The organism is Tumebacillus amylolyticus, from assembly GCF_016722965.1.
In the GTDB taxonomy this organism is placed as follows: domain Bacteria; phylum Bacillota; class Bacilli; order Tumebacillales; family Tumebacillaceae; genus Tumebacillus; species Tumebacillus amylolyticus.
In genome coordinates this window covers 172,359-402,139 of record NZ_JAEQNB010000003.1, presented here as the reverse complement: position 1 = coordinate 402,139, position 229,781 = coordinate 172,359, and the positions used below count along the sequence as shown (strand labels likewise).

Annotated in this window: 237 protein-coding genes, 4 riboswitches and 1 other annotated feature (2 of these 242 cut by a window edge); of the genes, 179 read left to right on the top strand and 58 right to left on the bottom strand. The window is 54.9% G+C overall.

What is annotated here, in order from left to right; translation table 11 throughout:
• The 7 genes from ltaE to JJB07_RS11970 form a co-directional block, all read left to right on the top strand.
• Positions 1-503 carry the final stretch of a low-specificity L-threonine aldolase gene (ltaE, locus tag JJB07_RS12000; protein ID WP_201635576.1) on the top strand. 532 nt of this gene lie to the left of the window's left edge, so only the last 503 of its 1,035 coding nucleotides appear in the window; the start codon falls outside the window, past its left edge; the stop codon is at positions 501-503.
• A 1-nt stretch (position 504) separates the two neighbouring features.
• Positions 505-1,836 (top strand): replication-associated recombination protein A, encoded by a 1,332-nt coding sequence (locus JJB07_RS11995; RefSeq protein ID WP_201635304.1) that lies wholly within the window; start codon positions 505-507, stop codon positions 1,834-1,836.
• Between the two features lie 2 nt (positions 1,837-1,838).
• A complete protein-coding gene (locus tag JJB07_RS11990) occupies positions 1,839-2,543 on the top strand; it encodes a DUF6198 family protein (protein ID WP_201635302.1) in 705 nt (234 codons plus the stop codon).
• Positions 2,527-2,934, top strand: coding sequence for a cysteine metabolism transcriptional regulator CymR (gene cymR / locus JJB07_RS11985; RefSeq protein WP_201635300.1), 408 nt, complete (start codon positions 2,527-2,529; stop codon positions 2,932-2,934). The genes JJB07_RS11990 and cymR overlap by 17 nt, the downstream gene beginning before the upstream one ends.
• A 90-nt stretch (positions 2,935-3,024) precedes the next feature.
• The gene (locus tag JJB07_RS11980; protein WP_201635297.1) at positions 3,025-4,164 is read left to right on the top strand and encodes a cysteine desulfurase family protein; all 1,140 of its coding nucleotides are present in this window, start codon (positions 3,025-3,027) and stop codon (positions 4,162-4,164) included.
• A gap of 27 nt (positions 4,165-4,191) precedes the next feature.
• Complete coding sequence (locus JJB07_RS11975) at positions 4,192-4,692, top strand: PRC-barrel domain-containing protein (protein WP_201635295.1); 501 nt, start codon at positions 4,192-4,194, stop codon at positions 4,690-4,692.
• 34 nt (positions 4,693-4,726) lie between these two features.
• Complete coding sequence (locus tag JJB07_RS11970; protein ID WP_201635293.1) at positions 4,727-4,918, top strand: hypothetical protein; 192 nt, start codon at positions 4,727-4,729, stop codon at positions 4,916-4,918.
• A gap of 48 nt (positions 4,919-4,966) precedes the next feature.
• Here the strand turns inward: JJB07_RS11970 and JJB07_RS11965 are convergent, their stop codons facing one another.
• Both JJB07_RS11965 and JJB07_RS11960 read right to left on the bottom strand, forming a co-directional pair.
• Positions 4,967-5,194, bottom strand: coding sequence for a hypothetical protein (locus JJB07_RS11965; protein WP_201635291.1), 228 nt, complete (start codon positions 5,192-5,194; stop codon positions 4,967-4,969).
• Between the two features lie 3 nt (positions 5,195-5,197).
• Complete coding sequence (locus tag JJB07_RS11960; RefSeq protein WP_201635289.1) at positions 5,198-5,596, bottom strand: DUF1540 domain-containing protein; 399 nt, start codon at positions 5,594-5,596, stop codon at positions 5,198-5,200.
• Positions 5,597-5,724: 128 nt separating this feature from the next.
• On the opposite strand from JJB07_RS11960, the gene JJB07_RS11955 reads away from it, so the two are divergent.
• On the top strand, positions 5,725-6,261 hold the full coding sequence (locus JJB07_RS11955; RefSeq protein ID WP_201635287.1) for a peroxiredoxin: 537 nt from the start codon (positions 5,725-5,727) through the stop codon (positions 6,259-6,261).
• Positions 6,262-6,287: 26 nt separating this feature from the next.
• Complete coding sequence (locus tag JJB07_RS11950; RefSeq protein ID WP_201635285.1) at positions 6,288-6,740, top strand: redoxin domain-containing protein; 453 nt, start codon at positions 6,288-6,290, stop codon at positions 6,738-6,740.
• A gap of 59 nt (positions 6,741-6,799) precedes the next feature.
• Here JJB07_RS11950 and JJB07_RS11945 read toward each other — a convergent pair whose 3' ends face one another.
• Complete coding sequence (locus JJB07_RS11945) at positions 6,800-8,038, bottom strand: LysM peptidoglycan-binding domain-containing protein (RefSeq protein WP_201635283.1); 1,239 nt, start codon at positions 8,036-8,038, stop codon at positions 6,800-6,802.
• A 136-nt stretch (positions 8,039-8,174) separates the two neighbouring features.
• On the opposite strand from JJB07_RS11945, the gene JJB07_RS11940 reads away from it, so the two are divergent.
• The 17 genes from JJB07_RS11940 (at position 8,175) to JJB07_RS11860 (ending at position 22,535) form a co-directional block, all read left to right on the top strand.
• On the top strand, positions 8,175-9,026 hold the full coding sequence (locus tag JJB07_RS11940) for a DUF116 domain-containing protein (RefSeq protein ID WP_201635281.1): 852 nt from the start codon (positions 8,175-8,177) through the stop codon (positions 9,024-9,026).
• An 80-nt stretch (positions 9,027-9,106) separates the two neighbouring features.
• Complete coding sequence (locus JJB07_RS11935; protein ID WP_201635279.1) at positions 9,107-9,976, top strand: UbiA-like polyprenyltransferase; 870 nt, start codon at positions 9,107-9,109, stop codon at positions 9,974-9,976.
• 92 nt (positions 9,977-10,068) lie between these two features.
• A complete protein-coding gene (locus JJB07_RS11930; protein ID WP_201635277.1) occupies positions 10,069-11,133 on the top strand; it encodes an AI-2E family transporter in 1,065 nt (354 codons plus the stop codon).
• A gap of 54 nt (positions 11,134-11,187) precedes the next feature.
• Positions 11,188-11,439, top strand: a complete 252-nt coding sequence (locus tag JJB07_RS11925; protein WP_201635275.1) for an IreB family regulatory phosphoprotein — start codon at positions 11,188-11,190, stop codon at positions 11,437-11,439.
• Positions 11,436-11,858, top strand: coding sequence for a Holliday junction resolvase RuvX (gene ruvX, locus JJB07_RS11920; RefSeq protein ID WP_201635273.1), 423 nt, complete (start codon positions 11,436-11,438; stop codon positions 11,856-11,858). Before JJB07_RS11925 ends, ruvX begins: the two co-directional genes overlap by 4 nt.
• Before the next feature lie 17 nt (positions 11,859-11,875).
• Positions 11,876-12,154, top strand: a complete 279-nt coding sequence (locus JJB07_RS11915) for a DUF1292 domain-containing protein (RefSeq protein WP_201635271.1) — start codon at positions 11,876-11,878, stop codon at positions 12,152-12,154.
• A 77-nt stretch (positions 12,155-12,231) separates the two neighbouring features.
• Complete coding sequence (locus tag JJB07_RS11910; RefSeq protein ID WP_201635269.1) at positions 12,232-12,420, top strand: hypothetical protein; 189 nt, start codon at positions 12,232-12,234, stop codon at positions 12,418-12,420.
• 96 nt (positions 12,421-12,516) lie between these two features.
• Positions 12,517-13,584 (top strand): endolytic transglycosylase MltG, encoded by a 1,068-nt coding sequence (gene mltG / locus JJB07_RS11905; protein WP_201635267.1) that lies wholly within the window; start codon positions 12,517-12,519, stop codon positions 13,582-13,584.
• A gap of 24 nt (positions 13,585-13,608) precedes the next feature.
• Positions 13,609-13,761, top strand: coding sequence for a hypothetical protein (locus JJB07_RS11900; RefSeq protein WP_201635265.1), 153 nt, complete (start codon positions 13,609-13,611; stop codon positions 13,759-13,761).
• A 180-nt stretch (positions 13,762-13,941) separates the two neighbouring features.
• Positions 13,942-14,574 (top strand): O-methyltransferase, encoded by a 633-nt coding sequence (locus JJB07_RS11895; protein ID WP_236588058.1) that lies wholly within the window; start codon positions 13,942-13,944, stop codon positions 14,572-14,574.
• 16 nt (positions 14,575-14,590) lie between these two features.
• Positions 14,591-15,217 carry a uridine kinase gene (gene udk, locus JJB07_RS11890; RefSeq protein ID WP_201635261.1) on the top strand — a complete coding sequence of 209 codons (627 nt, stop codon included), beginning with the start codon at positions 14,591-14,593 and terminating at the stop codon, positions 15,215-15,217.
• 66 nt (positions 15,218-15,283) lie between these two features.
• Positions 15,284-17,032 (top strand): peptidoglycan D,D-transpeptidase FtsI family protein, encoded by a 1,749-nt coding sequence (locus JJB07_RS11885; protein ID WP_201635259.1) that lies wholly within the window; start codon positions 15,284-15,286, stop codon positions 17,030-17,032.
• A 129-nt stretch (positions 17,033-17,161) separates the two neighbouring features.
• Positions 17,162-18,367 carry a threonine synthase gene (locus JJB07_RS11880; RefSeq protein WP_201635257.1) on the top strand — a complete coding sequence of 402 codons (1,206 nt, stop codon included), beginning with the start codon at positions 17,162-17,164 and terminating at the stop codon, positions 18,365-18,367.
• 195 nt (positions 18,368-18,562) lie between these two features.
• A complete protein-coding gene (locus tag JJB07_RS11875) occupies positions 18,563-20,134 on the top strand; it encodes a DNA-binding protein (RefSeq protein WP_201635255.1) in 1,572 nt (523 codons plus the stop codon).
• Positions 20,135-20,257: 123 nt separating this feature from the next.
• Positions 20,258-20,959: an RNA polymerase sporulation sigma factor SigK gene (gene sigK, locus JJB07_RS11870; protein ID WP_201635253.1), complete on the top strand. Its 702-nt coding sequence runs from the start codon at positions 20,258-20,260 to the stop codon at positions 20,957-20,959.
• Between the two features lie 114 nt (positions 20,960-21,073).
• On the top strand, positions 21,074-21,802 hold the full coding sequence (locus tag JJB07_RS11865; protein ID WP_201635251.1) for a thioesterase II family protein: 729 nt from the start codon (positions 21,074-21,076) through the stop codon (positions 21,800-21,802).
• Between the two features lie 25 nt (positions 21,803-21,827).
• Entirely contained in the window at positions 21,828-22,535 is a 708-nt protein-coding gene (locus JJB07_RS11860) for a 4'-phosphopantetheinyl transferase family protein (RefSeq protein WP_201635249.1), read from the top strand.
• Positions 22,536-22,569: 34 nt separating this feature from the next.
• Here JJB07_RS11860 and pdxR read toward each other — a convergent pair whose 3' ends face one another.
• Positions 22,570-24,012: a MocR-like pyridoxine biosynthesis transcription factor PdxR gene (gene pdxR, locus JJB07_RS11855; protein ID WP_201635247.1), complete on the bottom strand. Its 1,443-nt coding sequence runs from the start codon at positions 24,010-24,012 to the stop codon at positions 22,570-22,572.
• Positions 24,013-24,135: 123 nt separating this feature from the next.
• Here pdxR and JJB07_RS11850 point away from each other — a divergent pair, with 123 nt between their 5' ends.
• Positions 24,136-24,753 (top strand): pyridoxamine 5'-phosphate oxidase family protein, encoded by a 618-nt coding sequence (locus tag JJB07_RS11850; RefSeq protein WP_201635574.1) that lies wholly within the window; start codon positions 24,136-24,138, stop codon positions 24,751-24,753.
• A 77-nt stretch (positions 24,754-24,830) separates the two neighbouring features.
• Here the strand turns inward: JJB07_RS11850 and JJB07_RS11845 are convergent, their stop codons facing one another.
• Positions 24,831-24,995, bottom strand: coding sequence for a putative motility protein (locus JJB07_RS11845; RefSeq protein ID WP_201635245.1), 165 nt, complete (start codon positions 24,993-24,995; stop codon positions 24,831-24,833).
• 105 nt (positions 24,996-25,100) lie between these two features.
• Between JJB07_RS11845 and JJB07_RS11840 the strand changes: the two genes are divergently transcribed.
• The 25 genes from JJB07_RS11840 to JJB07_RS11720 all read left to right on the top strand — a co-directional run bounded on the left by JJB07_RS11840 (position 25,101) and on the right by JJB07_RS11720 (position 52,996).
• The gene (locus tag JJB07_RS11840; protein ID WP_201635243.1) at positions 25,101-25,907 is read left to right on the top strand and encodes a serine hydrolase; all 807 of its coding nucleotides are present in this window, start codon (positions 25,101-25,103) and stop codon (positions 25,905-25,907) included.
• A gap of 167 nt (positions 25,908-26,074) precedes the next feature.
• Positions 26,075-27,112 (top strand): substrate-binding domain-containing protein, encoded by a 1,038-nt coding sequence (locus tag JJB07_RS11835; protein WP_201635241.1) that lies wholly within the window; start codon positions 26,075-26,077, stop codon positions 27,110-27,112.
• Positions 27,113-27,174: 62 nt separating this feature from the next.
• Positions 27,175-28,683: a sugar ABC transporter ATP-binding protein gene (locus JJB07_RS11830; protein WP_201635239.1), complete on the top strand. Its 1,509-nt coding sequence runs from the start codon at positions 27,175-27,177 to the stop codon at positions 28,681-28,683.
• 3 nt (positions 28,684-28,686) lie between these two features.
• Positions 28,687-29,823: a sugar ABC transporter permease gene (locus JJB07_RS11825; RefSeq protein WP_201635237.1), complete on the top strand. Its 1,137-nt coding sequence runs from the start codon at positions 28,687-28,689 to the stop codon at positions 29,821-29,823.
• Between the two features lie 72 nt (positions 29,824-29,895).
• On the top strand, positions 29,896-32,763 hold the full coding sequence (locus tag JJB07_RS11820) for a sigma-54-dependent transcriptional regulator (protein ID WP_201635235.1): 2,868 nt from the start codon (positions 29,896-29,898) through the stop codon (positions 32,761-32,763).
• Positions 32,760-33,062 (top strand): PTS sugar transporter subunit IIB, encoded by a 303-nt coding sequence (locus JJB07_RS11815; protein ID WP_201635233.1) that lies wholly within the window; start codon positions 32,760-32,762, stop codon positions 33,060-33,062. Before JJB07_RS11820 ends, JJB07_RS11815 begins: the two co-directional genes overlap by 4 nt.
• A 4-nt stretch (positions 33,063-33,066) precedes the next feature.
• Positions 33,067-34,407, top strand: coding sequence for a PTS sugar transporter subunit IIC (locus JJB07_RS11810; protein WP_201635231.1), 1,341 nt, complete (start codon positions 33,067-33,069; stop codon positions 34,405-34,407).
• A gap of 119 nt (positions 34,408-34,526) precedes the next feature.
• Positions 34,527-34,661, top strand: a riboswitch (cyclic di-AMP (ydaO/yuaA leader).
• Positions 34,662-34,667: 6 nt separating this feature from the next.
• A complete protein-coding gene (locus JJB07_RS11805; RefSeq protein WP_201635229.1) occupies positions 34,668-35,360 on the top strand; it encodes a C40 family peptidase in 693 nt (230 codons plus the stop codon).
• Between the two features lie 134 nt (positions 35,361-35,494).
• Complete coding sequence (locus JJB07_RS11800) at positions 35,495-37,567, top strand: carbon starvation CstA family protein (protein WP_347338344.1); 2,073 nt, start codon at positions 35,495-35,497, stop codon at positions 37,565-37,567.
• 23 nt (positions 37,568-37,590) lie between these two features.
• Complete coding sequence (locus tag JJB07_RS11795; RefSeq protein WP_201635225.1) at positions 37,591-37,785, top strand: YbdD/YjiX family protein; 195 nt, start codon at positions 37,591-37,593, stop codon at positions 37,783-37,785.
• Positions 37,786-37,941: 156 nt separating this feature from the next.
• Complete coding sequence (locus tag JJB07_RS11790) at positions 37,942-39,468, top strand: HD-GYP domain-containing protein (RefSeq protein ID WP_201635223.1); 1,527 nt, start codon at positions 37,942-37,944, stop codon at positions 39,466-39,468.
• 201 nt (positions 39,469-39,669) lie between these two features.
• Positions 39,670-40,182, top strand: coding sequence for a YqeG family HAD IIIA-type phosphatase (locus tag JJB07_RS11785; protein ID WP_201635221.1), 513 nt, complete (start codon positions 39,670-39,672; stop codon positions 40,180-40,182).
• 10 nt (positions 40,183-40,192) lie between these two features.
• Entirely contained in the window at positions 40,193-41,329 is a 1,137-nt protein-coding gene (gene yqeH / locus JJB07_RS11780) for a ribosome biogenesis GTPase YqeH (protein WP_201635219.1), read from the top strand.
• Between the two features lie 93 nt (positions 41,330-41,422).
• The gene (locus JJB07_RS11775; RefSeq protein ID WP_201635217.1) at positions 41,423-41,641 is read left to right on the top strand and encodes a hypothetical protein; all 219 of its coding nucleotides are present in this window, start codon (positions 41,423-41,425) and stop codon (positions 41,639-41,641) included.
• A 116-nt stretch (positions 41,642-41,757) separates the two neighbouring features.
• Positions 41,758-42,597, top strand: coding sequence for a shikimate dehydrogenase (locus JJB07_RS11770; RefSeq protein WP_201635215.1), 840 nt, complete (start codon positions 41,758-41,760; stop codon positions 42,595-42,597).
• A 66-nt stretch (positions 42,598-42,663) separates the two neighbouring features.
• Positions 42,664-42,954, top strand: coding sequence for a ribosome assembly RNA-binding protein YhbY (gene yhbY, locus JJB07_RS11765; RefSeq protein WP_201635213.1), 291 nt, complete (start codon positions 42,664-42,666; stop codon positions 42,952-42,954).
• A 24-nt stretch (positions 42,955-42,978) separates the two neighbouring features.
• Entirely contained in the window at positions 42,979-43,593 is a 615-nt protein-coding gene (nadD, locus tag JJB07_RS11760) for a nicotinate-nucleotide adenylyltransferase (protein ID WP_201635211.1), read from the top strand.
• Positions 43,571-44,161, top strand: a complete 591-nt coding sequence (gene yqeK, locus JJB07_RS11755) for a bis(5'-nucleosyl)-tetraphosphatase (symmetrical) YqeK (RefSeq protein ID WP_201635209.1) — start codon at positions 43,571-43,573, stop codon at positions 44,159-44,161. Before nadD ends, yqeK begins: the two co-directional genes overlap by 23 nt.
• A gap of 61 nt (positions 44,162-44,222) precedes the next feature.
• Positions 44,223-44,570 carry a ribosome silencing factor gene (gene rsfS / locus JJB07_RS11750; RefSeq protein WP_201635207.1) on the top strand — a complete coding sequence of 116 codons (348 nt, stop codon included), beginning with the start codon at positions 44,223-44,225 and terminating at the stop codon, positions 44,568-44,570.
• Positions 44,571-44,618: 48 nt separating this feature from the next.
• Positions 44,619-45,365 carry a class I SAM-dependent DNA methyltransferase gene (locus JJB07_RS11745; protein ID WP_347338343.1) on the top strand — a complete coding sequence of 249 codons (747 nt, stop codon included), beginning with the start codon at positions 44,619-44,621 and terminating at the stop codon, positions 45,363-45,365.
• A 55-nt stretch (positions 45,366-45,420) separates the two neighbouring features.
• Positions 45,421-46,731 carry a LysM peptidoglycan-binding domain-containing protein gene (locus tag JJB07_RS11740; RefSeq protein ID WP_201635205.1) on the top strand — a complete coding sequence of 437 codons (1,311 nt, stop codon included), beginning with the start codon at positions 45,421-45,423 and terminating at the stop codon, positions 46,729-46,731.
• A 160-nt stretch (positions 46,732-46,891) separates the two neighbouring features.
• Positions 46,892-48,403: a succinyl-CoA:acetate CoA-transferase ScpC gene (gene scpC, locus JJB07_RS11735; protein ID WP_201635203.1), complete on the top strand. Its 1,512-nt coding sequence runs from the start codon at positions 46,892-46,894 to the stop codon at positions 48,401-48,403.
• A 106-nt stretch (positions 48,404-48,509) separates the two neighbouring features.
• Positions 48,510-48,752 (top strand) — a binding site (T-box leader).
• Positions 48,753-48,833: 81 nt separating this feature from the next.
• A complete protein-coding gene (gene leuS / locus JJB07_RS11730; protein WP_201635201.1) occupies positions 48,834-51,293 on the top strand; it encodes a leucine--tRNA ligase in 2,460 nt (819 codons plus the stop codon).
• A 116-nt stretch (positions 51,294-51,409) separates the two neighbouring features.
• Positions 51,410-52,387 (top strand): hypothetical protein, encoded by a 978-nt coding sequence (locus JJB07_RS11725; protein WP_201635199.1) that lies wholly within the window; start codon positions 51,410-51,412, stop codon positions 52,385-52,387.
• Positions 52,388-52,534: 147 nt separating this feature from the next.
• Positions 52,535-52,996: a CBO0543 family protein gene (locus JJB07_RS11720; RefSeq protein ID WP_201635197.1), complete on the top strand. Its 462-nt coding sequence runs from the start codon at positions 52,535-52,537 to the stop codon at positions 52,994-52,996.
• A 39-nt stretch (positions 52,997-53,035) separates the two neighbouring features.
• Here JJB07_RS11720 and JJB07_RS11715 read toward each other — a convergent pair whose 3' ends face one another.
• The 4 genes from JJB07_RS11715 to JJB07_RS11700 all read right to left on the bottom strand — a co-directional run bounded on the left by JJB07_RS11715 (position 53,036) and on the right by JJB07_RS11700 (position 56,651).
• Positions 53,036-54,136 carry a D-alanine--D-alanine ligase gene (locus tag JJB07_RS11715; RefSeq protein WP_201635195.1) on the bottom strand — a complete coding sequence of 367 codons (1,101 nt, stop codon included), beginning with the start codon at positions 54,134-54,136 and terminating at the stop codon, positions 53,036-53,038.
• Between the two features lie 49 nt (positions 54,137-54,185).
• Positions 54,186-54,632 carry a transcriptional regulator MntR gene (gene mntR / locus JJB07_RS11710; protein WP_201635193.1) on the bottom strand — a complete coding sequence of 149 codons (447 nt, stop codon included), beginning with the start codon at positions 54,630-54,632 and terminating at the stop codon, positions 54,186-54,188.
• Between the two features lie 98 nt (positions 54,633-54,730).
• The gene (locus tag JJB07_RS11705; protein WP_201635191.1) at positions 54,731-56,008 is read right to left on the bottom strand and encodes an Nramp family divalent metal transporter; all 1,278 of its coding nucleotides are present in this window, start codon (positions 56,006-56,008) and stop codon (positions 54,731-54,733) included.
• Between the two features lie 118 nt (positions 56,009-56,126).
• The gene (locus tag JJB07_RS11700; RefSeq protein ID WP_201635189.1) at positions 56,127-56,651 is read right to left on the bottom strand and encodes a YqeG family HAD IIIA-type phosphatase; all 525 of its coding nucleotides are present in this window, start codon (positions 56,649-56,651) and stop codon (positions 56,127-56,129) included.
• Positions 56,652-56,777: 126 nt separating this feature from the next.
• On the opposite strand from JJB07_RS11700, the gene JJB07_RS11695 reads away from it, so the two are divergent.
• The 18 genes from JJB07_RS11695 (at position 56,778) to JJB07_RS11610 (ending at position 71,980) form a co-directional block, all read left to right on the top strand.
• Positions 56,778-57,368, top strand: coding sequence for a ComEA family DNA-binding protein (locus tag JJB07_RS11695; RefSeq protein WP_201635187.1), 591 nt, complete (start codon positions 56,778-56,780; stop codon positions 57,366-57,368).
• A gap of 128 nt (positions 57,369-57,496) precedes the next feature.
• A complete protein-coding gene (locus JJB07_RS11690) occupies positions 57,497-59,887 on the top strand; it encodes a DNA internalization-related competence protein ComEC/Rec2 (RefSeq protein WP_201635185.1) in 2,391 nt (796 codons plus the stop codon).
• Between the two features lie 5 nt (positions 59,888-59,892).
• Positions 59,893-60,258, top strand: a complete 366-nt coding sequence (locus JJB07_RS11685; protein WP_201635183.1) for an alpha/beta-type small acid-soluble spore protein — start codon at positions 59,893-59,895, stop codon at positions 60,256-60,258.
• A 145-nt stretch (positions 60,259-60,403) separates the two neighbouring features.
• A complete protein-coding gene (locus JJB07_RS11680) occupies positions 60,404-60,682 on the top strand; it encodes a hypothetical protein (protein ID WP_201635181.1) in 279 nt (92 codons plus the stop codon).
• 111 nt (positions 60,683-60,793) lie between these two features.
• The gene (locus JJB07_RS11675; RefSeq protein WP_201635179.1) at positions 60,794-61,312 is read left to right on the top strand and encodes a hypothetical protein; all 519 of its coding nucleotides are present in this window, start codon (positions 60,794-60,796) and stop codon (positions 61,310-61,312) included.
• On the top strand, positions 61,309-61,563 hold the full coding sequence (locus JJB07_RS11670; protein ID WP_201635177.1) for a hypothetical protein: 255 nt from the start codon (positions 61,309-61,311) through the stop codon (positions 61,561-61,563). Before JJB07_RS11675 ends, JJB07_RS11670 begins: the two co-directional genes overlap by 4 nt.
• Before the next feature lie 175 nt (positions 61,564-61,738).
• Positions 61,739-62,272: an RNA polymerase sigma factor gene (locus JJB07_RS11665; protein WP_201635175.1), complete on the top strand. Its 534-nt coding sequence runs from the start codon at positions 61,739-61,741 to the stop codon at positions 62,270-62,272.
• Positions 62,269-63,738 carry an anti-sigma factor gene (locus JJB07_RS11660; protein ID WP_201635173.1) on the top strand — a complete coding sequence of 490 codons (1,470 nt, stop codon included), beginning with the start codon at positions 62,269-62,271 and terminating at the stop codon, positions 63,736-63,738. The genes JJB07_RS11665 and JJB07_RS11660 overlap by 4 nt, the downstream gene beginning before the upstream one ends.
• A gap of 66 nt (positions 63,739-63,804) precedes the next feature.
• Entirely contained in the window at positions 63,805-63,972 is a 168-nt protein-coding gene (locus tag JJB07_RS11655) for a hypothetical protein (RefSeq protein WP_201635171.1), read from the top strand.
• A 100-nt stretch (positions 63,973-64,072) separates the two neighbouring features.
• Positions 64,073-64,681 carry a hypothetical protein gene (locus tag JJB07_RS11650; RefSeq protein ID WP_201635169.1) on the top strand — a complete coding sequence of 203 codons (609 nt, stop codon included), beginning with the start codon at positions 64,073-64,075 and terminating at the stop codon, positions 64,679-64,681.
• 235 nt (positions 64,682-64,916) lie between these two features.
• On the top strand, positions 64,917-65,132 hold the full coding sequence (locus tag JJB07_RS11645; RefSeq protein ID WP_201635167.1) for a ferredoxin: 216 nt from the start codon (positions 64,917-64,919) through the stop codon (positions 65,130-65,132).
• 195 nt (positions 65,133-65,327) lie between these two features.
• On the top strand, positions 65,328-65,903 hold the full coding sequence (locus JJB07_RS11640; protein ID WP_201635165.1) for an RNA polymerase sigma factor: 576 nt from the start codon (positions 65,328-65,330) through the stop codon (positions 65,901-65,903).
• Positions 65,900-66,694, top strand: a complete 795-nt coding sequence (locus tag JJB07_RS11635; RefSeq protein WP_201635163.1) for a DUF881 domain-containing protein — start codon at positions 65,900-65,902, stop codon at positions 66,692-66,694. The genes JJB07_RS11640 and JJB07_RS11635 overlap by 4 nt, the downstream gene beginning before the upstream one ends.
• 99 nt (positions 66,695-66,793) lie before the next feature.
• Complete coding sequence (locus JJB07_RS11630) at positions 66,794-67,675, top strand: NAD(P)-dependent oxidoreductase (protein WP_236588017.1); 882 nt, start codon at positions 66,794-66,796, stop codon at positions 67,673-67,675.
• Between the two features lie 151 nt (positions 67,676-67,826).
• Positions 67,827-69,011, top strand: a complete 1,185-nt coding sequence (locus JJB07_RS11625; RefSeq protein ID WP_201635161.1) for a hypothetical protein — start codon at positions 67,827-67,829, stop codon at positions 69,009-69,011.
• A 142-nt stretch (positions 69,012-69,153) separates the two neighbouring features.
• On the top strand, positions 69,154-70,236 hold the full coding sequence (locus JJB07_RS11620) for a hypothetical protein (RefSeq protein WP_201635159.1): 1,083 nt from the start codon (positions 69,154-69,156) through the stop codon (positions 70,234-70,236).
• A gap of 75 nt (positions 70,237-70,311) precedes the next feature.
• The gene (locus JJB07_RS11615) at positions 70,312-70,800 is read left to right on the top strand and encodes a glutathione peroxidase (RefSeq protein ID WP_201635157.1); all 489 of its coding nucleotides are present in this window, start codon (positions 70,312-70,314) and stop codon (positions 70,798-70,800) included.
• Position 70,801: 1 nt separating this feature from the next.
• On the top strand, positions 70,802-71,980 hold the full coding sequence (locus JJB07_RS11610; protein ID WP_201635155.1) for a thiolase family protein: 1,179 nt from the start codon (positions 70,802-70,804) through the stop codon (positions 71,978-71,980).
• Between the two features lie 43 nt (positions 71,981-72,023).
• Here the strand turns inward: JJB07_RS11610 and JJB07_RS11605 are convergent, their stop codons facing one another.
• Positions 72,024-72,746: a PepSY domain-containing protein gene (locus tag JJB07_RS11605; protein WP_201635153.1), complete on the bottom strand. Its 723-nt coding sequence runs from the start codon at positions 72,744-72,746 to the stop codon at positions 72,024-72,026.
• A gap of 108 nt (positions 72,747-72,854) precedes the next feature.
• On the opposite strand from JJB07_RS11605, the gene JJB07_RS11600 reads away from it, so the two are divergent.
• A complete protein-coding gene (locus JJB07_RS11600) occupies positions 72,855-73,373 on the top strand; it encodes a D-glycero-alpha-D-manno-heptose-1,7-bisphosphate 7-phosphatase (RefSeq protein ID WP_201635151.1) in 519 nt (172 codons plus the stop codon).
• 66 nt (positions 73,374-73,439) lie between these two features.
• Here the strand turns inward: JJB07_RS11600 and JJB07_RS11595 are convergent, their stop codons facing one another.
• Complete coding sequence (locus JJB07_RS11595; protein ID WP_201635149.1) at positions 73,440-74,363, bottom strand: proline dehydrogenase family protein; 924 nt, start codon at positions 74,361-74,363, stop codon at positions 73,440-73,442.
• A 189-nt stretch (positions 74,364-74,552) separates the two neighbouring features.
• On the opposite strand from JJB07_RS11595, the gene JJB07_RS11590 reads away from it, so the two are divergent.
• From JJB07_RS11590 to JJB07_RS11565, 6 genes are all read left to right on the top strand, one after another.
• Positions 74,553-74,891 carry a hypothetical protein gene (locus tag JJB07_RS11590; RefSeq protein WP_201635147.1) on the top strand — a complete coding sequence of 113 codons (339 nt, stop codon included), beginning with the start codon at positions 74,553-74,555 and terminating at the stop codon, positions 74,889-74,891.
• A 113-nt stretch (positions 74,892-75,004) separates the two neighbouring features.
• Positions 75,005-76,555, top strand: coding sequence for an L-glutamate gamma-semialdehyde dehydrogenase (pruA, locus tag JJB07_RS11585; protein WP_201635145.1), 1,551 nt, complete (start codon positions 75,005-75,007; stop codon positions 76,553-76,555).
• A gap of 141 nt (positions 76,556-76,696) precedes the next feature.
• A complete protein-coding gene (hemE, locus tag JJB07_RS11580; RefSeq protein ID WP_201635143.1) occupies positions 76,697-77,740 on the top strand; it encodes a uroporphyrinogen decarboxylase in 1,044 nt (347 codons plus the stop codon).
• Complete coding sequence (gene hemH / locus JJB07_RS11575) at positions 77,737-78,672, top strand: ferrochelatase (protein ID WP_201635141.1); 936 nt, start codon at positions 77,737-77,739, stop codon at positions 78,670-78,672. The genes hemE and hemH overlap by 4 nt, the downstream gene beginning before the upstream one ends.
• 6 nt (positions 78,673-78,678) lie before the next feature.
• Entirely contained in the window at positions 78,679-80,133 is a 1,455-nt protein-coding gene (hemG, locus tag JJB07_RS11570; protein ID WP_201635139.1) for a protoporphyrinogen oxidase, read from the top strand.
• 422 nt (positions 80,134-80,555) lie between these two features.
• Entirely contained in the window at positions 80,556-80,720 is a 165-nt protein-coding gene (locus JJB07_RS11565) for a hypothetical protein (protein ID WP_201635137.1), read from the top strand.
• 276 nt (positions 80,721-80,996) lie between these two features.
• On the opposite strand, the gene JJB07_RS11560 is transcribed toward JJB07_RS11565, so the two are convergent.
• From JJB07_RS11560 to JJB07_RS11550, 3 genes are all read right to left on the bottom strand, one after another.
• On the bottom strand, positions 80,997-81,794 hold the full coding sequence (locus JJB07_RS11560; protein WP_201635135.1) for a carbon-nitrogen family hydrolase: 798 nt from the start codon (positions 81,792-81,794) through the stop codon (positions 80,997-80,999).
• Between the two features lie 81 nt (positions 81,795-81,875).
• On the bottom strand, positions 81,876-82,340 hold the full coding sequence (locus JJB07_RS11555) for a hypothetical protein (protein WP_201635133.1): 465 nt from the start codon (positions 82,338-82,340) through the stop codon (positions 81,876-81,878).
• 4 nt (positions 82,341-82,344) lie between these two features.
• Positions 82,345-83,103, bottom strand: a complete 759-nt coding sequence (locus tag JJB07_RS11550) for a hypothetical protein (RefSeq protein WP_201635131.1) — start codon at positions 83,101-83,103, stop codon at positions 82,345-82,347.
• Positions 83,104-83,238: 135 nt separating this feature from the next.
• Here JJB07_RS11550 and JJB07_RS11545 point away from each other — a divergent pair, with 135 nt between their 5' ends.
• Complete coding sequence (locus JJB07_RS11545; protein WP_201635129.1) at positions 83,239-84,420, top strand: acyltransferase; 1,182 nt, start codon at positions 83,239-83,241, stop codon at positions 84,418-84,420.
• 44 nt (positions 84,421-84,464) lie between these two features.
• On the opposite strand, the gene JJB07_RS11540 is transcribed toward JJB07_RS11545, so the two are convergent.
• Entirely contained in the window at positions 84,465-85,130 is a 666-nt protein-coding gene (locus JJB07_RS11540) for an oxidoreductase (protein ID WP_201635127.1), read from the bottom strand.
• A gap of 75 nt (positions 85,131-85,205) precedes the next feature.
• Between JJB07_RS11540 and JJB07_RS11535 the strand changes: the two genes are divergently transcribed.
• From JJB07_RS11535 to JJB07_RS11505, 8 genes are all read left to right on the top strand, one after another.
• Complete coding sequence (locus JJB07_RS11535; protein WP_201635125.1) at positions 85,206-85,577, top strand: DUF6864 domain-containing function; 372 nt, start codon at positions 85,206-85,208, stop codon at positions 85,575-85,577.
• A gap of 111 nt (positions 85,578-85,688) precedes the next feature.
• Positions 85,689-86,990: a methyl-accepting chemotaxis protein gene (locus JJB07_RS11530; protein ID WP_201635123.1), complete on the top strand. Its 1,302-nt coding sequence runs from the start codon at positions 85,689-85,691 to the stop codon at positions 86,988-86,990.
• 121 nt (positions 86,991-87,111) lie between these two features.
• Entirely contained in the window at positions 87,112-88,296 is a 1,185-nt protein-coding gene (locus tag JJB07_RS11525) for an acyltransferase (protein WP_201635122.1), read from the top strand.
• A 267-nt stretch (positions 88,297-88,563) separates the two neighbouring features.
• The gene (locus tag JJB07_RS11520; RefSeq protein WP_201635119.1) at positions 88,564-89,751 is read left to right on the top strand and encodes a helix-turn-helix transcriptional regulator; all 1,188 of its coding nucleotides are present in this window, start codon (positions 88,564-88,566) and stop codon (positions 89,749-89,751) included.
• Positions 89,751-89,879, top strand: a complete 129-nt coding sequence (locus JJB07_RS24225) for a hypothetical protein (RefSeq protein ID WP_283809106.1) — start codon at positions 89,751-89,753, stop codon at positions 89,877-89,879. The genes JJB07_RS11520 and JJB07_RS24225 overlap by 1 nt, the downstream gene beginning before the upstream one ends.
• Positions 89,880-90,090: 211 nt before the next feature.
• Positions 90,091-91,377, top strand: coding sequence for a helix-turn-helix domain-containing protein (locus JJB07_RS11515; RefSeq protein ID WP_201635117.1), 1,287 nt, complete (start codon positions 90,091-90,093; stop codon positions 91,375-91,377).
• Positions 91,378-91,643: 266 nt separating this feature from the next.
• Positions 91,644-93,011, top strand: a complete 1,368-nt coding sequence (locus JJB07_RS11510) for a DNA cytosine methyltransferase (protein WP_201635115.1) — start codon at positions 91,644-91,646, stop codon at positions 93,009-93,011.
• A 74-nt stretch (positions 93,012-93,085) separates the two neighbouring features.
• The gene (locus tag JJB07_RS11505; RefSeq protein WP_201635113.1) at positions 93,086-94,033 is read left to right on the top strand and encodes a hypothetical protein; all 948 of its coding nucleotides are present in this window, start codon (positions 93,086-93,088) and stop codon (positions 94,031-94,033) included.
• Positions 94,034-94,071: 38 nt separating this feature from the next.
• On the opposite strand, the gene JJB07_RS11500 is transcribed toward JJB07_RS11505, so the two are convergent.
• The 3 genes from JJB07_RS11500 to JJB07_RS11490 form a co-directional block, all read right to left on the bottom strand.
• Positions 94,072-94,698, bottom strand: a complete 627-nt coding sequence (locus tag JJB07_RS11500; RefSeq protein WP_201635111.1) for a hypothetical protein — start codon at positions 94,696-94,698, stop codon at positions 94,072-94,074.
• 43 nt (positions 94,699-94,741) lie between these two features.
• Positions 94,742-95,098, bottom strand: a complete 357-nt coding sequence (locus tag JJB07_RS11495; protein WP_201635109.1) for a hypothetical protein — start codon at positions 95,096-95,098, stop codon at positions 94,742-94,744.
• A gap of 174 nt (positions 95,099-95,272) precedes the next feature.
• Entirely contained in the window at positions 95,273-95,716 is a 444-nt protein-coding gene (locus tag JJB07_RS11490) for a peptidylprolyl isomerase (RefSeq protein WP_201635107.1), read from the bottom strand.
• Between the two features lie 124 nt (positions 95,717-95,840).
• On the opposite strand from JJB07_RS11490, the gene JJB07_RS11485 reads away from it, so the two are divergent.
• The 5 genes from JJB07_RS11485 to JJB07_RS11465 all read left to right on the top strand — a co-directional run bounded on the left by JJB07_RS11485 (position 95,841) and on the right by JJB07_RS11465 (position 105,234).
• The gene (locus JJB07_RS11485; RefSeq protein ID WP_201635105.1) at positions 95,841-96,812 is read left to right on the top strand and encodes an S-layer homology domain-containing protein; all 972 of its coding nucleotides are present in this window, start codon (positions 95,841-95,843) and stop codon (positions 96,810-96,812) included.
• A 161-nt stretch (positions 96,813-96,973) separates the two neighbouring features.
• Entirely contained in the window at positions 96,974-99,457 is a 2,484-nt protein-coding gene (locus JJB07_RS11480; protein WP_201635103.1) for a UvrD-helicase domain-containing protein, read from the top strand.
• Positions 99,457-102,057: a PD-(D/E)XK nuclease family protein gene (locus JJB07_RS11475; protein ID WP_201635101.1), complete on the top strand. Its 2,601-nt coding sequence runs from the start codon at positions 99,457-99,459 to the stop codon at positions 102,055-102,057. The genes JJB07_RS11480 and JJB07_RS11475 overlap by 1 nt, the downstream gene beginning before the upstream one ends.
• 23 nt (positions 102,058-102,080) lie before the next feature.
• Positions 102,081-103,793 carry a UvrD-helicase domain-containing protein gene (locus JJB07_RS11470; RefSeq protein ID WP_201635099.1) on the top strand — a complete coding sequence of 571 codons (1,713 nt, stop codon included), beginning with the start codon at positions 102,081-102,083 and terminating at the stop codon, positions 103,791-103,793.
• A 325-nt stretch (positions 103,794-104,118) separates the two neighbouring features.
• Entirely contained in the window at positions 104,119-105,234 is a 1,116-nt protein-coding gene (locus JJB07_RS11465; protein WP_201635097.1) for a DNA cytosine methyltransferase, read from the top strand.
• Between the two features lie 34 nt (positions 105,235-105,268).
• Here the strand turns inward: JJB07_RS11465 and JJB07_RS11460 are convergent, their stop codons facing one another.
• From JJB07_RS11460 to JJB07_RS11450, 3 genes are all read right to left on the bottom strand, one after another.
• On the bottom strand, positions 105,269-106,906 hold the full coding sequence (locus JJB07_RS11460) for a restriction endonuclease (RefSeq protein ID WP_201635095.1): 1,638 nt from the start codon (positions 106,904-106,906) through the stop codon (positions 105,269-105,271).
• Position 106,907: 1 nt separating this feature from the next.
• Complete coding sequence (locus JJB07_RS11455; RefSeq protein WP_201635093.1) at positions 106,908-107,255, bottom strand: hypothetical protein; 348 nt, start codon at positions 107,253-107,255, stop codon at positions 106,908-106,910.
• A 278-nt stretch (positions 107,256-107,533) separates the two neighbouring features.
• Positions 107,534-108,475 carry an alpha/beta hydrolase gene (locus JJB07_RS11450; protein WP_201635091.1) on the bottom strand — a complete coding sequence of 314 codons (942 nt, stop codon included), beginning with the start codon at positions 108,473-108,475 and terminating at the stop codon, positions 107,534-107,536.
• A gap of 174 nt (positions 108,476-108,649) precedes the next feature.
• On the opposite strand from JJB07_RS11450, the gene JJB07_RS11445 reads away from it, so the two are divergent.
• The 10 genes from JJB07_RS11445 (at position 108,650) to JJB07_RS11400 (ending at position 117,929) form a co-directional block, all read left to right on the top strand.
• Positions 108,650-108,955, top strand: coding sequence for a 2Fe-2S iron-sulfur cluster-binding protein (locus tag JJB07_RS11445; protein ID WP_201635089.1), 306 nt, complete (start codon positions 108,650-108,652; stop codon positions 108,953-108,955).
• Between the two features lie 59 nt (positions 108,956-109,014).
• The gene (locus JJB07_RS11440) at positions 109,015-109,425 is read left to right on the top strand and encodes a hypothetical protein (protein ID WP_201635087.1); all 411 of its coding nucleotides are present in this window, start codon (positions 109,015-109,017) and stop codon (positions 109,423-109,425) included.
• A complete protein-coding gene (locus JJB07_RS11435; protein WP_201635085.1) occupies positions 109,426-109,884 on the top strand; it encodes an SRPBCC family protein in 459 nt (152 codons plus the stop codon). It abuts the gene before it with no gap.
• Positions 109,885-110,021: 137 nt separating this feature from the next.
• A complete protein-coding gene (megL, locus tag JJB07_RS11430; protein WP_201635083.1) occupies positions 110,022-111,266 on the top strand; it encodes a methionine gamma-lyase in 1,245 nt (414 codons plus the stop codon).
• Positions 111,267-111,420: 154 nt separating this feature from the next.
• Entirely contained in the window at positions 111,421-111,990 is a 570-nt protein-coding gene (locus JJB07_RS11425) for a class I SAM-dependent methyltransferase (protein WP_201635081.1), read from the top strand.
• Between the two features lie 17 nt (positions 111,991-112,007).
• Positions 112,008-112,709, top strand: a complete 702-nt coding sequence (locus JJB07_RS11420) for a response regulator (protein ID WP_201635568.1) — start codon at positions 112,008-112,010, stop codon at positions 112,707-112,709.
• Entirely contained in the window at positions 112,699-114,186 is a 1,488-nt protein-coding gene (locus JJB07_RS11415) for a sensor histidine kinase (protein ID WP_201635079.1), read from the top strand. The genes JJB07_RS11420 and JJB07_RS11415 overlap by 11 nt, the downstream gene beginning before the upstream one ends.
• A 24-nt stretch (positions 114,187-114,210) precedes the next feature.
• A complete protein-coding gene (locus tag JJB07_RS11410; RefSeq protein ID WP_201635076.1) occupies positions 114,211-114,771 on the top strand; it encodes a GNAT family N-acetyltransferase in 561 nt (186 codons plus the stop codon).
• Between the two features lie 111 nt (positions 114,772-114,882).
• The gene (locus JJB07_RS11405; protein ID WP_201635074.1) at positions 114,883-116,136 is read left to right on the top strand and encodes a sigma 54-interacting transcriptional regulator; all 1,254 of its coding nucleotides are present in this window, start codon (positions 114,883-114,885) and stop codon (positions 116,134-116,136) included.
• Positions 116,133-117,929, top strand: a complete 1,797-nt coding sequence (locus JJB07_RS11400; RefSeq protein ID WP_347338342.1) for an ABC transporter ATP-binding protein — start codon at positions 116,133-116,135, stop codon at positions 117,927-117,929. Before JJB07_RS11405 ends, JJB07_RS11400 begins: the two co-directional genes overlap by 4 nt.
• 78 nt (positions 117,930-118,007) lie before the next feature.
• Here JJB07_RS11400 and murG read toward each other — a convergent pair whose 3' ends face one another.
• Positions 118,008-119,090, bottom strand: coding sequence for an undecaprenyldiphospho-muramoylpentapeptide beta-N-acetylglucosaminyltransferase (murG, locus tag JJB07_RS11395; RefSeq protein WP_201635072.1), 1,083 nt, complete (start codon positions 119,088-119,090; stop codon positions 118,008-118,010).
• 124 nt (positions 119,091-119,214) lie between these two features.
• Here murG and JJB07_RS11390 point away from each other — a divergent pair, with 124 nt between their 5' ends.
• The 4 genes from JJB07_RS11390 to JJB07_RS11375 all read left to right on the top strand — a co-directional run bounded on the left by JJB07_RS11390 (position 119,215) and on the right by JJB07_RS11375 (position 122,110).
• Positions 119,215-119,604 (top strand): VOC family protein, encoded by a 390-nt coding sequence (locus JJB07_RS11390; RefSeq protein ID WP_201635070.1) that lies wholly within the window; start codon positions 119,215-119,217, stop codon positions 119,602-119,604.
• 11 nt (positions 119,605-119,615) lie between these two features.
• Positions 119,616-120,284 (top strand): sulfite oxidase-like oxidoreductase, encoded by a 669-nt coding sequence (locus JJB07_RS11385; RefSeq protein WP_201635068.1) that lies wholly within the window; start codon positions 119,616-119,618, stop codon positions 120,282-120,284.
• A gap of 87 nt (positions 120,285-120,371) precedes the next feature.
• Complete coding sequence (locus JJB07_RS11380; protein ID WP_201635066.1) at positions 120,372-120,536, top strand: hypothetical protein; 165 nt, start codon at positions 120,372-120,374, stop codon at positions 120,534-120,536.
• Positions 120,537-120,700: 164 nt separating this feature from the next.
• Positions 120,701-122,110, top strand: coding sequence for a WD40/YVTN/BNR-like repeat-containing protein (locus JJB07_RS11375; protein ID WP_201635064.1), 1,410 nt, complete (start codon positions 120,701-120,703; stop codon positions 122,108-122,110).
• Between the two features lie 84 nt (positions 122,111-122,194).
• On the opposite strand, the gene JJB07_RS11370 is transcribed toward JJB07_RS11375, so the two are convergent.
• Positions 122,195-122,509 (bottom strand): YolD-like family protein, encoded by a 315-nt coding sequence (locus JJB07_RS11370; RefSeq protein WP_201635062.1) that lies wholly within the window; start codon positions 122,507-122,509, stop codon positions 122,195-122,197.
• A gap of 184 nt (positions 122,510-122,693) precedes the next feature.
• Between JJB07_RS11370 and JJB07_RS11365 the strand changes: the two genes are divergently transcribed.
• From JJB07_RS11365 to JJB07_RS11335, 7 genes are all read left to right on the top strand, one after another.
• Complete coding sequence (locus JJB07_RS11365) at positions 122,694-123,431, top strand: DUF2225 domain-containing protein (protein ID WP_201635060.1); 738 nt, start codon at positions 122,694-122,696, stop codon at positions 123,429-123,431.
• A 123-nt stretch (positions 123,432-123,554) separates the two neighbouring features.
• Positions 123,555-124,412, top strand: coding sequence for a DUF72 domain-containing protein (locus tag JJB07_RS11360; RefSeq protein ID WP_201635058.1), 858 nt, complete (start codon positions 123,555-123,557; stop codon positions 124,410-124,412).
• A 30-nt stretch (positions 124,413-124,442) separates the two neighbouring features.
• Positions 124,443-124,730 carry a hypothetical protein gene (locus JJB07_RS11355; protein ID WP_201635056.1) on the top strand — a complete coding sequence of 96 codons (288 nt, stop codon included), beginning with the start codon at positions 124,443-124,445 and terminating at the stop codon, positions 124,728-124,730.
• Positions 124,731-124,951: 221 nt separating this feature from the next.
• Positions 124,952-125,395, top strand: a complete 444-nt coding sequence (locus JJB07_RS11350) for an RrF2 family transcriptional regulator (protein WP_201635054.1) — start codon at positions 124,952-124,954, stop codon at positions 125,393-125,395.
• 48 nt (positions 125,396-125,443) lie between these two features.
• On the top strand, positions 125,444-126,628 hold the full coding sequence (nifS, locus tag JJB07_RS11345) for a cysteine desulfurase NifS (protein ID WP_201635052.1): 1,185 nt from the start codon (positions 125,444-125,446) through the stop codon (positions 126,626-126,628).
• A 42-nt stretch (positions 126,629-126,670) separates the two neighbouring features.
• Complete coding sequence (nifU, locus tag JJB07_RS11340) at positions 126,671-127,093, top strand: Fe-S cluster assembly scaffold protein NifU (RefSeq protein ID WP_201635050.1); 423 nt, start codon at positions 126,671-126,673, stop codon at positions 127,091-127,093.
• 76 nt (positions 127,094-127,169) lie between these two features.
• Positions 127,170-127,544 (top strand): hypothetical protein, encoded by a 375-nt coding sequence (locus JJB07_RS11335; protein WP_201635048.1) that lies wholly within the window; start codon positions 127,170-127,172, stop codon positions 127,542-127,544.
• Between the two features lie 70 nt (positions 127,545-127,614).
• Here the strand turns inward: JJB07_RS11335 and corA (JJB07_RS11330) are convergent, their stop codons facing one another.
• A complete protein-coding gene (corA, locus tag JJB07_RS11330) occupies positions 127,615-128,571 on the bottom strand; it encodes a magnesium/cobalt transporter CorA (protein WP_201635046.1) in 957 nt (318 codons plus the stop codon).
• Between the two features lie 97 nt (positions 128,572-128,668).
• Positions 128,669-130,252: a nitrite/sulfite reductase gene (locus JJB07_RS11325; protein WP_201635044.1), complete on the bottom strand. Its 1,584-nt coding sequence runs from the start codon at positions 130,250-130,252 to the stop codon at positions 128,669-128,671.
• Positions 130,253-130,416: 164 nt separating this feature from the next.
• Between JJB07_RS11325 and JJB07_RS11320 the strand changes: the two genes are divergently transcribed.
• The 3 genes from JJB07_RS11320 (at position 130,417) to JJB07_RS11310 (ending at position 133,054) form a co-directional block, all read left to right on the top strand.
• Positions 130,417-130,614, top strand: a complete 198-nt coding sequence (locus JJB07_RS11320) for a hypothetical protein (RefSeq protein WP_201635042.1) — start codon at positions 130,417-130,419, stop codon at positions 130,612-130,614.
• Between the two features lie 69 nt (positions 130,615-130,683).
• Positions 130,684-131,466, top strand: a complete 783-nt coding sequence (locus JJB07_RS11315; RefSeq protein ID WP_201635041.1) for an enoyl-CoA hydratase/isomerase family protein — start codon at positions 130,684-130,686, stop codon at positions 131,464-131,466.
• 73 nt (positions 131,467-131,539) lie between these two features.
• Positions 131,540-133,054, top strand: a complete 1,515-nt coding sequence (locus JJB07_RS11310) for a long-chain-fatty-acid--CoA ligase (RefSeq protein WP_201635039.1) — start codon at positions 131,540-131,542, stop codon at positions 133,052-133,054.
• Between the two features lie 66 nt (positions 133,055-133,120).
• Here the strand turns inward: JJB07_RS11310 and JJB07_RS11305 are convergent, their stop codons facing one another.
• Positions 133,121-133,603 (bottom strand): NUDIX domain-containing protein, encoded by a 483-nt coding sequence (locus JJB07_RS11305; protein ID WP_201635037.1) that lies wholly within the window; start codon positions 133,601-133,603, stop codon positions 133,121-133,123.
• 15 nt (positions 133,604-133,618) lie between these two features.
• Positions 133,619-134,428, bottom strand: coding sequence for an ABC transporter substrate-binding protein (locus JJB07_RS11300; protein ID WP_347338341.1), 810 nt, complete (start codon positions 134,426-134,428; stop codon positions 133,619-133,621).
• A 95-nt stretch (positions 134,429-134,523) separates the two neighbouring features.
• On the opposite strand from JJB07_RS11300, the gene JJB07_RS11295 reads away from it, so the two are divergent.
• Positions 134,524-134,784, top strand: a complete 261-nt coding sequence (locus tag JJB07_RS11295; protein WP_201635033.1) for a hypothetical protein — start codon at positions 134,524-134,526, stop codon at positions 134,782-134,784.
• 53 nt (positions 134,785-134,837) lie between these two features.
• On the opposite strand, the gene JJB07_RS11290 is transcribed toward JJB07_RS11295, so the two are convergent.
• A complete protein-coding gene (locus JJB07_RS11290) occupies positions 134,838-135,323 on the bottom strand; it encodes an inorganic diphosphatase (protein WP_201635031.1) in 486 nt (161 codons plus the stop codon).
• Positions 135,324-135,580: 257 nt separating this feature from the next.
• Here JJB07_RS11290 and JJB07_RS11285 point away from each other — a divergent pair, with 257 nt between their 5' ends.
• From JJB07_RS11285 to corA (JJB07_RS11265), 5 genes are all read left to right on the top strand, one after another.
• On the top strand, positions 135,581-136,924 hold the full coding sequence (locus JJB07_RS11285; RefSeq protein WP_201635030.1) for a hemolysin family protein: 1,344 nt from the start codon (positions 135,581-135,583) through the stop codon (positions 136,922-136,924).
• A 105-nt stretch (positions 136,925-137,029) separates the two neighbouring features.
• Positions 137,030-138,580, top strand: a complete 1,551-nt coding sequence (locus tag JJB07_RS11280; RefSeq protein WP_201635028.1) for a spore germination protein — start codon at positions 137,030-137,032, stop codon at positions 138,578-138,580.
• Positions 138,581-138,592: 12 nt separating this feature from the next.
• The gene (locus JJB07_RS11275; protein ID WP_201635026.1) at positions 138,593-139,702 is read left to right on the top strand and encodes a GerAB/ArcD/ProY family transporter; all 1,110 of its coding nucleotides are present in this window, start codon (positions 138,593-138,595) and stop codon (positions 139,700-139,702) included.
• Positions 139,699-140,817, top strand: coding sequence for a Ger(x)C family spore germination protein (locus JJB07_RS11270; RefSeq protein WP_201635024.1), 1,119 nt, complete (start codon positions 139,699-139,701; stop codon positions 140,815-140,817). The genes JJB07_RS11275 and JJB07_RS11270 overlap by 4 nt, the downstream gene beginning before the upstream one ends.
• A gap of 91 nt (positions 140,818-140,908) precedes the next feature.
• Positions 140,909-141,880: a magnesium/cobalt transporter CorA gene (gene corA, locus JJB07_RS11265; protein ID WP_201635022.1), complete on the top strand. Its 972-nt coding sequence runs from the start codon at positions 140,909-140,911 to the stop codon at positions 141,878-141,880.
• Positions 141,881-141,937: 57 nt separating this feature from the next.
• On the opposite strand, the gene thmT is transcribed toward corA (JJB07_RS11265), so the two are convergent.
• On the bottom strand, positions 141,938-142,123 hold the full coding sequence (gene thmT / locus JJB07_RS11260; protein WP_201635020.1) for a 2-hydroxymuconate tautomerase: 186 nt from the start codon (positions 142,121-142,123) through the stop codon (positions 141,938-141,940).
• A gap of 138 nt (positions 142,124-142,261) precedes the next feature.
• Here thmT and JJB07_RS24220 point away from each other — a divergent pair, with 138 nt between their 5' ends.
• Together JJB07_RS24220 and JJB07_RS11255 are read left to right on the top strand one after the other, a co-directional pair.
• Positions 142,262-142,396: a hypothetical protein gene (locus tag JJB07_RS24220; protein WP_283809105.1), complete on the top strand. Its 135-nt coding sequence runs from the start codon at positions 142,262-142,264 to the stop codon at positions 142,394-142,396.
• 71 nt (positions 142,397-142,467) lie between these two features.
• Complete coding sequence (locus tag JJB07_RS11255; protein ID WP_201635018.1) at positions 142,468-143,061, top strand: hypothetical protein; 594 nt, start codon at positions 142,468-142,470, stop codon at positions 143,059-143,061.
• Between the two features lie 70 nt (positions 143,062-143,131).
• Here JJB07_RS11255 and JJB07_RS11250 read toward each other — a convergent pair whose 3' ends face one another.
• Positions 143,132-143,821, bottom strand: a complete 690-nt coding sequence (locus JJB07_RS11250) for an SGNH/GDSL hydrolase family protein (protein ID WP_201635016.1) — start codon at positions 143,819-143,821, stop codon at positions 143,132-143,134.
• 6 nt (positions 143,822-143,827) lie between these two features.
• Complete coding sequence (gene gerPC / locus JJB07_RS11245; RefSeq protein WP_201635014.1) at positions 143,828-144,091, bottom strand: spore germination protein GerPC; 264 nt, start codon at positions 144,089-144,091, stop codon at positions 143,828-143,830.
• A 181-nt stretch (positions 144,092-144,272) separates the two neighbouring features.
• Between gerPC and JJB07_RS11240 the strand changes: the two genes are divergently transcribed.
• From JJB07_RS11240 to JJB07_RS11230, 3 genes are all read left to right on the top strand, one after another.
• The gene (locus tag JJB07_RS11240; protein WP_201635012.1) at positions 144,273-144,449 is read left to right on the top strand and encodes a hypothetical protein; all 177 of its coding nucleotides are present in this window, start codon (positions 144,273-144,275) and stop codon (positions 144,447-144,449) included.
• Positions 144,450-144,613: 164 nt separating this feature from the next.
• Positions 144,614-145,165 (top strand): bifunctional transcriptional activator/DNA repair enzyme AdaA, encoded by a 552-nt coding sequence (locus JJB07_RS11235; RefSeq protein WP_201635010.1) that lies wholly within the window; start codon positions 144,614-144,616, stop codon positions 145,163-145,165.
• Entirely contained in the window at positions 145,162-145,647 is a 486-nt protein-coding gene (locus tag JJB07_RS11230; protein ID WP_201635008.1) for a methylated-DNA--[protein]-cysteine S-methyltransferase, read from the top strand. Before JJB07_RS11235 ends, JJB07_RS11230 begins: the two co-directional genes overlap by 4 nt.
• Before the next feature lie 108 nt (positions 145,648-145,755).
• Here JJB07_RS11230 and amyS read toward each other — a convergent pair whose 3' ends face one another.
• Entirely contained in the window at positions 145,756-147,294 is a 1,539-nt protein-coding gene (gene amyS / locus JJB07_RS11225; RefSeq protein ID WP_201635006.1) for an alpha-amylase, read from the bottom strand.
• Positions 147,295-147,464: 170 nt separating this feature from the next.
• On the opposite strand from amyS, the gene JJB07_RS11220 reads away from it, so the two are divergent.
• From JJB07_RS11220 to JJB07_RS11205, 4 genes are all read left to right on the top strand, one after another.
• Complete coding sequence (locus tag JJB07_RS11220) at positions 147,465-147,890, top strand: DUF309 domain-containing protein (RefSeq protein WP_201635004.1); 426 nt, start codon at positions 147,465-147,467, stop codon at positions 147,888-147,890.
• Positions 147,887-148,243, top strand: coding sequence for a 2Fe-2S iron-sulfur cluster-binding protein (locus JJB07_RS11215; protein ID WP_201635002.1), 357 nt, complete (start codon positions 147,887-147,889; stop codon positions 148,241-148,243). Before JJB07_RS11220 ends, JJB07_RS11215 begins: the two co-directional genes overlap by 4 nt.
• Before the next feature lie 80 nt (positions 148,244-148,323).
• Entirely contained in the window at positions 148,324-148,989 is a 666-nt protein-coding gene (locus tag JJB07_RS11210; RefSeq protein WP_201635000.1) for a molybdopterin-dependent oxidoreductase, read from the top strand.
• Positions 148,986-149,582: a cytochrome b/b6 domain-containing protein gene (locus JJB07_RS11205; protein ID WP_201634998.1), complete on the top strand. Its 597-nt coding sequence runs from the start codon at positions 148,986-148,988 to the stop codon at positions 149,580-149,582. Before JJB07_RS11210 ends, JJB07_RS11205 begins: the two co-directional genes overlap by 4 nt.
• A 13-nt stretch (positions 149,583-149,595) precedes the next feature.
• Here the strand turns inward: JJB07_RS11205 and JJB07_RS11200 are convergent, their stop codons facing one another.
• A complete protein-coding gene (locus JJB07_RS11200) occupies positions 149,596-150,522 on the bottom strand; it encodes a phosphatase PAP2 family protein (protein WP_201634996.1) in 927 nt (308 codons plus the stop codon).
• Between the two features lie 131 nt (positions 150,523-150,653).
• On the opposite strand from JJB07_RS11200, the gene JJB07_RS11195 reads away from it, so the two are divergent.
• The gene (locus tag JJB07_RS11195; RefSeq protein ID WP_201634994.1) at positions 150,654-151,289 is read left to right on the top strand and encodes a DUF2238 domain-containing protein; all 636 of its coding nucleotides are present in this window, start codon (positions 150,654-150,656) and stop codon (positions 151,287-151,289) included.
• A 51-nt stretch (positions 151,290-151,340) separates the two neighbouring features.
• Here the strand turns inward: JJB07_RS11195 and JJB07_RS11190 are convergent, their stop codons facing one another.
• On the bottom strand, positions 151,341-153,374 hold the full coding sequence (locus JJB07_RS11190; RefSeq protein ID WP_201634992.1) for an ABC transporter ATP-binding protein: 2,034 nt from the start codon (positions 153,372-153,374) through the stop codon (positions 151,341-151,343).
• 13 nt (positions 153,375-153,387) lie between these two features.
• Positions 153,388-155,148 (bottom strand): ABC transporter ATP-binding protein, encoded by a 1,761-nt coding sequence (locus JJB07_RS11185; protein ID WP_201634990.1) that lies wholly within the window; start codon positions 155,146-155,148, stop codon positions 153,388-153,390.
• A 65-nt stretch (positions 155,149-155,213) separates the two neighbouring features.
• On the opposite strand from JJB07_RS11185, the gene JJB07_RS11180 reads away from it, so the two are divergent.
• Complete coding sequence (locus JJB07_RS11180) at positions 155,214-155,489, top strand: GIY-YIG nuclease family protein (protein ID WP_201634988.1); 276 nt, start codon at positions 155,214-155,216, stop codon at positions 155,487-155,489.
• 71 nt (positions 155,490-155,560) lie between these two features.
• Here JJB07_RS11180 and JJB07_RS11175 read toward each other — a convergent pair whose 3' ends face one another.
• Positions 155,561-156,202, bottom strand: coding sequence for a helix-turn-helix transcriptional regulator (locus JJB07_RS11175; protein WP_201634986.1), 642 nt, complete (start codon positions 156,200-156,202; stop codon positions 155,561-155,563).
• Positions 156,203-156,370: 168 nt separating this feature from the next.
• Between JJB07_RS11175 and cax the strand changes: the two genes are divergently transcribed.
• The gene (gene cax / locus JJB07_RS11170; protein WP_201634984.1) at positions 156,371-157,414 is read left to right on the top strand and encodes a calcium/proton exchanger; all 1,044 of its coding nucleotides are present in this window, start codon (positions 156,371-156,373) and stop codon (positions 157,412-157,414) included.
• A 62-nt stretch (positions 157,415-157,476) separates the two neighbouring features.
• Here cax and JJB07_RS11165 read toward each other — a convergent pair whose 3' ends face one another.
• Both JJB07_RS11165 and JJB07_RS24215 read right to left on the bottom strand, forming a co-directional pair.
• The gene (locus tag JJB07_RS11165; RefSeq protein WP_201634982.1) at positions 157,477-157,617 is read right to left on the bottom strand and encodes a hypothetical protein; all 141 of its coding nucleotides are present in this window, start codon (positions 157,615-157,617) and stop codon (positions 157,477-157,479) included.
• 149 nt (positions 157,618-157,766) lie between these two features.
• Positions 157,767-158,435: a lytic transglycosylase domain-containing protein gene (locus tag JJB07_RS24215; RefSeq protein ID WP_283809104.1), complete on the bottom strand. Its 669-nt coding sequence runs from the start codon at positions 158,433-158,435 to the stop codon at positions 157,767-157,769.
• An 88-nt stretch (positions 158,436-158,523) separates the two neighbouring features.
• Between JJB07_RS24215 and JJB07_RS11155 the strand changes: the two genes are divergently transcribed.
• From JJB07_RS11155 to JJB07_RS11135, 5 genes are all read left to right on the top strand, one after another.
• Positions 158,524-159,102: a DUF502 domain-containing protein gene (locus JJB07_RS11155; RefSeq protein ID WP_201634980.1), complete on the top strand. Its 579-nt coding sequence runs from the start codon at positions 158,524-158,526 to the stop codon at positions 159,100-159,102.
• A complete protein-coding gene (locus JJB07_RS11150; RefSeq protein ID WP_201634978.1) occupies positions 159,099-160,523 on the top strand; it encodes a Na+/H+ antiporter NhaC family protein in 1,425 nt (474 codons plus the stop codon). The genes JJB07_RS11155 and JJB07_RS11150 overlap by 4 nt, the downstream gene beginning before the upstream one ends.
• 70 nt (positions 160,524-160,593) lie before the next feature.
• Complete coding sequence (locus JJB07_RS11145; RefSeq protein ID WP_201634976.1) at positions 160,594-161,052, top strand: Fur family transcriptional regulator; 459 nt, start codon at positions 160,594-160,596, stop codon at positions 161,050-161,052.
• 127 nt (positions 161,053-161,179) lie between these two features.
• A complete protein-coding gene (locus tag JJB07_RS11140) occupies positions 161,180-161,611 on the top strand; it encodes a Fur family transcriptional regulator (RefSeq protein ID WP_201634974.1) in 432 nt (143 codons plus the stop codon).
• Between the two features lie 55 nt (positions 161,612-161,666).
• Positions 161,667-162,548: a DMT family transporter gene (locus JJB07_RS11135; protein ID WP_201634972.1), complete on the top strand. Its 882-nt coding sequence runs from the start codon at positions 161,667-161,669 to the stop codon at positions 162,546-162,548.
• A 166-nt stretch (positions 162,549-162,714) separates the two neighbouring features.
• Here the strand turns inward: JJB07_RS11135 and JJB07_RS11130 are convergent, their stop codons facing one another.
• The gene (locus JJB07_RS11130) at positions 162,715-164,898 is read right to left on the bottom strand and encodes a cell division protein FtsA (protein ID WP_201634970.1); all 2,184 of its coding nucleotides are present in this window, start codon (positions 164,896-164,898) and stop codon (positions 162,715-162,717) included.
• A 12-nt stretch (positions 164,899-164,910) separates the two neighbouring features.
• Positions 164,911-166,116, bottom strand: a complete 1,206-nt coding sequence (gene ilvA / locus JJB07_RS11125) for a threonine ammonia-lyase (protein WP_201634968.1) — start codon at positions 166,114-166,116, stop codon at positions 164,911-164,913.
• 183 nt (positions 166,117-166,299) lie between these two features.
• Here ilvA and hisC point away from each other — a divergent pair, with 183 nt between their 5' ends.
• Together hisC and JJB07_RS11115 are read left to right on the top strand one after the other, a co-directional pair.
• Positions 166,300-167,421, top strand: coding sequence for a histidinol-phosphate transaminase (hisC, locus tag JJB07_RS11120; protein WP_236588014.1), 1,122 nt, complete (start codon positions 166,300-166,302; stop codon positions 167,419-167,421).
• Between the two features lie 52 nt (positions 167,422-167,473).
• A complete protein-coding gene (locus JJB07_RS11115) occupies positions 167,474-168,565 on the top strand; it encodes a bifunctional 3-deoxy-7-phosphoheptulonate synthase/chorismate mutase (RefSeq protein WP_201634964.1) in 1,092 nt (363 codons plus the stop codon).
• Positions 168,566-168,626: 61 nt separating this feature from the next.
• Here JJB07_RS11115 and JJB07_RS11110 read toward each other — a convergent pair whose 3' ends face one another.
• From JJB07_RS11110 to JJB07_RS11065, 10 genes are all read right to left on the bottom strand, one after another.
• The gene (locus JJB07_RS11110; protein WP_201634962.1) at positions 168,627-169,268 is read right to left on the bottom strand and encodes a YcnI family protein; all 642 of its coding nucleotides are present in this window, start codon (positions 169,266-169,268) and stop codon (positions 168,627-168,629) included.
• A complete protein-coding gene (locus JJB07_RS11105) occupies positions 169,268-170,860 on the bottom strand; it encodes a copper resistance CopC/CopD family protein (RefSeq protein ID WP_201634960.1) in 1,593 nt (530 codons plus the stop codon). The genes JJB07_RS11110 and JJB07_RS11105 overlap by 1 nt, the downstream gene beginning before the upstream one ends.
• A gap of 146 nt (positions 170,861-171,006) precedes the next feature.
• Complete coding sequence (locus JJB07_RS11100) at positions 171,007-171,657, bottom strand: response regulator (protein ID WP_201634958.1); 651 nt, start codon at positions 171,655-171,657, stop codon at positions 171,007-171,009.
• Entirely contained in the window at positions 171,654-172,475 is an 822-nt protein-coding gene (locus JJB07_RS11095) for a sensor histidine kinase (RefSeq protein ID WP_201634956.1), read from the bottom strand. The genes JJB07_RS11100 and JJB07_RS11095 overlap by 4 nt, the downstream gene beginning before the upstream one ends.
• A gap of 47 nt (positions 172,476-172,522) precedes the next feature.
• Positions 172,523-173,596 carry an HD-GYP domain-containing protein gene (locus tag JJB07_RS11090; protein WP_201634954.1) on the bottom strand — a complete coding sequence of 358 codons (1,074 nt, stop codon included), beginning with the start codon at positions 173,594-173,596 and terminating at the stop codon, positions 172,523-172,525.
• Positions 173,597-173,731: 135 nt separating this feature from the next.
• Positions 173,732-174,217, bottom strand: coding sequence for a DUF1269 domain-containing protein (locus tag JJB07_RS11085; RefSeq protein ID WP_201634952.1), 486 nt, complete (start codon positions 174,215-174,217; stop codon positions 173,732-173,734).
• A gap of 24 nt (positions 174,218-174,241) precedes the next feature.
• Positions 174,242-174,733 carry a c-type cytochrome gene (locus tag JJB07_RS11080; RefSeq protein ID WP_201634950.1) on the bottom strand — a complete coding sequence of 164 codons (492 nt, stop codon included), beginning with the start codon at positions 174,731-174,733 and terminating at the stop codon, positions 174,242-174,244.
• A 26-nt stretch (positions 174,734-174,759) separates the two neighbouring features.
• On the bottom strand, positions 174,760-174,900 hold the full coding sequence (ccoS, locus tag JJB07_RS11075) for a cbb3-type cytochrome oxidase assembly protein CcoS (RefSeq protein ID WP_201634948.1): 141 nt from the start codon (positions 174,898-174,900) through the stop codon (positions 174,760-174,762).
• 12 nt (positions 174,901-174,912) lie between these two features.
• Entirely contained in the window at positions 174,913-175,416 is a 504-nt protein-coding gene (locus tag JJB07_RS11070; protein WP_201634946.1) for a cbb3-type cytochrome c oxidase subunit II, read from the bottom strand.
• Positions 175,417-175,450: 34 nt separating this feature from the next.
• The gene (locus JJB07_RS11065) at positions 175,451-176,875 is read right to left on the bottom strand and encodes a cbb3-type cytochrome c oxidase subunit I (RefSeq protein WP_201634944.1); all 1,425 of its coding nucleotides are present in this window, start codon (positions 176,873-176,875) and stop codon (positions 175,451-175,453) included.
• Between the two features lie 135 nt (positions 176,876-177,010).
• Between JJB07_RS11065 and JJB07_RS11060 the strand changes: the two genes are divergently transcribed.
• Positions 177,011-177,856 carry a L,D-transpeptidase family protein gene (locus JJB07_RS11060; RefSeq protein WP_201634942.1) on the top strand — a complete coding sequence of 282 codons (846 nt, stop codon included), beginning with the start codon at positions 177,011-177,013 and terminating at the stop codon, positions 177,854-177,856.
• Positions 177,857-177,906: 50 nt separating this feature from the next.
• Here the strand turns inward: JJB07_RS11060 and JJB07_RS11055 are convergent, their stop codons facing one another.
• The 4 genes from JJB07_RS11055 to JJB07_RS11040 all read right to left on the bottom strand — a co-directional run bounded on the left by JJB07_RS11055 (position 177,907) and on the right by JJB07_RS11040 (position 181,755).
• On the bottom strand, positions 177,907-179,208 hold the full coding sequence (locus JJB07_RS11055) for an HD-GYP domain-containing protein (protein ID WP_201634940.1): 1,302 nt from the start codon (positions 179,206-179,208) through the stop codon (positions 177,907-177,909).
• Between the two features lie 93 nt (positions 179,209-179,301).
• Positions 179,302-180,477, bottom strand: a complete 1,176-nt coding sequence (locus JJB07_RS11050) for an acetoin utilization protein AcuC (RefSeq protein WP_201634938.1) — start codon at positions 180,475-180,477, stop codon at positions 179,302-179,304.
• A gap of 4 nt (positions 180,478-180,481) precedes the next feature.
• The gene (locus tag JJB07_RS11045) at positions 180,482-181,099 is read right to left on the bottom strand and encodes a CBS and ACT domain-containing protein (RefSeq protein ID WP_201634936.1); all 618 of its coding nucleotides are present in this window, start codon (positions 181,097-181,099) and stop codon (positions 180,482-180,484) included.
• A gap of 23 nt (positions 181,100-181,122) precedes the next feature.
• Positions 181,123-181,755 (bottom strand): GNAT family N-acetyltransferase, encoded by a 633-nt coding sequence (locus JJB07_RS11040; protein WP_201634934.1) that lies wholly within the window; start codon positions 181,753-181,755, stop codon positions 181,123-181,125.
• A gap of 125 nt (positions 181,756-181,880) precedes the next feature.
• Between JJB07_RS11040 and acsA the strand changes: the two genes are divergently transcribed.
• Positions 181,881-183,605, top strand: a complete 1,725-nt coding sequence (gene acsA, locus JJB07_RS11035) for an acetate--CoA ligase (RefSeq protein WP_201634932.1) — start codon at positions 181,881-181,883, stop codon at positions 183,603-183,605.
• Positions 183,606-183,677: 72 nt separating this feature from the next.
• Here acsA and JJB07_RS11030 read toward each other — a convergent pair whose 3' ends face one another.
• On the bottom strand, positions 183,678-185,762 hold the full coding sequence (locus tag JJB07_RS11030; RefSeq protein ID WP_201634930.1) for an ABC transporter substrate-binding protein: 2,085 nt from the start codon (positions 185,760-185,762) through the stop codon (positions 183,678-183,680).
• A 161-nt stretch (positions 185,763-185,923) separates the two neighbouring features.
• On the opposite strand from JJB07_RS11030, the gene JJB07_RS11025 reads away from it, so the two are divergent.
• On the top strand, positions 185,924-186,592 hold the full coding sequence (locus JJB07_RS11025) for a PspA/IM30 family protein (RefSeq protein WP_201634928.1): 669 nt from the start codon (positions 185,924-185,926) through the stop codon (positions 186,590-186,592).
• 53 nt (positions 186,593-186,645) lie between these two features.
• Here the strand turns inward: JJB07_RS11025 and JJB07_RS11020 are convergent, their stop codons facing one another.
• Positions 186,646-186,897 (bottom strand): hypothetical protein, encoded by a 252-nt coding sequence (locus JJB07_RS11020; protein WP_201634926.1) that lies wholly within the window; start codon positions 186,895-186,897, stop codon positions 186,646-186,648.
• Between the two features lie 94 nt (positions 186,898-186,991).
• Here JJB07_RS11020 and JJB07_RS11015 point away from each other — a divergent pair, with 94 nt between their 5' ends.
• From JJB07_RS11015 to JJB07_RS10960, 12 genes are all read left to right on the top strand, one after another.
• A complete protein-coding gene (locus JJB07_RS11015) occupies positions 186,992-188,461 on the top strand; it encodes a spore germination protein (RefSeq protein ID WP_201634924.1) in 1,470 nt (489 codons plus the stop codon).
• Positions 188,462-188,545: 84 nt separating this feature from the next.
• The gene (locus JJB07_RS11010) at positions 188,546-188,860 is read left to right on the top strand and encodes a thioredoxin family protein (RefSeq protein WP_201634922.1); all 315 of its coding nucleotides are present in this window, start codon (positions 188,546-188,548) and stop codon (positions 188,858-188,860) included.
• 43 nt (positions 188,861-188,903) lie between these two features.
• A complete protein-coding gene (gene uvrC / locus JJB07_RS11005; RefSeq protein WP_201635562.1) occupies positions 188,904-190,682 on the top strand; it encodes an excinuclease ABC subunit UvrC in 1,779 nt (592 codons plus the stop codon).
• A gap of 39 nt (positions 190,683-190,721) precedes the next feature.
• Positions 190,722-190,914, top strand: a riboswitch (Lysine riboswitch).
• Positions 190,915-191,063: 149 nt separating this feature from the next.
• Positions 191,064-192,308, top strand: coding sequence for an aspartate kinase (locus JJB07_RS11000; RefSeq protein ID WP_201634920.1), 1,245 nt, complete (start codon positions 191,064-191,066; stop codon positions 192,306-192,308).
• Between the two features lie 43 nt (positions 192,309-192,351).
• Positions 192,352-192,474, top strand: a riboswitch (SAM riboswitch).
• 78 nt (positions 192,475-192,552) lie between these two features.
• Positions 192,553-193,611, top strand: coding sequence for an aspartate kinase (locus JJB07_RS10995; protein ID WP_201634918.1), 1,059 nt, complete (start codon positions 192,553-192,555; stop codon positions 193,609-193,611).
• Positions 193,612-193,665: 54 nt separating this feature from the next.
• Positions 193,666-193,789: riboswitch (SAM riboswitch) on the top strand.
• A gap of 93 nt (positions 193,790-193,882) precedes the next feature.
• Entirely contained in the window at positions 193,883-194,935 is a 1,053-nt protein-coding gene (metX, locus tag JJB07_RS10990; protein WP_236588012.1) for a homoserine O-acetyltransferase MetX, read from the top strand.
• Positions 194,936-194,940: 5 nt separating this feature from the next.
• Positions 194,941-196,314: a homoserine dehydrogenase gene (locus JJB07_RS10985; RefSeq protein WP_201634914.1), complete on the top strand. Its 1,374-nt coding sequence runs from the start codon at positions 194,941-194,943 to the stop codon at positions 196,312-196,314.
• A 352-nt stretch (positions 196,315-196,666) separates the two neighbouring features.
• Positions 196,667-197,278: a succinate dehydrogenase/fumarate reductase transmembrane subunit gene (locus JJB07_RS10980; RefSeq protein ID WP_201634912.1), complete on the top strand. Its 612-nt coding sequence runs from the start codon at positions 196,667-196,669 to the stop codon at positions 197,276-197,278.
• 36 nt (positions 197,279-197,314) lie between these two features.
• Positions 197,315-199,093: a succinate dehydrogenase flavoprotein subunit gene (gene sdhA / locus JJB07_RS10975; RefSeq protein ID WP_201634910.1), complete on the top strand. Its 1,779-nt coding sequence runs from the start codon at positions 197,315-197,317 to the stop codon at positions 199,091-199,093.
• A 28-nt stretch (positions 199,094-199,121) separates the two neighbouring features.
• Positions 199,122-199,871 carry a succinate dehydrogenase iron-sulfur subunit gene (gene sdhB, locus JJB07_RS10970; protein ID WP_201634908.1) on the top strand — a complete coding sequence of 250 codons (750 nt, stop codon included), beginning with the start codon at positions 199,122-199,124 and terminating at the stop codon, positions 199,869-199,871.
• 218 nt (positions 199,872-200,089) lie between these two features.
• Positions 200,090-200,494 carry a chemotaxis protein CheX gene (locus tag JJB07_RS10965; protein ID WP_201634906.1) on the top strand — a complete coding sequence of 135 codons (405 nt, stop codon included), beginning with the start codon at positions 200,090-200,092 and terminating at the stop codon, positions 200,492-200,494.
• Positions 200,495-200,654: 160 nt separating this feature from the next.
• Complete coding sequence (locus tag JJB07_RS10960) at positions 200,655-200,882, top strand: helix-turn-helix domain-containing protein (protein ID WP_038083164.1); 228 nt, start codon at positions 200,655-200,657, stop codon at positions 200,880-200,882.
• Positions 200,883-200,939: 57 nt separating this feature from the next.
• Here the strand turns inward: JJB07_RS10960 and JJB07_RS10955 are convergent, their stop codons facing one another.
• Both JJB07_RS10955 and JJB07_RS10950 read right to left on the bottom strand, forming a co-directional pair.
• Positions 200,940-202,673, bottom strand: coding sequence for a phytoene desaturase family protein (locus tag JJB07_RS10955; protein ID WP_201634904.1), 1,734 nt, complete (start codon positions 202,671-202,673; stop codon positions 200,940-200,942).
• 23 nt (positions 202,674-202,696) lie between these two features.
• Positions 202,697-204,436, bottom strand: a complete 1,740-nt coding sequence (locus JJB07_RS10950; protein WP_201634902.1) for a phytoene desaturase family protein — start codon at positions 204,434-204,436, stop codon at positions 202,697-202,699.
• A gap of 381 nt (positions 204,437-204,817) precedes the next feature.
• Between JJB07_RS10950 and JJB07_RS10945 the strand changes: the two genes are divergently transcribed.
• The 24 genes from JJB07_RS10945 to JJB07_RS10830 form a co-directional block, all read left to right on the top strand.
• A complete protein-coding gene (locus JJB07_RS10945; protein WP_201634900.1) occupies positions 204,818-205,234 on the top strand; it encodes an acyl-CoA thioesterase in 417 nt (138 codons plus the stop codon).
• Positions 205,231-206,181 carry an ACP S-malonyltransferase gene (locus JJB07_RS10940; RefSeq protein WP_201634898.1) on the top strand — a complete coding sequence of 317 codons (951 nt, stop codon included), beginning with the start codon at positions 205,231-205,233 and terminating at the stop codon, positions 206,179-206,181. The genes JJB07_RS10945 and JJB07_RS10940 overlap by 4 nt, the downstream gene beginning before the upstream one ends.
• A gap of 13 nt (positions 206,182-206,194) precedes the next feature.
• Positions 206,195-206,938 carry a 3-oxoacyl-[acyl-carrier-protein] reductase gene (gene fabG / locus JJB07_RS10935; protein ID WP_347338340.1) on the top strand — a complete coding sequence of 248 codons (744 nt, stop codon included), beginning with the start codon at positions 206,195-206,197 and terminating at the stop codon, positions 206,936-206,938.
• Between the two features lie 43 nt (positions 206,939-206,981).
• Complete coding sequence (locus JJB07_RS10930) at positions 206,982-207,269, top strand: phosphopantetheine-binding protein (RefSeq protein ID WP_201634896.1); 288 nt, start codon at positions 206,982-206,984, stop codon at positions 207,267-207,269.
• 7 nt (positions 207,270-207,276) lie between these two features.
• On the top strand, positions 207,277-207,768 hold the full coding sequence (gene fabZ, locus JJB07_RS10925; protein WP_201634894.1) for a 3-hydroxyacyl-ACP dehydratase FabZ: 492 nt from the start codon (positions 207,277-207,279) through the stop codon (positions 207,766-207,768).
• 15 nt (positions 207,769-207,783) lie between these two features.
• On the top strand, positions 207,784-211,005 hold the full coding sequence (locus tag JJB07_RS10920) for a GNAT family N-acetyltransferase (protein WP_201634892.1): 3,222 nt from the start codon (positions 207,784-207,786) through the stop codon (positions 211,003-211,005).
• A gap of 19 nt (positions 211,006-211,024) precedes the next feature.
• Complete coding sequence (locus JJB07_RS10915; protein WP_201634890.1) at positions 211,025-212,122, top strand: aminomethyltransferase family protein; 1,098 nt, start codon at positions 211,025-211,027, stop codon at positions 212,120-212,122.
• A gap of 21 nt (positions 212,123-212,143) precedes the next feature.
• Positions 212,144-214,606 carry a beta-ketoacyl-[acyl-carrier-protein] synthase family protein gene (locus JJB07_RS10910; protein ID WP_201634888.1) on the top strand — a complete coding sequence of 821 codons (2,463 nt, stop codon included), beginning with the start codon at positions 212,144-212,146 and terminating at the stop codon, positions 214,604-214,606.
• A 117-nt stretch (positions 214,607-214,723) separates the two neighbouring features.
• Entirely contained in the window at positions 214,724-215,902 is a 1,179-nt protein-coding gene (locus tag JJB07_RS10905; protein WP_201634886.1) for a sensor histidine kinase, read from the top strand.
• On the top strand, positions 215,899-216,585 hold the full coding sequence (locus tag JJB07_RS10900) for a response regulator (protein WP_201634884.1): 687 nt from the start codon (positions 215,899-215,901) through the stop codon (positions 216,583-216,585). Before JJB07_RS10905 ends, JJB07_RS10900 begins: the two co-directional genes overlap by 4 nt.
• Positions 216,586-216,685: 100 nt before the next feature.
• Complete coding sequence (locus JJB07_RS10895; RefSeq protein ID WP_201634882.1) at positions 216,686-217,039, top strand: VOC family protein; 354 nt, start codon at positions 216,686-216,688, stop codon at positions 217,037-217,039.
• Between the two features lie 66 nt (positions 217,040-217,105).
• Complete coding sequence (locus JJB07_RS10890) at positions 217,106-217,585, top strand: ribonuclease FAU-1 family protein (protein WP_201634880.1); 480 nt, start codon at positions 217,106-217,108, stop codon at positions 217,583-217,585.
• A 141-nt stretch (positions 217,586-217,726) separates the two neighbouring features.
• Positions 217,727-218,911, top strand: coding sequence for an MFS transporter (locus JJB07_RS10885; protein ID WP_201634878.1), 1,185 nt, complete (start codon positions 217,727-217,729; stop codon positions 218,909-218,911).
• A gap of 20 nt (positions 218,912-218,931) precedes the next feature.
• Complete coding sequence (locus tag JJB07_RS10880) at positions 218,932-219,375, top strand: YdbC family protein (RefSeq protein ID WP_201634876.1); 444 nt, start codon at positions 218,932-218,934, stop codon at positions 219,373-219,375.
• Complete coding sequence (locus JJB07_RS10875) at positions 219,372-220,058, top strand: response regulator (RefSeq protein ID WP_201634874.1); 687 nt, start codon at positions 219,372-219,374, stop codon at positions 220,056-220,058. Before JJB07_RS10880 ends, JJB07_RS10875 begins: the two co-directional genes overlap by 4 nt.
• Entirely contained in the window at positions 220,055-221,446 is a 1,392-nt protein-coding gene (locus JJB07_RS10870) for a sensor histidine kinase (RefSeq protein ID WP_201634871.1), read from the top strand. Before JJB07_RS10875 ends, JJB07_RS10870 begins: the two co-directional genes overlap by 4 nt.
• A gap of 130 nt (positions 221,447-221,576) precedes the next feature.
• Positions 221,577-223,679: an efflux RND transporter periplasmic adaptor subunit gene (locus tag JJB07_RS10865; protein ID WP_201634869.1), complete on the top strand. Its 2,103-nt coding sequence runs from the start codon at positions 221,577-221,579 to the stop codon at positions 223,677-223,679.
• Position 223,680: 1 nt separating this feature from the next.
• Positions 223,681-224,424: an ABC transporter ATP-binding protein gene (locus tag JJB07_RS10860; protein WP_201634867.1), complete on the top strand. Its 744-nt coding sequence runs from the start codon at positions 223,681-223,683 to the stop codon at positions 224,422-224,424.
• Positions 224,421-225,638: an ABC transporter permease gene (locus JJB07_RS10855; protein WP_201634865.1), complete on the top strand. Its 1,218-nt coding sequence runs from the start codon at positions 224,421-224,423 to the stop codon at positions 225,636-225,638. The genes JJB07_RS10860 and JJB07_RS10855 overlap by 4 nt, the downstream gene beginning before the upstream one ends.
• A gap of 116 nt (positions 225,639-225,754) precedes the next feature.
• The gene (locus JJB07_RS10850; RefSeq protein ID WP_201634863.1) at positions 225,755-226,198 is read left to right on the top strand and encodes a MarR family winged helix-turn-helix transcriptional regulator; all 444 of its coding nucleotides are present in this window, start codon (positions 225,755-225,757) and stop codon (positions 226,196-226,198) included.
• Positions 226,199-226,308: 110 nt separating this feature from the next.
• On the top strand, positions 226,309-227,109 hold the full coding sequence (racE, locus tag JJB07_RS10845) for a glutamate racemase (RefSeq protein WP_201634861.1): 801 nt from the start codon (positions 226,309-226,311) through the stop codon (positions 227,107-227,109).
• 102 nt (positions 227,110-227,211) lie between these two features.
• Entirely contained in the window at positions 227,212-228,258 is a 1,047-nt protein-coding gene (locus tag JJB07_RS10840) for a GerMN domain-containing protein (RefSeq protein WP_201634859.1), read from the top strand.
• 144 nt (positions 228,259-228,402) lie between these two features.
• The gene (gene rph, locus JJB07_RS10835; RefSeq protein WP_201634857.1) at positions 228,403-229,167 is read left to right on the top strand and encodes a ribonuclease PH; all 765 of its coding nucleotides are present in this window, start codon (positions 228,403-228,405) and stop codon (positions 229,165-229,167) included.
• Between the two features lie 19 nt (positions 229,168-229,186).
• Positions 229,187-229,781: the 5' portion of an XTP/dITP diphosphatase gene (locus tag JJB07_RS10830; protein WP_201634855.1), read on the top strand. Its footprint extends 20 nt past the window's final position; the window shows 595 of its 615 coding nt (coding positions 1-595); it begins with the start codon at positions 229,187-229,189; its stop codon lies off the right edge, out of view.

The following is a 229,781-nucleotide window of genomic DNA, read 5'->3' as shown; positions in this document are numbered from 1 at the left end:
CAAGCGGCGGCAAAGCGTCCGACTTCGCCCAATATGTCGATACGGTGCAGTTCTGCTTCTCCAAGGGCCTCGGAGCTCCGGTCGGCTCGATGTTGGTCGGCGACCGTGACACCATCGACCGTGCGCGCGTCTGGCGCAAACGCTTCGGCGGCGGTTTGCGCCAAGTCGGTGTCTTGGCAGCACCGGCTCTGCTCGCTCTGACCCAGAACGTCGAGCGTCTCGCCGAAGACCATGCCAACGCCAAGCGTCTCGCCAATGGTCTGGCACAGATCCCGGGCATTGAAATCGACCCGTCGACCGTTGACACCAACATCGTCATCGTCAACATCGCAGGACTTGGTATCAGTGAACAACTCCTGATTGACGAGTTGAAAAAAAACGGCTTGCTCTGCGGCGGCTTCGGTCCGCAACTCGTTCGTTTCGTCACCCACCTAAACGTAACGGAAACAGACGTGACCACAGCGCTTGAGATCATCAACCGTGTCGTGCGAGGTCTCAAGTAACATGGACTTGTTTGGGTTTCAAGCGGAATCCGAGCAACAGCACAACGCCCCGTTGGCCGCTCGGATGCGCCCACAGTCGCTGGATGAACTGATCGGACAAGAGAACATCGTGGGGCGTGGCAAGTTGCTTCGCCGCGCCATCGAGACCGACAGCCTCACGTCGCTGATTCTCTACGGCCCGCCGGGTACGGGCAAGACCACCATCGCCCGCGTGATTGCAGGTTCCACCAAACGGACGTTTCGCACGCTCAACGCAGTCACAGCAGGCGTTGCCGACATCCGCAAAGTGGTCGATGATGCCAAGGACGCCCGCTCGATGTACCAGCAGCGCACCGTCCTGTTCGTCGACGAGATCCACCGCTTCAACAAATCGCAACAGGACGCGCTCTTGCCACACGTCGAGGAAGGCCTGATCGTACTGATCGGCGCGACGACGGAGAATCCGTTTTTCGAAGTCAACGCCGCGCTGCTCTCTCGTTCGCAGATCTTCCAATTACAGAAACACACCGAGCAAGATCTCACCCAGATGGCAAAAAAAGCCCTGTCCTTGCCGGGACGGGGGCTTGGCAATTACAACGTCAGCGCCGACGACGAGGCGTTGCAACATCTCGCACGGTACGCAGACGGTGATGCCCGCCGTCTCTACAACGCTTTGGAACTGGCGGTGTTATCCACTCCGCCAGATGAGGCAGGCGTCATCCATCTCACGCTCGACGTCGCCGCCGAGTCGATTCAACGCCGCGTCGTGCGCTATGACAAGAGTTCCGACCAGCATTATGACACCACTTCGGCGCTGATCAAGTCGATTCGCGGCTCCGATCCGGATGCCGCTCTGTATTGGATGGCGAAAATGATCGATGCAGGGGAAGACCCGAAGTTCATCGGACGCCGCTTGATCATCTCTGCATCGGAAGACATCGGCAACGCCGACCCTCGTGCTTTGCAGATTGCTCTCTCCGCGTTCCAAGCGGTCGAAGTGATCGGCATGCCGGAGGGGCGAATCATCCTCGGACAAGCGGTTACGTATCTCGCCACCGCTCCGAAGTCGAACGCTGCGTACAATGGAATCAACGCAGCTCTCCAAATGATCCGCGAAGGCAGCTCCGTCGAAGTGCCTCCGCACCTGCGCGACGCCCACTACAAAGGGGCTTCGAAGTTAGGTCACGGTCAAGGATATCTCTATCCGCATAATTTCCCGGGGAATTATGTCGAACAGCCGTACCTGCCGGAAGAATTGCACGGCACAACGTTCTACCACCCCACCCGCAACGGGTACGAGCAAGTTTTAGCGGAACGCCTGCGCCAATGGCGCGGTGAACGGAACGGAGGATAGTCGTGCAGACTGAGACCCATACTAGGGAACAGATTCCGTTGACGAAGAATTTGACCAAAAAGCAAGAACCGTACTGGCAGATGTTTCTGCGCAGACTGATCATAATGAACGTCGGCCTGCTCATCATGGCCTTTGGCATTCGCGGCGTCATTGGAGCCAACATGGGAGCTTCTCCATGGGACGTGTTGCACATTGGAGTGACGTTGCACACTCCGCTGTCCTTTGGGGTGGCGAACCAACTTGTCGGACTGCCGATGCTGGCGATTGCCTGTTGGATGGCGAAAAGTTGGCCCAAGATCGGCACGTTGATCAACATTCTCATGTTGGGGCCGTACTGTGACTGGATCAAACCGTTGATCCCGGAACAGACGCACTGGTATTGGATGTTGCTTCAATTTGCCGTTTCGGTGGTCATCATGGGCTTTGGTGTAGGGTTCTACATCGCGTCGCAACTGGGGGCAGGTCCCCGCGACTGGCTCATGTTGTCGATCAACCAGAAAACGGGGTGGAGCATCCGATGGGTACGGACGATGATTGAAGTCTCGGCGGTTATCGTCGGGATCTTCCTTGGCGGACCGTTCTCCATCGGGACGATTTTATTCTCCCTCACGATCGGACATCCGACGGAGTGGGGATTGAAATGGGCAACCCGCGTTTTTCAACCGTATGTACAGAGGAGAGAATGGGATCATGAAACTTTCAACTAAGGGACGTTATGGGGTCACATTGATGATCGACCTCGGCATGTTCTTCGGGGAAGGCCCCGTATCATTGAAATCGGTTGCAGAGCGTCAATCGCTTTCTGAACATTACTTGGAGCAGTTGATCGCACCGCTTCGCAATGCCGGATTGGTACGCAGCATCCGGGGCGCATACGGTGGCTACGTCCTGGCGAAAGCGCCGCATGAGATCACAGTCGGCGACATCATTCGCGTCCTTGAAGGGCCGATCACCATCGTAGAAGACCCCGAGGAAGAGCTGGCCGATCTCTGGGAAAAAGTTCGCGACTCCATCAACACGGTGTTGGATGGCACCAATCTCAAGGATCTCATTGAGAAAAAGCGCCATGGTGGCACGAATTACATGTTTTACATCTAAGACAGACCGATCGTCAAGTCGGGTATGTGGTGACTTCCACATACCTTTTTGTACATAACGAGTACCAGTCAGCAAGGAGTGGTCACGACTATGAAGATTTACCTCGACAACGCGGCGACCACCGCCGTCGCTCCCGGTGTGCGACAAGCGATGGAACCCTTCTTGGGTGACATGTACGGCAATCCGTCCAGCGTTCACCAAGCAGGACGACAGGCGAAAGCGGCCGTGGAGGGGGCGCGGGAGCAGGTGGCCCAAGTTCTGCATGCTTCACCTTTGGAAATCGTCTTCACCAGCGGCGGCACGGAGGCGGACAACTCGGCCCTGATCGGTGCGGCGTTGGCCCGTCAAGAGTTTGGCAAGCACATCGTCACGACGAGCATCGAGCATCATGCCGTGTTGAATACCTGTGAATTTTTGGAGCAGTTAGGGTTTGAGGTGACCTACGTAGACCCGGAGTTGAACGGAATCGTACCCCTTGAAGCGGTGGAAAAAGCATTGCGTCCCGACACGCAAGTAATCTCCGTCATGATGGTCAACAACGAGACCGGAGCGATCCAGCCGGTTGAACAGATTGGAGCGCTCGCACGGGAGCGGGGCATCGTCATGCACACCGATGCTGTACAAGCTCTGGGGTTGCTCGAACTCGACGTTGAGAAATTGAACGTCGATCTGCTCTCGATCTCCGGTCACAAGATTCACGCCCCCAAGGGGATCGGTGCGCTCTACGTACACCACAACCTCAAGTGGACTCCGTTTTTGCACGGTGGAAACCAAGAGCGAAAACGACGCGGGGGAACGGAGAATCTGCTCGGCATCGTCGGCATGGGGGAAGCGGTTCGACTCTCCCAGGGTGAGCGTGAGACGAAACTTTCCCACATCCGAGAGTTGCGAACCACGATGCTGCAAGTCTTTGAACAGGAACTGGACCCGACACTCTACGTGATCAATTCTCCGGAGCAGAGCATACCTTCGATCTTGAACGTCTCGTTTCCCGGTGTCATGGCGGAGCGGTTGTTGATGAATTTGGACATGCAGGGGATCGCGGCTTCCAGCGGTTCGGCTTGCACGGCGGGGGCTCTTCAACCTTCGCATGTGCTGACAGCGATGGGACTTTCGCAAGATGAGGTGATGTCGGCGATACGGTTCAGTTTTTCGGGGCACAATACAGTGGATGAAGTCCGTGAGGCCGCACAGAAGACGGCAGACGTGGTGAAACGTCTGCACCGCTAGCCAACTGAGAGGGGAGGGGGCGCACGCATGAGAAAAGCCAGAGATTTGCTGGGACTACCGGTGGTGGATTTGGAGCTTGGTGAAAACATCGGCGAAGTGCGCGACGTCCTGTTCTCTCCGGAAGGCACGTTTCACAGCTTTCTCTTGGAACGCGGCGGATTGCTCTCCGTCGCCCGCATTCTCAGCCGAGGAGCGTTGCACAGCATCGGTGAGGACGCGATCATCACGCAGAGCCGATCCTCGATTGAGGAGTACCGTGACGAAGTGGGCTTGATACGCAGCCTGATCGACGGGGATATTCATTTCGTGGGCAAGGACGTTTTGACGACGAGCGGAACGTTACTGGGATCGGTGGAAGATGTTTACTTAGATGAAAATTTGCACACAATTGTAGGGTACGAGATCTCGGAAGGATTTCTCATGGACCTGAGACAAGGACGGAAATTGTTGCATGCAAGTCCCACGATCATGATGGGTGCGGACAATTTGATCGTCCCCGACGACACCGAACTCACCGAGGCCTTGTGACCCTGCCGCCCAGACGAAGGAGGAACCCCACGACATGACGCGTTGTCCCCACTGCAACTGCCGCGACATCGGCAAGATCGGTACCCAGCAGTATTATTGCTGGGGGTGTTTCGTCGAATTTTCCGTCACCGGAGAGCAAGTCAAGATGTTCCAAGTAGAAGAGGATGGCTCGCTGATTTCGCTCGACCAACTGGCCGACGCCGGCGACCTGTCAATCGGAATGTAAGAACTCACGAAAAAAGCCGTCACCCGCCAGCGCGGAGGACGGCTTTTCCTATTGATTCGCAACCGGAGCACCGCTGCGGTCCACCCAGTTGAGGAAATCTTCGCCGCGGACGCGACTCTCCCCATCGGTCGGCAACTCTCCGTTGGTCATGAGATGCTCCACTTTCTCAATTCCGAGTCCCGACATCCCGGCCAACTCCAACTTGCCATAGCGGGTCTCACGGTCGATCTCCTTGATCGTCAGCTCATACCCGAGATTGTGTACATCAAATTCCACCGCCTACACCCCCTTGCGACGCTCGAACGTCTTGCAATTCGTGTCTTGGCATTCGTTCGCTTCTGCACCGCTTACCTCGATGGCGGTTGCCACGCAGAGACGACCCTCCGTCCAATACTCACAAGACGCCACCGTGCAACTCACCGACGGGTCGAGGTGATGCCCCGGCATCGTCATCTCAAGCGCCGTGCCGACCCAGTTCACGTTGTCCATCGACCCGAGATAGGACGTCACGCCGTTTGCTTCGTGGAAAGTCTTGCACATGGTGTGATCCACGACCTCCGACATGGAAGTCTCGTCTTCGTGCATGATGTCGATGTTACGGGCCCCACAGAGGTCTCCCGTGACAAAGTGCGTACACGTATTCACATAACAAACCACACGCGGCATCAGGTACTTCATCCTCTCTGATAGAAACTCAGACGTAGTATGTCCCAACTGTAAGGAAACTTTCTCAACATGTACCTTGCGTAATTGGGCAGGGGTGGATACAATTATTAGGTAAGATACATATCTGAGGAGGTAATACAATGTCTCGTCTCGTTGGTAAGAAAGCTCCGGAATTTAACATGCTGACCACGAAAAACATGGACACCCTCGCTGAGCGTGTCACGAACGAAACCTACAAAGGCAAATACTTGGTGCTGTTCTTCTACCCGCTCGACTTCACCTTCGTTTGCCCGACCGAAATCATCGCGCTGTCCGATGCAGCAGCTGAGTTCGAACAACTCGGCGCTGAAATCCTCGGCGTTTCCACCGATTCCGTTCACTCCCACAAAGCATGGATCAACACCCCGCGCGACCAAAACGGTCTGGGCCAACTCAACTACCCGCTCGCAGCTGACAACACCCAGCAAGTTGCTCGTGACTTCGGCGTCCTGCTCGAAGACGAAGGTATCGCACTGCGCGGTCTCTTCATCATCGACCCGGAAGGCATCGTTCAACACGCTACCATCAACTCCCTGAACGTGGGTCGTAACGTTGACGAAGTTCTGCGCGTTCTGGAAGCGATCCAAACCGGCGGTCTGTGCCCGGCGAACTGGAAAAAAGGCGAAGCAACCCTGTAATTTCCCAAGCTCAAGGAGGAACGCTCATGCCGATGCGTTTAGGTACCGAGCGGCCGGAGATTGTCGGCGCAACCGAATGGTTCGCGCAGGACAAGTTGCCGGCTGATCTGACGGGCAAGACGGTTCTCGTTCACTTCTGGGCAGTCTCGTGCCACATCTGTCACGAGACGATGCCGGAGTTGATCAAGTACCGCGATCAGTACAAGGAACACGGTCTGCAACTGATCGGTGTCCACCAGCCGCGCTACGAAGCAGATTCCGAGATCGCCAAGATCCAGGCAGATGTGGAGAAGTACGGCATCGACCACCCGCTGGCGGTGGACAACGAGCAGAAGATTGCAGGAGCGTACCAGAACGAGTACGTCCCGGCGTTCTACTTGTTCGGTCCGGACGGCAAGCTGTTCTTCCGTACGGCCGGCGACAAGGGCTTCGAAAAGCTCCAGCCCAAGATTGAGCAAGTCTTGGGATTGCAAGGCTGATGTAATCAAAAAAGGCTCTGTCCTGCGTGCGGGACAGAGCCTTTTTTTTGCGTGGTCATTCATTCACGTGTTTCATACTCGCCGCGGATGTACTCCCAGAGCTCGGGCAGATACGCGCCGGACTCCCAGAGGGCGAGACCTTGCAACTTGAGCGTTTCCACCAACTCCAATTTGCGGAGCATGCTCCAGAGGTCTTCGTGCCACACAGCCGTTCCCCCCTCTCCGCCGCTGCAGCGAAACCAAGCCAGCTCGCTGCCCCGGTCGTGAGAGATCGCAAACCCGTGCTGGTAGGCGAACTGCAACGCTTGGTGTGGAGAGAGGGGTTGGAGCACCCGACGACGCTCTACGAAGGCACCTGACGGACGGAGTGTCAGCCACGTCTTGGCAGCGGGCAACAAACCGTCAACGCGCTCGAGCGACGACTGTACATCGTCGAGACCGAGCAGGGGAGGAGGTGCTTTGCGAAAAAAGTCCTCGCCGTCCCGCGGCTTCGTCCTCACCGGTTCATAGTAGATGTGATCGACATGCGTGAAGACTTCGGTCAGGGAGTGCTTGCGGCGCAGAAGCGGAGAGTCGGAGGCAAGATGCAAGCCCACGATCAACCCCATCGGGCGCAGACGACGACCGGCCTCGCGCACCAAGTTCAGATACGCACGCTCGACATCCGACCGCACCGCCTGCCATTGGAACACCACTCCCACGCCGCCATCCGCCCGCAGACGAAGCGCCATCTCATCCAACATCTGCCCTTGCGCAAAGTCACTTCGCAGGATCGCCTTCGCCACATCTTGCAAGATGTTCGGGGGTCCATCCAACGAGCAGACATACAACACCTTCTCCCCCAAGCGGGAATGCGGGAGATGCAGATGCCCGGCGGCATCGACTTTCAACCCGTCGCGAAGTGCATGGGCGACCGGGGGCATCCCAACACAAGGCTCCATCGCCGCGAGCGGCAGGTGCCTTTTTTCCTCTGTCCGTGTATCTCGTCGCGGGATCAGCAGGAGGTCGCCTGCTTCCACGCGTCCTTCATACAGGTGATTGCAACAAGCGAGCCACGTCAGCGGCAAGTTCCAGCGCTCGCTGAGACTGCGCAACGTTTCGCCCGGCTGAACTTCTACCGTGGTAAAACCGTCCGTGCCCGCAACGTGCAACTCGGACGGGATGCAAAGCGCAGACCCTGGGAGCAGATACGGGGCGGGCGGGAGATCGTTCGCCTCGGAAAGTCTCTCAGCGGTGACGTGGAATCTCTCGGCCACCTCCGACAACGTATCACCCGGCTGGACGATGTAGACATGCATGGCCCTCCCTCCTTCCCTACAGAATATGCGTACCTGCCCATGGGGCGTGAATTGGAAAGGGATGTAATATCCGGCAGACGGAACGGGCAGACTACGCTACATACGGACAGGAACCGCAAGTAGGAGGGAACTACACATGTCAAACGTAGTAGAAACGTCTGTTGATGCAAGCCCGGAAGTCACGATCTCCCCGCGCAAACTCGGGGATACGTGGGACGGTTGGGCTGGAGAAGTAGAAGAGAACAACGGTGACCTCGAGACCAGCCCTTGGTACTTTTTGAGTTTTGCAACCACCGTGCTGCTGGCGCTGACTGCGATCGTCTGGACAGCGCTGTTCCTCGTCGAACCGCGCCTCGCTGAACTCCCGGTCTGGCTCTCCCGTTCGGTTTCCATGAGCGTCTGGGGTGTGCTGTCGGCGGTAAACTTGATGTTTGCATTGGTCGTGCTGACCGTCGCCACCGGAAAAAACTTTGTGCCGTTCATGAAGGGACGTCACATCGCGCTGTCTTCGATCATCCCGTGGTCGGTCAAAGCGGGCAAACTGTTTGGCCTCTCCAAAGACCGAATCGCAAACTCCGTCTTGCAAGTCGGCAATCGATTGACCGTTGCCAACCAAGGTGTCATCGAACGGGATGAATTGCTGATCCTGCTCCCGCGCTGTCTGGACAAACAAACCCGAGACGATATCAAGTTGATGACCAGCAAGTATGACATCGATTTCCACATCTGTGCAGGTGGTCAGATGGCTCGCCAACTGCTCGTCGAGAAAAAACCCAAGGGCGTGATCGCCGTCGCTTGCGAGCGTGACCTCATGGCGGGCGTTCAAGACGTCAAAGCGGCCGTTCCGGTCATTGCCATCGCCAACAAACGCCCAGAAGGTCCTTGTCGCAACACCAACATCAACATGACGGAAATGGAAAATGCGATCCGAATGTACCTTGGCAAAGAACTTCTCCCCGTGGAACGAGAATTGGTTGAACAAAACTAATTCTTACCATTGGGTTGACAAACCCCTCACATGATCGCTCTAATAGAGTAGTGAAATTGTGATCATTTGGGGGTTTTTTTATGTCCAAAATTCGTCTGTTCATGAAGCTGATCATGTTTGAACATACGATCTTCGCCTTGCCGTACGCGTACATCGGGATGGTGATGGCGTCCTATTATGCAAACCACATGTGGCCAGGTTGGGGCAATGTGTTCTGGGTGACGCTGGCGATGGTCGGCGCACGCAGTGCCGCGATGGGCTTAAACCGCGTCATCGACGCAGCCATTGATGCCAAGAACCCTCGCACGGCGAACCGCGAGATTCCACGCGGTGCGATCAAGATGGCGGAAGCGTGGCTGTTCATCCTCTTGTCGTTCGCGTTGCTTGGCGTCTCGGCGTGGATGCTCAACCCGCTGTGCTTCAAATTGATGCCGATTGCGGTGTTTTTCCTCGTGCTGTACCCGTATTGCAAGCGTTTCACGTGGGCGTGCCACCTCGTGCTCGGCATCGCCGACGCGTTGGCTCCGCTGGGTGGTTGGATTGCCATCACCGGCAAATTCGATACGCCGGCTCTGTTGCTCGGCGGTGCGGTCGCGGTCTGGATTGCGGCGTTTGACGTCATCTACGCGTGCCAAGACGTCGAGTTCGACCGTGCGAACAAAATTCACTCCATCCCGGCGCGATTCGGGATTCGCAACGGTCTGTGGATCTCCCGTTTCATGCACATCGCAACGATTGTGCTGTTTGCATTGGTGCCGCTCTATGTGGATCTCGGTGCGCTGTATTGGATCGGGGTCGGGGCCGTGGCGGGGCTCTTGTTCTTCGAGCACCGCATCATCTCTCCGAATGACATGAGCAAGATCGACATCGCGTTTTTCACCGTGAATTCCTACGTCGCATCGGTGGCGTTCGTGTTTACGTTGGGAGACATCGCGATCAAACTGTGGTAATTGGCTTCTTTGGAAAAAGCTCCGCATCAGCGGGGCTTTTTTCTAGTTTTGGGCACACTAAGCGTACTTCGGAAGAAGGGAGCCCTGACGACATGTTGGATCTAAAGCGCGGCCGTACGCTCTACCTTGCGCTGGTCACATTGGTGATTCTCGCCTGTGTCTGGTTGCTGTGGGAAATGCGCGAGGTCTTAAAATTGCTCGGAAGCATCCTCGGCAGCGTGCTGGCACCGTTTTTGATCTCCGTCATCATCGCCTACCTGCTCAACCCGCTGGTTCATCTCCTGCAACGTCGGGGCATGCCGCGGGGGATGAGCATCGTGGTCATCTACATCGTGTTTTTCCTGTTTGCAAGTGCCGCGTTGGTCAACATGATTCCGATGTTTATCGACCAACTGCGAGAACTTGGGGAGAAATTGCCGGCCTTGATTAAGCAAGTCGAGGGTTGGATGAACGACTTCCATGAGAACAAGCGCTTTTTGCCGCTGGCTGTGCGCAATGCCGTCGATTCCAACCTCGGAGCTTTGGAGGTCAAGGCGACGGCGTCGATCTCGCATATCCTCGAACAGGCGGGTGTGGCGGTGGAAGGGATGGCGGGGGCGTTTGTGGTGCCGTTTCTCGTGTTCTACATGCTCAAGGACGTCAAAGGGATCGAGCGTGCGGTGATCGCCTTTTTCCCCAAGGGCAATCGACAGGAGGTCATCCGCCTGATTCGAAGCGTGGACGAGGCGCTGGGGAATTACATACGCGGTCAATTGTTGGTCGCGTTGCTCGTCGGTGTACTCGCGTACGTCGGGTACTTGATCATCCACATGCCATATGGGTTTCTACTGGCTTTGATCGTCTCGATTACCAACATCATTCCGTATGTCGGCCCCTTCATCGGCGCGGCACCGGCGATTCTGCTCGGGTTCACCGTGTCGCCGATGATGGCTCTGAAAGTGCTGATCCTCAATGTCATCATCCAGCAACTCGAAGGCAACGTGATTTCACCGCTCCTGATCGGGAGAAGCCTCAAACTGCATCCGATGCTGATCATCTTCGCCCTGTTGCTTGGCGGCGAGATGTTCGGGATGCTCGGATTGATCCTCTGCATCCCGGTGGTTGCTGTCGGCAAAGTGATCCTCCAGCATCTGGTCTTGCACTACATGAAACGTTGACGTATAATGAATCCCGATTGGGTAAACGGTAAAACTTGCCATGTGAGGTGCCCTATGGCCAATGATCGAACGATCCACTGGGGGTCGCGTCATGAGGAGAACGAAGCGCGTCGGGCGCTGACGATCGCCGCAGACGCGATGAGACAGAAGGGCTACAACCCTGTCTCCCAGATTTCCGGCTACCTGATGTCGGGTGACCCGGCTTACATTACCAACCACAACTCCGCGCGAAACCTGCTCAAGAGCCTCGAACGCGAGGAACTTTTGCAAGAGTTGGTGCGCTTCTATCTGAGGGATCAACCATGAATACACACCGTGTAATGGGCATCGACTATGGCGATGTGCGCATTGGAATTGCCGTTTCCGACCTGATGGGCTGGACAGCCCAAGGTTTGGAGACCATCCACCGCAAGGGCGAGGAACACGACCTCGGGCGCATCGGCGAGTTGATTTCCCAATATGACGTGGACAAAATCGTACTGGGGTTCCCCAAGAACATGAACAATACGATCGGTCCACGTGGTGAACTGAGCCAACAGTTCGCCGAGATTTTGAAGGAAAAATTCGGTTTGCCCGTACTTCTCTGGGACGAGCGGTTATCGACGATGGCCGCAGAGCGTATGCTTGTATCAGCGGATGTGAGCCGCAAGAAGCGCAAGCAGGTCGTGGACAAAATGGCCGCGGCGATCATCTTGCAGAATTACTTAGACTCTCAACAAAACTAGCGAAAGCAGGTGCCTCCATGAGCGAAGTGGAAACCAACCAAGTTATCACCCTGACCGACGAAGAAGGTCAGGAACACGAATTTGAGGTCCTCGAAGTTATCGAACTCGAAGCGAAGACCTACACGATCCTCCAACCGCTCGAAGGCGCAGAGGAAGAAGCGATCATCCTCCGACTGGAGAAGGACGCAGAAGGCAACGACTCCCTCGTAGGCATCGAAGACGATGAAGAGTGGGAGAAAGTTGCAGAAGCGTACGACACCCTCCTCTTCGAAGCAGACAACACCGACGCTGAGTAAGCGAGGTTCAACTGACAGGCATTCCCTTGGGGGATGCCTGTTTTTCTTGGGAACGCTGTAGAGGAGGAGGTGGGAGGATGTCACAGAACTTGTACCACCCGAACCAAGTCGACCTCCACATGGACGACGTGCGCCTAGAAGTCCTGCAGCAACTCGGTCTCACCAACGAGGAGAACTTGAGCACCGAACAGGCGGCTCAAGTCGGCCAACTCATGGCGGACCGCGTAGAATCGCTGCAAGCAAACGTCAACCAACAATCGGAGTAACAGGAAAAAAAGCCCACGTCGTCAGGCGTGGGCTTTTCCCTTTTTGTCGAATCTCGTATAATAGTGGGGAATGACTTTGGAGGTGCATCTTCACCCATGACAACCAATCACTCCCACTTACCGGGCCAAAAGCCGCGTGGGCAAAAGTGGTGGCTCCTGTTCGCCCTGTGCATACTCGTGCTCGGCGGGGGGCTTTATTATGTGCAAAACCAACTTCAACCGCCCGGCGGCAACGGTCAAGCGGTTGAAATCAACATCCCTGAGGGGGCCAACGCCGCTTCTGTCGGGCAGCAGTTGGAAGACCTCAACATGATCAAGAACGGTACGCTGTTCAAGTGGTACCTCTCCTACGAGGGGACGAGTTCGAACTTGAAGATCGGCAAGTACTATCTCAAACAGGGCATGTCGATGGAAGAGATCGCACGTGTTCTCGTGGAAGGGGATGCGAAGTACAACACGCTCAAGTTCACGATCCCCGAAGGCTATACCGTCGACCAGATGGCGGACGAACTGGTCAAGGACAAATTGATCACAGACAAACAGGCGTTCCTCAACGAAGTGGACAAGGGCTCGTTTGACTACGACTTTGTGAAGGAGATCCCGGCGAACACGGGGATCAAGCACCGTCTGGAAGGCTATCTGTTCCCCGATACGTACGAAGTCTACCAAGATGCAACACCGCACCAGATCGTCGACACGATGCTCAAACAGACCGACGCCACGCTGACTCCGGAGTGGCGGGGTCAGATGAAAAAACTCGGTCTGAACGTCCACAGCGCCCTCACCATCGCATCATTGGTAGAGCGGGAGGCGGCGGTAGACGCAGAGCGTCCCATCATCTCCGGCGTCATCCGCAACCGACTGAGCGCCGCCCCGGCGATGAAGCTCCAAATTGACGCCACCGTGCAGTACGCGCTCGGCAAGACCAAGGAAAACTTGCTTTATAAGGACTTAGAAGTGGACAGCCCTTATAACACCTACTTGCATGACAACCTCCCGCCTGGCCCGATCGCCGCCCCCGGCAAGAGCTCGATTCAAGCGGCGATCTACCCGGCCGTCCATGACTTTTACTTCTATGTCACCAAAAACGACGGCAGCGGCGAGCATTTCTTTGCCCATTCGTACGAAGAACACCAGAGAAACATCGCGAAAAGCGGGCAATAATAACGTCGAGAGGAGGGATGGATGATGGAGAACCCAAGCCAACAACCGAACCCCGCCCAAGACCTGACGCCCGAAGACATTGTGAACGACTATTTGATCGGGGAGCACGAACTGGAACAACTCCGGCATGGCTTCCAAGCCCCCGTGCAGGGCCAACCTTGTGACGGACAGAAGTAAAAAAGGCCCACATCCCTCGACCGAGGGAGTGTGGGTCTTCTTTTATCAAGTGTCCGAAAAACGAATTGTCGCCCCGAGACTTGTCTATCCTAACAGAAAAGCTAATAATCTACTCGACTCTCCAGAAGACTTTATGATATCATAAGACTGTTTGTGATTGCCGAAGGAGCTAGAGACGTGATGATTGATCTGCAAGTGGTGGAATACCTGCGCAGTCTCGTGCCGGAACGGGACGAGTTGTTGCAAGAACTGGAGCGTCGGGCGGAGGAATTGTTCATCCCGATCTTGGACTTGGAGACGATGGGATTCCTGCGGGTGTTTCTCGCGATTGCCAAGCCCCTGCGTATCCTCGAAGTCGGTTCGGCGATCGGATACTCTGCCATCGTCATGGCACGGGCGACCGGGGCTCAGATCACGACCATCGAGCGCGACCCGGAACGTGCGCAAGAAGCGCGCCACAACCTCGCACGCGCCGGTCTGACCGAGCGGGTGGAATTGCTCGAAGGAGATGCGTTGGACATCATCCCGACGCTTGGGATGTATGACTTGATTTTTCTCGATGCGGCGAAGGGGCAGTATCCCCGGTTCTTAGAATTGTTGCATCCGCACTTGAAGCCGGGTGGGGTCTTGCTGTCTGACAACGTGCTGTTTCAAGGGTTGGTCAGCGGAGATCCGGAGGTCAAGCACAAGCTGCGCACGATGATCAACCGCTTGCGTGAATACAATGTGTTGCTCACACAGCACCCCGAGTATGAGACGTCGATCCTCCCCGTGGGGGACGGGCTCGCGGTGAGTGTGAGGGCTGGAAGTTGAAGGGGGAAGGACAACCATGAAGAGACCGGTGCTAATCGGGATTGCCGGCGGGACGGGTTCTGGGAAAACGTCGGTCGCACGTGAAATTACGCGCAACATCGCGCCAGAGAACATCGTCCTGATCGAACAGGACAACTACTACAAAGACCAGACGCAACTGACGATGGCGCAGCGCGTTTTGACCAATTACGACCATCCCAACGCGTTTGACAACGACCTGTTGCTGGAGCACCTGACTCAAATGCTCGACGGTCAAGCGATTGAGAAACCGCTCTACAACTTCGCCGAGCACACTCGCGCCGTCTACACGGAGCGCGTGGAGCCCAAGCAAGTCGTGATCCTCGAAGGGATCATGGTGCTCGAAGACGAGCGCCTGCGCAACTTGATGGACATCAAGATTTTCGTTGATACCGATGCGGACGTGCGCATCATCCGCCGTATCTTGCGCGACATCAAGGAACGCGGCCGCTCCATCGAGTCGGTTGTCGAGCAATACATGGGAGTCGTGCGCCCGATGCACATGCAGTTCATCGAGCCGACCAAAAAGTACGCCGACCTGATCATTCCGGAAGGCGGCAAGAACCAAGTCGCCATCGACGTTCTCGTGGCGAAAGTCAACGAGATCGTCACGCAAATGATCTAGAAATTTTCTGTTTAAACCCCATAAGCCTCGGGCCACACTGGATGTCAAAGGGAGTGTGGCTCAGGTATGGAACAGCAGAAAAACCGCGTACAACGCCGTACCGCCATCGTCTTGACACTCTGCACGTTTGGGATTGTCGGCATGCTCGGGCGGCTTTTTTACATCCAAGTGGGAGCACCTCATAACATGCAAGGGCACGACCTCGTAGCCAGTGCCGTCGAGCAGCGCCGTGAGAAGTTTGAACTCGACTCAGGTCGCGGCGATGTCCTCGACCGGAACGGCGTTTCCATGACGGGCAGCGTCATGCACGGCATCGTCGTGCTCCCGGTCTGGCAGCAGAACCTCGATCGCGGCAAAATCAACGACCTCGCCGTCCTCTTACATACCTCGACTGAAAAATTGGTGAAGGCGTTGTCGGAGCAGGACGAGCCGTTTTTGCTTCGCTTGCCGGACGCGAACGGGCAGATTCGCACCGTGAACCTCTCTGCAGTAGAAGAGGCGAAAGTGCAGAAACTCGAATTGACAGGCATCTACGCCAAGGAAGTCAAAGTCCGCTATGACGACCAATCTGTGGCCCGCCATGTGATCGGATTCCTCGGTGAAGACCCGAACTTGGTCGCCAACACATGGGGTGGTAAGTACCCGCTCGATGAGAAAGTCGGCAAGCTCGGGCTGGAATACCAATACCAAGACGAACTGCGCGGCTTGGGCCTCTCCAGCACCATCGCCTACTACACAGACGCCTACAAGCGTCCGATCAACGGCCTGGGCATCCGCGAATCGACCGACCAGAACCACGCCTTGAACGTGAAAACGACACTCGACCGCGACATCCAGCACTCCGCCGAACAAGCGATGGACCGCTTTGGCATGCAAAAAGGAGCCGTCGTCGTCCTCGACTCCGAAACGGAAGACGTGCTCGCGATGGCGTCGCGCCCGAACTATGACCAGAACTCACTTGGCAAAAACGGAGATCAATTTCCGGTCAACCGCGCACTGCAAGCGACGTTCCCCGGCTCCATCTTCAAGACGATCATTGCAGCGGCGGCGTTGGAAACCGGCGTGGTCAAGCCGACCGACACCTTCGACTGCCCCGGCTATCTCGACATCGGAGACGGGCGCTTAAACTGCTGGACGACGCACGGGGAAGAGACGGTGGAACAAGCGTTTGCCGCCTCCTGCAACGTCACATTCGCCCAACTTGCCATGAAACTCGGGCGGGACAAAATCGAAGAGTACGCCAAAAAATTCGAACTGGGCCAAACGGTCGGGCTCTTGCACAACAACGAATCGCAGTTCTACGGCGAAGACGCAGGTACGATCTTTGCCAAGGAATACACGTCCGACCGCCTTCTTGCGAACACGGGGATCGGGCAAGAGGACGTGCGCGTCTCGCCCTTGCAAGCGGCACATATGATGGCGGTGGTCGCCAACGGCGGTATGGCGGGTCATCCGCGCTTGGTGAAGTCGCTCACCACCTCTGACGGGCTTCTCTACACCGAGTACCCCTCGTCGGAGAAACAGCGCGTGCTGGAACAAAGCACAGCGGATGAGTTACAAAAATGGACGCGCGATGTCGTTTCGATGGACATCGGCACCGCCCATGCAGCACTCGCCGACGCCGCGATGACCGTTGCGGGCAAGACGGGAACCGCTCAAACGGGGGACCCAAACGCCAACAACCAATGGTTCGCGGGATATGCGCCGGCCGACAAGCCGAAGTATGTGGTCATCGTCATGGGCGAGTCGGTCACACAGGGCCGGGCGACCGAACAGATCGCCAAGCAGATCATCGGGGCCTTGCCGAAGCCTTAGCAAAAAGAAGACCAGTCACGCGAGGCGTGGCTGGTCTTTTTTATTATAGAAAGGAATTCCACCCGGAATACTTGATTGATAGATTCGGCGGTAGTAAGATCAACATAGACAACAAAAGGAGGAATCTCCATGACCAAGAGTTTTCTGAGCCATCTCGAATGCCCGAAGTGCGGAACTACGCACGATGCTGATACACTCCAACACCTTTGTTCTTGCGGCGCGCCGCTGCTCGTTCGATATGATCTGAAATCTGCAGCCCAAGTGATGAAAAAAGAAGACCTCGCCCACCGCGAACCGTCGCTCTGGCGCTATCGTGAATTGCTTCCGGTGCGTGACGACGCGAACATCGTCACGCTTGGCGAAGGCATGACCCCGCTCTTGCCTTTGCCGAAACTCGGTGCTGCAGACGGGTTTGAAAATCTCTACCTCAAGGACGAAGGGACGATCCCGACCGGTTCCTTCAAAGCGCGCGGTGCCGCTGTCGGCATTTCCCGCGCCAAGGAATTGGGCGTGGAGACGCTCGCGATGCCGACCAACGGCAACGCAGGCGGTGCGTGGGCTACGTATGCAGCTCGTGCAGGCATCAATTCCTGCATCATCATGCCGGTCAGCGCTCCGTTGATCACCCGCAACGAATGCGCGATCACAGGGGCTGACTTCTACCTCGTGAACGGCTTGATCTCCGATGCGGGCAAGATCGTCGGCCGTGCCGTTTCCAAGTACGGCTGGTACGATGCGTCAACCCTCAAGGAACCGTACCGCATCGAAGGGAAAAAGACGATGGGCTACGAGCTCGCCGAACAATTTAATTGGGAAGTACCGGATGTCATCCTCTACCCGACGGGCGGCGGTGTCGGTCTGATCGGCATCTACAAAGCTCTGCTGGAACTGCAAGAGATCGGCTGGATCGGGGAGAAACTCCCGCGCCTCGTCGCCGTCCAAGCCACCGGCTGTGCTCCGATCGTCAAAGCATGGCAAGAAGGCAAGGAAGCATCCGAGTTCTGGGAAGATGCGCAGACCATCGCGTTTGGCATCACGGTGCCGAAAGCTCTGGGCGACTTCCTCGTGCTCGAAGCTGTCTACAAAACCGAAGGCTGTGCCATCGCGGTCGACGACGAAGCGACCCTTCGTGCGCAAAAGCGCCTCGCAACGCTTGAAGGCACGTTCGTCTGCCCCGAGGGAGCTGCCACGTACGCGGCAGCACTCCAACTCAAAGAACAAGGCTGGATCAAGGCGGAGGAGAAAGTCGTCCTCCTCAACACCGGTACCGGCCTCAAATACCCGGACACCGTCACGGTCGAAGTCGAAACGCTCCAACCGTCCGACGACCTGTAAGCTTTTCGTGTCGCCTCTTCAAGACCTGTCCCGCCGAATCGCGGAACAGGTCTTTTTTATTTCGGGTAGAGAAAGAGTGTAAACAGGATTTGGAATAAATAAAAGATTTACAAATGCGAGATATTAGAATAAAATTGATCTAGTATTATGAAACAAGGAACACCAAATTAACAATTACTGGAGGTCATCCCGATCATGAGTTTTACTCGCAAAGCTCTGCAGGTAGCACTGGCTGTCACCCTCGCGTTGCCGCTCGGTCTTCCGCTCTTTGAACAGAAAGCAAACGCAGAAGGCCCGGCTGATCCGGCACCGGTCATCAACCCGGTTACGGCGAATGGCAAAAAAGTGCTGTTTGACAACACGCACGGCCAAACGGCCGGTGCGGCAGATTGGGTTATCGACGGCGGTTTCTCTGATTTCGGGAACGCGCTGGCAAACGCAGGGTTCTATGTAAAAGAACTGCGCAAGAGCACGACGCTCACTCTGTCTGACCTGCAAGGCTACGATTGCTTCGTGATTGGGGAGGCCAACATCCCCTACAAGACTTCTGAGCAACAAGCGATGATCGACTATGTGAAGGGCGGCGGTTCGATCTTCTTCATCGCCGACCACTACAACGCAGACCGCAACAAAAACCGTTGGGACGCATCCGAAGTCTTCAACGGCTACCGTCGCGGCGCATGGAGCAACCCGGCGCTTGGCATGAGCACCGAAGAAGCGAGTTCGGCGGCGATGTCCGGCGTGGCTTCCTCTGACTGGCTGGGCACCAACTTCGGCGTGCGCTTCCGCTACAACGCGCTCGGCGATATCACCGCGAACAACATCGTGTCGTCCTCGCAAGCGTTCGGCATCACCGCAGGTGTTTCCACCGTTGCGATGCATGCAGGTTCCACCCTCGCGGTCCTCGACCCGACCAAAGCAAAGGGAATCGTCTACCTCCCGACGACTTCGACTAAGTGGTCCTCTGCAGTTGACCAAGGCGTGTACAACGGCGGCGGCGTAGCAGAAGGTCCGTTCGCGGCAGTTGCGAAGCTTGGCGGCGGCAAAGCGGCGTTCATCGGCGACTCCTCTCCGGTAGAAGACGCAACTCCGAAATACAAGCGCGAAGAAAACGGCGCAACCAAGACCACCTATGACGGCTTCAAGGAGCAGAACGACTCCACGTTCCTCGTGAACACCGTGAAATGGCTGGCAACCAAGGAATCCTACACCGCGCTGAACCAAGTCGCAGGTTTGACCCTCGACTCGCCGACGACCCTGTATTCTTGGGAACAACCGGCAAACACCACCGAGCCGCAAGCAGAACCGTGGGCTGCTCCGGATGCAGGTTACAAATGGTATGATGCGAGCACGTTCAAAATCGGCTCCTATGGGTACGGCAGTGTCGTGAACCCGACTCCGTCCGGCCCGTGGTCGTTCGTCCACCAATCGACCCTGCCGAACCAATACAGCTTCAAGATCCGTGTCGTTGCAACCGGTTGGACTCCGGGTTCCACGCAATCGAACTTCAACCTCGGCGTCTACAACGGCTCCGGCACGCAAATCGCGAAAGTACAAAATGCAGACGGCACCTGGCCGACTGCATACGGCTACAGCTCGTACTTCTCGATGACCGCTGACAGCACCGGCACGGCGACCAAGGAAGTCACCGTTCAACTCAACCCGACCGCTACGGGATCTGCAAACCTGCGTCTGCGTCAAAGCTCGACCGCTACGTACACCGAAGCAGTCACCGTCGGCAACGTACCGGTAACTCCGCTTCCGTAAATTTTTGCGAAAAGCCCTGTATCCTGTGTTTGCACAGGAACAGGGCTTTTTTTGCCGTACAGGCGTAGTGCCCAAGCACTCCCACATAGAATGAAATCACACTACGTGGGAGGTGAACGACGGATGCCCGGATTTCTAACTGCGGTTGTGTTGTTGCTAAAGGAGATCACTCTGTTCGTCTCTTACATCAAAAACAACGCGTTTCCGCAACCTCTGTCGGAGGAGGATGAAGCAAAATATCTGCGGCTGATGGCGGATGGCGATGAACATGCGCGAAATGTGCTGGTGGAACACAACCTGCGCCTCGTCGCTCACATCGTCAAAAAGTTCGAGAATACGGGCGAAGACAGCGAAGATCTCATCTCGATTGGCACCATCGGGTTGATCAAAGCCATCGAGAGTTTCTCAGTCGGCAAAGGTACGAAACTCGCGACGTATGCGGCTCGATGTATAGAAAATGAGATCCTCATGCACTTGCGTTCGCTGAAAAAGACCCGCAAGGACGTTTCCCTTCATGATCCCATCGGGACGGACAAGGAAGGCAACGAGATCACCCTCATAGATGTCCTGGGAACCGAATCAGATGAGGTCTTGGACGAAGTGCAGTTGAAGTTGGAAAAACTCAAAATCTACAACCGCTTAAACCTCCTCGACGATCGCGAGCAAGAAGTCATCCGCGGCCGCTTCGGCTTGCCGGACGGGGAAGAGAAGACCCAACGCGAAATCGCCGAAGAACTCGGCATCTCCCGCTCTTACGTCTCGCGGATCGAGAAGCGCGCACTCACCAAGCTCTTGCACGAACTGCGACCCAAGCGCGAAGATTAGAAAAAGGCAACTGGCTCCCGCGGGAGACAGTTGCCCTTTTTTTTCGTGCGGTAGGAATTTCAATTCGTTTGTCGAAAAAGATACGTATAACTTATCGTCTCGGGGTGAAATTTAATGAACAAACTCTTTCGTCAATTAAAACCCAGTCTGAACGGCAAAACCCTGCTGTGTTTCCCGTTTGCGGGCGGGTATTCCGTCTCCTACCGCGCGTTGGCGAACGCGATCAAATCAAACTGGGGCATCATCGCGATCGAGCCGCCGGGTCACGGCACCAATCGCGACCCGCTGGTGCATGATTTAAAGTCTCTGGTCGACCTATACGAAGAACACCTGGATGACTACTTCAACTCTCCGTTTGCGCTGTTTGGGCACAGCATGGGCGGGACTGTCACGTATGAACTGTTGATGCGCTTGGAGAAGCGCGGGATTTTCCCCGAGGTAGCGTTCATCTCCGGGATGGTGCCGCCGCATATCGAACGCGGGAACCGCTCCAACCTCAACGACGAGGACTTCATCGCACTTCTGCGCTCTTATGGTGGACTGCCGGAGGAATTCCTGCGCGAACGGGAACTGCTCGACCTGTTCATGCCCGTTCTGCGCAATGACTTCTCCTCCATTGATCATTTCAGACATGACGAGTTGCGCGAACTGAAAACAAAAGTGCATTTCCTGAGCGGGGAGAAGGACCAAGTGGCTCTGCCAACCGTCATGGCCGAGTGGACCCGCTATGCCCCACGCTCGGAGTTTCACCGGTTCAGCGGCGGCCACATGTTCCCGATCAACCAAGCGGACGAAGTCGCGGCACTGATCAAACGCGTGCTGACCGACGCCTTCGTCTTTTAAGCAAGCGCGAAGGGAGGTCAATTCGATGCATCCGATCGAACAGACGAAGGTCTACTGGCTGCAGGTCCCCGCTACCCTCACGGTGCGCGACCTCGCCGACTCGCTTCACATCCTCACGGAGGAGGAGCGCAGCGTCTACAACCGCTTCAAAGTCGACCACAAGAAAATCGAATTTCTGCTGGGACGAGCCTTGCTCAAAACCCAAATCGGCGTTCGTCTGGGGCTCCCTCCGGCACACGTGCAGTTTGTAAAAAACGACTACGGCAAGCTGTTCCTCGCAAGCGGGAACCCGTCGTCGTTCCATTTCAACCTCACCCACTCGGAGCGTGTGATCGCCTGTGCGTTCGCTCCGGTACCGGTCGGGGTTGACGTGGAGTATACCGCCAACGACCATCTGAACGTCATGACGAGCGTGTTCACTCCGGTGGAGCAAGCCTACGTCCAAAACTCTGCACCGGACGTGCGATTGCAGGCGTTCTATCGCATTTGGACGCGCAAGGAAGCCTATGTCAAAGCAGTTGGCATGGGACTCTCCATCTCACCGGAAACGTTCAGCGTCCCCATTGAGGACATGGGAACCGGGGAGTGGGCGTACTTCACCTGTCTGCCCGTCGACCCATATGTTCTCTCACTCGCCGTGCCGGCAGGAAGTCACACACCGTCAGAATCTGTGCATCCGCAGCTCCGACAAATCGACACGTTCGAACTGCTGGGCTCGTTGCAATCGCTGTGAAAAAAGAGACCCGTTGCGTAGCGGGTCTCTTTTTTTATAACTGGGCCCACACTCTCTGCATGATCTCGACGCCCGTTACTAACTCTTCCTCTGTGAGACGTGGGAATCCTAAGCACACAGCCGGCGTTGCTTCGGGGTCGTCGTAGTACCCCGTTGCATCGGGGAATCGAACACCAGCCGCCAAGCAGGCATTGCGAAATTCTTGAAAGTTTTCGCGAGTTCCTTTCCACCGACCGAAGATATGCAAGCCGGCATCGCTCTCCGCCCAATCGAACAACTCCCCGAAAGTATCTGTCAGCGCATTCCACAGCACTTTGTGCTTGCGGGTGTATATCCGTTTCATCCTCCGCAGATGACGTTCGTACTGCCCGTTGTTCATGAAAGTGGCGAGGGCGTGTTGTTGGACCAGCGCCGTGGGTCTTGGCTCGTACAATTGCCGTGCTTTGCAGAACGGTTCGCGTAACCAAGACGGCAACACCACATAGCCGATCCGCAAGTCGGCGTACATCGTCTTGGAGAACGTACCGACGTAGACGACGCGCTCGTGGCGATCGAGCACTTTCAGCGGCTCGATCGGTCGTCCGCGACGACGAAACTCGCTGTCATAATCATCTTCCACGATCACGGCGTTGTGCTGAGTGGCCCAGCGCAAGATCTCTTGTCTCCGTTCCAGAGACAGCACCGCCCCGGTAGGAAATTGTCGCCCCGGCGTGACGAACAGCAGGCGGGAATCCCAGTCGCGGACGATGACGCCGTTTTCGTCCACCGGGCTTGCCTCTGCAACACCACCGACTGCCAAGATCGCTTCTCGAATGCCGCCATACGTCGGGTCTTCCATCACCACCGAGTCGCCGGGGTTGATCAACAGGTGAGCCACGAGGGCGATGGCTTGCGACGAGCCGTTGACGATCACGACGTCCTCCGGTTGCACGGTCATCCCGCGTGATTTGCGCAAGTCGCGGGCGATGGCTTCGCGCAGAGGACGGTATCCCTGTGGTTCGTACTTGGGCTCGCCTTCAATTTCGGTGATCTCGCGGATCGAAGCATACAGCGCACGGTTCCACTCGGCAAACGGGAACGCATCAGCCAGCGGTTGCCCAATGGTATAGTCGTAGGGGTAGGAAGCAGCGGGGACGCCGTCGCGAAGCCGCAGCCCCATGATGCGCTGGCCCCAGTCGGAGAGCAGGATGGGCGGGCGTTCCTGCTCTTCGCTCTCTGCCCTGTCGATCTGGTAAGACACAAATGTCCCGCGCCCGATCTCTGCAGCCAGATAGCCTTCTGCTGTCAGCATCTCGTACACCTGCGAGACCACACCGCGTGAAATTTCGTAGAGCTCCGCTAACTCTCGGCTCGACGGAACTTGCGTGCTGTAGGGCAACACTCCTGCGAGGATGGCATCGCGCAAGGCATGGTAGAGCGCCAGATACTTGTATCGATACTTCTCGACATACAGATACCAAGAAATTTGAAATTGCATGAGTTCATCGCTCCTGAATTGGTCTATAAAAAGTACTCTAAAGTGGTTCTTTTTTCTGGTCAACCCCTCAAGTATGCTGAAAGCACAGAGAATTTGTGGAGGGGAACACCAGACATGACACAGATGAGACGCAAGGAATTTACGATCAGCGAGCAAGCGGAGATTCAAGAATTTTTGCAGGAAGTAAGTTACGGGCATCTCGGCCTGATCGGAGAGGATGGTTGGCCGCACATCGTGGCGTTGAACTTCGTGTATCACGAAGGGCATTTTTACTTCCACGGGAGCAAGATCGGGGAGAAGATTCGCCTCTTGAACAGCGACCCGCGTGTGACGTTCAACGTGACCAAGGAATACTCGATCATCCCGTCCTACTTCAGCGACCCGACGTTGGCGTGCCCGGCTACGGCGTTTTTCAAATCGGTGTTGGCGCGGGGACATGCAGTGATCGTGGAGGACTTGGAGGAGAAAGCCCGTGCGTTCACGGCGTTCATGCAGAAGCTGCAACCGGAGGGCGGGTACGACCCGATTGACCCCGCCAACGACGAATACCGCAAGAATTTGAACGGCGTCGCCCTGATCCGTCTCGACGTCGAGGACCTCACCGCCAAATTCAAGTTCGGGCAAAACCTCACCGAACCCCGCCGAGAAAGCCTGATCGACAAACTTAACGACCGAAATCAAAACCTCGATGCCCAAACCATCGAACTCATGAAAAAATACTGCCCGGCGCACAAGGAGTAAATCCCTGCCCAGCACGAAAAAGCCTGTGTTCTCCTCGGAGAACACAGGCTTTTTCTGCAGGCTAGGAAATGTGTGTATTAGATCGAGATGTCCAGACTTTGCCCCAGATTCGGGTCGAGTGACTGATTCAAGTTGTTGACGAGTTCTTGCGAGATTTGTTGCATCGCTTGGTTCTGACCGGCGGAGAGAGCTTGTTTCAACGCCCACATATCAACTGCTTGTCCAACGTTGCTCACGTTCATTTTCAAATGCACCTCCTCTTTTCAGTATAAAGGAAGGGACTTCCACCTGTCATGTCGTAAAAAGCCAGTACCCAGAAGAACACACCCATCCGAGGAGGACATACGATGCTCAATGCTCTGTCCCAACAACTCACCGAACGCCTTGAAGCGGCAAGCGAAACTTTCGGCGTTTCGATCCATCATTTCCAATCGCAAGAATCTTTCCACTACAACGCCGACGAGGTCTTTTTCGCCGCCTCGATCATTAAAGTCCCGATCATGGCCGCCGTGTTCGACCAAGCATCCAAAGGACAGCTCACCATGTCGGAAACGATGACGCTTCGCTTGGAAGACAAAGTCACAGGCTCCGGCATCCTCTACTACCTGAGCCCCGGTTTGCAGATCACAATCTGGGACCTCGTCGTCCTCATGATCATCGAGAGCGACAACACCGCTACCAATATGCTAATGGATCGCATCGGAACTCCAACCATCCAAGCCTGCATGAAAGAGTGGGGGATGGAGAACACCCGCATCTACAACAAGCTCTCCGTCGTTCCCGCCAACCTCCAACACGTCAATACGATCACCCCGCGTGAGATGACCGACTTCATGATCAAACTGGCACAGAGCGAGATCGTCTCCTGGAAAGCCTGCCGAGAAATGATCGGAATCCTCAAACAGCAAAAATTCAACGACGGCATCCCCAGCCTCCTCCCGACCCGCGATGAGCAAGTCGGAGAGATACCCACCTACGAGATGGCGCACAAAACCGGCTGGGTTTCCAAAAACGAACACGACAGCGGACTGCTTTATTTCCCAGGGCATACGTTTGCGATCTCCGTTTTCACCGGCGACGTCACCGACCATGCCGCCACCAGGCGTGTGATGGGCGAGATTGGATTGCTGCTTTACAACGCACTTTTCAAGTAATCATTTGAAAGCAAGACACACGTCCGCGCGATGTGTGTCTTTTCTTTTTTCTTCCCCTGGTTTGTGAAGGTTTTGCGAACGACACACAAAACTTGGCACGCAACTTGCAACTCTTTATCCGGTGAAAAGGCTTTCATTTTGGAATTTCTAAGGAGGAACAACTAGGCATGAAAAAAATCGCAACTCTCATGCTGTCGATCTTGATGGTCTTCGCGCTGGTACTCGCCGGCTGCGGGAGCAAAGACAGCACCACGGCATCGACCGACAGCAACGGCAAGAAAAAAATCCGCATCGGCGTCTCGGTCGCAACTTCTCAAGAAGCGGTCTACAAGTTTATGGAGCAAGCGATGCGCGACAACACCGAAAAAGACGGTGTCGAACTCGAATGGGTTTCCGCAAACAACGACGCCAACAAGCAAATGGGAGACGTCGAAAACCTGATCGCCAAAAAAGTAGACGTCATCATCCTGCATGCCGTGAACACCGGCACAGCGAAAAACATCGTCAAAAAGGCAGAAGCTGCAAAAATCCCGGTCGTCGCGATGGACCGCCTTCCGGATAACGCCAAAGTAACCGCTTACGTAACGGCCGACTCGTTCAAAGTCGGTCAAACGCAAGCTGAATACGTTCTCAAGCAACTCAACAACAAAGGCAATGTCGTCATCCTCGAAGGCGAAGCGGGCAACTCGGTCGCAAAGCAAATCACCGATGGGAACAAAGACGTCATCGCGAAGAACCCGGATGTGAAAATCATCGCCGACCAACCGCACCAAGGTTGGGCGCGTGACAAAGCGATGGCAACCGTCGAAAACCTGATTGCCAAGGGCGAACACATCGACGCCGTCCTCGCCAACAACTCCGGCATGGCGATGGGCGCTGTCCAAGCGCTGAAAGCGAAAGGCCTGATCGACAAAACGGTCGTCATCGGCTCGGACGCGGACAAAGACGCTTCGACCTCGATCTTCCACAACGAGTTGCGTGCAGACATCGACAAGAAACCGTATGACCTCGGCCTTGGCGCGTACAAAATCGCCGTCGCAACCGCGAAGGGCGAAAAATGGCAAGACACCGTCAAGGACCTCGGCACCGTTTCCAGCACCGACAACGGCGAAGGAGGCAAAGTAGACGTTCTGCTCACTCCGATTAAGCTGATCAACAAAGACAACGTCAAAGACATGGAACAACGTTGGGGCAAACTCGAGTAGGGAGTCCACACCCAGATGGAGTGGCCCGCGCGGCCACTCCCTTTTTTACAGGAGGTGAGAGTATGATCAAGTTGGAAATGAAAGGCATCCTCAAGGAATTCCCCGGCGTCCGCGCTTTGAACGACGTGACATTCACGGCGAACAAAGGCGAAGTGCTGGCTTTGCTCGGAGAGAACGGGGCAGGGAAATCGACCTTGATGAAAATTCTCTCGGGCGTTTATCCGTATGGCACGTACGAAGGCGACATCCTCGTCGACGGCAAGGTCTGCCAATTTGCCAACACCCGCGCGGCGGAACACGCCGGAATCGCGATCATCCACCAAGAATTAAACTTGATTCCCGGCCTCTCGATTGCAGAGAACGTGTTTCTCGGACGGGAGCCCAAGAAGTTTGGAACTGTGGATTGGAAGCGGATGCATCGTGAAACCCAAGCTCTGCTGAACCGCCTGCGCCTGCCGTTTCGCCCGACCGATCTCGTGATGACTCTCTCGGTTGGGCAACAGCAGATGATCGAAATTGCCAAAGCGATTTCCATCCAAGCCCAGATCCTCGTCCTCGATGAACCGACCTCCGCCTTGACCGATTCGGAAGTGGAGAAACTGTTCGACGTTATCCGCGAGTTGCGGGCCGAGGGAGTCACGATGATCTACATTTCGCACAAAATGGACGAAATCGAAACCATTTGTGACTCGATCACCGTCCTGCGAGACGGCACGTCTGTCGGTTCTGCGGCGACGAGAGACGTCACCCGCAATGAGTTGATCGCCATGATGGTCGGCCGCGACATCTCGCAGATGTTTCCGAAAGTCGTCTCCGAACCTGGCGAAGTCCTCCTCGCGATCAAGGACTATTCGGTGAAAAAGTCCACAGACGGCTTTCTGTTACACAACGTCAACCTCGATGTTCGCGCTGGAGAAGTAGTTGGGCTCGCAGGATTGATGGGAGCGGGACGCACGGAATTGGTCATGTCGTTGTTCGGGGCTCTGGGGTTGAAGGCAGAAGGAATCGTTGAAGTCGGAGGTCGTGCCGTGAACATCCAAACTCCGCGCGACGCCATTCAAGCCGGGCTCGCACTGGTCACGGAAGACCGCAAGGAATCCGGGCTGGTGCTGTCGCTCAGCGTGCGAGAGAATACCTCGCTCGTCTCGCTGCGCTCTCTATCCTCACGACTTGGCATCCTCGATCACAAGCAAGAGAGTGTCTTGGCACAGCGATATATCGAAGAACTGCGCACCAAAACACCGTCCGCCGAAGTGAACGTCAACAACCTCTCAGGCGGGAATCAGCAGAAAGTCGTGCTCGCCAAGTGGTTGGCGACCAATCCGAAAGTCCTGATCCTCGACGAGCCGACTCGCGGCATCGATGTGGGGGCGAAAGTCGAAATCTACCAACTGATCAATCAACTGACGGCGGCAGGTCACGCAGTGATCATGATCTCGTCGGAACTGCCGGAAGTGCTCGGCATGAGCGATCGAATTTTCGTCATGTCGGAAGGGCGGATCGCAGGAGAGCTCTCCCGCGCCGACGCCACGCAAGAAAGCATTATGAAACTGGCAACCAAGGGGGCATAACTCATGAAAACCGAAGCCGGTCTCCAAGTCGAGCCCCTTCGCGGCGGTCTGAACGGCCGCCAATTGCTCAACCGTTACTCCACACTGATTGCGCTTGCTGTCCTCTTCATCATCGCGAATTTCGTCTCGGAATTTTTCGTTCAACCGCAGAACTTGACCAATATCACGTTGCAGATCGCCGTCAACGGCATCCTCGCAGTCGGGATGACGATGGTCATCTTGACCGGCGGGATCGACCTCGGCGTCGGCTCTGTCGTGGGACTGACGGGGGTCATCCTCGGCATGACCCAAGGCTATGGCGTCGTGCCTGCCATCTTGGCGACGCTGGTCTGTGGCGTGCTCATCGGTCTCTGGAACGCGCTGTTTATCGCCCGTTTCAACATCCCGCCGTTCATCGCCACGCTTGGGATGATGACGATTGCTCGCGGCTTTGCTCTGTATCTCTCAAACGGTGCTGCCGTCGCGCTCGATGAAAACAAGTTCTACGAGCAATTGGGCACGGGATTCCTGCCGATTCACATCTCGGCGGTTGTGCTCGGAGTTTTGTTCCTGTTCGTTGCGTTCATCGGCTTCAAGTCGATGCGTCAGAAGTCTTTTTCGGTGGATTCGGTTATCGCGTTCGTGCTGTCGCTCGCCGGGATCGGCCTGTTTGCTTGGATGTATTTGAGCTACCAAGGCATTCCGTACCTCGTCCTCGTCTTTGCCGTCATCGCGCTTTGGGGCATTTGGGTTCTGACGCAGACGACGTTCGGTCGCTATCTGTACGCAATCGGCGGCAATGCCAAAGCGGCCTACCTCTCGGGAGTCAGCGTCAAGAAAAACCTCGCCAAAGTCTATGTTTCATCTGCGGTTCTGGCTTCCATCGCCGGGATTATCATGACCACTCGTGTCGGTTCGGCCGACCCGAACGGCGGGAACTCGTTTGAACTCGATGCTGTCGCAGCTGCGGTCATCGGCGGAACTTCGCTTGCGGGCGGCTACGGCACAATCGGCGGTGCGATGATCGGCGCGTTCATCATCGGGATCTTGAACAACATCTTGATCCTCGCCAACGTCAACCCGTACTTCCAATTTATCTTCAAAGGATTGATCATCATCGCCGCCGTGTTGCTCGATATGAAAAACAAGCAACAAAAATAACTCTCAACAAGCCCAATGGTTCGTTTTTTATGATATTATTAACGAATAAAATTCAACCAAAGGGAGATGTCAATGAAGCGTCAGGAACGAGTCGACCTCTTGCTCTACAATTGGACAACCGAACAATTCGACCTCGACGCAGTCGGTCCCGCTCACACCCAAGGATTGACAGCAGAAGTGACCGGGGAACAGCTTGGCATCGACCGTAGCAACGCCTCCCGGGATTTGAACGGGCTTGTCTCGCAGAAAAAAGCGATCAAGATCGGTGGGAAACCGGTCTTGTTTTTTTCCTATTCAGGATTGATCGAACGTTTGGGCGAAGGCGCACGCGGGCAACTGGCGCATGAGTACGGCTCGTGGCTCAGTTTTGCTGACATCGTCAGCCGCATGCGCCGTGCCGTTTCGAGAAACGCCGGGCAGACGTTGGTCAACCGTCGCTCGGCGTTTGATTCGTTACAGGGACGGGACGGCTCTCTGAAAAAGCCGATCGAGCTCGCCAAAGCGGCGATCCTCTACCCGCCGGACGGATTGCACACATTGTTGACGGGACCGACGGGTGTTGGCAAGACGCTTTTTGCTGATTGTATGTTTCGGTTTGCGGTGGAGACGGAGCGTTTCCCGGATGGGGCGCCGTTCATCGCCTTCAACTGCGCCGACTACGCGAACAACCCGCAACTCCTGCTCGCCCAACTCTTCGGTGTGGAAAAAGGGGCGTATACGGGCGCGGATCGTGACCGCCCCGGACTGGTCGAGAAAGCGGACGGCGGTGTGTTGTTCCTCGACGAGGTTCATCGACTTCCGCCGGAGGGGCAAGAGATGCTGTTCACTCTGCTGGATCGGGGGATGTTTCGCCGACTCGGAGAAGCGGACACGACGCGCAAAGCGAAGATTCGCTTGGTCGCCGCGACGACGGAGGATGTGCAGTCCTCCCTCTTGATCACGTTCATTCGTCGCATTCCGATGTGGATTGGGATTCCTTCGCTTGAGGAACGGACGCTTGAGGAGCGGTTTGCCTTGATTCACTTCCTGTTTCAAGAGGAGAGTGCGCGAGTGCAACGTCCGTTCTGGATTGCGTCAGATGTGCTGAAAGCGCTGCTTTTGTTCGACTGTCCCGCCAACGTCGGGCAACTCAAGAGCGAGATTCAATTGATCTGTGCGCGGGCGTTTCTCGCCCAGATGCAGGAAGAGAACACCAACTTGCTTAAAGTTTCGTTGGGCAACACATCCGACCATGTGTACCGTGGTTTGTTGAAAGCTTCGGAACGGCGACAAGATCTCGATCGGCTCCTGCAAAACGTCCCCAAGGGCTTGTTGCTCCACGGAACCGAGGGAGAGGGTCCACAACCGGATCACGATGGGGAAAGCGTATACGAGATGTTGGAACAACAAGCGGTCGAACTGCGTCGGCGCGGGCTGAACGAGGACGAGCTCAACCGCGTGCTGTCCGGTGAGATCGACGTGTATTTTCGTCGTTTCCTCCAACGGGTGTCGCGACAGTTCGAATCGCGCCGTCATGACTTGGCGGTCATGGTAGGCGAGGAATTCCTGCAAGTGGTCGAGGAGATGTTCGATCTCGCTTCTCTTCATATGGAGCGTGTGTTTTCGTCACAGACCGTTTTTGGCGCCGCTTTGCACTTGCGAGCGGCGGTTGATCGGTTGGGAGCAGGAGCACCCTTGCAGAGCCCGGGGCTAGCGAATTTGCATGTGGAAGCGCCGGATGAGTACCGGGCGGCGGGGGAGATGGTGGACTTTTTTGCAGAACGGACGGGAATTCGACTGCCGGAGAGTGAAGTCGGTTTCGTCGCGACTTTGCTGGCGTCCGCCGTGGAGACCCCGCAGTTTGCTCGCATCGGCGTCATCGTGGTCGCTCATGGTGCGTCGACGGCATCGTCCTTGTTGGAGACGGCTCAGCAATTGCTCGGCACCGGGCACGGCGTTGCGTACAACGTCCCGTTGGAGATGCCGACACCTGAAGTGACGGAGAGTTTGACGCAGTTGGCTCTGCAAGTGGATGAAGGCAAGGGTGTGTTGCTGTTGGTCGACATGGGCGATCTGCTCGGCGTCGGCGATTGGATTCAGGCGAACACCGATCTTGCTGTGCGAACGGTGCCGGGCGTGACGACCCGATTGGTGATGGATGCTGTCCGTCGGGCGGCGTTTGCACCGGGTACGACGCTTGAATCGTTGCAAAACGGATTGGTGCAGCGCGCGCTTGGGGATGTCACGACTCGCGAGGAGGAGCACAGCGTTCGTCGAGGTGTTCTCCCGGTCGTTTGTGTCACAGGTCAAGGATCGGCGATGCAGTTGAAAGCGATCTTGGAAGAGCGCTTGGTGTTGCCGGAGGATTACGAACTCCAAATCGTGCCGATCTCGATCACTTCTTTAGAAGAAACACCGGAGCGGATGCGTAAACTGGTCGGCGACGGCCCGTTGCTCGCAGTGGCGGGGACCTTGAACCCGAACTTGGAGGGAGTCCCGTTCGTCTCGGCGCAGGAGATTCTCACCGGCGTGGGCCTGCGCCGCATCTCGCATCTGATCGGGTCGACGTTGCAATGGAGAATTGGAGAAGAGCCGCAGACGCCGGTGTGGGAAGCGTTGATTGAGACGTTGCGCCGCACCGTGCGCCGGGTCAATCCGTACTTCCTCGTGCCGGAGATTGTGAAAGCACTCGAAGAACTTGCCCAGATCTGGGGGCGCGAGATCGATGTCGATTTGCAAATTGGCGTGACGATGCATCTCGTCATGGCGATTGAACACCGCATGCAACGCGGCGTATGGCCGACCGAAGAACGGGGCGAACTGCCGCCGCCGATTCAAGGGGGCGATCAGATTCTGCACGCGTTGCAGAGCGTGACCGATGCATTAGGAATTGAAGTTCCGGCTTGTGAGTTGGGACATCTCTGGAGATTGTTGGCGCAAGGGGAGGTAGTACGTGGATGAACAGCATCGTGTTGGTTTGCTCCTTTGGCCTGTCCACGTCGCTTCTGGTGAACTCGATGGAGACGGCCGCCAAGGAAGCGGGTGTACAAGCGCAGATTCGGGCGATTGGCAGCAATGAAGTCCAGGATCACGTGGAGGAGGCGGATGTGTTCTTGATTGCGCCGCAAGTGCGCTATTTGATGAACTCGATCGCCGCTCACGGTCGCCCGGCCGGCGTGATTGAGGGCCGGACCTACGCGCTCGCCGATGGTGCTGGGGCGTTGCGTCAAGCGCTTGCCTTGATGGAGCAGGGAGTCTGACCTCATGAACAAACTCCTGCTTTTCATGGAACGCACGATTTTGCCCGTGACTGCACGGGTCGTGGAGAACCGCTATATGCAGGCGATCCGCAATGCTTTTATTGGAAGCGCGTTGCCGATGATCATCGTCGGCTCGATTTTCTTGATCTTTGCCATTCCTCCACTGCCCGAAGGCATTCAGGACGGCGTGCTGGGGGCAATCAATGCGTGGTTGACCGACGCTCGACCGATGCTGATGGTTCCGTTTCAGCTCACATTCGGTCTCATTGCGTTCTGGGTCTGCTACGGGGTTGCCGAAAGTCTCGCCAAGCACTACAAGATCGACGGCGGGCGAGTGGGGTTGATGGCGATGGCGACACTGTTGGTGTTCTGCCTGCCGGTGGGCGTTCGACAGGAGGGGCATCTCATCGGATTGCACGCGATCCGGCTCGATCAATTTCTCGACAATCTCGGCGCGGTGGGGCTGTTTGTGTCGATGCTGACCGGCATCGGTGTCGCAGAACTCAATCGCTTTCTGCTCCGGCGCGGATTGATCCTCAAGATGCCGCCCGCCGTCCCGCCGAACGTCTCAAAGTCGTTTGAGATGATGATTCCTGCCTTTCTCGCGGTGGGAGGTGCGTTTCTGCTGGAATGGTGGGTGACGACAACGTTTTCGCCGCACCCGCTCGACCCGGCAACGGCCTTGACCTTGCCGCAGGTCGTCATGGCGAAACTGAGCTTCCTCGTGCAAGCCTCAGATACGTTGCCTTCCGCGATCTTGCAGATTTGGCTGATGATGTTGCTCTGGGCGGTCGGAATCCACGGGATGAACGTCGTTTCTTCGGTCGCCTACCCGCTTTGGCAGACCAACCTCAGTGAGAACATCCAAGCGCTGGGAGCAGGGGAGCCGGCGACACACATCGTGTCGGAGCCGTTTTTTCATATGTATGCGCACTTGGGCGGTTCGGGGGCGACGCTTCCGTTGGTGTTCTTTCTGTTACGATCGAAAGTCCAGCAGTTGAAACAGGTCGGGCGAGTGGCGCTGGTGCCGGGGCTGTTCAACATCAACGAGCCTGTCGTGTTCGGCGTACCGATTGCGTTAAACCCCATCCTCGTCCTGCCGCTCTTGTTGGCTCCCACGGTGATCGTGACGGTGAACTTCCTCGCGATGCACACCGGGCTCGTCCCTGTGCCGACCGTACAACCGCCGCTGACGATGCCGGTGTTTCTCGGAGGCTTTCTCGCGGACGGTTCGTGGCGGGGAGCTGTGTTGCAAGGTGTGGACCTCGTGATCGCAGGGCTGATCTACTATCCGTTCTTCAAACTCTATGAAAAAAAGATCTCTCACTTCGCGGACGGCGAATGAGAGACCGTTTTTATTTTGAAATCGCTTTCATTCTTGATCTTTCACTTGTCGAAATTATTTTCTGCCTAGAATCTCTCATTTCGTTGATTTCTGACAATTTGTATGGTAGACTTTCATCATGTCGAAATTGGCCGAATCTGGTAAGCAAACCAGTACGGGGGACTTATTTTCATGGGGTGAACCGCCTGCGGGCGGAAGGGTTACTCTCGACCCGAACCCGTCAACTAACCTCGGAGGCCGCTTGGGGAGGAAATTTCATTTTGAAGCGTATTGTACAAGCTTTGTTTGTTGCTGCCCTCGTCTTTGTTGCGCCGTCTCTGTCTACTGTGCAAGCACATGCAGCTGTTCCGTACGGACAGACCCTCATCACCATTGGATCGACCGGCAATGATGTTACTCAAGTGCAGGCGGACCTCCGACTGCTCGGCTACTTTACATACCCGGAGAACACCGGCTACTACGGTGAGATCACCGCAGACGCCGTTCGCGCGTTCCAACGCGACCACGGAATCGAAGTCAACGGCAAAGTGGGCACGGAAACCGGCCCGGCGATTCAAGCAGCTGCGTCGAAACTCCGCGCTGCGAAAGGCACGACCACAGCAGATCAAGTCATCGACACGGCTGAGAAGTACCTCGGCACCCCGTATGCATGGGGCGGGCGCACTCCGTCCGGCTTTGATTGCTCCGGCTTCGTCGGCTATGTTCTGTCACAGTACGACGTCTCCGCACCGCGCACGGCAGCTGACATGTACGCAAGCGGCTCCGGCGTTGACTCGCTCAAAGCGGGCGATCTCGTGTTCTTCACCACCTACGGCGCTGGTGCGACCCATGTGGGTCTCTACATCGGCAACGACCAGTTCATCTCCGCGACGTCTTCGCACGGTGTGAAGATCGACTCTCTCCACGACAGCTATTGGGGCCCGCGTTACATCGGAGCTCGTTCCTATCTATAAGCGTTTAGAACCGACCGGATCCGAAACGGTCGGTTTTTTTATCGATAAGGATGATAATTTCACAAAGTTGTCGTATAATTCTAATAGTAAAACGGTTTCATATATTCCGTTACTTGAAGGGGGAGCTTCACACCGTGAACAAAAATTTGCTCTCGATCCTGATCTGGACGGTGGTCTCAGTCCTCGGCGGCGTAGCGTTTGCGCTGCTTGCGATCAACAACGGCGAGACGATTTCCGCATCTTGGATCGTCATCGCAGCCGTCTGCACGTATGCCATCGGGTATCGCTTCTACTCGAAATACATGGCGAAAAACGTCTTTGGCCTCGATGACAAGCGGGCAACGCCTGCTGAAATCAACGACGACGGCAAAGACTATGTCCCCACCAACAAGTGGGTGTTGTTCGGTCACCACTTCGCAGCGATTGCAGGTGCCGGTCCGTTGGTCGGTCCGATCCTCGCCGCGCAGATGGGGTACTTGCCCGGCATGATCTGGATTCTCGTCGGCGTCGTGCTCGGCGGTGCCGTCCAAGACTTCGTGATTCTGTTCGGCTCGATGCGCCGCAACGGGAAATCGCTCGGTCAAATTGCCAAAGACGAGATCGGGCCGTTTGGCGGCACACTCGCTTTGGTCGGTGTCTTGGCGATCATGGTCATTTTGATCGCAGTTCTGGCAATGGTCGTCGTCAATGCGATGTTCCATTCTCCGTGGGCTACCTTCACAGTGTTCGCAACGCTTCCGATCGCTCTGTTCATGGGCGTGTACATGCGCTTCATCCGTCCGGGTCGCGTCTTGGAAGGCTCCGTGATCGGGTTCGTTCTGTTGATGCTCGCACTTTATTTCGGCCAAGTTGTGGCTGATTCGTCCATCGCGCACTACTTTGACTATGAGAAAACCACCCTCGCGTGGATGCTCATGGGGTATGGCTTCATCGCTTCCATCTTGCCGGTTTGGCTCTTGCTTGCACCGCGCGACTACTTGTCTTCGTTCTTGAAGATCGGCACCATCGGTTTGCTCGCGATCGGTATCTTGATCGTCCGTCCGGAGATCCACATGCCGAAGATCACGAGCTTCCTCGACGGCTCCGGCCCGGTCTTTGCAGGTCCGTTGTTCCCGTTCCTGTTCATCACGATCGCATGTGGGGCGATTTCCGGTTTCCACGCTCTCGTTTCGTCGGGCACCACGCCGAAAATGGTGCAAAAGGAATCCCACGCACGCTTCATCGGGTACGGCGGTATGCTGATGGAGTCCGGTGTTGCCATCATGGCGTTGATCGCCGCTTGTGCGCTCACGCCGGGCGTCTACTTCGCGATCAACTCTCCGGCAGCCGTGCTTGGCGCTGACGTCAACTCGGCGGTCATCGCCATCCAGAAGCTCGGTTTCACCGTTGACGCCGCGACCCTCACCCAATGGGCGAAGGACGTTGGCGAGAACTCGATTCTCGCTCGTACCGGCGGCGCTCCGGCGCTTGCAGTCGGCATGGCGGCGATCTTCACCAAGTTCCTCGGCGGTTCCGCGATGACCGCGTTCTGGTATCATTTCGCGATTCTGTTTGAAGCGGTGTTCATCTTGACCACGATCGACGCAGGTACCCGGATCGGTCGCTTCATGTTCCAAGACTTGCTTGGCAACATCGTTCCGGCAATGGGCCGCACCGATAATGTGTTCGCGAATATCTTTGCCTCTGCGTTGATTACGGCCGGATGGGGGTACTTCCTCTACGCGGGCGTTATCGATCCGCTCGGCGGGATCAACTCGCTGTGGGCGATGTTCGGGATTTCCAACCAGATGCTTGCGGGGATCGCGCTTACCGTCGGGACTACGTTCCTGCTCAAATCGGGCAAAGTCAAACACGTATGGGTCACCGTCATTCCGCTGATCTGGTTGCTCACCACGACGCTTGCAGCCGGCTGGATGAAGATCTTCTCGCAAGACCTCAAGATCGGCTTCCTCGTCCATGCTGACAAGTACCAAGCATCGCTTGATGCCGGCAAATTGCTGGCACCGGCGAAGACGACCGCTCAGATGAACCAGATCATTTTCAACGACCGTCTCGACGCAGTAGTCTGCGGGATCTTCATGGCGATTGTCGTATTGATCGTGCTCGACGCAGCTCGGGTCTGGATTCAAATTCTCTCCGGCCGCAAGACTCCGCCGCTTTCGGAGACACCGTTTATCCAGTCCACCAACCAAAACTTGAATCTCTAATCTCAAAAGAGGAGGGGTGCGTTATGAAGAACGCCCTCGTCTGGATGAGCAAGGCGCGTTCCTCGGTGAAGACGATTTTCGGGATGCCCGACTATGAAAAGTATCTTGAGCATCACAACGCCACCCATCCCGACCAAGAACCGCTCTCGGAGCGCGACTTTTACTTGCAACGCTTGAAGGAACGCTACGATTCCGGGGAAGTCACCCGCTGTTGTTAGCAAAAAGAAGCTGTGGCCGCTACTCGGTCGCAGCTTTTTTTATGCAAGGAATGTCTCCGGTTCGTTCTTCATACGTTCTACAGCAGGAGTTCGACCCGCCCTCACCGAAACTGTACAAGCACGTTACCCGACTCAAGACGAAGGCAGGTTGAATACATGTCCATCTACCAACGTTTCCTTCGCACGTTAGTTCGCAATTATTTCCTCGGATCAATGGTCGCCGTATTTGGAATCGGCGGTCTCTATATGTTTTCCACCTTGGAATTGCAAGAGAGAGACATGTTGACCATGGTGGTCATCCTCGCGATTTCCCTTGCGTGTATGTTTACGGTGGAGGGATTCTGGTTCCTCCGCCAGATTGCGCCGATTCGCCATGTTTTCCTGCGGCAATCCCGTTCGGTGCAAGATGTCGAGCAGGCGTACCTTCGTTTGCACAGCATGCCGTTGCTCACCGTCAAGCGGACGCTCGGTCCGCATATGCTCGGCTTCACGATCCCGGGAGTTGTCCTCTCGGTGGCTTCCATCTCCTACGGGTGGTTGCATCTGCCGTACCGCATGATCTGGTTGGCGAGTCTGGGCTGTGTGCTCGTCTCGCTGATGCATGCGATGATCGAGTTCTACTTGACGACCGAAGCGATTCGTCCGATGCTCTCCTACTTGCGCACATGGAGTTTGCAGGAGTTCTCGCTCGACCTCTCGCTCAACGGGGAAGTGCTCGTCTCCACCCGCCGCAAGTATACGCTCTCGGCGCTGTTGATCGGGACGATTCCGACGATGTTGTTTGGTCTTGCTACCAACATCCGATTGGCGGAGACGTCGAATCTGTTCGACGGGTACTGGCAATGGGCACTCCTCGTTCTCTTGCTCGGTGTGGCCTTCTCGGGGGCAAGTGCGGTGCTGATGGCACGAGCCGTTCAGCAACCGGTCGAAGAGTTGCAAGAGATGATGCGCCAAGTCCAGCGCGGTCGGTTTACCGTGCAAGCGTCCGACTTGTACTCTGACGAATTCTCACGGCTGATCACCGGCTTCAACCGCATGGTGACCGACTTGCGCATCCGTGACGAACACAATACACAACTGTTGGAGTCCTACTTCGCCACCCTCGCCGCAGCCCTCGACGCTCGTGACCCTTACACAGCAGGTCACTCCATGCGCGTTGCCAAATACTCCGTGCAGATTGGGGGTGCGTACGGCATGATACCGGAACAACTGGATCTGCTGAACAAATCTGCGCTCTTGCACGACATCGGCAAGATCGGCATTCGCGACAATGTCCTGCTCAAAGAGGGCAAGCTCACCGACGAAGAGTTCGCGCAGATCAAACTCCATCCGGTGCTTGGCGAAGCGATTCTCTTGCAGATTCAGCCGGTCGAAGCGATGGCTCCGTTGTTGCCGGGCGTGCGTTCCCACCACGAACGCTATGACGGGCGTGGCTATCCGGATGGTCTCGCAGGCCTTGAGATTCCGCTGTTCGGACGGATCATGGCGGTGGCGGATGCGTTTGACGCGATGACGTCCGACCGCCCGTACCGCAAGGGCATGCCTGTAGAAAAAGCCCTCGCCATCCTCGCAGATGGCAAAGGCACCCAATGGGACCCGGAATTCGCTCAGATGTTCATCGACCTTCAACAGCAACGGGAATCGCAGGAGGACGAAAAAACATCTCTCGGCACAGTTGTCTAAAAAGGGACAAGAAATACCAAGCGATGTCGAAAAGGATTTTTCCACACTTCTGTCTAATAACAATAGTACAACAGTAGATGTATTCGAAAAAACCTCTGTCCTACGCTCGAGCCGGGCACAGAGGTTTTTTCCTTTTTTATTCGGAACTTGTATGATATTCTCAACAAGTGACGGACATACCTAAACATGAGGTGAGACACCATGCGTCGTTTGGTACCCAGCCTCTTCGTGGAATCGGTGTACGAGATCGATCTCGAACAACTGAAAGCACGAGGCGTTCGCGGCATCATCACTGACCTTGACAACACGCTGGTCAGATGGGACGAACCGGATGCGACGCCGAAGATCTTGCAATGGCTCGACCATGTGCGCGATACTTACGGCATCAAAGTCTGCATCGTCTCCAACAACAATCATCAACGGGTGGAGCGCTTCGCAAAGCCCTTGAACATCCCGTGGGTTGCCAAGGCCAAGAAACCGAGCAACACGCCGTTTCACCGCGCTCTTGAAGTGCTTGGCACGAAGCGCGAAGACACGGTGGTCATCGGCGACCAACTGTTTACAGACGTGCTTGGCGGGAACAGAATGGGCATGTACACCATTCTCGTCGTTCCCGTGGGCGAGAAGGAATTTATCGGCACCAAAGTGCTGCGTGCGATGGAGCGCATCGCGTTCTCAATCTTGCGCAGACGCGGAATGATACCTTGGGAGTGAAGAAACCAACATGTCTCAACATGATCATGATCTCGACCTGACTTGCAGTGGTTGCGGCATCGCCATCCAAACGGAGGAGAAGTCTGAACCGGGCTACGCTCCGCTGAACTCTGTCATCGAGCGCGAGAACCCGGTTTGCCAACGCTGCTACCGGATCAAGCATTACAACGAAGTGGCTCCCGTGCCGCTGAACAACGAAGGCTTTCAGAAGATTCTCTCCGACATCGGCCGCCGCAACGCGCTCGTCGTCAAAGTGGTCGACCTGTTCGACTTCGCCGGCTCGTGGGTGAAGGATATCAAAAAATACGTCGGCAAGAACCCGATTCTCCTCGTCGCCAACAAAGCCGACTTGCTCCCGCGCAGCACCAACTGGGAGCGCGTCGAAAACTGGCTGGCTCATGAGGTGAAAAAGCAAGGGGTTGCAGTCGACCAGATCTTCCTCGTCTCGGCAAAGAAACGCATCGAGATCGAGAACGTCAAGACGGCTATCGAAGCCCGCGTCGGCAACCGTGACGTCTATGTCGTCGGGACGGCGAACGTTGGCAAGTCCACGCTGATCAACGGCCTGCTGAACAGTTTCGGAGAGGAAGAGGGGGCCGAACTGACCACCTCGCGCTATCCGGGCACCACGCTGTCTACGATCCGCATCGATCTGCCGGGCCATGGTTCGATCATCGACACGCCGGGGATCATGACGACGCACCGCTTGACCGACCTCGTCTCTCCGAAAGGCTTGCGCGACATCACGCCTGAGGAGTACATCAATCCGAAGACCTTCCAACTCAATGACAACCAAGCGCTGTTCCTCGGCGGACTCGCACGCGTTGACTACGTGGAAGGCCCGAAGCAAGGCTTTACCTTCTACTGTGCAAACCAGTTGAACGTTCACCGCACGAAGTTGGAGAACGCAGACGAGTTGTACGAGAAACATCTCGGCACGTTGTTGACGCCGCCGTATGAGGGCGAAGAAATCAACCCGGTGCTCACAAACTGGGTGACGCATTCCTTCACGCTCAAATCCGGCCATCCGCAAGACATCGTGATCTCCGGCATCGGCTGGGTCACTCTGCGCGGTCAGCACTATACGACGGTCAAAGTTCATGCGCCCAAGGGCGTCGACGTACATACCCGCCGCGCGCTCATCTAGTCGAAAACCCTGTCATATTCAAACCCTGTCCTCCCATAATCTAGGGTACACGCGTTTTTCGACAGTTCGACAACATGGGGGGAGTTTGGGCGCATGACAGGGACAGAACGACGGTTGACCGTGGAGCGAATGGTGCAAGACCTTCCCGGTCGCGGTGAAGTGCTGCGGCTTGACGATTTGATTCACTCCTTGCACCAAGGTGTGCAAGTGGTTCGAAACGAACAACCGGAATTGCGTGACTACCACCTGTACGATTTGCAGTTTTCCTTCGTCGAACAGGGATTGCGTTTGCAGATCGAGTTCCGCAAGTGATGTTTTGGCAAAAGAGGATCTGCAACGCCTAGGCGTGGCAGATCCTTTTTTTGTTGAGAGGGTCGGGCGACATAATGGTAAAATCATGCTAGACTGAGGGAAAGGAGGGATTGGATATGGCTGATAGCCCTACACGGCTGACCGGGCTGTTTGGACATCCGGTTGCGCATTCCAAGTCGCCGCAGATGCACAATGCGGCGTTTGCCCATCTCGGACTCCAGTATGTCTACCTCGCATTCGATGTGTTGCCGGAACAGATTGGAGCGGCCGTCCGTTCGATTTCGGCCCTCGGACTTCGCGGTGTGAACGTCACGATCCCGCACAAAGTCGCCGTGATCCCTTATCTCGACGAGCTGAGCATCGCCGCACAGCGGATCGGGGCGGTGAACACCATCGTCAACGAGGACGGCCGTCTGATCGGGCACAACACGGACGGGATCGGCTATCTCGCAGCCTTGCGGGAAGAGACCGGGTTTCAAGCAGCAGGACGCCGCGTGCTCTTGATCGGAGCCGGTGGAGCGGCACGCGCTGTGGCGACCCAACTCGCACTTGACGGTGCAGAGCAAGTCACCCTCGCCGTGCGCAACGTGGCCAAAGCGGCGGAGTTACTCTCGTCGCTCTCCGACATCACCCGAGCAGACGCAGTGACACTCGAGGACATCAGCGCACAAGTCGCTGAGTACGATCTCGTGGTGAACACAACGCCCGTCGGCATGCATCCACATGTGGAGGAGATGCCGCTCGATCCGACCCTGTTACGACCGGGGCAATGGGTGAGCGATCTCATCTACAACCCGCGCCAAACGCGCTTTTTGCAAGAGGCTCAAGCACTTGGTTGCCTCGTCAGCGGGGGGCTTGGCATGTTCATTCACCAAGGGGCGGAAGCGTTCCGACTTTGGACGGGAGTGAGCGCGCCGACGGATGTGATGCGGAAAACGGTGGAATCCTGTCTGTAGACTGTGCTATACTTTCAATTTGGACAAGCTTGGAATAGCTCACAGACGTAAAGGAGTTCATCGCATATGTTAACAGGCAAGCAAAAGCGTCACCTGCGCTCTCTGGCGCACCACGTTACCCCCGTCACCCAAGTGGGCAAAGGCGGAGTATCGGCCAACATGATCGAACAGCTCAACTTGGCCTTGGAATCCAAGGAGCTGATCAAAGTTTCGATCCTGCAAAACTGTGAAGAAGACAAAGACGTTGTCGCCAAGCAGCTCGCGGAAGGCACGGGAGCTGAATTGGTTCAACTGATCGGCAAGCAGGTCGTGTTGTACAAAGAATCGACCGAGAACAAACAAATCGAACTTCCGTAGACCTTGTGTGCAGGAGGTGGTCCTATGCGGCTAGGCATTTTCGGAGGGACGTTCGACCCGATCCACATCGGACACCTGGTCGTGGCCCAAGTGGCCATGGAAGAGGCGGGGTTGGACCGCGTTGTGTTCGTCCCGGCGGGAGTGAATCCGCTCAAAGTCGGACGGCAGATCACGGAGGGGCACCATCGACTTCAGATGGTCAAACTGGCGATTGCCGACAACCCGAAGTTCGCGGTCTCCTCCTGGGAGTTGGACCGGTCGGGTCCGTCCTTTACCGTGGACTTGATGAGTCACATCCGCGCTCAGCATCCTAACGATGAGTTGTTTCTGATCATCGGAGCGGACAATCTCCGGCTGTTGCCGAAGTGGAAATCTGTGGAGGGGATCTTGGAACAAGCCACGATCCTCGCCCTGAACCGACCGGGCGAAGACCTCAAGTCGAGCTGTCAGATGGTGCTTGCGCTCTACCCGCATATCAACGAATGCGTCCGAATCGTGGACATGCCCGGCTTGGACATCTCCTCGACGTGGTTGCGTGACAGATTGTGTAAGAATCTGTCTGTCAAGCATCTCCTTCCCGCCGAGGTCATACGGTATAGTGAGGAGAACAAGTTATATGACTATTCCGTTGGTCAGTGAATCGAGAGTGAAAGAAAAGGTCCGCTCTGCATTGAGCGACGCACGCTTCCAACACGTCTCCGGCGTCGTTGAGGCGGCAGACATGCTTGCCAAGCGCTATGGCGCCGACGCGTTCAAAGCACGTCTCGCCGCTTGGACGCATGACTACGCCCGCGAATGGCTGGTAGAGCAGTGGTACGAAGTCGGTCGGGAGCGCGGTGTGGATGAAGCGTTCTTCGAAGTGGCAGAGACCTTGCACGGTCCGATCGTCGCCACGATGCTGCGTGAGGAATTCAATATCTACGACGAAGAGATCGCCGATGCGGTTCGCTACCACACGACGGGCCGCGTCGAGATGACCTTGCTTGACAAAGTGGTCTGCTTGGCCGATTACATCGAAGCCGGCCGACACTTCCCGGGCGTTGAAGAACTTCGAACGCTCGCCGAGAATGACCTGGATGAGGCGTTGGCGACCGCGTTTGACGGAACCATCCGCCATCTTTTGGATCTGCACAAGCCCGTTTTTCCCTTGACCTTGTTGGCTCGCAATGATTTGTGGCAAAAAATCAAGGACAAGCGGAAACTTTAATACCCGTTGTCGAATACTATGGTAGCAGGTGTACCCCACCCCTAGTCTAGGAGGCATGTCAATGAGAGAACGAGTTTTGGAATTGGCGCGATTTGCGGCTGACGCTGCCGCAGATAAGAAGGCGAACGACGTGGTGATTTTGGACATCGCAAATTTGTCCGTGCTCGCCGATTATTTCATCATCTGCAGCGGAAATTCCAACACTCAAGTTCAAGCCATCGCCAATGGCGTCGTGGAGAAAATGGAAAAACGCGGCGTTCAAAAAAAGGCGATGGAAGGGTACGACGAAGCTCGCTGGATTCTCGTTGATTTTGGCGACGTCGTGGTTCACGTCTTCCGTGCGGAAGAACGTGAATTCTACAACCTTGAACGTGTTTGGGGCGACGCGCCTCAATTGAGCGTAGTGTGACTTGGAAGAACCGAGATTCGCATAATTGAATAAGAGAGGTCTTACACTGTGACAGCTTATGGAGAGTTTGCCGAGTTTTACGATCAGCTCATGCAGGATGCTCCGTACGAACGGTGGATGACCTTTTTGGAACAGGCGATGGCGCGGTATGATTTGGGACCGCGCCATATTGCCGATTTGGGCTGTGGCACAGGCAAACTGACCCACGAATTGTTCCAGAGAGGCTACACCGTTACCGGCGTCGATCTGTCCGAAGAGATGCTGATGATCGCCCAGAGCAAAGTGGAGCGCCCGTCGCCGAAATTGCGCTTTCTCTGCCAAGACTTGCGGGAGCTGAAGCTGCCGGAGAGAGTCGATCTCGCCGTTTCGTTTTGCGACTCGCTCAACTACATCTTGGAGAGGGAAGACCTGCGGGAGACGTTCGCACGCGTACGGCAAAACTTGAAGCCGGACGGGTGTTTTTTATTTGACGTACATAGCGTGTACAAGTTGCGCGAGAAGTTGGGAAACAACGTGTTTTACGAGGACAACGACGAAGTGACCTACCTGTGGCAAAGTCGGTATGACGAGGAGAAACAGCTCGTGGAATACGACATCACGTTTTTTGCCTTGGAAGATGAGGAAGAGGAACTGTACCGCCGGTTTCATGAGTTTCATGTACAACGAGCCTACGACGTGGACGTTTTGCGAGGCATGTTGAGAGATGTTGGATTCACAACGGTAGAAGTATATGCAGACTTTGCTTGGGACGTGCCGACAAATTCATCGGAACGGCTCTTTTTTGTAGCGAGATAGGCGGCTGTCACATATCCTGTGGGTACTCCAACCGCAGGAGGGTGGATGGGCGCTCATGTATATACATCTAGTCAAAAAAGGCGAGAACTTGCAAGGAATCGCCCGCGCCGTCGGCGTAGAGGCCGACCAGATTGCACAAGTGAACGGTTTGGAGACCGACGTGCTCTTGCCGGGCACTACGCTCCTGGTCCCCACGCAGGTGCCGACTCTTTTGGAAACCTATACGATCAAGGAACGAGACACCCTGCGCAAGATCGCCAACCAGTTTCACATCCCGGAAAAAATTCTCCTCGCCGCCAATCAGACTTTAGCGCGCGAGTCCCTTCCGGTCGGGCGGGTGTTGACGATTCCGCTCCCGGTGTTGCAGAAAAAGCAAATCGAAGTCAATCTGCGGCTCGAAGTCCAAGGCGAGTACGAAGAACTCGCCACCCTCGACGATGCCGTGGATCATATCTCAAGCTTGAGCATTGCGGCAGCTTTGGCGGCGGAGGACGGGACGCTTCGCATGCCGCCGCTGTACGAAAGCCGCAAAACTGCTGTGCAAGGTTCTGAGCCTGCGTTCTCCGCTCAGGAGTCCGCTCCTGCGCGGCCGGTACGGCTGATGCTCTTAGTTGCACCGGAGGACGAGACAGCGGCGGAGCGGATCGTGACGTACGGACCGAGCCGACAGGAGTTTTTTCAACAATTGCGACCTTGGATTGCCCAAGATGAGTTTGCGGGCATTCATTTGGAATTCACAAACTTGCCGGTATCGGCGAGGTCGGCATTTACCCGGTTCGTTCGCGAGTTGGCGTTGCGCGTTCACCAGAAACGGGGCAAGCTCTACATCGCCGTCCCCCCGCATGACAACGAAGAGCGGGCCTATGACATCGGGCTGTTGCAAACCTTCGCCGATCGCATCGTTTGGAACGCGGAGGAGGCGTACGGGCGCGTTGACGGCCCTCCGATGGCGCTCACACCGCTTCATCTCGTTCGTCGCTCACTTGGCTATGCGCTGACGTTCATTCCCCGTGAGAAGCTCTTGCTCGGCCTCCCGTTCTACGGATTCGACTGGCCGATGCCTTACAAAAGCGACAAACTCGCATCTCTTGTGCTGTTCGGACCGGAAGTCGACCCTGACGTCGTCACAGAACTTCCGCAGCAGATCCATTGGGACGACCGTGCCGTGACGCCGATGTACACGTATCGCGCCGAAGACGGGCAACTGCGCCAAGTCTGGTACGAAGACCAACGCAGCATCGCCGCCAAACTCTGTCTCGTCCATGATCTCGGCCTCGCCGGTGTGTCTGTGCAAGTGCAAGGGATCGCCATGCCGGGGTACTGGCCGCTTTTGAGCGACACCTTTGATATACAGTCAGGTGACTGAACGTTCGTTAGGCGAAATACTGAGGGTCTGCCAGACACCCTCAGTTTTTTCTATGTAAATGGGGAATTTTCGGCTTTTCCGAGGCTGTAACAAATTCGACACAACCCACACATGTTCGGTACGCTGATTACACAAGTCTAGAAAAAGAGAGGGACCAGACATGTACATGGATCGGATTCGTTTGAAATCATTGATTGGTAAAATTGTATCGGCCGAAGAAGCGGCCACTCATATAAAAGACGGCATGACCGTCGGCATCAGTGGTTTCACTCGCGCCGGCGACGCCAAAGTGGTGCCGCTCGCGCTCGCCCGTCGTGCGCAAGAAGAAGCAAAGCCGTTAAAAATCAACCTCTGGACCGGCGCATCTGTCGGCGATGAAGTGGACCGCATCCTCACCGAAGCAAACGTTCTGGCACGTCGTCTGCCGTTCCAAGCGGAGCCTGTGTTGCGCAAAGCCATCAACGGCGGTGAAGTCATGTTCATCGACCAACACTTGAGCCAAACTGTCGAGATGGTTCGCTCGAACCAGATGGGCAACATCGACGTCGCGATCGTGGAAGCGGTTGCAATTACGGAGGACGGTGGAATCGTCCCGACGACATCCGTTGGCAACAGCGGGACATTCGCCATCCTCGCTGACAAGATCATCATCGAACTCAACCTCGCGCAGCCAATTGAGCTGGAAGGCATGCACGACATCTACATCCCGACCCGCCGCCCGTATCGCGAGCCCGTGCCGGTCCTGCGCACGAATGACCGTGTCGGTCTGCCTTACATTCCGATCGACCCGTCCAAGATCGCGGCGATCGTCATTACGGAAAAAGCGGACAACACCTCGAACGTCGTCCCGCCGGATGCCGAAACGCAGCAGATGGCCGACCACATCGTTGATTTTTTTAAACACGAAATGAAACAGGGACGTCTGACCGAAAAACTGATGCCGCTGCAATCGGGCATCGGCTCCGTGGCAAACGCCGTGATGCACGGCTTGCTGAAATCGCCGTTCCAGGACCTCACGATGTATTCGGAAGTCCTCCAAGACTCCGTGTTCGACTTGCTTGACGACGGCAAGATGGTGTTTGCGTCCGGCTCTTCGATCACGCTGTCGCCCGCCAAAGCGCAAGAGTTCTTCCGCAACATCCACAAGTACAAAGACAAACTGCTCCTGCGTCCGCAAGAGATTTCCAACCATCCGGAAGTGATCCGTCGACTCGGTTTGATCGCAATCAACACGGCGCTTGAAGCGGACATTTACGGCAACGTGAACTCCACGCACGTCATGGGGACGCACATGATGAACGGAATCGGCGGCTCGGGCGACTTTGCCCGCAATTCCTACATGTCGATCTTCGTCACCAAGTCGCTGGCGAAGGGCGGCAACGTCTCTTCAATCGTCCCGATGGTCACCCACGTTGACCATACGGAGCATGATGTGGACATCCTCGTCACCGAAGTCGGACTCGCCGATCTGCGCGGATTGGCGCCCCGTGAACGCGCCAACGTGATCATCAACAACTGCGTACACCCGAGCTATCGGGAGTTGGCGCTTGATTACTTCAAGGAAGCCTGCGCCCGTGGCGGTCAAACTCCGCACGTTTTGGAGAAAGCCTACTCGTGGCACCAGAACTTCAAAGAACACGGTTCGATGAAAGGGGCACCTGTCACCTTATAGGCGACAAGTGTCTCCTGAAATAATACAAAGAAAAAGTTCGTCCGCGTTGACAAAACAAAATTTTTTTGCGTATACTACTAACAAATGATCCTGACAGTTTATGTCGAAAACAGCTGTGAAGAGGAACAGTACTTTGTGAATTCCTTTCAGAGAGTCGGCGGATGGTGCGAGCCGATAGGAATGAAGCGAACGAACTCGCCTCCGAGCTGCAGCAGGGAACGGCGTACCCGCCGCGTACTTGATGCCGGAATCGTCTCCGTTACAGGACGTCAATGAGGGCGACATGCAACTTTTTGTCGCCGAAGTAGGGTGGTACCACGGGAAGATAACCTAACCTCTCGTCCCTAGCGCAACAGACGCTGGGGGTGGGAGGTTTTTTACATGTGTCTACACCCCGCAGCAGGAACTTACACAGGAGGAGGAACTCTCCATGACCGAACATCGCTATGTCCCGTCTGACGTCGAAACCAAATGGCAACAGAAATGGGAAGAGTCGAACGCCCACGATACGACGCACGACTCCACCAAACCTTACTACTATTGCTTAGAACAATTCCCGTATCCCTCCGGTCGCCTGCATATGGGCCATGTCCGGGTCTACTCCATCGGGGATGTCGTCGCTCGCTTCAAGAAGATGCACGGCCACAACGTCCTGCATCCGATGGGCTGGGATGCATTCGGGATGCCGGCTGAGAACTTTGCGATCCAGCATGGCGTGCATCCGAACGTCTCCACCTATGACAACATCGCGTTCATGCGCGGCCAACAGAAACAACTGGGCCTGTCCTACGACTGGTCCCGTGAACTGGCGACTTGCTCGCCGGATTACTACAAATGGACGCAGTGGATCTTCCAACTGTTCTACGAGAAGGGCCTGGCTTATAAGAAAAAAGCGGCCGTCAACTGGTGCCCGGAATGCTCCACGGTACTGGCGAACGAGCAAGTCATCGACGGCGCTTGCTGGCGTTGTGACAGCGAAGTGGTCAAGAAGGACCTCGAACAATGGTTCTTCAAGATTACCGAGTACGCGGAGCGCCTGCTGGACGATCTGGAACAGCTGCAAGGAGGCTGGCCGGAGCGCGTCATCACCATGCAGCGCAACTGGATCGGCAAGAGCACGGGCGCCGAGATCACGTACCAAATCGACGGCCGTGACGACACGCTGACCGTCTTCACCACCCGTCCGGACACGGTGTACGGCGTCTCGTACGTTGTATTGGCCCCGGAAAACGAACTGGTGCAGAAGCTGATCGAGGGTTACGAACAAGGGGCGGAGGTACAAGCCTTCATCAACCAAGTTCGCAAAGCGTCCGATATCGAGCGCACCTCGACCGATGCGGAGAAAGTCGGGATCTTCACCGGCGCCCATGCGGTACACCCGCTGACCGGCGAGAAACTGCCGATCTGGATTGCCAACTACGTCCTGCCTGACTATGGTACCGGCTGCGTCATGGGCGTTCCGGCGCACGACGAGCGCGACTTCGAGTTTGCAAGCAAATACTCGCTGCCGATCATCCCGGTCATCGATCCGGGTCATCAGGAAGCGCTGACCGCCGCATTCACCGAAGACGGAGTGCTGATCAACTCCGCTGAGTTCAACGGCATGCCGAACAGCGAAGCGTTGGTCAAAATCACCGAACTCTTGGAGCAAAAAGGCATCGGGAAAGCGACGACGTCGTTCCGTCTGCGCGACTGGCTGATCTCGCGTCAACGCTACTGGGGAGCTCCGATTCCGATGATCAACTGCCCGTCTTGCGGCACCGTTGCAGTTCCCAAGGACCAACTGCCGGTTCTGTTGCCGGAACACGTTGACTTCGGCGTCAAGGGCAAGTCGCCGCTGGAAACCAACGACGAGTTTGTTCACACCACCTGCCCGTCTTGCGGCGGTGCGGCTCGCCGTGAGACCGACACCATGGATACATTTATCGACTCTTCTTGGTACTACCTGCGTTACACCGGCAAGGGCGACGGCACACTGCCGTTCGACACGGAAGCTGCCAACAACTGGCTGCCGGTTGACAAATACGTCGGCGGCATCGAGCACGCCATCCTGCATCTGCTGTACTCTCGCTTCTTCACCAAAGTCCTGCACGACGCAGGTCTGGTCAACTTCGTGGAGCCGTTCGAGAGCCTGCTGACCCAAGGCATGGTCGTCCTGAACGGGGCGAAGATGTCGAAGTCCAAAGGCAACGTCGTCTCGCCGGAAGACATCATCAACAAGTACGGGGCCGACACCGCCCGCGTGTTCATCCTGTTCGCAGCTCCGCCGGATCGCGACCTGGAATGGAGCGACCAAGGCGTCGAGGGCGCACACCGCTTCTTGAACCGCGTCTGGCGCATGGTCGACAACCACATTCCGATCCTGCGCAAGAAAAACCTCGCTGCAGACGCATCGGGTGAAGCGGCAAAGAAACTGCGCATGACCACGCACGCCACGATCAAGAAAGTCACCGAGGACATCGGCAGCCGCTACCAGTTCAACACCGCGATCTCGGCGATCATGGAACTGGTCAACGCGATCTATGCGTATCCGGAAGGTGCAGACGCAGGCACCAAGGCCGAAGCGATTCGCACGGCAGTGATCCTGTTGCACCCGGCGGCTCCGCACGTCACCTCCGAACTGTGGGAGATGATGGGCGAAACGTCGAAACTGTACGCGCTGGAATGGCCGTCCTACGACGAGTCTGCACTGGTGCTCGATGAAGTCGAGTACGTCGTTCAGATCAACGGCAAAGTGCGCGAGCGTCTGGTGTTCCCGAAAGATGCGACCAAGGAAGAAATCGAGTCGCAAGCGATCGCCTCTGACAAAGTTCAAGATCTGCTCGAAGGCAAGTCGATCAAAAAAGTGATCGTCGTGCCGGGCAAACTGGTGAATTTGGTCATTGGCTAAGTCTTAAATGTTTGGGTAAATTTGCAAATCCTGCAGAGGCCCGTTCTCTGCAGGATTTTTGTGTTTTGTGTAGAAAACGTAATGGTACGGGATTTCAAAGTAGGAGGAACACAGAGATGAGTGAAGCAACGACTACGTATTACGTAAAACAAGTCTGGCGGCAAAAAGGGGACGCACGCTTTGATCACATCCCGTTCAAGGAAGAGAACAAAGCGACGGAACTGAGCCAGACGACTCGTCCTGTTCTTGTCTTGGAAACCAAATCGAACGGCGGTAGCGGTACTGTCTTCGCGATTGGGCGCATCACCAGCGCTGAAGTCGTGGAGAACGCGATTGAATATTCGAACGGTGAATTTACCTACCATGTGCCGTTTGCATATGACATGATTTTGGAAGACAAAAAGAACGGGATCACCCGTGAAGAACTGCAAGAACTCACCGGGCAGAAGTTCGCCCCGCAAGTCAAGGGCGGCCTCTATGAGATTACGGAGGAACACTACAACCTGGTAGCAGCACTTCTTCAAGAACGCGCCTCCTCCACCCCGCAAACAGCGGAACCGAAAGCTCCGGCCAAAGCAAAAGTCAAAGCTGAAACGAAATCCGCAGCACCGAAAGTCGTCACGAAGCCGGCGACCGGCACCACTCTGGCAGATTCTCTGCTCGAAGCCAAGGGCAAGCTCGAGGGGGAATCACACCTGCGCGTGTTGATCGAAGACGGCAACGTCAGCTACTACCCGGCGATCCTCCTCGCGGAAACCGATCTGGTCTCCCTCCAAGAGACGATCACCACGTACATCCAATCCGGCGGCGAAGCATCTGTAGAGGCAGCAGCTCGTGAAGCGGCAGCAGCAGGTGCCAACGGACAACGCTATGCGAACGTCATCGGCCTCGTCGAGCGCCTCGTTCGCGAAGGCAAGTACGATTCCGTTCAATCTCCGACTTTGCAAAAAACCTTCTACCGTGGCACCGAGAACCTTCCGCACCCGTACGAAGCGATCGAACTGCAAGGGACCTACGGCCACCACATTCTCGGCCTCAATGGGACTCTCTACACTGTCGAAGGCAAGCGCGTACAGCATTTCTTGGGACTTTAATCATACGTCAATGGAATCCATTCTATAAAAACATTAACATCCTGTACTTTTGTACAGGGTGTTTTTGATATTCGACAGAGTACGACACGAGGGTCGCGGGTATACTGGTGGAAAGAGAAGCGTGAAAGAGGTCGGGAGGTTGGGAGTTTGTCCTACACGTGGGTCAACTGGATGGTTGTAAGCATCGCTGTACTGGTGACCGTGTTCGGACCAAAGCGTTTGCCCGCACATGAGAATTTTTTTCTCTGGGCGATTACAGCGGCGTTTGCAGAAGCGTTCGATTATTTGGTTGCCGGTACGTTTAATCAGTATGATTACGGCCCTACGCCGGAGATCGACATCTCGGATGTCGCACAAGTTGTCCTCGTGAATCCCTGTCTCGGATTGATGCTTCTCAACTTCTGGCCGGAGCGAAAAGCATTTCCCCTCAAACTCCTCTACTGGGGGATTTGGATTGGTGGCTTGATTTTGATGGAGTTGCTTTGGTTGCGCGTGGGTCTCATCCGTTACAACGATTGGAGCATCTGGAAGTCGATGATGTGCTACCCGTTGCTCTTCGTCGTACTTCGCTTGTCCCAGTTGGCGTACAGAAGGTCGCTCCCCAAATAAAAAAGCTGCAATCCTCAGTTGAGGACTGCAGCTTTTTTTCTATCGTGTGCGGTTCTTGTCTTCGTGACGTTCGATCGCGAGGTGGATCAAGGTTTCAATCAGTTTGTCATACGGCAAACCGGTTGCTTCCCACATCTTCGGGTACATGCTGTACTTCGTGAAGCCGGGGAACGTGTTGATCTCGTTGATCAAAAACTTGCCGGTCTTGCGGCAGAGGAAGAAGTCGGCACGGGACAGCCCAGAGCCGTCAATCGCTTGGAACGCACGAACTGCCAACGCGCGGACTTCCTCCGCTTGCTCCGGCGTCAATTCCGCCGGAATCACCATCGTAGACTCGCCGCTGAGGTACTTGGCGTCGTAGTCGTAGAATTCATCGTTGGACGAGATAATTTCACCGGGCACGGAAGCTTTCGGGTCTTCGTTGCCCAGCACCGCAATTTCGATCTCGCGGCCGTCAACCGCTTCTTCGACGATGATCTTGCGGTCGTATTTCGCGGCGGTGCGTAGCGCGGTGAGCAACGTGTCAAAGTCTTTGGCTTTGGTGATCCCGACACTGGAGCCGAGGTTGGCGGGCTTTACAAAGCACGGGTAGCCGAGGCTTGCGGCGACTTCCTCCGCGACGACTTCCGGTTCGCGCTCAAAGCGGGAACGCAGGATGACTTCGTAGCGGCATTGGTCAAGTCCGGCTTGTGCGAAAACTTTTTTCATCATGGCTTTATCCATGCCGACGGCGGAGGCGAGAACACCAGCTCCGACATACGGGATGTTCATCAGTTCAAACAGCCCTTGGACCGTGCCGTCCTCGCCGAACGGGCCGTGCAAGATCGGAAGCACGACGTCGATCGCTTCGGCTGCTTGCGACGGCAAGACATCGCCTTGGGCAATCGGAAGCAGGTTTTCGGTGTCTGTGATGGTTTCCGTATGGCCAGATGCAAGCAACGCTTGCGGGATCGGTGCCCCGAGGGCATTGTATGCACCCAGACCTGCGTGCCAGGTGCCTTGCTTATCGATTCCGATGGGGAACACTTCAAACAGATCTTGGTTCAAATTCTCGATGACCGACTGGGCGGAATTGATGGAGACTTCGTGTTCGCCGGACTTGCCGCCGAAGACGATGCCGACTCTAATTTTGCGAGTCATCCGCTCACTCCTCTCTTGGCTGAAAAAAAGCCCCGGTTGCCGGAGCTCATCACTTTCGTTCGTCTTCCGTTTCCTTCAACGTCTGAAGCTCTGTGCAAAAGTCGTTAAACTCCTGCAAGCAGTGGGAATTCTGGTCGAAAAACAACACGAGGTTGTTCAATGCGCTCATGGTCGCAGGGGAAACGTGGTGTTCGATTCCTTCGACGTCCTTCTGAATCGTCTCTTCCCGGATGCCGAGCATCCGCAGGAATTCTTCCAACCTCTTGTGGCGTTGCTTCATGAGTTTGCCAAGCTGTTCGCCTTTCGGGGTCAGGACGATACCGCGGTACTTTTCGTAGGTGACCAGCTGTTTTTCGTCCAGCTTCTGAATCATCTTGGTCACAGAGGACGGTTGCACTGAAAGCGAGGAGGCGATGTCGGAAACACGGGCGTACCCTTTTTCCTTCATCAGTTCGTAGATCTTCTCCAAGTAATCCTCCATGCTGGATGTGAGCATTCCCAATCCTCTCTCTCCTCGGAAGTATCCATGACTCCATTCGTCCGTACAATTTTACCCGAATCGTCAGCATCGTGCAAACAAAGGATAGTCAACGATTACCAAGAAAATTGGCCGCCAAACGTCTGGTACAGCAATAACAGGTTCAGGAGCACGATGATCACGGTAGACAGGATCGCCAGCGTAAATTCAAAAGGTCGGCTGGAGAAGTTGCCCATGACTTTGCGGCTTTTGACGAGGAACAGCAAGGGAATGATCGTCAGCGGCAGTTGTAGGGAGAGCACGACTTGCGAGAAGATCAGCAGTTTGAAGGAGTCAAACCCCACCGCGATGACGGCCATCGCCGGAAGGGATGTGAGCAGCAGGGCCGTGCGCCACACTTTGCTCTTGGTGTCGCTTGGTTTGCCTAAGTAGCCGGTTACGACGTGTGCCTGTGCCATCGACGACGTAACGGACGATCCCAGACCGGAGCAGAGGAGAGCTACGCCAAACAGAATCGACGCGAGATGTCCGGCGAGAGGTTGTAACGTTGCGGCCGCCTGTTCGATGCTGGTCACCTCCATGCCATAACGGAAGAACACAGCGGCCGCGACGACGATCATCGCAGAGTTCACCAACCATCCGGTGCCCATCGCGAGCAACGTGTCGACGAATTGGTAGCGGATCATACGTCTTTTTTCAAGTTCGGTGAACGTGAAGGAGTTTCGTTCTTGGATGACGTTCGAATGCAAGTAGAGGTTGTGTGGCATAATCACCGCGCCGAGCATGCCCATCGCGACGTAGATCGAGCTGGAGTCGATGTGCGGCATCACCATCGCAGGGAACGCCGTGCCCCAATCGGGGTGCACGATGAACATTTCGATGACGTAGATGATCCCGATGACGGCTAGGAACCCGATCAGCACGGTCTCGATGCGTCTGTATTGCGGGAACCAGACGGTGATCAGAACGAAGCCCAAGGTCAAGATCGCACCCAGCCAAATGGGAATTCCGAAGAGAATTTGCAAACCGAGTGCCGCTCCGAGATATTCGGCGATGGAAGTCGCGATGCAGGCGATGATGATCGAGACGCCAAGCAGCCACGCCAGCGGTCGGGGGCAGTGGGCGCGGACATTTTCCGCGAGTGACTTTCCGGTGACGATGCCTAAGCGCACCGACATGTTTTGCAAGAGGATGAGAATGAGTGTGCTGAGGGTGATGACCCAAAGCAAACTGTATCCAAATGACGAACCGCCGGCGAGATTGGTGGCCCAGTTGCCGGGGTCGATGAATCCGAGCGTGATCAGGAAACCAGGTCCCAGAAAGGCGAGTAGACCCTTGCGTTTGTCTCCCGAGGGCACCGCTCCTGTGTTGGATTCGAGGTTTGAGGATGACACCCTGTTGGCCTCCTTTCGACGTGACGATTGTGCTCCGCGGTAGTCTTACTCTATGTGCGGGTGCCCAGAAAGGTGAGTGGGGTCGAAGGGAGGGACGGGTGGTTTTTTGCCGGTGTTGTTAGTGATGGTCGTCCCACGGGAGATAGCCTTTTTTCTTGAGCCACCTGTAGAGGATGCGTTCGAAGAAACGGTTGACCTTGGTCGGCCAGCCTTCCTTGCCTTTTAAGGGATCAACCCAGATTGTGTACATGCCGGATTTGTTGCCGCCGTAGATGTCGGTGAGCAGTTGGTCGCCGATGACGACCGTGTTGCGCGTGGTGGTATGCAAGAGGCGCAGAGCGCGGTGAAACGGGTCGCCCCAAGGTTTTCGCGCTTCATAGACGAACGGGATGCCGAGCGGTCGGGCGAATTCGGAGACGCGGATCTTGCGGTTGTTGGAGACGATGACGACTTTCAGACCTTCTTGACGCAGAGTTTGAATCCATTGCATGAGCCGTTCGGTGGCATGGGGGGAGTCTTGCTCGATCAAGGTGTTGTCGAGGTTGGTGATGATTCCTTGAATGCCGCGTTCGCGGAGTGTTTTGAAGTCGATGTCAAAAATCGTGTGCAGATGCAGGCTGGGTACGAAGCGTTCGAGAATCATGGCACGAAATCCCCCTATCCCGTAAAAGTGTTAGGTATAGCGTTCACGGGACGACAGAGGGGGATACAGGGGAAAAGAAGGAAACGGATGGGCACCGTTGAAATGGTTCTCAAAGGAGGGATGAATATGAAAAAAGAACGCTTCTTGCTGCTCGCCGTGCTCGCCGGGGTGTTGATGGCCGGCAGCGTGTATCTGTATGGAGGCAAGCCCAAGGCGCAGGAGGCAACTGTGCCGATCGCCGAAGCGACCTCGAAGGAACAAGTCCCCGCTCAGCAACAAGCAGGGCAATCGGTTCGGGTTGATGTCAAGGGCGAAGTGAACACGCCGGGCGTGTATCAACTTCCGGCAGACTCGCGGACGATCGACGCTGTGCAAGCGGCCGGTGGTGCCAAGTCGGATGGAGATCTGGCCAAGTTGAACATGGCAGCACCGCTCAAGGACGGGACGGAAGTGGTCGTGCCGAAGATGGGGGCGCAAGAGGGGAAAAAGGACTCTACCACGCAGTCTTCTGCTGCAGAAGATGGGAAACTCAACCTCAACACCGCAAGTGTGGCAGACCTCGACAAACTCCCCGGCATCGGCTCAGCCCGTGCAGAAGCCATCATCAAATACCGCGAAGACCAAGGCAACTTCCTCACCGTCGACGACCTCCGCAAAATCCCCGGATTCGGCGTGAAACTCGTCGATCAAATTCGTGACCGTGTCACGGTGAACTAACTTCCTTCGGCGTTCACAGGCCTCGAAGGCTTCATTTCATGTTTCGAGTTCGTGTATTTCCTCGTTGGTTCCTCTGGTATGTACCTCGATTGACCCCCATCTCTTTGAAAAAGTGAGGCTCCTCTTCGATGACTCCTCGTTTGATTTTGATCACCGTGGTTTGTTTGGCTGTGGGTATTTTTGCGGGACGTTGGGTTCCCGCTTCGTTGTTCCCCGGGTGGCTGGCGCTGCCTGTGATTCTCTCTTTTTTCGCGGCATGGCGCGTGCGGTGGGGTTTGTGGATTGCCGCTGTTACGGTGGGCTTGTTTACGTTTGGCGTCCATCAGTGGCAGCAGCAACCGACGCTTGATACCTTTGTGGATAAGTCTGTGACCCTGCTCGGACAGGTGAGCGAAGACCCGAGCGGCACTTCGTTCATCCTTCAATTGAAGGAAGTCGATGGGAAACCTGTAGACGAGAAAGCCATCGTCTACGCCAAGACAACTCCGCACTACGGCGATCTCCTCGCGTTTCGCGCCACGTTGGAAAAACCTTCGCCCCCACGAAATCCCGGTGGTTTCGACGCGTACTCCTACTACACCCGGCAAGGAATCAACTACTCCGTCTCCACAGATCAGTACAAGACGATCTCTCACGACGACCGTGGTCTTCGCGGGCGCTTGCTGCTTCCCTTGCGGCATCGATTGTTGGACGTCATCCGGCAGAACTTCAAACCCGAGCACGCCGCTCTGGTCTCCGGGATCGTGCTCGGGGTAGAGGATGATCTCGACCCGGAAGTCAAAGAGACATTTCGCGAGATGGGCGTCATCCACATCCTCGTCGTCTCCGGCTCCAACATCTCGCTCTTGATCTTGCCCCTGCTTGCCATCCTGAAAAAATTCCGTGTCGAGACCCGGAAACGCTACCTCTTCGCCATCGCCCTCATCGTACTCTACGGCGCTCTCGCAGGCGGTGGACCCTCTGTTACAAGGGCTTGCACCATGACCGTTATCTGGTGCCTCAGCCGACTCCTGTCCCGCCAATCGGACCGTCTAACCTCATGGGCTCTCTCCGGCGGAATCCTCCTCCTCTTCGACCCGTTTCTGCTCGACAACATCGGGTTCCAACTCACGTTTCTCCTCACACTGGCCTTGCTCGTCGTACCTCCACATATTGAACGCCTACTGATAAGCCTCGTTCCAACACCCACGAATCCAGAAAAAAAAGTCTGGAAGGTTGCCCATGAACCGATAAGGAAGCTATTGAATGCATTCTTCCTGACGGTGCTTGCGGAACTGATCTCCACACCGCTTGTTCTCATCATCGGGCATGTGTTCACACCACTGTCTCTCTTGGCGAATCTCTACATCCTCCCCCTGATCGCCGTACTCCTGCCTACCGCCGCCGTCAGTATCTTGCTCGGTCTCGTGCATCCTGCACTGGCGACGATTCCGGCTCAGATCACCTCATGGGGACTTCATCTCATGGTCAACCCGCTCACTTACGCAAGTCATCGAGGTTGGCTGGTTCGTCATTTCGAAGCGCCGAGCCCCGCATGGCTTTGGCTCTATTACGGGAGTTGGTTGCTGTTTTTCCTCAAACGAACACAGAAATTCGCACTCCCCGCCATTGCCTGCCTCCTGATTCTCGGAATCACGTGGCGCACGTTTTCACCCCAGAACCTGCGCATCACGTTCCTCGACGTGGGACAGGGAGACTCGATCCTTCTTGAACTACCGAACCACCAGACGTGGCTCGTCGATGGCGGAGGCATCCCCGGTTTTCAACACACAACCTATGACCCCGGTGCACGCGTCGTCGTCCCCGCCTTGGCTGCAAAGGGCATTGATGACATCGACACCCTCGTCCTGACTCATGCCGACGAAGATCATGTGCGCGGTGTCGCCGCGGCCTTGCAGACGTTTCGCGTTCACCAACTGCTCGTGTCCGATCTCACCACAGACAAGCCTTTTTACCAAAATCTCCTCCAAGAAGCCCGCCGTCGTCAGATTCCCATCAAGCAAGTCCACGCAGGTCAATCCCTAACCCCCGAACCTGATCTCAACATCTCCATCCTCAACCCACCCCGAGAGCCATACGTTGGCACGCGCTCTGATTCCAACGCAAACTGCATCGTGTTCTCCCTCTCCTACGGCAAACGAAACTTTCTCTTCACAGGCGACCTCGAAGGCGAGGTTGAAGCGAATCTCCTCCCAAAACTCTCACACGTAGACGTCTTGAAAGTCGCGCATCACGGAAGCGGCCATTCCAGCACAGACCCCTTTTTACAAAAAACAACCCCCGCCCATGCGATCCTCTCCGTCGGCGCACACAACTCATACGGACATCCTGCTTCGGCGACATTGGAGCGACTCCGGCTATCCAACGCGCACATCTGGCGCACAGACCTCCAAGGAGCGATCGTCTGTGAAACGGATGGGCAGAATTTGGACATGTACTCTTGGCTGGTTCGGGAATACTACCCAACGTACCCCCCTGCTGCCATTGGTGGCGGAGGAACCCAACTCGACAGGAGATGATGCGGATGCCGAACAACCGCCGTCGTAATCAGGCCGAAGTGCCCGGTGCCCGGAATGCGTTGGATCAGCTGAAGACAGAGGTTGCTGCCGAACTGGGGATTCCGAACTACGACCAAGTGGACAAAGGGATGTTGCCTTCGCGCATGAACGGCTATGTCGGCGGCGTGATGGTGAGGAAAATGATCGAGTACGCAGAGAGCGCGATGATGCAAAGCCCGCAAGCCTTGCAGAGCGTCGAAGCCCAGCCGGGCGCGATGCCAAACGAAATTCAAGAAGCCCAGAATTCCGTCGTGGCCGCGCAGTCGTATCTCGACCAGATCGGCGCCATGCAAGCGTTCCCCGCAGGTCCGCCGTCGCAACAACTGCACTGACGTTTTCCGAGGTACTAGGAAAAAAGAGGACGAGCGCTTCGTGCGCCGTCCTCTTTTTTTGACTGCCAAAAAGTGGTCGTTGATTCTAGCCTGTGCTCCGCTGTACGCTAAGTGATAGAAGTAAGGGGAGAGGTCAGGGGGATTCATGAAGAAAACAGCCGAACAGAGGGAGTCCGTCGATCAGCTGATCGCCAAGCTCTACGAGATGGCGCAGCAAGTGTCTCAACAGCCAAATGAAATTCTGAAACTTCAGACGAGCGAATTCATCCGTTCCTTCGTCGATCTCACCCAAGCGATCGAGCAGCTCGACGCAGCACGCGAAGTGTTGCTGGGCCGCGCTGAAAGTTTGTTGAGCCGACCGCGCGAGACAGAGAAACGACTGCGCAAGGAACACCTCAAATTGGTCATCAACAACCCGAACTAAACAAAAAACCAAAAACCCCCTCCCCATCCCCCGCATAGGGGGACACCACATGTCGGATACTCTTCTCTAGGAGTACTCAACTCGCGTGGAAAAGGGAGGGGGTCTTGACTTATGTACGAAACTTGGGTCAAATTCCTAATTGATATCTTGGACGAGGTCGCGCCGGTCACGGTGGTCCGCACTCGACTTGAAATGCCGGTGGGCTCTGTGACGGGAGACTTGTCCACCGTCATCCACAGTCGTCTCGATCTGACGGACGATGACAGCCCGTGGTGCGATCTCATCACGGAACAAGTCGAGAACAACGTGGAAATCGGCTTCATGATTCACATCCCGAACATCAACAAGCGTACCGACGAAGAGATCGTCGCCAACGTGAAAAGCGTCGGCGGTGGAGCTCATACCGTCATGTTGTTGCAGCCGGTCGGGGAGGTCGGACAAGAGACCTACGTGATCAAAGGCACGATTTCTGTACCGCTTGAACATCCGACCGACAATCCGAACTCGGCGACGCACGACATGATGGAAACGCTGGTTCGGTTGATGGAATGCGGCGGGTATGAACGCAACGAATCGCTGGAGACGGTTGACGAGGCCACCGACGACCTCGTGACCTGGCCGCAAGAATGAGTGACGAACAGCACATCACACCGGGCGAAATCGCTCGTGCGGGTCTCGATCCGGGAGCGGTTCATGATTTGTTCTTGATGCAACCGGACAACGGTCCGCTGCTTCCCGCTCAGATGGTCAAACGGGCACTTTTTCCGCGCTGGGAAGTGATTCGACCCGCGGCGTACAACCCGGTGGACGTTGAAGATCAAATGATCGAGAACATTTTGCACGATGCGACGCACGAGCAAGATCCACTCACCGAGCAATAGCGGACACCCCTTTTCACAGCGTTCGGAACCGTGTGTTCCGAATCAGTGGGGAGGGGTGTTTTTTGATATGCCAAATCTTTCAACCTCTGGTATGATGGAAACAAATATTTTTGCGCAACAAGTGCAACTTTTTGACGCTTGTTGGCATCGTTTAGTAAGGGAGGGAAGAACGGGGATGCAGCAAGATTTGGAGATCGTCGCAGAAGCGTTGCAGAGCAAGGAGAAACTGACGCAGTTTTTGCGTACGATCGAACCGTTCATCTACCAAACGGCGTATTACATGACCGGCAAGAAAATGGATGCCGAGGACGTGACCCAAGATTGTCTCTGGAAAGTCTGCCGCTCCCTGAATCAGTACCAAGGGCAAGGATCGATTCGCGGCTGGGTTCATCGCGTGGTCGTCAACACCGTCCGTGAACAAGCCCGCAAGAAAAAAGCGCAGTTCGTCGAGTTCGACGATACGCTGCAAGCTGACGATCTGTCTGTGGAGAAGCAAGTGGAGATGAAGTTGACCGAAGAGAATTTGCACCAAGCCATCGCGGCCCTGCCTGACAATTACCGTGAAGTGCTGGTACTTCGCCACATACACGACCTGTCGTACCAAGAGATTGCAGAAACTCTTCAATTGACGGAAGCACAGGTCAAGACCCGCTTGTTCCGAGGGCGGGAGAAATTGAGAACTTTGTTTACAGGAGGTGAGGAAGCGTGACCCATGACAACTACCGTGACTTGATTCAGCGCGAGTTGGACGACGATCTGTCTCTTGAGGAGACGGAACTGCTTGACGGACATACTGCCACATGTGCCGATTGCCGAACGGAGCGGGAAGAGTATCGCCAATTGGCGCTGGGTTTGAGAAGCATGAAAGCGGTGGTTCCGGAGCGAAGCTTCGTGTCACAGATGGAGTTTGACTTTGACGAATTGCTGCGTCCGCAGCCGCAGGTGACCCCGTTGCAGAAAAAAGGACGCCGCCTCCCGAATCGATGGTGGCAAGGCCTCTCCGTAGCCGCCGTCGTCGTCATCGCGATCGGGTTCACCGCGAATTATCTGCCGGGTACGTCTTCGAATGAGGCGAAATCGGGCTTGCAAAATGGAACGCCCCTCGCACAAGTGACGACCCCGACGACGCAGACACCGACTTCCGAAGCACCCGCCACGACGGGCAGTGCTGTTCAGAATCCTGTCGTCGTCGCTTTAAACGACAGCAAGGTCCAACAGCAGACTTCGAAAAACGACGCAGCGTCTGCCAATGTGAACGGTTCGTCCACGAACGCCTCTACGAAAAACGCTTCGTCCGCCACTGCTTCTGCCCAGAACGGAACGTCCGGCAAGGCAGTCAGTCAAACGGTCACGCCTCTGCAAACGAAACCGACCACGCCTGCTACGCCCACTGCGCCTTCCAAGGACTCCACTCAGCCGGTCGTACCTACCGGCCCCGTGGTCGCGGAGAACGACCACCATACGAGCGGGGGCACAGGCATGGTAGGTGCAACCAAGCCGTCTGATTCGCATACCGGCCTCGTCGCAGATGGGGGTCCTGTGACGGTCGCCGTCTCGCCTTCGCTTCAAGATCGTGACCACGCGTATGGATTGGTCGCCGGAGCCCTGTCTGCCGAGCGTCCGCCACTGCCGTTGATCATTGGATTTATCCAGCAGAAGCCGAGCGTCTTGAACGAAAAACTCCAAGCGCAAGTCCACACGGGCGATACGTCTGTCCGTTGGGCAACCGATCCAGACCAAGTGGTGCAACACGTTCTGACCGACATCGGATTTGCACCGACCGCCATCGTAACCGGGACCAAAGACCCTGATCGCGTGAACGTGCAGCAAGGGGGACAGCAGTACATCGTGAAACTGTCCCAACCGTTTGACAGCGGCGCTGACGGCATCTGGCAACCTGTGCAGATTTCCCGCATGCTTTCCATGACTTCGCAAGAGCTGACCGACAAACCGATTTTGGAGTACTTCGACCATTTGCAGTCCATCAACACGGTCAAATTCTCCAACATCCAAGTCGAAGAGAGCCTGTTCATGGGCCGCACGGTCGTCGGGGCTGATATGACCTCTTACACGCCTTATGGAGATGTGGAGACCCGCTTGGTTTTCTCCTTCCATCTGCGCTTGAACGGTGATTACACGTGGTCGCTCGACGGCACGCCGACGATTCGTCACTAAGAGATACATGTATTTCCAATGCAGGGTGCATACTACTCCTACCAACCCGTAACGGAGGTATGCACCATGAAAAAACGCACGTTGCTCATCCTCGCGATCCTCACGCTCTCGTTTGCCACATCTTCGGCGTTCGCAGCCGAGGGGCAAGGCGAGCAGAGCAAAAACGCAGGTGTTGGAGGCAAGCATAATTTCGACCAATGGCAGACGATCAAACGCCTCCAAATCACGAATTGAGCCCTTGAAAAGAGACCTGACGCACTTCTGTCGAGGTCTCTTTTTGCTTGTCCTGCATACGATTAGGACAGATAGATGTCCATTCGACAGGAGGGAGCTCATGTTCAAAACAAAACGAGTCTATTGGCTTCATGTCGCCGCGGCCGCCGGTCTGGCCTTGATGCTGACCGGTTGTTCCCAGCAGACGGCGCAACCCACACCGACGAAGCAGGTCCCGACTCCAACCCAACCGAACGTCCCCAAGGAATCCGGCACTTCCAGCGAGACTCCGACCCCAACCCCGAGCGTTGACAAAACGGACGACGAAATTCAAGTCGAGATCAAGGAAAAACTCAACCGTTTGACCCACACGCAAGGCTATATCCTACCGACAGACTCTTCCCAACAAGTCGTGGGCGCAACCACTCTCGCGGAAGTCAGCGAACTGTTGAGGAAAAAAGGCTACTCCTCCGACCTCGCCCACAAACTCACCGCCTCGTTTTACCAAGAACAGGGTTCTGCCGTGACGATCATCGCCAAGGACGGGTATGTCGGCGCGTTCGATCCGGCTCTGGACGCCGTTCTCGCGCGCAAGAACAAATACAGTTGGACCGTCACACAAAAACACCCTGACGACGCCCTCTACGGCCCGCACACCGCCACCTACGAGGTCGAAGTGCTCAAGGACGGGTCTTATCGATTGAATTCGTGGTCCGTTTCAAGTCTCTAAAAAAATATAGTGAGACCGATTCTCATTTGCATCGTTTTGTGATATACTATAGGCAAGTGTTTACTAAATGCCAAAGAATGAGAAAACACAAGTATTCGTTGCCTATATCCCTCTACGGTTTACTCCTGCCTATTTGAGACACAATAGGACAGGAGATTTCTGCATGGAATTCTTGCAGAATCTATAGAGATGATTTATAATCTCTCTCAGAAGACACTGAAGGAGTGGTATTAAAATGGCAAAGACTTGGGTTGACAAAGATACCTGTATCGCATGTGGCGCTTGCTACAGCACCTGCCCGGATGTATATGAATCCGATGACGACGGCTACGCTTTCGTAAAACTTCCGGGTGGCCTCGAAGGCTTCGTAGAAGTTCCGGAAGAGTTCCTGTCTGATGCACAAGATGCAAAAGACGGTTGCCCGACCGAATCCGTTCGTTGGGAAGACTAATCCCAACATTCTACATGGATACGAAACAGCAAAACCGCCGTTGATCGGCGGTTTTTTTGTGACCTAGACATTTGAGCGAATATTTTTGATATACATTTTTTGAACGTCAGGTGTAACCTTTAAACCACCCCGGTGTCTACTTTGACGATAACGGTGTGGAGATGGGAACTGGCTTCTGGGGGAGTGAGTGTGCGCATGCTTGAACCGGAAGATCGCTCCAGAGAGCTTGAGGATCTTTTTCACGATCTGTACGACCGCTATTTTCTTGACGTCTATCATTTCGTCTCGTACTCGATCTCCCGGAAGCAAGACGCGGAGGACCTCACACAGGAAGTATTCGTGAAGGCGTACCGCGGCTTGGCGAATTTCCGCGGGGACTCCGAGATGCGCACTTGGTTGTTTGCGATTGCGCGCAACACGATCCGCAATTGGATCGTGCGCAAGAAACCCCTCCCGAGCACCGAGGACGAATATCTCTGGCAACTGCCGGAGACCGGCGATTCGCCGTCAGACGTCTTGGAAGAGAAGGAAGCGATGCGCAAGTTGCAACAGGCCCTCGACCAAATCAAGGATTCTTACCGCACAGTGATCGTACTGCGGGGGATTCAGGGATTTTCCGTCAAGGAAACGGCCGATATCATGGGTTGCAGCGAAACCAGCGTCAAAGTTACGCACTTTCGCGCGTTGCGAAAACTGCGTAGCCTACTCGCCTCCGATCCGTCCTTTCCCATACACCTCCACCCTCTACCGTCAAAGGAGGTGGGTACATGAACTTCCGTAATTCAGATAGACAGCCGAAGCCAACTCATGACATGGAGTCACTTCAAGAAGCGTTGGCCAACCTGCCGAGGTCTCAACCTCGCGCCGGACTCAAGCAAGAACTTCTCACGAGGGTGTTAGCCGAAGCTCGTCAGGAAGAGACGGTCGTTCGGAAACGCCAGCTCCGTTTCGCACTGCCAAGTCTACGGCTTACGTGTACGCTGGCCGGGGCAACGCTTGCCGTCCTGCTCGTGTGGAAGTTGATGCCAAGCTCTCCGAACGGCCAGTTGCTTGCCGACAACGAGGAGACTCTCAGCGGGTTCAACGCAACCCAACAGATGGCGCAAGAAATTGCGCTCAAGAAGGGCGACAGCAGTGACCGCCTCTTGCGTCAGACGATTCCGCACCTCAACGGCCAGTTTATCGGTGAAGGTGTGGAGATCGTGCTCAACGACAAGCAAGCGCTTCTCGTGCGCAAGGGCGCGACCCAGAGCGAGATCGAGTCGAACTACGACCTGCACCGTCTCGTCCAGGAGATTTACACCGGCGGCGGACAGATCGTGGAGATCAACGGCATCCTCGTCAAGCCGTACACGGAGATCATCACCCGCGGTACGTTGACCGCGGTGAGCGAACGTCGCATCCAGTCGCCGTTCACGATCAAAGTGATCGGCGACAGCAGCAAACTGTACGAGACTCTGAACCAGAGTTCTTCCGTCCTCATGAGCTTGAAGGACGAGAAAGAGATGGAGGTCTCCCTCGAACAGACCCATCTGGTCAGCATCGACATGAACCACAACTAGAATCTGCAAGAGCCGCCTCGCGAGTCGCTGAGGTGGCTTTTTTTCGTGTTTCGGAAGTTATGGTACAATTGGGAGAACAGCTTGGAGGAGGGTACATAGATGAACTTGAAATTGGGTTGGATCGGACTTGGCAACATGGGGCAACCGATGGTGACGAGGCTCTTGAACGCGGGCTTTGACGTCACCGTCTACAACCGCACCCGTTCCAAAGCGGAACCCTTTGCACAACTCGGTGCCAAGATCGCAGAATCTCCGCGAGACCTCGCGCGTCAAGTGGACACTGTGATCACGATGGTTTCGGACGGGGCAACGCTTGAGGAAGTTCTGTACGGCGAGGGCGGTTTGCTCGGCGGCGTGCGCGAGGGACAAACAGTGATCGACATGAGCACCGTGGGGCCCGAACCGGTGCAGAAAGCAGCGGCGGCGTTCGCAGAGCAGGGCGTGAAATTTCTCGAAGCTCCGGTGTCCGGCTCGGTTGGTCCGGCGAAGGACGGGACGCTCGTCATCCTCGTCGGCGGTGACGAAGCGGCCTACGAAGTTCACAAGCCTATGTTCGACGTGCTCGGCAAAGCGTCGTTCCACTTCGGAGAGAACGGGCAGGGGGCCAACGCGAAACTCGCGATCAACCTGATGCTCGGTGTGTTCTTGCAGGGCCTCTCCGAAGCGCTCGTACTCGGCAGCAAGGCAGGCCTCGACCGTGCGACGCTGCTCAACGCGATCGCGCAGACGGCCGTGGCGGCTCCGATCGTGCTGGGCAAGACTCCGAGCATCCTCGCCGATGAATTCCCGGCGGCGTTCGCCCTCAAGCACATGGAAAAAGACTTCGGTCTCGCTCTCGACGTGGCAAAAAAGTCGGAAGCCGCCCTCCCGGCGACTTCCGCCTCGCATCAAACTTACGTCGCCGCCAAAGCCAACGGGCTTGGCGATCACGATCTCATGGCGATCCTCTCGCAATTGGAACGCCTGAGCGGGTTGAAGTAGTGTAAAAAGAATCCCTCTACGCTAGAGGGATTCTTTTTTTTCGTGGGAGAGGTTGTAAATCTTGACACCAACCCCCTTCTATATTACAAGTTCCAAATGACGTTCTGTCAGTGAAAAGTAGTGGTTTAATTTTAGGGAGGGAGGTTTTACGATGGACAAGAAAAAGATCTGCATTTTGATCATCCACGGCATGGGGGAGCAAGGTGTCTACGAGACATTAGACGTCTTCACGCGCAACCTTGTCGAGTCGCTCCAATCTTCGAAGCAGACTCGCATTCAGTTGAAGCACCACCGCATGCGTCTCTGCGATGAAATGCATGATTACATCAAACTCTCCCAAGATGACGAATCCTCGATGGAGCTGGACATTCACGAATACTACTGGGCACACACCATGCAAAGGGTGATTTCGTTCCAAGAGGTTGTACAATGGCTGATCCGCGCATCCGACGGGGCCGAGAAGTTTTATGACGAGAACGAAGAGTTGGCCCGCCGCTACGAACATGATGACGCATACGCCAACGCCTACCGCGACGGTAAATTCAAGCGCCGTTGGTACTTGAAACACATCGGCAAAGGAGTTCGCCTCTTTTACTCGCTCTCCCGCCTGTTTGGAAGTTTGCTGCCGAAGTCGGTGGAGCCGCTGTTCCGCCTGTTGATGGGCAAACCGGAGCAGATGATCGTAGACTACCTCGGGGATGTGGCGGTCTACACGTCGAGCGACCGCAAGTCGAAATTCTATGAGACCCGTCAAACCGTACTGAACGGTGCGGTAGAGAAAATGACGGCGCTCTTGCGTCAAGATTACGAGAAAGTCTTGATCGTCGGACACGCATTGGGCAGCGTCATCGCCTACGATGCGCTCAACCAATTGAATCTGCGCGCCAACCATGAGGAGCAATTGGCGCATGACATCCGCAAAATGTACGAGATGGTCACGATTGGGTCGCCGCTCGACAAAGTGAAGTTTTTCTTCCGTGAGCATGTGCCTAAGGGGGAGTATGTCAAACGTCTGATCTTGAATTCGTTGAACGGGTTCCGCCGCCGCGATGTGCATGACACGGCGACCGACAGCGAGCCGGAGCTGTCCAGCACGCTCGAAAACCACTTGCAACATCTGAACTGGACGAACTACTACGATCTCAAAGACCCGATTGGCGGGCACCTCGATTTTTACGAAGGGGTGGAAAACATTCAAGTGGACAACGGGCACGAATGGGGCTTTGCGCACGTGGGGTACTGGCAGAACGGCAACATCTACCAAGACGTGATTCAACGCGTCGAGCACGCTCTGGCAGAGGCTCGCAACGACATTCGAGTGGGAGAGACGGCCTAGCATGAACACAACCTTTTGGCAAGCAGGTCCCGACTCCAAGCAGTCGGGACTTTTTTCTTATCTCGTTAGGTTGTAAATGGACAAGTTCTGGGTCATTTGTATGATAGGTACTTCTGAAACCCTGAAGGGAGTGGTACAGGCGATGGAGAAAATGAAGATCGCGATCTTGATCACGCATGGAGCCGGGGAACAGGGGGAACTCGATACGCTGGACGTGTTTGCCCGCAACCTGATCCAGTCCCTACAGGACAGCCGGGGACAGGGGCTGAAGTTGACGCATCGCCGTCTGCACGGGGCCAAGGGCGGCGAAGATTATGTGCAACTGACCGACAGCGGCCGACCCGGATGGGAAGTGGATTTGCACGAATTCTATTGGGCGTCGCTTACGGAGCGGCAGATTTCATTTCGAGAGACGTTGGACTGGGTGGATACGGCCTCGAACGGGGCCGGGCTGTACGAAGTGGGCTGGGCGTTGCGCGGGATGAGCTCCCTCGGGCGTTTGGGGGAGAAGCTCATGCCGAAGTGGCTCGACGGGGCGTATCGGCTGTTGATGGGCAAAGCGACGCAGTTGGTCGTGGACTATCTCGGCGATGTGGCGGTCTACACGGCAGGAGATTTGCGCTCCAAGTGGTATGGGGTTCGCGAAGACGTGTTGAACGGTGCGATGGAGAAACTGCTGACCTTGATCAACGAGGAGTATGACCGCATCATCCTCGTCGGCCATTCGCTGGGGAGCGTCGTGCTCTACGATGCGCTCAATCGCCTGAACTTGCTCATGAACGACGACGCGGTGCTCGCGGCCAAACGGCATAAATTGTTTGAGTTGATCACGCTCGGGTCGCCGCTTGATTTGACGGCGCTCTATCTGTCGGAGCGCATTGCCGAGGAGGAGTATGTCAAACGCTTGATCTTGGACAACGTCAACGGGTTTCGACGTCGTGGATTGAATCCTCACGCGCCAGAGGGGATGGTGTTGGGGAGCACGGTTGTGGATTGTCTGACCGAACTGCGCTGGACGAATTACTGGGACTTGCGCGACCCGATCGGGGGACCGCTTTCGCAGTACGATGGGGTGGAGAACGTCCAGACGGACAATGGCCGGTCTTGGGGACTGGCGCATCTGGGGTATTTTGAGAATTTGCAAATCTATCGCGAGGCGATTGACCGTGCCACGCCGCCGGAGAAGCCGGCGGATCCGGCAGAGCGTCATCTGCGCGCAATTTAATTCACGGGGGCGGGGTCTCGACGAAGGGGTCGGGGCCTTTTTTGTTGAATAGGATGGAGTAGGAGGGATGTACATATGAATCGTGATTTTTACAATCTTACTGTCAACGCAGCAGACGGTACCCCGAAACAACTGGAAACGTACCAAGGGGACGTGCTTTTGATCGTCAACGTCGCGTCTGAATGCGGTCTGACTCCGCAATATGAAGGCTTGGAAGAGTTGAACCGCAAGTACCGAGACCAAGGTCTGCGCGTGTTGGGCTTCCCGTGCAACGACTTCGGCGGTCAAGAGCCGGGCACGATGGAGCAGATTCAAGAGTTCTGCAAGATGAAGTTCGGTGCAGACTTTGAACTGTTGGAAAAAGTGAAGATCCTCGGCGACGACAAGCACCCGCTCTACACCTACCTGACCACGAATTCGGAACCGGCGGGAGATGTGACGTGGAACTTCGAGAAGTTCTTGATCGCTCGCGACGGCAAACTGGCGGCGCGCTTCTCTCCGCGAGTGACTCCGGAGGATTCCGAATTGATCGCGGCGATTGAGAGAGAATTGGAGGCGAAGTAAGATGAGAGACGTCTATCTCGTTTCCGCCGTACGCTCGGCGATCACCTCGTTTGGCGGCCCGCTCAAAGACACGATGCCGTCCGAACTCGCCGCTCAAATCATCACGACGGCGGTGGAGAAAGCAGGACTTGAGAAAGGCCAAGTCGAGGAAGTCATCCTCGGCCACTGTCTCCAACGCACCGACGAGCCGAACACGGCACGGACGGCACTGCTCAAAGCAGGTTTCCCGCACACGACGACCGGCTTCACCATCCAGCGCCAATGCGGCTCCGGGATGCAAGCGATCCTCGACGGGATGATGCAAATCCAAACGGGGTTTGCCGACATCGTTGTCGCAGGCGGCGTGGAGGTCATGTCGAACGCGCCGTACATTTTGAAGCAAAACCGCTGGGGCCAGCGCATGCAGCACAGCACGGTGTACGATTCGCTGTGGGAATGCCTGACCGACCCGCTGTCCGGCGATATGATGGGCGTAACGGCTGAGAATCTGGCAGAGAAGTACGGCATCTCCCGCGAGGAGCAGGATGCTGTCGCTCTCGATTCGCACCAAAAGGCATTGGCGGCGATGGAATCGGGTCGTTTCGACCGCGAGATCGTCCCCGTTCAAGCGAAAGCGGGCCGCAAAACGGTCGAAGTCACTCGTGACGAGCATCCGCGTGCTGACATTTCGATGGAATCGCTCGCAAAGTTGAAGCCTGCCTTCAAATCGGAGAACGGCTCCGTCACGGCGGGCAACGCGTCAGGGATCAATGACGGCGCGTCGGCTGTCGTGCTCATGTCGGGGGAGAAAGTGCAAGAACTCGGCGTGAAACCGCTGGCGAAGATCGTCGCGGGGGCGGTAGCAGGAGTCGAGCCGGAATTGATGGGCTACGGACCGGTTCCGGCGATCCGCAAACTGCTGGAGAAAACGGGGCTGACCACGGACGACATCGACGTCTGGGAGATCAACGAAGCGTTTGCAGCGCAGTACCTTGCTGTCGAACGCCTCTTGGAACTCGACCGCGCCAAAGTCAACGTCAACGGCTCCGGCATTGCGCTCGGTCATCCGGTTGGCAGCACAGGCTCCCGCATCACGGGGTCTGTCGTGCACGAGCTTCACCACCGGGGTTTGCAGCGCGGCATCGCGTCGCTTTGCATCGGCGGCGGGCTTGGGCTGGCCATTCTCGTCGAGCGCGTATAGAAAAAGACACCCTGTGCCGCCTCGCGCGACACAGGGTGTTTTTTTACTTCTTCTTGGTTTTGATGTCGTTGTATTTATAGAGGATGTCGCCGGTCATGGCGTCGACGAAGACTTTCCAGTCGGCGGGGGTGTTTTTGTCATAGACGTTGACGATGTAGACGAGGTTGATCTGATCCGGCTCCGGGTGTGCGAAATAGTGGAGCAGAGCTTGCGGCGGTGCGTCGGGGTGCTCGACTTTGACATCGGCAAGTGCCGCTTTGATGGCGGCTTGCGCGTCGAGGGTCGGTTTTTTGAGACGTTCGGAATTCTGCTCGACGTTTGCGGTGAATTGCCCGTTGATGGAACGGACCACTCGGGACTTGTCGATGTGGACGATGATCTCGTCGCCCCAGACCGGGATGCCGTTGACGACATGGGTGAGGCGGACGTGTTGCATGCCGAGTTCGTCGTGGTCCACGCGTTTGAGAGCGAATGACTTCTTGGCTTTGTCCACATGGTAGAGGTCGCGGATCGAATCGAGGAAGGTCAGCGCCATCTCGAACGGTTCGCCCTTGAGCGGCTTGGAGAGTTTGCCGGAGATGAAGCGCGGCGTGCCGAGTTTTTCGTCCCATTTGACTTGGATCGTGCCGCCGCTGCGATCTGTCATCTCCTTCAGCTCGCGATGCTCACTGGGAGACATTTGATCGCTCGGCTCGGCATGGGCCGTCAGCGGCGACACAAGCACCGCCAGCGCAAGGAATGAGGATAGCCAACGTTTTGCTTTCATGAGCGAAACTCCCTCCTGGTTGGAATAGCTGTCAGTGAGTAGCGTACCCAACCAAGATTCGGCACATGCTAACGAGGAAGATCGGAATGAAAAAGGAGGGATGCCCCGATGAGTCAACCGGCCGTTTTTCTCGACCGAGACGGGGTGATCAATGACCATGTGCGTTTCGTGAACACGCCCGACGACCTGATTTTGTTCCCCGGTGTCGGCCCTGCGATTTCCTCGTTGCGAGACGCGGGCTATCAGGTGTTCGTCGTCACCAACCAAGGCGGCATCGGGTTGGGTCACATGCAGGAAACGGCGTTGCATGCAATTCATGAAAAAATGGAGCGGGAGTTGGAGCGAGACGGTGCCATTATCGACGAGATCGCATACTGCCCGCACAAACCCCACGCCAAGTGCGCCTGCCGCAAACCCGAGCCCAAGATGATCCTCGACCTCGCGCAGAAGTTTGATGTAGACCTCAGCCGAAGTTTCATGGTGGGAGATCGCGAGTCGGACGTCGAAGCCGGGCAGAAGGCCGGTACGAAGACCATTTTCATCGGAGCCAAGGGCGAGACCGACCCGAAGGCCACGCACAACGTCAAGACACTGGTGGAAGCGGCGGAGTGGATCTTGAAGCACTAGACAACGCCATACGCAAAAAAAAAGGCACAGCCCCCACCGGGGCTGTGCCTTTTTCCTTTCAATAACCTACTTGCGGAACATGTTCTTGATGATGAAGAACGCATTCGCCGGACGTTCTGCGATGCGGCGGGTGAAGTAGCCGTACCAGTCGTTGCCGTACGGGACGTACACGCGCATTGCGTAGCCTTCCTTCACCAGTTGACGCTGGGTTTCCGGACGCACGCCGTACAGCATTTGGAACTCGAAGCGGTCGTTCGGGATGTTGTGCTTCTTCACGAACGCTTTGGTGTGGTTGATCACGTTGTCATCGTGCGTCGCAACCGCCGTGAAGTGGCCGGACAGCAGATGCATTTCGATGATCTTGAGGTAGTTGTTGTCCACATCGACCTTGTTCGGGAACGCGACGGTCGGGGATTCCAAGTACGCGCCTTTGACGAGACGCAGGTTGCAGTGCTCATACGTCTCTTCGAGATGCTTCACATCGTCCACCGTGCGGAACAGGTACGCCTGGATAACCAGACCGACATGCTTGCCGTACTCGCGTTTCAGCTCGTCGAAGATCTCCATCGTGATGTCGATGTGCGCATAGTCTTCCATGTCGATGCGCACGAAGTTGTCGTACTCGCGTGCCTTGTCCAGAATCATGCGCATGTGCTTCATGCACAGTTCCTTGCTCAGGTCGAGACCCAGCGAGGTCATCTTGAGCGACATGTTGGACTTTACGCCCGATGCCTTCACAGCATCCAGCACGTCAAGGCAAGCGCGAGTCGATGCGAACGCTTCCTGCTCGTCAAACACGAACTCACCCAGATGGTCGAGGGTGACGACCAGACCGTCTTTGTTGAGCAGTCTGACTTGCTCGATCGCTTCTTTCAGCGTTTCCCCCGCTACGAAGCGAGCCGCGCCGAGACGCATGCCGTATTTTTTTATGAAACCGCTTACTACTTTATTGCCCGAAACGGACAAGACGAGTTTTCTGCTGAAAGACATCTCAATCAACCTCACTTCACTCTATGAAATCTACTGAATTTAGACACAGAAAGGACAAATCCTCAACTAGTATAGCATACGCCCATGAATACGTCCTCATTTTAGCGCCCATTTTTCGCCATGTTTTGCGCAAGGCGGGCTCCTGTCACATACAGTAGGGTGACTCTACCGATTGAAAGGAGCTCTCCCATGTCGCAGAACCTCTGGAATCCCTACAACTTCCGCAATGCCGACGCAGAAGTCACCTTCACGCAAGAAACCAACCTCGTCCCGGAACAATGGCAGTTCCCGCTGGAAAACACCCAATATCCCGCGTACTATGAAGTCCCGATGCCGCAACAATTCCCGTACCCGCGCAACTTCCGTGCTCAAACGCAAAACGGAGACGAGATTGAATACGAACTGCGTTTCTTCCCGGGGCCGATCATTCGCCCGCCGTTCTATGGACCCTTCCCCGGCCCGTACGGTCCGTTCCCGGTAATTCGCCCGCTCCCGCTGGTGCCACCTGTTCCGCCGTTCTTTTGGTAGTCTCTCCTAGACGGGCCTCTTCGGATGCCCGTCTACTTGCTTCACCTTTCGAACTTCGCTACAATTAGCTTTGGAAAGAACCAAGAATACATACGATATTGGGGGTACTTCTCGTGGCAGTAAGCTTGTACCGTACTGAGCCTTTCATGGACTTCACCCAACCTGACATCCGAGAAAAAATGCTCACCGCTCTGAAAAAAGTGGAAGCAGAACTCGGCCGTGAATATCCGCTCGTCATCAACGGCGAGAAAATCACCACGACTGACAAATCGACTTCGATCAACCCGTCGAACAAAGACCAAGTGATCGGCGTCGTCTCCAAAGCGGACCAAGCTTTGGCTGAACAAGCGATGCAATCGGCACTCTCCGCCTTCGAATGGTGGCAAGACGTGGAACCGAAGGAACGCGCGCGCATCCTGCTCAAAGCAGCTGCGATCATGCGTCGTCGCAAATACGAATTCTCCTCTTGGCTCGTCTTCGAATCCGGCAAGAACTGGGCAGAAGCAGACGCGGACACCGCTGAAGCGATCGACTTCATGGAATTCTACGCGCGCGAAATGGTTCGCCTCGCAGAAGAACAAAACCTCACCCGCATCGACGGCGAAGACAACGAACTCGTCTACCTGCCGCTGGGCGTGGGCATCGTCATCCCGCCGTGGAACTTCCCGCTGGCGATCATGGTCGGTATGACCACCGCTGCCATCGTAGCGGGGAACACCGTCGTCCTCAAACCGGCAACCCCGACTCCGGTCATCGCTGCGAAATTCATCGAACTGCTCGAAGAAGCAGGGCTTCCGGCAGGCGTTGTCAACTTCTGCAACGGCTCCGGCTCTGTGATCGGCGACTACCTCGTCGACCACCCGAAAACTCGCTTCATCTCCTTCACGGGTTCCAAGGAAGTCGGCATCCGCATCTACGAACGCGCTGCAAAAGTTCAAAAAGGCCAAATCTGGCTGAAGCGCGTCATCGCAGAGATGGGCGGCAAGGACGCTCTCGTCGTGGACAAGGGTGTAAACGCACTCGAAGCGGCGCAAGCGATCGTCACTTCGGCGTTCGGCTTCTCCGGCCAAAAATGCTCCGCGGCGTCCCGCGCGATCATCCACGCCGAGATCTATGACGAAGTGGTCAACCACGTCGCAGAACTCACCCAAAAACTCACCGTCGGCCCGGCGCACACCGAAGGCATCGGCCTCGGTCCGGTTGTCGATGAGTCTGCGTACAACAACATCCTCAACTACATCGAAATCGGCAAGTCCGAAGGCCGCGTCATCGCAGGCGGCGGCAAAGCGGAAGGCAACGGGTACTTCATCCAGCCGACCGTCATCGCAGACGTTGACCGCAACGCACGCATCGCGCAAGAAGAAATCTTCGGCCCGGTCCTCGCGATCACCAAAGCGAACGACTTCGACGATGCGCTGGCGATTGCCAACGGCACCGAGTTCGGTCTGACCGGCGGCGTGTTCTCCAACGACCGTTTCAACCTCAAAAAAGCTCGTGAAAAGTTCCACGTCGGCAACCTGTACTTCAACCGCAAGATCACGGGCGCACTCGTTGGCGTGCAACCGTTCGGCGGTTTCAACATGTCCGGTACCGACTCCAAAGCGGGCGGCTACGACTACCTGCTGCAATTCACCCAAGCGAAGTGCGTCGTCGAGCGCTTCTAGCATTTGGAAAAAGGCTCCTACCCGTCACGGGTCGGAGCCTTTTTTTTCGCAATGCGACACAATTCCTTCATTTGAAATCACTCTCTTGTTAGGGTAGAATGTGCATGGAAAGTAAATACATAACGGAAAATGGTGACCTCCATGACCTTTAACGATACGTTCTTACGCTCGATTCGCAAGGAATCCATCGACCATGTGCCGGTTTGGTACATGCGCCAAGCAGGCAGATACCAAAAGGAATACCTCAAGATCAAGGAAAAATACTCGCTGATGCAAATCTGCGAAATTCCGGACCTCTGTGCGGAAGTCACGATCTCGCCGGTGCGTCAACACAACGTGGACGCGGCGATTCTCTACTCCGACATCATGATCCCGGTCAAACCGCTGGGCGTGAACGTCGACATCGTCGCGGGCATCGGCCCTGTCATCGACAACCCGATTCGCTCGCTGGCCGACGTACAAGCACTGCGCCCGCTGGAACCGGACAACGACTTGCCGGCGACGCTGGAGACGATTCGCATCTTGAAAAAGGAACTGAACGTTCCGCTGATCGGCTTTGCAGGCGCACCGTTCACGCTCGCTTCCTATATGGTCGAGGGCGGCCCGTCCCGCGAATATCACAAAACCAAAAAGATGATGTACTCCCAGCCGGACATCTGGCAAGCGCTGATGGACAAGCTCGGCGACATGATCATCACGTACATGAAGTCGCAAGTCGCGAACGGCTGTGCGGCGATTCAAATCTTCGACTCTTGGATCGGGGCGCTGTCGCAGGACGACTACCGCCGCTATGTATTCCCGACGATGAAGCGCATCTTCGAAGGTCTCAAAGACTTGGGCGTGCCGAAGATCTACTTCGGAGCGAACACCGGCCATCTGCTCGACCAATGGAAGGAACTCGACATCGAAGTCGTCGGCGTCGACTGGCGCATCGGTCTCGACCGCGCGCGCACCATCGTCGGCGACAAGTTCGCGCTGCAAGGCAACCTCGACCCGGTCTACCTGCTCGCACCGTATGACGTGCTGGAAGCAGAAGCGGCGAAGATCATCGACCAAGGTCTGAAACAACCGGGCTTCGTCTTCAACCTCGGCCACGGTCTGTTCCCGGACGTGCCGGAAGCGGCCGTTACCCATCTGACCCAATTCATTCACGACTACAGCAAGCGGAGGCTGAGCGAACGATGAGCAAAAAAATCATCGGCATCCTCACGATGGCGTACGGCACCCCGACCGCTGTCGATGAGATCGAACCGTACTACACGCACATTCGCCGCGGTCGTCCGCCGGAGAAGCAACAACTGGACGACCTGATCGCCCGCTATGAGGCAATCGGCGGTCTCTCTCCGCTCAACGAAATCACAGGCCGTCAAGTCGTCGGCCTCGCGATGACGCTGGCGCAGATGGAACCGGATGTGGAATACCGCGTCTACATCGGGATGAAACACTGGCATCCGTACATCGACGAAGCTGTTCAACAAATGCACGCAGACGGCATCACCGAAGCGGTCGGCATCGTCTGGGCGCCGCACTACTCCTCGATGAGCGTCGGCACCTATATCGAATACGCGGAGAAAGCCCGTGAGAAGTATGGCGGCCCCGCGAAGATGACCTATGTGCAGGACTGGCACATGCAACCGAATTTCATCGCATCGACCGCAACCCGCGTGCGAGCGGCGTTGGACGAAATTCCGGAAGCGCAACGCGCAGAGACGCCCGTGGTGTTCACGGCGCACAGTCTCCCGGCGCGCATCACCCAGATGGGCGACCCGTACCCGCAGCAGATCGAAGAGTCGGCTCGTGCCATCGCCAACGCAATTGGTCACAAAAACTGGTTCACCGGTTGGCAGTCGGCCGGCCGCACGCCGGAACCGTGGCTCGGCCCGGACATCCTCGACGTGATCAAGGAACAAGCGCAGCAAGGCGTGAAGTCGCTCGTCATCTGCCCGTTCGGTTTTGTTTCCGATCATCTCGAAGTTCTGTACGACGTCGACATCGAAGCGAAGCAACTTGCAAACGAGCTGGGCATTCAACTCGTGCGCGCCGCGTCTCCCAATGACGAATTTGATTTCTTGCGCGCCGTCGCCACTGCCGTCCTCGAACAAGCAGATAAGGACTGATACAGCATGGAATCCAAACACGTCATCGTCGTCGGCGGGGGCATCACCGGCCTCGCCACGGCTTATTACGTCGAGACCAAAGCCCGCGCAGCAGGCAAGTCGGTCACCGTCACACTGCTCGAATCGGACGACAAATTGGGCGGCAAAGTGCAGACCGAGCAAATTGACGGGTTCACGATCGAGCGGGGTCCGGATTCATTTCTCGCCCGCAAAGTCGCGGCGGTCAATTTGATTCGGGAATTGGGCATCGACGACGAACTCGTCGGGCAGAACCCGGCGTCTCGCAAAACCTACATCCTGCACCGCAAGAAACTTCACCGCATCCCGGCGGGCATGAACGTGGGCGTTCCGACCCAGTTCGTACCGTTTGCCACCACCGGCTTGCTGACGTGGGCGGGCAAGATTCGGGCCGGGATGGACCTGTTCAAACCCAAAGCGGAGGTAAAAGGAGACCAGTCGATCGGACTGTTCCTTGAACGCCGCTTGGGCAAGGAAGTTGTGGACTACCTCGCAGAACCGCTTCTGGCGGGCATCTACGCGGGGGACCTGCGCAACTTGAGTTTGCGTTCGACGTTCCCGCACTTGGAAGGCTTGGAGCAGAAGTACGGCTCCCTGATCAAAGGTATGCTCGCTCAAGCCCAAGAAGCCAAAGCGCAGCAAAAAACGCCGCCACAGCCCGAGCTTGGCGCGCGTCCCATTCCGAACTCCATGTTCCTCTCGTTCCGCACGGGGCTCTACCGCCTGATCGAACGCTTGGAATACGTTCTCGAAAAAAACGGCGTGACCCTTCGCACCGGCACCGCCGTCACGAAAGTCGAGAAAAACGCCGGCGAGGGTTCTGCGTATGCCGTGCATCTGGAAACCGGCGAGACTCTCCGTGCAGACGCTGTCGTCATGACGGCCCCGACATACGACTGTGCCCGCTTGTTGCCTGAGCACTTCGCTCAGAAAGCGTACCTCCTGCAATTGCCGTACGTCTCCGTCGCCAACGTCGTGCTTGCGTTTGGCAAGAACGCCATCGACGAGCAACTCGAAGGCAGCTCCGGATTCGTCGTCCCGCGCAAGGAGGGCCGCACGATCACAGCTTGCACGCTGACTTCGAACAAATGGCCGCACACCGCCGACAAAGGCAAGACCCTGATGCGCTTCTACGTTGGACGGGCGGGCGATGAACAGATCGTCGACAAGTCCGACTCCGACATCATCGAGAAAGTTCGCAAGGACCTGTTCGACACGATGAAGGTCGAGGCAGAGCCGCTGTTCTCCCGCATCACCCGCTGGCGCAAAGCGATGCCCCAGTACACCGTGGGTCATCTCGACCGCGTGAAGACCTTCGTCGAAGAGTCGCGCAAGGAACTGCCCGGGATCTACTTCGCAGGTTCGGGGTTCTACGGACTCGGCATCCCGGACTGCATCGCCCAAGGGCTCAATACGGCCGAAGAAGTAATCCAAGAGATTTGACACATCTGTGTCAGATCTCTTTTTTTACACAATTGCCGATGGTTTTCCTTAATTGTGCCACAATTGCGGAGTACTATGAAAACAAGGAAACCAACACCCCACTGTGAATCCGCCGAGCCTCCCTGAAACCCGGCGGTCACATAAAGCAGTGCCAGTCAGGACCTTTGCTTTTGGTAGTTTCACCCAAACCCCTTTTCTTTCCCTTGATGCCGCGTCCTCACCGACGCGGTCTTTTTTTTGTATAAGGACGTACGCTGAAGCAGATGCTATCTTTCGAGCGTGTGCAAGCACCGGAGTGCGTCCTTGGAGAATCTTGGTCATGTATGTTTATATTCACAAAATGTTTAGAAAATTTCGCTTGTAAAGCAAAGTACCCTTGCGTATAATCAGTACCAACAGAGAAATAGGAGGGGATTGAGACCATGGCTATGAAAACCGAGTGTTGCGCGCTTTGTCATGCGGAAACCGACGTAACGGAAGAAACACCGTCGTATGAACGCAAGAACTACATCGACACGGCAGGTCAACTCTGCCCGGAATGCTACTCCTTCGTCGCAGCGAACAAGGAATGGCATAATCTCCTGTAGAGAGAAAACAAACCAGGACGCAACGAGCTCACACAAAAAAAGCCTTCCGCCACAGGAGACGGAAGGCTTTTTTTGCTGTCTCCTCACACCGAATTAGTAGTGGGAAGGAACGAGCAGGATGAACAGGACGAAGATGATCAGGAAGACCACTGCCCAACGGGTGTAACCGCCGAAAGTACCGTACATGTAGACACAACCCCTTTCATGAGAGTGGATTTTGAAAACTCCCACACTCTAAGAGATGCGGCAAGACGGTTTCTCGACAGGTACAAGCGTCTATTTTTTGGTATACAAATCCGGTCGGCGGTCTTCGAAGATCGGGATGCGGCTGCGAATTTCCGGCACGATGCCGAGATCGACGGTCGCGTAGAGGATTTGCTCCGATTCATCGCCTTCGACGAGAATTTCTCCCCACGGGTCGACGACCATCGAGTGGCCGAAGAACGCCGTCTCTCCGGCCACGCCGACGCGATTGGCGGAGACCATGAACATCTGGTTCTCGATCGCCCGTGCGATTTGCAGGTGACGCCAGTGGTTCAAGCGCGGATGCGGCCACTCGGCGGGCAGGAACACGATCTGGGCGCCTCCAAGGGACAGCGAGCGAGTCAACTCCGGGAAGCGCAGGTCGTAGCAGATCATCGTCCCGACGGGGACGCCGTCGAGTTCGAACAGCCCGATCTCGTTGCCCGATTCGAGGTATTTCTCCTCGTCCATGAGGCGGAAGAGATGCATTTTGGAGTATCGTCCGACGACTTCGCCTTGAGAGTTGAACACGAACGTCGAGTTGTAGACTTTGCCGTCCACGAGGTTGGCGACAGACCCGGCGTGGATGTTCAAGTTGTGGAGGCGAGATAGTTCGCTCATCAGGGCGATCGTTTCTTGCCCGTCATGGTCGGCGATCTCGGCGATGTTGGTGAGGGAATAGCCGGTGTTCCACAACTCCGGCAGAACGACCAGATCGGCACCGCCGGCAGCAGCTTCAGCGATCAATTCGCGGACTTTGGCGCGGTTGACTTCCGGCTGTCCGAACGCGATGTCCATCTGCAAGAGGGCGAGACGTACTTGTTGGGTCATGATGACTCCTCCGATTTTCGTGAGATAGACTTAGAGTAGCACAAAAAAGAGCCTGGCGTCTCGCGTCACAGGCTCTTTTTTCTAAGATGGGCGGTCGACTTTGGCGAGGCCGAGGGCATGGTGTTTCCAGAGGGTTTGGCGGACTTTGTCTTCCAGTTCTTGCGGGCACTTCACGAGAAGCACGACTTCTGTGGAGATCGCGCCGTGGCGGTTGCGTTCACGCTTGGGACGGGTGATGAAAAAGTCGATCAGAAAACCCAAGACCCCGCCCCCGAAGATCCCGATCAACGCCCAGAGGATCGGGCCCCAGTTCAGAATGTACCCGTAGATCGTCCCGAGCACCATGAAAATGGCGCTGCACATCGCCGTGCCGTCAAATGTGGAGATGCCGTCGGAACGGTGCAGGGAGTCGAACAGGCGGCTCTCTTCGGCTCGTTTGTCCAAGGGCACGGCGAACAGGTCGGTTTCGGTCAGACCTAATTTTTGCAACTCATACAAGGCAAATTCCAACGACTCCATCAATTCGAACGTGGCGAATAGGAACATGGGCTCACCAGATCCATTCGAAATCAGGGGATTGGTAGTTGTTCTGCAAGTAGGAGGTCAACTCCATTTCATAGAGCTTGTTATATTCTGTCGCAGTCAGGTAGGAATCATAGATGCTAAAGGCATAGAGCGAGGGAAAAAACAGTCCCCATGCGGGGTTCAACACGGTACGGGCTTGTTCAAAGTCTCCGTGAAACGTGTACAAGACCGAGGGTAAGAGATGCGATTGGTAGACGACTGCGATCCACGAGAACAACGCGAAAAATCCTGTGGACAGCCGGTAGCAATACAAGTGGCCGGTGCCGGGCATCAGAGCGGACCAGAAGGCGGCGAGTTTCGGATTGAGCTTGTTCAGGAAGTTGATCTCCAATGAATCGATGGCGAATTTGCGGATGGGGGCTTTTTCATGGCGTGCCAGCAGGAACTGGGTGTTGATCTCCATCGTCGAACGGTAGCTGTCCCAGATTGCGTAGAGATACACCGGACCGTAGAGGAGAAACCACGTGTTGTCCAAAACTTGCTTCGCCATTTGAAATTGTCCGGTGAACGAGAACACGATGGCTTCGTTGAGATGTGCGTGGACGTTGATGAACAGCTCCCAGATGACCAAGAGGACCCCTTTGAAATAGCGGCAGAGCATGATATGACCGAAGCCGGGAAACGCAGCCGACCACCAAGCCGGAATCCAAGGATTGCGCGGGTGAATCTGGTTGACGGTGTAAGGGTTGAGATACGCTTGGATACGACGGCCTGAAACCTTCATGGCGGAGAACTCCCTTGTCCTAGAAATGAGACCAGAAGTATTTTTCCCGAAACTGCCAGAGGTTACTCCTATTGAAGCTTGTCGAAAAAACAGATAGGATGAAGACGCGTACATGCTTTGTGGCAGGAGGAACTTATGGAGAAAAAAGTCAGGCTCAATGAAATCGGGCATCTGCGGTCGGTTGCGTTTCTCGCGGTCGTGACACAACATGCGATCGGCATGTTCACACGCACGGCGGGGGTCAATTTGTCCGACTTGGTGGTGCTGTCGGTGCTGTTCAACTTGGTGAAATTTGCGGTGCCGATGTTTGTGTTTATTACGGGACTTGTGATTTTTTATAACTATTATGAAGAGCTGAAGTTGGGTTCGTACCTGTACAAACGAGTGCGGGAGATCATCGTGCCGTACTTGATCTGGTCGGTTTTCTACTATATGTACTGGGCGTACGACGCGGCGGGGCATTCGTGGCGGGAGTTTCCGAGCATTTTGTTGACCGGCTCGGGCTACTATCATCTGTGGTTCGTGGCGATGATCTTCCAGTTCTACCTGCTGTATCCGCTGTTTCGTCTGCTGTTCAAGTGGTTGAAGTCCGTGATGAAGTCGGAGCGGATCGTGATTCCGTTCCTGCTCGTGTTGACGGGCGTGTTCATCGTCTGCACGCAGTTCATCGTCTCGCACAGCGGAGAGTGGCATTCGAACATCTTCGGCTTGCGGGGGATGTTGAATTATGTGGATCGTACGTTCCCCGTTTGGTACTTGTACTTTGTAATCGGCGGTGTCGCGGCGATGTCGATCACGAAGTGGCGGGCTTGGATGGAGAAACTGCAAAGCTGGAACTATGCGGTGTTCGCCGTGACGCTTGGGTGGGTGACCTACCAGTTGGCGAGCGGGATCGTGCCGAACGCCAAGCCGCCGCATGACGTGGCGCTGTGGATCGGGATCTCGAATTCGTTCAAAGCATCGATGATTCTGTTCACGCTCTCAAGCTTTGTGTTGCTGTATCAGATCGCGATGCGCTTGAGTGCGAAACGCAACCTGCTGACGAAACTCTCCGATCTGATCGGCAAGTATTCGTACGGCACGTTCCTCGCCCATGCGTTCCTGCTCGATGTGGTGTACAAATGGGTGAAGCCGCTGCCGGTGCTCACCCACGCTTGGAAAGCGGTGGTTGCGATGATCGTGACTACGGTGCTGGCAGTTCTGGTGACGATGGCGATCTCCAAGATTCCGTTCCTCGGGTCGTTGATCGTCGGGACGACCGGCAAGCGCAAGAAGAAAGTTGTCGTCGCAGAAGAAGCAGTCAAAGCCGGTGCTTAAAAAAAGAAGCCGAACACGCGCGGGCGCGTGGGCGGCTTTTTTTTCTAACGTCCAAGGGTTTGGAGTTGGTCGGATTCGTAGACGCGCGTGCCCTGTGAGGGGGCTTCCAGCGCGATACGAAGCATGGCGCGGGCGACGGTGCGGCCTTGGATGGCGCGGTATTTTTTCGGAGTGGCGAATGTTAGAGCTTTGGCGAATACGGTGCCGATGCGCTCTCCCAAACGAAACTCCGGTCGGTCGCCGAGGAGGAGCGAGGGGCGGAAGATGTGCAGAGAGGGCAGGTGCAAGGCTTGGAGGTCGCGTTCGACTTCGCCCTTGACGCGGTTGTAGAAGACTTTCGAGCGGGGGTTGGAGCCCATCGCGGTGATGATCAGGAATTTTTCGGCATGTTCGTTTTGCGTGGCGAGTTTCGCGAGTTCCAGCGGGTAGCTGTAATCGACCTTGCGAAAGGCGTCCTGCGACCCGGCTTGTTTGATCGTGGTGCCGAGGCAGCAGTAGATGTGGTGGGCTTCTTGGATGTCAGCGGCCGAGGTGGCGAGGTCGTCGAAGTTCACGGTGATCTGGTGAAGTTTCGGGTGTTGCAACGTGAGCGGGCGGCGTACCAGAACGGTGACGCGCTCGTACTCGGGATGTTGCAGGAGTTCATGGAGGAGTTGACTTCCCACGAGTCCGGTGGCTCCCGCGATCAGGGCTTTTTTCAAATGGATCATCTCCCGTACTAGCTGTGATTTCGTTTGCATATACTCTACCAATTCGAAGGATAGATTGATAGGGGGCGTTTGCGCATGCTGGGTCAAGTGGAATTGAAGGTCGGGAATTATTCGGTGTTGGACAGCGGGAGTGTCATGGTGTATGACAACGAGCCGTTGGAGTTCTGTCTGGACGACGGCGACGGCAAGTTGACGGTACGGTGCGTGTTCGAGGAGATCGAAGACGTCGAGACCGGGCGGCTCCTCGAAGGGGAGAGCAGCGACAACGAGAGCACGTGGCGGTTCGTGAACTTCAACTCTCGGTTGGGCATCGGGAGCCGAAAGCCGGTGGAAGTCGGCGTGTACAACGAGCGCAAGTTGTACCTCAAGTATTTCATCTCCACGCCCAAGAATGCGTACAAAGTGTTTCATTATACGTGGTATCTGGGCAAGGTTGCGCGCGGATAGGGAAGAGAGGGGGCGGAGAGCTCCCTCTCTTTTTTTCGTTAATCTACAGTTCATGAAGACGTGATATAGTGATGATATGGTACAAAAATGGTGTTGAAGGGGTAGGGAACGATGAAATTTACAATACGAAGAAAGTTGCTAGCCGGTTATTTCATTGTGGCCTTTTTGATTGTGGTCATTGGCGTTGGGTCCACGGAAGGATTTCTGCAGATTGCCAGCACTGCGGAAGCCGGCGGGGATGTGGCGCCGTTGATTCATCAGAACATCGTAATTACGGCGACGCTGTGCATCGTGACGTTGGTGTTGCTGGTTGTGATCGGTTCGGTTCTGGCGCGCATCATCGTGAAGCCGATTCGGGTTGTCTCGAAGCGGATCGATCACATTGCGTTGGGCGATTTGACGGCGGAGGAGATCCAACTCAAAAACCGTGACGAGATCGGCGATCTGGCGGCCTCCATCAACGTGATGACGAGAACTCTGCGCGGTCTGATCGGAGAAGTCGAAGGAGCCGCCGTGCAGGTGGCGTCGTCTGCCGAACAGCTCTATGCCTCCGCGCAACAATCTGCGCATGCCGCCGAGCATTCGGCCGTCATCATGCAAGAACTCGCAGACGGCACCGACAAGCAAGTCCGAAGCATCGAGGAAACGGACCAAACGGTCCGCGAATTGACGCTCGGCATCCAACAAATCGCGGCGAGCTCGCAAGGGGTCACCTCGATCTCCATCCAAGCGTCTGCCGTTGCGCAGGAAGGCACGGACTCGATTCAGAAAGCGATCCAACAGATGCACTCCATCTCGGCCGGCGTGAGCATCTCGGCGGAGAACATTCAGAACTTGAGCGAGCAAGCGAAAAATATCGGCCAGATCGTCGCCACCATCGAAGGCCTCTCCTCGCAAACGAATCTGCTCGCCCTCAATGCCGCCATCGAAGCGGCGCGGGCGGGGGAGCATGGGCGCGGGTTTGCGGTGGTTGCAGATGAAGTTCGCAAATTGGCGGAGCAGTCCACCCACTCCGCGCACCGGATCGCGGAGTACATCCACAGCATCCAGAACGAGATTCAGAAAGCGGTCGACGCGATGAAACAAGGAACTGAGGAAGTGACGGTCGGGATTCAAGTCGTCCATGACGCCGGGACTTCGTTCGAGAAGATCAAAGGCGTGGTGGCCGAAGTGTCCACGCAAATCCAAGAGGTCTCCGCCGCCGTGCAACAGATGTCGGCCGGCGCGGACCAAGTGTTGCATTCAGTTGACACGATCAAGGTCGTGACGGAACAAACGGCCGAAGCGACGCAGAGCGTCTCGGTGTCGAGTGAACAGCAACTCGCTTCGATGCAGGAGATCACCGCTTCGTCGTCGTCCCTTGCCGAGATGGCGGAGCTCTTGGACGGCATGATCAAGAAATTCAAAGTGTGACGTGGAAACGTCTCGGCCCTTTGCGGGTCGGGGCGTTTTTTCATGGGGGATTGAAGCGCGGGGGGATTGCGACTACACTAGAGGGGTCAATTTTTGCAGAAAAATGTCGTGGAGAGTGGATATGAACAAGAAATTGAGGTTGCATGAAATTCCGCATCTGCGCGCCCTTGCGTTCATCGGGGTGGTCGTGCAGCATGCGATTGGGATGTTTTCTCGCAGCGAGGGTGTGCAGGCGTCCGATCTGATGGGGTTGGGTGTGCTGTTCAACTTGGTGAAGTTTGCCGTGCCGCTGTTTGTGTTTATGACGGGACTTGTGATTTTTTATAACTACTACGAAGAGTTGAAGGTCGGGTCGTACCTGGTCAAGCGGGTGCGCGAAGTGATTGTGCCTTATCTGGCGTTTACGGTGTATTACTACTATTTCTGGGGCGCAGATCATGCGGCGCATACGTGGCGGGAGTTTCCGAGCGTGTTTTTGACAGGCTCGGGGGCGTATCATCTGTGGTTTGTGGCGATGATCTTCCAGTTTTATCTGCTGTATCCGGTGTTTCGCCGGGCGTTTCAGAAGTTGCAGCCGGTGATGAGTCGGGAGAGAGTGCTCATTTCGTTCCTCGTCGTGTTGGTTGGCGTGTTTATCTGGGGGACGGAGTGGGTGATCGGGCACAGCGGGCAGTGGAAATCGGATGTGTTCGGGATTCGCGGCGTGCTGCATCATTTGGATCGGACGTTTGTGGTTTGGTATCTGTACTTCGTGCTCGGCGGGGTCGCTGCGATGTCGATTGGCAAGTGGCGGGCTTGGGTGGCGAGGATGCAGAGATGGAACCTGTATGTGTTTGGCCTGACGCTTGGGTGGGTGACGTTGGAGCTGTCGAAGGGGATTCAGGGCGGCACGATGGACCTCGGGGTCTCGCATTCGTTTAAGGCTTCGATGATTTTGTTCACGCTGTCGGCGTTCGTGTTGCTGTATCAGGTGGCGATGCGGATGAGCGTGCGGGAGAATTGGGCTACGAAGGTTTCGAATCTGCTTGGGAAGTATTCGTATGGGACTTATTTGATGCACGTGTTCTTCTTGGACAAGTTGTATTATCAGGTGAACAAGTGGATGCCGGGAGTGTTTCCGGTAGGGAAGGTCGCCGTGGCGGTAGTTGGGTGTGTGGGGCTGTCGTTGGTGGCGACGATGGTTATTAGTAAGGTGCCAGTAGTTGGGTCTCTACTGGTGGGTACTGCGGGAGGGAGGAAGAAGAAGGTCGGGTCTGTCGAGGCTGTGCCTGCGGGGCCGTCGGGGTTGAAGGGCGGCGGGGTGTAGGGGTAGGTAGGTTGGATTGTATTTTTGGAATGAAAAGCTGGTCTCCTCGGATGAGGGGGCCGGCTTTTTTGTTGAAGTGTTTCTGAGAATGGGTCTTGGATTACACGGGAGTATAATTATTTTAACTATATAAATAAAAGTATCAGTCTATTGTACTTGTCGTCTGAATTATATATGCAAATTGGGTGGGAATGATTATAATTATGGAGTTGTGATTATTCAAAGTTTATTTATGGTTTTTATAAGACTCGTCGGAGGTCAATTTCGATGTCTACTGTTGAGCATATACTAGATACCGATCTGAACCGGATTCCTCTGGTTCGACGGATTCTAGAACTTATGAACGAGAAAGGCGATGCTTTTACCATTCGGGGCTTTGCTTCTCGTCTGGGGATCAGTCGCGAATATCTGCGACTAATGACCACGGGGGAGAGGCCGATTTCTCCTGCGATGTTGGAAAGGATCGCGCATGGGTTAGGGGTTACAGTTGAGCGGTTGAAGCAGAAGGATACGGTGAAGCAGGAGCAAGATTTGCAAGTTTTACTAAACGGGAAACGAAGAACCAAAACCACACTAGCAAGAGCCAATAAACTTGCAACAGAGCTTATGGGGGTTGCTTTCGGGGCTACTGAACGTGCGTACAGTCTAAATAATTTAGGACGTGTCCAGTATCTGCAAATGAATTACGAAGAGGCCCATCGAACCTGGTTACGAGCATTGGACTACGCGAAGACGTTACAAACGGATTATGGTGATAGCCACCTCCTTCACCTTGTTACTGCGAACCTGATGATTACTCATATCATTCGAAAAGAGTATACAGGCATTGAGGACATGCTGTCTCTCGTGGAAGGTGTATTCGCTGATCATCCAGAGGCATTAGGGCTGGCTCAAAGTGCTCGTATGAAGATGCAAGAGGAACGCGGAAATCTGGACCTTGCAAAAGCACATGCATATCGTGCTCTTGAATTCTTCCAGAAAACTGATAATGAAAAGCAGATTGGCACAGCACTCATTAATGTAGCGTATATCGAGTATCTCTTAGGGAACTATGATAAGTCCTCAGAGGTGTTACGTTCCGCGATCGATGGTATACGGGAGTACGACGATATCCTGATCCATGTAGTAAAAGATTACGTCAAAGCTCTGATGAAAAAGCGTGACTATCAAAAGGTCGTTGAGATCGTAAAGGAGTACGAAACACTTGCGAAAGACTTCCCTGACTTCTCGGGAAGACTCAAAATTATGTATTCCGTTGCCGCTGATGAACCTTCTATCGCTGAGTCTGTGGCAAACAATAAGGATATGAGTTATCAAGTTCGTCACTGGGCTTGCAAGTGCCTCATGGAATATTATTATCTGAAAGGTGATGCTGATTCAGCGATTCGGTACTATGAAAAAGTTCGAATTTACTCAAATACAAAAAGTGAGTTTCTTGATGAGGAGGGGTTCTGATGAAGAAAAAAATCACTGCGGGCCTGCTGCTTGTGGCAGTAGCGGGACTTCTGTGCACGATTGGCTACACAAACAAAACGGCTGATTGGAGACCGCCTGAGCCGTTGAGTATTGTGTTCTATCAGTAGGCAAGTAGAAAGCTGTTGATTCGAAATAGCTCCTCGCAAAAGTCATTTGCGAGGAGCTTTATTTTGTTGAGGGGCGGAAGTGGTACTTGTAGTACTATTAGTGATTGTTGGTTCAATACAAACATGGCAACAATTTGTAAACGAATAGAAATCAATTTTATGACCTGTTGCTTTATTGTGATTACAAGAGATAAATAATAGGAGTGATCACATGGAAACATTCGGGCAACGTTTACGACTATTACGGATGAAGAAAGGGCTGACGCAGACTCAACTTGCGGAGGGCATTTGTACGCCGTCTATGCTTTCACAGGTAGAGGGGGATAAAGCGAGACCTTCCTATCATATTCTTGGGAAGTTGGCTGAGAAGTTGGAGATTCCGGTGGATGAGCTGATCGGGAACTTGGAGTTGAACTTAGTACTCATCAGCGAGTACCGGCTGGCGAAGGGGATTTTGTCCTCCGGAGAGTACTCGGTTGCACTGCCTATGCTTAAAAATGTCATCGAGCGAAACAACGGGAAGCTCGATTTTTTTATGATCCGATATGATTACGGGTTCTGTCTCTTGCAGTTGAACATGTTGAAGGAAGCAGAGGAGCAGTTTGAGCAACTGCTGGACTACGCGAATTCGAACAGTGGCAGCCCGATCATGGCTGTACGGGTGATGTACATGCTCGGGCAGATTGAGTTGAAGAGACGGCGGTATCAGATCGCGGAGCATTATCTGTCTAAGGCATTGGATCAGTTGCGGATGTATGAGGTGAAGGATGTTCATCTGCAATGCTCGTTGTTGCTGACGTTGGGTGAGGTGCAGTTGAAAGCTGGGCAGACGAAGCAATCGGTGGTGACTCTGCAATTGGCTGTGCCGATTTTTAATGAGCGGGAGGATTTGCAGGGGTTGGGGTCGCTGTACATGAAGCTCGCGCAGACTTCGCATGAGGCGGGGGAGTATGAGCAGGCGACAGACTTTGCACAGCGGGCGACGTGGTGTTATGAGCGGATCAATGACCGTGGGGAGAAGTTGGTGCTTGAAGTACGTCTCGCCGTTCTGCAGAGGGAGAAGGGGAAGTATGACAAGGCGGTAGAGGCGCTTCGTGGAGCTGTAGCGGAGTTCCGGGGTATGAAGCGAGAGGAAGACGCAGGGATCGCGCTGACGGAGCTGGGGAGGACTTATCTGTTGGATGGGAAGCTCGATTTGGCTGAGGAGGCGTGTCAGGGGGCGAAAGTTCTGCTGCCGACGGTGCATTTGTATCAAGCGTGGGTTTCGAGGACGCTGGCCGGGATCGCGAAGGTGAGGAATCAGCAGGCGGTTGCAGTGAAGTATTTGACGCAGGCGGCGGATTGCTTTAAGTTGACGGATTGTCAGGCGGAGTATGAGGAGACGATGTTTGAGTTGTCGAGGTTGTATGATGAGGGAAATGATTGTAGGAATGCGTTGAGGGCGATGAATGAGATGTGGTTGGGGCGGAGGAAGGAGAGGCGCGGGGTGGTGCTTTAAATAGCGCAAATTAGTTGGTGGCGTCATACCAATTCATAGAAATGCTGTTACTAAAAAAGCTGAGCCAATCTGGTTCGGCTTTTTGCTGTTTTTGCTAGGAGTTCAATAACTAGAATTGCCTTTATTTGATCGAAAGAACAGGTTATATATCAGAATTATTGGGTGTCATAAAATGCTATGATTTAGGCCTGGACAAATCGATGGTTTTCTAGGATAATAGGCAGTAACCGAAAGTACGTTCGAATCAAAAACAAGAGGTGTCAGACATGAAGCCGTTAGCAATCGATTTATTTTGTGGTGCAGGAGGGATGAGTGAAGGGATCCTCCAAGCAGGATTTCATATCGTTTTTTCTAGTGATATCAATGAAGATGTGAAAAAAACCTATACGGAAAGACATAAACAACTCGGCCTTATCGACGGTGTGAACACGCATTTTGAGCGAGCGGACATTAGGGAACTGACTATAGACAAAGTGGAGAAAGCCATTCGAGGTCTTCAAATGTTTAAGGGACAAGAATTTCCCGAAATTGATGCGGTCTTTGGTGGACCACCTTGTCAGGGGTTTAGTCGTGCAGGTAGGAGAGACAAAAATGACCCACGTAATCAATTGTTCAAGGAGTATGTTAGGTTGATTAATGACATTCAGCCTAAGTATGTAGTGATGGAAAACGTTGAAGGTTTTTTAGATACTACGCTTGATAACTTTGTAGGAGTTACCGAGAGGCAATACCCAGATAATTCGTTAGTTCCAGATATTCTTAGAGATGAGTTTCATAGTATTGACTATGTTACACTCCCTCCACAGCTCCTAGATGCTTCTAATTATGGGGTACCTCAACGAAGACGAAGAGTAATTTTTATTGCATACCGTAACCGTGAGGGAGAGAGGTTAGTAGTCCCAAGGTACCCTGATCCGACTACGCCTGATAATGACCAAAAGGTATCAGTGGAGGAGGCTATTGGTGACCTAGTGTTTGGAAAGCAGTGTGAGGCAATTGGGTTCTCTGAGTATCAGAACGAATCTAGGAAGGGAAGAACCTTAACTGTGGATGGTGAATCAGTACCAAATCAAGGCCTCATTCACAACCATGAGTTGTCCCGACACACTGCGGTTGTAAGGGAGCGATTCTCCCTTTTCCGTGAAGGGGAGTCCGCTGCGCAGGTCGCAAAGCGCGTTCTTGCAGAGGGCATAGACCTGAGAAATTATCCTAACTTATTAAAAGAGTGTGCTAAAAAGCTAGAAAGCAAGTACGATTTCAAGTTTGTGTATGACTCTTTCAAAACAGGGAAAGTGACACAAGAAATGCTTCAAGTATTGCTTACGAAGAAAAATAGTAGGACTCGATTGGAACGCAATAATCAATCTCCTACAATGGTAACACTCCCTGATGACTTTATTAGTTCCTTTGAGGATCGTATTCTTTCTGTAAGAGAGATGGCGAGGCTGCAATCGTTTGATGATAGTTTTGTTTTTGAGGGCAAGAGAACAACAGGAGGAGATCGAAGGAAATTGGAAGTTCCGCAATATACTCAGGTGGGGAATGCAGTACCTCCTTTGCTAGCAAGAGCTTTTGCATTGGAAATAAAAAGGGCAGTTGATCTAACTAAAGAAAGCTTAGCACCCCAGTGCTAAGCTTTCTTTTTTTTGACAAGAATAGTAAAATAGGAATGCTTGGTATCGAAAAATAGTAAGTTGGGGTGGAAGATATGTCACAAAATATCTGTGAATTTCTTAGGGAGTCTGTAATAAGAGATCTTCTAAAGCTTAAAACGGTGAAGAAGTGCTGGCCGATTTGGGAAAAGGCGATTTTGAAGAACATAACTCCTTTAAACGAAACAAAAGTTTTAGGATTAGGGGACTCTCTAAGTAGTATCTTTGAATTGACAGGAAAAAAAGGAAGAACACAATCAGATGTCTCCGGCGGAGGAACAGCATGGGAGGCATTAGTATGCTGGTATCTGAACCTCTGTTTGATAGGAAGTAGGACAGTTGTCGTCAAGCACTCAAAAAAATGGCTTCCAAAACCAGTGAGTGATGCTATTACTGTGACTTATAGTAATTTCCCTTCAAATACCGAATCTGATTTGATTGCAATAACGTTCCCGGATCGACAAGAATATTCTATAGATAAGGATTTAATTAATGTATTGGATGTTGAAGGGCAACTAGTTCCAACCATTACGGGGAAGAGTAAGAAAAAGTATAACTATAACAAGGTTATCAATAGTTTGCTTGAAAAACACTTGTCTGAATGTGAAATAGGCATTATTCAATGCAAGACTAATTGGAACGACAACTCCCAGATCCCAATGCTGTGGGACATGATTTATGCCTCAAAAGGGTTTAAAAATAATATTAATGTTGGGACGGAAGGGTTCTCGATCCATCAGGTAAAAAAATTCACTTACTCGTTTGTAACGGTACCAACTAATAATCATTCTAATTTTAAGGAAACTAGCACTCCAGTAAAACGAGTGCAGAATATCTCAGGAGGAAACTACTGGGGGCGAGCTTCAAAGGCATCGGTAGTTTTGTCGATTAAAGAGATTTTCAATAAAAATTTTACATCTGGCTCCTCAACTGGTTTGAGAGATCGCCTTAGAAATGAATTGCAATTTCTTGGTAATAAGTATGAATATTTTAGTGTTCATTGAAACAGTAAAAACACCCATCGGATAGATGGGTGTTTTTACTATTTAGACTGTCTACGTATAAATAAACCTTTATTTCTAGCTAACATCGAATAGGTATCTAGCATTTTTTCATCTAAACAATAGATTGGGAAACTCAGGTCATAATTTCCTACAATCACAGATTTAGATTTAATAAAGAAGAAATTTGAAAAACAAAGCTCTCGGGTGGACAATTGGATCAGTAAAAGTATTTGGTCGTAATTTGTAATTCTGAAGACCTCTGGTTGGTTTTCTTGCTTCCATGAGCAAACCAACTTCCTTAAATTAATCATATTTTTTCTATCTAAAGATGAAAGTATTAACTGCAACTCAGGTCCGTTTATTTTTGAAAGTTTCGGAGAGTAGGCATAAATAGGAAAGTGGTCATTATCATCTAGTGCAGCTTTGAAAAAGGACAAATATTTTTTTTCTGTCATTCTAAATCTAGAGGAGTTAATTTCGAAATTTAATAAACGTGCAGCTTCTTCTTCCGAGAGCTGACTTGGATATTGATCAAGAATTCCGACGCTGAAAATAGTTGGTCTTTCAATTTCTTCTATGTCTACTCTTCCGTACAAGGCAAGTAATGAGTTAAGTTCGGTGTCTGATGCTGATTCGAGAAAAAAATCTATATTTTTGGAGAACAAAATAATAACCCCCTGTAAATAATTATAAAACCAATTGAAACGATTATTTCTTTCTTCTTAGAACTGTACCATCTTTTCCTAGGGTCCAATAGCCTTTTTTCCCTTTTTGTTTTAATTTCCAATAACTTCCTCCGTGGGTTCCATTCCCTGAGTTTACTGCTCTATCTTTTTCTAGTTCAAATTGCCCAAGTGATCCACCACTCTTTTGAAGTAATGGAATATTGACCTTGCCATTATTAAGCAAATATTTCGGGATGTGACATTGGGTATTACTGTTGTGAATTTGGGATTTCTTATCATTTTTTATTAAAAGGTAACAAACTTTCTCTCGGAAAGGGAAACGAAGAAGTTGTGCGAGTATCAGCCTAAGTTTTAGAATATGTAGTACTGCATCTGTCATATATAAACCTCCTCTCTGTCACGTTCATTTCCCACCGAATCAGTCTAACCAAAAATCCTTTTTTCATACTAGTCGCTTTGTGACTTCTAATAGCAAAAATACACAATGAAAAGATCTTTCCAATAAAAATAAAAAGACCGAGTCTGTCTTGACTCGGTCCATTTCTATGGCAAATTACGCCTCGTCTACAACCTTCACACTCTTCATCTTATCCCCTTGCTTAATCCCATCAATGAGTTCCTCACCAACCAGGATCTGACCAAACACCGTATGGTTTCCATCCAGATGAGCGGTCGACTGACGATCATGCACGATGAAGAACTGCGAACCACCGGTATCACGACCAGCGTGAGCCATGGAGAGAGCGCCTTTTTTGTGTTGGTGCGGGTTGTTCTTCACTTCGCACTTGATGGTGTAGCCCGGGCCGCCGGTTCCGGTGCCTTGCGGGCAGCCGCCTTGAGCGACGAAGCCCGGGATGACGCGGTGGAAGGAGAGGCCGTTGTAGAAGCCGTCGTTTGCCAACTTCTCGAAGTTCTCTACAGTGCCCGGAGCGTGTTCGTTGAACATCTCAAATTCCATGGTGCCGCCTTTTTCCAGTTCGATGATCGCTTTTTTCATATGTATTCCCTGCCTTTCAGTATGTGGGTTCGTTACCATTATACACAAACGAACGGCCCTCGTAAAAAGGGACAAGTTCCCGTATCCTTTAGAGTGCATGGGGAACTGATTTAGGAGGAATGTAATGAGAAAGTTCGTACAACTCTGCCTGTCAGCAGCCACCACAATAACCATGCTGACGGCATTTGCAACCGAAGCCGGAGCGGCCACATCCTTTCCGTTCCGCGACATCCAGAACTCATTTGCTAAGTCTCAAATTCTCGACCTCTACAACCGTGGAATTATCGGGGGTGACGGGAACGGCTACTTCCGGCCGACCCAACAGATCACCCGCGCTGAATTTGCCACGATGTTGTTGAAGGCCAAGGGAATTCCCGCCCCATCGGCGGATAGTTATGAAGGCACGTTTCGCGACGTCCCGCGGGGAGAATGGTTCACGCCTTACGCGGAAGCATCCTATCGGCTGGGCGTCACGAGTGGGAAGGGAACTGGACTGTTCCAACCTTCCGATCACCTCACACGCGAAGAAATGGTCAAAATGGCCGTCAACGCACTCGGTCGCGATTCTGAAACCGCACGCCATCTGAGCTACGCGGCTTACAGTTCTGCGATCAACAATTTTGCGGACCGGGGGACCATCAGCTCATGGGCTGTGAAACCGCTGGCGTACGCGATCCAGCAAGGCATGTTGTCCGGCAGAAGTGCCAACGAGATCAAACCGCAAGACACCGCGACTCGCGAAGAAGTCGTGGCTTTCCTGTCCCGCTCGCTGGTTCCGCATCCTAAGGGCACGAACCTCATCCCGGTTTCGCGTGGCAACTTGCCTTTCTTCGATAAAAAGGGCGCTGTTGCCACCGCCTACACCCACAGTGGGGCTCTTTCCTCCATCGGATTGCAAGTGCGTGAAGGTCTCGTCGCAGTCGACCCGGCCCAGATCCCACTCGGGTCGCATCTGTACATCCCAGGCTACGGCTACGGCATCGCAGGGGACACGGGAGGCGATATCAAGGCAGCCCGCGTGGACCTCTTCAAGGACAGCTACACCGCTGCGATCCAGTTCGGACGGCAGGATGTGAACGTGTTTGTTATTGATTAGAGAATATAGATATATTCACGTAGAGACTGCCATTCCTATGGCGGTCTTTTTTTTGTTGAATGATTTAGCAAAGAGATCATTTAAGTCGAATTGGAGGGGGAAATAGTTGTGATGTCGAAATATGTTTTTGGATGGAATAAAAATCAAAGGCAGGAGAAGTCATGACTACTGCATTAATTACTACCGAATCACCAAGGCATTCTTTACTTATATATACTGTTGGAAATTCTCACGGGATTTTGTCAGAAGCTGAAATAGTGGAACTCCTGCGAAAGGGAATCAAGGTCTATATCCTTTCGAGTGTATCTGGGCATTCGTGGTCAACTGCAACGGATTTGTACGAAGGGGAACTACTTTTTCAATATGAATTTGAAACGCCACTTAATTCAAGCGAGTCTATAACGATTATCGACGGAATCATGACGGAGGATGACAAAGAGCGTCTGATAGAGCTCGCTTACAATTTCCCGGATTTTAATCTGGAACAGTACTTGGTTGAACACAGTCCTGCTGACAAACATCTGGCGGTCATGGCGGGCGCAGGTACTGGAAAAACAACAGTTATGATGCAACGGATCTTGTTTTTGCTACACACCACGAATGTTGCTCTTGATCAAATTGTCTTGCTGACGTTTACAAAAGATGCAGCACAGCACATGTTCCATAAATTGCGGAATGTTTTTCATACTCGTTACAAATTAACAGGTAAGTTGATATACCTTCGTGGAATGGAACAGGCCGGAAGGATGCAAATCTCCACGATTTCCTCGTTCGCAAAAAAGCTCTTGAAAGAAATGGGGGCTGTTCTTGGGTTTGGTCAGGAAGTACAGATTCGATCTTTTATTTTGGAAAGGAGAGCGTTAATCGAGAGGTTTCTCGATGAGTATTGGACGAATGAGGTTGAGAACAATTCTATTGCCTCTAAGTTGAGCGGTTATCGGATGTACGAACTTGTTGAACAAATCGCTTCATTTTGGGAGGAGATGGAGAAGAAAGGTTTCGTGGGCGAGGATGTTAGCGCATTAGAATGGGGCGAGGCTGACAGCTCTTCGAGAAATTTCAATCAATTGTTTAGAGACCTGTTCTCGGTTGGTGAAGAGCAGTTTCAGAAGATAAAGCGTGATGAAAATGCGATTTCCTTGAATGATCTAACTCGTCAAATCGATTTAATCTCTCGTGAAAATGTGTCGTTCGAGAACTTGAGTAATAAAATTAAATATCTATTTATTGATGAGTTTCAAGATACGGATGAGACTCAGATTAGATTGGCTGTAGTACTACAACAGGCATTTAAGTCTATTTTGTTTGTTGTAGGGGACATTAAGCAAAGTATTTATCGGTTCCGTGGAGCCGATGAAACTGCATTTCAGACATTAGAAGATCGATTGCATGAAATAGGAGAGTTACTTCGAACGCTACCACTGAAGAAAAATTATCGAACACATCAGGCTGTTCTGGAACAGTTAAACCTATTTTTCAAATCTTGGGGTGATCAGGAACACCTTGTTTATTCTGAAGCTGATCGTTTGATTGGTATGAATAATAAGGGACAGGGGGAACTGGTCATTGATCGAGTTTATCTTTGGCGAACCGCAAATAAGTTTATAGAGCGGGTAATAGCGCACATTAGATCGGAACGTGATAGGCAATCCGGGGACATAACGATTCTAACCCGTACAAATCAGGAAGCTCACTTAATAAAGGAGTGGTGCGATGAGGCAGGCATCAACGCGCACCTAGTTGTGGGTGGAGGATTTTTCGCTACAGAAGCTGTTCGGGATTTTAAAGTTCTACTGGGTTCCCTGTTATTTATAAATGACCCTGTTTGGCAGCTGAGCTTACGAAACACACCATATTGCCACAAGCCGATTGCCTGGACTGCTCTGGCAAAGTTTCACGGAAATTCGCAATCTGTCCTGCACCTGTTAAATGAGAACTTGCCTTATCCAGAATGGACTGATCATGTTGAAATGCTTGCCTTCATGCCAGTGTTGTCCGTCATCCGTAAAATTATCGACACCGCAAAACCAATTGAAGTTTATTACCAGCAACAATTGGAACGGCTGAGGGATTTCAATTCCGATCTGGACATTTGTGAGAGAGAGGCTCGTCTCCTTAGCATGCAGTATCAAAAGAATTTGAATCATTTGCTCGAATTGCTCCATCAACGATTTAGTAGCGATTTTCTAACACCATATTCCATTTTTAAATGGCTCGAAATTAATATCGCTACGAATCGAGATGAGGATGAGCCAGTTTTGACGAAAACTGAAGATGGTGCGCAACGACTTGAGATTCGAACCGTGCATAAATCAAAGGGTTTAGAGTTTGATACTGTGATAATTCCTTTCACAGACCGTCGGTTTTGGAGACCGAACAATGAAATTCTTTTTAGAAAAAACAAGGAAGTAGAAGTGGGTTGGAAGTTAAATAGAAGCAGCAAATCACCAGTTTATCGAAATCATTTGCATAATGATCTAAGCGATGAGGAGCAGACTGAATTGTATAACGAGGAAACTAGATTGTTATATGTGGCCTTGACCCGTTGCATCAATCGTCTCGTTGTAATTCAGATCCGTCGCAAAAAATTGTCAAAAGAAACTTGGTCGTATTTGTTGACTCTCGGGGAAGGGGGAGATGTGTAATGGCTACAAAAATGATTGCTTATGCAAATCCTTTTGAACTCGAATCCGATATGCTGGACCCTTATCGTGATGTCGTTCATATTTGCGCGACTAACAGTCTTCGCAAAGGGGTTCACTCCTTTTATCAATGTGAGAGACGCTATTTCACTGGTGTCATGGTTGGTACCGGGATGTTTTTGCGCCAGTTTTTAGGTGATTGGTCAAAGCCAAGAACAAAGCTACTTCAGTTCGCTCAACTTTCGGAGCGCCTGTTAGAACTGGAGGAGGGTGTTAGAGACCCAAAGGTACAAATGAGGTTTCGGGCGTTTCGCCGTAATCAACTTCAAGTTTTAGAAACCATGCGGGTACTGACTGAGATTGGTATAGATGTAAACCGGATCGAGGTCACGGTGCAAACAGAGGACGAGAGATTTTTTGTGGAATTATGGAAATGGATGGATCAAAATGGTTATTGGTTCAGGCGTATTCGCCATGACCTTGGAACCCGACTTCACAATCCAGAGATATTACAAACTACTCTCAAGGAAGCTCTTTGTAAATGTGATGACTTAAGCCAACATCAGAAGGACCAACTCCCAGACCGAATTGACCAAATCATTCTTCATGGCTTTTACTTTATCACCCCCTTACAGCACAGAATATTTAAGCTGTTTGAGAATGCTGGAATTGAATTGGTCTTTTTGAACCTTTATGATGAACGGTATAAAAAGACGTTTGCCCCCGTTCGCACATTCATTGAAGCGTGGGTTCCGTACGAGGACTGGAGCCATCTTCCGATTTTTGACGGACCCGAGATTTCAATGGGGGAAATGTTCGCTAATCTTTATGAATCCGATAGGCTCCAAGATACTAGTCATTCGGGATACGAAGTTACACTTAAACCACATGCAAACTTTCATAGCCTACTTGATGAATATACTGAGTATCCAAATGGCCGTGATGGAAGTGTTGAGTACTATTCTCCAGAACATGAACCATTAAACGACCGAATCATGGAATATTACCCAGAGTATTTTAAAGAACGTCATTTTCTCGCCTACCCGATCGGTCAGTATTTACTGCATCTTCACCGAATGTGGAATGAGATTAGGCAAGAGTTGATCTTGGATGAGCAAAGTTTATTCGAATGTTTTGCATCTGGGTGGTTGCGCGAAGGGGATCATAACGGAAGACAATACCTAACGGACTTGCGTGATCTGCTTCCCTATTTCCAAGGATGTCGTACGTATTGTGAGTGGGCTGAATTACTCGAGGAGCTCATTGACATGAAGAAAAATCTTAGTATGGTATGGCAACCGGTTCCCTCTTCAGAGACATCAAGTCAGCGGTTCCATGAAATGATGGGAGATCCACTCTTGCGATTTTCATTTATGAAGGTACAAGAAGATAATCTAAAAGTGGTTATCTTGCTTGTTCGTAAGTTGTGGGAGCAAGCTCTTGAATTGTTTGGTCAGAAAAATGCTCGAACATCGTTGTCAGAGCATTTTGTTAAACTCGAACGTTTGTTACAGAGTGGCTTATCTGATGAGGCGTTGCTAGAGAGTGAGAGAGCGGCATTGGAACGGCTAAGAGAAGAACTTGCTAGCCCTCGTGACGAGAAAGAAAAATATCGGGTGCAAGACTTAGCAGTAGCGATTTCATTATATCTAAGCAACGTATTCAGTGATGAGGGAGAGAGAGATCGAATGATTCGTTCATTTGATGATCTCGATGGAGTGTCGTTCCTGCAGAACAAAAGAATTCATGTTTGTGGATTGAGTGAAGAAGCATTGCCTAAAAACCAGTTTGTTCTACCTTGGCCTTTAACTCGACCCCTGCTTGAAAAACTTACTGAAATTCCTGAAATACGTATGATGCTGTACCGAGATAAGTATTCATCTGAATTTGCAAGGTATTTGTTTTATCATGTACTAGCCTTTTCGCAAGAACCTGTTTCACTTTCTTGGATGCGTGATTGGGGTGGAAAAGACCTCGAAGAATCTGTATATGTAAAAGTGCTAGGATTGCCGGTAAGTGAGGAAGCGAGGAGCATTGAGTCAACGCAATCTAAGATTGAGATGCCTTTGCAAGAAGAATTTGAAATTGCATACAATTATATGGAAGGGTATCCAATAGATGCCGTTGCAGAGCATGAACTTTGTCCTCGAAGATTTTTTTACAGTTATCTTGCAAAGCCGTTCCCTACCTACCAGAGCGAGTTCCACCACCAGTTTTTGATGGCAGCAATGTTTATGTTGTATCACGAACTTACAGATCGTGATGACGACGAGGCTTTTGATCAAATTCATAAACTGTTTCCGCTTTGGACCGATATTAAACTGCGGGATATTCAGACCTATGCGGACAAAATTAGGGATGGTGTTGTGGAATCAGGAAGTGATAGGTTTGAAGATAGGGAATACTCGAGAATCCGAAAGCAATTCCATTTCTTAAAACCAATGCGTCAATTAAATGCTTATAAGCAAGGTGGCTACGAACTACGTATAGGTCTTGAGGGTGATCGGCACTTGATTTTGAGTGCCAAACCTTCATCGGAATGCAAATATTGCCCTCATCTGTCCGTATGCACAAATGGATTGCATCCAATTGATGAATCGTGAACGAATGGAATGGTGGTGAAACAATGAAAGCTACTTTTTCAACCGAGTTCTGGTCTGCGGTAGCAGCTGGATGGGCTTCTCCTGACGAAGGAGCAGCCCGTCGTAAACGAAAAATGGACTACACAGTACAAATGGAAACGTTGGATGGTTGGATGGAGAACATCCAACTAAGTTCCCAGCAATTAGATGTAATCCGTCAACAAGATAACCGCATGGTAATCAATGGTTCGGCTGGGAGCGGCAAGACTCTAACACTTTTGTACAAACTCCTTCGAGCTATGGAAGTCGATGAAGCTGGCAAGAAAATGCTGTATATTGCGTTTAGTTTGCCTCTCGTACAAGATGCGAAAAATAAGCTAGCAGAGTCGCCTAAATACAAGGAACTCAGTTCTCAGAGCAAGCATGAAGTGCAAGTTCTGACGTTTCATGAGTTGGCTTCGAGTGCTCTTAGAGAAATTGATCCAGATATTACAAAGTTTTATACAAACCAAATCGGGATACACAAACGTTCAGAGCGAACTATTCAAAGAACTCTTGCTTTTATCAACAAATTTATGTCTCAAGAGAACGAAAAACTTCCGCAAGGTCAGCGATTGTATCAAACTCATCGAAGCGTGTTTTTTACAGACGAAGTCCTATGGATGAAGGCGAACGGTTTTGTAACTGAAGAATCGTACCTAAATTGTGACCGAATTGGACGAGGTAGTGTTCCACGTCTAACCAAGGAGCAAAGAAAGACGATCTTTAAATTGTTCCAAGAGTATCATAGAGATCGGGATGCCAGATTTGGGAACGATCGTTTTGATGCCGAGGACTACGCTATATATTTATTGGAAAAAATTAGTGAAATGGAGGATGATGAAAAATACGATTACATCTTCGCCGATGAGATGCAAGACTTACAACCTATGCAAATACTCGCGCTGCATCTTTTGTGTAAATCGACTGGAAAGTTGATCTTGGCGGGAGATCCGAAACAACGCATTTATAAACGTAGTCCAGTTACGTTGCGCCATATGGATATCGATGTAGAGGGTCGCCGAACTCGATACTTAAAAGTGAACCATCGCTCTACAAAACAAATTATGAGGTTGGCTGGGTCACTTGACTTCCAAGATACAGATAATGATCGTGAAGAAGTCAGGCATATGTCACTACGAGAAGGTGATAAACCGCTGATTCGTAGTTTTAAACAGGATAAGGATTTAGCTTCATGGTTGGTTAAGCAGATCGAAGATCTCTGCCGAGACGAGCCAAGTAGCCGAATTGCGATTGTTCATCGTTTTGATGACGATGCTATGGCTGTCAAAGAATCTGTTGTTCACAGCGAGTTGCAGAAATTGTTTTATGTACGTAATGCAAACGAATACCATAGATTTGTATATAAGAAAAATGACCGCACCGTGTTTTTTGCAGATGCATTTAGTGTGAAAGGCTTGGAGTTTGATTACGTATTTCTCCTGCATTTTGACAAGCATCACTACCCTCATAAAAGGGAAGTTCAAAAGGTAAATGAACGTTTTCATGATGATCGAACGTCAGAAGAGTATATGAAAGACTTGCACACTGTTCATAACGATGAGAAGAAAGTACTTTATGTGGCTCTCACGAGAGCTCGAAGGAAAGTAGCTTTGCTTTTTACTGGTGATGTTAAGAACATATCACCGTATGTACGAGAATTCGTGACTCGGGACTATGAACATTATGGATTCAACAAGAGAGATTTGTTCTCTTGATTTTGAGCAAATAGTCTATTGATTTATGGTGCGGTATCATGTTTTTAGATGTGCTTTGGAGTCCTTTTTAATAGGGCTCCGAGCACTTTTTTTGTTTTACGGAAGCGGTAAAGCCTGATCAAAGAATCGGGTGTTTTCGCATTGGAAAAGATATCTCTTGCTTTTAGCTTGCTAGATTGGTAAATTAAAACCGATCACATGTTCCCTGTTTCATTTTTCCGGTTTGATTTTCCGGGAGGAGATGGCTTGGGAATGTCGAAGTATGACGTCTGAACTAAATTTGTACTCTTTGGTGTGACATCATGACATAGATGGGGTGTTGAGCATGATCTTTAAAATGGGCGAGATATTCAACGGCCCCGGCGGTTTAGGGCTGGGTTCGAAGATGGCCCATCTGGAAGAACGGCCAGACTTCAAAATCAAGCACGTTTGGGCAAACGACTATGACGCAAGTGCGTGTGAAACGTATGAGCATAACATTCTTCGTGACGAGCCAGATGCTAAGGTATATCACAAGCCTGTTCAGGAGCTTGAAATTGAAGAGTTGGAGAATATCGATGCATTTGCATTTGGGTTCCCCTGTAACGATTACAGCATTGTTGGGGAGCAAAAAGGGATTCAAGGAGAATACGGCCCACTCTACTCGTATGGGGTAAGGGTCATAAACCATCATAACCCGAAGTTTTTCGTTGCCGAGAATGTCGGAGGCCTGCAAAGCGCCAATGAGGGGAAAGCCTTTATTAATATCCTTCTTGCACTGGAAGACGCTGGGGAGTGGGGATACAGACTGACTCCGCATCTCTACAAATTTGAAGAGTACGGTGTACCTCAAACCCGACATCGCATCATCATCGTGGGTATTCGTAAAGATTTGGAGGTTGACTTCCGAATTCCGGCTCCAACCACAAAGGACCGATATGTTACAGCACGTGAAGCGATCGAAAACCCTCCGATCCCAGATGATGCGCCAAATCACGAGATGACCAATCATGCACAGAAGGTCATTGAGATGTTGAAGAACATCCCGCCTGGTGAAAACGCATGGTATGAAGGGATTCCTGAACACCTTCGTTTGAATGTCAAAGGCGCGAAGTTGAGCCAGATCTACAAGCGACTTCACCCGGATAAGCCGTCTTATACGATTACAGGTAGCGGTGGCGGTGGTACCCATGTCTACCATTGGGCAGAACCGCGAGCGTTAACCAATCGAGAGCGAGCAAGACTCCAGACGTTCCCCGATGATTTCGAGTTCAAAGGGAAAAAAGAAAAAGTTCGTCAACAAGTTGGGATGGCCGTACCGCCTGCCGGTGCGAAGATCATCTTCGAGTCGATTTTGAAGTCGTTCGCGGGTATTCCCTACGATCACCTTCCAGAGTCGGATTGGTGGAATGGACTTGGGATTGACCTCAACAGAAACAACCAACTCGCCATGCAATATTAAAAAGGAGGCCGACATGGCCTCCTTTTTTACGTGATTATGAAGTTTCGACAGGGAGTTGAGCGTGATCCAAGAACGTGGAGAGGTTGGAGTAGCCTTGGTTCTTGACAGCTCGAAGGAACATTTGAACACGTACATCCTTTGGAATGTCATTTTCAAGACAGTAGTCGAGGAAGCCCAAGAGGACGCCAGCGCTAATGATAAACCCAGGAATCGTTCGGTCGGGAATCGCTCGTTTGGCAACTTCAGTGATCTTCGGAAGTTGTTTGTCTCCCGAGAATTTATCTGCCGTTACGTAACCAAAGAATCCAATCTTCCGGCCCAACGAGCCCTCATAGTTCGGAATGTAGTCGGACGCCATGAGAGAGCGGAATGTGGAGCTGAGCAGGAATTTGTTGCTGTGGTAATTCTTTGCGTCGATGATTCCGCAGAATTGGTCTCCATAGAGGGCGAGAATTTCAATCTTGGTCAGGTCTGAGGTAACAGGTTTGGGACGCATCACAATTTCAAACCCAATGGATTCTAGAATGTGACCTGTCTGGTCTTCGAATTTGAGGTGGTTACTTTGTTCCATGTAATCAGAGACAAAGTCGGGTTCCAGCCGTGCGTATTCTGGATTTGAGAATTGAGCCGCATATTTCTTCGCTTCACGCGGAGAGAATTCTTCTAGTAAGATTTTTTCCAATTGGTCAGTGCTCAGATCGGCGATGACCGGGTAATCTTTGAGCACCTCCATCACTTCACGCAACGTCTTCGCTTCGTTCGTAGCCGGAGGTACAGAACCAAGACGGTTTGCCTTGTAACTGGTAATGTCTAAACCGTTGTTCTCCGCCATGCGCTCTAAGGAAATTTTGTATCGGGTGTTGAATGGATATCTTGCATCAAACCATGAAAGTTCGGTGGAGACATCCTGACTGTTTGCGGGCTCGATACGAATGGTTGATTGACCGCGCAAATACTCGACAAGACCTGTATACTCAGCAATCAACATAAAGGTATGCGCGACATCAGAGTGGGCAGCGATAAAGCCTCGGGCTCCATTATCTGAACGTTCACGGTGATCGTAAGTGGCCGCAATATCTTGACGGATGAGTTGTTTTTCTTGCGGGCTTGCCGTTCGAAAAGCCAAAATACTCTGGACGACATCCGGCACTTCGTCGTCTTTTTTAGCTTTCAAGGCAAACAGAGTGATCTCTTCCTTGGTCAGATAGTAGTCCAGTAATTTTTGATTGGTTAGGTGGATGAGGAATCGAGCTGGGCGAATCTGAAAACCTTCCTCAAACTTCGGTTTAAAACCGGATTCGAGGAAATAGGCGTTCGGAATCTGGAGCGTGAGGATCTGCTTCTTAATGTTTTCGCGAACGTTATCTCTTCGAATAATGGCTTCCCCGACCTTTGTAGGGACGAGATAGCCCTTATCGTTGAGATAGCAGTAGCTAAACGTTCGAAGCAACGCTGCCCAAGTACGTCCACCTGAACCAGACTCAGACACGTGCTCTCTTTTTACCTCAAGATTGACCAGTTCTTCTTCGTACTTTTTTTGAATCGGACGATTTGCCCGCCAACGCTCTTCAAAGTTATTTGTAGCAGTTTGAAGGGCGATCAAGCCTTTACGATGAAACTTGGGGTCACGCTCTGGGCGTGGTAGAAACCATAACTTCCGATCTTCAGACATCTTATTCCTCCTCTTGCGATGAATAAAGCGACATCAATGACTCATAGGCGAGAACTTCCTCTGAGTCGTGGGATAACGAACCTCTACGTAAAAGTCCATCGACATGGGCTCGTAGCCCTTGGAAAAATGCGATCTCCCGTTCTGCAACATCTGGAACTTCGAACGTGGACATTTGAATGCTTATCTCCAACATCTTGAGAAGTTCAGGATCTAGAAGCCTAGAGAAATCGAGTTGTTCCTCTTGGCCTCGTTGCTCAAGGATTTGTTGTATACCGTACCAGTAACGAAGGAAACTCGACATATGCATATCTTCAACTTGGGTGAATGATTTGCTTAATGCGTTCTCCATCTTTCCGGCCTCTGTGCTGATTTGCACATGAGTCATCCCGAAGTGCTTCATTTCCCGGAGGAGATTGTTGTTGAATTTCGAGACAAGCACTTTGTGTAACAGTTTTTGCAATGCTTTCTTATCGATCTGATGTCGTCTCGGAATCTGCCTCACCTCTTTCGTGTAAGGTTATTGTATCCGAGGAGTTGCGAACTAAAATTACCTCATGAGGTAATAACGACGGACAAAATGAAAAAACACTCAATTCGCACTTGGCGACTGAGTGTTTTTTCATTGTGCTACAAATTCCTTTCAAAAAACCCCACAACCTTATCCAAATACTCCACCGGCTCAAACTCAAACGTCTGCACATGATCCGCCGGTGCAATCGACCACAACTCGGTTTTGCTCCCATGTATCGCCTTGATAATCTTCTCACTATTACTCACATCAATCGCCTTATCCCTCTTCCCATGAATAAACAAAATCGGCCGATCCCGCAGTTTCTCCGCACTTCCCACCGGGCTCACCTCAGAAGTCTCATGCCCGGTCACCAACGGAATCTCCCACATCATCAACGCAGTAAACGGGAAGTTCGGCAGATGCGACCAATAAGGCAGATTCTCGTGCAAGTAATCCGTCAAATCCGCAAACGGACTGTCTGCAATCACAGCCTTCACCTCCGGCGCATCGGCCGCCGCAACGAGCGACGTCGCCGCGCCCATCGAATACCCCATAAACCCAATACCCTTCCCGCCGTACCCTTGCGATTCTGCAAATTTCAACGCGGACAGCAGGTCATTTTTTTCCTCAGCCCCGACCGTTGTCTTGCTCCCGTCCGACATCCCCGAGTTCCGGAAGTCGAACATCAGCACCGAAATTCCGTGCTCCACCAACGCTTTCGCCGTCGGTAGCGCGGGTTTGTCCCCGACGCGATTGCCCGTGTACCCGTGCGACATGATCACGAGCTTGTCATTGCCCCCGGCCGGGAGGAACCACCCGCTCAATTTCGTTCCATCTGCAGAAGCAAACGTCACATCTTGATACGCCATCTCGAGCATCTCCGGATTGATCGTCACCGGACGCTTCGCAGGATGCGTCAAACTGTAACACACATACCCCGTAAACCCCGGCACCGCGAGAAGCAGCAGCACCAGCAGGGCAAGACCCACGCGCAACGGCGTGATCCGCCGACGACGGCGTCGATACGAAGAAGGTTGTAAAAGTGGATTGGTTTCCATGATGAGTTCACCTAGTTTTCTAAAGAATGTGATAAAAGGATTTCGTTCCACCCCCTCCGAAATCCTTCCGCAAAAAATGAATCTGTAAGCTATCACTCGTGTATTCTCGTCCAAATAGTGGTACACTGAAGGAGTCTGAAAACCGATACAACGTAGAATGCGAGGTCTATTGACATGGCTGATACTGTAAAAATCACGATTCACTTGGAAGAAACGAACGAAACCGTCTCCATTGACGTTCCGAAAGGCTCCAACTTGCTCGAAGAATGCAAGAAGCGCCACATCGAAATGGAATGGGGCTGTGCAAGCGCGGAGTGCGGCCAATGCTCCGTCAAGATCCTCCAAGGCGAAGAGCACGTAAACGAACCGTCTGTGGAAGAGATCGACTTCTTGCTGTTCCGCATCGACGACGGCGTGCGTCTGGCGTGCCAAGTCGAGTGCAACGGCGACTTGGAAGTCGACCACCCGGCTCGCGACTAATGAGCAGACCGCGCCTCTCGGGGTGCGGTTTTTTTACTGTCCAAAGGGAGTGAATCACGATGAGACTTACTTATGACCGCAAGCCCGGCTATGCGATGCTGGCGGCGGTGACCGTTCTTTTTTTCGCAACGCTTGGCCTCGACCGTACGATGTGGAACGCGGGGATCACGACCGATCTCGTCGTCCTCGTCTTGGTGTATGTCGCGCTGGCGACGATGCTGCATTTCAAATACGTGCATGTCGCCGTCCGCACCGATGCACAGGGCTTGACCCTTGAGAGAGCGATGCTTCCCAAGGTTCAATTTCGCTGGGACGAATTGCAGATCGACGAACGGGAAACGAAACGCCGCGGGCCGGGCGGTTGGATGTTGGAGAGCTCGCAAACCGGGAACGTCTACTTCCTCCCGACGAAGGGTCTGTCCGGCGAAGACGTCGAGCGGCTTCGTCAGACCTTGCAGGAGCACCGCTAGATGGCGCGTGTCACTTGTGAAGTTGAGATCAACGCCCCTGTAGAAAGCGTCTGGGCGCTCATGCAAGACCCCGCCCGACGGGGCGAGTGGGACTTTCGTGTGACGGGCGGACGGTTTACCAAGGACGGGCACCCGACCAAAGGGGCGACGTTTACCGTCGGGGGTCGGATGGTGTGGGGATATCGCTTTGACATGGAGTATCTCGCCGTCCAACCGCTTCGGCAGACCGTTGTGCGTCTCGTAGAAGCTCATGGGCTTCCCATCGCCTCCGGGGCGGGGTCTTGGACGTATCTGCGCGACGGTGCCGACCGAACGGTGGTGCGTTCGGCGTTTCGCTTTGAGTTGAAAAAACCGTGGAGTTGGCTTTTCGATCCGTGGCTGATGACGCCGGTGATGTACTGGATCACCAAGCGCAGTCTGAAACGGCTCAAACGCTTGATCGAGCGCGAGAATTTCTAAAATGGAATGAAAAAGTTCCGCTGGCACGAATTCATTCCATTTTTTCGATTGAAAACCGTGAAAACACTGACTTCCTCCCTTGGCACGATCCTTGCAACCGTTTACATGCAGGAAGACTCCAAAGGAGGAGATTCAAAATGGCACGAGAGTTTGAATTTGAAGGGTTCGAAACGAAAAGCATTCACGCAGCCGATCCGCGATCTGAGGCGTTTGGGTCGTTGACGGTTCCGTTGTATATGACATCTACGTACGTATTCCCCGATGCCGAGACGGGCGGCGCTCGATTTGCAGGCGAAGAGCAGGGCATGATCTACTCGCGCATCGCCAACCCGACCGTCGACGTGTTGGAAAAAGCGATGGCGCAGTTGGAGGGCGCAGAAGCGGGTCTCGCGTTTGGCTCCGGCATGGGCGCCATCTCGGCCGTTTTGATCGCGATGGTGAAGTCGGGGGACCACATCCTCTGCTCCGACGGGCTGTACGGTTGCACTTATGGTCTGCTCACGATGTTGAAGGAGAAGTTCGGAGTTGAGTTCGATCTCGTCGACATGTCGGACATGGAACGAGTTCGTGCCATGATGCGTCCGCAAACTAAAGTCGTCTACGTGGAAACCCCGATCAACCCTACGTTGAAGGTGGTTGACCTGCAAGCTGTCTCCGAAATCGCACATGCGGGCGGGGCGCAACTCGTCGTGGACAACACGTTCATGACCCCGTATCTGCAACAACCGTTGAAGCACGGGGCCGATGTCGTCGTCCACAGCGCGACGAAGTACCTCGGCGGACACGGTGATTTGATCGCCGGCGTCGCCGTCGGGAGCAAGGCGTTTCTCGATGAACTGCGATTCTCGACGTTGAAGGACATCGGCGCCGTCATGGCTCCCATGGAAGCCTGGCTGATTCTGCGCGGGTTGAAAACGCTCTCGCTTCGCATGGAGCGTCACTGTGAGAACGCGCACAAAGTCTACACGTATCTCGCGAACCACCCGAAAGTCTCGAAGGTCTACTTCCCCGGCGCGCCCGACCATCCGCAGCAGGAGTTGATCGCGCGCCAGATGCGCGGGTCGAGCGGGATGATCGCATTTGAAGTTCAGACGTTGGAAGCGGGGCGCACGCTGATGAACTCCGTACGTCTTGCCCAATTGGCGGTCTCGCTCGGTGAAGCAACCACGCTCATCCAGCACCCGGCTTCGATGACGCATGCGGTCGTCCCGGCCGACGTGCGCCGTGACGAGATGGGCATCGCCGACGGTCTCGTGCGTCTGTCTGTCGGTCTGGAACATCCGGACGACATCATCGCCGATCTGGAGCAAGCGTTGGCGAAGATTCCGGTTCAGCAGCCGGAATCTGCGAAGGTCGACACCGACCCGCATACGGCCGCGTAACAAAACCTGTTCAGAAAAGAGAACCTCGTCCGTATACGGGCGAGGTTCTTTTTTTTCTCCATCAGTCTTAAGAAGATCTTCAGAATTTCCCGACGATGTTGATAAGATTTGTAGGATAGGATGAAGTCAGAACATCAGGAGAGGACGTGGAATCATGCAAGCGCAACAACTGACGGAGAAGTGGATGTTTCTGAACAAGTTCTTGGAATCCCCGAAAAGCGTGGGCAGCGTGACACCGAGCTCGCGTTTTCTGACAGATAAAATGTTGAAGCCGGTCAAATGGAGTGAAGCCCTTGCAGTCGCGGAGTTGGGATCGGGCACGGGCGTATTTACCCGAGGCATTGAACGGGTGAAGCGTGCGGACTGCCAGCTCGTCCTGTTTGAACAAGACCCGGAGATGCGTTTCCGCTTGGCGCAGGAGTTTCCAGACACAGTCTGCCGCCATGATGCACAGGAACTGGTGCGCGAAGTGGAAAGTCTGGGAATCAAGCAACTGGATGCCGTGATCTCGGGCCTGCCGTTTGCGAATTTCGAGCAGGACGTGCGTGATCGGATTCTGGATCAGGTCGTGCAATCCTTGAAACCGGGCGGCGTGTTCGTGACGTTCCAATATTCGCTGCAGATGCGCCGCCAATTGCGTGAAAAGTTTGATCGGGTTCAAGTTGGTTTCGTCCCGCTCAACGTCCCGCCGGCGTTCGTCTACGTTTGCTATACTAGCAGTTGAGAGGTGATCCAACCGTGATCCGTGACGCTCGGATTCTCGTGGTCGACGATGAAAAGGAAATTCGCGACCTGATCGAGATCTATCTGAAAAACGAAGGCTTCCACGTCCTCCACGCACAGGACGGCGTCGAAGCGTTGCACATTTTATCTCAACAGGACGTCGACTTGCTGATCCTCGACGTGATGATGCCGCGCATGGACGGCATCCAAGCCTGCTTGAAAATTCGCGAAGCCAAACACATGCCCATCTTGATGCTCTCCGCCAAGTCGCAGGACTTGGACAAAATTCACGGCCTCAGCACCGGCGCGGACGATTACATGACCAAACCGTTCAACCCGCTGGAACTGGTCGCCCGCGTGAAATCCCAATTGCGCCGCTATCTGCTGCTCAACAACGCGAAATCGCCGACTCAAGATCATGACGAGATTGAAATCGGAGAACTCCTGATCAACACGTCCACACATGAAGTGCATGTGGGGGAGCGGGAAGTGAAGTTGACGCCGACCGAGTTCTCGATTCTTGAGTTGTTGGCACGTCACCGAGGGATGGTGTTCAGCGCCGAACGCATCTACGAACGCGTTTGGGAAGAGCCCTTCTACCAGTCGGACAACACCGTGATGGTCCACGTCCGCAAGATTCGGGAAAAAATCGAGGAGAACACCCGCGCTCCTCGCTACATCAAGACGGTCTGGGGCGTGGGGTACAAAATTGAAAGCTAACCGGAACCTGTGGTCTCGGATCGGGAGACTGTACGACCGATTGGTGTGGGAGATCAACCACAGTTTGCGGGCGCAGTTGATGATGATGTTCGTGCTGAGCCTGTTGATCGCCTTCACGGTCGGAATTCTGACCAACTATGTGACGGAGAGTTTTTTCCGCACGTCGATCATCGATTACTCGTCGGGCCGGTACAAGATCGACGACGCCGCACGCAATCTCACCCAAGCGATTGCGCTCAAGGAAGAGAACGGCGGGTCCTACGATGTGCAACAGCAACTCGAAGAGCTCGAAGAGCGCAACCGCCGCACGGGAGAAGTGGGCGAGCTCCGTCTCCTCGTGGTCGACAGTGCAGGAAAAGTGCTGTACAAATCGAAAAAAGCCAAGGAAAAGGAAGTCAACTTGCACGACTTGCTCTGGCAATCGATGGACCAGCAACGCAAGGATGACGTGGGAGACGAGGGCGAATCGACGTTCGCCTATCCGGTCGAGATGGGCGGCGAGCATGTGTTCGTCATCGCCTCCGGGTCTCCGAAACCGGCGATTCAGTACCGACCGACGGGAAACCCGGTGCCGATGGTGGTGTTTTTTGCTGGATTTTTCATCTCGTTCTATTGGTTGAGCAAGCGCAAGGTGCGCTATATCGGCGAGCTGGCGGACGGGCTGTTGTTGATCTCGGAAGGTCAATTGGAGCACCGAGTGCCGGAGATTTCCTCTGACGAACTGGGTTCCTTGGCGCAGAACATCAACCACATGACGAACGAGTTGCAGACCAAGATCGAGGCGGAGCGCCTCGCCGAACGGATGAAAAACGAATTGATCACCAACGTCTCGCACGACTTGCGCACGCCGCTGACTTCGGTGATGGGCTATCTGCGGCTGTTGCATGAGCATCGCTACGAATCAACGGAGCAACTCGAAGAGTACGTGAAGGTCGCGTACAGCAAATCGGAGCAGTTGCAAGGCTTGATCGAGGATTTGTTTGAGTTCACCAAGTTGTCCGGCCCCGGCGTGCAATTGGTGAAGCAAGAAATCTGCGTCCACGATCTGCTCGAACAGTTGATTGAAGAATGGGTGCCGCTGTTTGAAGCAGAGGGGCTGTCCGTCCTGCGGACGTTGCCGGAGGGACATCTGTTCCTGCCCGTCGATGCAGAAAAATTGGTGCGGGTGCTGGAAAATTTGTTCAGCAACGTGGTAAAGTACTCAACAAAGCCGGGTGTGGTGGCGATAACCTTACGAGACACGGGCGACGGTGCGCAATTCACCATCGAGAACCACGGCGAGCCGTTGACCTCTGAGGAATTGGAGCGCTTGTTTGACCGCTTCTATCGGGTGGAGCAAGCTCGTTCCTCCGCACGAGGCGGGTCTGGACTCGGTCTCGCCATCGCCCAAAATATCATCACGCTGCACGGCGGTCGGATTTGGGCCGAGAGTGAAGGCGAACGCGTAACATTTCAAGTTTGGCTCCCGAGAACGTAGAAGTAAGCAGAGGAGGAATGGCTCGTGCGCAAACCTGTTCGATTGCGTCCGGCGGAAGTAACGGACGCAGATGTTTTGTATGCGTACCGTTTGGATGAAGAAGTGATGTATTGGGGCAACGGTGCCCGTGGGGATATCGACCCGACCCGTGAGCAGATGGTGGAGCGTCTGCGCAATCAGAAGTCGGCGACGGATCGTACATTTGCGATCGAAGTCGAGGAAGAAGCCGGGCACTGGCGGATGATCGGTACGGTTTCGTACAGCGGTCTGGATGCGTTTGAACGCGTGGCGACGATTGGCATGATGATCGGGGAACGTGCGTATTGGGGCGGTGGATATGGGACGGAGGCGTTGGAGCAGTTCCTGTACGTCCTCTTCCGCCGCTTGAACTTGCGTCGGGTGGAACTCGACACTCATGAAGCAAACAAGCGGGCGATTCGCTGCTATGAGAAAGCGGGGTTCGTCATCGAAGGCGTGCGACGCAAGCGGCGCTATACGATCAACGGCTACCAAGACCAGATCTTGATGGGTCTGCTTCGTGAGGAATGGGAAGAGCGGGTGCAGTTGGCACCGAAGTACCAGTAGAGTTTCGGTTCGTGAAAAAAGAGGCGGTGGGTCGCGTGCGCGTCCCACCGCCTCTTTTTTTGCTATAATGGAACTAAATCTTTCCATGAGAAACGGCAGGTGGCAGGAAGCATGTCCATGATTCGCTGGATGGTGGAAACAACGGACCGGATCGGGATGACACTCGACGTGGTGCGGGTGCTGACGACGCATGCGTGCAACATCGAGGCGATGGAAGTGATGCGCCATTATGTGTACGTGCGGTTGGAGCATCCGCCGGGCGAGATCGAGTGCGTCTATGGCGATTTGCTTGGCATCGACGGCGTGCGGGCTGTGACGCAGGTGCAGAAATTGCCCGCCGAGGAACGGGAATCGCAGTTGTTGCGGGAATCGTTCAAGAGTCGGCGAGATGAAATTACGTTTGACGACATCGTGCATGGGAGCGATCTGATGCGGCGGTGCATCCAGACGGCGAGGATGGTGGCGCAGACCGATTCGACCGTTCTGTTGCTCGGAGAGAGCGGGACGGGCAAAGAGTTGTTCGCCCGGGCCATACACAACGCGTCTCGACGTACGCAATATGCGTTTGTGGCGATCAACTGCGCGACGTTGCCGGAGCATCTGTTGGAGAGCGAGCTGTTCGGGTATGAGGAGGGCGCTTTTACCGGCACGAAGCGCGGGGGGAAGCCCGGGTTGTATGAAGCGGCGGACAAAGGCACACTTTTTTTGGATGAAGTGGGCGAGATGCCGTTGCCTCTGCAAGCGAAGTTGTTGCGCACGATTCAGGCGGGCACGTTTCGGCGGGTCGGCGGAACGCGGGAGCAGCAGGCGAATGTGCGGGTGATTGCGGCGACGAACCGCGATTTGTTGCAGATGGTGCGCAGCGGGCAGTTTCGCGAGGATTTGTATTACCGCTTGCATGTAATTCCGGTGCAGATTCCGCCGCTGAGGTCGCGACCGGAGGATGTGGTGTTGCTGGCCGAGCATTTTTTGCAAAATTGGCGGTCGAAAACCGGCAAGGTTGGATTGGTGCTGTCGGACGCTTGTCAGGAACGGATGTCGCAGTACGACTTTCCGGGCAACGTGCGCGAATTGGAAAACATGGTGGAGCGGTCGGTGCATCTCGTCGACGGCGAGGTGATTGAGCCGTATCACATGATGTTCCCCGATGTGCGTGTGACGGGGGCGGGAACGGGGGCGTGGGTTGGAAACGGCTCGCTCAAGGAACGCGTGGAGGAATTTGAGCGGCAGGTGATCGCGGACTACTTGGATCGGTTCGGTTCGTTGCGCACGGTGGCGAAGCAGTTGGGTACTTCGCATACGACGATTATTAACAAAGCGCACCGCTACGGGTTGGCGCGTGGGCGTGAGGGGGAACGGGAGTGAGTCGTTTTCACGGGTACAACGACTGGGGTCGAGACGGCAAGGAGAAGCCGGAGTTGAAAAAAGAATCGCTGTTGCGCATCTACCGCTACTTTCTTCCGTATTGGAAGCAGGGGATCGGGGTGGTGTTTTTCATCTTGCTCTCCTCCGGGTTTGGGCTGTTGCAACCGCTGTTGATTCGCGGGGTGGTGGACGAAGCGATACCAAACGGGCGAACGTCTCTGCTGAACTGGCTCGTCGTCGCGATGATTGTGGCGGCGATCTTGCAAGGGTTGGTCAGCGTCGGGCAGGCGTTTCTCAACTCCGTGATCGGGCAGGGTGTGATGAACGACATTCGCAACCAGATGTATGCGCATCTGCATCGCATGTCGATTCGCTTTTTCACCTCGACGAAGACCGGGGATATCATGTCCCGCGTGAACAATGACGTGAACGGCTTGCAACAGGTCGTGACCGATACGATTTCGCAGTCGATCAACAATTTGTTGCTCGCCACGACGACGATGATCACGATGTTTCTGCTCGATTGGCGGTTGGCGCTGCTTTCGTTGGTGCTCTTGCCGCTGTTCATCTTGCCGACGCGGCGGGTGGGCAAGTTGAATTACCAAGTGCGCAAAGAAACGCAGTCCAAGATGAGCGAGATGTCATCGTTGATGCAAGAGACGCTCTCGGTCAGCGGAGCGATGTTGGTGAAATCGTTCGGGCGCGAAGAGGATGAACTGCGCCGCTTTGTGGGGAAAACGAACGAGTTGAAGCGGTTGCAGATTCGGCAGAGTCTGATCGGGCGCTGGTTTTTCATGTTTATTTCGGTGATCTCGACGGCAGGACCGGCGATCATTTATTGGTACGGCGGGCATTTGGTGATCGATCAGTCGATTACGCTCGGGACGGTGATTGCGTTTACGGCGTTTCTGACGCGGTTGTACGGGCCGGTCTCGTCGCTTGCGGGGATTCAAGTCAACGTGCTGGGCTCGGTGGCGTTGTTTGATCGGCTGTTTGAGTATCTCGATTTGAAAGTGGAGATTCAAGACAAGCCCGGCGCAGTAGAACTGCGGGACGTGCAGGGGCGGATCGAGTTTGAGGAGGTGTCGTTCTGGTACCAGCAGGAGCGTCCGGTGTTGCAGGGATTGAATTTTGCGATCCAGCCCGGACAGATTGTGGCGCTGGTCGGGCCGAGCGGCTCGGGGAAAACGACGATCTCGAATTTGATCCCGCGGTTGTACGACCCGTCTGCGGGGTCGGTGAAGTTGGACGGCGTGGATTTGCGCGACGTTCAGTTGAAGTCGCTCGGGGAGCAGGTCGGGATGGTGACGCAGGAGACCTTCCTGTTTCATACGAGTATTCGGGAGAATTTGCGGTATGGGAGACCGTCTGCCACGGAGGAAGAGATTGTCGCGGCGGCGAAGGCGGCGTATATTCACGATTTGATTGTGAGTTTGCCCGACGGGTACGATACGGTGGTCGGCGAACGGGGGCACAAGTTGTCCGGCGGGGAGAAGCAACGGATGGCGATGGCCCGCGTCATTTTGAAGGACCCGAAGATTTTGATCCTCGACGAAGCGACGTCTGCGCTGGATTCGCACTCGGAGGCGTACATCCAGCAGGCGTTGGAAGAGCTGATGAAGTCGCGGACGTCGGTGGTGATTGCGCACAGGCTTTCGACGATCTTGCACGCCGACCAGATTCTCGTGATCGAGGACGGGAAGTTGGTCGAGCAGGGGACGCATGAGGAATTGCTGGCGGTGGACGGGTTGTACGCGAGTCTGTACCGGCAGCAGTTTGAGGGGGAGCAATAGAGTTTGGGAAAACGAGTTTTGGAAAAAAGAGACGGTGCCCGTGGAGGGACCGTCTCTTTTTTTGGTGCGGTGGTTTGTTTACTTGCGTTTCCGTTTCTTCGCGTTCTTCTCAATCAAGCCCATGATGGTGCCGACTGCATCGCTGACGGTGGAGGTTTCCATCGCGGCGATGTAGTCGAAACTCATGGCTTGAGCCTCTTCGATGGCTTGGAGCAGCGTTTCTGTGGTGAGGTCTTCTTCGAAAAGGACGCGGGAGTAGCCCGCTTTTTCAAAAGACTTCGCATTCAGAATTTGGTCGCCGCGCGAGGCCGCACGGGAGAGCGGGATGAGGACGTGGGGCTTTTTCAGCGCCAGGAATTCGAAGATCGCATTGGCACCCGCACGCGAGACGAACAGGTCGGTCATCGCAAACAAGTCCGGCAGTTCGGAGCTCACGAACTCGAATTGACGGTAGCCGGTCTTGCCCTCAAGCGCCGGATCGAGATGGCCTTTGCCGCAGATGTGGAGAATCTGGTACTTCGCCAGCAAGACGTCGAGGTTGGCGCGAATCGCTTGGTTGATTTTTTCCGAACCCAGGGAGCCGCCGATGATCAGCAGAACCGGTTTGCCCGGTGTGAAGCCTGTGAACGCGAATCCGCGCTTGGCGTTTCCTTGCAAGACCTCTTCGCGAATCGGGGAGCCGGTGTGGACCGCTTTGCCGTCCGGGAGATGCTTCAAGGTCTCGGCGAACGTCACGCAGACTTTGGCAGCGAACGGTGCGCACAGTTTGTTGGCGAGTCCGGGGGTGAGGTCCGATTCGTGGATGACGACCGGGATGCGGTTCAGCCATGCCCCCATGACGACAGGAACGGCGACGAAGCCGCCCTTGGAGAACACGATGTCCGGCTTGACTTTGCGAAGCACTGCGTACGCTTGCAAGACGCCCTGAATGACTTTGAACGGGTCTTTGAGGTTCTTCACGTCGAAGTAGCGGCGCAGTTTGCCGACGGCAATCGGATGATAGGGCATGTCGAGTCGCTCGATCATCTCCCGTTCGATTCCGTCGTGTGAGCCGATGTACTCCATCTCCCAGCCTGCCGCTTCCAATTTGGGCAGCAAAGCCAAGTTCCCTGTGACGTGGCCTGCGGAGCCGCCGCCTGTCAGGACGATTTTTCTCTTCATTTCATACACCTCTGGTTTCCCGTGTTGAGTACAGCCATGATACCATAACTCCGCCGTGTGCGCTCCTGTTTATGGTACTATAGAAAAAGACATTCTATGTTAAGACAAGGTAGGAGGAATACATATGGCGATTCAAAAAATCGAACATGTCGGCATCCAGTGCCGCGATATCGAAACTTCCATCGCATTCTACCGCGATGTGATCGGAATGGATCTCAAAGGCACGCTCGACCATACGAACGGCGTCATCAAGTTGGCGTTTCTCGGCTTCCCCGGCAAGGACGAGACGGAACTCGAACTGATCTACGGCTACAACTCCGACCTCCCGACGGAGGGCAAAGTTCATCATATCGCATTCACCGTGGACAAGCTCGAACCGGAAGTCGACCGCTTGAAGTCGCTGGGCGTCAACGCGATTGACGCAGAGATCACCACGCTGCCCAACGGCTCCCGCTATTTCTTCTTCAACGGTCCGGACGGCGAGTGGATCGAGCTGTTCGAATCGACTCGATAAGGAGGCCCCTCATGAGCGACAATCTCAAAGACCGTGTCCCGCCCGGTCAATATCTGACAGAAAAATGGCCGGTGCTTCATGCCGGCACCGTGCCGCGCATCGATTTGGCGACATGGAACTTTCGGATCTTTGGTTTGGTGGATCAAGAGAAAGTACTGACGTGGGAGGAATTCAATGCACTCCCGGAGTACCGCTCGACGTCTGACATCCATTGCGTGACGACATGGTCCCGCCTCGACAACACGTGGGACGGCGTCTCGTTCAAGGACGTGATGGCGCAAGTCAACGTCAAGCCCGAAGCGAAGTTCGTCGTCATCCATGCCGAAGAGGGCTGGACGACCAACTTGCCGCTCCGAGACTTGCTGATGGACGATGTTCTGTTCGCGCACTCGCACGACGGTCAGGCCTTGACGCCGAACCACGGGTGGCCGCTGCGTCTCGTCGTGCCGCAACTCTACTTCTGGAAATCGGCGAAGTGGGTGCGAGGCATCGAATTTGTCGCAGAGGACAAGGCCGGGTTCTGGGAAGAGCGCGGCTACCACCTCTACGCCGACCCGTGGCTGGAACAGCGCTACCGGGACGATCCCGAATGGCACGAAGGTGAGAAAAACACCGACGAATACTACGAACGCGTCGCTCGTCGAATTCGTCTCCACGAACAGAAGAAACAAGGCAAGTAAATGTACTCGTTAAAAGGAAGACTCGTCCGCCTGTATGCGGACGAGTCTTTTTTTCGATAATATCCCAATGAAGGGAGGAGTTCCGGGATGAATGGCAAGACGAAAAAGCACCACTACATCTCTTTCGTTGCATCGCTTGTAGCCTCCGCCGGCCTCCTGCTCGTCTACCGCCGATGGGGGATGGACGTGGCCGATCTGATCGGGTTTGGCGTTCTGATCGGCATCTCCTACGCGATGTTGTTCAAATCATAATCTCGCTTACGACAGCGAGTAAACCAGCGAATACAGCAACGATACCACCATCACGACGGCGAGAACCATCGAGACGATGCGAACGGTCGATTTCTTCATGGTGGACAGGACTCCTTTCGGTCATGGTTATTGTAGTACAAGCGCGTGGAGGGAGGCAAGAGAGGATGAAGGGTTGGAGACGAGCAGTTTGTGTCGGGCTTTGCCTGCTCACCCTGTACACGCCAAACGCCGGGGCCGGCGCTGTAAAAAAGCCGTTGACGTTGCAACAGGCTCTTGAGATCGGCATGAAGCGGGCGGTGGATTGGAATCCGAAGGCAAAGCTTGCGACGGCGATGAGCGGGGACTTTCCGATGGAGCGAGAAAGCGGGGAGGAGGGCAGACGCAGGCTCTGGCATGAAGAATTCGGCGTGCCGGGCACGACGGACCATCTGCGTCTCACCGTGGAGGACGGCGAGATCAAAGCCGTGCGCGAAACGAAAGGGGAGGACCGCTACCTCGACAACAGGAACGCCATCGACAGCCCCGAAGCGTGGAAACGAGCGAAAACGGAAGCGCAGCTTCGTCCAAGTGAAGGGGTTTCGTTCGGTTATCACTATCGGTTGGAAATCGGGGAAGCCAATCAAGCAAGACTTGCCGTACTGGGCAGCGATTCGAAAGGTCGGCCCCTGCAAGTCCATGTCTTCCTCAGGGACAAGCGCTCACTCACCGTCTATCGCAAAGACATTACGGGCGGAGGCCTCTACGTTGGGGATCGGCCATTGCTTGGAGCCGAAGGAGAGAAGCACTGGTCGATCTACGGCGTGGAGTTGGCACCGGACGAAAAAGCGACGATGGTGGCTTGGGGCTATCCGGACCCCGCCGAACAGCTCAAGCCGTTTGCGAAGCTTTCCCAAGATCGGGGAGAGCATTGGCACGACATCCGCTTGCCCGGTATTGTGCGCCGCTTCTGGTGGCAGGGCTCCCATCAACTCTATGGAGTTGGAACCCGCGAGCTCTGGCGGTCGAACGACGAAGGACAGACGTGGAGCACAGTTTGGCAGGGCACGCGAAAAAATCAACTGCAAAGCGCCGATTCGTACCAGTCGCAAATCGTGCTGCTCACAGACGAAGGGGTCCAATTCTCCAAGGACGAAGGTCGCACCTGGCATCCTCTCGACGTGCAAGGCACCGCACGACAGGCGGTTTTCGACGCAGACGGCACTCTCTATGTAGAAGCAACGGGCATCGCACGGCTCAGAGGCGGAACGTGGGAGAAAGTCCCCGGACGCTTTTTGCAAAAAAACGGGGGTCAGGTGGTCACCGCCAAGGAAACGGAATTCTACCTGCCCACGCCGGACGGCATCAAGACATTTCTCAATCCGGAGAACAGGTCGTACGTCGAGCGCGTATCGTATACAAGGAACCGGCTCTACGCGCTCTCCCACAATCAACTGTACACGCGAAGTCTGGAAGAGGACGCCGTCTGGACGAAACAACAGATGCCAGACGACGGGCTCCTGACCGACTTCGCCGTGGGGCCGCAGCAGGAACTCTACCTCGCATTCGGCCCAAAGCTTGTCTGGAAAAAGCAATGAAAAAGCTCCACCGGGCTCGTGTCCCGGTGGAGCTTCACGTATGTGAGTTGGGAACGGGACGTTCCAACGGGTTGTCAGGCTGACTTACAGGACGCGAACGATGTTCTGGATCGGAATTTGGAAGCGACCCCATTCGTTGTGAATTTGGAGGCTGCGCGTCTCCGTGCGGTAGGAGACGATCCGTCCCTCAACGGTGTGCTCGCCGTCCTGTTCGCCAACAACGATCGTGAGGAGTTGGCGGCGGATCATCGCTTCTTGAACGCGGTACTCGATGTCTTCGCTGGCGTCTTCGTGCAAGACCGGGACGACATAAGACTCGACTTCGTGTTGAAGCATGCGGGCGCGGTGCTCAGGCAGGATCATGCGGTGGCCTTCCCAAAGTTTGTTTCCACGATTCATACAATCGCTCCCTTGCGTAATTTCATACGAACGTTTGTTCTTATCTTACCCCATCTCTTGCCGAATATCAACAGAGAATTTTGCTCCAGTTCGTTGTCAACGAAAACAGTATATTGTCGTTTTCTGCATATCATGCGAGTATAAGGATATAGACCTAGAAAACGGTGAAATGGGGTAGGACAGATTGACGACTGTAGAGGGTTTGTATGATCGAAAAGTACGGTGTCCGCTGTGCGAGGAGACCTATAATACGAAAAAAGTCCTGACTCGGGCAGTTAAAATAGTGGAAACGCAAGGTGATTTTTTTGCAAGGTACGGAGGTCCTAACCCTGTTCATTATTTGATCAACGTGTGTTCGACGTGCGGGTTCTCATTTTTGGAGAAGACACAGCCGAAGGTTACTTCGTTGCGTCGGCAGAGCTATGTGGATGAAGTGGCAACCCGTTGGGCGACGCGCGATCTGACCGGCGTGAGGACGTTGAAGCAGGGGATTACTTCGTTTAAATTGGCGATTTTTTGCGCGCAGTTCGTCGGGGAGCCGTCGCGGACGATTGGCGGGCTTTGTTTGCATCTGGCTTGGTTGTACCGCGAATCGGGAGACCGTGAGAACGAGCGGCGGTTTATGCAGAATGCCCTTGACTTCTATATTGATTGCTACGAACATGATTCGCGCTTGGACGACGAGGGCAAGATGCCGTACTTGATCGGGGAACTGGCTCGTCGCTTGGGCGATGACAAATTGGCGGTGCTCTACTTCAACCAAGTCATCCAAGACCGCAACGCCGCCCAAAAGTACGTCAAACTCGCCCGCAACCAATGGGCAATCCTCCGCGAAGACCGCGAGAACAAAGGGCTCAAGGAAATCAACGAAGACGGCGAAGAGTCGGAAAGCCAAGGGCATGCCAAGGTCGCAAACGCCTAATCGACGACAAAACGGGAGCGAACGGGCAGAAGCAAAGTTCAAGCGAACAGGACGTTTTTTCGTTTCGATAGGTCTTGACAGGGAGAGTTTGGAACGGCAGGATGGTGTCTGGAGGTGGGTTCGGTGAGCGCAAGCACAATTTTATGCGGAACTTGCGCGTGGGGAGATCATGAGGATTTTTACCCGCGCGGCGTGAAAGCTTCGGAGCGATTGCCCTATTATGCGAAGTATTTTCCTTTGGTCGAAGTGGATTCGAGTTTTTACGCGATCCCAAACCCCGCCTACGTCGAGCGATGGGCCGCCCAGACGCCGGATCAATTTCGCTTCAATATGAAGATCTTCAAAGGCATGACCGGACACGAACGACATCTCTCCGCAGGAGACCGCAAACAATTTGCGCCCGCCTATCGTCAGGCCATTCAACCGATGGTGGACGCGGGCAAATTGACCGCCTTGCTCCTCCAACTGCCGCCGTGGTTTACCCTCAACCGTGAAAACGTCGACTATCTGCGCTGGTGTCGCGAGTTTTTTCACGATTTGACGGTGGCCGTTGAATTTCGCCATCGTTCTTGGTACGACGAAGAAATTCGCGACCGCACGCTGGAGTTTTTGAAAAAGGAAAAGTTCGTCAACACCATCGTGGACGAACCGCAAGTGGGCGACGCCTGCATCCCGACTCTCCCCGTCGTCACCGATCCCAAACTTGCCCTCGTGCGCTTTCATGGACGCAACACCGATACGTGGTATCTAAAAGGAGCCAAGCACGCCGGAGAGCGCTTCAAGTACCACTACAGCCGCCAAGAATTGGCCGAGTGGATTCCGCAGGTCCAAAACTTGAGCCGAGAAGCGGAGCAAGTGCATTTATTATGGAACAACAACCATTCCAACTTCGCAGTTCGCAATGCATTTGATATGATGGAGTTGCTCGGACAGCCGTTTGAACGCGCCGAGCTGCCGGGGAACCAACTGGAGCTTTTTTAACTGTCACTCTAGAGGAGGACGTACCTGACTATGAGACCGATCAGTGTGCAAGTGCGCGGCCTGTTCAGCCGTGAAGAGATGGATCGCTACAACAACCTGTGGGAAGTCGGCAAGTTTTGCGAATCCTCCGGTCGCTTCGATCTCGCCCGCATCGTTCAGCACGAAATTGAAACGCTGGCTCAACCGGCCGTTGAAAAATTGCAGCGGTACGAAAACCGAGTCGACGCTCCGCAGGCGGTCGCCGCTCCGGTGATCATCGACAACCGTCCGAAAATGAAACACACCACGCCCGTTGAACCGAAAAATTGTGCGGAATAGTTTGAAAATAACTCATCAACCTCTTGACAAATGCAAGACAGCACACATTGGATGCTCTTGACATCGGAAGTTTCCCATGGCTATAATAAAGGTGACCAAAACAATCAGGATTCCATCGGGCTCCTGATTCTCTTTTGCACATAATCCTGACTCGTTCAGTCAAGATTAAACTCTGAGTGCGAGTGGGAGATGTGCGGTGTCCCAGAAGGAGGTGCGTACACATGAAGTTATCCTCGCGCGGGCACTACGGAATGATGGCTTTGACCTACTTGGCGCAAAAGGCCGAATCGGGCCCGATTCCCATCAAGGCAATCGCGGCTGCCGAAGACATTCCCGAACAATACCTGGAGCAGATCTTCGTTGAACTGCGTCGCGCAGGACTAGTAACGAGTGTACGCGGCGCTCGCGGCGGCTACAAGCTCAGCCGTCCCCCGGCGGAGATTCAAGTCGGAGAGGTCGTCAAAGTCCTCGAAGGCGAGATTGCACCGGTGGAATGCTTGCACGCAGAGGAGGAGAATCCGACTCTCTGCTGTTCCAAAACCGAGCATTGTGCCACGAAGATCGTCTGGGAGAAACTGCGCGACACGATCGTCGATTATCTCGACGACATCACGTTGCACGACATCGTCAACAAAAGCTCCAAGCTCTACTCTGAGAGCACATAATACAAACAACACGACATGTACCCCCTGTCCAGAAGGAGATGACCAGAAGTGCGCAGCATCTATCTTGACCACGCAGCTACTACCCCGGTTCGTGAGGAAGTCATCGAAGCGATGGTGAAAGTCCTCCGCGAAAACTTCGGGAACCCGTCTTCCATCCACCAATTCGGCCGTCCGGTCCGCAAAATGATGGAAGAAGCCCGTGAGAAAGTCGCAAAGGCGATCAACGCAGACCCGCGTGAGATCATCTTCGTGGGCTCCGGCACCGAGGCAGACAATATTGCCATCCTCGGCGGCGCGCGCGCGAACAAGAAAAAAGGCAACCACTTGATCACCACTTCTGTGGAGCATCACGCGGTTCTCGACGCTTTCAAAGCACTGGAAAAGGAAGGCTTTGAAGTTACCTATCTCCCGGTTGACGAAGTCGGCCGCATCTCGGTAGAAGACTTCAAAAACGCCCTGCGCGACGACACCATCTTCGTGTCTGTCATGCACGCGAACAACGAAGTCGGCACGATCATGCCGGTCGAAGAAATCGGCGCGATCTGCCGTGAGAAGAAAATTCTCTTCCACACCGACGCTGTACAATCTGTCGGCAAGATCCCGGTAGACGTGACCAAGATCAACTGCGATTTCCTCGCGCTGTCCGGTCACAAACTCTACGGCCCGAAGGGCATCGGCGTACTGTACATGCGCCGCGGCGTTCGCACCCAGCCGCTGTATTTTGGTGGCGGCCAAGAGCGCAAACTGCGTCCGGGCACCGAGAACATCGCAAACATCATCGGTCTCTCGGTTGCGATTGAACTCGCAGTTGCTGAAATGGAGCAAGAGTCGGCTCGACTCTCCAAACTTCGTGACAAACTGATCGACGGCGTTCTCGCAAACATCGAAGAAACCCGTCTGAACGGTCCGCGCGAAGGTCGTCTGCCGCACAACGTCAACGTCTCCATCGAGTACATCGAAGGCGAAGCGTTGCTGTTGACCTGCGACATGAAAGGCATGGCGGCATCCTCCGGTTCCGCTTGCACCTCCGGCTCGCTCGATCCGTCTCACGTGCTGATGGCGATGGGCCTGACCCACACCACCGCACACGGCTCGCTGCGTCTGTCGCTGGGCAAATCGACCACCGAAGATGACATCGACTACATCATCCGTGAACTGCAACCGATCGCAGAAAGACTTCGCGCGATGTCTCCTGTCTGGGAGCGTTTCCAAAAAGGCCTCCCGATCGCGTAAGAAGAAACAATAGAACCCACAATCCTAAGGAGGACTCTCCCTATGTACACTGATAAAGTACTCGACCATTTCACCAACCCGCGCAACGTGGGTGAAATCGAAGACGCTTCCGGCGTCGGCGAAGTTGGCAACATGAAGTGCGGCGACATCATGAAGATGTACCTGAAAATCAACGATTCCACCAACGTCATCGAAGACGTTACCTTCAAGACCTTCGGCTGCGGCGCGGCGATTGCAACTTCGTCGATGTCCACCGAAATGATCAAAGGCAAGTCGATCGACGAAGCGCTCTCCCTGACCAACAAAGCGATTGCAGACGCACTCGACGGCCTGCCGCCGGTCAAAATGCACTGCTCCGTCCTCGCAGAAGAAGCTCTCAAAGCGGCTCTGCTCGACTACCAAAAGAAATCCGGCAAAAACCTCGGCCTCAACGAAGAAGACTTCGAAGACTGGGACGAAGAGTAAGATCGCAGGTTGAATGATAGTACGACCTCAAAACTCCCTCCAAGCCGGAGGGAGTTTTTTACAAGGAGTGACTGGAATGTCGGACGAAATCAAAAAAGACGAGGAAGTTTGGGTCAACCCCCTGCTTCCGGACGGCAAGCGCGAGTACGTCGTCGACCTGCAGATCACGCGGGTCAGCGATGAGGACGACACGTGGACACTGAAACTCTCCACCGACCAAATTCAACAGATTCACACGGCGTTGCAACACTCGGTCATCGAGAACCAACGCGAGATGTCGAAGCTGAGGAAACAAGCGCAACGCTGGTCGGAAACCGGCACCGATCTGGAAAAACTCGGCGTCGGCAAGAACAAGCATCTCTACAAAGCGCTGAAAAAGGAAAACGAGAAACTCGCTCAACTCAAAGACACCCTCACCGATTTCATGTTCGCGCAAAAACGCATGCTGTAACACTTGCAGCAAAAAGAGCCTCTGACCGCACGATGCGATCAGAGGCTTTTTTTATCATTAGTATAAGATGTCAGTCGAACCAGCCCTTGCGCTTGAACCAATACGTCATCCATACCGCAAGGAAAGCCATCACCCCAAGCACCACGAAATACCCGTACTTCGTGTGCAACTCCGGCATGTTGTCAAAGTTCATCCCGTAGATGCCGACGATCAACGTCAGCGGCATGAAGATCGTGGTCACGACCGTCATGACGACCATCACGGCGTTCTGTCGGCTCGACGTAAGCGAGATGTACGAGTCCCGCAGGTCGGCCGTCATCTCGCGGTTGGAGTCGATCAACTCGGCGAGTCGCAGCAGGTGGTCGTACACGTCGGTCAGATAGGCTTTCTGCTTGCGAAGTTCCTCGATCGGCTCCCCGTGCAAGATGCGGTACAGCAAGTCGCGCATCGGCACGACCGTCCGTCGCAATTGCAACAAGTCGGCGCGGATGTCAAACACTTGGTTCATCAACTGCCGAATCTTCTGATTGCGGGTGTTCTCTTCGATGTTGTCCAAGTGCTCCTCAATTTGGTACAGGGCCGGGAAGTAGTGGTCCACCAACTGGTCCATGATCATGTACGCCGCATAAAACGGGCCCCGCTCCCACATCTTGCTCGTGCCGCCCGCGAATTTGCTCCACGCGTTCTCAATCTCGCGGCAAGGTTTCAGATGAAACGAGACCACGAAGTTTTTCCCCACGAACACATCCACTTCATTGGGATGCAGGGTCAGCTGATCCAACTGGTGCATCACGAAGAAAAAATAGTCCTCATACTGATCCACCTTCGGACGTTGCATGTGATGGAAGCAGTCCTCAATCGCCAACGGGTGAAACAGAAACACATCGGCTAAAGCCTGCCCCTCCTCCACCGTGGGTGCCGAAAAATCCACCCAATACCACAGCAGGTTGGGCGTTCCTTTCAATTGCTCCGGCGGGATGTCGTACACCAGCCGGCGGTCTTGTGTCACCGCACAAGTTCGGATCATCTGCGATCACCTTTTTCCGTGAAACGTATCTTCCCATTGTAGAAAAAAAACCCTGTCTCCGCAATGCGAGGACAGGGTTTCTTTTGCCGAACAAGAGTTACGCGCGAGCTTGTTGTGCCGCTTCGACTGCCGCTTTGACGGCGTCGTCCTCGACGCGATTTGCGAAGGAGCGGAACGATTCGCCCGCCGTGCGGTTCTCCGAATAATAGGAGACGATCGCTTCAATCGCAAATTTCACATCGTCCGCCGGGACTTTCAGGACGACTTTGCGGTTAAACTTGGAATCTACACCAAGACCGCCGCCGATGGAGATGTCGTACGCGTCTTGCATCTTGCCGTCGATGCGCACGAGCGCACCGGCGAGGCCGATGTCTGCGATCTGCTGTTGGCCGCAAGAGTTCGGGCAGCCGTTGACGTGCAGACGGATCGGGGTGTCGAAGTTCGGGAACGTTTCGTCGAGGTAGGTGGCGATCGACTTCATGCGCTCCTTGGTCTCCACGAGTGCCAAGTTGCAGAATTCGTTCCCCGTGCAAGCGACGGCGCGGCCGATGAAGTTGCTCGGCTGCGGGGAGAACGTCTGCAGCAGCGGCTCGGCGAGCAGGGCTTCGACGTTCTCGTCTGCCACGTTCGGGATGATGATGTTCTGGGTGTTGGTGGTGCGCAGGTCGCCGTTGCCGTACTTCTTGGCAATGCGCGCCAGTTCCAGCAAGATGTCGCCGGAGATACGACCGACCGGAAGCGAGAGTCCGACAAAGTTCAGGCCCGCTTGTTTCTGCGGATGAACGCCGTAGAGGTAGGCGCCGTTCCATTCTTCGGTTTGACGAACACCGCCGCGCGTGTAGGTTTTGCCGGTCACAGCTTCGACGTGCTCCAGGAATTTCTCCGGGCCCCAGTCTGCCATGAGGAATTTCACGCGTGCGTGCGTCCGCTTTTCACGGTATCCGTGGTCACGGAAGATGGAAACAACCGCTTTGATCACTTCCAGCGCTTGATCTTGGCGGAGGAAGATGCCGAGGTTCTGCGCGAGGTACGGTTTCGCGGAGAGACCGCCGCCGACGAGGATGTGGTAGCCCGCTTCGTCGCCAAGCAAGGCCGGGACGAGTGCGAGGTCGTTGATTTCCGGATGACCAAGGTCACGCGGGTCTGCTGCGATGGAGATCTTGAATTTGCGCGGCAGGTTGGAGAATTCCTTGTTGCTCAGGAATTCCTTCTCGACTTGGAAGACCAGATCGCGCACGTCGAACAGTTCCTTGGCGTCAAGACCTGCTACCGGAGACGAGATGACGTTGCGGACGACGTCGCCGCACGCTTGGATCGGGGACATGCCGACAGCCGCCAAACGGTCGAAAATTTCCGGCATATGCTCAATTTGCAACCAATGGTACTGAATCGCTTGGCGGGTGGTGACGTCTGCCAGACCACGGCCAAAGTCGTTTGCTAGTTGTGCAACGGTTACAGCTTGCTCATTGGTGAGCATGCCGCCCGGAATTTTTACGCGCATCATAAAGTAGGGATCGGTTTTCGGCTTTTGTTGGTAGATGCCATACCATTTAAAACGAATGAAATCGCTCGGATCGATGGTGTCGAATCCTTCTTTGGCATAGCGGTGGATATCTGCGAGGACGTCGAGTCCGTCCTTCTCGATCTTCAGCTGCTCTTCTTTGTTCAAAGTCGTAGCCAAGGTCGTTCTCCCCCTTTTCCTGAATAAATCCAAGTAAGTATATAGGTATTATAGTTCTTTTTTTCTTTGTCGTAAACCGCTTTTTCCTACTTGTCAAACTACTGAGGAATGACCGAAAATAAAGACGACAACCAATCATTCATACTACGGGGTATAGGCGCAACATGGACGAGAAAAATCTACCAAACTGGTTACTGATGGCAATTGTCGTGGGTCTTGGGGAATTATCGTATTATTTATGGAAGCATTACGGGATGTTGTGGACGACCAAATCGTCGATGGCGGTTACAGGGGTCGCGGCGGCAGGGTTTTTGGTCATCTACTTCTCGCGCCTTGTAAAAAGCAAGAATTCAAAAAAATGACCAGTCAGTACAAAAAACGGCAGGAACTCACCTTCTGGTGTCGAAAGAGTTGAAGGAGGCCCATACAGCATGAGCACTCGCAAGTATGTCAATTGGACGAAGGAAGACGGGATCGCGATCTTGACCATCGACAACCCGCCGGTCAATGTCCTGAGCGAAGCGGTGGGGATGGAGATCCGCGACTGCGTACATGAAGTGGAGATGGACGACGACGTGGTCGTTCTGATCGTGACCGGAGCCGGACGCGCGTTTATGGCGGGCGCAGACATCAAGGAGTTTCCCTCCAAGATGGCGCGCGGCGAAGCGAAGAAGATGGCGCTGGAGCACTTCCACACGTATAACAAGCTCGACTATCTGCCGAAGCCGACGATTGCCGCATTGAACGGCATCACGCTTGGCGGCGGTTTGGAGTTGGCGATGGCGTGCGACATTCGCATCGCGGGAGAGAGCGTGAAACTCGGACTTCCGGAGATCAAACTCGGCCTCTTCCCAGGGGCGGGCGGCACGCAACGTTTGCCGCGCTTGGTCGGCGAAGGCCGTGCCAAGGAACTGATGTACCTCGGTGACCCGGTCGACGCCCAAGAAGCGTGGCGCATCGGGCTGGTGAACAAAGTCGTTCCTGACGGCGAAGTCATGGAAGCGGCACTCGCGATGGCCAAGCAACTCTCGACGCGCACGTTGACAGCGCTTTCTCGAATCAAGAAAGCGGTTGACAAGGGCTTGGAGATGGACTTGACCAACGGCGTGCTCTATGAAGCGGAATTGCTGGACGAGGTCTTCCAGACGGAGGACATTCACGAAGGATGCAACGCATTTTTAGAAAAGCGCGAACCAAAGTTCAAACACCGGTGATCCACCGGTGTTTCTCTACGCGCAAGTTCCGACCGACTGTTCGGTTGGAGGAAAACACCAAGGGGGGATTCCGATGAATCTCAGTTTGACATTGCGTCAATCGGCCGCCCAATACCCGGATGTGACGGCGATTCACTTTCAAGGCACCGAGATGTCGTACGCGCAATTGGACGCCGCTGTCGACGCGTTTGCCGCAGGGCTTGCTCATCTCGGTTTGCAACAGGGTTCGAGAGTCGCGATCTTGCTGGGCAATTGCCCGCAGTTCGTGATTGCGTATTATGCGATTGCCCGCATGGGCGGCGTCTCCGTCCCGGTCAACCCGCTGTACAAGCCGGGTGAGTTGCAATTCATCCTCGCAGATGCAGGTGTGGAAGCGGTCGTCGCCGTCGCTCCGATGGCTCCGATGTTCCAGATGATGCGTCCGACGCTCCCGACTTTGAAGCACGTGATCCTCGTCGGGGGAGCGGGCGAAGGAGCTGTCGAATTCTCGCAAGTGGCGGTCGATCCGTCTCAACTGCCTCCTGTCGTTGTCAACGCAGACGACTTGGCGGTGGTGTTGTATACCTCCGGCACGACCGGCAAGCCCAAGGGTGCGATGCTGACCCATCGCAACTTGGTTTCCAACGCGTATCAATCGGGGACGTTCCTCGGGATTTCGCAGTCGGACCGCATCGTGACCGTATTGCCGATGTTCCATGTCTTCTGCATGACCGTCTCTCTGAACGCGCCGATCTCGCGGGGGGCGACCCTGATCGTGTTCCCGAAGTTCTCGCCGACCGAGATGGCGAAGACGGTGATCGACATGCAAGCGACGGTGTTTGCCGGCGTGCCGACGATGTTCAATTTCCTCGTGCAGCACCCGGAAGTGCATGCAGAAGATTTGAAATCGTTGCGCATCGCGATCTCCGGCGGTTCGGCGATGCCGGTTGCGGTGATGCAAGCGTTTGAGAAAAAATTCAACGTGCAAGTCAATGAAGGATACGGCCTGTCCGAAGCGTCTCCGGTCGTCTGCTTCAACCCGATTGACGGTGAGCGCAAACCGGGTACGATCGGATTGCCGATCATCGACGTGGAAGTGCGTCTCGCAGGAGAGGACGGCGTGACGCGCGGTGTAGGAGAAGTCGGAGAGTTGATCTGTCGCGGCCCGAACGTGATGCTCGGCTATTTGAACCGTCCGGAAGAAACGGCGGTGACGCTGCGTGACGGCTGGCTCTACACGGGCGACCTCGCGACGGTCGACGAGGACGGCTATTACACGATCGTGGACCGCAAAAAGGACATGATCATCAACGGCGGTTTCAACGTCTACCCGCGTGAAGTCGAGGAATTGTTGTTCACCCACGCAAACGTCGCCGAAGCGGCGGTGGTCGGCATCCCGGATGAAGAGTACGGGGAGCGAGTCCGCGCCATCGTTTCGCTCAAGCAGCCCGGCCTCACGACGCCCGACGAGCTGATTGCGTTCTGCAAGGAACACTTGGCTCCGTACAAAGTCCCACATGAAGTCGTCCTGCTCGACGAACTGCCGAAAAACACCACGGGCAAGATCTTGCGCCGTGAACTCAAGAACCTCGATGTGACCGTGGGCTGACACCCGCAATGAAAAAAGACGCCCCACACGCGTGGCGGCGTCTCTTTTTGCTGTCTGCGGGTGTTCTTACATGAAGACTTGGAACGTCGAGTAGCCGTAATCCCGTGTGAAGGTGAACTCGCGCTGGTGCAGAAGTCCGGGGTTGTGGACCGCTTCGCGCATGAGGGCGGCGAGGAATTCGGTGGTTGTTTCGTCGTCGAGCAGTTCTTGCGGGGTCTTCCACGCCATTTCTTCGAGTTCGCGTTCACAGCGCAGTTCCTCGCCGCCGGTGGGGCGGAGTTTGAAGACGAGCAGGGTGTCGGACTTGCCCTTGCGCAAGATGCCGGAGCGGACGGCGACGATCGATTCGGCGACCGATTGCACGCCGGTTTCTTCGAGCACTTCGCGCGCCGCTGCCATGTCGACCGTTTCGTCGGCGTTGACGAAACCGCCGGGGAGGGTCCAGAGACCCTTGGTGGCGCTGTACGACTTTTTGACGGCGAGCACTTTGCCGTCTTGGATCACCATGCCGGCGACGGCGAGCCAGACGTCGCCACGTTCAGTTGCCATGATGGGAGTACCTCCTTAGGGGTGTGTGCGTTGAAGTTGAATGTCGGGGTAGAGCAGGCGGGCGAGGTCTTCGAGGCCGTCGAAGAGGCGTTGGGAGGGGCGGCAGTAGAGACCTTCCTCCAACACGTATACACGGTCTTGGACAACGGCGGGGACGGTGTCCCAGCCGGGGCGTTCGGTGATCATCGAGGGCTTTACTTTGTCGGCGTGTACGCCGCACCAGACGGCGAATACAAAGTCGGGAGCACGGGAGATGACTTCCTCATGCTCGGCCGTGTACGAGTCGCCCGGCTTGTCTGCAAACAAATTCTGGGCACCGACCAGTCGGGAGAGTTCCGTCAGCCAGTTCAGCGACCCCGGAGAGATGAGCGGACGCGGCCACCACTCCCAGTACAATTTCAATTCCGTGGTGGAATTTCTCGCTTGTACAGCTTCGACCACTCGTGTCACACGACCTCGCAGTTCTGCGATGACCTCTGCGGCGCGATCTTCCACCCCGCAGGCCTTGCCGAGCGTTTCGACATCGCGGTAGATGTCTTCGAACGACTTCGGGTCGAGGACGAGGTAGTTCAGATGAAGTGCTTCCAATCGCTCGATGTTCTTCTCCATCCCGGGCACCGACAGCGAGGCGATGATGAGGTCCGGTTTCAGGGCTTGGAGTTTCTCCATATCAATGTTCAAGTCCGGCCCCAGCTTCGGCAAATCGCGGACCCATTCGGTCGGCCAGTCGGAGTAATCATCGACGCCGACCACGCGGTCCATCAACCCCAGAGCATGCAACAATTCCGTGTTGCTCGGGCAGATCGAGACAATTCGTTGTGTCACAAAACGTTCCCCCTCTCTCCTTGGAGACAAGTTGCTCCGTTTCAGGCGGAGTGGTACAATATGTTCGCATCTATCGTGTAAAGAGGTGACCTGCATTGTTCGTAGCCATGTATACGGTCTTGTTCCTGTTGCTGCTGATCGCTTCGTTCGGCTTTGGTTTCATCGTGAACATGCTGACCAAAAAATTCCCGTGGACTTCGACGGTTGTCGCCGTTGTCATTGGCGGTTACTTGTTGCTCAGCTTAGAAAGCGTCTCCAGCAAACTGATCACGTCGTTGCCGGTCTTCGCCGGCGGCATCGTCGCGACGATGACCATCCGCACCCTGCAACGCCGCGGTTTCAAAATGTTCGGCTAGAAAAAATCCTGAGTCGGTGGACTCAGGATTTTTTTCTGTATCACGATGGGGGATTAGCCTTGAACGCGAACGCGAGCTTCGTCGATCAGGCGAGCAGCGGTTTCCACGCCTTCCCAGCCGTCGATTTGCACGGATTTGTTCTCCAGGTCTTTGTAGACTTGGAAGAAGTGCGAGATTTCCTTCAAGGTATGCGGAGCTACATCGTCGAGGCTATGTACTTCCTTGAAGCGCGGGTCGTTGGTCGGAACCGCGAGAAGCTTCTCGTCTTTGCCTTTGTCGTCGGTCATCATCAGAACGCCGATGATGCGGGATTCGATCATGCAACCCGGGAAGGTCGGGAAGGTTGCGAGAACGAGCACGTCAACCGGATCGCCGTCTTCTGCGAGGGTGTTTTCAAGGTACCCATACTCGGTCGGGTAGTGCATCGGGGAGTAGAGGACGCGGTCGAGGATGTAACGGCCCTTCTCCTTGTCGAACTCATACTTGTTTTGCGAACCGGTCGGAATTTCGACCAGAACGTCTACGATCAAATCTGCCATGATGGGGTCAACCTCCTAACGAATGAGTAAATCAGTACCAATTATAGCAAGGAAGCCCGACGATGACAACGAGACGAAGCACTGTTCTCAACTGTCCGTCATTTTTCGGGATATATGGCGCATATTCTGGGTATAAGCTAACTGGAAGGGCACACGCCTGTATGTTATACTAATCCTCAACTATACTACTCTTGGGAGGTGGATTCCTGCTGGAAGAGACGCGTGTTCGGCGCGTTGTTTCAGACAGGAGCCTGAATTTGGAGGACCCGTTAGGTTCTGTTTCCTTTTTGGATATTGCCCTGATTTTTTTCCTGGTGTTCCTGAACGGCTTTTTCGTCGCGGCGGAGTTCGCGATGGTCAAAGTGCGTTCCACTCGGATTGAACAGTTGGTTTTGGAAGGGAACAAGCGGGCGAAATATGCCCAAGGTGTCACCGAGAAACTGGACGCGTATCTGTCGGCGACCCAGCTTGGTATCACGCTTGCCTCGCTTGGCCTTGGTTGGGTTGGGGAAAGCACCCTGGCAACACTGGTGACGACGTGGGCTCACGACCTGCATCTGACGTTATCGGCCGCAACCGTTCACACGATTGCTGCTGTCGTCTCCTTTGCCGTCATCACTTTCATGCACATCGTTCTCGGGGAACTGGCGCCGAAATCACTGGCGATTCATCGTACCGAAGGCACTGTGCTCTGGACATCCGGTCCGTTGACTTTCTTCTACAAAGTCATGTATCCCTTCATCTGGCTGTTGAACGGAACGGCCAACGGCTTTCTGCGCATCATCGGCATCCGTCCGGCTACCGAAGCGGAGCTGGCGCACAACGAAGAAGAGATTCGCATGATCGTCACACAATCGCATGAAAGCGGTGTGCTTGACGAGACGGAACGCATTTTGTTCGACAACATCTTTGACTTTTCCAACCGCGTGGCACGTGAGATCATGGTGCCGCGTACCGATATGACCTGCCTGTATGTGGATCGTTCGTTTGACGAGAACATGCGCAAGGCGGAGACGGAGAAGCACACCCGCTTCCCGCTCGCCAAGGAGGACAAAGACAACATCGTCGGTGTTGTCCACATCAAAGACCTCTACGCCGTGGCGCTCAACGGCAACACGACTCTCTCTCTGGAAGTGATCGCCCGCAAGCCGGTCACCGTTCCGGAATCGTTGCCGATCAAAGACGTGCTCCGCATCTTGCAGAAGAACCGCTCCGAATTGGCCATCGTCATCGACGAATACGGCGGCACCGCCGGGATTGTCACGACGGAGGACATTTTGGAAGAACTCGTCGGCGAAATTCAGGACGAGTTCGACGAGGAACGTCCGTTCTTCGAATTGCATGGCGAGGACCTCTCCATCGACGCACGTATGCTGATCGACGAGGTCAACGAGTACTTCTCGCTGCGCATCGAATCGGAGGATGTCGACACGATCGGCGGCTGGGTGTACGCGCAATTCACAACCCCGCACGTCGGTGCGAAAGTCAACGTCGACAACTACCAATTCGTCATCTCGGAGATGGATTCGCTTCGTGTCACCCGCTTGACGGTCAAACGTCTCAAGTCGGTCGATGAGGAAGAAGTCCAACATCACGCGTAATGTTGCAAAAACCCGCAAGCCGCACCCGGCCTTGCGGGTTTTTTTCGTATGTCTGGAAACACTATGAGAAAATTGGCAAGGCACGAAATGAATGGGTGAGCCGACATGAAAACCAAATGGTTGCAAGGTTTGATCAAGTCACTAAGCCTTGGGCAAGGACTGAACGATCAGGGCGGGGATCTTGAAACGCCCGACGTGCCGTTGACGGACGACCCCAAGGAAAACGCACGTCGGATCATGGACACGGTGTTGCACGCCATGGATGTGGCGAACGTCCAATTGACCGATGACCGCCATTCGCCGCAAGTGATGTATCTGAAGACGATGACCAATTACAAGATGTTGCAACAAGACATCATCCGCCCGATGAAAGCTCTCGCCCTGCACGGCAAGTCGTGGGATCGCATCAACGACTATGTCGTGGTCGGACAACGCAGAGCCGTGGACAAGTTATCGGACGCCGTTCACTACTTGCTCGACGGATGGACGTTGGTGGGGCTCCCGGGAGTCAGCGGCTTTCTCTGCTTCAAGACCGATCACGAGCAATCCCGTCCTGTGGAAAAAGCGGAGAACCAGTCGATCGTCATCGGACCCCAAGAAGCGTTCAGCGAATCGCTGGAAATCAACATCTCCTTGATTCGCAAGCGGTTGAAGACGCCCGACTTGGAGTTTGTCACGATGAAAATCGGGGACCTGACCCAGACCAAAGTGGTGGTGATGGGGATTCGGGGCATCGTCAACGAGAAGTACATGGACATGATCATCCAACGCATTCGTGAAGTCGAGATCGACGGACTGCTCGGGGCGGGGGAATTGGTGCAACTCATCGATGACCAGCCCTTGTCTCCGTTCCCACAATTCAACTTGGGCGAACGTCCTGATAACGTGGTGGCTGCGTTGATTGAGGGCAAAGTCGCCGTGATCGCCGGCGGCTCCCCGTATGCGTTCACGGGGCCGAGTTCTTTCATTGAGTTTTTTCAATCTCCCGAGGACTACTACAACCGCTGGTTGTCGACGTCTCTCGTGCGCATGTTGCGCGTCTTCGGCGTCTTCGTCTCGATTACGCTGTCGGGCATCTATGTGGCGACCCTTCAGTACCACTATGAAATCATCCCCGCCAACATGTTGAAGACGATTGCGCTCTCCCGGGCCAAAGTTCCGTTTCCGCCGTTGTACGAAGCGTTGTTTCTCGAACTGACGCTGGAAGTTCTGCGCGAAGCCGGCGCCCGCTTGCCGACCAAAGTCGGTCAAACGATGGGGATCGTAGGCGGTATCGTCATCGGGCAAGCGGCGGTGTCGGCGGGCTTCACCTCAAATGTCATGATCATCGTCGTCTCGCTGTCGGCGTTGGCTTCGTTTGTGACCCCAAGTTATGTGATGGGCAACGCCGTGCGCGTAGTGCGCTTTCCGATCATCTTTTTGTCGGGCATGTATGGCTTCATGGGCTTGATGGTCGGGTTGGTGACGATTCTCCTGCACATGTTGAATTTGTCGTCCCTGCATGCACCCTATATGACACCTCTGGCTCCGCTTCGTCTCGGGGACCTCAAAGACACGATCATCCGAGTGCCGACGCAATTGCTTTCGTTTCGACCGTTGCTCAGTCGCGCACGGCGCAACCGCAAGAACAACTCGCCAACCTTGAAACGAAAGTGAGGGAAAAAAGCCGTGCGTCACCAAACCCAAGTGGGAAGTGAACAAAAGCATTCGATCAACAGCATCGAATTGCTGTTTCTCTTGCACACGGTCCCGATTGGGGTCGGCATCTTAGGGCTGGTCCGCTTCGTTGCAGACAAATCCGGACATGACGCACCGCTGGCCGTGTTGCTCTCAGGGCTCTACCCGCAGATTGGAATCCTGTTTATGTGGTTGCTGCTCAGGCGTTTTCAAAACTTAGGGGTCTATGAGATTCACAAGGAACTGTTCGGGAAATGGCTGGGGTTCCTGTTCAACTTCGCGTTCATCTCCTATTGCCTGTATGCGAGCTTTATGACGATGCGAACTTTCATCGAGTTGATCAACACATGGTTGTACCCGATGACTTCGCCGATGGTGCTCACGTGTATCTTATTGGTGCCGACGCTTTATGCGAGCTACTGCGGAGTTCGCTTGCTGGGGCGCTATGCAACCACGACGTTTTTTCTCACCGTTTGGATTTTGTTGCTGACCTACTTTCCGACCAAGGAGGCTACGCTTTCTCATCTGTTTCCCATCGGGCAGAACGGGATGTCGTCGATCTTTCAAGGCAGTCTCCTGTCCGCGCTCTCCATCCTCGGCTTTGAATTGTTGCTGGTGATGTACCCCTACGTCGCGCACAAGCAAGACGTGCTGCCCGCCGCTTCCATCGCGTCGTGGGGGATGACGCTGATCTATTTGCTCAACGCCATCGTGACGATCATGTTCTTCTCCCTCCCGCAATTGGAAAAAACGATCTGGCCGATGCTGACGATGTTTAAGCACGTCCAAGTCCCGTTCATTGAACGATTCGAAACGATCGTCATCGCGGTCTGGGTGATGCGCATCGTCAATACCTGCGGCGCTTACCTCTGGGCGGGGATGGATGGTTTGCAAAAGTCTTTGCCCTTGAAAAAACCCTATCTCTACCTGGTGGTTGCCGCCGCATTCCTCGTCTTGACGATGCAGGTCAAGGGACGAGCGATCATCAACACGAATTTGAACCTTCTCTCCAAAATCGGTCTCGGCGTCATGATCGCCTATCCGCTCTTGCTCTGGCTCCTAAGCCTCATCCTGCGCAAAAAAGGAGAGAAGCCGTCATGAAAAAAAGAGCGTGGCTCTTCGCGCTCGCTCTCGCCGTCGGCAGTACAGGCGTCGGCTGCGGAGCGCGCCAGCAGCGCCAGTTGGAACAACTCGGGGTCATCTCCGCCGTCGGGTACGACCAAGCGGAACATGAAAACATCACCGGCACCGTCGTCATCCCGAACTTCACCGACACCGGCAAGGAAAAAATCGACGTGTTGACCGGCACGGGCGGCTCGTCCAAAGAACTGCGCTTCGCACTCTCCCGCATGAGTGAACGCAAGCTCGTCTCCGGCCAAATCCGCGTCGTGCTCTACGGAGACAAGTTGGCGCGAGAGGGCATCATGCCCTACAGCGACACGCTGTTTCGCGATGTGGAGATCGGGTCGCAGATCTACTTGGCGGTTGTGGACGGGCGGGCGGTGGATTTTTTCGCCAAGCGGTATCCGGACAAACCGAGTGTGGATATCTATCTGTATCGCATGTTGCGCAAAGAGATGGAGCAGAACACCCTGCCTCGCTCCAACCTGCACCACTTTTTGCACGATGTGTACGATCACGGCAGCGACCCGGTGTTGCCGTACCTGCGGCTTGGCAAGGAGGACATCATCATCGACGGGGTGGCGGTGTTCAAAGACGATGTCATGGTCGGGCGACTCGATCCGGAAGAAACACGCTATCTCGCCTATCTGGGGGGTGGGAATTCAATGGGCGAAGTCGATGTGACGCTGCAAGAGAAGACCCGCAGCGGCGAACCGGCACATGCGGTGGTCATGTATATGAAAGTCAAACGCAAGCTGGATATCAGCCAAGTGCAGGGCCACCCCAAGATCGTGATGCACTATGAAATCGACGGCGCGGTCACGGAGTATTCCGGGGACTCCAACTTGGAGGAAGAACCGAATATCAAAAAAATAGAACTGGCGATCCAAAAGAAAATGGAGACCTCGATGAAACACCTCCTCCACACACTTCAGCACGACTACGGCTCCGACCCGCTCGGGTTGATCGAGTTGTACCGCTCCAAAGGGTATGTGACCAAGTTGGACAACAAAACGGGAGAAGACCTGTACAAAAAAGCGGAGCTCGATGTCAAGGTCAAAATGAACATCCTACAGACCGGAATGATCCATTAAGTGCCCAAGATGAACATTCACGCATTGACGCTCCTGCTTTCGCGACCTATAATTCGAATAGACGATTCGACAGAGATGAGAGGGCCGCGCGATGATCAAGACGTATTTTTATAATTTTGTTGAGAATAAAATGTACCATGACGTTGATCTGCAGAGCCGGCATGCCATGCTCCAAGACCCCAAGAACCTTCTGTGGATCGACCTCTACAACTGTACGGCTGAAGAACTGAAGTATATCGGCAATACGTTTGACTTCCACCCGCTCGCTATAGAGGACTGTCTGCACGACTCTCCGCGTTCGAAAGTTGACAAATACGATGACTATTATTTCTTCGTCTTTCATGCCCTGCGGTACGACGAGGAGCGTGAGATCGAGATCACGACCGAGGAACTGAACATCTTCCTCGGCAAGAACTACATCGTCACCATTCACAAAAAACCGCTTCAATCCATCGGCCGTGTAGCCGCCGCAAGTTTGCGAACGTCCCAGTTCATGAGCCGCGGTCCGGACTATCTGCTCTACGCGATGGTGGACGGGATTACCGACGAGTACTTCCCGATCATGGAGCGTCTCTCGTCCCGGATTGACGAACTCGAAGACGAGATGTACGTCGAACCGGCCCAAGAGATCACCGAGGAGTTCCTCGCCTTGAAGCGCAATATCGTGTTGGTGCGACGCGTCATTCAGCCGCAGAAGCGGATTTTCGCCAACGTCAACGGACGGTATTCGTTTGAGATCAGTGAAGACAACATTCCGTATTACATCGACTTGGTCGACCACTTGGAACGCCTCGCCGACACCGTCGAATCGCAGCGCGATTTGATTTCCGGTGCTCTGGAGACGTACTATTCGCTTGTCACGGCGCGCACGAACGACACGATGCGCGTGCTGACCGTCATCTCGACGCTGATGCTGCCGCTGACGTTTATCACCGGCTTCTTCGGGATGAACGTGCCGCTTCCGTTCCACGAATCGTGGTGGTCGACGATCGCCATCACCCTTGGACTCGTGGCCATCTCGTATTGGATGATGAAAACTTTCCTCAAGCGCAAATGGATTTGAGAAAAAAGCCTCTGACCGCACGGTGCGGACAGAGGCTCTTTTTGATTCCACGTCGCTCTATTTGTCGAGGACGAGGGTACCGCCGTTGGCGTAGTCTTCCTTTTTCATGTCATTGAAGAACACGTGGACGCGATCAGCCGGGACGTTGGTGATTTCAGCAACCGCTTCGGTGACGCGCTTGGCGAGTTCACGCTTCTGCTCGACGGTGCGGCCTTCGACCATTTCGATATGTACAAACGGCATGGGGGTGCCTCCTTTCGGTTTTGCTTCTTTCATTATGGTAGGCGGGTATCCATTTTGCAAGGCTTCGAGACAGGTGTCCAGTTCGAATCGGGGCGTCGTCCCATAGGATACGGTATCAAAGCGAAGGAGGAAGATACAATGTCTGGAAACGTAGCAGCGGCAGCAGGGTACGGCGGTTTTGGTACTTTCGGTGGCTATACGCGGTGGGCAGTTGTGTTTCTGATCATCTTTGTTCTGTTCTTCTTGCTTGTCCCTGGTGTTGGCGGGTACTAGGACGTATAGGTGCGGATGCGAGAGACCGAGAGGGTTGCCTCTCGGTCTCTTGTTGCAAAGGGGGTGAGGGTATGGGGGATTTGATTCGGAAGAAACGCGTATCGAAAGCGCCGATGAAAAAAAACCGCCAAGCCATCGTGATTGACGGAGACTTGCGGCGGATGATCCGTTCGGAGGCGCGCAAGCTGAACATGTCGGAGGAAGATTATCTGCGGCTGGCGGTGCATTTTTCAGAAGCGATTCGGACGGCGGCCGTACCGGCGGGGTTGTTGGACGGCGGCTTTTTGACCGGAATTCTGGGGAATCCGATGATTATGAGTATGATCAAAGGGATGATCGGGAACGCGGTCACGAAGTATTTTAACAAAGACTCGTCGAGCCCGTCGCAGCAGAGCGCCGTGCAACAAGTTCCGCAACACGGCATGGGGATGATGCCAAGACCTCCGATGTACGGCGGGCCACACGGCGGGCCGCAAGGAATGCCAAGACCTGGGATGCAGGGGATGCACGGACCGACGCAACACGGCATGATGATGCCGGGAATGCCGGGCATGGGGCATGCACCGCAAGCACAAGCGCAGGCACCGGCGCAAGACAAAGGCAGTGACTTCTCGATGGACGGCATTGCCAAGATGATGATGAACATGTTCGGAAACTCCAAGTAAGCGGGCGCAGCGATGCCCGCTTTTTTTTCATGGAAAAAACGGCGGCCTCGTGCGAGGGTCGCCGTTTTTGTCAAGGCTTTTTGGGGGCTGGTGGTGGTGGGGCCGTGAGGGCACGGTAGAACGCGTCGGCGATTTTTTCGTGACCTTCGTCGTTGGGGTGGATCGGGCGGCGGAAGAAGCGCTTCATGTCTTGGATCGTGCCGGTCTTGTAGTATTGGATCGTGCGGGATTCCAGACCGCGCAGAACGGTCGAGAGGCGCACGAGGTGCAGGTTTTTGTATCGGCGGGAGAGCGGTTCGAGGTGATGTTCGTTCAGAGCCCCGATGATCTGCTCGGCGGCCGTTGATTGCGGAAACGGGTTGTAGAGATCGCCGAGGTAGATCGGGCACTTCGTCAGCGAAATCAAAGTCGTCAACAGGAGATCGAGTTCGCGGGCGAGCGTCTCCCCACGCAGATTCAGCTTCGCCGTTTCGGAGAAGTTTTTGGGAAAGTGGTTGATGATGTCGTTGCCGCCGATCGTCATGACGATCCAGTCGGCGGCGGCAAGTTTGTCGTAGAGGTGGTCGCCTTTTTGCAGAGCTTGGGTCAGGCGCGGGATCGTGAGGCCGGGAATGCCCCAGTTGACCATGAGGAGGTCGGGGTATTTCTCTTCTAAGCGTTTGGCGAGGTGGGTCGGGTAGCCGCGGCCCCATTTGCCGCCAACTCCCGCCGTGATGGAGTCGCCAAGCGCGATCAGGGATTTTTGTAGAGAGTCGGGCATGGCGGGTCAGATCTCCATGATCGGACGCTTCGGCAGGTGCGGGAGGCGTACGCACCCGTCCTTGCTCTCGTCCGTTTCCGCCGAATGGGCGATTCCTACCGTAAGCGTTCCCGAGAGCGTCTCGATCTGGATGTTCTCCAATTTTACTTCGAGCTTCCCGATCATCAACGTCTTCGCCGCCAACATCAGCCGGATGTGCTGGATCTCGCGCTCCAGCTCTTGAACTCGCCGTTGTAAGTAGTAGTTCTCTTGCACGAGCGGATGCAACATGATCTAGACCTCCCATCGGAGCCATATCTGTCGTTGTTGCAGTGTATGGGCGTGGGCCCAGAGGTGTGACAAAGTTGTATTTTTAGGTAAATAGTATGTCATATATCGACGTGAGGAAGCATATATGATATACTGAGGTCAGTGTTACGAACGAATCTTTCTGAGAGGGGATTGACCACCAATGCAAGACTACATCGACCGCAAACATGCCGAATTGAAAACCTACATCCGAGAGTGTGAGCAACGCTTCGGTATGACGAGCGAAGAATTCCTCTCGTACTACCGCGAGCTGGAGTCTCATGGGTTGGAGGAAGAGTACGACTGGTATGTGGCGTTGAACTTCCTCGCTGCGGCGTAAGCAGTTCCTTGATGTAAACGGATACAATGTGACATACACATAGATGCCTCCGCCGTGGTTGCGGGGGCTTTTTTTTTTGTATTCTTGACTCTTCATTCGCAGAGGGTACTCGGCGGGGCTTCTGTGCGTTACACTAGAGGACAGATGAAGGAGGGGACGGAAGCATGGAGGAGCGACAGTGGCAAGCGATTGAGGCGTGTGACAGCGGGAGTGACGGGGAGTTTTATTACGGGGTGCGGACGACGGGGGTCTATTGTCGGCCTTCGTGCAAGTCGCGAACGCCCAAGCGGGAGAATGTGCGGGTGTTTGGGACGACGGATGAAGCGGTGAATCAGGGGTTTCGCCCGTGCAAGCGCTGCCGACCGGAGGAACTCGCATGGCGCGGGGCGGGGGAGGAAGTGGTGGCGCTCGTGAAGGGATTGATGCAAGCGCGGTTTGCAGAGGCGCTGAGTTTGGAGCTGCTGGCGGAGGAAGTCAAGATGAGCCCGCATCATGTGCACCGAGTTTTCAAGCGCGAGACGGGGCAGACGCCGGGGGAGTTTTTGTTGGAGGTGCGGATGCGGGCGGCGAAAGAGTTGCTTCGGACGACGGAGTGGAGCGTGACGGAGGTGGCGGGGCAGGTTGGATTTGTGAATCTGTCGCACTTTTCGACGGTGTTTCATGAGCAGACGGGGCAGACGCCGACGCAATATCGGGGAGGGGCGGGAGAGCGATGATCGTAAAATGGACGCCGTTTCGAGACCTGTTCGTGGCGGCGACAGACCGGGGGGTCTGTTGCATCACATTGCCCAACGAGTCTTGGGAGACGTTGCGCGCGTGGGTGAGCAAACAGTTGCCGGGGGCGGAGTTGGTGGAGGACGCCGAGAGTTTGGCGGGGGTGATCGGGGAATTGGAAGCGTACTATCGCGGGGAGTTGCGTGTATTTGCGAGCCCGCTCGATTTGCGGGGGACAGAATTCCAGCGTGAAGTCTGGCAAACGGTTGCACAGATTCCGATGGGGGAGACGCGCAGTTACAGCGAGATCGCCCGCGAAATCGACAGACCGCGCGCCGTGCGTGCAGTTGGTGCGGCGAACGGAGCCAACCCCGTTCCGATCCTCGTGCCCTGCCATCGAGTCATCGGCAGTTCCGGCCACCTCACCGGCTACCGTGGAGGACTCCCGATGAAAAAAGAGCTCCTGACGCTCGAAGGCTTGTGAGCACCAAGAGCACGCGCGGGGGAAAAGCACATGACATGAGATTCGCTTCGGTACTGCCAGTACGAGAAAAGACCCGTTCCCTTGAGGGACGAGTCTTTTTTTCGTTCATTATTTGGTCCAGATCGAGACGGAGCCGCCGTTGCAGGGGAAAGTGCCGTAGCCGCTGGAGTTGATCGTGACGGTGTCGGTGCGGTTGCCGGTGATGTCCTTCCAAACTTGACCTGCATGCGCGGTGCCCACGAACATCGACTTGGAGCCGCCAGGGCCGTCAGACATGACGGTTGCAAGGCCCGAGCCCACGTGTGCAGAATCGCCTTCGCGAGTCCAGCCGATCACGTCAGCGTTGTCGAGATAGTCGTGCTGCGTGCCGTACGCGTAGGATTTGCGTGCCGAGAGTTGCTTGTCAAGCCACGAAGACTTCGCCGAAACACCCTTTGCCGGGATGCCGTAGTAGTCCCCGTAGAACACGCACGGATAGCCTTCTTGGCGGGTGAGGATCGTCGCATACGCCAACGGTTTGAACCAGTCCGAAACCCAAGATTGCAAGGATTGGCCCGGCTCGGTGTCATGGTTGTCAACGAAGGTCACCGCTTGCACCGGATGGTTTTTCATCATCGTGCCGTTCAAGATGTTGCGCATGTCATAATAGCCGCCGCCGTTCGCCGCCGATTGGAAGTTCGTGTGCAACGGCACGTCGAACAGCGACATGCTCCAGTTGGTCTTGGTCTCGTAGTTCTCCAACGCCGCGAGGTTGTTGTTCCAGTACTCACCGACTGCGAAGAGGTTCGATTTGCCCGTCGTGGAGCGGGTATTCGCAAGCCAAGACGCCATATAGTCAAACTTGATATGCTTCACCGCGTCGATGCGCACGCCGTCCAGACCGAGGGTGTTCACATACCACTTGCCCCAGTTCTTGACTTCCGCTTGCACATCCGGGTGATCGTAGTCGATGTCAGCGCCCATCAAGTAGTCGTAGTTGCCGTTCTCCGAATCCACTTCCCAGTCCCACGCCTTGCCGGTCGATTGGAACAGGTAGATGCGGTTCAAACCGCGGGATTGGTCATAGTCCACGCCGTTGAAGTGGTACCAGTGCCATTTGAACGCCGAGTACGTGTTGCCGCGACCCGGGAAGTTGTAGTCGGTCCAAGCGGAGATTTGGTACGTGCCCGACGTGATCTGGTTGCGGTTGGACGAGTTCACTTCCGCCGCGTTCGCCAATTCGGTGCCGTCTGCGCCCAAGCGATGGTTGAGCACGACGTCTCCATAGGCTTGAATGCCGTTGGTGTGCAAGGACGAAATCGCCGATTGCAACTGAGCTTTGGTCCCGTACTTCGTGCGGACGGTGCCTTTTTGGTTAAACTCGCCGAGGTCGTACATGTCGTATACGCCGTACCCGACGTCAGCTTGCGATTGGCCTTTGTACGCCGGCGGGAACCAAACGCCGGTGATGCCGATGTTTTTCAAGTGCGTCGCATCGCTGCCCATCTTGGTCCAAAGCGTACCGTCATTGGGCAGATACCATTCAAAATATTGCATCATCGTGCCGTTGTCTGCTGCCATCGCAGCGCCCGCCGGAACGAGCGTTGCCATGAAGATGGCGGCAAAGGACACCCCGAAAGTTTTCTTCAAGTTCTGTTTCAAGTTCATGTTGTAGTTCCTCCCTTTTCTCTCTGGTACGTGATGAAAACGCTTGCACAACTTGATGATCACAATATAACAAACGAACAGTGAAGATTCAATATATTTTTGGAATTTGATCAAACAAACGGTTGCATCGGCGAATTGGTGTATACTAAAAGCAAAGCGAGGTGGGCTCCATGACGGAACAGCATCCGGAGGAAGTTCTGGATTATCTGCTGTATATGAACCGACGACAGTATTTTGAGGCGCATGAAGTGCTGGAAGGGTATTGGCACGGAGAGCGCATTGATTTTTATAAAGGGTTGATTCAAGTGGCGGTCGCGTTGTACCACTTGAACACCGGCAATATCGCAGGGTGCCGGGCTCTGTTCACACGGGCGCGGGAATTGCTGACCCCGTACGCACCGGAGTTTCGGGCGGTCGACGTTCAGCGGGTGCTGACGTACATCGACGACTCGCTCGCGCTCATCCCGAACGTCATCGAGATGGAAGCGGCAGATGCGCGTGCGCTCGGCGTCCAACCGATCGACATGTGGCTCGAAGACGGCACGGAGTTGCCGCTTGAACCTGTGGTTCCGTTGGATGAGGAGGAGGACGAGTGAGCAAGATTCGATTTGAACCGCATGGCAAGACGGCCGACGTGAGGGATGGCGTGACGATTCTCTCGGCTGCCCGAGCGGCCAAAGTGATGTTGCCAAGCAAGTGCGGGGGGCGGGGGGCTTGTACCACCTGCAAAGTCCAGATCAAGTCGGACGTCCCGCTCTCTGCACTCAGCCGTATGGAAAAACACATGCTCAGCGACCGCATGGTGGCGGACGGGTTCCGTCTCGGCTGCCAATGCAAAGTGACGGGGGACGCCGAAGTGACGATCCCCGAAGACCCGTTGCGCCGCACGATTCGTCTGCAACTAGAAGCGGCAAGGCGCGAGAAGGAAGAGCGAGACCAAGAGCAATAACGCACAGAAAAAAAGAGCGGGGATGTCTCCGCTCTTTTTTCATGAAAGGCAGGTGTCGCGTGATGCGCGAAGAGGAGAACATGACACGTCGACGTTTTCTAAAAGCGTTGGGACTGGGAATGGCAGGGCTCTCGCTGTCTGGATATATGGTGTATGTATTTGGCGGGACCAGCGTGTCCGATGTGTGGAAGATGGCTGTCGGCAGCAAAGGGTCGGACGGATTTCGGGCACTTGAGAACTTTCGCATCAACAGCGTGGAACCAACCCCCGAGGTGAAGATCGGAGACTATCGGTTGCAGGTGGACGGTTTGGTTGCGAATCCGGTGATGTGGGCGTTTGACCAGATGAAACAGGCGTTGCAGGAAGTGGAGCAGACCTCCAATTTCCACTGCGTCGAAGGCTGGGGGATCAAAAACGTCCGCTGGACAGGCGTGAAATTGCGGGAGTTGATCCAACGGGTGCAACCCCTGCCAACCGCAACGCATGTCACGTTTTACTCGTTGGGCGGCGTGTACACCGAAAGTCTGACTCTCGCCGAAGCGCAAGAAGACGAGACCTTGCTCGCGTATCAAATCTACGGGCAAGACCTACCTCCCCAGCAAGGCTATCCGCTGCGGGTGATCATCCCGCGCATGTTCGGGTACAAAGGGGCAAAGTGGGTCTATCGTATCGAGTTCACCGACAGACAGCACATGGGTTATTGGGAGAAGTACGGCTACAACGTGGACGGAGTGACGGTGCGATGAAATGGGTCGAGCGGTTTAACAGGCCGGAACGGATGTTGCACGGCGTTGTCGCTGCGCTTTTTCTCGTGTTGTTGATCACGGGACTTTGTTTGCATCTCGAAGTGTTGCGGGAATGGCTCGGAGCTTGGAAGTTTGAAGTTCGGATGGTGCATGACTGGGCGGGGGTTTTGTTGATGGTCGTGCCGTGGCTCTTGATTTGGGTCTATCGCAGAAGTTTGGCCGCTTTTTTCAAAGAGATGACGCATTGGCGGGAAGTCGAGATCGAATTCCTCTACCGGCGCACGAAGCTCGCCCACAAGTTTAACGGCGGTCAAAAAGCGAATTTTTTGATCGCGATGATTTTGTTCTTGGGGATGTCGGTGACCGGTTTTTTCGTCTGGCAGAGCCAGTGGATCTCGCTTGACCTGCGGGAGTTTTTGTACAGTTGGCACAAACTGCTGTTCTACCTGCTGACCGCGCAAGTGGCAGGGCATGTTTTTTTGGCAGCTGTATACAAGCCGACACGCCATGCCTTGCAAGGGATGTTGCACGGCAAGGTGTCCAAGGAATGGTCGGACGAACATCACCCGCTCTGGAAGCAAGACGAAGACTAAAAAAGCACGCTCCTCACTTCGAGGGCGTGCTTTTCTCAATCGGCTCGGGCGCCGCTGCGTATTGCGCGTGGGCGAGACCGGACGGTTTGGTTTTGGAGCGGGACAGGAGGTTCGGGAGTTTGAGAATCCCGTCTGCCAGTTTGACGACCAAGTAGGCGAACAGCATGCCCGCCAAGACGTCGAGCACCCAGTGGATTTTCAGGTACAACGTCGAGAGGATAATCAACGTGCAGTACGTGCCCATGATCCAACGGAACGCTTTGGACTTTTCACGCATCGCCATCAACAGCATCGCAAACGCCATTGAAGTGTGCATGCTCGGGAAGCAGTTCTGCACCCAGACGAGGTATTCGCTTTGCGTGTAGTCGCGGTACCACGGGTTGAGCATGTCGGGCAAGCCTTTAACCCACCAGACTTCTTGGAGAAACACGGTGTTGTAGAACAGCAAGATCAACGGGACTTGCAAAACGAAACCGGCGAACGCGTAGTGGAGCATTTTTTTCACATCTTTGGTGAAGAAACTGCGGATCATGCACGCCCAGAACGAGAGCGTGAACCCGTACCAATAGACCCAGCCGATGAAGCGGGTCAACCAGTCCGGTTGCCAGACCCAGAGGAACGAGCCGTCGTTAAACGGGATCGAGTTGAACAGGTCGTTCCATTTGAAGATATGGTGGACGCTCTTGGTCTGCCAGCCTGCGACATGCTCCCAAAAGCTGCCTGCGTAGTTGTACATGACAAACGGAAACAGCAGGGCGAGGAAGCCGAGGGGCAAGTAGCGTTTCCAAGGGATGTCTTTTTGATCGTGTTGGACACCGAGCAGGGCGACCAAGATGAAGAGGATGCATCCGATCCCCCAGTTTTGAACGGCGGTGATTCCGTAGAGCACGCCCCCGGTGGCGAGAAGCAACAAGGGCCACATCCAACGTCGCATCGTCATCGTGCGCGCCTCCTTTCGTTTACAGAAACTTCATTATACCACAAAAAAACACCCGATCCGGGCAGGAGTCGGGTGTTTTTTGTTGGCAAGATCGGGAATTTGGAGAGACTATGACGATAGAAAGGGGCGGAATGTCGAAAATGCGAGTGCGAGGGTTGCATGTTGCTCTGCTTGTTGTATTTCTGGCGGTGTTTGTGTGGTCGGCGGTGAAGCCGAGGGACCTACAGACGTGGTGTTTGGAGTTGGGACCGATTGTGGTCGGGATGATCTTGTTGGTTGTGACGTATCGAAAGTTTCCGTTCACGACGCTTACGTATGTATGGATTTGCTTGTCGGCGATTATTGTGGCGGTGGGCGGGCATTATTCGTATGCGCACAATCCGTGGTTTCAGTGGTTGGGGGAGAAGTTTGGGTGGGAGCGGAATTATTACGACCGCTTCGGACATTGTGTAAAAGGGCTGGTGGCCCTGTTGATTGCGCGGGAGATTCTCGTGCGCAAGTCGCCGGTGCGGGATACGCATCCGAAGTGGTTGGTGTTTCTGGCGCTGAATCTGGTGATGTCGTCGGCAGGGGTGTACGAACTGCTGGAGTTCACCGTTGCCAAGATCACCGGAACCGGAGCCCAAGAGTTCCTCGCCACCCAAGGAGACGTCTGGGACACCCAATGGGACATGACAATGGCTCTGCTCGGGGCCGTCATCGGTTTGGTCGCATTCAGCAAGTGGCAAGACCGCCAAATGCTCAGGCTGCCGATTGATAAAAGCTAGATCCATAAAAAAGACCACGTCTCAGCAACGGACGTGGTCTTTTTTTTCATGTTACTGCGATGTGGCTGCAGCTTCTTGGTGGAAAGCTTCTTTGTATTGCAGTTGGTAGAGGTTGTAGTACATGCCGCCTTGGGAGAGGAGTTCTTGGTGGGTTCCCATCTCGCGGACGCGGCCTTTGTGCATGACGATGATCTTGTTGGCGTGCTGGATCGTGGAGAGTCGGTGCGCGACGACGATCGTCGTGCGGTTTCGCGTCAGCTTCACCAGCGCGTCTTGGATCAGGCTCTCCGTCTCCGTGTCGATGTTCGACGTCGCTTCATCCAACACCAGAATCGCCGGATCAAACGCCAAGGCCCGCGCAAACGCGATCAGTTGGCGCTGCCCCGCAGAAAGCGTGGTCCCGCGCTCAAGCACCGGCTCTTCCAATTTACCGGGCAAGCGGTTGATGAACGTGTCTGCGTTGACGTAGTGAATCGCTTCTTCGATCTTCTGATCCGAGATCGACATCTCCGCCAATCGGATGTTGTCGCGAATCGTCCCCGTGAACAGGAACACGTCTTGCAACACCACCCCGATCGCACGACGAAGGTCTTCCTTGGTGCAATCCTTGATGTTCACACCGTCGATGAGAATCTCCCCGCGCTGGATGTCGTAGAAGCGGGAGATCAGGTTCAAGATCGAACTCTTGCCCGCCCCGGTCGCCCCGACGAACGCAATCGTCTCACCCGGTTCGATGGTGAAGGACACATCGCGGAGCACCCAATCTTCGCCCTTGTACGCAAACCAGACGTTGCGGAATTCCACACGGCCTTTGATCATCGGAAGCGTGACCGGATTCGTCGGGTTCTTGATCGCGTCTTCGGTGTCCATCAGTTGGAAGAGACGCTCCGAGGAAGCCATCGCCCCTTGCAGGATGTTGTATTTGTCTGTCAAGTCGTTGATCGGTTGGAAGAACTGCTGAATGTAGGAGATGAACATGTACAGAACACCGAATTGAAGCGTCGTGTCGAGTACTTTGCCCCCGCCGTACCAGATGATGATCGCAAGAGCCAGCGAAGAGAGCGTCTCCATCGCCGGACGGAACAGTGCGAACGCCATCAGTTCACGCCACGAAGCGCGGAAGTACTCTTGGTTGATCTCTTCAAATTCAGCGTGCATCTGCTTCTCGCGACGGAAAATCTGGATGACGCGCATCCCTGCGATGTTCTCGGCGAGCTGTGCATTGATCCGCGCCAATTTTACGCGGGTATCGCGGAACGCGGCACGAGCGAATTTGCGGTAGATTTGCGTCGCCACGACGACCAGCGGGAGACAGACCAGCGAAACCCAAGCCATTTCCGTGTTCGCTTGGAACATGACGATGATGATCCCGAGGATGATGAAAATGTCCTTGAACAGCGTCACCATCATGTTGGAGTACATCTCGTTCAGCGCTTCCGTGTCATTCATGACGCGGGTGACGAGACGGCCGACCGGGTTGTTGTCGAAGAACGAAATCGCCAGTTTTTGCAAATGCGAGAACAACTGCTGACGAATGTTGAAGATGATGCGTTGCCCCGTCCATTGCAAGATCAAAGTCTGCACATAGTTCAGGACAAAGCTCGACAGAATCAAGCCGAGATAGAGATAGCCGATCTTGAGCAGAGCGCCGGTCTCCGTGTCTTTGAAAACGTCGACTGCATCCGGCGCCATCGGGTTCGAAGTGACCGCCCCGGCCGCCGTGGTTTGAACGATGGTGTAGGCATCGCCGCTTTTCTCAATCTTGAAATGATCACGGGACTTCGCGTCGTCGCCGGTGAACTCCGACTCGCGCACGAGGTCTTGGTTGTTGTAGGAATAATGATGGACGTCCGGCACTTCATTCGCTTGCACCGCCACGTAGGTGGTGTCGAATACGTTCATATGATCGTCGATCGCGATCTTGATCAGGTACGGGCGCGCCAGGTCGGCGACCGTAATCACGAGCAGGATGACGATAGAGAGAGCGACCCATTTCCAATAGGGTTTCACATAGGAGAGAAGGCGGCTCATGAGCTTGCTGTCGTAACTTTTTTCTAATTTCTCTTCTTCATGGATGTTCGCCATGCTCCCACCCCTTTCAGTCGTTCGATTGTGCGATCTGCTCTTCGAGCAGTTGCTTTTGGTAGAGTTCGTGGTAGAGACCGTCGCCTTGCAGGAGTTGGTCATGGGTGCCGCGTTCGATGATTTCGCCGTCGTCGAGGACGAGGATTTCGTCTGCGTCCTTGATCGTGGAGATGCGGTGTGCGATGATCAGCGAGGTGCGGCCTTGCATGATGTCTTTCAGCCCGCGCAAGATTTCCTCCTCGGTGTGCGTGTCAACGGCGGAGAGCGAGTCGTCGAGGATGAGGATCTTCGGGTTCTTGATGACGGCGCGCGCGATGGAGACGCGCTGTTTTTGTCCGCCGGAGAGGGTGACGCCGCGTTCGCCGAGCATGGTGTCGTAGCCCTCTGTGAAGTCTACGATGTTGCCGTGTACTTGAGAAAGCGTCGCCGCCGCTTCAATTTGGGCTTGGGTGTACGACCCGCTGCCGGAGAATGCGATGTTGTCACGAATCGACTTGGAGAACAGGAAGTTCTCTTGCGGCACATAGCCGATGTTCTCGCGCAAGGTCTCAAGCGGTACTCGGTTGATGTCCACCCCGTCGACGAACATCTGCCCGCGATCCGGGTTGTACATGCGCAAGAGCAGGTTGAGCAACGTGGTTTTGCCGGAGCCGGTGCGTCCGATGATGGCGACTTTTTTTCCGGCGGGGATCGTGACGTTGAGGTTTTTCAAGACCGGGGTTTGGCTGCCCGGGTAGGTGAACGTCAAGTTGCGCAGTTCAATCGCGCCGTCGAGGTCGGTTTTGTCTGCGATCATGTCCGGCTCGTCATGAATTTCCGGCTGGGTGGTCATGATGTGATTGATCCGTTGCATCGAAGCAGAAGCGCGTTGCCAAATGTTGATGACTTGACCAATGGCCATCATCGGCCAGGTCATGAGAGCCAAGTAGGTGTTGAACGAAATGAATTCCCCGAGTGTGATCGAGCCGCGCACGACGAGGATGCCGCCGTAGGAGAGCGCGATCAGGAACGAGAGGGTGGAGACCAGTTGCACCAGCGGGTTGTAAATCCCGTTGACGCGGGCGAGCTTGAGGTTGGATTTGTAGTTCACGCGGTTTTGCGCGGTGAACTTTTCGATCTCGGCGTCTTCTTGGACGAACGTTTTCACGACGCGGGCTCCGGCAAACGATTCCTGCACGCGGTCGGAGAGGGTGCCGAACGATTCTTGGACTTCGGTGAAGCGTTTGTGAATCACTTTTCCGAACATCCGCGAAACGACGATGAGCAGAGGCATCGGAGCGAGTGCGAAGAGCGTGAGTTGCCATCCGACGGTGTAGATCATCATGAACACGGTGAAGGTCAGGACGAACATCGGGTCGATGAACGAGAGGAAACCCGGGCCAAGCGCCATGCGAATGGCGTTGAGGTCGTTGGTGGCGTGTGCCATCAGGTCACCTGTTTTGTTGTGGTTGAAGAAATTCGGGGACAGCTTCTGCAAGTGCGAGTACAGTTTGTCGCGCATGTAGACTTCGGACGTGCGGGCGGTGCCCATGATGTAGATTCGCCAGAAGTAGCGTGAGACCGCGGTGAGGGCCGCGACGCCGACGATGATCCCGACGTACTTCCAGACGCCGGCGCGGTCGAGCAGTCCGGCTTTGATGTCGTCGGTGAAGTGTCCGAGGATTTTCGGAGTGATCATGCCGATCAAGTCGACGAAGAACACCCAGAAGATCCCGAGGAAGTATTCCTTTTTGTGAGCGGACAGGAATTCCTTGAGCGTGATAAAATTCTTCATGTGCATCTTCCTTTTGCCGTAATTTCACAAGTATTTTGAAAACAGACCACACACGAGGTATTTGTATGGTGTATGTGTATCTACTAGAATGCAAGGACAGGTCTCTCTACACGGGAATTACCAAAGACCTGCACAAGCGCATCCAAGAGCACCGCTCCGGACGAGGCGCCAAATACACGCGCGGGCGTGGACCGCTGGTATTGCGCTACGTGGAAGTTCAACTGGACAAACCGGATGCGCTCAGGCGGGAGATCGAGATCAAGAAATTGACTCGCAAGCAAAAAGACAAGCTGATCGCAAACGCATGTCTGCTGCCATGCGCTGACTCTCAAGTCGAGTAGGTTGCCTTCCCACGGGAAGACATGAGGAAATGCGCCCTGTGGAGGGCGCATTTGAGGTGTTAGGAGTGGGATTAAGCTTCAATATTCAGATTGCCAGAGATCTTGAACACGCAGCACTTGCCGCCTTCGGCGAGGCATTCGGAACGGTTCACATCGGTGCCAAGCACACGGCGGAACACATTGGTCTCGCAGGAACAGGTCTGCGGATACATCTTGGAGACTTGGGCAATCGGGCAGTTGTACTCGACGATCTCGTACGTGCCGTCCTGCTTCTGCTCCCACTTGGAGAGGTAGCCCTTGCGGTTCTGCATGTCTGCGAGAATCGCCACTTTCTCCTCCAAGGTCTTGCCTTCGAGCAGTTCGTTGTATACCTGCACCAACCGCTCTTCACGGTGATCGAACAACTGCTTGATTTTATCCGACCCGTCAACTTTCGCAATGTCCTCTAAAAGATCAAGCGTCAGGGTATGATAATTTTTGGGAAACAGTTCATCGGCTTCCTCGGTCAGCCCATACACTTTGGCTGGGCGTCCCATCGGTTGGCGCACAGTCGTCGGATAGATGAGGTCATCGCGCTCCAACGTGGCGATGTGACGGCGGATTGCCATCTCGGTGATCCCGATCCGTTCCGCGAGTTCACCCGCACTCATGGGTCCCTCCGTGCGCAGGAGAGTGATGATCAAGCGGCGTGTGCTCGTTTCTTGGGTTGCCATCGCGATCCCCCTTTCCTATTTCAATGCTACTATCAGTATATACATAAAGATCCGAGAAGTAAATTTCTATATGACTATGCTTAGAAAATAGGGAGATCGTCCGTCTTGCTTTTAGCGCTCGTGCTTGGTACATTCAAATGTGGATGGAAAGAAAGGAGAAATTTTCATATGCAACGTTTGCTTATGATCTTGCTGGTGATCACATTTCCGCTCAGTGTGATCGGCAAGTACCTCCATTGGAGTGATGTGGCGCTGTTTGCCATCGCCTGCGCCGCGATTATCCCGCTGGCCGGAGTGATGGGCCGCGCGACGGAATCGATTGCGATCCACAGCGGACCGAAGATCGGCGGGCTGATGAACGCGACATTTGGCAACGCGGTCGAATTGATCATCTCCCTGTTTGCGTTGAAGCAGGGCCTGATCGGGGTCGTGCAAGCCTCGCTGACCGGTTCGATTATCGGGAACTTGTTGCTCGTTGCAGGGTTGTCCTTCCTCGTCGGCGGAATCAAATTCCCTCAGCAGAAGTTCAACCGCACGATTGCGGGCACCAACTCGGCGATGATGTTGCTCGGCGTCGTCATCGCGCTCGTCATCCCGGCGATCTTCACCGCCACCAACCCGAAAATATCCAACTCGATGTCGATCGGCGTATCTGTCGTCGTCTTGCTGTTGTACTTGCTCGGACTGTTCTTCTCGTTGTACACGCACCGCAATCTCTTCAACTACACCGAGGAACTGGAGGAGGAGGAAGCGGAATGGAGCATGAAAAAAGCCCTGCTCATCCTCGCCCTCGCCACCGCCGCCGTCGCGTTCGAATCGGAATTGCTCGTTCATACGATTGAGACGGTTTCGCATGAACTCGGCTGGTCGGAAGTCTTCATCGGTGTCATCATCGTCGCGATCATCGGCAACGCGGCGGAGCACAGCTCGGCGATCCTCATGGCGCTGCGCAACAAAATGGACGTCGCCCTCGAGATCGCCGTCGGGTCGTCGCTGCAAATTGCCATGTTCGTTACGCCGGTACTGGTATTTGCCTCGCTGTTCTTCGCAGAACCGATGTCGCTGGTCTTCTCGTGGCCGGAATTGGGCGCGATGGTGCTCTCCGTGCTCCTCATCAACTTCCTCGCGCAAGACGGCGAGTCGAACTGGTTGGAGGGCGCGATGGCACTCGGTGCCTATGTGATCATCGGGATCGGCTTCTATTTCCTCTAAACCTGCCACCTGAGAAAAAAGCCCGCCTCCGCAAAGGGAGACGGGCTTTTTTTTCATCAAAACTAGCAGCCGCCGGTTTGAACGCCGCCGACATACCCCGGCACGAGCAGGAAGAACAGCACGAAGATAATCAGAAAGACAACCGCCCAACGAGTGTAACCACCGAACACGCCGTAACCGAAACCACCAACAGGTTGATTCATACCAAATTCCTCCTCAGAGTGTTTTGTGGGATTCACTTCACACCCCTAGTACATGCGCACAGCGGACATTCTGTAAGGGACAGGAGTCCAAATGACGAGCCCAAATCAAAAAAAGACCCGCTGGCCGTGTCCGGTGCGGGTCTTTTTCGTCAGGCGTCGAGCGATGACATGATGTTGCTTACATAGCGCTGTGTCTCACCGAACGGAGGTACGCCGCCGTAGCGGTCGACGTTGCCGGGGCCGGCGTTGTACGCCGCAAGTGCCATCGACGTGTCGCCGTCGTAACGGTCGAGCAACGATTTCAGATACCGAACGCCGCCGTCGACGTTCTGCGCGGGATCGAAGACGTTGGTGACACCAAGGCCCTTGGCTGTGGCCGGCATCAATTGCATGAGGCCGCCGGCGCCGACTTTCGAGGTGGCGTACGCGTTGAAGCCGGATTCTTGGTGGATGACCGCTTTGACGAGAGAGGGGTCCACTCCGTAGCGGGAGGAAGTCGAAGTGATGAGATCGTCATAAGCGGACGGTCCCATCGTGTAGGTATAGGAAGTGGAGCGGGACGGTCCGATCAGGGAAGCCAAGCGTTGCTGCGCGACAGGGTCGAGGAGCCGCAAGTTCGCAGGCGTTGTGCCTGTCATGCCGGACTTCTGTGCGTTGAGTGCGGTCTGAGCCGTTTGGGCGGTGGATGCTGTTTGTGCCAGAACGGCGTTCAACAGCGCGGAGAAATCTCCGTCGTCGCTGCTGTCGTCGGACGACCCGGACAGCGTATTGGTGTACATCTGTGTGCGCATCATAGCAGCTAGCATTTTAACGTCCATGGTCCACCTCTTGATTAGAAAGAGTCTCCGTCTAGTTTACTCGATATTGGGAGAACGGTAAACTGGAAGAAAAGGAGGAGGTCTGTACGTGGTCAAAAAGTTAGTGAAGTTTTTTGTCAATGGCATCTTGACGATTGTGCCGATCGGGCTGGTCATCTATGTCGTCGTGCAGGTGTTCCAGTTCTTGGACGGCTTGCTTGGAAAAACGTTGCGCAAGGAGATCGGCGACGGGTTGTATGTGCCGGGATTCGGGATCTTGGTGACGATTGTGTTGATTACGTTCGTCGGATGGTTGGCAACATACTGGTTCTCGGCTCGCTTGATCGAATGGTTGGAGCGGCAGGTGCAGAAGATTCCGTTTGTGAAGTCGCTGTATTCAATCATTAAAGAAACGATCGGTTCGATTTTCGGTGAGAAAAAGTCGTTCTCCAAAGTTGCGTTGGTCACGATGCCCAACAACCCGATGAAAATGCTCGGCTTCGTGACGGTGGAGAACTTGGATGCGTTGGGCGACCCGTTGCATGATCACATCGCCATCTATGTGCCGCAGACGTTCCAAGTGGCCGGGGTGACGTTCTTGATTCCCAAAGAGCATGTGCAACTGCTCGACATCACGCCGGAAGAAGCGATGCGCTTCATCCTCTCCGGTGGGGTTTCAGGCTCATGATCGAGGGAAAAGGCACAGGAGGGAAGCCCATTCCGGTTTGGGTGGCTGTTGTTCCATTTGTCGCGTCGATTGTCGGGCTATTGAGTGTGATTTTTTTGCTTGATTGGCCGTTGTATTATGGGTTGGTGTTTGGATGGGCCGTAGCGGTAGGAATCGCGTTGGCGTATGGACGGGGACCCGCTCTGCTAGTACGTGGAAGTTACTCGGGGGCGAGAAATACATTTTTCGTCATCGGAATTCTGTTGCTGATTGCGGGCGTGATCTCGGCTTGGTTTCTGTCGGGTACGGTGCCCGCGCTCATTCATTACGGATTGAAGCTCGTCCAGCCGTCCTATCTCGTCGTCACGGCCTTTCTCTTGGCGGCGGGCACCTCGATGGTGCTCGGCACGTCGGTCGGGACGCTGTCAACGATGGGGACGGCGATTGCCGGCATGGGAGCAGTCTACGGGCTTGACCCTGCGCTGGTCGGCGGGGCATTGATCTCCGGTGCGATGGTAGGCGACCGCACGTCGCCCGTTTCGGGGTCGTTCCACCTCGTTGCCAACATGACGGGAACTCGCGCTGAAGACAATTACAAACCGATGTGGCAGACGGGATTGCCTGTGCTCTTGCTTTGCCTCGTCCTGTACGGTTGGCTTGGCTACGGACATGCAGCGAACAGCGCTCAAGGAACTGACGCGCTGAATTCTCCCATGCTTCGGACGATTCAAGAGAATTTCCAACTTCCTTGGTATGTGATGCTCCCGCCGTTGCTCGTCTTGGTGCTTGCCGCCTTGCGGGTGCCGATCTTGCGCAATTTAAGCGTGGGCATCTTGTTCGGAGCGGTCCTCGCCGTATTCGTCCAAGGCGAGCCACTCGCCGAAGTTCTGCGCGCCGTTTGGTTTGGCTATGATCTGCATGCCGTTCTGCACGGCGGCGGAATTTGGCCGATGTTCCATCAAGTGCTGTTAATTCTCTCGGCAGGAGCTTTAAACGGCGTGTTGGAAGAGAGCGGCATGATGAGCACGCTCCTCGACGGTCTCTTGAAAAAAATCAACAACACGCAGAGTCTCATCTTCACAACGGTGCTCGTCTCGATCACGATGGCGGCTGTCGCTTGTAACCAAGCCCTTTCCATCATCGTGCCCGGTCGCACCCTGCGGCCGACGTACGACCGGCTCGGCGCCTCCCCAAAACTGCTTGTTCGTTCGCTCGCCGATTCCGGTGTCGTGGTCTCGCCGCTGATTCCGTGGAACTTGCACGCCATCCTCACGTCGACTGCCATCGGAATCGCGACGACGACGTTGTTGCCGTATGCATTTTTCTTGTGGATCTTGCCTATTTTAACGATTTTCCTCTCATTTCGACATAAAAATAAAAGAAATTCAGATAAACGCGACAAATTATTACAATACTCAATTGACAACGACCCTTCTAGTTAGTAAAATTTAAGACAAATGAAGCGAAAGATTTTGTTAGTCTGTTTTGTTTCAATGGGGAGGGGGAGTTACAATGATGCAGCAAAAAAGGTCGTACAGTCAATCGTTAGCAGATCTAAAAGCCCGAGGTATTCGTTTGACTCCGCAACGTCAAGTGATCTTGCAGTTCTTGAAAGAGACGGACGAGCATCCGACAGCTGAACAAGTGTATCAGAAAATTGGGGAACAGTTCCCGGGGATCTCGCTGGCAACCGTGTACAACACCCTGAACATGCTGAAGGAACTCGGCGTCATCCGTGAGATGTCTTATGGGGACATGTCCAGCCGCTATGATGGCAATGACACCGAACATGCGCACCTCGTGTGCCAATCCTGCAACCATGTAATCGACATCATGTGCCCGCCGCAAGAGATGTTGGCAACGCCTGACATTGCGCAACACAGTTTCAAAGTGCATTCGTACCGTTTGGAATACTACGGTGCATGCCCGGCTTGCCAAACGGCACAGTCTATCAAATCGGACGCTTCCTGAGAATCGACACCATGAGAGAGCAAGGGCTTCAACGTCGCATGCGGCGTTGGGGCCTTTTTTTCACCTCTAAAAGATTTGACAGGCAAGAATAAGAATCAGTACAATTGTTGACAGGAGGTGAATTCTCATGCAAAGAAGTTCGTTTACACAGACCCTCGCGGACCTCAAGGAGCGCGGTGTCCGACTCACTCCGCAGCGACAGATGATCTTGAAGTTCCTCAAGGAAACGCATGAGCATCCGACCGCCGAGGAGATTTACAAGCAGGTTTGTCAGGAGTTCTCCGGCATCTCCATGGCGACCGTTTACAATACGTTGCATCGTTTGAAGGAACTGGGCGCGATCAAGGAATTGTCCTATGGGGACATGTCCAGCCGCTATGACGGCAACGACACGGAGCACGCTCATGTCGTCTGCGAATCGTGTGGGGAAGTGATCGACATCGCCCTGCCGGAACTGCCGACGAAAACGGACGAGACCGAAGCGCTTGGCTATGAAGTGACGTCCTTGCGATTGGAATACTACGGACTCTGCTCCGGTTGCCGACATCAAGTTTCGTAAGCAAGACGCCCAGTGGAGACCACGGGCGTTTTTTTGTACAGAAGAGAGAGGGAGGATGGCTGTGGGCTATGTGTTTGTGATTGCGGCGATGTTGATCTGGGGAAGTGTCGGAATCTTTGGACGCTGGGCGCATCAGGACGCGACGGTGATCGTGTTTTTCCGGGTCTTGTCGGCGTTTGTGGTACTGACTTTGTATCAGATGGTGCGCGGGAACATGCGCCGCGCTTGGACGGAGACTCGGGGCCGGCGGGGCTGGGTGATGTTCGGCGGGGTGGTGTTGGCTTTGAATTGGATTTTCTTTTTCACGGCGGTTCAGTTGACGTCGGTGGCCAATGCGGTGTTGTCCTACTACCTTGCGCCGGTGATCGTGACGCTACTTACCCCGCTTCTGCTTCAGGAACGCTTGGAGCGCCGCACGTTGTTCGCCGTGGGGCTTGCGTTCCTCGGAACGATTGTGATGAACCCGCTGAGCGATGTCTCCGGGCATGACTTGCTGGGGATCGGGGCGGGCATCACGGCAGCGGTGTTCTACGCGCTGGTCACCATCGCCGGGAAAAAAGTCAGCGGCGTCGAAGCGACGACGCTGACGCACTGGCAGACCGGCGTTGCAGTGGTGGTGTTGACGCCGTATGTGCTCTGGCAGGGGCTTCCCGTGCCAAGTTCTGCATCGCTGCTGGTCATGTGTGCGATTGGGGTCATCCACACTGCGCTGGCGTTGACGCTGTACTTCCTCGGTCTGCGTCGGGTGAAGGTGCAGCATGTCGGGGTACTGGGGTATCTGGACCCTGTGAGCGCGATTTTGTTTGCGTTCCTGTTCTTGGGTGAAATTCCGGGATTGACCACGTGGATTGGGGGTACGCTGATATTGGTGAGCAGTTACCTGATCTTGCGTGTGAAGGAGGCAGGAAGTGCCCTTGGAGAACAAGCCCAAGCGTAGGATGCGTGTACGGGACAAAGTGATCATCTTCACTGTGTTTGCAGTCGGTCTGGCCGGAGCCGGGTTCGAGCTGTTTCTGAATTCGAAAGTGGATGCTTGGAATGTCCGAAACGAACAAATACAAAAGTAAGACCCGACCGCCTGAGCGATCGGGTCTTTTTTATGATTATTTCCATTCCATCGTCACGATCGCGCCCGGCGGGAGCGGGGTCGTGAAGGCGGCAGGTTGATGATTGACGGTCAGTACGAGCTCCATGCAGTGCGGCGGGCGTTCCTTTTCAATTGCAATGTAGCGGAAGAGGTCGCTCAGCACCGGCTGCCAGTTGCTCTCCAACGGGTTTGCGTTGTACGGAGCCGTTGCGAAATGCAGGAAGTCGCCGTCCAGCACGAGGTCGTCCAAGAGGCACTTCTCGCCGTTGCGGTAGATCGGCGGGCGCGGGCCTTCGATGGTGTACGGAACGCCGTTGCAGATCACGTTCACCGACAGGAGCGGATGCAGCGACTCGTCGTAGAAGTAGCGTACTTGGTAGACGGGCGGCTGCAGTTCGTCGTAGTCGATCACATCGTCGCTGTGAATCGGCGTGTCGAGGTAGGCCGTCTCTTCGTTGAGCAACAAGCGGTACTTGTCATAGGGCAGATAGACCGTGTGCCCATCCACAGTGACGGTCAACTGCGGCGGGTTGGCGAGTACCTCGCCTATTTCCTCGGGAAGGTCGAGCAAGGTAAGCACGTCTCGCATAACCTGCGGGGAAGTAGAAGTAATTCGCGCGCGATCGACAAGCGGTGTCTCGGGTGCAACCGATTGCCCGTTCATGAAGATCAGCGGAGGTAGCGAAAAACGCTTCGCACCGCGGTAGACGACGAGCGGCGGATGGGGGTCGAGCACGTCGGAGACGGTGCCGCTGGCATCGACGCCGGACGTGCCTCCGATGACTTCCAACTCATCGCCGTGTTGGACGGTGTCGTCGAGCTTCGCCGGTTGGCCGTTGAGCAACAGTTCTGCCGGCGTGCCGTGTGTGCCGCGCAAGACTTTCATCTTGCCGTTGACTTCAATCGTCAACGCAAGCCCCGGACGTCCGTGCAGTTTGCGAATGTCCACATCGGCGGCGAGCAAGCAGTCACCGACGGTGATCTGACGGAATTCAAACAGTCGATGCTGCAAGCCGTTGACGCGCACGGCGACCGAAGAGACAGGCGTCAAGATCGCGGCGAGCGCGATGCCGACCGGGGTAACCGCTTGCGGACCTTGCAGGGAATCGTGTTGAGCGGCGAGTTGTTGAATCGCGTCTGTGCCTCGGATGACGACCCGTTCCTTCGGCAAGCCCAGTTCTGCGGCGAGCAGGGCCGGCAACATCGGAGTCTGCGAGCCGCCGCCGATCAGCATAACCGCTTGGGGACCGCGTTGGTTGAGGTTCTTGATCTCACGCCCGATCATTTGGGCGAGATGGGTGACTTCTTCAAAAATCGACTCTGTGATCTCACGAGCCGGCACTTCGTACGGCATTCCCAGCACGTCGGTGTAGGTGACGATTTCGTGAGCCAGCAGTTTGCGTTTGACTTCTTCGGCAACGGGGAAGTCGAGCAGGTATTTCTGCGAGAGCGCTTCGGTGATCTCGTCTCCTGCGACCGGCACCATGCCATAGGCGGTGACGGTGCCCTCGGCGGTGAGCGCGATGTCGGACGTGCCGGCGCCGATGTCGACGAGCGCAAGGTTGAGTTTGCGCATCGTGGGCGGAATCAGCGCGTTGATCGCCGCAATCGGCTCCAGCGTCAGAGCGGCCATTTCTAAACCTGCACGTTCCAAGGCAATTTGCAACGAGTCGATGACGACCCGGGGCAAGAACGTCGCGATGATCTCGACGGACGCTTGAAGGCCCCATTGATCGACCAAAGACCCGATCTGCGAATCGTCGAGCAAGTAGTGGATGACGGTGTAGCCGACGCAATGGTAACGGGCGGCGTCCGGTGTGATGTCTTGCAATTGTTTCTCCGCCTGTTGGACGGCGGTCAATTCCAACGCCATGACGTCTTCCTTGGTCAAGCGTTGGTTGTTCACCAGTTCACGGTCAACGCGGGTGCGCACCGTTTTCAAGGCGCGGCCGGCGGCGGCCACCGCGACTTTTTTCAGAGGGCCGACTTTTTCTTCTAAGCGTTCCTTGACACGGCGGATGATCTCGGCGACTTCAACGACGTCGTGAATCTGCCCGTCGAGCATCGCGCGCGTGGTGTGTTCTTGAACTTCGGTCGCCACGACTTGGAGCTTGCCATCCTGCAGGTGGTCCGCCACGAGGCCGACGACGGAACGCGTGCCGATGTCGAGGGCGAAGATCAGGTCTTGCGGTTGACTCAAAGTCACCAACTCCTATCTCGTCAAAACGGAGAAGCCCGCAGTTTGCAGGCGCTCCAAAATGCGCTCTTGGTGCGCGTGGTCGCGCGTCTCAACGTCCACTTCAATCTCAGCTTCGCCAAGCATGACGCGGGAGCCCATACGATGGTGTTGGATGCCGATGATGTTCGCTCGCTCGTCGCCGAAGATGCGCAGAACTTCTTGCAGCACGCCCGGCTTGTCCGAAACGGTTGTGTTGATGCGCAGATAACGGCCTGATTCGACCAGGCCGCGCTCGATGATGCGGGAGAGGAAGTTGACGTCGACGTTCCCGCCGGAGAGCAGGACGCAGACTTTTTTGTTTTTCACAGGCAGTTTATCGTAGAGGACGGCGGCGAGGCCGGTTGCTCCCGCCCCTTCGACGACCATCTTGTTCCGTTCAAGCGCCATCAGCATGGCGCGGGCGATCTCGTCTTCGTCGACGGTGACGATGTGGTCGACAAAGTCGCGGGTGACTTGGTAGGTCAAGTCGCCCGGCGTGCGCACACAGATCCCGTCCGCAATCGTCGCCGCTTGCTCAAGCGTTACGATCTGTTGCTTGTCGAGCGATTCCTTCATACAAGCGGCACCGCTTGCTTCGACGCCGACGATCATCACGTCGGGCTTCATCAATTTGGCTGCCATTGCGACACCGGCGACCAGACCGCCGCCGCCGACCGGAGTGACGATGACGTCGACGTCCGGAAGTTGTTCGAGAATTTCCAACGCGATGGTGCCCTGGCCCGCCATGACCGCACGGTCGTTGAAGGCGTGGACGAAGGTCATGCCGCGCTCTTGTTGAATTTCAAGCGCCTTGGCGTAGGCTTCGTCGTAGTTTTTGCCGTAGAGGATGACTTGTGCGCCATAGCCGGAGGTCGCTTCGACTTTGGTCAGCGGTGCGGCTTCCGGCATGACGATGATGCAAGGAATGCCTGCATGCGCGGCCCCCATGGCGACGCCTTGGGCATGGTTGCCTGCAGACGCGGCGATGACGCCGCGTTTTTTCTCGTCTTCGGAGAGCGAGGCGATTTTGTGAAAAGCTCCGCGGATTTTGAAGGAGCCGGTTTTTTGCAGGTTTTCAAGCTTCAGATAAATTTCGTTGTGGGAAAGGGAACTGAACGTCTTCGAGTAGTCGAGAGGCGTGCAGTGGATAACTTGTTGGAGATTATGTCGGGCTTCCAGGAAGTCTTGTACGGTCAGCAAAAATGAGCCACCCTTTCTTTTATTACCATTGTCAATTATTTTAAATTATGCTACTATTCTTGTTAATTGCAGAAGAAGCAGCGTAAAAGGTCTTGCCTTTCTTTATCGCTGTAAAGTAGGATAGTGGTAGGCATATATCTGTATTCTACCATGACTATCAGGTGTTCGGGAGGAGTTGTCCTTATGACCCATGAAATTTTGAACAACGTCCGCAAGAACTTGCAGGCGATCACTCCGTACAGCCCCGGCAAACCGATCTCCGATGTGAAGCGGGAATACGGTTTGAAGGACGTAATTAAACTTGCGTCCAATGAAAACCCGGTAGGGCCTTCCAAAAAGGCCCAAGAGGCGATTCTCACGGCTCTGGGGAGTTTGCATCGCTATCCGGACGGCGGTGCGGTTGATCTCAAAGCAGCTCTGGCGGCAAAGTATAGCATTCCGACGGGACAGATCCTCGTCGGCAACGGGTCGGACGAATGCATCAAGATGATCTCGGAAACGTTTTTGAACCCGGGCGACGAAGTCGTGGTGCCGAGTCCGTCTTTCTCCCAATATTGGTTCGGTACACAAGTGATGGCGGGAACGTCGGTGCAAGTTCCGCTTCTTGACGGGTTCCAATACGACCTCGACGCGATGTTGGCGGCGGTGACGGACAAGACCAAGCTGCTCTATCTCTGCTCGCCAAACAACCCGACCGGTACGTACATTCGCAAGGACGAGTTGCGACACTTCCTCGACCAAGTTCCGAGTCACGTGCTTGTCATCCTCGACGAAGCGTACATTGAATACGCAACCGCCGACGATGTCGCATCAGGAATTGATTTCCTGAAGGAAGGGTACAATGTGCTTGTCATGCGCACATTCTCGAAAATGTATGCGCTGGCGGCGCTTCGGATCGGGTATGTTTTCTGTCGGGAAGAGATTGCGACCGAGATCAACCGCGTGCGTGAACCGTTTAACGTCAACACGTTGGCTCAAGTGGCGGCGGTGGCTGCTCTGGGCGATGAAGAGCATGTGGAGACGTCCCGTGCGCTGAATTCTTCCGGATATGAGCAGTTGACGAAGGGTTTAGAAGCTCTTGGGTTCTCGCATATCCCGACGCAGGCAAACTTTTTGATTTTCGACACCAAGTTGAACGACAAAGAGCTGTTCCAGTTGTTGTTGGAAAAAGGGATCATCGCCCGCAGCGGTACGGCGCTTGGCGCACCGGGGTATCTGCGTGTGACGATCGGATCGTCGGAGGAGAACCAACTCTTCCTGAATGCGTTGGAATTGGTGGTTTCTAAACTTCGACAAAAGGTGTAAACTCTAGAGATATTCATTTTTTTGGTTTCGTATGAGGAGAGGAGAGTTGAGCATGAGCAAAGAGAGATTTGAAGAGCTGCGCCGCCAACTGGATGCGGTGAACCAGGACATTCTGGAGGTATTGAACCGTCGAGCTGAGCTGGTACAGGAGATTGGTCAACTGAAATCGGGGAAAGGAACCGAGCGTTTCGACCCGATCCGCGAGAAGGAAATGTTGGATAAACTCGTGGCTTCGAACGAAGGTCCGTTCCCGAGCGATACGATTCGCCATCTGTTCAAGCAGATCTTCCAAGCATCGCTTGGCCTGCAAGAAGAGGAGAAAAAATCGCTTCTCATCTCCCGCAAAAACCAATCGGCCGACACGGTCGTTACATTCGGAAACGTATCGATTGGCGGCAACAACCAACCGCTGATCATCTCCGGTCCGTGCTCCGTGGAGACGGTCGATCAGATGAACGCAGTCGGTGCTCACCTGCAAACCGAAGGCATTCGCTTGCTGCGCGGCGGTGCTTACAAGCCGCGTACCTCCCCGTATGACTTCCAAGGTCTCGGCGTCGAGGGTCTGAAGATCCTCAGCGAGACGGCGAAGAAGTACGGCATGACCTGTGTTTCGGAGATCGTTCGTCCGGAAGACATCGAGATGTCTTGCGAGTACCTCGACGTGATCCAGATCGGCGCACGCAACATGCAGAACTTCGAACTGTTGAAGGAAGCCGGTTCCGTCAAGAAACCGATCCTGCTCAAGCGCGGACTCTCCGCAACCATCGAGGAATTGCTCTACGCGGCCGAATACATTGCATCTCGCGGCAACAGCCAGATCATCCTCTGCGAGCGCGGCATTCGTACCTACGAGAAAGCCACGCGCAACACGCTGGACATCTCGGCGGTGCCGATCCTCAAGCAGGAATCCCATCTCCCGGTCATCGTCGACATCGCGCACTCGACCGGGCGCAAAGATATCATGTTCCCGATTGCCAAAGCCGCACTGGCGGTTGGTGCAGACGGCTTGATCATCGAAACCCACAACGAACCGGCAGTTGCGCTGTCGGATGCGAAGCAACAACTCGACCTCAACCAATTCAGTACTCTGCTCAAGCAACTGCGTGAGAGCGGGTACCTCAAAGATACCGTAGAAGCAAAGTAAATCCACGGTGATGAAAAAAGAGCCCTGCGACCTCCCGAGAGGTTGCAGGGCTTTTTTTTACTTAGGCGCGTTTGCGGAAGAGGGAGATCAGGGCGAGCAGGAGTGCGGCGCCGGAGAGGATGTAAGGGACGGTGTTGCTGGTTGTTGAGGTGGTGTCAGACGTTTGGGTGGAGTTGTCTGCAGCCGGAGTTGCCGGGGTGGTCGTTTTTTCGTCATCGTGATTGCCGGTCTCCGTGCCGCTTGCCGCTTTGATCGTGGTCACAGAGGCAGGTGTCTTGGAGCCCTCTTCGCCGGTCCATTCGACGACGGAGTTGTCTGCGTAGGTTTGGTAGGCTTTCCACGCCAGTTTGCCGCTTCCGACTTCCTTCGGGTTGGCCCCGATGAAGTTGAACTCGGCGAACTCGCCTTTTTTGAGCCCGCCGGCAGTGGCTGTCCACGTGATCGCTTTGTTCGTGCCGTCCGGGTTCGTCTCGTAGGCATAGTCCCAACCTGCCATCGGTTGCACGGTGGAGACTTTGACGCCGGTCGGGAACTCGACACGAACTTTCGTGGTGTTGAGGTCCTTCTCGACCGGCACTCGGACGGTGTATTTTTCATAAGCGCCCGTCGTGGTTTCTTTCGGCCAGACGGTGACGTGAGCGGACGCGGCGGTTGTCCAAGTCAAAGCGGCGGTGAGCAGCAGGGCGGTGGTGAGTTTTTTCATTAGAGTTGTCCTCCTTGGGGGATTAGCACTTCATCCGACCACGAAATTCGTTTGTCATCAGGGTATACGGCTGTAATCGTAAACTTCCAGTGTCCGGACATCACGAACGGCACGGGGATGTCGTAATGGGTAGCGTCTTTCTTTACAGGTTTCAGGTCGAGGTCGCCCATCTCCATGTCCATCATCTTGAGCGTGGCTTTCACTTCCTGCGGTGCTTGCGGCAGAGTGACGGAGAGGGTTTGCTCGCCCAAGACTAACTTCGGAATTCGAACCTCTGCTTGCATCTGTTGGGCTTGCAGGGTTTCACGATAGGGGTGAACCGGAGACGGATACGGCATCTGGCTGAGGAAGACCGCCACTTGGATCACGAGGATGCCGACGAGCCATTCCGTTCGCAACAGATCGAAGTTCAACTTGCGGTCGCTGTCTCGCCAGCGCATCGTCTGAAACCAAGCCAGCACCAGCATGATGACGAGGAAGCCGACTTTCAGCCAGAGGAGATTGCCCCACATCCCGCCTTTGAACAGCAGAACGGAGAACCAATCGGTCTGCACTTCTGTCATCGCAATCCCTGTGATCGTCGTCAGAATCGCAGCGACAGCCATTGTGCGGACAAAGAACGGACGGAATTTCGTTCGGTCGAGCGTTTCTTCTGTCAGTTGCTCATGGCGCAAGGTCAAGCCGAGATAGCTGAGTCCGCCAAGCCAGAGTGCGATGACGAGCAAATGCAACACGCGCAGAGACAACCCCAGCCATTCCGGCGTAATGCCTCGTGCATGACCGCCAAACGCGAAGTTGGCGACAAGCAAAGCCCCGATCAGCGGATACCAGACGCTCTGCATACCGCGCAGGGCGAACAAGAGCAACAACACTGCTTGAAGGAGAAGCATCGTCGCAAACGGGCTTTCGAACACGATGTTCCAATGACCTTGCAAAAGCGCGGCGTTCATCCCGCCGCCGGGCAATCCGGCTGAATAGACGAACCATTCGCCAATCGTCAGCAGGAACAGCAGACCCCACATCAGCGTTCGAACTTTAGAAGTGAGCAGAGCGTCCACCGAAGGCAGTTGGAAACGGCGAGCCACAAACGCCAGTCCATAGAAACCGGCTGCCAGCAACACAATCCCCTCCACCGCATAGCGCAGGACGATCAGCAGAATCTCGAAGCCGTGCTGGAAAAGTTGCGAGGCTTTCGTCGGGCCGACGATGTCTGCGGAGCGGGTGCCGATCGAGAACGAAATCGACCCGTTGACGGGGTGTCCGTCCTCCGAGATCACGCTCCAAGCCACAGTGTACGTGCCCTGTTCCAATTGTGGAAGCGGCGATTGCATCTCGGTTGGCTTGCCGGAAGTTACATGCGGCTTCTCCAGCGAAAGTTGCTTGCCGTTCCAATCGTAAAGCTTCAAGCCAATCAAGTCGGGCTCCAACGGTTCGTTGAATTCAAGAGTCACCCGTTCCGGCGAAGTGGCGACGACTCCGCCGTTAAAAGGGCTGGTTTTGATCAGGTTGGCGTGTGCGAACACAGGTTGAGCTTGCCATGCGAACAGGAAGAGCAGGATAAGGGCAAAACCAAAGGGTCGTAGTTTTTTCATGTGTCACTCCTTCTCGGTCTCCCGAACGTTATTCATCATACCCTTTGGAGGGTGCTAGGTAGAATGGCTCACCCGGGCTATCTTTTATAAATAGTATGTACGAAAAAAGACACTTTTCGGATGACCGAAGCGTGTCTTTTTTCAAATCACTCGGTTTTGAGACCGTGTCGGACGGCGTAGGCGGCGAGTTGAACACGGTTTTGCAAGTGAAGCTTGTCGAGGACGTTTTTCATGTGGTTCTTGACGGTGTTCTCGGCGATGACCAGTTTCTCGGCGATCTGCTTGTTGGTGGCGCCGACTGCGACGTGCGCGAGGATCTCTCGTTCGCGCGGGGTCAGCACGTCGGGCAAGACATCGCCGGAGATTTCGCCGCCGCTTTGAAAGCGGGTGAGGATGCGGCCCGCCATCTCGCGGGGAATCTCGGCGTCTTCGTCGAGGAGGGCGTGCAAGTAGGTCAGCCAGTCGTCAGGTTCGAGGTTTTTCAACAGATACCCTTGTGCGCCGAACTGGATGGCGGTGAACAAGTCGGCGACGTTGTCGGACACGCTCAAGATGACGAGTTTGATCTCAGGGCGAGACTTTTTGATGAGTCGTGTCGCTTCCAATCCGTCGACGTGCGGCATGTTGATGTCCATCAACACGAGGTCGGGTTTCAGTTCTTCGCACAGCGAGACCGCTTCCCGCCCGTCTCGCGCTTCCGCTATGATCTGAAAGGAATCATCGTCCTCCAAAAGCGAGCGAATGGCTTCCCGAGCCAAGGGGTGGTCGTCGGCGACCAGAACTTTGTATGGGGTCATGCTTTCGTGCCTCCTGCTCGTGCCGTCAGTTTCAGTTCCGTGCCGCCGTCTGCAAGGTTTGTGAGTTGGAAGTCGGCGTGGAGTTTCTCGGCCCGCTCGGTGATCATCCGCAGGCCGTACTTTTTCGGATCGGGGTGCGCGGTGATCTCTTCGTCGATCCCGCTGCCGTTGTCGGCGATGGTGAACTGCCATCGACCGTTCTCTTGCCAGGTGAACTTGCTGAAAGCAAGGGAGGCACGGGCGTGCTTGCGGATGTTGTTGAACGCTTCTTGCACGATGCCGAAGATCTGCACTTCCTGCGCGGCGTTAAAAAAATGCTCCGGCGGCGTCTGAAAGTCGTGCTGCACCTCGATCCCGGTCAGAGCGCTCCACTGGCTCAGCCATTTTTCCAAACGGCAGGTCAGGGTGTCGCCCTCCTCCGGCAAGTCGCGCAAGTTGAAGATTGCCTGCCGCACGTGGTTGTCGATGGCGGCAACGGCTGTGCGCGCCTCTTCGACGCGGCCCATTTTCAGCTTCACGTTCAAGAAAAAAAGCGTCTGCGCGATCCCGTCATGCAACTCACGGGCCATCCGCTCACGCTCTTCATAAACGGCGCGCCGGGCTTCCTCCTCCGAGAGTCGGGTGTTGATCCGCCGCATCGTGCGAAACACCCAGGTTGCATAGAAAAAGGAAAGCACCAGCACCAAAAACGTAATCACATAATTCCCCTGCGCCATCGACAAGTACGGGAGCAGGTAGGCATGGCGTATGTATTCCATGCCGCCGACCAACAACGTGGGAAACAGCACGGAGAACCACTGCAGTCTCGAATAGGTCATAAGGGGGTGGGTCGTCCTCTCGCGTTTTTCTTCTCAGTATACAACCCTCAACGAGCGGTTTCCAGCGGGAGGTATTCGGACTCTTGATGTTCGAAGAAGATGGCGAGGATGGTATCGTAGCACTTCACAAAGCAATCGACGACGAGCGGGTCATAGTACAAGCCTTTGAGCGAGAGAATCTCGTCGTACGCAACTTGCGGCGGGTAGGCGATGCGGTAGGAGCGGGTGGTGGTCATCGCGTCGAACGTATCGGCCACGGCGAGGATGCGGGCGTAGAGCGGGATGTGTTCTCCGATGCGGCCCTCGGGATAGCCGGTGCCGTTCATGCGTTCGTGGTGGTAGAGCACACCTTCGAGGATCGGGCCGTCGACGTCAAAGCGGCGCAACAGATTGGCTCCGTCCACGGGGTGCCGTTTGATCACGTCGTACTCTTCATCGGTCAAACGCCCGGGCTTGAGCAGAACGGCGTCGGGCGTGGAGATCTTGCCGATGTCATGCAAATCGCCCGCCATGCGCAGTAATTCGATATCGATGCCCGGCACGAGCTTGCCGATCTCCACCGCATAGCGAGACACGCGTCGGGAGTGGCCTTGCGTATAAGAATCGCGAGCCTCGATGGCATGAGAGAACACTTCGACTCGCTCTTGAAACTTGGCGACTTCCGAAGCGTTGCGAACCATGATCTGGGAGACGAATCCCAGCAGGGTGGAGTAGCAGGCGAAAATACTAAAAAAGATCACGTGCTGTTGCAAAGGATTGTCCCATGAGCAGAGCAAGTAGCCGATCGAGACCAAAATCTGTCCCCCATAGAAGTATCGCCGATTTGGATAGAGCAGGGTGTAGAGAGCGGGGAAAAACAGAACGGTTGTACCGATCTGGTTGATGGAGATAACCGCATAAAAGCCCAGGGTTACCAGCATCTGGCTCCCAAACAGTATGGGAATCCCCGCTTGTGGAAAGCGTTTTGGTAGAGTCAGCATGAGCAGTAGCAAAACTCCGACGCTGCATTCGATCGTCCAGAAGAAGGGGAAGTCTTGATAGAATGCCTGATAAAGTCCGGTAATCGTGATCGTAAGCGTCAACATGAGGCACCAAATTTTATAGATGCGGGCAAAACTCATGTTTGTGTGCCTCCTTCTTACATTGTATTAAATGGGTATGAGTGAATAGTTCAACATTTTTTACGGAAAATCCTTCTGAAACCCAGCAAAAAATCCCCTTGTCGGCAAGGGGATTTTTTCGTCTGCGTAGAGATGTCAGCGGGTGAGCACGGCGTCGGCACCGTAGTCGTGAAACAATTGCTCAACCACGCGTTGGTTGTCGTCCTGAACTTCAGCACTGAGCAACAAGTTGCCGCGTTCGACGGCGTCGTGGAAGTACCGAGCGTTTGGCGGCGAGATGCCGAGGTCGATCAGGGCGCCTAGCGCACCGCCGCTCCAAGAGCCATAGGCGGCACCGGCCAACGGACCCAACGTGATCAGCAAGTTGCCTGCGGTCGGGTACAACGCGGTTGCCATCGCAGCTCCGATACCAAGCACGCCGCCGATTGCCGCTCCGATGAGCGTCCCGTCGACGATGTTATCCGTTTCCTGTTGCTTCGTGGCATAGTCGGGCAGTTGGTCCGACTTGGTAACGACGGAGATGCGGTCTTGCGGGACATACGGGCTGAGGGCGGTAATGAGAGCGCGGGCCGCTTCGGTGGTCTCGAACACGCCGAAGACGTGTCGGGCTTGTGCGGACATGAGAGCTCACCTCCTTGGGTTCAGCTATTTTTTCAGCGATGTGAGGTAGAGTTTCAAGGATTGAATCTGGTTGTCGTTCAAGTTCAAGCTGGGCGGAGCGGGCATGCCCTTGTCCGGGCGGCCGTTGTGCAGAACGTTTTCGAGTTCTTTGTCACCGAGGCGTTGTTGGACGCCGAGCAACCCCGGGCCGATCTTGCGTTCTGCCGTTGGATTGTGGCAACCTGCGCATGTGGTGGAGAATACTTCTGCCCCCGCTTCCGCCGTGGGGGCAGCGCTGGGCGATGCTTCTGTGCGGTCGTTGATCGGACTTGCGGCCAGCGCGTAGTACAAACCCCAAGCTGCCAGTCCTACGTAGACGAACTTGAGAAACTTCGGGACCTTGCCGTGGGCGACCTTGATATCGGAGACGACCGTGTAATGCCCGTCGTCCCGATGGTTTTCCACTTCTTCCTCTGACATGAATTTCTGTGAGAGGTCGGTCGGGGCGGGGGTTTTCGGATCGCGTGGGTCCGCCATGCGTGGCTCCTCCTTTCTGCTGTTGCTTATTCGTCTTGGAGCATGCGGTATTTGATGCCTTCGGTGTCGTCAAACTGACCCGTTTTCCACGACCACCAGACGACCAGCGCGCTTGCGCCGGTCATGCAGCAGCAAACGATGATGAGCATCCATGCGGCTGGGTTCATGTTGAGTTCCTCCTATTTCTTTTGAGGTGCCGGTTTCAGGGAGAGCAGGTAGGCGACGAGGTCGTTGCGGTCTTGTTCCGACAGGTAGTTGTATTTGGGCATGATCGACGCCGGACCGGCGATTTTTTGCGGATTTTTCAAGTGCTCATGTTGCCAATCGGCGCTGTAGCGGGAGCCGACCCACATCAGGTCGGGCCCGGTCCGCTGGGTCATCGTGATGACCGGCTTGTCGTAGTAGTAATCGCCCGGGACGGTGACAGGGCCGAGTTTGGAGTCGGCGCGCACGGGGCGGACTTGTTGCGAATGACACCAGATGCAGCCTTCGCGTATGTAGACGTGTCGTCCGCGCGCTTCCGCCGAGTCGGTCGGGTAGTTGCGCAATTTGGCGGTGTCGGTCGGGGTGACTACCGAAGAGTCAAAGTAAGGGAGCCACACGGTGCCCAAGACCCCGAGCAACACCAAGAGGCCCGCGCCGACCAACAGTATCCCTGGGTTTTTCTCTGCTTCGTTCGCCATGTTGCTTCACCTCTTTTTTTACAAAATAGTTGGATCAGCGAGAGACGAGGATGGGGTCGTCCGCCGAGACGATTTGTCCGGCTTTGACCGAGCGCCATACGTTCCACGCGAAGGCGATTTGTCCGAGGAACATCATGGAACCGCCGACAGCGCGGGAGATTAGGAAGATGTGCAGGGATTCCAACACTTGCAAGAAACCGGCGCCGAGTTGCTTGCCGTCCATCCATTCAAAACCTTGGATGATCCCGGCCGTCCACATCGCAAAGCCGAAAATCAGGAAGCCGATGACCGACAGCCAGTAGTGCCAGTTCATCAGAGCACGCGAATAGATGTGGCGGTAGGTCAGGCGTGGCAACATGTAGTAGACCGCGGAAAAAGCGACCATCGAGAATCCGCCGAACAGCGGCATGTGTGCGTGTCCGACCGTCCAGTACGTGAAGTGCAAGATGGCGTGCGGGCCCATCAGCGCTTGGAACGGTCCTTGGATGCAGGCGAGACCGTAGAACAGCGCCCCTGTGATCAGGAATTTCAAGGCGAGATTCTGCGAGACTTTGTACCAGACGCCTTTCATCGTCCCGATGATGTTGGCGAGCACCGACCATACGGGGATGAGGAGCAGCAGGGACGGGATGATTCCGGCTTTCATCAGCCAGACCGGAATCGGGCCGTTGATCAGATGGTGAGGGCCGTTCCACGAATAGAACGCCACGATCATCCAGAAGCCGATCAGGGAGAGCTTGTGCGAGTAGATCGGGCGTTGCACAAGTTTTGGCAGGAGGTAGTAGATCGTACCGACCCCGACGACGGTGAACCAGAGGCCGATGATGTTGTGCAGGTAGAAGTAGTAATAACCCATCTGGATGGAGCCTGGACCGACCCATCCCGCCGGAATGTTGCCGATGATGTAGACGATGGCGAGGTTGAGGAGCGATCCCAGCCAGTACCACATCGAGACGTACAGGACGCGCTCTTGGCGGTAGCGGGCCGTTTGGAACAGGTTCCAGAACGTCAACACAACGCAGATGACAACCCCAATATCAAAGATCAGAGGCAATTCCGCGTACTCGACACCGGTTTGGTAGCCGGCAAGCAGGGCGAGCGCACCGCCGATGTAGACGATGTTCCAGAAAACAGCGGTGAAGATGCCGAGCTTCTCGCTCCACAGCGCTCTCTTGCACAGCGCCGGGACTCCATAGTACAAAACGCCAAAATACACAGTCGTCAGCCACCCGATCAACGCCGTGTTGGTATGGGTGGGACGCAGACGACCGTACGTGAAATACTCCTGCCAAAACCGGGAGGACGTCAGAAATTCCGGATTGACCGCTTTCAGCGCAACGATCAATCCGAGAATCATGCTCGCCAACAGGTAGAAGATGGAGGTGTAAAAATAGATCTTGACCGTCGTCGAGCCCTTGGGGGTCTGGGCAGGAACGCCTTGGACGGCACTTTGAGCCATGGGGGAATCTCCTTTCACATGCAAGTCTGCCGAGAACTGGTGCTGTTTTTAGATGTTCCCTGCGCATGTCAAAGGTATTCAGGACATAGTGTTGTAGGGATGGTGCACAATCGGCATCGTGAGGAGGATTCGGAGATGATCTACGCGTCGCGTTTTTTGCGGCTGGTCAGCCCCTATCTGCGCGGCCCGGACGTGGCGTCGTTGCAAGAGCGGATGCTTGAGCTCGGGCTTGCGTCAGACCCGCCGGACGGGGTGTTCGGTCCGGGAACGGCGGCGGCCGTACGGAGGTTTCAAGAGTTGCAAGGGCTGCAACAGGACGGAGTGGTCGGCCCTGAAACATGGACCGCACTGGGGGCTTCAGAAGCGGTGAGCTTGCTCGTTGCCGCCAGCGGTGAGCATCGTTTGCACGTGGACACGGAGCGATGTGTCCTCTATGTATACAAGTCGGGGCATCTGGTCAAAACGTTCAGCGTCGGCGTCGGCTCAACGCTTACGTCCACACCGCTGGGCGATTGGAAGATCACGCAAAAAGCGATCAACCCCGGAGGACCGTTCGGCACGCGTTGGATGCGTCTGAACATTCCGTTTGGCGGCTACGGCATCCACGGGACAGACAATCCACATTCGATTGGCAAAGGGGTCTCGCACGGTTGCATCCGCATGCAGAACAAAGACGTGGAGGAACTCTATGATTTGATTCCACTTGGCACATTGGTCAAAGTGTCGGGCAAAGCCTTCACGTCTCGCATCTTGCGTTTAGGAGTTTCCTATGGCACGGACGTGATCGATGTCCAGCGAATCTTGCAAACGCTCGGTTACTACAAAGGCGATCTCGATGGGGTGTACGGCCCGGTGACGGCGGCGGCGGTGCGCTCGTTTCAAGCTGACAAAGACCTCGTCGTGGACGGAATCATCGGATCAAGTACGGTGGAGGCGCTGGTCTCGAACATGGACGAAGCGATGGGCGGACGAAATCCGTAAAAAAAAAGCACCTGCACGCCTTGGGGCGTACAGGTGCTCTTTTTGCTAGATTAGGAAGCGGGTTGGTCGAGTGCCGAAGAGACTTCGCGCATCACATCCGATTCGGCGGTGAATTGGCGGCGTTCGAGAACGCGCACGAAGGCATCGACGGCCGGTGCCCAGAACTGAGTCTCGCGTCCGGAGAGCAGGATGCGGGTTGCCTGTTCCTGCGACATCGCGTTGCGGTAGGCGCGGTTTGAGGTCATCGCGTCATAGGCGTCGGCGACGGCGGTGATCTTGGCGTAGAGCGGAATTTGCTCATCGACCAGACCTTGCGGATAGCCCTTGCCATCCGGGCGCTCATGGTGAGACAGCACGATCTCCAGCATCCGTTCGCGTCGGTCTTCGTCGAGCAATTCAGAGGTGGTGTAGACGCGGCGGAGCAGTTCTTCGCCGATCACAGGGTGCTGCTTCATGATGTCATACTCTTCTGCCGTGAGACGGTCCGGCTTGTTCAGGACATGATCGGGGATGCCGATCTTGCCGATGTCATGCAGAAGCCCGCCGAGGTGGATGACCTTCAAGTCGTCGTCAGTCAGCCCGAGTTCGCCGGCGATCTCAACGGCGTACTGGGCAACCCGCTCGCTGTGGCCGGCGGTGTAGGGGTCGCGCTTCTCAAGCGAAGAAGCGAAGGCGAGCAACACTTGCTGGTTGGCGACGGTCATCCGGGCGTTGAGGTCTTGCAACTTGCGGACTTGCATCTCGACCGTTCGGTCTTGCTTGATCCCGACGGTGCGCCAGTAATAGAGGCCGATGATGGAGACGACGATGACCGTTTGGGCGCAGATGCGAAGCCAAGGCGTGTCCTCTACGACATCAGCGTAGGCGGTTGCAATCACGTAGAGCGTCAAATAGATGGAGTCCATCAACGTGAACTTTAGCAAGGCGCGCTTCCAACCGCCGGTACGCAGAGAAATCTGGAACAGGAGGCTGGAAACAAACAGCGTGACCAACTGGGTCGTAAGCACCGTCGCAAACATCATCACAAACAACGCCAAGGGTTTCTGGGCCGGCAACCAGCGTTCGAAGGAACTCAGAACGAGTTGCACCGTGATCGCTTGTGAGAAGACAAGCAGCAAGTTCAACGGTTTATAAGGCCACTTGTAACGCAGGCGCTGGAACGAATAGACCGCGATGTAGCATGCGGCGGTGAAGGCGAGCATCACCGAGCCGCCCACCCACATCGAAGCGGCGAACAGCAAGACGTGCCCGTCTTCGCGGAACCGGCTCTGGTTTCCGACCGGAATCACGAAATATTGTTGATGTGCAAAGACAGATAAGATAGCGAAGGTAAAAAAGGACAAGTACATCATGATGTTGAGCTCCCCCTCAGGAGTCCGATTCAAGGTTCAAGGAATGGAATTCGCCGTAAGCGTTATAATTCCTTCACTCCACTACACTCTTATTCAAAAAAGAAAGGGGGTGCCATTTAATGCCCGGCGAACGGTGATCTCGTTTTTTTCCGTAATCTCGGTGCGGCGCGGGATGGGAGCGAACAGATCGACCGGATCGAGGAAGGTGGTGGGCAACTCAAACGGAGCTTGAACCTGCCAACGTTCCAACCAGTCGGTCGGGACTTTCTCCGGCAGTTCGGCGTCCAGGATCTCGGCCCAGAGCATCGTCCAAGCGCGCGGCACGACGCGCCAGATGTCGTATCCGCCGCCGCCGACTCCAACCCACCGACCTTCGCAAAGTTCATGGGCCAATTGGTGCGTGAGCTTGGGCATGTCGCGGTAGATGCGCGTAGTTGCGGCGAGATGGGTCAGCGGATCAAAGCGGTGTGCGTCACAGCCGTTTTGGTGCAGAATCAAGTCGGGTTGGAAAGCGTTGAGCACCGGGACGAGCACGTCCCGAACGGCTTGCATCCAAGAGTCGTCCTCGGTGAATGCTTCCAAGGGAACGTTCAGCGAATATCCATAGCCACGGCCTTCACCGCGTTCGGTCAGTTCCCCGGTGCCGGGGTAGAGGTACTTGCCTGTTTCGTGAAAGGAGATCGTCAACACATTCGGGTCTTCGTAGAACAGCCATTGCACGCCGTCGCCGTGGTGCGCGTCTGTATCGATGTAGACGACGCGGGCGTCGTATTTCTCTCGTACATGCGCGATGGCGACGGCGATATCATTGTAGACACAGAATCCGGACGCTTGAGCGCGGTGGGCATGATGCAGGCCGCCCGCCATGTTCAGAGCGTGTTGGTATTGTCCTGACATGACCAATTCTGCCGCCAACTTGGTTCCGCCGCAGATGAGACTGGAAGCGTCGTGCATGCCGGGGAAAATCGGTGTGTCTTCCGTTCCGAGTCCCCACGCGGCGAAATGGTCGGGGTCGGCCGTCGGGAGCGAAGCGCGTTTGACAGCATCGAGATAGCGAGAGTCGTGAACGCGCAACAGGTCTTCATCGGTCGCCGGAGCCGGTTGGAACAGATGCTGCTCCTCCAAGAGCCCGAGTTGTTTGATCAATTCGAGGGTCATGACCAGACGCTTCGGGTTGAAGGGATGGTCTTCTGCAAATTTGTACCGTGTGAAGTCTTCGGAGAAGACAAAGGCGCTTTTTCCCGTCGGGGTTTCGATACCTTGGGACATGGGATCACACCTCGCCGTCATCGAGGGCGGACGGGTGTTGTACGACGCTGTACCCGGCATTCTGGATGTCATGAATGAAACGGCGCGGGTCCATCGTTCCGACGCGGAATACCAGCGTTTTGTAGCCCTCGGTTGTACTTGGGAAAACCATCACGGTCGATGCGTTGAGGCGGCGGGCCCGCAACAGGTCGGCGATTTCGGCAAGCATTCCCGGCTTGTCCGGAACTTCTACTTCCACGCGAGTCGTCGGAGAGTTGACGCCCATCATCTCGACGAGGTTGTTCAAGATGTCGCGTTCGGAGACGATGCCGACGACTTGGCCCTTGGAGACGACGGGCAAGCAGCCGACGCGGTTTCTGTAGATCGTGGCGGCCGCGTCCTCGACGAAATCGAGTGGATGGCAGGTGATGACGTCGCGCACCATCCATTGCTCCACGCGGGTTTCAGGGGCGTGTGCGGCATCGCGCAGATCGCGGTCGGAGATCAGGCCGGTCAGTTTGCCGCCCAGAAGCACCGGCAGATGACGAATGCGGTGCTTTTTTGTGATCTCCAACGCTTCTTGGACGGTGGCGTCCGGGGAGACGGACAGTACATCAGGGGTCATGATCGATTCGACTAACATAAAAAGTTGCCTCCCTTCAGGGATCACAGCAAATTGCGAGTGGTGAAACGGATCTTGTGAAAGCGCTCGATGGACGGGAGGTCGACACGGGTGCCGATGCGTGCCATCAGCATGTTGGCGGGGTGGGAGCAGATTTCCGGATCGTCGGTGGCGAACACTTCCATGCCGACGGAGCCCATGATTTTTTTCATGACTTCCTTGTACTCCCAAACGGAGATGCCGGTTGCCTCCAAATCCCAGTGCCAATAATACTCGGTGGAAAGCACGATGTAATCGTTCATGTAGTCGTCTGTGAAGGAAATTTCCAACAAGCCCTTGGCGACGCCGCCGCCTCGGTAGGGCGCCGCCACTTCGATGGCGCCGAGTTCGAGCAAGTTCTCAAGCTTGGCTTCGGCCCAGCGTTCCATCGGGTCGGGGTAGAGATAGGTGACATAGCCGACGACGAGTTCGTCGGCGCGCACGAGGATGATGCGCCCCTCCGGCAGTGCTGCGATGTCCACCAAAGCTTCTTGCTGGCGAGGGGCCGGGCGGAACGCTTTCAAGCCTTCGTGAAACGTCAAGGCGGCCAAGTGTTCCGGTGAGACAGGTCCTTCGATCACCAGTTTGCCTGCGGGCGTCGTGATCGTTTTTGAAGCGTACGTTTTGGGATGGTTCAAATGAGACTCACCTCCACGCTCGATGGTTTTTATTATACAGGATTTGGAGTCGAAAACCTGTTGTTTGCGCTTTCACTATGTTACAATATTCTGCAAGTTAGCAAAATAAGGGGGTTGTCTTGTTCATGTCAGAAAAGACGCACGAGCTGATCGGAGTACTGGCCACCCAGTATAACATGAAGGATTATGACGAAGCCTATGCCACGTTCGATTGGGCCGAAGTCGAGAAGGAACTTTCTTGGTCGACGACGGGCAAGATCAACGTTGCTTATGAAGCCATTGACCGCCATGTCGATACGGGCCGCGGCGATCACATCGCCCTCTATTACAGCGATGCCACCCGCGATGAGAAATATACGTTTGCAGAGCTGAAAGCTTTGTCCAATAAATTCGGTAACGTTTTGAAAAAATACGGTGTGAAAAAAGGCGACCGCGTCTTCATCTTCATGCCGCGCTCTCCTGAATTGTACGCGGCGTTGCTCGGGGCTGTAAAAATCGGCGCGATCGTCGGGCCGCTTTTTGAAGCGTTTATGGAAGGGGCGGTTCGCGACCGACTCGAAGACGCCGGCGCGATTGCCATCGTCACGACGCCCAAACTCCAACAACGTGTTCCGGTGTCTGAACTGCCGGAACTGCAACATGTGTTCCTCGTCGGCGCCGAGGGAGAACTGGCACCGAAGGAAATCTCGTTTGATGCAGAGATGAAGGATGCGTCTGAGGACTTGGAAATCGAGTGGGTAGACCGCGAAGACGGACTCGTGTTGCACTACACCTCGGGCTCCACCGGCAAGCCCAAGGGCGTCCTCCATGTTCACAATGCGATGATCCAGCACTACCAGACCGGCAAATGGATTCTCGACCTGCGTCCGGACGATGTGTTCTGGTGTACCGCCGACCCGGGTTGGGTGACGGGGACCGCATATGGCATTTGGGGTCCGTGGTTGCAGGGCGCTACCTCTGTGATTCGCGGCGGGCGCTTCACACCGGAGGACTGGTACGACACCCTGCAACGCTTCAACGTTACTGTATGGTACTCCGCTCCGACTGCGTTTCGCATGTTGATGGGGGCAGGCGACGATCTCGTCAAAAAATTCGACCTGAGCTCCGTCCGCCACATCCTCTCGGTGGGAGAGCCGCTGAACGCAGAAGTGGTGCGTTGGGGGATGAAAGTCTACGGCAAGCGCATCCATGACAACTGGTGGATGACCGAAACCGGCGGGCAGATGATCTCCAACTACCCGTCGATGCCGATGAAGCCGGGTTCGATGGGCAAGCCCTTCCCGGGAATCTACGCGGCGATCGTCGACAATGAAGGCAACGAACTGCCACCGAACACGATGGGCAACCTTGCGATTCGCGCCCCGTGGCCGTCGATGATGCGCAAGATCTGGAACAACCCGGCGAAGTACGAGGAGTACTTCGGTCTCAAGCCGTGGTACATCTCCGGAGACTCGGCGTACAAGGACGAAGACGGCTACTTCTGGTTCCAGGGCCGGATCGACGATGTGATCAACACGTCGGGCGAGCGCGTGGGCCCGTTTGAAGTGGAATCGAAGCTCGTGGAGCATCCGGCCGTTGCAGAAGCGGGTGTCATCGGCAAGCCGGACCCGTTGCGCGGGGAAGTGATCAAAGCGTTCATCGCGTTGCGCGAAGGCTATGAGCCGACGGATGAGCTGATTGCGGAGATTCGCGAGTTTGTCAAAACCGGGCTCGCCGCACACGCCGCTCCGCGTGAGATCGAGTTCCGCGACAAACTGCCGAAGACCCGTTCCGGCAAGATCATGCGCCGCGTGCTCAAAGCGTGGGAACTGGGCTTGCCGACGGGCGACCTGTCCACGATGGAAGACTAAGAGCATCGGATATGAGAAAAAAGCATCCCTTCGCCTGAGCGGTGGGGATGCTTTTTTTTTGCTGAATCGTCGTTACTGGTGAACGTCGTATACGTGGGGCCAGGCGAGTTTGGAGAGGGTGTTGTCGATGATCTTGGCCGCTTCTGCACGGGTGGCGTTGTTGTCCGGACGGAACGATCCGTCCTCGTAGCCGTTGAACAGGCCGTTGGCTTTGGCGGTCTGGATTGCAACTTTTCCCCAGTGGTTTGCAACGTCCGGGAAGGTTCCGCCTGTACCGGAAGCCGGCAGTTTCAAAACATGTACGATCATCGTCGCAATCTCGGCGCGGGTTACGGGATCGGTTGGTTTAAACAACCAAGCACCCCCGGCATTTTGCGAACCGTGTACGATGTTCGAGGACGCAGCTGCATAGATATAATCATAAGACCAAGAGTCGCTGTCCACGTCTTGAAACTTTACCGGAGACGTGGTGGTGGAGATGCCCATCCCTTTGACGATCATTTTGACAAACTGCTCACGGGTGACTTGTCCATTCGGGTCGTAGAGGCCCCCCGAACCCTTCAGCACATCGGCGTTCATCATCTTTTCAATGGACGGACGGGCATAGTCCGGAATATCGGCTGCGTCATGGAAGTCTGAAACATGGAGCATCGGGCGCGTCGTTTTGGTTGCAAAGGCGAAGTTCGGCAGGCGATTCCAAACCGTGATGCCTAAGTCTACATAAGGTTGGATGAGTTGCTCGTACGGGCGGAAGTTTTTTAACGGAATGATGACGGCGTTGTCTAACACCGCTTGCTCTGCGGTGCGAATCTTTTGCTCGCGCAGGGTCGGGTTGTTGTGGGTGGCGTTGATGTCGTCGAGCAGAGCGTCATACGACGGATCGTGCCAGACATTTTGGTAATAACCGTAGCCTGAATGATACAAACCCAAGAACGTCATCGGGTCATTGAAGTCAGGTCCCCAATTCATCGTAGCGATGGAGAAATTGCCTTTGGAGATCTGCTGCAATTTGTCTTCGAAGGAAGTCGTGGTTTGGACTTGGATGTTCGCGCCCAGACCCTGCTCCCACGCGGCAACTGCATTTAGATAAGAGGATGACTCTTCTGAGATGAGGGTTAACGGCGGGAGTTCGGACAGGTGGAGTTCTGCCAGACCTTGCTGGAGTTCTTGTTTGGCTTTCGTGAGGTCTTCCGCCAACGGGATCGGGTTGGACGTGCGGTACTCTCCCTTCGCACCGGCGATGGAGTACGGGATAAACCCGTGCAACCCGCTGGATAGAGGAGCCGACAGCAACAGCGCACGGCGGATATGGACATTTGCGGTCGGACCGGATTGGGCGTTCAATTCCAAGTAGTTCCCGGTCGAATTGTTCAACGAATGAAGCAACGACATGTCAAAAAAGCGTCCATACGTTTGGGCAAACTCCGCTTGGTCCAGTTCCCCGTTGCTCAACATGCGAGCGGACGTCGAGTCGTCCAGGGCGTTGTAGAGGACGACTTTTTCAATTTTGACGTTGGCAGCGTCCCAATACTTCAGATTTTTCTCAAGGACGACGGTGCCTTTTTCCACATCACGGGCGACAAACGGCCCGTTGAACAGCGAGGTGGCTGCCGTCGAGCCGAAGAGTTCGCCCTTTGCCTCCGCGAACGTCTGTTGAATCGGTTGGAGATAATCGCTGGCGACTTCGCGAATCAGATCGTCACCTTGACGAACGAACGTGACTTGCAGGGTTTTCTCATCGAGAGCCGTTGCGGTGTTGATGTCGAACATGCTGATCTGAGGCAGCGGGAGATGCGGGTTCCACTGGTGCCATCCATAGACGAAGTCTTGCGCTTTTACAGGGGAGCCGTCGCTCCAGAACGCATCGCGCAAGTGAAACGTATACGTTTTGCCGTCATCGGAAATGTTCCAAGAGGATGCCGTGCCGGGCAAGACGCCGCCCTGCGGATCGCGCGGGTTGTAGCGGACGAGGCCTTCGTAGGCGTTGTGTGCCACGACGCTCTCTGTATGCGGGTGCAAACCGAGTCCGGTCGTGGAACTGAGCGACAGGCGCAGCGTCGTGTCCGGAGGGACGGCAGCCGTCGCAGGTGGAACGAGCATGGATGTCAACAGTGTCAAGCAAGCGAGCAGGGAGACGAACGGAGTCTTGATGGACATCTGAAGGGTGTGCTCCTTTTTTATGAAGATGATGAGGACTTGGAGATACTAGTTGTGTTGATAAAAAAAGTTTTTTGCAAAATCCTGAAACCTATCCGGAGTTCAGCCGTAAAACATAGCATAAACAAAAATGTAATTCACACTTAGGAGGTTGTCATACAATGGCCCTGTTTAAACGTCTTCGCGATCTGACCATGTCGAACATCAACGCACTTCTGGATAAAGCAGAAGATCCGGTGAAAATGTTGGAGCAATACCTGCGCGACATGGAGGAAGACATCCAAGACGCAGAAGTTGCAGTTGCAAAGCAAATCGCCGTTGAAATGAAATTGAAGCAACAATTCGAAGAAGCAACCGAACTCGTCACCAAGCGTGAACAACAAGCGATGATGGCGCTGGAGCAAGGCAACGAAGACCTCGCTCGCCGCGCACTCGTTGATAAAAAGTCTGTTGCCGAGAAAGCGGCCGACTACAAGCAACAATACCAAAACGCAAAAGTCACGGCTGACGACCTGCGCGGCCGCCTCTCCGAAATGAAAGACCAGTTCGAAGAGATGAAGAACAAAAAAGACACCCTCAAAGCTCGTCACGAAGCGGCGAAGGCGCAAAAGCAAATCAACGAAGTCATGTCCGGCTTCGGCACCGACAACGCAGCGAAAGGTTTCTCCCGCATGGAGGAGAAAGTCCTGCAAGCAGAGGCGGAAGCAGAAGCGTCCAAGCAACTGCACGGCTCCTCCCGTTCGCTGGATGATGAGTTCAAGAACCTCAAGAAAAACTCCTCGGACATCGACGACGAGCTGGCTGCCCTCAAATCGAAAATGGGTAAGTAACACAATCGCAAAAAAACGCCCTGCGCACATCTTGTGCACAGGGCGTTTTTTTCTTAGAGATCGGGCAGTTCTGCACTCGGCGGATGGGCGAGGCTGTCGGTGGATTCCGGGTTTTCGTCGAAGAAACGATGGTTGGTCTGCTGACCCGGCTCCCACGGCGTGGACTTGCCGATTTTTTGATCCAAATACACCGACGCCGCATACGGCCCCTCCGGAAACTCTTCGGGTACCAATGTGTTTTGCATCGATTGCACATACTCCAACTCGCGATTGACAAACTCCTTGCGCTTTGGCGTGTCTGCCATTCCATCCACCTCCCTTTCTCCATGAGTATGAACCCCCGTCTCCCAACTCATACTGTGAAAGTATGCCTGCAGGAAAGGGAAGTGATGACAGAACATGCAAGCCTCCTCGACCGCCCCGCGCAAGATCTCCAAAAACCTGCGCGACAACCTCGACATCCTCAACCGCGAGCTCGGAGTCGACAAGAATTTCGACATGCTCTGCCGCGAACTTCACTATGCCGGGCGCGACTTCGCGCTCTATTTTATCGACGGATTTGCCAAAGACGACATCATGAACCGCGTCATGGAACATCTCGCCGGAATCCAACAACAAAGCTTCACCACGCAAGGAATTCAACAACTACTTCAGACCCAGATCGGCTATCTTGAAGTCGAAACCATCGACAATCTCGAAGACCTCAAAAACGCCGTTCTCTCCGGCCCGCTCGTCTTTCTCATCGACGGCGAGGACCAAGCGGTCTCCGTGGACGCCCGCACCTACCCGGCCCGCGGCCCGGAGGAGCCCGACCTTGAACGCGTTGTGCGCGGAGCCCGCGATGGTTTTACCGAAACGATCTGCTTCAATACCGCACTGACCCGCCGCCGCATTCGCGACGAAGGACTGCGCATGGAGTTCGTCCGCGCCGGAGAGCGCTCCAAAACGGACATCGTCGTCGCCTACATCGACGGAATCGCCAACCCGGACCTCGTCGAATTGATCAAAAACAAGATCAGCGAGATTGAAATCGACGGCCTCCCCATGGCGGAGAAGACGGTGGAGGAGCTCGTATTCGGACGCAACTGGAACCCGTATCCGCTCGTCCGCTACACGGAGCGTCCCGACGTCGCCGCCGTGCATCTATTGGAAGGACACGTGCTCGTCTACGTCGATACCTCGCCGAGCGTCATGATTACGCCGACGACTTTTTTCCATCACCTGCAACACGCTGAAGAATTCCGTCAGAAGCCGGTCATCGGCGTGTTTGTCCGTTGGTTGCGCTTCATCGCCATCATGTTGTCGATTTTTCTGAGTCCGTTGTGGCTGGGCTTGGTCTCCACACCGACATTTATGCCGGATCACTTCCAGTTCCTGTTTCCCGACAAAACGCTGACGCTCTCCGTGTTCTGGCAACTGATGGCCGCCGAATTCGGCCTTGGGCTCTTGCGGATGGCGTCGATTCACACGCCAAACCCGCTGGGCTCCGCACTCGGACTCGTCGCCGCGATGATGATCGGGTCGGTGGCGATTGATGTGGGGTTTTTCACCAACGAAGCGGTGCTGATCACATCGATTGCGGCGATTGGCACATTCGCCACGCCGAGCTATGAACTGGCGCTCGCCAACCAGATGATCCGCTTGGGAATGCTTGTCCTAACCGGAATTTTTAACTTCTGGGGCTTTGTCGCAAGCGTCATCCTCTGGCTGGTCCTGCTCATGCGCACCAAAGCGTTGGACACGCCGTACTTCTGGCCGTTGGTTCCGTTCAATCGCGCCGCTCTCGTGCATGTCCTGTTCCGCCCGCCGGCCGGTTGGAAATCGAAACGACCGAAGATCTTGCACCCGCAAGACGACACCCCGAAGTAAAAAAAGCCCTGTCGCACGCGTGCGGCAGGACTTTTTTGCCTAGATGAGGAAAGCCATGTAGTATGAGTAGGGGGGCGTGAAGGTATGAAACCAACATCAGAATCAAACTTCCAAAGCCATACACAACAGGGCGTGGTCCTCGTCTACTTTCATGCAGCTTGGTGTTCACCCTGCCAAAGTCAAGAGGACGTGCTGACCGAAATCGAGGAGGAGTACGGCGAGTCGATGTCGGTTTTCAGTCTGGATGTGGATCATTGCGGTCAACTCGTGCATCATCATGGAATTATGAGCGTGCCGACCCTGCTCTTGTTCCAAGAAGGACATGTCGTTGAACGAATCATCGGGTTGCAAAGCAAGAAAGTGCTACTAGAGTTGATCACGCCGTTTTTGCTAGAATAGAGAGTACGACAGTTTACTAGAAAGCGGGTGATCGCACATGGACGTGCGTGAGCGAATCCGTGAGAAACTCAAACTCCTGCCCGACAAACCGGGCGTTTACCAGATGAAAAACGCCGGCGGCGAGATTATCTACGTGGGCAAAGCCAAAGTCTTGAAGAACCGTGTTCGCTCGTACTTTACAGGGAGCCACGATGGCAAAACCCAACTGATGGTCTCGAACATCGCCGACTTCGAATACATCGTCACCAACACCGTCGTCGAAGCGCTGGTGCTGGAATGCAACATGATCAAGCAATACAAACCGCCGTACAACATCATGTTGCGTGACGACAAGACCTACCCGTATATCAAGATCACCGGCGAAGAGCATCCGAAACTGGACATCGTGCGCAAAGTATCGAAGGACAAAGGCAAGTATTTCGGACCCTACCCGAACTCGCAAGCTGCCTACGAGACCAAGAAACTGCTCGACCGCCTCTACCCTTTGCGCAAATGCAAGACGCTCAAAGACAAAGTCTGTCTCTACTATCACATCAACCAATGCATCGCACCGTGTGAATACAAAGTCGAGCCGGAAACGTACCAAGGCATGGTCAAAGAGATCACCCGTTTTCTAAACGGAGGTCATCGCGAGATCGCCGACAACTTGCGCGACCAGATGATGCAGGAAGCGGAGAACCTCAATTTCGAGCGCGCCAAGGAACTGCGCGATCAGATCGAAGCCATCGAGCGCGTCATGGAGAAGCAAAAAGTCACGATGGCCGACACCGTTGACCGCGACGTGTTTGGCTATTTTGCTGACAAAGAGCATATGTGTGTCCAAGTGTTTTACATGCGCCAAGGCAAACTGATTGAACGCGATGTCCAGATCTTCCCGTACCACGGCGAAGAACGTGAGGACTTTTTGTCATACGTTACGCAATTTTACATCGACAACGCCGATCTCCCCAAGGAAATTCTCCTGCCCTACGAAGGCGAAGAAGCGCAAGTGCTGGAGGAGTGGCTCAAGGGCGTCCACGTTAAAACGCCGCAACGCGGGGACAAAAAACAACTCGTCGACATGGCGGTTGAGAACGCCAAGATCGCCCTCAACGAGCGTTTTAAACTGATGGAACGCGATCAGAACCGCACGATCCGCGCCGTCGAGCAAATCGGGGAAGCGATGATGATCCCGACGCCGCGTCGCATCGAAGCGTTCGACAACTCGAACATCCAAGGCACGGACGCCGTAGCGGCGATGATCGTGTTCGTCGACGGCCAACCGTCACGCAAAGATTACCGCAAGTTCAAGATCAAGACCGTCCAAGGCCCGGACGACTATGCTTCGATGCGCGAAGTCATCCGCCGTCGCTACACCCGTTTGCTAAAAGAGAACCAGTCCCTCCCGGACTTGGTGCTCGTCGACGGCGGTCGCGCCCACATCAACGCAGCGCTCGATGTCTTGGAGAACGAATTGGGTCTCGACATCCCGGTGTGCGGACTTGCCAAGGACGACCGTCACCGCACATCGCAACTCTTCCTCGGCGAAGACCCTGCCCCGATTCCGATCGACCGCACGTCGCAGGGCTTCTACTTGCTGACGCGCATCCAAGACGAAGTTCACCGGTTTGCGATCACCTTCCACCGCGAAACCAAGGGGAAAAACGCGTTCCGCTCTGTCCTTGACGACATTCCGGGTGTGGGAGAGAAACGTCGCAAAGCGTTGCTCAAACACTTCGGCTCCGTGCAAGCGATGAAGACCGCCAGCGTCGAAGAATACCGCAAAGCGGGAGTCGGGGACAAGTTGGCGCGAGAGATCTTGAATTTTTTGGCGCAGGCATGATATACTAACGAAAGTTTTATAGGAACCTCATCTCTCAACGAGGTGAGTAGAGGCGCGAATCGATCAAGAGTACGTACGAGGAGAGACCGGGATCTCAATGAATCGTGGGGAAAGGGACGTTCGCCGAAGCCGAGGACACACCGGGTGACTTCAGGCTGGGTCTGCATTGAACAAGTGCAGGACTGTCACGTGACGGAATTTACCCGTCGTCACGTGGAGGACTATCTCACAACCAGGGGAGAAGAGGGACACCGTACGTCTGTTTTCAGCCGTAGGAAGGGATTCCCTTTCTTACGGCTGTTTTTATTTTAGGAACGGAGTCCTCTCACCCGCAATGTGAAAAGTCACAGCACAGAGACAGGATGGGAGTGGAGAAAACCTATGGCATTGATTGTGAAAAAGTTCGGCGGCTCTTCGGTCGCCAACGCCGAACGCATCCAGCGTGTGGCACGCCGCGTCGTGGAGTCCGCGAACGAGGGGAATTCCGTCGTGGTCGTCGTCTCCGCAATGGGCGATACGACAGACGACCTGATCGACCTCGCGCGTCAATTGACGACCAATCCGTCACCGCGTGAGATGGACATGTTGCTCTCGACAGGGGAGCAAATTTCCATTGCGTTGCTCGCGATGGCCGTTCAACAACTGGGGCATACAAGCATTTCGTTCACAGGCGGTCTGGCCGGGATCTCGACCGAGGCGGTGCATGGTCGCGCACGGATTACCGACATCGACCCGACTCGTCTGCACGGAGCGCTGAACGACGGGAGCATCGTCATCGTCGCCGGGTTCCAAGGCACCTCCGAGGACGGCTCGATCACGACGCTGGGTCGCGGCGGTTCCGACACGACGGCGGTCGCGTTGGCCGCAGCTCTGAAAGCGGACTTATGCGAAATCTACACCGACGTGGACGGCGTCTATACCACCGACCCGCGCGTCGTGAAAGCAGCGAGCAAACTTTCGGCGATCTCCTACGATGAGATGCTGGAACTGGCGCACTTGGGAGCAGGCGTCCTGCATCCGCGCGCCGTCGAATTTGCGAAACAATACAACGTCGCGCTGATGGTGCGTTCGAGCTTCAATCACAATCCGGGTACGCTGGTAGAGGAGGTCGCAGCAATGGAACAAGGACAAATCGTACGAGGGATCGCTCACGACATGAACGTGGTCAAAGTCGGTCTGGTGGGTGTGCAAAGCCGCACCGGCAACTTGAAACGCATCTTCCAAGCATTGGCGGATCAAGCGGTCAACGTGGACATCATCGTCACATCGGTTGTGCATGACGAGCAATCGGACATCTCCTTCACGATTGGCGAGGACGATCTCGACACCACGCTGACGACGCTGAAATCGCAATTTCCGGATGTGCAACTCTCTGTGGAACAAAACTTGGCGAAAGTCTCCATCGTCGGCGCGGGCATGATCTCGAACCCGGGGGTTGCGGCGCAGATGTTTGCAACGCTTGCCGATGCGGGCATTTCGATCAAGATGGTTTCCACCTCGGAGATCAAAGTTTCGACCGTAATCGATCAAGATCGCGCACACCAAGCGGTGCAAGCTCTGCACACTTCGTTTGGGCTCGATTCTGTACAAGAAGCTGTCGTGGCAGGTCTTGACAGCCACGCATAGTCCGTGATAAAACAGGTAATAACTTCATAAACGTGATGATTCACTCTTATCGAGAGCGGCGGAGGGACTGGCCCGACGAAGCCCGGCAACCTCGTTCGTACCCACACGAACGAAGAGGTGCTAAATCCAGCAAGCGTGTGTACCGTACACGCTTGGCAGATAAGAGGTGGAATCCTGGATACAGGACCCCCTCTTTTTTATTTAAAAAGTGGGGGTTTTTTACGATCCGATGGAGGGATTCCCAATGACGATCTACGTACAAAAATTCGGCGGCACATCTGTCGCCGACGCAGAACGCATTCAAAAAGCGGCACGTCGTCTCGTTGAGACGGCACAGGCCGGGCACCAAGTCGTCGCCGTCGTCTCGGCGATGGGGCATACCACCGATCATTTGGTGGACTTGGCAGGTCTTCTGTCAGACAATCCGTCGCCGCGAGAAATTGATATGTTGCTCTCCACGGGGGAGCAGGTCACCTGCGCGCTGATGGCGATTGCCGTGCAGCAGTTGGGTGCGTCGAGCATCTCGCTCACCGGCGGGCTCGCGGGCATTCGCACGGAGTCTCACCACGGGCGTGCGCGGATCATCGACATCGACCCGACGCGCATCTGGGCCGAATTGGGGCAGGGCAAGATCGTCATCGTCGCCGGATTCCAAGGGTTGACCCCCTGTGGAGAGATCGCCACGCTCGGTCGAGGCGGTTCCGACACGACAGCCGTTGCGCTGGCAGGGGCGTTGGGTGCCGATCTGTGCGAAATCTACACCGACGTGGACGGTGTCTATACCACCGACCCGCGCATCGTCCCGCACGCACAGCGAATCAACGAGATTCCCTACGACGAGATGTGGGAATTGGCGCATCTCGGGGCGAACGTCCTGCACCCGCGGGCTGTTGAAGCGGCTCGCCGACACCGTGTTCCCGTGCGCGTGCGCTCCTCCTTCGAGTACGACGATCCGGGGACGCTGCTCACCTCGACGGTAGCGAATGCTCTAGCACTGCCCGTCTACGGGATCGCACTGGACCCCGACCTGCAATCCGGCTGGCCGGGAGACACGTTCGAAGCCGATGGTGACCTCGCCAAGATCTCAGTCGTCGCCGCGCCGCTGACCACAGGAGCCGAGCTGCACCCGCAGATTCGAGTTGCGCTGGAAGGGGCCGACATCTCGGTGCACGGCCTGCACGTCAGCGTCACCTGTTGCTCCTGTCTGGTGGAAAAAAGCCACGTCCACGAAGCGGTGCGTGTCTTGCACACCGCGCTGGGACTCGACGCGAAACGTACGAAAATTCTTGACACTTTTGAATGAAACGTGTTACAACATGGTAAGACTAGAAGTAAACAACAAAACCATAACGTGAAACTCTTATCGAGAGCGGCGGAGGGACTGGCCCGACGAAGCCCGGCAACCTCGTCTGTACACAACAGGCGAAGAGGTGCTAAATCCAGCAGACACGGCGTGTAGACGCCTGTCTGACAGATAAGAGGTGGACTGTACATACAGGACCTCCTCTTGTAATTCACAAGCAGGGGGTCTTTTTTATGCTCTCGAGAGAAAGGTTGGGATGAGGTTGACGGTGTTGGAGAAGTGTCGTACGAAGACGTTGGTGTTGCCTGAGTTCCGCTTGGAGAGCGGGGCGTTGTTGCGCGAAGTGAAGGTGTCGTATGAAGCGCACGGAACCTTGAACGAGACGGGGACGAATGCTGTCTTGGTCTGTCATGCGCTGACAGGAGACGCGCAGGCATCGCAATGGTGGAACGGCGTGGTTGGACCGAAGCAAGCGCTGGACACCGAGCGGTATTTTGTCATCTGCTCAAACGTGCTCGGCGGCTGCATCGGTTCAACGGGGCCGCAATCGGTGAACCCGGAGACGGGGCACCCTTACGGCAGTTCGTTTCCGACTGTGACGATTCGCGACATGGTTCACTTGCAACATCGGTTGCTGCAGGAACTCGGCGTTCCGAACTTGCACCTCGTCATCGGCGGTTCGATGGGCGGGCTGCAAGCGATCGAATGGGCGGTGACCTATCCATCGTTCGTGCGCCACTGCATCCCGATCGCCTCCGCTCAACAGCTCTCGGCGCTCGCCATCGCTTACAACGACGCGATGCGCACCGCGATCACCAACGACCCCGCCTGGAACGGAGGCGACTACTACGACGGTCCTGGCCCCCTGCAAGGCTTTGCCTTGGCACGCAAGATCGGTATGATTACCTACCGCTCCTATGAACTGTTCGAAGATCGCTTCGGGCGGGAGACGACACCGAACGCCGCTTCCTACCAGATCCAAAGCTACCTCGCCCACCACGGGCAGAAGTTGGTCAATCGATTCGATGCCGGCAGTTACCTCTGCTTGTTGAACGCAATGGACCATCACGACATCGGACGCGACCGTGGGGGCCTGCAGGAAGCCTTGCAGCGTATTACGGCAAACGTGCTGTGGGTTGGGATCGACAGTGACCGTTTGTACCCGTCAGTTGAACAGAGGGCCTGCTACGAGGCGTTGCTCCGAGCGGGCGTGAAGTGCGAGTATGCGGAAATCGCATCGGTGCATGGACACGATGCGTTTTTGATTGAAGCGGAGCAGACGTCGGAGACCGTAAAACGCTTTTTACAACGAGTGGAGGGATGATGAATATGACAGCAGAGAAAAAAGGCACGGTGCGCGTAGGAATTTTGGGCCTTGGCACGGTCGGCGGCGGTGTGTTCAAGACCCTCCACAGCAACCGGGAGACGATTCGAAAACGCACCGGGTACGAAGTGGAGGTCACGTCGATTCTCGTTCGCGACTTGGAAAAAGAGCGTCAGTTCGACATCGACGCAAGGCTGCTGACGCTTTATCCTGAAGATGTTTTGAACGCCGAATACGATGTGCTGATCGAAGTGATGGGCGGTCTGGAACCGGCGCGCACGGTGATCACGGAAGCCCTGCGCACCGGGCGCCACGTCATCACGGCGAACAAAGAACTGATGGCAAAACATGGTGCCGAATTGCTCGCCGTCGCCGAGCAAAGCGGTGCCCACCTGTTGTTTGAAGCGAGTGTTGCCGGGGGCATTCCGGTCATTCGCATGTTGCAGGGCTACTTGACGGCAAACCGTGTCAAGGGAATTTCCGGCATTCTGAACGGCACGTGCAACTACATTTTGACCGAGATGGGCAGCACGGGGCGCGAGTACGCCGACATCTTGGAAGACGCCAAAGCGCTCGGCTATGCAGAAGCCGATCCGACCTCAGACGTCGAGGGCTTCGATGCTGCTTACAAACTCGCGATCCTCACCAACCTCGCGTACGAAGCGGAAGTTGACCTCGCGCAGATCGAACGCGTGGGCATCACCTCTCTGCAAGCGGCCGATCTCGAACTGGCGGAACGCCTGGGCTACTCGATCAAACTGATCGGCAACGCGCGCGAGACAGACGATGGCTTGCAGCTCTCCGTACGCCCGCGCTTGTTGCCCAAAGCCCATCCGCTGGCGAACATCAACGACGTGTTCAACGCCGTCACGATCCAAGCGGACGTCGTGGGCGAGTTGACGTTCTCCGGTCGCGGGGCAGGGGAATTCCCGACGGCCAGCGCCGTGATCGAAGACTTGACCGCGCTGCTGTGCGGAGAGAGCTCCATTCGCCGTCCGTCGTGGAAACGCCGCATCTCAGGCGACGCCGGAGCGAAAAAAGCGCAAGGCAACGCTTGGTACTTGTCCTATTGTTGTCGCCCGGATGACGTGCAGGAAATCGAAGTGAAAGTGGTCGAAAGCCTGCTCACCCAAGGCGCGTTCCTCAATGCTCGCGGAGAAGTGGCACAAAAAAACGGTCTCGTGCGCCAAGGTTGGCTGGTAGGGGGCGTGTCGGAGCAGGAACTGCAACAAACTTTACAAACACTCTACAAAACAGGGGCAAATGAGCGTACAGCCGTGCTCCTGCCGGTTGAAGGGGAAATTGTACCGGGTGTAGAATGGAAGCAACAAGTTCCTTCGATTAACGAAGCGTTGCTTTCCGTTCGACATGCATGGTAGCACACCCGGCTGTCAGGTCATGCTACAGGAGCATGACCTTTCCTTTTGTGTCCCATACTAGGCATACTGTGGGAACCTGCAAATTCGTTGAAAGATTGTATTTGGCGGAGCAATTCGACAGTATACGTCGAATGGTGTCAAGGTATGTGTGACAGTTTCTTGACATGACTTCTGCCAAAACAGTACAATTTATAAAGCGTTAACAGGCCGCCGGAGCCCCTCCGGGAGGTCCATCAAAGGGGGGCGCATGATATCGGTTTCATTGGGAGCGTAAAATCGGGTATGTGATAGATTGCACGTACCGGGGAAGCACGGCCGTGTACACACGGCTATTTTCGGAAGGAGGATCTATGTGGCAAACAATCAAGTAAACCGAGACTTTCTGTTCCGTCGTTTGCACAGTCTGCTCGGGGTAGTACCTATCACTTTGTTCTTGTTCATCCATTTGACCATGAACGCATTCGCAACCAAAGGTGCAGAGGCGTTCAATGAAAAAGCGGGCATGTTGGAGAGCATGCCGTTCCTGCCGATCATCGAGTGGGTGTTCATTTTCTTGCCGCTCCTGTACCACGGCGTCTACGGCATGTATGTGGCGTACACCTCCGGGTACAACGGTTCCAAGTATTCTTGGGGCCGCAACGTGATGTTCACCCTGCAACGCGTTTCGGGTGTCATCACCTTCATCTTCATCCTGTACCATCTCTGGACTGCTAAGATCTTGCCGGATGGTCCGACGTATGACATGGTTCACCAGATCCTGACCAATCCGCTGCAATACGCTTTCATGATCATCGGTACCGTTTGTGCCGTCTTCCACCTTGCGAACGGCCTCTGGGGCTTCTTGATCCATTGGGGCGTCACTGTCGGCCCGCGTGCACAGCGCGTATCCGCATACGTGCTGATGGGCTTGTTCGTCGTGCTGTCCGCTGTCGGCGTGTCCGCACTGGTGGCATTCCACGGTTAATCGTCGTAGGCAATCGCACAGTTAGGAGGAAATGCAATGAGCAACCAACGCATCATCGTCGTCGGGGGCGGTCTGGCAGGCTTGATGGCAACCATCAAGTGCTGTGAAGACGGCATCCCGGTTGACTTGTTCTCGTTAGTACCTGTTAAACGTTCCCACTCAGTGTGCGCACAGGGTGGCATCAACGGCGCCGTCAACACCAAGGGTGAGGGTGACTCCCCGTGGGAACACTTTGACGACACCGTTTACGGTGGCGACTTCCTCGCCAACCAACCGCCGGTCAAAGCAATGTGTGACGCTGCGCCGGGCATCATCCACCTCATGGACCGTATGGGCGTTATGTTCAACCGTACTCCGGAAGGTCTGCTGGACTTCCGTCGTTTCGGCGGCACCCAATACCACCGTACCGCGTTCGCGGGCGCAACCACCGGCCAACAGTTGCTGTACGCGCTCGACGAGCAAGTGCGCCGTTTCGAGTCCCAAGGTCTCGTTCAAAAGTATGAAGGCTGGGAATTCCTCTCCGCAATCCTCGATGACGAAGGCGTTTGCCGCGGCATCACCGCACAGGACCTGCGTTCGATGGAAATCCAATCCTTCACCGGCGACGCTGTGATCATGGCAACCGGCGGCCCGGGCCTCGTGTTCGGCCGTTCCACCAACTCGATCATCAACACCGGTACCGCGGCATCCGCGCTCTACCAACAAGGTGTCAAATACGCGAACGGCGAGTTCATCCAGATTCACCCGACTGCGATCCCGGGCGACGACAAACTGCGTCTGATGTCCGAGTCCGCTCGTGGTGAAGGGGGTCGCGTCTGGACGTACAAGGACGGCAAACCGTGGTACTTCCTCGAAGAAAAATACCCGGCATACGGCAACCTCGTTCCGCGTGACATCGCAACTCGTGAGATCTTCTCCGTCTGCGTAGACCAAGGCCTCGGCATCAACGGCGAGAACATGGTGTACCTCGACGTGTCGCACATTCCGAAGGAAGTTCTCGACGTCAAACTTGGCGGGATCATGGAGATCTACGAGAAGTTTGCCGGCGACGACCCGCGCAAAGTCCCGATGAAGATCTTCCCGGCTGTCCACTATTCGATGGGCGGCATGTGGGTCGATTTCGTCGACGATCACAAGAACGGCCGTTACAACCAAATGACCAACATCCCGGGCCTCTTCGCAGCGGGCGAGTGCGAATACCAGTACCACGGTGCAAACCGTCTGGGCGCGAACTCCTTGCTCTCCGCGATCTTCGGCGGTATGGTCACCGGCCCGTCGGCTGTTAAGTACGCGAAAGGCCTCAAGAAGTCTTCCGCCGATCTCGACAAGTCTGTGTTCGAAACCGAACGCACCAAGCAAGAGCAGAAGTACGAGTCGATCCTCAAGATGGAGGGTACGGAGAACCCGTACGCGCTGCATCGTGAGCTCGGCCAAATCATGACCGACAACATGACCGTCGTTCGCTACAACGATCGCCTCAAGAAAACCGAAGAGAAGATCGTCGAACTGATGGAACGTTTCAAGAACATCGGCATGGCTGACAAGTCCCGTTGGGAGAACATGATGGCACCGTTCACCCGCCAACTGTGGAACATGCTTGAACTGGCACGGGCGATGACCGTCTCCGCACTGCTCCGTGACGAATCCCGCGGTGCGCACTACAAACCGGACTTCCCGGAACGTAACGACGAGCGCTATTTGAAGTCCTCCATCGCTTCTTGGACTCCGGACGGCCCGGTCGTTTCCTACGAAGAAGTCGATGTCTCCCTGATCGAGCCGCGTCTGCGCAACTACGCAGTCGACAAGCATTCCTAAGAAATAGAGTAGAAAGGAGGAGACAGAAATGAGCACAAAAGAAATTCACCTGATCATTGAACGCCAAGACCGTCAGGACGGCCAAGCCTACACGGAGGAATTCCGCGTTCCGTACCGTCCGAACATGAACGTCATCGCTTGCCTGATGGAGATTCAGCGCAGCCCGAAAAACTCTTCCGGCAAGGATGTTGCACCGGTCGCTTGGGAATCGAACTGCTTGGAAGAAATCTGCGGCGCTTGTATGATGGTCATCAACGGCAAGCCGCGCCAAGCTTGCTCCGCGCTGATTGACCAACTGGAGCAACCGATCCGTTTGAAGCCGGCTCGCACCTTCCCGGTTGTCCGTGACCTCGTCATCGACCGTTCCCGCATGTTCAAGGCTCTGCAACGCGTCAAGGCATGGGTGCCGATCGACGGTACCTACGACCTCGGTGCCGGCCCGCGCATGGCAGAACGTGAACGTCAATGGGCGTACGAGCTCTCCAAGTGCTTCACCTGCGGCGCTTGCGTCGAAGCGTGCCCGAACGTCAACGAACGCACCAAGTTCATCGGTCCGTTCGCGATCTCGCAAGCTCGTCTCTTCAACACGCACCCGACCGGTGAGATGCACAAGGAAGACCGTTTCGAAGCTCTGATGGGCGAAGGCGGCATCCATGAATGCGGCAACTCGCAAAACTGTGTGCAGGTTTGCCCGAAAGGCATCCCGCTCACCACGTCGATTGCAGCGATGAACAAGGCGGTTAACCGCCACGCAATCTCTTCTTGGTTGAAACGCTAGACCCGCGAGAGACTTACACCGAAGACCACCTGCCGCTCGCCGACAGGTGGTCTTTTTTAGAGTCAAGTCTTGTCGAAAACTCTCGTTTAGCTTATAATGATAAAATAAGTGTCCTTCATAAATAAGTGTTACGTGAGCATGAGCAAAAGGGGATGTGGTACTCCATGCACGCACAGATCATAGTTCCGTTTCTTGAGTCCGCCCAACAGGTCCTCCAGATGATGACACCTGCAGCAATGAATCCGGGAACGGTGACACCGGCGACCCCCGACCTTCATTCGCATCATGTATGGATTCGTATCGATTTGAAGGGTCACATGGACGGTCAAGTCGCGTTCGGTCTCTCGCCGGAGATGGCGATCAAGATCGCTTCTGCGATGATGGGCGGTTTTGAATTGAGCGCATTTGACGAGATGAGCCAGAGCGCTGTTGCTGAATTGGCCAACATGATTTCGGGCAACGCTTGTATGCAACTGTCCAACAGTGGGATGAACTTCGACATCACGCCGCCGCAAGTGCAGGTAGGCGATACCATCACTCAACCGGCTGGGGAGATTGCGTACGTTGTTCCGCTTGAACTGCAAGAGATGGGCATCATGGAGATCAAGTTGCTCGTGGGGTAAGGTATGTACAGATGCATTGCGAAAGGTCTTTCTCGTGGAAGGCCTTTTTTTGTTGACCATCCCGTCCCAAACCCGCACCGTTAGGCACCCCCTCCACATAAGATAACCTGACTGAATCCCTAGACCTTGACTTCATGACCCGAGCAAGGAGGGATCGAGAGTGACAGCGGGCAAGGACACGCGAGGAAAATCCCTACTCACCATTCGTGAACGAGAAGTCTTCGAACTTCTCGTTCAAGACAAGACGACCAAGGAAATCGCTGACCAACTGTTTATCAGCGAGAAGACGGTCCGCAACCACATTAGCAATGTGATGAAAAAGCTGAACGTCAAAGGACGCTCGCAAGCAGTGGTCGAGTTGGTGCGACTCGGGGAATTGCAGATCTGACTGCCGCTCTCCACAAAAAAAGACCGTTGAGATCTCACGATCTCGACGGTCTTTTTTTTATTTCACAGCGGCTGCTTGGCGTGCTTCGAAGTGCGGTTTGATCGCATCGGCGGCGAAACCACCGGAGATCAGAACGGCTTCTACACCGGCGCCCAAGTGGCCCGCGCCGCAGATGAAGAGGCCCGGCATCGGGGTCTTGGTTTTCGGGAATTCGTTCTTGCGATCCGGCTTCGTGCCGTAAACAGAGCCTTGGTAGGTGCGGATGTAGCGGGAAGCCGATTTCGGTGTGGAAATTTCGTAGGAGACCATGTTGTCAGCCGTTTCGGCGTCGATCTCGCGGACGATTTCCATGAAGAGTTCGCCGAGCTTCTCTTTGAGCTTTGCGTATTCTTCCGGGCTCATGTTGTTGTAGTAGTCGAGGTCTGCTTTGGCGACCAAGTTGAGGGTGATGCCGCCTTCGCCTTCCGGGAACAGGGACGGATCGTGGGCCGGAGACGAGAAGTAGGCGCAACGGACGAAGGTGAGACCGTACTCTTTGAGTTCTTTCGGCTCTTTGAAGTAGTAGGTGACCATCGCTTTGTGCGGGAACGGTTTTTTCATGAAGCCTTGGAAGATGTACGCAGAAGCGGACGGCTTCAGTCCTTTGACGAGCTCTTGGTATTCTTCGCTCAGGTGTTCCAGACCCAGCAGCGATTCAAACGTCATGCGGGTGTCGGCGTTGGAGACGACGATCGGTGCGTAGAAATTGCCTTTGCTGGTTTCGACGCCTGCGATCTTGCCGTCTTCCACGAGGAACTTTTTGACGGAGGTGTTGACCATGATCTTGCCGCCGTACTCTTGGAATTTGGTGATGAAGGCGTTCGCGAGTTGAGAAGAGCCGCCTTTGATGCGGAAACCGCCGATGATGAAGTAGCCGAGCAACGGGAGCATGTCCGAGGTCGGGGTGTTCTCGTTGGCGTCACCGATGAAGTGGGAGAGCATGGAGACTTCCTTTTTCAGCATCGGGTCTTTTAGGTATTCGTCCATGAATTCACCCCAGGTGGTGTTCATGAGGTGGTAGTTGTGCGGGTGAATCTGCGCGTACGACATGACTTCTTCTTCGGTCGGCATGCGCGGGGTGAGGCGGTCGGATTCGAAGAAGGAGTATTTCTCGACGTATGCTTTTTCTGCGAAGTCGAAGAATCCGCGGATGCCTTCTGCCTCTTGCGGGTAGCGCGAGCAGAGGCTGTCGACCCAGCCTTCGAGCGTGTTCGGGAGTTCCCAGTAGTGACCGCCGTAGGAGAAGTGGAACTCGGTTTTCAAGAACTCGAGTTCCTTCCACAGATCGTGGCGGGTCAGGAAGTGGTTGACCGCACCCAACGGGCCGAGACCGGAGACGGATTCGACACCGGCTTCGATGATATACTTGCCTTTGCGGTTGTACGTGTGGGTTGCACCGCCGTAGACGGAGTGGCCTTCGAGCATCAGCACTTTCGCGCCTGCTTGTGCCAATTCAACACCGACCGTCATGCCGCCGACGCCGGAGCCGACGATGATTACGTCGTATTGGTCTTCGGCTTGGGGTGCTTCCGGCAATACGGTCAGTTCCCATTCGGTTTCCGGCGGTTGGCCGGTTTCCAAGAATTTTTGCATCGCGGAGTAGGTTTCGGTGTAGACTTCCTCGATGATTTTCACTTGTTCTTCAGAACCTTCCGGGAAAGAAGCGATCAATTCCAGTGCTTTTTCCAGACGGGTGTCGCCGGAGAACGTGGCGACTTGGCGGATAAACTCCAATTGTTCAGAAATTTGCATTCGTGGAACCTCCTCGTGTCAGATTACTTCACAGCCGCTTCACGGCGGGCTTCGAAGTGGGATTTAACTTTCTCAGACGCATAGCCGCCGGAGATGACAACGGCTTCCACACCCGGTCCGTGTACGCCGGCACCGCAGAGGTACAGGCCTTGAATCGGAGCGTTGGTGTTCGGGAACTTGCGGTCTTTGTCAAAGCGGATGTTGTAGATCGAGCCTTGGTACGTGCGCAGGTATTGACGCGCAGTTTTCGGCGTGGAGATTTCGAACCACAGCAGGTGGTCGGCCATGTCCGGGTCGATTTTGCGCAGGAGTTTCATGAACACGCCGTCGAGTTTTTCTTTGAGTTCTGCGTATTCTTCCTTGCTCATCGCAGCGAACTTGTCCGCATCCGCCGGGTAGTTCAAGTTGATCGTCAGTTGACCTTCGCCATCCGGCAACAGTTCCGGGTCGTGGGTCCCTGCCGAAACGTAGGAGCAACGGCCGATGGTCATGCCGATTTCCGGCGCTTCAACCGGCTCATCGAAGTAGTAGGTGACGATCGCATCGGTCGGGAACGGCTTGGAGAAGACTCCTTGGAAGATAAACGCCGACATCGACGGTTCGAGGGTTGCGACTTTGGCTTGGTAGTCTTCGGTGAGGTTTTCGAGGCCGACGAGGTTTTCATAGAGCAGGCGCGGGTCGACGTTGGAGATGACAATCGGCGCGTAGAACGTGCCTTTTTCCGTCTCAACGCCCTTGGCGACGCCGTTTTCGATGATCACTTTGTTGACGGTGACGGAGTGGCGTGCAACACCGCCGTACTCACGGAATTTGCTGATCAACGCGTTGGCGAGTTTCGCCGAACCGCCCTTGATGCGGTAGCCGCCGACGATGAAGTAGCCGAGCAACGGCAGCATGTCCGACGTCGGGGTGTCTTCGTTGCGGTCGCCGATGAAGTGCGTGAGCAACGAGACTTCCTTGCGCAGCGCCGGGTCTTTCAAGTACTCGCCCATGAACTCACCCCAAGTGGTGGTCATCAGACGGTAGTTGTTCGGATGGAGCTGTGCGTATGACATCTTCTCTTCGTCGGTAGGCGGGCGAGGCGTGATGCGGTCCGGCTCGAAGAAGGAGTATTTTTCCTCATAAGCTGTGATAGCGGTTTGGAAGAACGGGCGGATGCCTTCCGCATCGTTCGGGTAGCGCTGGCAGAGGTCTTCGATCCAATCTTCCAGCGTGTTCGGGATGGCGACATAGCGCGAACCCATACGGAAGTGGAAGCTCGTTTTCAGAAGTTCGATGTCATTCCACAGGTCATGGCGCTTCAGGAAATGGTTGACAGAACCGAGATGGCCGAGGCCGGAGACCGTTTCCACCCCTGCGTCGAAGGTGTATTTGCCTTTGCGCATGTAGTTGTGAGCCGCGCCCCCGAAGGTATAGTGCGCTTCGAGAATCAGCACTTTCGCACCCGCAGATGCGAGTTCGAGACCGGCGGTGAGACCACCCATGCCGGAACCGATGATGATGACGTCATACTGGTCGTCGCCCTCCGGGGCTTGCGGCAGAATGGTCGGCTCCCATTCAAGTTCCGGAGCAGATGCTTGGCTGTAGCCGTTCATCGCTTCTTTCACTTGACGGTACACTTCCGCGACCATGCCTTTTTGTTGGGGAGAACCCGCCGGCATGAGTTGAATCATCGACAGTGCAGCTTTCAAGCGAGCGTCGCCGGTCAATTCTGCGGCTTGCTTCAGGAATTCAATCTGTTCCAGCAGTTGATCCTTAGACATTCCATGACCTCCTAGAGATGTGGGGGTTTTTTTGAAAAACTATCAGGTTGTAGATTTTACTAATAAGCAGAATTTACAACCTGTAATAAACTTGACTTCGCGGTTCAATATAACATAAAAGACTTCTCTGTGTAAATGTGTTTGATTAAAAATGGCGTAACTTTGTTTTATTTGTTGCTTGCTTTTCGCTCTTCATTGTAGGAATACCAAGGGTTGAGTAGTTTCGAAATGTTCGTAACTGCAGGTGATTATTTTGTAACTATGGGTATTGTAAATCATAATTCCAATTTTGTTTCATCGTATTGAAGTTTAATTGTTTGTATGATACAACTACGGATATGGTAATGTAAAATATCCTAAACAACGGTCGGGGTGAACTTCATGAAATGGGTGAAAACAGAGCTGGACGTGCGCTACGTGGAATGTGACCCAATGAACGTGGTTCACCACTCCAACTATCTCGTATGGTTTGAGATCGGGAGGATCGCATTGGCTGGGGAAGCCGGCATCGACTTTTCGCGATTGTCAGAAGAGATTTACTTGCCGGTCATCGACTTCCGATGCCAACTCAAAGACTCTGCACGCTTCGGCCAGACCGTGGTCGTGGAGACGGCTCTCGAGCGGCCGACCAAAGCTCTCTTGGAGTTCAAATACCGTGTCTATCGCAAACAAGGCCGCCAATTGCTGGCGACCGGAGAAACTCGACACGCGATGACCTCGTCCGCCGGGCAACTGATCGTCCGCATCCCGGAAGAGGTGCAACAAAAAATTGATAACTTTCTCGGAGGGATCGTATGAAGACGGCGTTTATCTTCCCGGGACAAGGCACGCAAGCGGTCGGTATGGGCCGCGACTTCACTTCGCGCCATCCGGCTGTGTTCGGACCGCTTTTTGAAGAAGCGAACGACATCCTGGGTTTTGATTTGAAAAAGCTCTGCTTCCAAGGGCCGATTGAGGAGCTGACAGACACGTCAGTTGCACAATCGGCGATTTATACCGTCAGCGTGGGCGTTCATCGCCTGTTGACAAATGAAGGTTTCCGCCCGGATATCGTCGCCGGATTGAGCCTTGGTCAATTCGCCGCCATCGCCGCTTCCGGAGCGATGACGTTCCAAGATGGTCTCCAAATCGTCAAACGACGCGGCAAGTTGATGTCGGAAGTGAAACGCCAAGGAGACATGGTCGCTGTCATCACTCTCAATGAAGAGACGATGGACCAAGTCAAGGAAGTTGTCGCCCTTCGCGGTGGCAACATCGGGGTCGACAACTCGCCGACGCAGCTCGTGCTCTCGGGTGAGGCCGAAACCATGAAGGCGTTGTTCGAAGAACTGGGCACGATCACCGGTGTGAAACCGCGTATGCTGCGCGTCTCGCAAGCGTTCCACTCCGATCTGATGATCGAGATGGAAGACGATCTGATGGAGTATGTGGCACAGTTCCCGCTCAAGAAGCCGGATACCCCGATCATCTTGAACTGCGGCGCGCAAGTCGAAGATTCGCTTCAAGGCATCATCGACGACATCCGCGGCCAATGCACCAAGACTGTGCAATGGCGCAAAACGGTGGACAAGCTGGCGGAACTCGGCGTCGAAACGCTGGTGGAAGTTGGGGCAAGCCGCACGCTGGTCGGGCTGATGAAAGCATGGCCGCAGCACAAATGGACGCTGTGTACAACCGATTCGACTTCCAACTACATGCGGACGGTCAAAACGTTGAAAACGCAAGCGGGAGTTCTCAAAGGGTAAGGGGGAGCAGAGAGTGGTTCAAGAGCGTATCGCAGTTGTCACAGGCGGCTCGCGCGGGATTGGCCGAGCGATCGTCAAAGATTTGGCACAGCAAGGCGCAACCGTTGTCTTCACCTTCAACGGAAACCAAGCGAAAGCCGAAGAGACCGTGCAAGAGATCATCGCCGAGGGCGGCATGGCCGTCGCGATCAAGTGCGACGTTTCCAAAGAGAAGGAAGTCAAAGATCTGTTCAAGGAAGTCCGTACTCGCTTTGGCAAGCTGGACATCCTCGTCAACAACGCAGGGGTGACCAACGACGGCTTTGTCGCAATGATGAGTGAAGCGAAGTTCGAAGACGTGGTAAAAGTCAATCTCGGCGGCACGTTCCTCACCACTCGTGAAGCTGTGAAGTTGATGATGAAGCAAAAGTCGGGCGCCATCGTCAACCTCGCCTCGACGAGCGGCATCTCCGGCAACAAAGCGCAAACGAACTACGCTGCATCCAAGGGCGGCATTATCGCCTTCACCAAAGCGCTGGCTCAAGAAGTGGCGGAACACAACATACGCGCCAACGTCGTGGCTCCGGGTTTCATTGAAACCGACATGACCAAAGGCATGGACCAAGGCGTTCTGAACAAAATGTTGGAACTGATTCCGCTGCGCCGTATCGGCAAGCCGGAAGACATCGCATACCTGACCACGTTTTTATGCTCTGACCGCGCCTCCTACATCACCGGCAAGGTGTATACGGTAGACGGCGGCCTGGTCAATGGCTGATTCATACATCCACTACATTTATTGAAGAGAGGGCGAAAAAGAGATGTTGCTGACCTATGCATCCGTAAAAGAACAGGCGGAGAAACGCCGTGAACTGACCAACCGAATCAAGGCGATCATCGTAGATCGTCTGAGCCTCGACATCGAGCCGGAACTGATCACCGACGACCAACCGCTGTTCGGTCGTGGCTTGGGCCTCGACTCCATCGACGCGCTGGAATTGACCGTCTGCATCGAAGACGAGTTCGGTGTCACGCTGTACGACGACAACATGGAAGTTTTGGGCTCGATCAACAAACTCGCTGACTATATCACGGAGAACATGGAGTGATCTCACTGTGAAAACGATTATGAACGCGGATGAGATCCGCAACCTGATCCCGCACCGCTGGCCGTTCCTGCTCTTGGACCGCGTCGTGGAACTCGATCCGGGCAAGAGCGGTACGGGTTTGAAAAACGTCACCGTTTCCGAGCCGTACTTCCAAGGCCACTTCCCGAGCGAATCGATCATGCCGGGCGTCCTCATCATCGAGTCGCTCGCTCAATTGATCGCCGTCGTCTCGGGCACCGGAGCGATTGAAGAAGCGAAAGCGGCCGGCGTCACCGAAGCGCTCGATCCCGCCGGGCTCGTGGGCTATCTCGTTTCCATCCGTGACATCAAATTCATGCGTCCGGTTGTGCCGGGCGATCAATTGGAGTTGAAAGTCTCGTTTGGCCGTTCCGTCGGTCTGCTGACGATGGTCAAAGTCGCTGCATACGTGGGCAAGGACAAAGTCGTCGAAGGTACGATCTCTGTCTCCAAGCGTCCGGATGCGGGCGAAGAAGCGTAAGGGGTGAGAGGTTCTATGTCTACGGCGTCGCCCTCCGAAACCACCGCGCAGGACCGCATCGGGATTCGCCCCTGCGGTCGGGAAGAAGCGGCGCGCATCGCCGCGTTCATGAACCAGTTTGCGTTTCACAACCGGGTCGGCTCGGGCACGACACCGCCCGGTGAAATTTTACAAGCGAGCGATGTCGAGCGCTTTTTTGACGAACAAAACATCGCGCTGTTCATGGTCATGGAGTATGACCAAGACATCATCGGCATCCTCTATTTCGCCAACCGCAACATCCAGATGATGTGCGAAGACAACGCGATTTTTGCCGTCGAGTTGCTGATTCATCCCGAATACCGCCAAGGTCCGCTGACCGGTCGCTTTTTCTCCGACGCGGCGGTGCGCCTGTTGCAGATGGGGTACGACTACATCGACGCAACGGTGTACATGACCAACCAATCGGCCCTTGCGCTCTACAAGCGCATCGGGATGTACCGCAGCGGTCTGGAATACATGGTCAACGACGGCCAGATCAAGTTGCGCAGTTACTTGCCGTACTTGATCAAATACGTGCGCGAAGGCTTGAAGCACGTCCGCCAAGACATCAACGAGCGGTTCGCGCAAGTCGGCTGGAAGGGCATGGTAGGTTCTGACAACGTCCGCAGCGGCGAGGAAGACGCACTGCATGTCCACGGCATGCGCGTGATGGAGAACAAATTCCAGTTCGGGGACCGCAAGTACACGTTCTGGCTGGACCTGCGCACGGAAAAAGTCGTCATGATCGACTCCCCGTACGTTCGCTTCTTCCACCACGTGGTGGATTCGCCGCAACTCGTGGTCGGACAGCAAGGCGCCGTTCGCTTCGAGTGCCAGAACTTGTCGGAGGAGACCGCCACGGTGAAGTTTCGCACGACGCTGGGTGGCGAAGAGATGATCTACCACAACGGTCTCTCCGAACGCGAACTGGCTCCGGGTGAGAGTATCACGTGGGACGAACCGCTCTGCTTCGGCACGCCGGGAGATGTCTCTCTGCGCACGGAGTTGGAGTTTGACGTCATCCATTTTGACTTCGAGACTTTGGTAGAAGTTCGCCCGCAAGTCTCGATTGAGAACGGCGGCGGCTCGATCCTCAGCGGTGAAGCGTTGGAAGGAAGCCTCCTGCTGACGAACCACACCGCACGTGAGATTGAAGGGCTGCTCTTGCTCGACAACCTCGAACCCAACCATGTACTGCTCGCGAGTGCTTCTACCGCTCAAGTGGTGCTGCCGGCGGGTGAACAGGTGCAAGTTCCGCTGCATGTGACCGGTTTGCGCACAGGTCTCGGCCGTTTGCAAGCACGACTTTTCGCCAAAGAAGGCGGAGAGTGCGGCTCACAAGAACTGCAAATTCCGGTGACAGCTCCGCAAAAACCGGTGCGCTATGCCACCGGAAACCGTGAAGTTCTCGACAGTGCGTGGCTTTCCGTGCAAGTCGACACCCGCACAGGTAACCTGCATCTCTACGACCGCCAAACTGGGCAAGAGTTGGTGCAAGAAGCGTGGCCGGACCTCGGCTTCCCGTTCCAAAACGGCATCCGCGAGTCGGGAACCCGCTCCTTGGAGTGGATGGACGATACACACGGAGCAGCACTTCTCATCAAGGAAACCCGCGCAGACGGCAGAACGCTCGTCCGCAGAATCTCCTTCACCGAAGACCGCCAAGTGCGCATCGAAGACTATACACCGGACCAACATCCGCTCAAGATCTATCCGTTCTGTCTCCTGCGCGACACATCGGTCTCCGTTCCGCTTCAAGGCGGTACGATTCACAGCACGGTGCTTGACTCCGTGTTCCCGTACGGCATGCTCGACTACGAATGGGTCAACGATCTTGAATTCCCATCGGACCCCGATGCATACGCCGCGAACTGGACGGCGTTTGACAGTGCGGAGAGCACCGTCGGGATGCTCTGGCACGGGGATGTGCGCAGCGTTCATTACGGCATGCGCTTCATGCCGGCGCTGACCTTCCACGGTCGCCCGAGCGGCAAGGGGGGCAAGACGTTTTGGAAGACCCAACCGCCTGTGGCCGTTCACTCCTACGTCCTCGGCTACGGCGGCGCTCGCGAAGTCGAACGCCTCTGGCAAGCACAATCGGGTCACACGGCTCCGACGCTTCCGACGTACGACCGCGTGGAACTGAATCTCCTCTCGCCGTCGCTTCTCCCAAGCGACGCCGCGCTGCACACTCTGCGCGCCGAAGTCAGTTCCCGCCTCTTGAAAAAAGTCGACGGCACGCTCACGCTGCGTCTCCCCGCGCTGAACCACGCGCAAAGCGTGAAACTCGACGGCATCCAAGCGGATGCACCTCAAGAAGTGCTGTTCGAACTCCCGGACCTCGCAGGCTTGTCCATCCTCGACGGCGTGCTGGCGTTTGAAAATGACACACGCGGCCTGAACGTGGAGAAATCGTTCGCCCTCACCGTCGTCCCGACGGAGAGCACCGTCCACGTACAAACGAAAAAATCCGGCGGGGCCGAAGTCTACGAGATCGACAATGGCGTGTTGACGGTCACTGTAGCTCCGCACTTCCAAGGCGCCATCACGAGCTTGAAGTACAACCGCCTCGAGACCGTGAGTTCCAATTACCCGAAACTCAAAAACCACGGGACGAACTACAACGCACCGTGCGGGTTCCATCCGCAATGGATGGACCAAGCGGTAGACCCGATCCGCCACGGGGTGCTGTTCTATGACATCCACCAGCAGGCGTTCACAGGGGAGCCGGTCGAGCGTGAAGAGAGCGGTCAGACCTGGCAAGGGGTGCATTTGAACTCCGACCGTTACGAAGTGGACTATCTGGTACTGCCGGGCAGCCCGCTTCTGCGCATGGAGATGCGCGCCGCAGACACCGCCGCCCTGCACGAAGCGGTAAACTTCGGCTGGCAACTGTTCTGGAACGGACATGGCGAGAAGAAAACGGCGAAGACCGTTCATTATTGGAATCATGTGGGCCACCACCAACTCACCGAATCGCGCAATTCCCGCCGTGTCTACGGCGAAGCGCGGACGGTGCTGGAACTGGGCAAAGGCATCTACGCCGCCGCTTGGTCCCCGCAGGACGATGCGTTCCTGACCGTGATCGAGATGGCGGACAAAGGCTTGCAACTGGCGATGGTCCAACGAGATGTGCAACAAACCCATACGATCTACGTGGCTTTCTGTGAATCGAAGGAAGACGCGATGCGCTTTTTACAACTTTCGGAACAGTAAGAGAGGAGAAACAACACTCATGAAAACCTCCATCCTGACCCAAGCAACCCAGGCAAACGGCAACTTGATCGAAGTAGGGGGCCACGCGGTCGTCGCAACGTACACCACCGAGGGCGAAGAGTACGACGCACTCCGCAACGGCATTGGCATCTACGACTTGTCGGCAGTCGGCAAGTTCGAAGTCGGCGGCGATGAGCACGTCAACTTCTTGAACGAACTGGTTACCAAGGACATCGAGTTCCTCGACGTTGAAAAATCGATTTTCACCCTGCTTCTGAACGAGGAAGGCAACGTCATCGACGCGGTCACTTTGCACAAAAAGGAAGAAAGCATCATCATCGAAACCTCCGTCAACGGCCGCGATGCGGTCGGCGCATGGCTGCAAGAGCGCAAGACGGACGAAGTGGAAATCACCGACCTCTCCGATGACTACGCGCTGATCGCATTCGAAGGCCCGTACTCTTGGAAAGCAGCGGCTTCCCTGATCGATTACGACATTTCCCTGCTCCCGTTCCAAGCGTTCGTCGCAACGGAAATCGAAGGCTCTGAAGCGCTGTTGTTCCGCAACGGTGTAACCGGTGAATACGGCTACAAAGTTCTGCTCGCAAACGATGCGGCAGTTGCACTGTGGGAGAAACTTGTGGCTCATGATGCGGCTTCCTACCCGGTGAAAGCGGTCGGACACAGCACGCTGGAAATCGCAATGCTCGAAGTTCGCCAGCCGAACGTACTGGTCGAAACCGAAGGCCTGAACGTGTTCGAATCGTCTCTGGAATGGGTGGTTTCCTTCTATAAGGAAAACTTCGTCGGCCGTGACGCGCTCGATGCGAAGCGTGGCGACGGCGTCAACCGCCGCATCGTCGGTTTCTCGATCGAAGAAGGCGAACTGAGCGAGCAAGACTCTGTCGTCCTCGAAGATGAGACGATCGGCACCGTGCTCCAAGTTCGCAACTCCGGCGCACTGGGCAAGAAACTCGGCCTTGCATTGGTCGACGAACTGTTCGCTGTCTCCGGTATCGCACTGCAAGCACAAAACCAAGCAGGTGAGCGTGTGACGATCAACACCATCTCCTCTCCGTACATCCTGCCGAAGTCCTGGGCGATCAAAATCGCATAAGAACGGAGGGTCAGTGAACTCATGTCCAACTACAAAGACCGCGTCGTCGTAACTGGCATCGGGATTATCTGCGCCAACGGCAAAAACGTCGAAGAATTCTGGCGCAACGTCACGGACAACAAAAGCGGAATTCGCTTGGTGTCCACGATCCCGATGTCCGGGATCAACACGGAATATGCAGGCGAAATCGACGGGTACAACCCGGACGATCACTTCGCTCCCAAAGAAGCCGAAAAGTACGACATCGCGGGTCAGCTCTCGATCATCGCTGCCCGCGAAGCGGCTCAAGTTGCCAAGTATGACCTCGCTGCAAGCGATCCGTACCGTGTCGGGGTCATCCTCGGCACGTCGCTTGGCGGCATGCGCAGCGGCGAGCAATTCCACGAACAATGGGTGAAGGAAGGCATCGAAAACGCCGACCCGAGCTTGCTCTACAACTACGTCATCCACATTCCGGTGGACAGCGTTTCCCACTACATGAAACTTAAAGGGCCGAAAAGCGTCATCTCCAACGCTTGCGCAGCGGGGACGAACTCCATCGGCTACGCGGCAGACATCATCCGCAGCGGCAAAGCGGACGCGATGTTCGCAGGCGGGGTTGACCCGCTCTGCCGTCTGTCGATGAGCGGCTTCAACACGCTGGGCGCTCTTGCACCGGAACCGTGCGCTCCGTTCTCTAAGTCGAATGGCTTGAACATCGGTGAAGGCGCGGGCGTGTTGCTCCTCGAACGCATGGATCTCGCTCTTGAACGAGGGGCTACGATCCTCGGTGAAGTGCTCAGCTACGCGCTGTCGGCGGATGCGTACCACATCACCGCTCCGGACCCAGCAGGTGCGGGCGGCATGCGCTCGATGCGCCGTACGTTGGAAAAAGCGGCCCTCCCTGAAACCGCGGTTGACTATGTCAACGGTCACGGCACCGGGACGAACGCCAACGACTCTTCGGAGCCAATCGGTGTGCGCACGCTGTTCGGTCATGATGTGCCGGTGTCCTCGACCAAGTCGATGATCGGTCATATGTTGGGTGCGGCGGGTGCATCGGAGGGCGTTATCTCCGTCCTCGCGATCAACGATTCGTTCATTCCGGCGACGATCAACTTCGACCATGAAGCGGACAAGTTCAAAGAACTCGACTTCGTGCGCGACACAGGACGCACCAAGGAACTCGACACCGTCATGTCCAACTCCTTCGCGTTTGGCGGCAACAACGCGTCGCTCTTGCTCGGAAAATTCAAGCAAGACCGCGAAGTTCCGGCAGTCCCGGCGAAAAAACGCGCGCTGATCACCGGCCTGGGCGCACTGGCGGGCAACTCTGCGAATGCGGAAGAATTGTTCGCGAAGTTCCAAGCGGGAGAGAACACGTTCTCGGCGATTGAGAACTTTGACACCGAGCGTTACGTTTCCACGCATGGTGCGCAAATCCCGGAAGTGCCGTACCGCAAATTGGTCAATCCGGCTCTGTTGCGCCGCATGGACGACCTCGGCAAGCAAGCGACCGCCGTCACCAAGATGGCACTCGACGATGCAAAACTGAAGATCGACAGCAAAAATTCGGAGCGCGTCGGCGTCCTGTTCGCCACGGGCACGGGTCCGCTGAAAACGGTCGAAGCGTTCAATCGCACTGTGATCTTGAAAGGGGCGGAAGCGGCGGAAGCCCTGCTGTTCCCGAACACCGTCATGAACGCAGCGGCTGGGCACATCTGCTTGAACTTCAAGATCAAAGGCCCGACCACAACGATCACTTCGGGAGGCACGGCCGGGATCAACGCCCTGTTCTATGCCACCCAACTGATCCAGTACGGCGATGCGGACGCTGTCATCGTCGTCACGGGCGATGAATTTAATGAAACGATGGTCGCGGGTCACTCCCGCGTGCCGGGGTACTTGACCGCCGGCAACTCCTCGAAGCCGTTTGGCGCGGGGCTGGACGGCACCGTGCTCGGTGAAGCATGCGTGGCCTTCGTCGTCGAGAGCGAAGAGTCGGCGCTGGCTCGCGGCGCGAAAGTTTACGGCGAACTCAAAGGATTCGGTCTGACCTCCGACTCCTCGGGACCTGCGCGCGTCAGTCGCAAAGGGGAAGAGTGGGCGAAGTCGTTCGAATTGGCAGTCCAAGAAGCGGGCCTGACCTTTGACCAAGTCGACTATGTCGCGGCATCGGCAAGCGGAAATCGCGTGTTCGATACGGCGGAAGCGCGTGCTCTGCGCCAAGTCATTGGCAACAAAGCACCTGTCTCCGCTCCGAAAGGCTACTTCGGGGAAGCGCTCGCGTCCTCCGGGATGCTTGGCGCACTCAGCGCACTGTATGCGATTGAGCGAAACAACATCCCGCAGATTCCGGGTGTGGAGCAAGCATTCTCTGAAGCAGAAGGTCTCGACCTCGTGATCGGCAGCAACCGTGAGAGGGCTGTCCAACATGCGCTTGTTTCTTCCTTCTCCTTCGGCGGGAACTATCAATCGCTTGTCATCGGTCGTTACGAAAAGTAAACTATAGAGTTTTAATATCACTATTCTCCTCTTGCACCCGTTTTGTTAAAATAGGTGAAAGAGGAGTTTTTTTCTGAGAAGTTTGCGGAGTTTGTGTTTCCGAAGGAGGAGTCCGTTTTGACCCGCACCCTGTCGTCGATGTCGTTGCTCAGTTGGACACGCATCGCCATGTTGGTTGGCATCGCTGCCAGCTACTTGTTCACCAATGAGGGTCTCACGGAAGATCAGCGTCGGTTTATCGAGATCGGGATGATGCTGTTTGCAGTGAACCATGTGTTGTACATGGTGTATCCCAAGCGATTTGTCTGGATGTTCACCGCCGATCTGTTGCTTGCGTTTGCATTCGGCGTGGTCGTCGACCCGGAGGACCACACCTATCTGCTGTTCTATGGCATCCAGAGCATGACGTTGATGCTCTACACCTCGAAGCGAAAAGCGATGCTCTGGTGGTGGTTTGGTTCGGTCACGGTGATCTGGGCGTTGTTCGTCGGAGTGGAATACATGCAAGTCCACGAAGTGAAGCTGTTTGGCAACCTCTTCAACTATGGATTTTTCGTCTTTGCAAGCCTTGTTGGTTGGTTGATTCGCTACTACCAAGATTCGCGCCAGCAGTTCGCGATGCTCTATGAAGAATTGAAAGCCTACGCACAGCAAGTCGAGGAAATGACGGCGGTGCGTGAACGCAACCATATTGCGCGGGAAATACACGACACCGTCGGTCACAAGATGACAGCGTTGCTCGTTCAATTGCAAGCTGGGCGCAAATTATTGGAACGAGACCGTGAGCAAAGTTATGAAACGCTCTTGCGCTGTGAAGAATTGGCGAGGTCTGCTTTGCAAGAAGTTCGGCTCTCGGTTCGAACTCTGCACGTCGAGAAACAGGCTCCCACAGTGGTGGATTCCTTGCGCCGCTTAATGTCAGAGTTCTCTAAAATGACGGGGCTTGACGCGACACTTGTCGTACAGGGCGACGTCACCCAGATTTCCGACTCTTGGAAGCCGGCGATCTATCGAATCGTGCAGGAGGCGTTGACCAACGCCAAGCGGCACGGTGACGCGCGCAAGGCAAGCGTCGGGCTGATCGGTACGGAGCAAGAAGTACGGCTGGTGATCGAGGACGATGGTGTCGGGAGCGCTGACGTGCAGCCGGGATTTGGACTGATCAACATGCGTGACCGTGTGACGGAGTTAGGCGGCACCGTAGAATTCAGCAGTGAAGTGGGGGGCGGGTTCCGTATCGAGGTGCAGTTCCCGTTGCAACAACAAGTGTGGAGATTTGGAGGAACAACCGCATGATTCGGGTAATGGTAGTCGATGATCAGCGCTTGATGCGCGATGGGTTGAAGACGATTCTAAGCTTAGAGGATGAGCTGGAAGTCGTTGGGGCGGCAAGCGATGGTAAGCAAGCGTTCGAGATGGCGATGGAACTTCGCCCGGACGTCGTGCTGATGGACATCCGTATGCCGAGTGTGGACGGCGTGACAGGCACTCGCTTAATTCGGGAGCAGTTACCGGATACGAAAGTGTTGATTCTGACCACGTTTAACGACAGCGAGTTGATCTTTGAAGCGCTGGATGAGGGCGCGAGCGGCTATTTGCTCAAAGAGATGCCGACCGAGGAAATCGTCTCCGCCATTCATACGGTACACGGCGGGGGGATGATTCTCCCGCCGGACATCACGGCCCAAGTGGTCTCGGAGCTCAAGCGTGTCCGTGAACAATACGCGCTGACACAAGACCCGGCGAAGCAGTCTGTGGAACCGCCGTTGTTGGACGAGTTGACCGAGCGTGAGCGGGAGGTGTTGCGGCTCTTGGGGTACGGGCTGAACAACAAGGAAATTGCCGACCGTCTCGCAATCACAGAGGGGACGACCAAGAATCACGTCTCCAGCATCATTTCCAAACTGCGTTTGCGCGACCGCACGCAAGCTGCCATCTACGCGGTTCGGCACGGGCTGACACCGCTTGAGGTTACTTGATTGTAGAAAAAGACGGGGGGCTATGTGCTCCCGGTCTTTTTTTTCTGGAAATGTTGTGCTATTCTGAAACTAAATTTTGCCAATAAAGGGGTCAAACAACATGTCTCAACTCTTCGAGCGTATCGATACAGTATTCCTGCAAGTCAAAACCCTCGATGAAGCGATTCCGTGGTACCAAGAGAACCTCGGGTTTGAATTGCGTTGGCGTCAGGGCGGGCACGCTTGCATGAATGTGGCGGAAACGCCGTTGACTTTGTGGGAGACTCCGTCGGGCGAAGCGCATACGCCGCATCCGTATCTTGCTTTCAATTTCTATATCAAAGACTTGGAAGCGTGTGAGCGCCACTTGCAAGAACGCGGCGTGCAGACCGAACCGATCCTCGACCACGGCGTCGTGAAAACACTCGACTTTTTCGACAACAGCGGCAATCGCTTGTCCGTTTGTTCGTGGTAGTTGCGTATGAAGCGCAAATACTCAGACTTTCGAAAAAGCAGGCGTGTTCTTGAAAAGCGGTTCACAATGCGCGAAGTGGAGGCGGACGGCTTTCGCGGGCGGGTTTCCCTGCTGCATATGGACAGAGTGGCGGAACCGTTCATCTGGAAATACAACTGCGGCTCTCCACTGAAATTGATGGCGAGCGGGTACCAATGGATGGATCATCTGCCGTTTGACGGGCACTATGTATTGAACACGGTGTTCAACGAGGACGGGCAGATCGTTCAATGGTACATCGACATCATGAAACAACACGGACTCACCGATGACGGAGTGCCGTGGTATGACGACCTCTATTTGGATCTCGTCGTGCTTCCGACCGGAGAGGTGTTCCTGCTCGACGAAGATGAGTTGGACGAAGCTCTTCGAGACGGTGTCATCACGCAGGAGGATTATGATCTCGCGTGGCGCGAAACTCGGCGTCTGCAAGCCGAGATTGCGGCCGGCACGTTCCCGAACCCAAAATGGGCCGAGCATCGTCATCTCCTCCTCGGGACACAATAGGGGCACGGGCACTGATCCTTTTTTGAGAAAAAATCCCTTTGGCCTTGCTTGGCCGGGGATTTTTATTTTGAGATGCGGACTTTTAGGGTGGCGTACAATGTGGTAGGATAACGGTGAACTTTTCCATAAGGGGTGACGGTTTTGAACAAACGCATCTTGTTGTATCTCGTCGCGCTCTGCGCGTTCATGGGCCCGTTCACCCAGACGATCTACACGCCTCTGTTGCCGGAAGTGCAAACGGAGCTGCATACCACCCAACTGTTAATCAACCTGACGATTTCCGTCTTCACCGTGGTGCTTGCGTTGATGCAGATCGTCTACGGGCCGCTGACAGATCTCAAGGGACGCCGTTACGTCCTGTTGCCGGGGATTGCCTTGTATGTGCTGGCGACGATCGGCTGCGCGTTCTCGCATTCCATTTATGTGTTGTTGGTGTTCCGCGGCTTTCAAGCGGCGGGGATTGCAACCGGTTCTGTCGTAGCGACAACGGTCATCGGCGACTTGTTCAGCGGCAAAGAACGCGGACGCGCGATGGGCACGTTCCAGATGATGGTCTCGCTCGGTGCCGTCGCAGGGCCGCTGATCGGCGGCTATATCGGGGCACAAGCCGGATTCAACGGCGTGTTCTGGGTGCTGGCAGGCGTGGGCTCGGCGTTGCTGATGTCGATTGCGTTCTTGTTGCCGGAAACCAAGTCGCAGGAGTCGTCGGGCGATCGGTTTACGGTGAAAAGCTTTGCTGTGATTCTGCGCCATCCGACGGGCCTGTCGGTGATTCTGCTCGGCTTCATCCAGTACTACACGTTTTATAACTTCCTCGTGTTCCTGCCCGACATCTTGAGCCGGTACTACAGCTTGGGGATTGAGGAAAAAAGTCTCGTGTTCCTCCCGCTCTCACTCGCCATCGCCGTTGGCAGTTTCATCGGCGGCCGCTTGCAAGAGCGGATCGAGCCACGCAGGAGTTTGATTCTCACATCTTCACTGAACGTGGCGTCTGTCGTGCTGTTTCTCTTGCTCGCGAAATTGTCGCTCGGTCTCTTGATTCTCTCGATCTTCCTGTTCGGGTTGTGCTTGGGGCTGTCTCTGCCGGTGCAGACGACGCTGCTCACCGCCTCGTTTGTGCGCGAACGGGCGACGGCGATCGGGGTGTACAATTTCTTCCGCTACATGGGCATGGCGGCGGGTCCGATGGTTGGAACCGTGCTGTACAGGGGCGGTGTTTCGGTGCTCTACGGCGTGGCTGCTGTGTTGTTTGCGCTGACCGTGTGGCTGGCTTCGCGCAAGTTGAGCGGCGCGGCAGAAGGAGTTTCTCCGTCCGGTGCGAAGTAGTGCGATGGAGGCGATAAACGATGTTGATCAAGTGGATTGTTTGCCGCGTGCCCGACGGGTTGCACGCGGCTTTTTCTAAAGCACAAACAGGTTGGAGCGCTTTGCAGGGGGTTGACGGCTTCGGAGGGCAATGGGGCGGTTGGAACGTGTTTGATTCGGAGGAAGCCTGCATCATTGGACTGTGGAGGGATGCTGAAGCGTACCGCTTTTTCATGGAGCAGATCCACGACATCATCTTTGAAAAAAGCGCCCAAGGCCGCACGTATTCAGAGATTTTCGTTACTCTGTACGAGGGCGCGGAGGTGGCTTCTCTTCCGGAGCGTGTGTTGAACGTGCGTATGATCCCGGAGCTTCAAAAAGCCCGTCTGGTAGACGGTATTTTATATTTGCCGTCTGATGCGGGTGGGGAGAAGCGATTGGACTTGCTGGATGCTTGGTATGTGGAGGGAGGAGCCGCGCTGTGAAACAAAGCACGGTCATTCTGGTTGTCGAGGATGATGAATCCATCGCGCTGTTGATGCGCTTGTACTTGGAGAAAGAGGGCTTCGAGTTCGTTCACGCAACGGACGGCGAAGAGGCGATCCAGTTGTACCGCCGTTTGCGCCCGAATCTCGTCGTGCTCGACCTCATGATTCCGAAAATCGACGGACTCGCCGTTTGCAAGCAGATTCGCCGCGACGGACCGACCCCGATCATCATCGTTACGGCCAGAACCCAGAGCCAAGACAAACTGATTGGCTTTGATCTTGGCGCCGATGACTATCTCGGCAAGCCGTTCGACCCGCCGGAACTGGTGGCGCGAGTGAAAGCGGTGTTGCGTCGCACTCAACCGACGGTAGCCAAACAACTTCGGTTCGAGGGACTGTTGATCGATCTCGACCATTACACGGTGGAAGTGGAGGGCGAGCCGCTCGTCTTGCCTCCCAAGGAGATGGATCTGTTGTTTTTCCTCGCGTCACATCCGAACCAAGTGTTCGACCGAGAGCATATCTTGGACAAGGTGTGGGGGGCGGAGTACGAGGGGGACAACCGTACCGTCGACGTTCACGTCAAACGTCTGCGCGAGAAATTGGAGCGTCCGAACCGAACGTGGGGCATCCGCACGGTCTGGGGGGTCGGGTATAAGTTTGAGGTGCAGAAGCCATGAAGCGACTGCGCATTTTTCACAAGTTGGTTTTGATCATCCTCGGGATCATGTTGGTTACCGTATTGGTGCTGAATTTGACGGGGACGTTTTTGTATCGGGGGTACTTTTTACAAGAGCGGCAGGATTCGATGGTGGAGCAAGGGCGGGCAATTGCGCTTGTGGCGGGGAAGCGGATGGAGCGGCTGGAGACCGACAACCAGAATTCGTTGGCGATGTCTGCGACGTTTAACGCCGTCTACATCTACGACTCGGACGGCACCCCGCTCATCTTGCCGCCGGAAGATCGTAAACAGCAGGACCCGCCAAGTTCGGAGTTCGTGCGGGCGACGCTTCGCGGCGAAGAACAGATTCCCGTGGTGAACAAAAGCGAACCGGACACGTTGCAAGTCGGCATCCCGATTCGGCGCGGGCCCAAGGTGCTGGGAGCGGTGATCGTTCAAGGACCCCAACTCGATCGGCATTTTGGCGGTGTGGATCGGTTGCTGCTCATTTCCGGGGGAGTTGCACTGGTTGTGACGTCGGCGTTGGCGTTTTTCTTCTCCCGCTCGATTGCGAGTCCCTTGCAAGAAATGAACGAAGCGGTGCGGAGGATGGCGAAAGGGGACTTCTCGCGCAAAGTCAAAGTTCGATCCAAGGACGAGGTGGGCGAGTTGGCGGACGCGTTCAACCATATGGCGGAGGAACTTGAGGCGTTGGAGGCGATGCGCAGTGAATTTGTTGCGCATGCGTCGCACGAGTTGCGCTCACCTCTGACTTCGATCCGCGGCTTCGTCGGCGCCATCCTTGACGGAACGATCCCTGTGGACAACGCTCGACCTTTCCTGGAACGCATTCACAAGGAATCGGAGCGGCTGGGCAAATTGGTCGATGAATTGCTTGACCTCTCGCGTTTGGAGAGCGAACAGACCGAATCGCAGTCCGAGAGCGGTGAGGCTCCTCTTGGTCAAGTGATGCGTGAGGCGGTGGCAACGCTTTCGCCGCAAATGCAGGCCAAGGATTTGGAGTTGCACATGGAAATCCAAGAAGTCAACGTGACTGCTCCGGCAGAGCGTGTCACGCAAGTTGTGATCAATTTGCTCTCCAACGCCATTCGCTTTTCCCATCGCGGGGGTGAGATTCTCATCCGCGTGGTGGACGAAGGCGTGCAGGCCCGAGTGGAAATCATCGATCGGGGCATCGGAATTCCAGAAATGGAGATCGAGCGCGTCTGGGAGCGCTTTTACAAAGTTGACAAAGCCCGCACCACCGATCAGGGCGGAACGGGCCTCGGATTGTCGATCGCCAAGCGCATCGTCGAACTGCTGAACGGACAGATTGGCATCGAAAGCGTCTGGGGCGAAGGTACCACCGCGTGGGTCACGCTCCCGAAACAGCAGGTCAAACTGTGACAAAGTTTTGAAAACAGCCTCTGTCCCCCGGACAGGGGCTTTTGCATTCATATCTTGTTCATAATTCCTTGCTAGACTAGCCCCATACCGACTTACACACAGAAGTGAAAATCCAAGGGGGATTGAAGTCATGTCTGAAGTTACGTTGAACACGCAACAGCAAGGAACCACGATCCTGCCGAAGCGACGCAACACCAAGAAGATCATCACCATCGCCGTGATCGGGCTCTTGCTCGTAGGCGGGGGTGCCTACACATATCAAAAAGTCACCACACCCAAAGAAAGCGCGCAAATGACCCGTGCTTATACAGTCAAAAAAGGAGATGTTACGGAGACGATCTCGGCATCGGGCACCGTGCAATCGCCGCAACAGATCAAACTGAACTTCTCGGGCGGCTCTGCCAAGCTGACCGCGCTGAACGTCAAAGTCGGCGACACCGTCAAGGCGGGCCAAGTGTTGGCGCAACTCGACGACGCGACGGCGAAGGCGCAACTTTCGAACGCCCAAGCGAATCTCGAGGCTGCCAAAGCCAAGTTGGTTTCGGCGCAAAAAGGCTCTACGGCAGATCAGATCGCTGCCTCTCAAGCAAACCTCTCGGCATCGCAAGCCAAGTTGACCCAAACCAAAAGCGGCCAGACGCCGGAAGCGCTCGCCGTCCAAAAAGCCAACTTGGACAAAGCAAAAGTGGCGCTTGACGGCGCGAAAGTCTCTTATAACAACCAATTGCTCGCCTTCAATAACCGCTCGGCGGCGTACCAAACCGTTCTCTCAAGCCAGAACAGCGTCAGTCAGGCGGAAATTTCCCTCAAGTCTGCACAAGCCGGCCTCGAGTCTGCGAAATCCAAGCTGATGGTGGCGCAAACTCCGCCGACCGCCTCGGCTATTGCCGTGGCGCAAGCGGCCGTTGACACCGCCAACCAACAGTTGGAGACGGCAAAGACCCAATACACGTATGCACAGAACGGAATGTCGATGGCGCAGGCAGAAAGCGCAATTGCTTCTGCGAAGCAATCGGTCGCAACCGCTGAGAAGAACTTAGCAGACTTGAAAGCCCAGCCTGACCCGAACACCGTGGCGCAGGCGCAGTCTTCAGTCAACCAAGCACAAGCGCAAGTCGACCAAGCAACCCAAACCTACAACAACGCCAAACAAAACCTTGAGATTGCCCAACGCAATTACGATGACCGCACTTCGGCGCAAGCAACGCTTGATTCTGCGAAAAACCAACTCGACCAAGCCCAAGCTTCGTACAACGTCGCTCTGGCAACTTGGAACCAGACCAACGCTGCACCGGATGCCGCTTCCATCCAAGCGGCGCAAGCGGCGGTTGACCAAGCACAAGCGCAGTTGAGCCAGACGCAAGCAGGCCCTGACAGCGCAACGGTCATCGCGGCAGAAGCGGCGGTTGCCCAAGCGCAATCTCAGTACGATCAGCAAAAAATCGCGCTCGACAACCTGACGTTGAAAGCGCCGATCGACGGCGTCGTTACCACCGTCAGCGGCGCGGTCGGCGAATTGACCGCCAACGGGACTCCGGTTGTAATCATGAACGATACCTCGGCAAGTGACGTGCAGATCCAAGCGCAAGTATCTCAAACTGACGTCGGCAAAGTGAAGCCGGGGCAAGATGCGGAGTTCACCACCACTGCCTTCCCGAACGAAACGTTCAAGGGCAAAGTTTTGACCGTTGCACCGGAAGCCACGACCGCGAACGGTGTCACCACGTATGCAGTTTTGCTTTCGGTCGCGTCTGACCAGAAGTTGAAATCGGGGATGACCACCAATGTCACGGTCACTGTCGATACGCACAAAGACGTGCTCTACGTCCCGACCACCGCACTCAAAGAACTCGGCGGACGCGATGGAGTATTCGTCCAAGGAACGGATACGGCGGAGGCAGGGCAGAATTCGAAAGGCACGAACCGTGGAACTTCCACCGGTACCTCGAGCAACGCAACGTCGACCGGCACACCGGCGAACACCACGTTCCGCCCTGTACAGATCGGCCTGATGAGCTCTGACAAAGTCGAAATCACCCAAGGTCTGAAAGAGGGCGAACAGATCGTCATCCAATTCACTGCAGCGACCGGCACGACCCGTGGCGTTGGTGGAGCAGGTGGCTTTGGACTGGGCGGCTTAGGTGGAGGCGGCAACGGCGGCAACCGCAACGGCGGTTCAGGTGGTGCGGGCGGCGGTGGCAACAGCGGCGGTGCTGCCAAAGGGGGCAAATAACATGCAACCCTTGATCCGCATCGACGACCTGCGCAAAATCTACCGCGTCGGCGACCAAGAAATTCATGCCTTAAGCGGCGTGTCGTTGACCATTCGCGAAGGCGAGTTCGTGGCGATCATGGGCCCGTCCGGCTCGGGGAAATCGACGATGATGAACGTACTAGGGTGCCTCGACAAGCCGACGTTCGGCGAATATGTCCTTGATTCACACGCGATCTCGAAATTGCATGACGATGATCTGGCGATCATCCGCAACCGCAAGATCGGCTTCGTTTTCCAGAGTTTCAATCTGTTGGCCCGCACGTCGGCGGTGGAGAATGTTGAACTACCGATGCTCTATGCCGGAATTTCCGCGAAGGAACGCCGTCGTCGCGCCATCGAAGCGTTGGAATCGGTAGGACTTGGCACGCGCTTGTACAACAAACCCAATGAACTGTCCGGCGGTCAACAACAGCGTGTCTCGATTGCCCGCGCACTCGTCAACAGCCCGGTCATCCTGATGGCCGACGAACCGACCGGGGCGCTGGATACTAAGACCTCGCTAGAGATTATGGGCATCTTCCAACGCCTGAACGACCAAGGTAAAACCATCATCCTCGTCACTCACGAACCGGACATCGCAGAATTCGCCAAACGCATCGTGCGGTTCCGCGACGGACGCATCGTCGAGGATGAAGTGGTCGAAAACCGTCGCCTCGTCTCTGAAATTGCGGCAACGGCGGCAGTAGAGGAGGCGATCTCATGAATTTCATGGAATCGATCCGCGTCTCGCTGCGCAGTGTGAAGTCCAATAAGATGCGTTCTTTCCTGACGATGCTTGGGATCATCATCGGCGTCTCCGCCGTCATCGCGATGGTCTCGATCGGTCAGGGCGCACAATCAAGCGTCACCTCGCAAATCCAAGGGCTTGGCTCCAACCTGTTGATCGTCTCGCCGGGTCAAGCGTCCCAAGGTGGGGTCAAACTCGGTGCAGGTTCGGCGAACTCGCTGACGATGAATGACGTCACCGAAATTGCGAAGCAAGATTCGGTTTCGGGTGTCGCTCCGGATATCACCAAGCAAGAGCAAATCGTGTACAAGAACCAGAACGCCTCCACAACTGTGGAAGGCACCTCCGCCGACTATGCGGAAGTCCGCAGCACCAAGGTGTCGGCGGGACGTTTTTTCAATAAATACGAAGTGCAAGGGCAGTCCAATGTCGTTGTGCTCGGGACGGAAGTTGCCACTACATTGTTTGGCAGTGCGGGTTCGGACGTCGTCGGACAGACGGTCAACATCGCTCAAATGCCGTTTCAAGTCATCGGCGTGCTGGAATCGCAAGGCTCGTCCGGCTTCACCAACAACGACGACCGCGTGATCATCCCGATCACGACGGCGATGAACCGCATGTTTGGCACCACCAACGTGCGCACGTTCTATGTCTCGGCGAAATCGGCCGATCTCATGGACCAAGCGACGATGGACATTACGACTGCATTGCGTGCTTCCCACCATTTGAAACCCAAGGACGACAGCGACTTCCAGATCTCTTCGCAAGCGCAAATTCTCTCCACCGCGCAAGGGATTACGGGGATCATGACGACCTTGCTCGCCGGGATCGCCGGGATCTCGCTGCTCGTCGGCGGGATCGGGATCATGAACATCATGTTGGTCTCCGTTACGGAGCGTACCCGCGAAATCGGAATTCGCAAAGCAATCGGAGCGACACGCGGCGCGATCATGCGCCAGTTCTTGATCGAGTCGGTGATGCTCTCGCTGCTGGGCGGGATCATTGGGATCTTGCTCGGGATCGGGATTGCCTTGTTCGTCTCCAAAGTTTCGACGCTAACCACTGCGGTCACGCTGTCGCCGGTTCTGTACGCCTTTTTCTTCTCCATGTTGGTCGGCATCGTGTTCGGAGTCTATCCAGCGCGCAAAGCCGCACGACTTAACCCGATTGACGCTTTGCGCTATGAATAAAAAGAAACATCCGCCTTCTCGGAGGCGGGTGTTTTTTTTAATGTTATTCAAATTCAATTGACCAAGCAGTCGGGACAATGTTACAATCAGAGGAGGTACAGCACAGGAGGGAAACTATGACTGAATCGTCGATCCATTCCGGTCTCGTCGTTGAGATCGAACATTTGCTTCGCCAAATTGCCAAGGAAGTCCGCCGCCGTGGCCGAGATATTCTAAGCGACTTCTCGATCACGCCCCCGCAATTCGATGCGCTGATCTATTTGAGCGAATTCGGCGATTTGACGATTGGGGAGTTGAGTTCCAAGCTCTACCTCGCCTACAGCACCACGACCGACCTCGTTGACCGCATGGAGCGCAACGACTTGGTTGAGCGTGTTCGCGACAAAAACGATCGCCGTGTCGTGCGGTTACATATGAAGGAACGCGGTCGTGATCTGATCGAGAAAGTACTCATCGTTCGCCGCGAATCGTTGGAGAAAGCTTTGGTTCATGTAGAATCCAAGGACCTCGCGCCTCTTGTCACGGCGCTTTCGGAAATCTATAATCATATCAGTGATTGACTCGGAGAAGCACTTCCGCCGCCTATTGGGACGGGACGGGAGCGCTTTTTCTTTTTGACCATATACTACCTACATGTCAGTCAGACAGCTGAGAAAGGGACGATTTACCCGTGTCATCCACAAAACCGATCGGCATCCTCGACTCCGGCTTCGGCGGTTTGACCGTCGTCGGAGAAGTCCTTCGACAACTCCCACAAGAGAACATTCTCTATGTGGGCGACAAAGCGCGCTGCCCATATGGGAGCCGTCCGCCGGAGGAAGTGAAGAAGTTTTTATTTGAAATCATGGACTTTCTGGTCGATCAGGGTGTCAAGATGATCATCATCGCCTGCAACACGGCGACGGCGGCCGGCTTGGAAGAAGCCCGTCATCGCTATTCGGTCCCCGTCGTCGGCGTAATCGTGCCGGGCAGCCGGGCGGCGATTTCCACGACGAAGACCGGTCGCATCGGCGTCATCGGCACGGAGAACACGATCAACTCCGATGCGTACCGTCGGGAATTGCATCGCATCAACCCGCGACTGTTTGTGACCAACCGCGCTTGCAAACCGTTCGTCCAGCTCGTGGAGTCAGACTTGACAGAAACGGACGAAGCACGGGAGATCGTGGAGGAGTACTTGAGCTCCATTCGAGAGCATCATATCGATACGTTGATTCTCGGTTGCACGCACTATCCTTTGCTTGCGCCGGTGATTGCCAGCGTGATGGGCGAGCAGGTCGAGTTGATCAACTCTGCCGAAGAGACTGCCCGAGAAGCAAGTACGGTGCTTTCCGTCAAGCACCAACTGAATGAAAACAACCTGGCGCCCCATCATCAATTTTTCACAACGGGAGACCCTGAGAACTTCCGCAAGATCGGTGGTCGCTGGCTTCATATGGACATCGACGTCACACGCATCGAACTCAAGTAACAAAAACTTGTCTCCTGTGGACAAATTCCAAGCATATCTCGTCCACGATCTCGTATACATGGTAACAAGTAACGAGATTCCAGTTTGGAGGAGGAAAACGCGATGCGTAAGAAATACCACTATGCGCTGGTCGCGGTCCTCGCGATGTCGATCGTGGCGGCCACCGGTTGTACGCTGACTCCGGAAAAAACCTCGACCCCCAGTACATCGCAAGGAACCGCAGGAGAACAAGCGACGAACGTCATGCCGACTACGGTCTATGTCAGCAATCAAAACGGCTTTGTCGTCCCCCTGAATATCAAGATGGAGAAAACCAACTCGATTGCCAAATCGACGCTGGAACACATGGTCGCCGGCGGACCGGGTGATGCTTCGCTTTCCGGTACCGGCTTGCAAAATGTCCTGCCCAAAGGGACTCAGATCAAAGGCGTGTCGATCAACAACCACGTCGCACGAGTTGATTTCTCCAAGGACGTGTTGAACTACAAAACCGAAGAGCAGGAGCACGCCATCGTAGACGCGGTCGTCTGGTCGTTGACCGGGATCGAAGGCATCTCCAAAGTGCAGTTCATCATCGACGGCAAAGCGCAACCGACCTTGAAAAATGGCACTCCGATCTCGGACGCCATCTCGCGTGACAACGGCATCAACTTGCAAGTTGCCAACGGTGTAACTCCGTCCAACGCGACCAAGTTAACACTCTACTTCTCCGGCGCCAACCAAGAGGGCAACTTCTCCTACCTCGTGCCGGTTACCCGCATTGTTCCGAAGTCGGATTCCAGCAAGATGGTGGAACTGACGATGGCGGAACTGGCGAAAGGTCCGAACGTGGACGGTCTCGAAGCTGTCGTGCAACCGACCTTGAAACTGCAGAAGTCCGATCAGAAAGACAAAGTGGCAGTACTTGACTTCGGCAACGACTTCCAAGTTTCCAGTGGCACCAATGCGGAGAAAAACATGGTCAACTCCATCGTGCTCTCCGTCGCAGCGAATACGGGTGTCCAACAAGTCCAGTTCACCGTCAACGGCAAAGCACCGTCGATGGCGCAAGCAACGGCGAAGCCGGACGCGATGAACGTGGCGAAACAGTGGATGGACTTCTCCAAACCGGTCACCGCACCGAAAGTCGTCAACGAGCAAAAGCTCTAATTCATAAGGTAGGAAGTAGGGGAAAACCAACGGGGACAAGGGCTTCGTTGGTTTTTTTCCTGTCGTGAAGTTAGGGGTAGTGGAAACCGAAAGAAAAGGTTATGCTACAAGAGTATTCCAATGGGACGATGAGGAGGCAAACACATGCGAGGAGATGGAAGAAAAGCCAACGAGACGCGCGTGGTGACAATCGAGCGCGATTACATCAAGCATGCGGAAGGCTCTGTGTTGATCACGGTCGGTGATACGAAGGTCATTTGCACTGTGACTGTGGAGGATAAAGTACCGCCGTTCTTGCGCAATTCCGGAACCGGTTGGATCACGGCGGAGTATGGCATGTTGCCGCGATCGACAGGAACCCGCAACCAACGCGAATCGACGCGCGGCAAAGTCGGCGGGCGCACGATGGAGATCCAACGTTTGATCGGGCGTGCTCTGCGAGCGGTCGTTGATCTGGAAAAATTGGGGGAGAAGACCCTGTGGCTGGACTGCGACGTCATCCAAGCGGACGGCGGCACACGCACAGCGTCGATCACCGGCGCATTTGTTGCGCTGGCGGATGCTCTCTATAAACATATGAAAAAAGGATCGCTCACCTCGCTTCCGATCACAGACTTCCTGGCAGCAACGTCGGTCGGGATCGTCAACGGGGCACCGGTGCTCGACTTGAACTACGTAGAGGATTCGGCGGCAGCGGTGGACATGAACATCGTGATGACCGGAGGCGGCAAGTTCGTCGAACTGCAAGGCACGGGCGAGGAATCGTCGTTCTCGATGGACGAATTGCAAGCGATGATCGGGCTCGGCCAGCAGGGCGTGGAGTCGTTGGTCGCGAAGCAAAAAGCGGTGCTCGGCGAGGAAATCGTCAACTTGATCGCGGCAAACGCGAACACCGTGCAACATACATAAGGAAGGCAGTTGTCGGAACATGTCGGAACGGATTGTGAACAAACTGTTGCTGGCGACCCGCAACCAAGGCAAGGTGCGGGAGATCGCTTCTTTTTTTGCGGAGTTAGGCTGGCACGTGGAGCCGGTGCCCGCAGACGCACCGGAAGTGGTCGAAGACCGCGACACGTTTGCAGGCAATGCGATGAAAAAAGCGGAGGAGATCTCCGCGTTGTACCATTGCCCGGCCTTGGCAGACGACTCCGGGCTTGAAGTTGACGCGCTGGACGGTCGTCCGGGCGTGTATTCGGCGCGTTTTTCCGGAGAGGACGCAACGGATGAGAGCAACAACTTGAAGTTGCTTCAGGAAATGCAGGGAGTGGGGGAATCGGAGCGTGGGGCGCGATTTGTCTCGGCGATTGCGCTGGCTCGACCGGGCCAAGAAACGCTGGTTTCGTTTGGCACCGTCGAAGGTCGTGTCTTGACCGAACCCCGCGGTGAGGACGGATTCGGCTATGATCCGCTGTTCTATCTGCCGTCTCAAGGGCAAACCCTCGCCGAAATCACTCTCCAAGAAAAAAACGCCATCTCCCACCGGGCCAAGGCGTTGCGCGCCATGGTCGACATGCTCAAGTCGG

Coding starts and splice junctions, on each gene's coding strand:
- JJB07_RS11995 (WP_201635304.1), top strand. CDS start 505: ATGGACTTGTTTGGGTTTCAAGCGGAATCCGAGCAACAGCACAACGCC.
- cymR (WP_201635300.1), top strand. CDS start 2,527: ATGAAACTTTCAACTAAGGGACGTTATGGGGTCACATTGATGATCGAC.
- JJB07_RS11980 (WP_201635297.1), top strand. CDS start 3,025: ATGAAGATTTACCTCGACAACGCGGCGACCACCGCCGTCGCTCCCGGT.
- JJB07_RS11975 (WP_201635295.1), top strand. CDS start 4,192: ATGAGAAAAGCCAGAGATTTGCTGGGACTACCGGTGGTGGATTTGGAG.
- JJB07_RS11970 (WP_201635293.1), top strand. CDS start 4,727: ATGACGCGTTGTCCCCACTGCAACTGCCGCGACATCGGCAAGATCGGT.
- JJB07_RS11960 (WP_201635289.1), bottom strand. CDS start 5,596: ATGAAGTACCTGATGCCGCGTGTGGTTTGTTATGTGAATACGTGTACG.
- JJB07_RS11955 (WP_201635287.1), top strand. CDS start 5,725: ATGTCTCGTCTCGTTGGTAAGAAAGCTCCGGAATTTAACATGCTGACC.
- JJB07_RS11950 (WP_201635285.1), top strand. CDS start 6,288: ATGCCGATGCGTTTAGGTACCGAGCGGCCGGAGATTGTCGGCGCAACC.
- JJB07_RS11945 (WP_201635283.1), bottom strand. CDS start 8,038: ATGCATGTCTACATCGTCCAGCCGGGTGATACGTTGTCGGAGGTGGCC.
- JJB07_RS11940 (WP_201635281.1), top strand. CDS start 8,175: ATGTCAAACGTAGTAGAAACGTCTGTTGATGCAAGCCCGGAAGTCACG.
- JJB07_RS11935 (WP_201635279.1), top strand. CDS start 9,107: ATGTCCAAAATTCGTCTGTTCATGAAGCTGATCATGTTTGAACATACG.
- JJB07_RS11930 (WP_201635277.1), top strand. CDS start 10,069: ATGTTGGATCTAAAGCGCGGCCGTACGCTCTACCTTGCGCTGGTCACA.
- JJB07_RS11925 (WP_201635275.1), top strand. CDS start 11,188: ATGGCCAATGATCGAACGATCCACTGGGGGTCGCGTCATGAGGAGAAC.
- ruvX (WP_201635273.1), top strand. CDS start 11,436: ATGAATACACACCGTGTAATGGGCATCGACTATGGCGATGTGCGCATT.
- JJB07_RS11915 (WP_201635271.1), top strand. CDS start 11,876: ATGAGCGAAGTGGAAACCAACCAAGTTATCACCCTGACCGACGAAGAA.
- JJB07_RS11910 (WP_201635269.1), top strand. CDS start 12,232: ATGTCACAGAACTTGTACCACCCGAACCAAGTCGACCTCCACATGGAC.
- mltG (WP_201635267.1), top strand. CDS start 12,517: ATGACAACCAATCACTCCCACTTACCGGGCCAAAAGCCGCGTGGGCAA.
- JJB07_RS11900 (WP_201635265.1), top strand. CDS start 13,609: ATGGAGAACCCAAGCCAACAACCGAACCCCGCCCAAGACCTGACGCCC.
- JJB07_RS11895 (WP_236588058.1), top strand. CDS start 13,942: ATGATTGATCTGCAAGTGGTGGAATACCTGCGCAGTCTCGTGCCGGAA.
- udk (WP_201635261.1), top strand. CDS start 14,591: ATGAAGAGACCGGTGCTAATCGGGATTGCCGGCGGGACGGGTTCTGGG.
- JJB07_RS11885 (WP_201635259.1), top strand. CDS start 15,284: ATGGAACAGCAGAAAAACCGCGTACAACGCCGTACCGCCATCGTCTTG.
- JJB07_RS11880 (WP_201635257.1), top strand. CDS start 17,162: ATGACCAAGAGTTTTCTGAGCCATCTCGAATGCCCGAAGTGCGGAACT.
- JJB07_RS11875 (WP_201635255.1), top strand. CDS start 18,563: ATGAGTTTTACTCGCAAAGCTCTGCAGGTAGCACTGGCTGTCACCCTC.
- sigK (WP_201635253.1), top strand. CDS start 20,258: ATGCCCGGATTTCTAACTGCGGTTGTGTTGTTGCTAAAGGAGATCACT.
- JJB07_RS11865 (WP_201635251.1), top strand. CDS start 21,074: ATGAACAAACTCTTTCGTCAATTAAAACCCAGTCTGAACGGCAAAACC.
- JJB07_RS11860 (WP_201635249.1), top strand. CDS start 21,828: ATGCATCCGATCGAACAGACGAAGGTCTACTGGCTGCAGGTCCCCGCT.
- pdxR (WP_201635247.1), bottom strand. CDS start 24,012: ATGCAATTTCAAATTTCTTGGTATCTGTATGTCGAGAAGTATCGATAC.
- JJB07_RS11850 (WP_201635574.1), top strand. CDS start 24,136: ATGAGACGCAAGGAATTTACGATCAGCGAGCAAGCGGAGATTCAAGAA.
- JJB07_RS11845 (WP_201635245.1), bottom strand. CDS start 24,995: ATGAACGTGAGCAACGTTGGACAAGCAGTTGATATGTGGGCGTTGAAA.
- JJB07_RS11840 (WP_201635243.1), top strand. CDS start 25,101: ATGCTCAATGCTCTGTCCCAACAACTCACCGAACGCCTTGAAGCGGCA.
- JJB07_RS11835 (WP_201635241.1), top strand. CDS start 26,075: ATGAAAAAAATCGCAACTCTCATGCTGTCGATCTTGATGGTCTTCGCG.
- JJB07_RS11830 (WP_201635239.1), top strand. CDS start 27,175: ATGATCAAGTTGGAAATGAAAGGCATCCTCAAGGAATTCCCCGGCGTC.
- JJB07_RS11825 (WP_201635237.1), top strand. CDS start 28,687: ATGAAAACCGAAGCCGGTCTCCAAGTCGAGCCCCTTCGCGGCGGTCTG.
- JJB07_RS11820 (WP_201635235.1), top strand. CDS start 29,896: ATGAAGCGTCAGGAACGAGTCGACCTCTTGCTCTACAATTGGACAACC.
- JJB07_RS11815 (WP_201635233.1), top strand. CDS start 32,760: ATGAACAGCATCGTGTTGGTTTGCTCCTTTGGCCTGTCCACGTCGCTT.
- JJB07_RS11810 (WP_201635231.1), top strand. CDS start 33,067: ATGAACAAACTCCTGCTTTTCATGGAACGCACGATTTTGCCCGTGACT.
- JJB07_RS11795 (WP_201635225.1), top strand. CDS start 37,591: ATGAAGAACGCCCTCGTCTGGATGAGCAAGGCGCGTTCCTCGGTGAAG.
- JJB07_RS11790 (WP_201635223.1), top strand. CDS start 37,942: ATGTCCATCTACCAACGTTTCCTTCGCACGTTAGTTCGCAATTATTTC.
- JJB07_RS11785 (WP_201635221.1), top strand. CDS start 39,670: ATGCGTCGTTTGGTACCCAGCCTCTTCGTGGAATCGGTGTACGAGATC.
- yqeH (WP_201635219.1), top strand. CDS start 40,193: ATGTCTCAACATGATCATGATCTCGACCTGACTTGCAGTGGTTGCGGC.
- JJB07_RS11775 (WP_201635217.1), top strand. CDS start 41,423: ATGACAGGGACAGAACGACGGTTGACCGTGGAGCGAATGGTGCAAGAC.
- JJB07_RS11770 (WP_201635215.1), top strand. CDS start 41,758: ATGGCTGATAGCCCTACACGGCTGACCGGGCTGTTTGGACATCCGGTT.
- yhbY (WP_201635213.1), top strand. CDS start 42,664: ATGTTAACAGGCAAGCAAAAGCGTCACCTGCGCTCTCTGGCGCACCAC.
- nadD (WP_201635211.1), top strand. CDS start 42,979: ATGCGGCTAGGCATTTTCGGAGGGACGTTCGACCCGATCCACATCGGA.
- yqeK (WP_201635209.1), top strand. CDS start 43,571: ATGACTATTCCGTTGGTCAGTGAATCGAGAGTGAAAGAAAAGGTCCGC.
- rsfS (WP_201635207.1), top strand. CDS start 44,223: ATGAGAGAACGAGTTTTGGAATTGGCGCGATTTGCGGCTGACGCTGCC.
- JJB07_RS11740 (WP_201635205.1), top strand. CDS start 45,421: ATGTATATACATCTAGTCAAAAAAGGCGAGAACTTGCAAGGAATCGCC.
- scpC (WP_201635203.1), top strand. CDS start 46,892: ATGTACATGGATCGGATTCGTTTGAAATCATTGATTGGTAAAATTGTA.
- leuS (WP_201635201.1), top strand. CDS start 48,834: ATGACCGAACATCGCTATGTCCCGTCTGACGTCGAAACCAAATGGCAA.
- JJB07_RS11725 (WP_201635199.1), top strand. CDS start 51,410: ATGAGTGAAGCAACGACTACGTATTACGTAAAACAAGTCTGGCGGCAA.
- JJB07_RS11715 (WP_201635195.1), bottom strand. CDS start 54,136: ATGACTCGCAAAATTAGAGTCGGCATCGTCTTCGGCGGCAAGTCCGGC.
- mntR (WP_201635193.1), bottom strand. CDS start 54,632: ATGCTCACATCCAGCATGGAGGATTACTTGGAGAAGATCTACGAACTG.
- JJB07_RS11700 (WP_201635189.1), bottom strand. CDS start 56,651: ATGATTCTCGAACGCTTCGTACCCAGCCTGCATCTGCACACGATTTTT.
- JJB07_RS11695 (WP_201635187.1), top strand. CDS start 56,778: ATGAAAAAAGAACGCTTCTTGCTGCTCGCCGTGCTCGCCGGGGTGTTG.
- JJB07_RS11690 (WP_201635185.1), top strand. CDS start 57,497: ATGACTCCTCGTTTGATTTTGATCACCGTGGTTTGTTTGGCTGTGGGT.
- JJB07_RS11685 (WP_201635183.1), top strand. CDS start 59,893: ATGCCGAACAACCGCCGTCGTAATCAGGCCGAAGTGCCCGGTGCCCGG.
- JJB07_RS11680 (WP_201635181.1), top strand. CDS start 60,404: ATGAAGAAAACAGCCGAACAGAGGGAGTCCGTCGATCAGCTGATCGCC.
- JJB07_RS11675 (WP_201635179.1), top strand. CDS start 60,794: ATGTACGAAACTTGGGTCAAATTCCTAATTGATATCTTGGACGAGGTC.
- JJB07_RS11670 (WP_201635177.1), top strand. CDS start 61,309: ATGAGTGACGAACAGCACATCACACCGGGCGAAATCGCTCGTGCGGGT.
- JJB07_RS11665 (WP_201635175.1), top strand. CDS start 61,739: ATGCAGCAAGATTTGGAGATCGTCGCAGAAGCGTTGCAGAGCAAGGAG.
- JJB07_RS11655 (WP_201635171.1), top strand. CDS start 63,805: ATGAAAAAACGCACGTTGCTCATCCTCGCGATCCTCACGCTCTCGTTT.
- JJB07_RS11650 (WP_201635169.1), top strand. CDS start 64,073: ATGTTCAAAACAAAACGAGTCTATTGGCTTCATGTCGCCGCGGCCGCC.
- JJB07_RS11645 (WP_201635167.1), top strand. CDS start 64,917: ATGGCAAAGACTTGGGTTGACAAAGATACCTGTATCGCATGTGGCGCT.
- JJB07_RS11640 (WP_201635165.1), top strand. CDS start 65,328: ATGCTTGAACCGGAAGATCGCTCCAGAGAGCTTGAGGATCTTTTTCAC.
- JJB07_RS11635 (WP_201635163.1), top strand. CDS start 65,900: ATGAACTTCCGTAATTCAGATAGACAGCCGAAGCCAACTCATGACATG.
- JJB07_RS11630 (WP_236588017.1), top strand. CDS start 66,794: ATGAACTTGAAATTGGGTTGGATCGGACTTGGCAACATGGGGCAACCG.
- JJB07_RS11625 (WP_201635161.1), top strand. CDS start 67,827: ATGGACAAGAAAAAGATCTGCATTTTGATCATCCACGGCATGGGGGAG.
- JJB07_RS11620 (WP_201635159.1), top strand. CDS start 69,154: ATGGAGAAAATGAAGATCGCGATCTTGATCACGCATGGAGCCGGGGAA.
- JJB07_RS11615 (WP_201635157.1), top strand. CDS start 70,312: ATGAATCGTGATTTTTACAATCTTACTGTCAACGCAGCAGACGGTACC.
- JJB07_RS11610 (WP_201635155.1), top strand. CDS start 70,802: ATGAGAGACGTCTATCTCGTTTCCGCCGTACGCTCGGCGATCACCTCG.
- JJB07_RS11605 (WP_201635153.1), bottom strand. CDS start 72,746: ATGAAAGCAAAACGTTGGCTATCCTCATTCCTTGCGCTGGCGGTGCTT.
- JJB07_RS11600 (WP_201635151.1), top strand. CDS start 72,855: ATGAGTCAACCGGCCGTTTTTCTCGACCGAGACGGGGTGATCAATGAC.
- JJB07_RS11595 (WP_201635149.1), bottom strand. CDS start 74,363: ATGTCTTTCAGCAGAAAACTCGTCTTGTCCGTTTCGGGCAATAAAGTA.
- JJB07_RS11590 (WP_201635147.1), top strand. CDS start 74,553: ATGTCGCAGAACCTCTGGAATCCCTACAACTTCCGCAATGCCGACGCA.
- hemE (WP_201635143.1), top strand. CDS start 76,697: ATGACCTTTAACGATACGTTCTTACGCTCGATTCGCAAGGAATCCATC.
- hemH (WP_201635141.1), top strand. CDS start 77,737: ATGAGCAAAAAAATCATCGGCATCCTCACGATGGCGTACGGCACCCCG.
- hemG (WP_201635139.1), top strand. CDS start 78,679: ATGGAATCCAAACACGTCATCGTCGTCGGCGGGGGCATCACCGGCCTC.
- JJB07_RS11565 (WP_201635137.1), top strand. CDS start 80,556: ATGGCTATGAAAACCGAGTGTTGCGCGCTTTGTCATGCGGAAACCGAC.
- JJB07_RS11560 (WP_201635135.1), bottom strand. CDS start 81,794: ATGACCCAACAAGTACGTCTCGCCCTCTTGCAGATGGACATCGCGTTC.
- JJB07_RS11555 (WP_201635133.1), bottom strand. CDS start 82,340: ATGTTCCTATTCGCCACGTTCGAATTGATGGAGTCGTTGGAATTTGCC.
- JJB07_RS11550 (WP_201635131.1), bottom strand. CDS start 83,103: ATGAAGGTTTCAGGCCGTCGTATCCAAGCGTATCTCAACCCTTACACC.
- JJB07_RS11545 (WP_201635129.1), top strand. CDS start 83,239: ATGGAGAAAAAAGTCAGGCTCAATGAAATCGGGCATCTGCGGTCGGTT.
- JJB07_RS11540 (WP_201635127.1), bottom strand. CDS start 85,130: ATGATCCATTTGAAAAAAGCCCTGATCGCGGGAGCCACCGGACTCGTG.
- JJB07_RS11535 (WP_201635125.1), top strand. CDS start 85,206: ATGCTGGGTCAAGTGGAATTGAAGGTCGGGAATTATTCGGTGTTGGAC.
- JJB07_RS11530 (WP_201635123.1), top strand. CDS start 85,689: ATGAAATTTACAATACGAAGAAAGTTGCTAGCCGGTTATTTCATTGTG.
- JJB07_RS11525 (WP_201635122.1), top strand. CDS start 87,112: ATGAACAAGAAATTGAGGTTGCATGAAATTCCGCATCTGCGCGCCCTT.
- JJB07_RS11520 (WP_201635119.1), top strand. CDS start 88,564: ATGTCTACTGTTGAGCATATACTAGATACCGATCTGAACCGGATTCCT.
- JJB07_RS24225 (WP_283809106.1), top strand. CDS start 89,751: ATGAAGAAAAAAATCACTGCGGGCCTGCTGCTTGTGGCAGTAGCGGGA.
- JJB07_RS11515 (WP_201635117.1), top strand. CDS start 90,091: ATGGAAACATTCGGGCAACGTTTACGACTATTACGGATGAAGAAAGGG.
- JJB07_RS11510 (WP_201635115.1), top strand. CDS start 91,644: ATGAAGCCGTTAGCAATCGATTTATTTTGTGGTGCAGGAGGGATGAGT.
- JJB07_RS11505 (WP_201635113.1), top strand. CDS start 93,086: ATGTCACAAAATATCTGTGAATTTCTTAGGGAGTCTGTAATAAGAGAT.
- JJB07_RS11495 (WP_201635109.1), bottom strand. CDS start 95,098: ATGACAGATGCAGTACTACATATTCTAAAACTTAGGCTGATACTCGCA.
- JJB07_RS11490 (WP_201635107.1), bottom strand. CDS start 95,716: ATGAAAAAAGCGATCATCGAACTGGAAAAAGGCGGCACCATGGAATTT.
- JJB07_RS11485 (WP_201635105.1), top strand. CDS start 95,841: ATGAGAAAGTTCGTACAACTCTGCCTGTCAGCAGCCACCACAATAACC.
- JJB07_RS11480 (WP_201635103.1), top strand. CDS start 96,974: ATGACTACTGCATTAATTACTACCGAATCACCAAGGCATTCTTTACTT.
- JJB07_RS11475 (WP_201635101.1), top strand. CDS start 99,457: ATGGCTACAAAAATGATTGCTTATGCAAATCCTTTTGAACTCGAATCC.
- JJB07_RS11470 (WP_201635099.1), top strand. CDS start 102,081: ATGAAAGCTACTTTTTCAACCGAGTTCTGGTCTGCGGTAGCAGCTGGA.
- JJB07_RS11465 (WP_201635097.1), top strand. CDS start 104,119: ATGATCTTTAAAATGGGCGAGATATTCAACGGCCCCGGCGGTTTAGGG.
- JJB07_RS11460 (WP_201635095.1), bottom strand. CDS start 106,906: ATGTCTGAAGATCGGAAGTTATGGTTTCTACCACGCCCAGAGCGTGAC.
- JJB07_RS11455 (WP_201635093.1), bottom strand. CDS start 107,255: ATGGAGAACGCATTAAGCAAATCATTCACCCAAGTTGAAGATATGCAT.
- JJB07_RS11450 (WP_201635091.1), bottom strand. CDS start 108,475: ATGGAAACCAATCCACTTTTACAACCTTCTTCGTATCGACGCCGTCGT.
- JJB07_RS11445 (WP_201635089.1), top strand. CDS start 108,650: ATGGCTGATACTGTAAAAATCACGATTCACTTGGAAGAAACGAACGAA.
- JJB07_RS11440 (WP_201635087.1), top strand. CDS start 109,015: ATGAGACTTACTTATGACCGCAAGCCCGGCTATGCGATGCTGGCGGCG.
- JJB07_RS11435 (WP_201635085.1), top strand. CDS start 109,426: ATGGCGCGTGTCACTTGTGAAGTTGAGATCAACGCCCCTGTAGAAAGC.
- megL (WP_201635083.1), top strand. CDS start 110,022: ATGGCACGAGAGTTTGAATTTGAAGGGTTCGAAACGAAAAGCATTCAC.
- JJB07_RS11425 (WP_201635081.1), top strand. CDS start 111,421: ATGCAAGCGCAACAACTGACGGAGAAGTGGATGTTTCTGAACAAGTTC.
- JJB07_RS11405 (WP_201635074.1), top strand. CDS start 114,883: ATGTCCATGATTCGCTGGATGGTGGAAACAACGGACCGGATCGGGATG.
- murG (WP_201635072.1), bottom strand. CDS start 119,090: ATGAAGAGAAAAATCGTCCTGACAGGCGGCGGCTCCGCAGGCCACGTC.
- JJB07_RS11390 (WP_201635070.1), top strand. CDS start 119,215: ATGGCGATTCAAAAAATCGAACATGTCGGCATCCAGTGCCGCGATATC.
- JJB07_RS11385 (WP_201635068.1), top strand. CDS start 119,616: ATGAGCGACAATCTCAAAGACCGTGTCCCGCCCGGTCAATATCTGACA.
- JJB07_RS11380 (WP_201635066.1), top strand. CDS start 120,372: ATGAATGGCAAGACGAAAAAGCACCACTACATCTCTTTCGTTGCATCG.
- JJB07_RS11375 (WP_201635064.1), top strand. CDS start 120,701: ATGAAGGGTTGGAGACGAGCAGTTTGTGTCGGGCTTTGCCTGCTCACC.
- JJB07_RS11370 (WP_201635062.1), bottom strand. CDS start 122,509: ATGAATCGTGGAAACAAACTTTGGGAAGGCCACCGCATGATCCTGCCT.
- JJB07_RS11355 (WP_201635056.1), top strand. CDS start 124,443: ATGAGACCGATCAGTGTGCAAGTGCGCGGCCTGTTCAGCCGTGAAGAG.
- JJB07_RS11350 (WP_201635054.1), top strand. CDS start 124,952: ATGAAGTTATCCTCGCGCGGGCACTACGGAATGATGGCTTTGACCTAC.
- nifU (WP_201635050.1), top strand. CDS start 126,671: ATGTACACTGATAAAGTACTCGACCATTTCACCAACCCGCGCAACGTG.
- JJB07_RS11335 (WP_201635048.1), top strand. CDS start 127,170: ATGTCGGACGAAATCAAAAAAGACGAGGAAGTTTGGGTCAACCCCCTG.
- corA (WP_201635046.1), bottom strand. CDS start 128,571: ATGATCCGAACTTGTGCGGTGACACAAGACCGCCGGCTGGTGTACGAC.
- JJB07_RS11320 (WP_201635042.1), top strand. CDS start 130,417: ATGGACGAGAAAAATCTACCAAACTGGTTACTGATGGCAATTGTCGTG.
- JJB07_RS11315 (WP_201635041.1), top strand. CDS start 130,684: ATGAGCACTCGCAAGTATGTCAATTGGACGAAGGAAGACGGGATCGCG.
- JJB07_RS11310 (WP_201635039.1), top strand. CDS start 131,540: ATGAATCTCAGTTTGACATTGCGTCAATCGGCCGCCCAATACCCGGAT.
- JJB07_RS11305 (WP_201635037.1), bottom strand. CDS start 133,603: ATGGCAACTGAACGTGGCGACGTCTGGCTCGCCGTCGCCGGCATGGTG.
- JJB07_RS11290 (WP_201635031.1), bottom strand. CDS start 135,323: ATGGCAGATTTGATCGTAGACGTTCTGGTCGAAATTCCGACCGGTTCG.
- JJB07_RS11280 (WP_201635028.1), top strand. CDS start 137,030: ATGAAAACCAAATGGTTGCAAGGTTTGATCAAGTCACTAAGCCTTGGG.
- JJB07_RS11270 (WP_201635024.1), top strand. CDS start 139,699: ATGAAAAAAAGAGCGTGGCTCTTCGCGCTCGCTCTCGCCGTCGGCAGT.
- corA (WP_201635022.1), top strand. CDS start 140,909: ATGATCAAGACGTATTTTTATAATTTTGTTGAGAATAAAATGTACCAT.
- thmT (WP_201635020.1), bottom strand. CDS start 142,123: ATGCCGTTTGTACATATCGAAATGGTCGAAGGCCGCACCGTCGAGCAG.
- JJB07_RS24220 (WP_283809105.1), top strand. CDS start 142,262: ATGTCTGGAAACGTAGCAGCGGCAGCAGGGTACGGCGGTTTTGGTACT.
- JJB07_RS11255 (WP_201635018.1), top strand. CDS start 142,468: ATGGGGGATTTGATTCGGAAGAAACGCGTATCGAAAGCGCCGATGAAA.
- JJB07_RS11250 (WP_201635016.1), bottom strand. CDS start 143,821: ATGCCCGACTCTCTACAAAAATCCCTGATCGCGCTTGGCGACTCCATC.
- gerPC (WP_201635014.1), bottom strand. CDS start 144,091: ATGTTGCATCCGCTCGTGCAAGAGAACTACTACTTACAACGGCGAGTT.
- JJB07_RS11240 (WP_201635012.1), top strand. CDS start 144,273: ATGCAAGACTACATCGACCGCAAACATGCCGAATTGAAAACCTACATC.
- JJB07_RS11235 (WP_201635010.1), top strand. CDS start 144,614: ATGGAGGAGCGACAGTGGCAAGCGATTGAGGCGTGTGACAGCGGGAGT.
- JJB07_RS11230 (WP_201635008.1), top strand. CDS start 145,162: ATGATCGTAAAATGGACGCCGTTTCGAGACCTGTTCGTGGCGGCGACA.
- amyS (WP_201635006.1), bottom strand. CDS start 147,294: ATGAACTTGAAACAGAACTTGAAGAAAACTTTCGGGGTGTCCTTTGCC.
- JJB07_RS11220 (WP_201635004.1), top strand. CDS start 147,465: ATGACGGAACAGCATCCGGAGGAAGTTCTGGATTATCTGCTGTATATG.
- JJB07_RS11210 (WP_201635000.1), top strand. CDS start 148,324: ATGACACGTCGACGTTTTCTAAAAGCGTTGGGACTGGGAATGGCAGGG.
- JJB07_RS11205 (WP_201634998.1), top strand. CDS start 148,986: ATGAAATGGGTCGAGCGGTTTAACAGGCCGGAACGGATGTTGCACGGC.
- JJB07_RS11200 (WP_201634996.1), bottom strand. CDS start 150,522: ATGACGATGCGACGTTGGATGTGGCCCTTGTTGCTTCTCGCCACCGGG.
- JJB07_RS11195 (WP_201634994.1), top strand. CDS start 150,654: ATGTCGAAAATGCGAGTGCGAGGGTTGCATGTTGCTCTGCTTGTTGTA.
- JJB07_RS11190 (WP_201634992.1), bottom strand. CDS start 153,374: ATGGCGAACATCCATGAAGAAGAGAAATTAGAAAAAAGTTACGACAGC.
- JJB07_RS11185 (WP_201634990.1), bottom strand. CDS start 155,148: ATGAAGAATTTTATCACGCTCAAGGAATTCCTGTCCGCTCACAAAAAG.
- JJB07_RS11180 (WP_201634988.1), top strand. CDS start 155,214: ATGGTGTATGTGTATCTACTAGAATGCAAGGACAGGTCTCTCTACACG.
- JJB07_RS11175 (WP_201634986.1), bottom strand. CDS start 156,202: ATGGCAACCCAAGAAACGAGCACACGCCGCTTGATCATCACTCTCCTG.
- cax (WP_201634984.1), top strand. CDS start 156,371: ATGCAACGTTTGCTTATGATCTTGCTGGTGATCACATTTCCGCTCAGT.
- JJB07_RS11165 (WP_201634982.1), bottom strand. CDS start 157,617: ATGAATCAACCTGTTGGTGGTTTCGGTTACGGCGTGTTCGGTGGTTAC.
- JJB07_RS24215 (WP_283809104.1), bottom strand. CDS start 158,435: ATGGACGTTAAAATGCTAGCTGCTATGATGCGCACACAGATGTACACC.
- JJB07_RS11150 (WP_201634978.1), top strand. CDS start 159,099: ATGATCGAGGGAAAAGGCACAGGAGGGAAGCCCATTCCGGTTTGGGTG.
- JJB07_RS11145 (WP_201634976.1), top strand. CDS start 160,594: ATGATGCAGCAAAAAAGGTCGTACAGTCAATCGTTAGCAGATCTAAAA.
- JJB07_RS11140 (WP_201634974.1), top strand. CDS start 161,180: ATGCAAAGAAGTTCGTTTACACAGACCCTCGCGGACCTCAAGGAGCGC.
- JJB07_RS11135 (WP_201634972.1), top strand. CDS start 161,667: ATGGCTGTGGGCTATGTGTTTGTGATTGCGGCGATGTTGATCTGGGGA.
- hisC (WP_236588014.1), top strand. CDS start 166,300: ATGACCCATGAAATTTTGAACAACGTCCGCAAGAACTTGCAGGCGATC.
- JJB07_RS11115 (WP_201634964.1), top strand. CDS start 167,474: ATGAGCAAAGAGAGATTTGAAGAGCTGCGCCGCCAACTGGATGCGGTG.
- JJB07_RS11110 (WP_201634962.1), bottom strand. CDS start 169,268: ATGAAAAAACTCACCACCGCCCTGCTGCTCACCGCCGCTTTGACTTGG.
- JJB07_RS11105 (WP_201634960.1), bottom strand. CDS start 170,860: ATGAAAAAACTACGACCCTTTGGTTTTGCCCTTATCCTGCTCTTCCTG.
- JJB07_RS11100 (WP_201634958.1), bottom strand. CDS start 171,657: ATGACCCCATACAAAGTTCTGGTCGCCGACGACCACCCCTTGGCTCGG.
- JJB07_RS11095 (WP_201634956.1), bottom strand. CDS start 172,475: ATGACCTATTCGAGACTGCAGTGGTTCTCCGTGCTGTTTCCCACGTTG.
- JJB07_RS11090 (WP_201634954.1), bottom strand. CDS start 173,596: ATGAGTTTTGCCCGCATCTATAAAATTTGGTGCCTCATGTTGACGCTT.
- JJB07_RS11085 (WP_201634952.1), bottom strand. CDS start 174,217: ATGTCCGCACAAGCCCGACACGTCTTCGGCGTGTTCGAGACCACCGAA.
- JJB07_RS11080 (WP_201634950.1), bottom strand. CDS start 174,733: ATGGCGGACCCACGCGATCCGAAAACCCCCGCCCCGACCGACCTCTCA.
- ccoS (WP_201634948.1), bottom strand. CDS start 174,900: ATGAACCCAGCCGCATGGATGCTCATCATCGTTTGCTGCTGCATGACC.
- JJB07_RS11070 (WP_201634946.1), bottom strand. CDS start 175,416: ATGGCGAACGAAGCAGAGAAAAACCCAGGGATACTGTTGGTCGGCGCG.
- JJB07_RS11065 (WP_201634944.1), bottom strand. CDS start 176,875: ATGGCTCAAAGTGCCGTCCAAGGCGTTCCTGCCCAGACCCCCAAGGGC.
- JJB07_RS11060 (WP_201634942.1), top strand. CDS start 177,011: ATGATCTACGCGTCGCGTTTTTTGCGGCTGGTCAGCCCCTATCTGCGC.
- JJB07_RS11055 (WP_201634940.1), bottom strand. CDS start 179,208: ATGATGTACTTGTCCTTTTTTACCTTCGCTATCTTATCTGTCTTTGCA.
- JJB07_RS11050 (WP_201634938.1), bottom strand. CDS start 180,477: ATGTCCCAAGGTATCGAAACCCCGACGGGAAAAAGCGCCTTTGTCTTC.
- JJB07_RS11045 (WP_201634936.1), bottom strand. CDS start 181,099: ATGTTAGTCGAATCGATCATGACCCCTGATGTACTGTCCGTCTCCCCG.
- acsA (WP_201634932.1), top strand. CDS start 181,881: ATGTCAGAAAAGACGCACGAGCTGATCGGAGTACTGGCCACCCAGTAT.
- JJB07_RS11030 (WP_201634930.1), bottom strand. CDS start 185,762: ATGTCCATCAAGACTCCGTTCGTCTCCCTGCTCGCTTGCTTGACACTG.
- JJB07_RS11025 (WP_201634928.1), top strand. CDS start 185,924: ATGGCCCTGTTTAAACGTCTTCGCGATCTGACCATGTCGAACATCAAC.
- JJB07_RS11020 (WP_201634926.1), bottom strand. CDS start 186,897: ATGGCAGACACGCCAAAGCGCAAGGAGTTTGTCAATCGCGAGTTGGAG.
- JJB07_RS11015 (WP_201634924.1), top strand. CDS start 186,992: ATGCAAGCCTCCTCGACCGCCCCGCGCAAGATCTCCAAAAACCTGCGC.
- JJB07_RS11010 (WP_201634922.1), top strand. CDS start 188,546: ATGAAACCAACATCAGAATCAAACTTCCAAAGCCATACACAACAGGGC.
- JJB07_RS11000 (WP_201634920.1), top strand. CDS start 191,064: ATGGCATTGATTGTGAAAAAGTTCGGCGGCTCTTCGGTCGCCAACGCC.
- JJB07_RS10995 (WP_201634918.1), top strand. CDS start 192,553: ATGACGATCTACGTACAAAAATTCGGCGGCACATCTGTCGCCGACGCA.
- JJB07_RS10985 (WP_201634914.1), top strand. CDS start 194,941: ATGACAGCAGAGAAAAAAGGCACGGTGCGCGTAGGAATTTTGGGCCTT.
- sdhA (WP_201634910.1), top strand. CDS start 197,315: ATGAGCAACCAACGCATCATCGTCGTCGGGGGCGGTCTGGCAGGCTTG.
- sdhB (WP_201634908.1), top strand. CDS start 199,122: ATGAGCACAAAAGAAATTCACCTGATCATTGAACGCCAAGACCGTCAG.
- JJB07_RS10965 (WP_201634906.1), top strand. CDS start 200,090: ATGATGACACCTGCAGCAATGAATCCGGGAACGGTGACACCGGCGACC.
- JJB07_RS10955 (WP_201634904.1), bottom strand. CDS start 202,673: ATGCAAATTTCTGAACAATTGGAGTTTATCCGCCAAGTCGCCACGTTC.
- JJB07_RS10950 (WP_201634902.1), bottom strand. CDS start 204,436: ATGTCTAAGGATCAACTGCTGGAACAGATTGAATTCCTGAAGCAAGCC.
- JJB07_RS10945 (WP_201634900.1), top strand. CDS start 204,818: ATGAAATGGGTGAAAACAGAGCTGGACGTGCGCTACGTGGAATGTGAC.
- JJB07_RS10940 (WP_201634898.1), top strand. CDS start 205,231: ATGAAGACGGCGTTTATCTTCCCGGGACAAGGCACGCAAGCGGTCGGT.
- JJB07_RS10930 (WP_201634896.1), top strand. CDS start 206,982: ATGTTGCTGACCTATGCATCCGTAAAAGAACAGGCGGAGAAACGCCGT.
- JJB07_RS10920 (WP_201634892.1), top strand. CDS start 207,784: ATGTCTACGGCGTCGCCCTCCGAAACCACCGCGCAGGACCGCATCGGG.
- JJB07_RS10915 (WP_201634890.1), top strand. CDS start 211,025: ATGAAAACCTCCATCCTGACCCAAGCAACCCAGGCAAACGGCAACTTG.
- JJB07_RS10910 (WP_201634888.1), top strand. CDS start 212,144: ATGTCCAACTACAAAGACCGCGTCGTCGTAACTGGCATCGGGATTATC.
- JJB07_RS10900 (WP_201634884.1), top strand. CDS start 215,899: ATGATTCGGGTAATGGTAGTCGATGATCAGCGCTTGATGCGCGATGGG.
- JJB07_RS10895 (WP_201634882.1), top strand. CDS start 216,686: ATGTCTCAACTCTTCGAGCGTATCGATACAGTATTCCTGCAAGTCAAA.
- JJB07_RS10890 (WP_201634880.1), top strand. CDS start 217,106: ATGCGCGAAGTGGAGGCGGACGGCTTTCGCGGGCGGGTTTCCCTGCTG.
- JJB07_RS10880 (WP_201634876.1), top strand. CDS start 218,932: ATGTTGATCAAGTGGATTGTTTGCCGCGTGCCCGACGGGTTGCACGCG.
- JJB07_RS10870 (WP_201634871.1), top strand. CDS start 220,055: ATGAAGCGACTGCGCATTTTTCACAAGTTGGTTTTGATCATCCTCGGG.
- JJB07_RS10865 (WP_201634869.1), top strand. CDS start 221,577: ATGTCTGAAGTTACGTTGAACACGCAACAGCAAGGAACCACGATCCTG.
- JJB07_RS10860 (WP_201634867.1), top strand. CDS start 223,681: ATGCAACCCTTGATCCGCATCGACGACCTGCGCAAAATCTACCGCGTC.
- JJB07_RS10855 (WP_201634865.1), top strand. CDS start 224,421: ATGAATTTCATGGAATCGATCCGCGTCTCGCTGCGCAGTGTGAAGTCC.
- JJB07_RS10850 (WP_201634863.1), top strand. CDS start 225,755: ATGACTGAATCGTCGATCCATTCCGGTCTCGTCGTTGAGATCGAACAT.
- JJB07_RS10840 (WP_201634859.1), top strand. CDS start 227,212: ATGCGTAAGAAATACCACTATGCGCTGGTCGCGGTCCTCGCGATGTCG.
- rph (WP_201634857.1), top strand. CDS start 228,403: ATGCGAGGAGATGGAAGAAAAGCCAACGAGACGCGCGTGGTGACAATC.